Annotated in this window: 235 protein-coding genes and 5 pseudogenes (2 of these 240 running past the window's edge); 154 read left to right on the top strand and 86 right to left on the bottom strand. The window is 70.6% G+C overall.

Annotated elements, in window-relative coordinates; genetic code table 11:
- On the bottom strand, window positions 1-20 hold the beginning of the coding sequence (locus tag OG252_RS13735; RefSeq protein ID WP_329336285.1) for an alpha/beta hydrolase. Its footprint begins 814 nt before the window's first position; the window shows 20 of its 834 coding nt (coding positions 1-20); the start codon lies at window positions 18-20; its stop codon lies beyond the left edge, outside the window.
- 373 nt (window positions 21-393) lie between these two features.
- Here OG252_RS13735 and OG252_RS13730 point away from each other — a divergent pair, with 373 nt between their 5' ends.
- The 3 genes from OG252_RS13730 (at window position 394) to OG252_RS13720 (ending at window position 2,210) form a co-directional block, all read left to right on the top strand.
- A complete protein-coding gene (locus OG252_RS13730; RefSeq protein WP_329336282.1) occupies window positions 394-1,209 on the top strand; it encodes an oxidoreductase in 816 nt (271 codons plus the stop codon).
- Between the two features lie 166 nt (window positions 1,210-1,375).
- Window positions 1,376-1,567 (top strand): hypothetical protein, encoded by a 192-nt coding sequence (locus tag OG252_RS13725; protein ID WP_329336280.1) that lies wholly within the window; start codon window positions 1,376-1,378, stop codon window positions 1,565-1,567.
- Between the two features lie 52 nt (window positions 1,568-1,619).
- Window positions 1,620-2,210: a TetR/AcrR family transcriptional regulator gene (locus OG252_RS13720; protein ID WP_329345137.1), complete on the top strand. Its 591-nt coding sequence runs from the start codon at window positions 1,620-1,622 to the stop codon at window positions 2,208-2,210.
- A 28-nt stretch (window positions 2,211-2,238) separates the two neighbouring features.
- Here the strand turns inward: OG252_RS13720 and OG252_RS13715 are convergent, their stop codons facing one another.
- The 5 genes and pseudogenes from OG252_RS13715 to OG252_RS13695 all read right to left on the bottom strand — a co-directional run bounded on the left by OG252_RS13715 (window position 2,239) and on the right by OG252_RS13695 (window position 8,423).
- Window positions 2,239-3,153, bottom strand: a complete 915-nt coding sequence (locus tag OG252_RS13715; RefSeq protein WP_266447989.1) for an ROK family protein — start codon at window positions 3,151-3,153, stop codon at window positions 2,239-2,241.
- Between the two features lie 5 nt (window positions 3,154-3,158).
- The gene (locus OG252_RS13710; protein ID WP_329336278.1) at window positions 3,159-4,799 is read right to left on the bottom strand and encodes an ABC transporter ATP-binding protein; all 1,641 of its coding nucleotides are present in this window, start codon (window positions 4,797-4,799) and stop codon (window positions 3,159-3,161) included.
- Window positions 4,796-5,611 (bottom strand): annotated as a pseudogene (locus OG252_RS13705) (ABC transporter permease); the annotation flags it as partial. The gene OG252_RS13710 and the pseudogene OG252_RS13705, both read right to left, overlap by 4 nt.
- An 89-nt stretch (window positions 5,612-5,700) precedes the next feature.
- Window positions 5,701-6,660, bottom strand: coding sequence for an ABC transporter permease (locus OG252_RS13700; protein WP_266432322.1), 960 nt, complete (start codon window positions 6,658-6,660; stop codon window positions 5,701-5,703).
- A 5-nt stretch (window positions 6,661-6,665) separates the two neighbouring features.
- On the bottom strand, window positions 6,666-8,423 hold the full coding sequence (locus OG252_RS13695; RefSeq protein WP_329336276.1) for a peptide ABC transporter substrate-binding protein: 1,758 nt from the start codon (window positions 8,421-8,423) through the stop codon (window positions 6,666-6,668).
- 172 nt (window positions 8,424-8,595) lie between these two features.
- Here OG252_RS13695 and OG252_RS13690 point away from each other — a divergent pair, with 172 nt between their 5' ends.
- Together OG252_RS13690 and OG252_RS13685 are read left to right on the top strand one after the other, a co-directional pair.
- Window positions 8,596-9,876 (top strand): ROK family transcriptional regulator, encoded by a 1,281-nt coding sequence (locus OG252_RS13690; RefSeq protein ID WP_329336274.1) that lies wholly within the window; start codon window positions 8,596-8,598, stop codon window positions 9,874-9,876.
- 25 nt (window positions 9,877-9,901) lie between these two features.
- The gene (locus OG252_RS13685) at window positions 9,902-11,410 is read left to right on the top strand and encodes a M81 family metallopeptidase (protein WP_266432317.1); all 1,509 of its coding nucleotides are present in this window, start codon (window positions 9,902-9,904) and stop codon (window positions 11,408-11,410) included.
- Between the two features lie 68 nt (window positions 11,411-11,478).
- Here the strand turns inward: OG252_RS13685 and OG252_RS13680 are convergent, their stop codons facing one another.
- The 8 genes from OG252_RS13680 to OG252_RS13645 all read right to left on the bottom strand — a co-directional run bounded on the left by OG252_RS13680 (window position 11,479) and on the right by OG252_RS13645 (window position 18,764).
- Entirely contained in the window at window positions 11,479-12,108 is a 630-nt protein-coding gene (locus OG252_RS13680; protein ID WP_329336272.1) for a GTP-binding protein, read from the bottom strand.
- Entirely contained in the window at window positions 12,095-12,457 is a 363-nt protein-coding gene (locus OG252_RS13675; protein WP_266432314.1) for a DUF742 domain-containing protein, read from the bottom strand. The genes OG252_RS13680 and OG252_RS13675 overlap by 14 nt, the downstream gene beginning before the upstream one ends.
- Before the next feature lies 1 nt (window position 12,458).
- Complete coding sequence (locus OG252_RS13670) at window positions 12,459-12,890, bottom strand: roadblock/LC7 domain-containing protein (protein ID WP_266432313.1); 432 nt, start codon at window positions 12,888-12,890, stop codon at window positions 12,459-12,461.
- An 11-nt stretch (window positions 12,891-12,901) separates the two neighbouring features.
- Window positions 12,902-15,280 (bottom strand): sensor histidine kinase, encoded by a 2,379-nt coding sequence (locus OG252_RS13665; protein ID WP_329336269.1) that lies wholly within the window; start codon window positions 15,278-15,280, stop codon window positions 12,902-12,904.
- Between the two features lie 59 nt (window positions 15,281-15,339).
- Window positions 15,340-16,353 carry a substrate-binding domain-containing protein gene (locus OG252_RS13660; RefSeq protein WP_329336267.1) on the bottom strand — a complete coding sequence of 338 codons (1,014 nt, stop codon included), beginning with the start codon at window positions 16,351-16,353 and terminating at the stop codon, window positions 15,340-15,342.
- Window positions 16,354-16,610: 257 nt separating this feature from the next.
- Window positions 16,611-17,408, bottom strand: coding sequence for an SAM-dependent methyltransferase (locus OG252_RS13655; RefSeq protein ID WP_329336265.1), 798 nt, complete (start codon window positions 17,406-17,408; stop codon window positions 16,611-16,613).
- 280 nt (window positions 17,409-17,688) lie between these two features.
- Window positions 17,689-18,126, bottom strand: a complete 438-nt coding sequence (locus OG252_RS13650) for a DUF6114 domain-containing protein (protein ID WP_329336263.1) — start codon at window positions 18,124-18,126, stop codon at window positions 17,689-17,691.
- Window positions 18,126-18,764 carry a DUF6230 family protein gene (locus OG252_RS13645; RefSeq protein ID WP_266432307.1) on the bottom strand — a complete coding sequence of 213 codons (639 nt, stop codon included), beginning with the start codon at window positions 18,762-18,764 and terminating at the stop codon, window positions 18,126-18,128. Before OG252_RS13645 ends, OG252_RS13650 begins: the two co-directional genes overlap by 1 nt.
- Window positions 18,765-19,233: 469 nt before the next feature.
- Between OG252_RS13645 and OG252_RS13640 the strand changes: the two genes are divergently transcribed.
- Window positions 19,234-19,881, top strand: a complete 648-nt coding sequence (locus tag OG252_RS13640) for a Tat pathway signal sequence domain protein (RefSeq protein ID WP_266432305.1) — start codon at window positions 19,234-19,236, stop codon at window positions 19,879-19,881.
- 29 nt (window positions 19,882-19,910) lie between these two features.
- Here OG252_RS13640 and OG252_RS13635 read toward each other — a convergent pair whose 3' ends face one another.
- Window positions 19,911-20,867, bottom strand: coding sequence for a lytic polysaccharide monooxygenase (locus tag OG252_RS13635; RefSeq protein WP_329336260.1), 957 nt, complete (start codon window positions 20,865-20,867; stop codon window positions 19,911-19,913).
- Window positions 20,868-21,270: 403 nt separating this feature from the next.
- On the opposite strand from OG252_RS13635, the gene OG252_RS13630 reads away from it, so the two are divergent.
- Window positions 21,271-23,070, top strand: a complete 1,800-nt coding sequence (locus tag OG252_RS13630; protein ID WP_329336259.1) for a S8 family peptidase — start codon at window positions 21,271-21,273, stop codon at window positions 23,068-23,070.
- A gap of 102 nt (window positions 23,071-23,172) precedes the next feature.
- Here the strand turns inward: OG252_RS13630 and OG252_RS13625 are convergent, their stop codons facing one another.
- A complete protein-coding gene (locus OG252_RS13625) occupies window positions 23,173-24,027 on the bottom strand; it encodes an NAD(P)H-binding protein (protein WP_329336257.1) in 855 nt (284 codons plus the stop codon).
- Window positions 24,024-24,671 carry a ScbR family autoregulator-binding transcription factor gene (locus OG252_RS13620; protein ID WP_266432297.1) on the bottom strand — a complete coding sequence of 216 codons (648 nt, stop codon included), beginning with the start codon at window positions 24,669-24,671 and terminating at the stop codon, window positions 24,024-24,026. Before OG252_RS13620 ends, OG252_RS13625 begins: the two co-directional genes overlap by 4 nt.
- A 216-nt stretch (window positions 24,672-24,887) precedes the next feature.
- Between OG252_RS13620 and OG252_RS13615 the strand changes: the two genes are divergently transcribed.
- The 3 genes from OG252_RS13615 to OG252_RS13605 all read left to right on the top strand — a co-directional run bounded on the left by OG252_RS13615 (window position 24,888) and on the right by OG252_RS13605 (window position 28,083).
- Window positions 24,888-25,754: a ScbA/BarX family gamma-butyrolactone biosynthesis protein gene (locus OG252_RS13615; protein WP_266432295.1), complete on the top strand. Its 867-nt coding sequence runs from the start codon at window positions 24,888-24,890 to the stop codon at window positions 25,752-25,754.
- A gap of 71 nt (window positions 25,755-25,825) precedes the next feature.
- Window positions 25,826-26,473 carry a ScbR family autoregulator-binding transcription factor gene (locus OG252_RS13610; protein ID WP_329336253.1) on the top strand — a complete coding sequence of 216 codons (648 nt, stop codon included), beginning with the start codon at window positions 25,826-25,828 and terminating at the stop codon, window positions 26,471-26,473.
- A 437-nt stretch (window positions 26,474-26,910) separates the two neighbouring features.
- On the top strand, window positions 26,911-28,083 hold the full coding sequence (locus OG252_RS13605; protein ID WP_329336251.1) for a damage-control phosphatase ARMT1 family protein: 1,173 nt from the start codon (window positions 26,911-26,913) through the stop codon (window positions 28,081-28,083).
- An 83-nt stretch (window positions 28,084-28,166) separates the two neighbouring features.
- Here OG252_RS13605 and OG252_RS13600 read toward each other — a convergent pair whose 3' ends face one another.
- Together OG252_RS13600 and OG252_RS13595 are read right to left on the bottom strand one after the other, a co-directional pair.
- Window positions 28,167-29,777 carry a transposase gene (locus OG252_RS13600; RefSeq protein WP_329336249.1) on the bottom strand — a complete coding sequence of 537 codons (1,611 nt, stop codon included), beginning with the start codon at window positions 29,775-29,777 and terminating at the stop codon, window positions 28,167-28,169.
- A gap of 218 nt (window positions 29,778-29,995) precedes the next feature.
- Window positions 29,996-30,517, bottom strand: coding sequence for a hypothetical protein (locus tag OG252_RS13595; RefSeq protein ID WP_266432286.1), 522 nt, complete (start codon window positions 30,515-30,517; stop codon window positions 29,996-29,998).
- A gap of 179 nt (window positions 30,518-30,696) precedes the next feature.
- Here OG252_RS13595 and OG252_RS13590 point away from each other — a divergent pair, with 179 nt between their 5' ends.
- The 5 genes from OG252_RS13590 to OG252_RS13570 all read left to right on the top strand — a co-directional run bounded on the left by OG252_RS13590 (window position 30,697) and on the right by OG252_RS13570 (window position 35,476).
- On the top strand, window positions 30,697-31,569 hold the full coding sequence (locus OG252_RS13590; protein WP_329336247.1) for a TIGR03619 family F420-dependent LLM class oxidoreductase: 873 nt from the start codon (window positions 30,697-30,699) through the stop codon (window positions 31,567-31,569).
- A 92-nt stretch (window positions 31,570-31,661) separates the two neighbouring features.
- A complete protein-coding gene (locus tag OG252_RS13585) occupies window positions 31,662-32,633 on the top strand; it encodes an ABC transporter substrate-binding protein (RefSeq protein ID WP_329336244.1) in 972 nt (323 codons plus the stop codon).
- Window positions 32,634-32,655: 22 nt separating this feature from the next.
- Complete coding sequence (locus OG252_RS13580; protein ID WP_266432280.1) at window positions 32,656-33,453, top strand: ABC transporter permease; 798 nt, start codon at window positions 32,656-32,658, stop codon at window positions 33,451-33,453.
- 542 nt (window positions 33,454-33,995) lie between these two features.
- Window positions 33,996-34,712, top strand: a complete 717-nt coding sequence (locus OG252_RS13575; protein ID WP_323185918.1) for an ABC transporter permease — start codon at window positions 33,996-33,998, stop codon at window positions 34,710-34,712.
- Window positions 34,713-34,720: 8 nt separating this feature from the next.
- Entirely contained in the window at window positions 34,721-35,476 is a 756-nt protein-coding gene (locus OG252_RS13570) for an ABC transporter ATP-binding protein (RefSeq protein ID WP_329345136.1), read from the top strand.
- On the opposite strand, the gene OG252_RS13565 is transcribed toward OG252_RS13570, so the two are convergent.
- Window positions 35,469-36,713 (bottom strand): endonuclease/exonuclease/phosphatase family protein, encoded by a 1,245-nt coding sequence (locus OG252_RS13565; RefSeq protein ID WP_329336240.1) that lies wholly within the window; start codon window positions 36,711-36,713, stop codon window positions 35,469-35,471. The two genes, OG252_RS13570 and OG252_RS13565, sit on opposite strands and share 8 nt — an antisense overlap.
- Window positions 36,714-36,881: 168 nt before the next feature.
- Between OG252_RS13565 and cyc2 the strand changes: the two genes are divergently transcribed.
- Window positions 36,882-39,038 (top strand): germacradienol/geosmin synthase Cyc2, encoded by a 2,157-nt coding sequence (cyc2, locus tag OG252_RS13560; RefSeq protein ID WP_329336238.1) that lies wholly within the window; start codon window positions 36,882-36,884, stop codon window positions 39,036-39,038.
- A 10-nt stretch (window positions 39,039-39,048) separates the two neighbouring features.
- Here the strand turns inward: cyc2 and OG252_RS13555 are convergent, their stop codons facing one another.
- Complete coding sequence (locus OG252_RS13555) at window positions 39,049-39,774, bottom strand: CTP synthase C-terminal region-related (seleno)protein (protein WP_329336236.1); 726 nt, start codon at window positions 39,772-39,774, stop codon at window positions 39,049-39,051.
- Between the two features lie 94 nt (window positions 39,775-39,868).
- On the opposite strand from OG252_RS13555, the gene OG252_RS13550 reads away from it, so the two are divergent.
- Window positions 39,869-40,738 carry a LysR family transcriptional regulator gene (locus tag OG252_RS13550; protein WP_329336234.1) on the top strand — a complete coding sequence of 290 codons (870 nt, stop codon included), beginning with the start codon at window positions 39,869-39,871 and terminating at the stop codon, window positions 40,736-40,738.
- 133 nt (window positions 40,739-40,871) lie between these two features.
- Window positions 40,872-41,489 (top strand): PDZ domain-containing protein, encoded by a 618-nt coding sequence (locus OG252_RS13545; RefSeq protein WP_266432269.1) that lies wholly within the window; start codon window positions 40,872-40,874, stop codon window positions 41,487-41,489.
- Window positions 41,490-41,525: 36 nt separating this feature from the next.
- On the opposite strand, the pseudogene OG252_RS13540 reads toward OG252_RS13545, so the two are convergent.
- Window positions 41,526-42,312: pseudogene (locus OG252_RS13540) on the bottom strand (metallophosphoesterase).
- 193 nt (window positions 42,313-42,505) lie between these two features.
- On the opposite strand from OG252_RS13540, the gene OG252_RS13535 reads away from it, so the two are divergent.
- Both OG252_RS13535 and OG252_RS13530 read left to right on the top strand, forming a co-directional pair.
- A complete protein-coding gene (locus tag OG252_RS13535; protein ID WP_329336232.1) occupies window positions 42,506-43,633 on the top strand; it encodes an aminopeptidase P family protein in 1,128 nt (375 codons plus the stop codon).
- A gap of 61 nt (window positions 43,634-43,694) precedes the next feature.
- A complete protein-coding gene (locus OG252_RS13530) occupies window positions 43,695-44,633 on the top strand; it encodes an aminoglycoside phosphotransferase family protein (protein WP_266432265.1) in 939 nt (312 codons plus the stop codon).
- Between the two features lie 61 nt (window positions 44,634-44,694).
- Here the strand turns inward: OG252_RS13530 and treZ are convergent, their stop codons facing one another.
- Window positions 44,695-46,440, bottom strand: coding sequence for a malto-oligosyltrehalose trehalohydrolase (gene treZ / locus OG252_RS13525; RefSeq protein ID WP_329336229.1), 1,746 nt, complete (start codon window positions 46,438-46,440; stop codon window positions 44,695-44,697).
- A gap of 173 nt (window positions 46,441-46,613) precedes the next feature.
- Between treZ and OG252_RS13520 the strand changes: the two genes are divergently transcribed.
- The 3 genes from OG252_RS13520 to OG252_RS13510 all read left to right on the top strand — a co-directional run bounded on the left by OG252_RS13520 (window position 46,614) and on the right by OG252_RS13510 (window position 49,138).
- Window positions 46,614-47,165: a DUF1707 and FHA domain-containing protein gene (locus OG252_RS13520; protein WP_266432261.1), complete on the top strand. Its 552-nt coding sequence runs from the start codon at window positions 46,614-46,616 to the stop codon at window positions 47,163-47,165.
- A 192-nt stretch (window positions 47,166-47,357) separates the two neighbouring features.
- The gene (locus OG252_RS13515; RefSeq protein WP_329345135.1) at window positions 47,358-48,722 is read left to right on the top strand and encodes a M14 family zinc carboxypeptidase; all 1,365 of its coding nucleotides are present in this window, start codon (window positions 47,358-47,360) and stop codon (window positions 48,720-48,722) included.
- Entirely contained in the window at window positions 48,719-49,138 is a 420-nt protein-coding gene (locus OG252_RS13510; protein ID WP_266432258.1) for an SSI family serine proteinase inhibitor, read from the top strand. The genes OG252_RS13515 and OG252_RS13510 overlap by 4 nt, the downstream gene beginning before the upstream one ends.
- A 91-nt stretch (window positions 49,139-49,229) precedes the next feature.
- Here OG252_RS13510 and OG252_RS13505 read toward each other — a convergent pair whose 3' ends face one another.
- From OG252_RS13505 to glgX, 3 genes are all read right to left on the bottom strand, one after another.
- Window positions 49,230-50,480 carry a M14 family zinc carboxypeptidase gene (locus OG252_RS13505; protein ID WP_329336226.1) on the bottom strand — a complete coding sequence of 417 codons (1,251 nt, stop codon included), beginning with the start codon at window positions 50,478-50,480 and terminating at the stop codon, window positions 49,230-49,232.
- Between the two features lie 762 nt (window positions 50,481-51,242).
- Window positions 51,243-53,591, bottom strand: coding sequence for a malto-oligosyltrehalose synthase (gene treY / locus OG252_RS13500; protein ID WP_329336224.1), 2,349 nt, complete (start codon window positions 53,589-53,591; stop codon window positions 51,243-51,245).
- A gap of 102 nt (window positions 53,592-53,693) precedes the next feature.
- A complete protein-coding gene (gene glgX, locus OG252_RS13495; RefSeq protein WP_266432251.1) occupies window positions 53,694-55,811 on the bottom strand; it encodes a glycogen debranching protein GlgX in 2,118 nt (705 codons plus the stop codon).
- Window positions 55,812-56,005: 194 nt separating this feature from the next.
- Here glgX and OG252_RS13490 point away from each other — a divergent pair, with 194 nt between their 5' ends.
- From OG252_RS13490 to OG252_RS13475, 4 genes are all read left to right on the top strand, one after another.
- Window positions 56,006-56,830: a Tat pathway signal sequence domain protein gene (locus OG252_RS13490; protein ID WP_329336221.1), complete on the top strand. Its 825-nt coding sequence runs from the start codon at window positions 56,006-56,008 to the stop codon at window positions 56,828-56,830.
- A gap of 110 nt (window positions 56,831-56,940) precedes the next feature.
- On the top strand, window positions 56,941-58,254 hold the full coding sequence (locus tag OG252_RS13485) for a copper amine oxidase (protein WP_329336219.1): 1,314 nt from the start codon (window positions 56,941-56,943) through the stop codon (window positions 58,252-58,254).
- A gap of 102 nt (window positions 58,255-58,356) precedes the next feature.
- Entirely contained in the window at window positions 58,357-59,598 is a 1,242-nt protein-coding gene (locus OG252_RS13480; protein WP_329345134.1) for an SAV2148 family HEPN domain-containing protein, read from the top strand.
- 110 nt (window positions 59,599-59,708) lie between these two features.
- A complete protein-coding gene (locus OG252_RS13475) occupies window positions 59,709-60,431 on the top strand; it encodes a 3'-5' exonuclease (protein ID WP_266432243.1) in 723 nt (240 codons plus the stop codon).
- 22 nt (window positions 60,432-60,453) lie between these two features.
- Here the strand turns inward: OG252_RS13475 and OG252_RS13470 are convergent, their stop codons facing one another.
- Together OG252_RS13470 and OG252_RS13465 are read right to left on the bottom strand one after the other, a co-directional pair.
- A complete protein-coding gene (locus OG252_RS13470) occupies window positions 60,454-60,627 on the bottom strand; it encodes a hypothetical protein (RefSeq protein WP_443068490.1) in 174 nt (57 codons plus the stop codon).
- 356 nt (window positions 60,628-60,983) lie between these two features.
- Window positions 60,984-61,934 (bottom strand): DMT family transporter, encoded by a 951-nt coding sequence (locus tag OG252_RS13465; RefSeq protein WP_329336216.1) that lies wholly within the window; start codon window positions 61,932-61,934, stop codon window positions 60,984-60,986.
- A gap of 94 nt (window positions 61,935-62,028) precedes the next feature.
- Between OG252_RS13465 and OG252_RS13460 the strand changes: the two genes are divergently transcribed.
- The gene (locus tag OG252_RS13460) at window positions 62,029-62,937 is read left to right on the top strand and encodes a LysR family transcriptional regulator (RefSeq protein WP_266432237.1); all 909 of its coding nucleotides are present in this window, start codon (window positions 62,029-62,031) and stop codon (window positions 62,935-62,937) included.
- A 37-nt stretch (window positions 62,938-62,974) separates the two neighbouring features.
- On the opposite strand, the gene OG252_RS13455 is transcribed toward OG252_RS13460, so the two are convergent.
- The 4 genes from OG252_RS13455 to OG252_RS13440 all read right to left on the bottom strand — a co-directional run bounded on the left by OG252_RS13455 (window position 62,975) and on the right by OG252_RS13440 (window position 66,472).
- Window positions 62,975-64,150, bottom strand: coding sequence for an acyltransferase family protein (locus OG252_RS13455; RefSeq protein WP_329345133.1), 1,176 nt, complete (start codon window positions 64,148-64,150; stop codon window positions 62,975-62,977).
- Between the two features lie 100 nt (window positions 64,151-64,250).
- Window positions 64,251-64,811 carry a hypothetical protein gene (locus OG252_RS13450; protein ID WP_329336214.1) on the bottom strand — a complete coding sequence of 187 codons (561 nt, stop codon included), beginning with the start codon at window positions 64,809-64,811 and terminating at the stop codon, window positions 64,251-64,253.
- Complete coding sequence (locus tag OG252_RS13445; protein WP_266432230.1) at window positions 64,808-65,455, bottom strand: RNA polymerase sigma factor; 648 nt, start codon at window positions 65,453-65,455, stop codon at window positions 64,808-64,810. Before OG252_RS13445 ends, OG252_RS13450 begins: the two co-directional genes overlap by 4 nt.
- Window positions 65,456-65,608: 153 nt before the next feature.
- A complete protein-coding gene (locus tag OG252_RS13440) occupies window positions 65,609-66,472 on the bottom strand; it encodes a phosphotransferase enzyme family protein (protein WP_266432229.1) in 864 nt (287 codons plus the stop codon).
- Window positions 66,473-66,684: 212 nt separating this feature from the next.
- On the opposite strand from OG252_RS13440, the gene OG252_RS13435 reads away from it, so the two are divergent.
- The gene (locus OG252_RS13435) at window positions 66,685-67,599 is read left to right on the top strand and encodes a carbohydrate ABC transporter permease (protein WP_329336210.1); all 915 of its coding nucleotides are present in this window, start codon (window positions 66,685-66,687) and stop codon (window positions 67,597-67,599) included.
- On the opposite strand, the gene OG252_RS13430 is transcribed toward OG252_RS13435, so the two are convergent.
- Both OG252_RS13430 and OG252_RS13425 read right to left on the bottom strand, forming a co-directional pair.
- Window positions 67,500-68,786: a site-specific integrase gene (locus tag OG252_RS13430; protein WP_329336208.1), complete on the bottom strand. Its 1,287-nt coding sequence runs from the start codon at window positions 68,784-68,786 to the stop codon at window positions 67,500-67,502. The genes OG252_RS13435 and OG252_RS13430 overlap by 100 nt on opposite strands.
- Window positions 68,787-69,211: 425 nt before the next feature.
- Complete coding sequence (locus OG252_RS13425; protein ID WP_329336206.1) at window positions 69,212-69,652, bottom strand: helix-turn-helix domain-containing protein; 441 nt, start codon at window positions 69,650-69,652, stop codon at window positions 69,212-69,214.
- 175 nt (window positions 69,653-69,827) lie between these two features.
- On the opposite strand from OG252_RS13425, the gene OG252_RS13420 reads away from it, so the two are divergent.
- From OG252_RS13420 to OG252_RS13300, 25 genes and pseudogenes are all read left to right on the top strand, one after another.
- On the top strand, window positions 69,828-70,073 hold the full coding sequence (locus OG252_RS13420; RefSeq protein WP_329336203.1) for a helix-turn-helix domain-containing protein: 246 nt from the start codon (window positions 69,828-69,830) through the stop codon (window positions 70,071-70,073).
- Between the two features lie 4 nt (window positions 70,074-70,077).
- A complete protein-coding gene (locus OG252_RS13415) occupies window positions 70,078-70,383 on the top strand; it encodes a DNA-binding protein (protein WP_329336201.1) in 306 nt (101 codons plus the stop codon).
- Between the two features lie 90 nt (window positions 70,384-70,473).
- Entirely contained in the window at window positions 70,474-71,337 is an 864-nt protein-coding gene (locus OG252_RS13410) for a hypothetical protein (RefSeq protein ID WP_329336199.1), read from the top strand.
- A gap of 38 nt (window positions 71,338-71,375) precedes the next feature.
- Window positions 71,376-71,741: a hypothetical protein gene (locus tag OG252_RS13405; RefSeq protein WP_329336198.1), complete on the top strand. Its 366-nt coding sequence runs from the start codon at window positions 71,376-71,378 to the stop codon at window positions 71,739-71,741.
- Window positions 71,738-72,538 carry a hypothetical protein gene (locus tag OG252_RS13400; RefSeq protein ID WP_329336197.1) on the top strand — a complete coding sequence of 267 codons (801 nt, stop codon included), beginning with the start codon at window positions 71,738-71,740 and terminating at the stop codon, window positions 72,536-72,538. Before OG252_RS13405 ends, OG252_RS13400 begins: the two co-directional genes overlap by 4 nt.
- Window positions 72,538-72,807 (top strand): hypothetical protein, encoded by a 270-nt coding sequence (locus tag OG252_RS13395; protein WP_329336196.1) that lies wholly within the window; start codon window positions 72,538-72,540, stop codon window positions 72,805-72,807. The genes OG252_RS13400 and OG252_RS13395 overlap by 1 nt, the downstream gene beginning before the upstream one ends.
- The gene (locus tag OG252_RS13390; RefSeq protein ID WP_329336195.1) at window positions 72,804-73,388 is read left to right on the top strand and encodes a hypothetical protein; all 585 of its coding nucleotides are present in this window, start codon (window positions 72,804-72,806) and stop codon (window positions 73,386-73,388) included. The genes OG252_RS13395 and OG252_RS13390 overlap by 4 nt, the downstream gene beginning before the upstream one ends.
- Window positions 73,388-73,591 carry a hypothetical protein gene (locus OG252_RS13385; RefSeq protein WP_329336194.1) on the top strand — a complete coding sequence of 68 codons (204 nt, stop codon included), beginning with the start codon at window positions 73,388-73,390 and terminating at the stop codon, window positions 73,589-73,591. Before OG252_RS13390 ends, OG252_RS13385 begins: the two co-directional genes overlap by 1 nt.
- Window positions 73,588-74,064, top strand: a complete 477-nt coding sequence (locus OG252_RS13380) for a hypothetical protein (protein ID WP_329336193.1) — start codon at window positions 73,588-73,590, stop codon at window positions 74,062-74,064. The genes OG252_RS13385 and OG252_RS13380 overlap by 4 nt, the downstream gene beginning before the upstream one ends.
- Window positions 74,061-74,516 carry a hypothetical protein gene (locus tag OG252_RS13375; protein WP_329336192.1) on the top strand — a complete coding sequence of 152 codons (456 nt, stop codon included), beginning with the start codon at window positions 74,061-74,063 and terminating at the stop codon, window positions 74,514-74,516. Before OG252_RS13380 ends, OG252_RS13375 begins: the two co-directional genes overlap by 4 nt.
- Window positions 74,513-74,974 carry a hypothetical protein gene (locus tag OG252_RS13370; RefSeq protein WP_329336191.1) on the top strand — a complete coding sequence of 154 codons (462 nt, stop codon included), beginning with the start codon at window positions 74,513-74,515 and terminating at the stop codon, window positions 74,972-74,974. Before OG252_RS13375 ends, OG252_RS13370 begins: the two co-directional genes overlap by 4 nt.
- Window positions 74,971-75,858, top strand: a complete 888-nt coding sequence (locus tag OG252_RS13365) for a PD-(D/E)XK nuclease-like domain-containing protein (RefSeq protein WP_329336190.1) — start codon at window positions 74,971-74,973, stop codon at window positions 75,856-75,858. Before OG252_RS13370 ends, OG252_RS13365 begins: the two co-directional genes overlap by 4 nt.
- On the top strand, window positions 75,855-76,751 hold the full coding sequence (locus tag OG252_RS13360) for a hypothetical protein (RefSeq protein ID WP_329336189.1): 897 nt from the start codon (window positions 75,855-75,857) through the stop codon (window positions 76,749-76,751). Before OG252_RS13365 ends, OG252_RS13360 begins: the two co-directional genes overlap by 4 nt.
- Complete coding sequence (locus OG252_RS13355; RefSeq protein WP_329336188.1) at window positions 76,748-77,473, top strand: 3'-5' exonuclease; 726 nt, start codon at window positions 76,748-76,750, stop codon at window positions 77,471-77,473. Before OG252_RS13360 ends, OG252_RS13355 begins: the two co-directional genes overlap by 4 nt.
- Window positions 77,470-77,775: a hypothetical protein gene (locus tag OG252_RS13350; protein WP_329336187.1), complete on the top strand. Its 306-nt coding sequence runs from the start codon at window positions 77,470-77,472 to the stop codon at window positions 77,773-77,775. Before OG252_RS13355 ends, OG252_RS13350 begins: the two co-directional genes overlap by 4 nt.
- On the top strand, window positions 77,772-77,993 hold the full coding sequence (locus OG252_RS13345; protein WP_329336185.1) for a hypothetical protein: 222 nt from the start codon (window positions 77,772-77,774) through the stop codon (window positions 77,991-77,993). The genes OG252_RS13350 and OG252_RS13345 overlap by 4 nt, the downstream gene beginning before the upstream one ends.
- Window positions 77,990-78,313 (top strand): hypothetical protein, encoded by a 324-nt coding sequence (locus OG252_RS13340; RefSeq protein WP_329336183.1) that lies wholly within the window; start codon window positions 77,990-77,992, stop codon window positions 78,311-78,313. Before OG252_RS13345 ends, OG252_RS13340 begins: the two co-directional genes overlap by 4 nt.
- A complete protein-coding gene (locus OG252_RS13335) occupies window positions 78,310-78,930 on the top strand; it encodes a hypothetical protein (RefSeq protein ID WP_329336181.1) in 621 nt (206 codons plus the stop codon). The genes OG252_RS13340 and OG252_RS13335 overlap by 4 nt, the downstream gene beginning before the upstream one ends.
- 38 nt (window positions 78,931-78,968) lie before the next feature.
- Complete coding sequence (locus OG252_RS13330; RefSeq protein WP_266446949.1) at window positions 78,969-79,433, top strand: HNH endonuclease; 465 nt, start codon at window positions 78,969-78,971, stop codon at window positions 79,431-79,433.
- Window positions 79,430-79,672, top strand: a pseudogene (locus OG252_RS13325) (WhiB family transcriptional regulator); the annotation flags it as partial. The gene OG252_RS13330 and the pseudogene OG252_RS13325, both read left to right, overlap by 4 nt.
- A 458-nt stretch (window positions 79,673-80,130) precedes the next feature.
- Window positions 80,131-80,433: a hypothetical protein gene (locus tag OG252_RS13320; RefSeq protein WP_329336176.1), complete on the top strand. Its 303-nt coding sequence runs from the start codon at window positions 80,131-80,133 to the stop codon at window positions 80,431-80,433.
- Window positions 80,430-80,588, top strand: a complete 159-nt coding sequence (locus OG252_RS13315) for a hypothetical protein (RefSeq protein ID WP_329336174.1) — start codon at window positions 80,430-80,432, stop codon at window positions 80,586-80,588. Before OG252_RS13320 ends, OG252_RS13315 begins: the two co-directional genes overlap by 4 nt.
- A 132-nt stretch (window positions 80,589-80,720) precedes the next feature.
- Complete coding sequence (locus tag OG252_RS13310; RefSeq protein WP_329336172.1) at window positions 80,721-81,041, top strand: hypothetical protein; 321 nt, start codon at window positions 80,721-80,723, stop codon at window positions 81,039-81,041.
- Window positions 81,041-81,319: a hypothetical protein gene (locus OG252_RS13305; RefSeq protein ID WP_329336169.1), complete on the top strand. Its 279-nt coding sequence runs from the start codon at window positions 81,041-81,043 to the stop codon at window positions 81,317-81,319. Before OG252_RS13310 ends, OG252_RS13305 begins: the two co-directional genes overlap by 1 nt.
- Entirely contained in the window at window positions 81,319-81,699 is a 381-nt protein-coding gene (locus OG252_RS13300; protein ID WP_329336167.1) for a hypothetical protein, read from the top strand. The genes OG252_RS13305 and OG252_RS13300 overlap by 1 nt, the downstream gene beginning before the upstream one ends.
- Window positions 81,700-81,701: 2 nt before the next feature.
- On the opposite strand, the gene OG252_RS13295 is transcribed toward OG252_RS13300, so the two are convergent.
- Complete coding sequence (locus tag OG252_RS13295; protein ID WP_329336165.1) at window positions 81,702-81,893, bottom strand: hypothetical protein; 192 nt, start codon at window positions 81,891-81,893, stop codon at window positions 81,702-81,704.
- Between the two features lie 188 nt (window positions 81,894-82,081).
- On the opposite strand from OG252_RS13295, the gene OG252_RS13290 reads away from it, so the two are divergent.
- The 12 genes from OG252_RS13290 (at window position 82,082) to OG252_RS13235 (ending at window position 89,169) form a co-directional block, all read left to right on the top strand.
- Window positions 82,082-82,345, top strand: coding sequence for a hypothetical protein (locus OG252_RS13290; RefSeq protein WP_329336163.1), 264 nt, complete (start codon window positions 82,082-82,084; stop codon window positions 82,343-82,345).
- Window positions 82,342-82,662, top strand: coding sequence for a hypothetical protein (locus OG252_RS13285; protein WP_329336161.1), 321 nt, complete (start codon window positions 82,342-82,344; stop codon window positions 82,660-82,662). Before OG252_RS13290 ends, OG252_RS13285 begins: the two co-directional genes overlap by 4 nt.
- On the top strand, window positions 82,659-85,307 hold the full coding sequence (locus tag OG252_RS13280) for a hypothetical protein (RefSeq protein WP_329336159.1): 2,649 nt from the start codon (window positions 82,659-82,661) through the stop codon (window positions 85,305-85,307). The genes OG252_RS13285 and OG252_RS13280 overlap by 4 nt, the downstream gene beginning before the upstream one ends.
- 584 nt (window positions 85,308-85,891) lie before the next feature.
- The gene (locus OG252_RS13275) at window positions 85,892-86,179 is read left to right on the top strand and encodes a hypothetical protein (protein ID WP_329336157.1); all 288 of its coding nucleotides are present in this window, start codon (window positions 85,892-85,894) and stop codon (window positions 86,177-86,179) included.
- 88 nt (window positions 86,180-86,267) lie between these two features.
- On the top strand, window positions 86,268-87,083 hold the full coding sequence (locus OG252_RS13270) for a hypothetical protein (RefSeq protein ID WP_329336155.1): 816 nt from the start codon (window positions 86,268-86,270) through the stop codon (window positions 87,081-87,083).
- 259 nt (window positions 87,084-87,342) lie between these two features.
- On the top strand, window positions 87,343-87,765 hold the full coding sequence (locus tag OG252_RS13265; RefSeq protein ID WP_329336153.1) for an SLOG family protein: 423 nt from the start codon (window positions 87,343-87,345) through the stop codon (window positions 87,763-87,765).
- Window positions 87,762-87,938 carry a hypothetical protein gene (locus tag OG252_RS13260; RefSeq protein ID WP_329336150.1) on the top strand — a complete coding sequence of 59 codons (177 nt, stop codon included), beginning with the start codon at window positions 87,762-87,764 and terminating at the stop codon, window positions 87,936-87,938. Before OG252_RS13265 ends, OG252_RS13260 begins: the two co-directional genes overlap by 4 nt.
- Complete coding sequence (locus OG252_RS13255; protein WP_329336148.1) at window positions 87,935-88,171, top strand: helix-turn-helix domain-containing protein; 237 nt, start codon at window positions 87,935-87,937, stop codon at window positions 88,169-88,171. Before OG252_RS13260 ends, OG252_RS13255 begins: the two co-directional genes overlap by 4 nt.
- A complete protein-coding gene (locus OG252_RS13250; protein ID WP_329336146.1) occupies window positions 88,168-88,341 on the top strand; it encodes a hypothetical protein in 174 nt (57 codons plus the stop codon). The genes OG252_RS13255 and OG252_RS13250 overlap by 4 nt, the downstream gene beginning before the upstream one ends.
- Window positions 88,338-88,817 carry a hypothetical protein gene (locus tag OG252_RS13245; protein ID WP_329336144.1) on the top strand — a complete coding sequence of 160 codons (480 nt, stop codon included), beginning with the start codon at window positions 88,338-88,340 and terminating at the stop codon, window positions 88,815-88,817. Before OG252_RS13250 ends, OG252_RS13245 begins: the two co-directional genes overlap by 4 nt.
- The gene (locus OG252_RS13240) at window positions 88,814-89,041 is read left to right on the top strand and encodes a hypothetical protein (RefSeq protein WP_329336142.1); all 228 of its coding nucleotides are present in this window, start codon (window positions 88,814-88,816) and stop codon (window positions 89,039-89,041) included. The genes OG252_RS13245 and OG252_RS13240 overlap by 4 nt, the downstream gene beginning before the upstream one ends.
- The gene (locus OG252_RS13235) at window positions 89,038-89,169 is read left to right on the top strand and encodes a hypothetical protein (protein WP_329336140.1); all 132 of its coding nucleotides are present in this window, start codon (window positions 89,038-89,040) and stop codon (window positions 89,167-89,169) included. The genes OG252_RS13240 and OG252_RS13235 overlap by 4 nt, the downstream gene beginning before the upstream one ends.
- Window positions 89,170-89,449: 280 nt before the next feature.
- Here the strand turns inward: OG252_RS13235 and OG252_RS13230 are convergent, their stop codons facing one another.
- Both OG252_RS13230 and OG252_RS13225 read right to left on the bottom strand, forming a co-directional pair.
- A complete protein-coding gene (locus tag OG252_RS13230; RefSeq protein WP_329336138.1) occupies window positions 89,450-89,875 on the bottom strand; it encodes a DUF6221 family protein in 426 nt (141 codons plus the stop codon).
- Window positions 89,868-90,167, bottom strand: a complete 300-nt coding sequence (locus OG252_RS13225; RefSeq protein ID WP_329336137.1) for a helix-turn-helix domain-containing protein — start codon at window positions 90,165-90,167, stop codon at window positions 89,868-89,870. Before OG252_RS13225 ends, OG252_RS13230 begins: the two co-directional genes overlap by 8 nt.
- A 203-nt stretch (window positions 90,168-90,370) precedes the next feature.
- Here OG252_RS13225 and OG252_RS13220 point away from each other — a divergent pair, with 203 nt between their 5' ends.
- From OG252_RS13220 to OG252_RS13175, 10 genes are all read left to right on the top strand, one after another.
- On the top strand, window positions 90,371-90,847 hold the full coding sequence (locus tag OG252_RS13220) for a hypothetical protein (RefSeq protein ID WP_329336135.1): 477 nt from the start codon (window positions 90,371-90,373) through the stop codon (window positions 90,845-90,847).
- Window positions 90,844-90,999: a hypothetical protein gene (locus tag OG252_RS13215; RefSeq protein WP_329336133.1), complete on the top strand. Its 156-nt coding sequence runs from the start codon at window positions 90,844-90,846 to the stop codon at window positions 90,997-90,999. The genes OG252_RS13220 and OG252_RS13215 overlap by 4 nt, the downstream gene beginning before the upstream one ends.
- The gene (locus OG252_RS13210; protein ID WP_329336130.1) at window positions 90,999-91,178 is read left to right on the top strand and encodes a hypothetical protein; all 180 of its coding nucleotides are present in this window, start codon (window positions 90,999-91,001) and stop codon (window positions 91,176-91,178) included. Before OG252_RS13215 ends, OG252_RS13210 begins: the two co-directional genes overlap by 1 nt.
- Window positions 91,179-91,263: 85 nt before the next feature.
- Window positions 91,264-92,220, top strand: a complete 957-nt coding sequence (locus tag OG252_RS13205; RefSeq protein WP_329336128.1) for a hypothetical protein — start codon at window positions 91,264-91,266, stop codon at window positions 92,218-92,220.
- Window positions 92,217-92,417 (top strand): hypothetical protein, encoded by a 201-nt coding sequence (locus OG252_RS13200; RefSeq protein ID WP_329336126.1) that lies wholly within the window; start codon window positions 92,217-92,219, stop codon window positions 92,415-92,417. Before OG252_RS13205 ends, OG252_RS13200 begins: the two co-directional genes overlap by 4 nt.
- On the top strand, window positions 92,414-92,893 hold the full coding sequence (locus OG252_RS13195) for a hypothetical protein (RefSeq protein WP_329336124.1): 480 nt from the start codon (window positions 92,414-92,416) through the stop codon (window positions 92,891-92,893). Before OG252_RS13200 ends, OG252_RS13195 begins: the two co-directional genes overlap by 4 nt.
- A gap of 14 nt (window positions 92,894-92,907) precedes the next feature.
- A complete protein-coding gene (locus tag OG252_RS13190) occupies window positions 92,908-93,423 on the top strand; it encodes a hypothetical protein (protein WP_329336122.1) in 516 nt (171 codons plus the stop codon).
- Window positions 93,423-94,094, top strand: coding sequence for a hypothetical protein (locus tag OG252_RS13185; RefSeq protein ID WP_329336121.1), 672 nt, complete (start codon window positions 93,423-93,425; stop codon window positions 94,092-94,094). The genes OG252_RS13190 and OG252_RS13185 overlap by 1 nt, the downstream gene beginning before the upstream one ends.
- A gap of 336 nt (window positions 94,095-94,430) precedes the next feature.
- Window positions 94,431-94,595 carry a hypothetical protein gene (locus tag OG252_RS13180; RefSeq protein WP_329336120.1) on the top strand — a complete coding sequence of 55 codons (165 nt, stop codon included), beginning with the start codon at window positions 94,431-94,433 and terminating at the stop codon, window positions 94,593-94,595.
- Window positions 94,596-94,830: 235 nt separating this feature from the next.
- Window positions 94,831-95,184 carry a hypothetical protein gene (locus OG252_RS13175; protein WP_329336118.1) on the top strand — a complete coding sequence of 118 codons (354 nt, stop codon included), beginning with the start codon at window positions 94,831-94,833 and terminating at the stop codon, window positions 95,182-95,184.
- Between the two features lie 55 nt (window positions 95,185-95,239).
- On the opposite strand, the gene OG252_RS13170 is transcribed toward OG252_RS13175, so the two are convergent.
- Genes OG252_RS13170 through OG252_RS13160 form a run of 3 tightly spaced genes read right to left on the bottom strand, consistent with a single transcriptional unit; the run spans window position 95,240 to window position 95,987 of the window.
- The gene (locus OG252_RS13170; RefSeq protein WP_329336116.1) at window positions 95,240-95,422 is read right to left on the bottom strand and encodes a hypothetical protein; all 183 of its coding nucleotides are present in this window, start codon (window positions 95,420-95,422) and stop codon (window positions 95,240-95,242) included.
- The gene (locus tag OG252_RS13165; protein ID WP_329336114.1) at window positions 95,419-95,769 is read right to left on the bottom strand and encodes a hypothetical protein; all 351 of its coding nucleotides are present in this window, start codon (window positions 95,767-95,769) and stop codon (window positions 95,419-95,421) included. The genes OG252_RS13170 and OG252_RS13165 overlap by 4 nt, the downstream gene beginning before the upstream one ends.
- Entirely contained in the window at window positions 95,766-95,987 is a 222-nt protein-coding gene (locus OG252_RS13160; RefSeq protein ID WP_329336112.1) for a hypothetical protein, read from the bottom strand. Before OG252_RS13160 ends, OG252_RS13165 begins: the two co-directional genes overlap by 4 nt.
- 85 nt (window positions 95,988-96,072) lie before the next feature.
- Between OG252_RS13160 and OG252_RS13155 the strand changes: the two genes are divergently transcribed.
- The 36 genes from OG252_RS13155 (at window position 96,073) to OG252_RS12980 (ending at window position 130,714) form a co-directional block, all read left to right on the top strand.
- Complete coding sequence (locus OG252_RS13155; protein WP_329336110.1) at window positions 96,073-96,411, top strand: hypothetical protein; 339 nt, start codon at window positions 96,073-96,075, stop codon at window positions 96,409-96,411.
- Window positions 96,412-96,430: 19 nt separating this feature from the next.
- Complete coding sequence (locus OG252_RS13150) at window positions 96,431-97,021, top strand: HNH endonuclease signature motif containing protein (RefSeq protein ID WP_329336108.1); 591 nt, start codon at window positions 96,431-96,433, stop codon at window positions 97,019-97,021.
- A 39-nt stretch (window positions 97,022-97,060) separates the two neighbouring features.
- Complete coding sequence (locus OG252_RS13145; RefSeq protein WP_329336106.1) at window positions 97,061-97,357, top strand: hypothetical protein; 297 nt, start codon at window positions 97,061-97,063, stop codon at window positions 97,355-97,357.
- A 237-nt stretch (window positions 97,358-97,594) separates the two neighbouring features.
- Window positions 97,595-98,005: a hypothetical protein gene (locus tag OG252_RS13140; RefSeq protein WP_329336104.1), complete on the top strand. Its 411-nt coding sequence runs from the start codon at window positions 97,595-97,597 to the stop codon at window positions 98,003-98,005.
- 81 nt (window positions 98,006-98,086) lie between these two features.
- Window positions 98,087-98,764, top strand: coding sequence for a glycosyltransferase family 2 protein (locus OG252_RS13135; RefSeq protein WP_329336102.1), 678 nt, complete (start codon window positions 98,087-98,089; stop codon window positions 98,762-98,764).
- Window positions 98,743-99,588: an NAD-dependent epimerase/dehydratase family protein gene (locus OG252_RS13130; RefSeq protein WP_329336101.1), complete on the top strand. Its 846-nt coding sequence runs from the start codon at window positions 98,743-98,745 to the stop codon at window positions 99,586-99,588. The genes OG252_RS13135 and OG252_RS13130 overlap by 22 nt, the downstream gene beginning before the upstream one ends.
- Window positions 99,585-100,253, top strand: coding sequence for a glycosyltransferase domain-containing protein (locus OG252_RS13125; RefSeq protein WP_329336099.1), 669 nt, complete (start codon window positions 99,585-99,587; stop codon window positions 100,251-100,253). The genes OG252_RS13130 and OG252_RS13125 overlap by 4 nt, the downstream gene beginning before the upstream one ends.
- A gap of 129 nt (window positions 100,254-100,382) precedes the next feature.
- Window positions 100,383-100,823 carry a class I SAM-dependent methyltransferase gene (locus tag OG252_RS13120; RefSeq protein ID WP_329336097.1) on the top strand — a complete coding sequence of 147 codons (441 nt, stop codon included), beginning with the start codon at window positions 100,383-100,385 and terminating at the stop codon, window positions 100,821-100,823.
- The gene (locus tag OG252_RS13115; RefSeq protein ID WP_329336095.1) at window positions 100,820-101,023 is read left to right on the top strand and encodes a hypothetical protein; all 204 of its coding nucleotides are present in this window, start codon (window positions 100,820-100,822) and stop codon (window positions 101,021-101,023) included. The genes OG252_RS13120 and OG252_RS13115 overlap by 4 nt, the downstream gene beginning before the upstream one ends.
- Window positions 101,020-101,598 (top strand): glycosyltransferase family 2 protein, encoded by a 579-nt coding sequence (locus OG252_RS13110; protein ID WP_329336093.1) that lies wholly within the window; start codon window positions 101,020-101,022, stop codon window positions 101,596-101,598. The genes OG252_RS13115 and OG252_RS13110 overlap by 4 nt, the downstream gene beginning before the upstream one ends.
- A gap of 9 nt (window positions 101,599-101,607) precedes the next feature.
- Window positions 101,608-102,327, top strand: coding sequence for an HNH endonuclease signature motif containing protein (locus tag OG252_RS13105; protein WP_329336091.1), 720 nt, complete (start codon window positions 101,608-101,610; stop codon window positions 102,325-102,327).
- Window positions 102,328-102,355: 28 nt separating this feature from the next.
- On the top strand, window positions 102,356-103,774 hold the full coding sequence (locus tag OG252_RS13100; protein ID WP_329336089.1) for a terminase large subunit domain-containing protein: 1,419 nt from the start codon (window positions 102,356-102,358) through the stop codon (window positions 103,772-103,774).
- A 5-nt stretch (window positions 103,775-103,779) separates the two neighbouring features.
- Window positions 103,780-104,208 (top strand): DUF1360 domain-containing protein, encoded by a 429-nt coding sequence (locus OG252_RS13095; protein WP_329336087.1) that lies wholly within the window; start codon window positions 103,780-103,782, stop codon window positions 104,206-104,208.
- A gap of 204 nt (window positions 104,209-104,412) precedes the next feature.
- Window positions 104,413-106,209, top strand: coding sequence for a hypothetical protein (locus OG252_RS13090; protein WP_329336085.1), 1,797 nt, complete (start codon window positions 104,413-104,415; stop codon window positions 106,207-106,209).
- Window positions 106,210-106,243: 34 nt separating this feature from the next.
- On the top strand, window positions 106,244-109,078 hold the full coding sequence (locus OG252_RS13085; protein ID WP_329336083.1) for a hypothetical protein: 2,835 nt from the start codon (window positions 106,244-106,246) through the stop codon (window positions 109,076-109,078).
- Window positions 109,079-109,272: 194 nt separating this feature from the next.
- Window positions 109,273-111,033, top strand: coding sequence for a major capsid protein (locus OG252_RS13080; RefSeq protein ID WP_329336082.1), 1,761 nt, complete (start codon window positions 109,273-109,275; stop codon window positions 111,031-111,033).
- A 42-nt stretch (window positions 111,034-111,075) separates the two neighbouring features.
- The gene (locus OG252_RS13075) at window positions 111,076-111,960 is read left to right on the top strand and encodes a hypothetical protein (protein ID WP_329336080.1); all 885 of its coding nucleotides are present in this window, start codon (window positions 111,076-111,078) and stop codon (window positions 111,958-111,960) included.
- Window positions 111,961-111,972: 12 nt separating this feature from the next.
- Window positions 111,973-112,650 (top strand): hypothetical protein, encoded by a 678-nt coding sequence (locus tag OG252_RS13070; protein WP_329336078.1) that lies wholly within the window; start codon window positions 111,973-111,975, stop codon window positions 112,648-112,650.
- A gap of 22 nt (window positions 112,651-112,672) precedes the next feature.
- On the top strand, window positions 112,673-114,703 hold the full coding sequence (locus OG252_RS13065) for an SGNH/GDSL hydrolase family protein (protein ID WP_329336076.1): 2,031 nt from the start codon (window positions 112,673-112,675) through the stop codon (window positions 114,701-114,703).
- Between the two features lie 8 nt (window positions 114,704-114,711).
- The gene (locus OG252_RS13060) at window positions 114,712-115,542 is read left to right on the top strand and encodes a hypothetical protein (protein ID WP_329336074.1); all 831 of its coding nucleotides are present in this window, start codon (window positions 114,712-114,714) and stop codon (window positions 115,540-115,542) included.
- 3 nt (window positions 115,543-115,545) lie between these two features.
- Complete coding sequence (locus OG252_RS13055) at window positions 115,546-116,052, top strand: hypothetical protein (RefSeq protein ID WP_329336072.1); 507 nt, start codon at window positions 115,546-115,548, stop codon at window positions 116,050-116,052.
- A 2-nt stretch (window positions 116,053-116,054) separates the two neighbouring features.
- Window positions 116,055-116,453, top strand: a complete 399-nt coding sequence (locus tag OG252_RS13050; RefSeq protein WP_329336070.1) for a hypothetical protein — start codon at window positions 116,055-116,057, stop codon at window positions 116,451-116,453.
- Between the two features lie 794 nt (window positions 116,454-117,247).
- Window positions 117,248-117,679 carry a hypothetical protein gene (locus tag OG252_RS13045; RefSeq protein WP_329336068.1) on the top strand — a complete coding sequence of 144 codons (432 nt, stop codon included), beginning with the start codon at window positions 117,248-117,250 and terminating at the stop codon, window positions 117,677-117,679.
- 71 nt (window positions 117,680-117,750) lie between these two features.
- Complete coding sequence (locus OG252_RS13040; RefSeq protein WP_329336067.1) at window positions 117,751-118,254, top strand: hypothetical protein; 504 nt, start codon at window positions 117,751-117,753, stop codon at window positions 118,252-118,254.
- Window positions 118,255-118,271: 17 nt separating this feature from the next.
- Window positions 118,272-118,484, top strand: coding sequence for a hypothetical protein (locus OG252_RS13035; protein ID WP_329336066.1), 213 nt, complete (start codon window positions 118,272-118,274; stop codon window positions 118,482-118,484).
- Entirely contained in the window at window positions 118,481-122,368 is a 3,888-nt protein-coding gene (locus OG252_RS13030) for a hypothetical protein (RefSeq protein WP_329336065.1), read from the top strand. The genes OG252_RS13035 and OG252_RS13030 overlap by 4 nt, the downstream gene beginning before the upstream one ends.
- Window positions 122,368-124,320 carry a hypothetical protein gene (locus OG252_RS13025; protein WP_329336063.1) on the top strand — a complete coding sequence of 651 codons (1,953 nt, stop codon included), beginning with the start codon at window positions 122,368-122,370 and terminating at the stop codon, window positions 124,318-124,320. Before OG252_RS13030 ends, OG252_RS13025 begins: the two co-directional genes overlap by 1 nt.
- Window positions 124,321-124,323: 3 nt before the next feature.
- On the top strand, window positions 124,324-125,814 hold the full coding sequence (locus OG252_RS13020) for a glycosyl hydrolase family 28-related protein (RefSeq protein ID WP_329336061.1): 1,491 nt from the start codon (window positions 124,324-124,326) through the stop codon (window positions 125,812-125,814).
- An 8-nt stretch (window positions 125,815-125,822) separates the two neighbouring features.
- Complete coding sequence (locus OG252_RS13015) at window positions 125,823-126,719, top strand: hypothetical protein (protein WP_329336059.1); 897 nt, start codon at window positions 125,823-125,825, stop codon at window positions 126,717-126,719.
- 44 nt (window positions 126,720-126,763) lie between these two features.
- Window positions 126,764-127,144: a hypothetical protein gene (locus OG252_RS13010; protein WP_329336056.1), complete on the top strand. Its 381-nt coding sequence runs from the start codon at window positions 126,764-126,766 to the stop codon at window positions 127,142-127,144.
- The gene (locus OG252_RS13005) at window positions 127,144-127,683 is read left to right on the top strand and encodes a hypothetical protein (protein ID WP_329336054.1); all 540 of its coding nucleotides are present in this window, start codon (window positions 127,144-127,146) and stop codon (window positions 127,681-127,683) included. Before OG252_RS13010 ends, OG252_RS13005 begins: the two co-directional genes overlap by 1 nt.
- 34 nt (window positions 127,684-127,717) lie before the next feature.
- Complete coding sequence (locus tag OG252_RS13000; RefSeq protein ID WP_329336052.1) at window positions 127,718-128,233, top strand: hypothetical protein; 516 nt, start codon at window positions 127,718-127,720, stop codon at window positions 128,231-128,233.
- A 12-nt stretch (window positions 128,234-128,245) separates the two neighbouring features.
- A complete protein-coding gene (locus tag OG252_RS12995; protein ID WP_329336051.1) occupies window positions 128,246-129,124 on the top strand; it encodes a peptidoglycan recognition protein family protein in 879 nt (292 codons plus the stop codon).
- A 2-nt stretch (window positions 129,125-129,126) separates the two neighbouring features.
- The gene (locus OG252_RS12990; RefSeq protein ID WP_329336049.1) at window positions 129,127-129,474 is read left to right on the top strand and encodes a hypothetical protein; all 348 of its coding nucleotides are present in this window, start codon (window positions 129,127-129,129) and stop codon (window positions 129,472-129,474) included.
- Window positions 129,471-129,668, top strand: a complete 198-nt coding sequence (locus OG252_RS12985; protein ID WP_329336047.1) for a hypothetical protein — start codon at window positions 129,471-129,473, stop codon at window positions 129,666-129,668. The genes OG252_RS12990 and OG252_RS12985 overlap by 4 nt, the downstream gene beginning before the upstream one ends.
- Window positions 129,665-130,714 carry a hypothetical protein gene (locus OG252_RS12980; protein ID WP_329336045.1) on the top strand — a complete coding sequence of 350 codons (1,050 nt, stop codon included), beginning with the start codon at window positions 129,665-129,667 and terminating at the stop codon, window positions 130,712-130,714. Before OG252_RS12985 ends, OG252_RS12980 begins: the two co-directional genes overlap by 4 nt.
- On the opposite strand, the gene OG252_RS12975 is transcribed toward OG252_RS12980, so the two are convergent.
- Both OG252_RS12975 and OG252_RS12970 read right to left on the bottom strand, forming a co-directional pair.
- Window positions 130,683-131,078: a WhiB family transcriptional regulator gene (locus OG252_RS12975; RefSeq protein ID WP_329336043.1), complete on the bottom strand. Its 396-nt coding sequence runs from the start codon at window positions 131,076-131,078 to the stop codon at window positions 130,683-130,685. The genes OG252_RS12980 and OG252_RS12975 overlap by 32 nt on opposite strands.
- Before the next feature lie 10 nt (window positions 131,079-131,088).
- The gene (locus OG252_RS12970) at window positions 131,089-131,340 is read right to left on the bottom strand and encodes a hypothetical protein (RefSeq protein WP_329336041.1); all 252 of its coding nucleotides are present in this window, start codon (window positions 131,338-131,340) and stop codon (window positions 131,089-131,091) included.
- Between the two features lie 143 nt (window positions 131,341-131,483).
- Here OG252_RS12970 and OG252_RS12965 point away from each other — a divergent pair, with 143 nt between their 5' ends.
- Together OG252_RS12965 and OG252_RS12960 are read left to right on the top strand one after the other, a co-directional pair.
- Window positions 131,484-131,834, top strand: a complete 351-nt coding sequence (locus tag OG252_RS12965) for a hypothetical protein (protein WP_329336039.1) — start codon at window positions 131,484-131,486, stop codon at window positions 131,832-131,834.
- A gap of 870 nt (window positions 131,835-132,704) precedes the next feature.
- Window positions 132,705-133,520, top strand: coding sequence for a phage antirepressor KilAC domain-containing protein (locus tag OG252_RS12960; protein WP_329336037.1), 816 nt, complete (start codon window positions 132,705-132,707; stop codon window positions 133,518-133,520).
- Between the two features lie 69 nt (window positions 133,521-133,589).
- Here the strand turns inward: OG252_RS12960 and OG252_RS12955 are convergent, their stop codons facing one another.
- Window positions 133,590-133,721, bottom strand: coding sequence for a hypothetical protein (locus tag OG252_RS12955; protein ID WP_329336035.1), 132 nt, complete (start codon window positions 133,719-133,721; stop codon window positions 133,590-133,592).
- Window positions 133,722-133,944: 223 nt separating this feature from the next.
- On the opposite strand from OG252_RS12955, the gene OG252_RS12950 reads away from it, so the two are divergent.
- From OG252_RS12950 to OG252_RS12935, 4 genes are all read left to right on the top strand, one after another.
- Complete coding sequence (locus OG252_RS12950; RefSeq protein WP_329336033.1) at window positions 133,945-135,165, top strand: helix-turn-helix domain-containing protein; 1,221 nt, start codon at window positions 133,945-133,947, stop codon at window positions 135,163-135,165.
- Window positions 135,166-135,259: 94 nt separating this feature from the next.
- Window positions 135,260-135,610 (top strand): hypothetical protein, encoded by a 351-nt coding sequence (locus OG252_RS12945; RefSeq protein WP_329336031.1) that lies wholly within the window; start codon window positions 135,260-135,262, stop codon window positions 135,608-135,610.
- On the top strand, window positions 135,607-135,789 hold the full coding sequence (locus OG252_RS12940) for a hypothetical protein (RefSeq protein ID WP_329336029.1): 183 nt from the start codon (window positions 135,607-135,609) through the stop codon (window positions 135,787-135,789). Before OG252_RS12945 ends, OG252_RS12940 begins: the two co-directional genes overlap by 4 nt.
- The gene (locus OG252_RS12935; RefSeq protein WP_329336027.1) at window positions 135,786-135,959 is read left to right on the top strand and encodes a hypothetical protein; all 174 of its coding nucleotides are present in this window, start codon (window positions 135,786-135,788) and stop codon (window positions 135,957-135,959) included. The genes OG252_RS12940 and OG252_RS12935 overlap by 4 nt, the downstream gene beginning before the upstream one ends.
- Before the next feature lie 70 nt (window positions 135,960-136,029).
- Here OG252_RS12935 and OG252_RS12930 read toward each other — a convergent pair whose 3' ends face one another.
- Entirely contained in the window at window positions 136,030-136,266 is a 237-nt protein-coding gene (locus tag OG252_RS12930; protein ID WP_329336026.1) for a helix-turn-helix domain-containing protein, read from the bottom strand.
- A 651-nt stretch (window positions 136,267-136,917) separates the two neighbouring features.
- Between OG252_RS12930 and OG252_RS12925 the strand changes: the two are divergent.
- The 3 genes and pseudogenes from OG252_RS12925 to OG252_RS12915 all read left to right on the top strand — a co-directional run.
- A pseudogene (locus OG252_RS12925) lies at window positions 136,918-137,142 on the top strand (sugar ABC transporter permease); the annotation flags it as partial.
- Entirely contained in the window at window positions 137,139-137,972 is an 834-nt protein-coding gene (locus OG252_RS12920; RefSeq protein ID WP_329336024.1) for a carbohydrate ABC transporter permease, read from the top strand. The pseudogene OG252_RS12925 and the gene OG252_RS12920, both read left to right, overlap by 4 nt.
- On the top strand, window positions 137,972-139,246 hold the full coding sequence (locus tag OG252_RS12915) for an ABC transporter substrate-binding protein (protein ID WP_329336022.1): 1,275 nt from the start codon (window positions 137,972-137,974) through the stop codon (window positions 139,244-139,246). Before OG252_RS12920 ends, OG252_RS12915 begins: the two co-directional genes overlap by 1 nt.
- Before the next feature lie 10 nt (window positions 139,247-139,256).
- Here OG252_RS12915 and OG252_RS12910 read toward each other — a convergent pair whose 3' ends face one another.
- Window positions 139,257-140,141: a DUF3152 domain-containing protein gene (locus tag OG252_RS12910; RefSeq protein ID WP_329336020.1), complete on the bottom strand. Its 885-nt coding sequence runs from the start codon at window positions 140,139-140,141 to the stop codon at window positions 139,257-139,259.
- Between the two features lie 139 nt (window positions 140,142-140,280).
- On the opposite strand from OG252_RS12910, the gene OG252_RS12905 reads away from it, so the two are divergent.
- From OG252_RS12905 to mgt, 4 genes and pseudogenes are all read left to right on the top strand, one after another.
- Window positions 140,281-140,973, top strand: a complete 693-nt coding sequence (locus tag OG252_RS12905; protein ID WP_266449415.1) for a response regulator transcription factor — start codon at window positions 140,281-140,283, stop codon at window positions 140,971-140,973.
- A gap of 50 nt (window positions 140,974-141,023) precedes the next feature.
- A complete protein-coding gene (locus tag OG252_RS12900) occupies window positions 141,024-142,460 on the top strand; it encodes a sensor histidine kinase (protein WP_329336018.1) in 1,437 nt (478 codons plus the stop codon).
- A complete protein-coding gene (locus OG252_RS12895) occupies window positions 142,457-143,026 on the top strand; it encodes a hypothetical protein (protein WP_329336017.1) in 570 nt (189 codons plus the stop codon). The genes OG252_RS12900 and OG252_RS12895 overlap by 4 nt, the downstream gene beginning before the upstream one ends.
- A 25-nt stretch (window positions 143,027-143,051) precedes the next feature.
- Window positions 143,052-144,294: pseudogene (gene mgt / locus OG252_RS12890) on the top strand (macrolide-inactivating glycosyltransferase).
- Between the two features lie 114 nt (window positions 144,295-144,408).
- Here the strand turns inward: mgt and OG252_RS12885 are convergent.
- On the bottom strand, window positions 144,409-146,658 hold the full coding sequence (locus OG252_RS12885; RefSeq protein WP_266449420.1) for an MMPL family transporter: 2,250 nt from the start codon (window positions 146,656-146,658) through the stop codon (window positions 144,409-144,411).
- 248 nt (window positions 146,659-146,906) lie between these two features.
- On the opposite strand from OG252_RS12885, the gene OG252_RS12880 reads away from it, so the two are divergent.
- Window positions 146,907-147,464 carry a DUF1697 domain-containing protein gene (locus tag OG252_RS12880; RefSeq protein ID WP_329336015.1) on the top strand — a complete coding sequence of 186 codons (558 nt, stop codon included), beginning with the start codon at window positions 146,907-146,909 and terminating at the stop codon, window positions 147,462-147,464.
- Here the strand turns inward: OG252_RS12880 and OG252_RS12875 are convergent.
- Window positions 147,427-148,308, bottom strand: coding sequence for a transglutaminase-like domain-containing protein (locus OG252_RS12875; protein ID WP_266449426.1), 882 nt, complete (start codon window positions 148,306-148,308; stop codon window positions 147,427-147,429). The genes OG252_RS12880 and OG252_RS12875 overlap by 38 nt on opposite strands.
- Before the next feature lie 101 nt (window positions 148,309-148,409).
- Between OG252_RS12875 and OG252_RS12870 the strand changes: the two genes are divergently transcribed.
- Window positions 148,410-149,006 (top strand): TIGR03086 family metal-binding protein, encoded by a 597-nt coding sequence (locus OG252_RS12870; protein ID WP_266449429.1) that lies wholly within the window; start codon window positions 148,410-148,412, stop codon window positions 149,004-149,006.
- A gap of 124 nt (window positions 149,007-149,130) precedes the next feature.
- On the opposite strand, the gene OG252_RS12865 is transcribed toward OG252_RS12870, so the two are convergent.
- The 15 genes from OG252_RS12865 to OG252_RS12800 all read right to left on the bottom strand — a co-directional run bounded on the left by OG252_RS12865 (window position 149,131) and on the right by OG252_RS12800 (window position 163,953).
- Window positions 149,131-149,880: a sirohydrochlorin chelatase gene (locus OG252_RS12865; protein ID WP_329336011.1), complete on the bottom strand. Its 750-nt coding sequence runs from the start codon at window positions 149,878-149,880 to the stop codon at window positions 149,131-149,133.
- Window positions 149,881-149,885: 5 nt separating this feature from the next.
- A complete protein-coding gene (locus tag OG252_RS12860; protein ID WP_266449438.1) occupies window positions 149,886-150,791 on the bottom strand; it encodes an ABC transporter permease in 906 nt (301 codons plus the stop codon).
- Window positions 150,778-151,581, bottom strand: coding sequence for an ABC transporter ATP-binding protein (locus tag OG252_RS12855; RefSeq protein ID WP_266449441.1), 804 nt, complete (start codon window positions 151,579-151,581; stop codon window positions 150,778-150,780). The genes OG252_RS12860 and OG252_RS12855 overlap by 14 nt, the downstream gene beginning before the upstream one ends.
- An 11-nt stretch (window positions 151,582-151,592) precedes the next feature.
- Window positions 151,593-152,702, bottom strand: coding sequence for an aliphatic sulfonate ABC transporter substrate-binding protein (locus OG252_RS12850; protein ID WP_266449444.1), 1,110 nt, complete (start codon window positions 152,700-152,702; stop codon window positions 151,593-151,595).
- Between the two features lie 222 nt (window positions 152,703-152,924).
- Window positions 152,925-154,259 carry a sulfate adenylyltransferase subunit 1 gene (locus OG252_RS12845; protein ID WP_266449447.1) on the bottom strand — a complete coding sequence of 445 codons (1,335 nt, stop codon included), beginning with the start codon at window positions 154,257-154,259 and terminating at the stop codon, window positions 152,925-152,927.
- Between the two features lie 2 nt (window positions 154,260-154,261).
- Window positions 154,262-155,206 carry a sulfate adenylyltransferase subunit CysD gene (gene cysD, locus OG252_RS12840; RefSeq protein ID WP_329336007.1) on the bottom strand — a complete coding sequence of 315 codons (945 nt, stop codon included), beginning with the start codon at window positions 155,204-155,206 and terminating at the stop codon, window positions 154,262-154,264.
- Complete coding sequence (gene cysC / locus OG252_RS12835) at window positions 155,203-155,739, bottom strand: adenylyl-sulfate kinase (protein ID WP_266453001.1); 537 nt, start codon at window positions 155,737-155,739, stop codon at window positions 155,203-155,205. Before cysC ends, cysD begins: the two co-directional genes overlap by 4 nt.
- A gap of 35 nt (window positions 155,740-155,774) precedes the next feature.
- Window positions 155,775-156,482 carry a phosphoadenylyl-sulfate reductase gene (locus OG252_RS12830; protein ID WP_266449452.1) on the bottom strand — a complete coding sequence of 236 codons (708 nt, stop codon included), beginning with the start codon at window positions 156,480-156,482 and terminating at the stop codon, window positions 155,775-155,777.
- Window positions 156,479-156,667 carry a hypothetical protein gene (locus tag OG252_RS12825; protein WP_266449455.1) on the bottom strand — a complete coding sequence of 63 codons (189 nt, stop codon included), beginning with the start codon at window positions 156,665-156,667 and terminating at the stop codon, window positions 156,479-156,481. Before OG252_RS12825 ends, OG252_RS12830 begins: the two co-directional genes overlap by 4 nt.
- Entirely contained in the window at window positions 156,664-158,361 is a 1,698-nt protein-coding gene (locus OG252_RS12820) for a nitrite/sulfite reductase (protein WP_266449457.1), read from the bottom strand. Before OG252_RS12820 ends, OG252_RS12825 begins: the two co-directional genes overlap by 4 nt.
- Before the next feature lie 129 nt (window positions 158,362-158,490).
- Window positions 158,491-158,574 carry a putative leader peptide gene (locus OG252_RS52335; RefSeq protein WP_349817346.1) on the bottom strand — a complete coding sequence of 28 codons (84 nt, stop codon included), beginning with the start codon at window positions 158,572-158,574 and terminating at the stop codon, window positions 158,491-158,493.
- Between the two features lie 127 nt (window positions 158,575-158,701).
- The gene (locus OG252_RS12815; protein ID WP_329336004.1) at window positions 158,702-159,274 is read right to left on the bottom strand and encodes a GNAT family N-acetyltransferase; all 573 of its coding nucleotides are present in this window, start codon (window positions 159,272-159,274) and stop codon (window positions 158,702-158,704) included.
- 17 nt (window positions 159,275-159,291) lie between these two features.
- A complete protein-coding gene (locus tag OG252_RS12810; RefSeq protein WP_329336002.1) occupies window positions 159,292-160,572 on the bottom strand; it encodes a hypothetical protein in 1,281 nt (426 codons plus the stop codon).
- A gap of 148 nt (window positions 160,573-160,720) precedes the next feature.
- The gene (locus OG252_RS12805; protein ID WP_266449466.1) at window positions 160,721-162,013 is read right to left on the bottom strand and encodes a GAF domain-containing protein; all 1,293 of its coding nucleotides are present in this window, start codon (window positions 162,011-162,013) and stop codon (window positions 160,721-160,723) included.
- Between the two features lie 305 nt (window positions 162,014-162,318).
- On the bottom strand, window positions 162,319-163,953 hold the full coding sequence (locus OG252_RS12800; RefSeq protein WP_329335999.1) for an acyl-CoA dehydrogenase family protein: 1,635 nt from the start codon (window positions 163,951-163,953) through the stop codon (window positions 162,319-162,321).
- A gap of 166 nt (window positions 163,954-164,119) precedes the next feature.
- Here OG252_RS12800 and OG252_RS12795 point away from each other — a divergent pair, with 166 nt between their 5' ends.
- Window positions 164,120-165,265 (top strand): YihY/virulence factor BrkB family protein, encoded by a 1,146-nt coding sequence (locus OG252_RS12795; RefSeq protein ID WP_266449476.1) that lies wholly within the window; start codon window positions 164,120-164,122, stop codon window positions 165,263-165,265.
- Between the two features lie 20 nt (window positions 165,266-165,285).
- Here OG252_RS12795 and OG252_RS12790 read toward each other — a convergent pair whose 3' ends face one another.
- The gene (locus OG252_RS12790) at window positions 165,286-166,137 is read right to left on the bottom strand and encodes an NmrA family transcriptional regulator (protein ID WP_266449479.1); all 852 of its coding nucleotides are present in this window, start codon (window positions 166,135-166,137) and stop codon (window positions 165,286-165,288) included.
- 104 nt (window positions 166,138-166,241) lie between these two features.
- On the opposite strand from OG252_RS12790, the gene OG252_RS12785 reads away from it, so the two are divergent.
- Together OG252_RS12785 and OG252_RS12780 are read left to right on the top strand one after the other, a co-directional pair.
- Window positions 166,242-167,198, top strand: coding sequence for an AraC family transcriptional regulator (locus OG252_RS12785; RefSeq protein WP_329345132.1), 957 nt, complete (start codon window positions 166,242-166,244; stop codon window positions 167,196-167,198).
- Between the two features lie 10 nt (window positions 167,199-167,208).
- The gene (locus OG252_RS12780) at window positions 167,209-167,898 is read left to right on the top strand and encodes an AraC family transcriptional regulator (protein WP_266449482.1); all 690 of its coding nucleotides are present in this window, start codon (window positions 167,209-167,211) and stop codon (window positions 167,896-167,898) included.
- Here the strand turns inward: OG252_RS12780 and OG252_RS12775 are convergent.
- The 4 genes from OG252_RS12775 to OG252_RS12760 all read right to left on the bottom strand — a co-directional run bounded on the left by OG252_RS12775 (window position 167,878) and on the right by OG252_RS12760 (window position 170,457).
- A complete protein-coding gene (locus tag OG252_RS12775) occupies window positions 167,878-168,282 on the bottom strand; it encodes a VOC family protein (RefSeq protein WP_266449485.1) in 405 nt (134 codons plus the stop codon). The genes OG252_RS12780 and OG252_RS12775 overlap by 21 nt on opposite strands.
- Before the next feature lie 357 nt (window positions 168,283-168,639).
- Window positions 168,640-169,272, bottom strand: a complete 633-nt coding sequence (locus tag OG252_RS12770) for a VOC family protein (RefSeq protein WP_266449487.1) — start codon at window positions 169,270-169,272, stop codon at window positions 168,640-168,642.
- 169 nt (window positions 169,273-169,441) lie between these two features.
- Window positions 169,442-169,633, bottom strand: coding sequence for a DUF397 domain-containing protein (locus OG252_RS12765; protein ID WP_266449490.1), 192 nt, complete (start codon window positions 169,631-169,633; stop codon window positions 169,442-169,444).
- Window positions 169,630-170,457: a helix-turn-helix domain-containing protein gene (locus tag OG252_RS12760; RefSeq protein WP_266449493.1), complete on the bottom strand. Its 828-nt coding sequence runs from the start codon at window positions 170,455-170,457 to the stop codon at window positions 169,630-169,632. Before OG252_RS12760 ends, OG252_RS12765 begins: the two co-directional genes overlap by 4 nt.
- Before the next feature lie 112 nt (window positions 170,458-170,569).
- Here OG252_RS12760 and OG252_RS12755 point away from each other — a divergent pair, with 112 nt between their 5' ends.
- Window positions 170,570-170,986, top strand: a complete 417-nt coding sequence (locus OG252_RS12755; protein ID WP_329335994.1) for an ATP-binding protein — start codon at window positions 170,570-170,572, stop codon at window positions 170,984-170,986.
- A 15-nt stretch (window positions 170,987-171,001) separates the two neighbouring features.
- On the opposite strand, the gene OG252_RS12750 is transcribed toward OG252_RS12755, so the two are convergent.
- Entirely contained in the window at window positions 171,002-171,136 is a 135-nt protein-coding gene (locus OG252_RS12750) for a hypothetical protein (RefSeq protein ID WP_329335992.1), read from the bottom strand.
- A 131-nt stretch (window positions 171,137-171,267) separates the two neighbouring features.
- On the opposite strand from OG252_RS12750, the gene OG252_RS12745 reads away from it, so the two are divergent.
- The 3 genes from OG252_RS12745 (at window position 171,268) to OG252_RS12735 (ending at window position 174,354) form a co-directional block, all read left to right on the top strand.
- Window positions 171,268-172,158: a TIR domain-containing protein gene (locus tag OG252_RS12745; protein WP_329335989.1), complete on the top strand. Its 891-nt coding sequence runs from the start codon at window positions 171,268-171,270 to the stop codon at window positions 172,156-172,158.
- Between the two features lie 720 nt (window positions 172,159-172,878).
- Window positions 172,879-173,538, top strand: coding sequence for a ThuA domain-containing protein (locus tag OG252_RS12740; RefSeq protein ID WP_329335987.1), 660 nt, complete (start codon window positions 172,879-172,881; stop codon window positions 173,536-173,538).
- A gap of 276 nt (window positions 173,539-173,814) precedes the next feature.
- Entirely contained in the window at window positions 173,815-174,354 is a 540-nt protein-coding gene (locus tag OG252_RS12735; protein ID WP_266449535.1) for a peptidoglycan-binding domain-containing protein, read from the top strand.
- A gap of 57 nt (window positions 174,355-174,411) precedes the next feature.
- On the opposite strand, the gene OG252_RS12730 is transcribed toward OG252_RS12735, so the two are convergent.
- The 8 genes from OG252_RS12730 to OG252_RS12695 form a co-directional block, all read right to left on the bottom strand.
- Complete coding sequence (locus OG252_RS12730; RefSeq protein WP_329335985.1) at window positions 174,412-174,906, bottom strand: helix-turn-helix domain-containing protein; 495 nt, start codon at window positions 174,904-174,906, stop codon at window positions 174,412-174,414.
- A gap of 217 nt (window positions 174,907-175,123) precedes the next feature.
- Entirely contained in the window at window positions 175,124-176,167 is a 1,044-nt protein-coding gene (locus OG252_RS12725; RefSeq protein ID WP_266449540.1) for a LacI family DNA-binding transcriptional regulator, read from the bottom strand.
- Window positions 176,168-176,355: 188 nt separating this feature from the next.
- Window positions 176,356-177,942 carry a family 43 glycosylhydrolase gene (locus OG252_RS12720; RefSeq protein ID WP_329335981.1) on the bottom strand — a complete coding sequence of 529 codons (1,587 nt, stop codon included), beginning with the start codon at window positions 177,940-177,942 and terminating at the stop codon, window positions 176,356-176,358.
- 73 nt (window positions 177,943-178,015) lie between these two features.
- Window positions 178,016-178,942, bottom strand: a complete 927-nt coding sequence (locus OG252_RS12715; protein WP_266449545.1) for a carbohydrate ABC transporter permease — start codon at window positions 178,940-178,942, stop codon at window positions 178,016-178,018.
- Complete coding sequence (locus tag OG252_RS12710) at window positions 178,942-179,826, bottom strand: carbohydrate ABC transporter permease (protein WP_266449548.1); 885 nt, start codon at window positions 179,824-179,826, stop codon at window positions 178,942-178,944. The genes OG252_RS12715 and OG252_RS12710 overlap by 1 nt, the downstream gene beginning before the upstream one ends.
- 10 nt (window positions 179,827-179,836) lie before the next feature.
- Window positions 179,837-181,171: an ABC transporter substrate-binding protein gene (locus OG252_RS12705; RefSeq protein ID WP_266449552.1), complete on the bottom strand. Its 1,335-nt coding sequence runs from the start codon at window positions 181,169-181,171 to the stop codon at window positions 179,837-179,839.
- A gap of 434 nt (window positions 181,172-181,605) precedes the next feature.
- Window positions 181,606-182,694: a LacI family DNA-binding transcriptional regulator gene (locus OG252_RS12700; RefSeq protein WP_266449555.1), complete on the bottom strand. Its 1,089-nt coding sequence runs from the start codon at window positions 182,692-182,694 to the stop codon at window positions 181,606-181,608.
- A 437-nt stretch (window positions 182,695-183,131) separates the two neighbouring features.
- Window positions 183,132-184,145 carry a hydroxyacid dehydrogenase gene (locus OG252_RS12695; protein WP_266449558.1) on the bottom strand — a complete coding sequence of 338 codons (1,014 nt, stop codon included), beginning with the start codon at window positions 184,143-184,145 and terminating at the stop codon, window positions 183,132-183,134.
- Window positions 184,146-184,798: 653 nt separating this feature from the next.
- Between OG252_RS12695 and OG252_RS12690 the strand changes: the two genes are divergently transcribed.
- The 7 genes from OG252_RS12690 to OG252_RS12660 all read left to right on the top strand — a co-directional run bounded on the left by OG252_RS12690 (window position 184,799) and on the right by OG252_RS12660 (window position 195,973).
- A complete protein-coding gene (locus tag OG252_RS12690; RefSeq protein WP_266449561.1) occupies window positions 184,799-186,148 on the top strand; it encodes an extracellular solute-binding protein in 1,350 nt (449 codons plus the stop codon).
- Window positions 186,145-187,146 carry a carbohydrate ABC transporter permease gene (locus tag OG252_RS12685; protein ID WP_266449564.1) on the top strand — a complete coding sequence of 334 codons (1,002 nt, stop codon included), beginning with the start codon at window positions 186,145-186,147 and terminating at the stop codon, window positions 187,144-187,146. Before OG252_RS12690 ends, OG252_RS12685 begins: the two co-directional genes overlap by 4 nt.
- Window positions 187,143-188,015 carry a carbohydrate ABC transporter permease gene (locus OG252_RS12680; RefSeq protein ID WP_266449567.1) on the top strand — a complete coding sequence of 291 codons (873 nt, stop codon included), beginning with the start codon at window positions 187,143-187,145 and terminating at the stop codon, window positions 188,013-188,015. The genes OG252_RS12685 and OG252_RS12680 overlap by 4 nt, the downstream gene beginning before the upstream one ends.
- 34 nt (window positions 188,016-188,049) lie before the next feature.
- Window positions 188,050-189,582 (top strand): glycosyl hydrolase family 28 protein, encoded by a 1,533-nt coding sequence (locus OG252_RS12675; protein WP_266449570.1) that lies wholly within the window; start codon window positions 188,050-188,052, stop codon window positions 189,580-189,582.
- On the top strand, window positions 189,579-192,914 hold the full coding sequence (locus OG252_RS12670; protein ID WP_329335974.1) for an alginate lyase family protein: 3,336 nt from the start codon (window positions 189,579-189,581) through the stop codon (window positions 192,912-192,914). The genes OG252_RS12675 and OG252_RS12670 overlap by 4 nt, the downstream gene beginning before the upstream one ends.
- A 29-nt stretch (window positions 192,915-192,943) precedes the next feature.
- Complete coding sequence (locus OG252_RS12665; protein WP_329335972.1) at window positions 192,944-194,200, top strand: alginate lyase family protein; 1,257 nt, start codon at window positions 192,944-192,946, stop codon at window positions 194,198-194,200.
- Between the two features lie 108 nt (window positions 194,201-194,308).
- Window positions 194,309-195,973 (top strand): carboxylesterase/lipase family protein, encoded by a 1,665-nt coding sequence (locus tag OG252_RS12660; protein WP_329335971.1) that lies wholly within the window; start codon window positions 194,309-194,311, stop codon window positions 195,971-195,973.
- Between the two features lie 537 nt (window positions 195,974-196,510).
- On the opposite strand, the gene OG252_RS12655 is transcribed toward OG252_RS12660, so the two are convergent.
- Window positions 196,511-197,566, bottom strand: a complete 1,056-nt coding sequence (locus OG252_RS12655; RefSeq protein ID WP_329335969.1) for a LacI family DNA-binding transcriptional regulator — start codon at window positions 197,564-197,566, stop codon at window positions 196,511-196,513.
- A gap of 149 nt (window positions 197,567-197,715) precedes the next feature.
- Complete coding sequence (gene mmuM, locus OG252_RS12650; RefSeq protein ID WP_329335967.1) at window positions 197,716-198,639, bottom strand: homocysteine S-methyltransferase; 924 nt, start codon at window positions 198,637-198,639, stop codon at window positions 197,716-197,718.
- A 121-nt stretch (window positions 198,640-198,760) separates the two neighbouring features.
- Between mmuM and OG252_RS12645 the strand changes: the two genes are divergently transcribed.
- Complete coding sequence (locus OG252_RS12645) at window positions 198,761-200,131, top strand: amino acid permease (RefSeq protein ID WP_266449585.1); 1,371 nt, start codon at window positions 198,761-198,763, stop codon at window positions 200,129-200,131.
- 10 nt (window positions 200,132-200,141) lie between these two features.
- Window positions 200,142-201,278, top strand: coding sequence for an aminoglycoside phosphotransferase (locus OG252_RS12640; protein WP_329335965.1), 1,137 nt, complete (start codon window positions 200,142-200,144; stop codon window positions 201,276-201,278).
- A 6-nt stretch (window positions 201,279-201,284) separates the two neighbouring features.
- Here OG252_RS12640 and OG252_RS12635 read toward each other — a convergent pair whose 3' ends face one another.
- Window positions 201,285-203,378, bottom strand: a complete 2,094-nt coding sequence (locus tag OG252_RS12635; RefSeq protein ID WP_329335963.1) for an autotransporter — start codon at window positions 203,376-203,378, stop codon at window positions 201,285-201,287.
- Window positions 203,379-203,567: 189 nt separating this feature from the next.
- On the opposite strand from OG252_RS12635, the gene OG252_RS12630 reads away from it, so the two are divergent.
- The 3 genes from OG252_RS12630 (at window position 203,568) to OG252_RS12620 (ending at window position 206,566) form a co-directional block, all read left to right on the top strand.
- The gene (locus tag OG252_RS12630) at window positions 203,568-204,719 is read left to right on the top strand and encodes a glycoside hydrolase family 43 protein (protein ID WP_329335961.1); all 1,152 of its coding nucleotides are present in this window, start codon (window positions 203,568-203,570) and stop codon (window positions 204,717-204,719) included.
- Window position 204,720: 1 nt separating this feature from the next.
- The gene (locus tag OG252_RS12625) at window positions 204,721-206,133 is read left to right on the top strand and encodes an RICIN domain-containing protein (protein WP_266449596.1); all 1,413 of its coding nucleotides are present in this window, start codon (window positions 204,721-204,723) and stop codon (window positions 206,131-206,133) included.
- A gap of 271 nt (window positions 206,134-206,404) precedes the next feature.
- Window positions 206,405-206,566, top strand: a complete 162-nt coding sequence (locus tag OG252_RS12620) for a hypothetical protein (protein WP_266449599.1) — start codon at window positions 206,405-206,407, stop codon at window positions 206,564-206,566.
- 31 nt (window positions 206,567-206,597) lie between these two features.
- On the opposite strand, the gene OG252_RS12615 is transcribed toward OG252_RS12620, so the two are convergent.
- The gene (locus tag OG252_RS12615; protein ID WP_329335959.1) at window positions 206,598-208,277 is read right to left on the bottom strand and encodes a rhamnogalacturonan lyase B N-terminal domain-containing protein; all 1,680 of its coding nucleotides are present in this window, start codon (window positions 208,275-208,277) and stop codon (window positions 206,598-206,600) included.
- 250 nt (window positions 208,278-208,527) lie between these two features.
- Here OG252_RS12615 and OG252_RS12610 point away from each other — a divergent pair, with 250 nt between their 5' ends.
- Window positions 208,528-209,571: a rhamnogalacturonan acetylesterase gene (locus OG252_RS12610; RefSeq protein WP_329335956.1), complete on the top strand. Its 1,044-nt coding sequence runs from the start codon at window positions 208,528-208,530 to the stop codon at window positions 209,569-209,571.
- A 124-nt stretch (window positions 209,572-209,695) separates the two neighbouring features.
- Window positions 209,696-211,399, top strand: coding sequence for a DUF2264 domain-containing protein (locus OG252_RS12605; RefSeq protein WP_329335954.1), 1,704 nt, complete (start codon window positions 209,696-209,698; stop codon window positions 211,397-211,399).
- Window positions 211,400-211,424: 25 nt separating this feature from the next.
- Here the strand turns inward: OG252_RS12605 and OG252_RS12600 are convergent, their stop codons facing one another.
- Entirely contained in the window at window positions 211,425-212,822 is a 1,398-nt protein-coding gene (locus OG252_RS12600) for a hypothetical protein (RefSeq protein WP_329335952.1), read from the bottom strand.
- A gap of 106 nt (window positions 212,823-212,928) precedes the next feature.
- Between OG252_RS12600 and OG252_RS12595 the strand changes: the two genes are divergently transcribed.
- A complete protein-coding gene (locus OG252_RS12595) occupies window positions 212,929-213,711 on the top strand; it encodes an isocitrate lyase/PEP mutase family protein (protein WP_329335950.1) in 783 nt (260 codons plus the stop codon).
- Here the strand turns inward: OG252_RS12595 and OG252_RS12590 are convergent.
- Window positions 213,692-214,258 carry a TetR/AcrR family transcriptional regulator gene (locus OG252_RS12590; protein WP_329335948.1) on the bottom strand — a complete coding sequence of 189 codons (567 nt, stop codon included), beginning with the start codon at window positions 214,256-214,258 and terminating at the stop codon, window positions 213,692-213,694. The two genes, OG252_RS12595 and OG252_RS12590, sit on opposite strands and share 20 nt — an antisense overlap.
- A 107-nt stretch (window positions 214,259-214,365) precedes the next feature.
- On the bottom strand, window positions 214,366-215,685 hold the full coding sequence (locus OG252_RS12585) for a jacalin-like lectin (RefSeq protein WP_329335947.1): 1,320 nt from the start codon (window positions 215,683-215,685) through the stop codon (window positions 214,366-214,368).
- Between the two features lie 248 nt (window positions 215,686-215,933).
- Between OG252_RS12585 and OG252_RS12580 the strand changes: the two genes are divergently transcribed.
- The 3 genes from OG252_RS12580 to OG252_RS12570 are packed head-to-tail and all read left to right on the top strand — an operon-like array spanning window position 215,934 to window position 219,499.
- Window positions 215,934-217,646, top strand: coding sequence for a PHP domain-containing protein (locus OG252_RS12580; protein ID WP_329335946.1), 1,713 nt, complete (start codon window positions 215,934-215,936; stop codon window positions 217,644-217,646).
- Window positions 217,643-218,155 (top strand): hypothetical protein, encoded by a 513-nt coding sequence (locus OG252_RS12575; RefSeq protein ID WP_329335945.1) that lies wholly within the window; start codon window positions 217,643-217,645, stop codon window positions 218,153-218,155. The genes OG252_RS12580 and OG252_RS12575 overlap by 4 nt, the downstream gene beginning before the upstream one ends.
- 42 nt (window positions 218,156-218,197) lie before the next feature.
- Window positions 218,198-219,499 (top strand): MFS transporter, encoded by a 1,302-nt coding sequence (locus OG252_RS12570; RefSeq protein ID WP_329335943.1) that lies wholly within the window; start codon window positions 218,198-218,200, stop codon window positions 219,497-219,499.
- A 195-nt stretch (window positions 219,500-219,694) separates the two neighbouring features.
- On the opposite strand, the gene OG252_RS12565 is transcribed toward OG252_RS12570, so the two are convergent.
- Window positions 219,695-221,098, bottom strand: a complete 1,404-nt coding sequence (locus OG252_RS12565; protein WP_329335941.1) for a DHA2 family efflux MFS transporter permease subunit — start codon at window positions 221,096-221,098, stop codon at window positions 219,695-219,697.
- 15 nt (window positions 221,099-221,113) lie between these two features.
- Window positions 221,114-221,704 (bottom strand): NADPH-dependent FMN reductase, encoded by a 591-nt coding sequence (locus OG252_RS12560; protein WP_266449629.1) that lies wholly within the window; start codon window positions 221,702-221,704, stop codon window positions 221,114-221,116.
- Between the two features lie 120 nt (window positions 221,705-221,824).
- Here OG252_RS12560 and OG252_RS12555 point away from each other — a divergent pair, with 120 nt between their 5' ends.
- Window positions 221,825-222,511 (top strand): TetR/AcrR family transcriptional regulator, encoded by a 687-nt coding sequence (locus tag OG252_RS12555; RefSeq protein WP_266449632.1) that lies wholly within the window; start codon window positions 221,825-221,827, stop codon window positions 222,509-222,511.
- 135 nt (window positions 222,512-222,646) lie between these two features.
- The gene (locus tag OG252_RS12550; protein ID WP_329335938.1) at window positions 222,647-222,772 is read left to right on the top strand and encodes a hypothetical protein; all 126 of its coding nucleotides are present in this window, start codon (window positions 222,647-222,649) and stop codon (window positions 222,770-222,772) included.
- Here OG252_RS12550 and OG252_RS12545 read toward each other — a convergent pair.
- On the bottom strand, window positions 222,769-222,949 hold the final stretch of the coding sequence (locus OG252_RS12545; RefSeq protein ID WP_329345131.1) for a transposase. Its footprint extends 1,451 nt past the window's final position; 181 of the gene's 1,632 nt are visible here — the last part of the coding sequence; the start codon falls outside the window, past its right edge — the gene reads right to left on this strand; the stop codon is at window positions 222,769-222,771. The genes OG252_RS12550 and OG252_RS12545 overlap by 4 nt on opposite strands.

Here is a 222,949-nt window from a genome sequence, read left to right as displayed (position 1 = left end):
TCGGTCGAGCGCCACTTCACGCTCCGCACGAGGCGCGACGACAGACGTCCGTAGGACACATTGGGGATAAATCGACCTCGCTTGAGATCGGGGTGGAAGGTACTCATCGGGTCCTCGTTCTTTCCCCTCATTGAGGGTCTACGGATCGTCTGGCCACCCGGCGGGTGGTCGGCCTCGCCTAGGCCGCTGTCGACGAGTGCGGCGGGTGACGCGAGGACCGGCCGTCTCGGTCGACTCTCGTCGTCCGCTCATGGTCTTTTCCGTACCCCACCCCGCGATGCCCGGGTCTTTCTCAGATCGATGGACGTGCCCCCTTGCCATCGACCGGTGATCCCCATATCGTCGTATGAACGTAAGGCATACGAACGTAAGGCAATCTCAAGGGAGCCCGTGATGGCGACAACTCGGCCGGTAGTGCTCGTGACAGGTGCCTCGTCAGGGGTCGGCAAGGAGACGGCCCGGGCCTTCGCCGCGGCGGGCTTCGAGGTGATCGGAACCGCTCGCAACGCCGCGCGGGTCACCGCGCCCGCCGGGGTGAGCTACCTCGACCTCGACGTGACCAGCGACGAATCGGTCGCCTCCGTGGTCAAGCAGGTGATCGACCGGTTCGGGCGCATCGACGTCCTGGTCAACAATGCCGGCGTCGGAGCCAACGGCGCCGCCGAGGAGTTCTCCGTCGCCCGGACGCAGGAGGTCTTCGACGTCAACGTCTACGGCATCATGCGGATGACCAAGGCGGTTCTGCCGCAGATGCGCACTCAACGGCGCGGACGCGTCATCAACGTCTCCTCCCTCAGCGGGTTCGTCCCCAGCCCGTTCATGGCCATCTACACCTCGACCAAGCACGCGGTCGAGGGCTACTCCGGGTCGATGGACCACGAGGTCCGCGAGCACGGCGTCCGGATCCTGCTCGTCGAGCCCGGCCCGATCAACACCCCGTTCGGGGACCACAGCGTGCAGGGCGACACCCCCATGCCGCTCTACGCATCGGGACGGCGCACCTTCGACGAGGTGCTGGCGAAGAACCTCAGCGGCGGCGACGATCCCGCCACCGTGGCCAAGGTGATCGTCGCGGCGGCCACCGACAAGAACCCGAAACTGCGGCGCACCGCCGGCTCGACGGCCGCAGGCATCAGCGTGTTCCACCGCGTCCTTCCGGCCCGGATCTTCGACCGCATCGTCCGCAGGTTCAACCGGATGTCGAACTGACGCTCACCTTCGCGTACCCGAACCCGTCCGAAAGCGACGGCGCATCTTCGACGAGGTGATCGCGGATGCGGTGAAGGACGGCTACGACCCGCCGTCGTCGCCAAAGCGATCGTCACCACGGCGCGCCGACTCGGCACACGGCTGGTCCCATCCGCCCAGTCGGGTCGTGGTCATCTACCCCAACGGCACCTACAAGCCCGTCCTGACCAGCACGGACGGCCTCGCCTCGCCCTCCGCGACCGCGGTCCTCGGCGACCGGCTCTACATCACCGACTGCGGGGTCCCCGAGCCCCACGACCCGAAACTGCAGACCGCCAGGATCAACTTCCCGGCTCTCCTCGCAGGCGCGGCACACTGACCCGACCAGCACGGCAGCCGGGGCGCACGCCCCGGCTCCCATGGAGGAACACATCGTGCGATACACGAAAGAACACAAACAGGAGACACGGCAGCGGATCATCACGACGGCCGGCCGCCGGCTCAAGCGCAACGGCATCGACGGCTCCGGAGTCGCCACCCTCATGAAGGACGCGGGCCTGACCAACGGCACCTTCTACGCCTACTTCGCCTCCAAGGACGAACTCGTCGCCACCGCGGTCGCCGACCAGATGCGCGCACAGCACGCGAACATCGTCGCGCAGGCGGCACCCGGCCGTGCCGGACTCGAACAGATCGTGCGCTGGTACTTCTCACCCGAGCAGCGCGACGACATCGACGACGGCTGCCCCAACGCCGCCCTGCTCGACGAGATCGGACGCGCCACGGATCCCACCAGGCAGGCGTACACCGACGGCGCGCTGGTCCTCATCGACGGCTTCGCCGCCCGTCTGGCACCCCACGACCCGCCCTCGGCACGTGTGAAAGCACTCAGCCTCCTCGGCATGATGGCCGGGACGCTGCAGCTCTCCCGTGCCCTGACCGACCGGCAGCTCGCCGACCAACTCCTCGAACAGGGCATCCGCAACGCCCTGGCACTGATGGATGCCGAGCAGCACGACTGATCACTTCAGGCGCGACGACTGCCCGCAGCTACGCGGGACCGGCTCGGCGGAGCTCCGTCAGTGCCCGCGCCGCCGCCCCGATCGCCACCGCGTCGCCGCCGAGCAGCGCGGGCAGCACTCGCACCGGGTGTCCGCTGACCGGGGGTTCGGCGGTGAGTGTCCGCTCGATGGCCGGTTCGACGAACGCCCACGCCCCGGTGACGCCCCCGCCGATCACGAAGGTGGTGACGTCCAGCAGGCCTGCGGTGACCAGGATCGCCCGCGCCACGGCGGCACCCGCGCCCTCGTACACGGCGAGGGCGTCCGGGTCGCCCCCGACGGCCGCCTCGGCGACCGCGCGGGCGGTGACCGTACGCCCGGTGCGCTCGCCGTAGCGCGCGGCGATCGAGCGGCCGGACGCCAGGGTCTCCAGGTGGCCCCGGCCGCCGCACGTGCACGGCAGGTCGCCGAAGCCGGGGACGTGCCCGATCTCCCCGGCGGCCCCGTGCGGGCCGTCGTACAGCGCCCCGTCCAGCCACAGCGCCCCGCCCACCCCGGTGCCGAGCGTCATCCCGAGGACGTGCGGTTCGCCCGCGACCGCACCGGCCGCCGCCTCGCCGCGCAGGAACGCGTTGACGTCGTTGTCCAGGAACGCGGGCACACCCAGCGCCTCCTCGACGGCCGTCGTCACCGCGAACCCGGCCCAGCCCAGGAAGGAGTCGCTCGCCACGAGGATCCGCCCGGCCCGCGCGTCCACGACCCCCGCCGCGCCGACCCCGACGCCGAGCAGCCGTCCGGGCGTACGGCCGAGCAACTGTCGTACGCCGTCCAGCGCGGCCCCGACCATCGCGGCCCCGCCCGCGGCCGCCGGCGTGGGCACCTCCAGGCGGTCGAGGACGTTCAAGTCCTCGCCGCACAGGGCGACCTGGGTCGTGGTGCCGCCGATGTCGACACCCGCGACCATGCACGTCACGCGGTGGCCCCCGTCCGGTCCGCCGCCCGCCGGCGCCGTTGCTCCACCGGGTCCGGCACCGGTACGGCGGCGATGAGCCGGCGGGTGTACTCCGTCTCCGGACGCAGCAGCGTGGTCATGGTCGGCCCCTGCTCCTCGATCCGGCCGGCCCGCATGACGACGACCCGCTGTGCGAACTCCTGCACCACGGCCAGGTCGTGCGACACGAACAGGCAGGCGAACCCCAGCTCGCGCTGCAACTCGGCGATCACCTCCAGGACCGTCCGCTGCACGCTCACGTCGAGCGCGCTCGTCGGCTCGTCCGCCACCAGCAGCCGCGGCCGCAGCACCAGCGCCCGCGCGAGACTCACCCGCTGCCGCTGGCCGCCGGACAGCTCACGGGGCCCGCGCCCCGCCAACTCCCTCGGCAGCCGCACCAGTTCGAGGACCTCCGCGATCCGCTCCCGCCGCTCGGCCGCCGACATGCCCCGCCGGTGCATCCGCAGCGGCTCGGCGACACACTCGGCCACGCTCATCCGCGCGTCCAGCGAGGCCACCGGATCCTGGAGCACCACACCGACCCCGGCCAGCAGGGCCCGGCGCGCCCGGCCCCGGGCCCTGTTCAGGTCGGTGCCGAAGAGGGACACCGAGCCGTCGTCCGGCACCACCAGCCCCAGCGCCGCCCGGGCCGCCGTCGACTTGCCGGACCCGGACTCGCCCACCAGCCCGACGGTCTCGCCGGGGTGGACGTCGATCGACACCCCCTCCAGGGCCCGTACGGCTCCTCGACCCCGCCCGAATCGCACGGAGACATCGCGGAGGCGGACCACCGCGGGTTCCCCGGGGGGCCCTGACGGGGGTGGGCCCTCGCCGCTGAGCATCAGGCGCGGCACGGCCGCCAGCAGCCGCCGCGTGTACTCGTGCGTCGGCCGCAGCAGCACCTCCTCCACCGGCCCCGTCTCCACGATCTCGCCCCGCAGCATCACGGCCACCCGGTCGGCGAAGTCGGCGACCACACCCATGTTGTGCGTGACCAGCAGCACGCCGGTGCCCGAGTCGACCGCCAACTCGCGCAGCAGATCCAGGATCTCGGCCTGCACGGTGACGTCGAGCGCGGTCGTCGGCTCGTCCGCGATCAGCAGGCTCGGCGAGTTGGCGATCGCCATGGCGATGACGACCCGCTGCCGCTGCCCGCCCGACAGCTGGAACGGGAACGCGGACGCCCGCCGCTCAGGCTCGGGAATACCGACCCTGCGCAGCAGCTCGACCGCCTCACGGGCGGCCTCCGCGCGGGAGACGGGACGGTGATTGCGTACGACTTCCGCTATCTGCCTGCCGATCCGGGTCAGCGGATCCAGTGCGGTGGCCGGCTCCTGGAACACCATCGACGCGGTCCGGCCGCGCAGCCGGGCCAGCTCCGCCTCGCCGGCCGCCACCACGTCCGTACCGTCGACCGTCACCCGCCCCGACGCCCGCGCGTTGCCCGGCAGCAGCCCCATCGCGGCGAGCGCCACGGTCGACTTGCCGGACCCGGACTCGCCGACCAGGGCCAGCGTCTCGCCGGGCCGGACGTGCAGGGACACGTCCCGTACGGCGGGCACGTCACCCGTGTCCGTCGTGAAGGTGACCCCGAGCTCCGCCATCTCCAGGATGTTCATCCGCGTCCCTTCACGTCGAAGGCGTCCCGCAGTCCGTCGCCGATGGCGTTGAACGCGCACACGAGGAGGATGATCGCGAGGCCCGGCGGCACGATCAGCCACCAGCGCCCGGAGTACGCCGCCGTCAGACCGGCCGACAGCATGCCGCCCCAGTCCGTCGACGGCGGCTGCACGCCAAGGCCCAGATACGACACGTACGCGACGAGCAGGATCGCGTCGGCGACCTGGAAGGTGGCCGCGACCACGATCGTCGACACCGAGTTCGGCAGGATGTGCCGGACGATCGCCCGCCCGTGCGTGCCGCCGGTGGCGCGCAGGGTCAGCACGTAGTCCCGGTTCTTGAGCGTGAGCGTCTCCGCCCGGACCAGCCGGGAGGGCACCAGCCACGACACCAGGCCGAGGATGACGATCAGCCCGAGCGGGCCCGGCGAGGTGATCGCGGAGACGACCAGCAGGATGAACAGCGCGGGGATCGCGATCCCGGCGTCCACCACCCGCATCATCACCGCGTCCACCCAGCCGCCCGCGTACCCCGCGACCGCACCCCACAGCGTCCCGATGACGGTCGCGAGCAGCCCGGCGGCCAGCCCGACGAGGAGCGAGATCTTCCCGCCGTACATCAGCCGCCCGAGCTCGTCGTGCCCCACGGCGTCGGTCCCCAGCCAATGGGCCCCGCTGGGAGAAAGGTTGACCTGGGTGAGGTCGGTGTGGGTCTGGTCGGTGGAGTAGAGGAGCGGCCCCACGAAGCAGAACAGCAGGAAGAGGGCCACGACCAGAACTCCGGCAACCGCCAACTTATTGCGCGCGAAGCGCGCACCCAGGGGCGCGGGACGGTGTCGATTTGCGGCTCCGCCGCGGGGCGCGACCAACCCCCACCGGCCCGCACTCTGAACACGAGGACTCACGCCCGCCCTCCCTTCACACGCGGATCGACAACCCGCTGCACGACATCCGCGAGCAACGTGCCCACAACCGTCGCGACGGAAATAACCAGCACGCACCCGAGCAGCACCGGATAGTCGGAGGACTGCGCGGCGGACCAGAACAGCAGCCCCATGCCGGGATAGTTGAAGAGCTGCTCGACAACGAGCGCACCGCCGAACAGCACGGGCACGTAGTAGCCGAGCATCGCGATCACGGGGGTGAGGGAGTTGCGGAAGACGTGCCTGAAGAGGATCGCGCCCTGCCGTGAGCCCCCGGCCCGCGCCGTGCGGACGTAGTCCTCGGAGAGGTTCTCCAGCGTCGCGGCCCGCATGTACCGGCTGAACACGGCGATCATGGACGCGGCCCCCGTGACGACCGGCAGCACGAGCGCCGCCGGATCCGCGAACACCTGGGCCAGGGTGTCCCCTTGGGGCGCCTGCGAGGGGAACCAGCGCAGCGTCTGGGTGAAGAGCAGCACCAGGATCAGGCCCAGGAAGTACACGGGCGTCGAGTACGCCACGAAGCTCAGCGTGGTGATGACGTAGTCGGCCGGCTTGTTGCGGCGCACCGCCTGCCACATACCGAGCGGGACCGCCAGCAGCAGCCCGACGAGCGCGGACAGCACGGTCAGCACCAGGGTCTTCGGCAGGCGTTGCTCGATGAGCCGCAACACCGCCTCGTTGAGCGTGTACGAGGTGCCGAGGTCGCCGTGCAGCAGCGTGTTCAGGTAGTAGACGTACTGGACGGGCAGCGGGCGGTCCAGGCCCTGTTCGTGGTTGAACGCGGCGATCTGCTCGGCCGTCGCCTGCGGGCCGAGGATCCCGCGCGCGGGACCCCCGGGCAGCGCGTGCAGCAGGCAGAAGACCACGATCGTGACGATCAGGATCACGGCCAGGGCCTGGAGGACCCGCCGGGTGAGGTACAGGAGCGTGTCCATGGGGTTCAGCTGGTCCACTTCCACTGCGCGGGGTGGAAGTTGGCAAGCGAGTCCTGGGAGAAGCCGCCCAGACCGTTCCTGACGACCGAGACCTGGTAGACGGGCTCCGGCAGCCAGATCACCGGCAGGTCCTTCGCGAGGGCCGCGCTGTAGCCCTGGATCGCCTCGTTCGAAGTCGACGTCGTGGACGCGGAGATGAGCTTGTCGACCTCGGGGTTGGAGTAGTTGCCGAAGTTGGAGCCGCCCTTGGTCTGGAACAGCGAGTCGCCGGTCGGGAAGGCGTTGAAGTACCAGCTGCCCGCCGTACCGAAGAAGGACAGCTGCCACTTGCAGATCGACTGGCCGGAGGTGCACTGCGGAGTCTGCGACAGCACCGAGTTGACGGGCGCGGTCTTGATGGAGAACTTGACGCCGGTCTTCGCGAGCGAGGACTGGATCGCGCTCATCATGTTGTCCGTGACCGTCGACCCGGACTGCGAGAGCACCTGCATCGCGAACTTCGTGCCCTCGGCGACGCCTTCGCCGCACTGGGAGGCGCCGCTGCCGGGGCTGGTGCAGGTCATCACCCCGGCCTGCTCGGTCCAGCCGTGGTCGGTCAGCAGTTGCCGCGCCGCCGAGGTCGAGAACGGATACGGATCGCTCTTCTGCACGGACGACAGGAAGTCCGACGCCTGCCCCTGCGGGATCGGTCCGTAGCCGGGCACCGCCGTGCCGTTGAGGACGACCTTCGCCAACGTGGTCTGGTCGATCGACCGCTGGACCGCCTGCCGGGCGTACAGCTGCTTGAACACCGCGCCCATCGCCGGGTTGTTGAAGTTGTACGGCATGTAGGTGATGGCCCAGCCCGACCACGGCTTCACCGTGTAGCCCTGTGCGGTGAAGCTGTCCTTCTGGTCGAGGTCGGTCGCCTCGATGTAGCCGTAGTCGACGCTGCCGGAACGCAGGGCGTTCTTCTCGGCGTCCGCCGTGGTGAACGGCAGCAGGTTCACGGTCGGGATGGCCGGCTTCTCGCCGCCGTCGTACTTCTTGTTGGCGGTGAGCACCACCTTGCCGGCGGTGGAGAAGGACTTGACCGCGTAGGGGCCGCTGATGGTCTTCCAGAGGGCGTTCTTCTCGTAACCGCCGATGTTCTTCGCCGCGTCGTTGAGGAACGTCCACACCTGCTTGGCGTCGCCGCCCTTGTCCCAGACGTGCTGCGGCAGCGGTGTGATCAGGCTCAGCTCGTTCGCCAGCATCCACTGGGGGTTGTAGGACCGGTCGAAGGTGATCGTGAAGTGACGGGCGTCCTCGGTCTTGAAGGACGTCCAGTTGTCCGGGGCCTTGCCCGGGTTGTAGCCCGCCCACTCCGCCTTGTTCGCCTTGATGAGGTCGAACCAGAACTGGACGTCCCGGGAGGTGATCGGCTTCCCGTCGCTCCAGTGCCGGTCGCCGAGGGTGATGCGTACGCTCTTGCCGTCGGCGGCGAAGTCGGCGGCCGTGGCGACCGAACCGGCCTTGTTCCAGGCGATCTTGCCGGTCGAGCCGTCGTACGCGACGAGCGGCTCCCACAGCGTGTTCGCGATGGACTTGTTGTTGGTGTTCAGGTGGGCCGCCGTGCCGATCGGCAGGATCCAGTTCGGCGTGAAGTTCGCGGGCAGCGCGTAGTTGACGGAAGTCTTCGACGCGGACGACGCGCCGCTCGTCCCGGAGCAGCCGGCGAGCAGCAGCGTGCCCGCCATCAGGGCGGCGGCACCGGCGACGAGCCTCGTGCGAGCAGGGGACATGACTCTCCTCAGGGACCAGAAGCGGGGTGCAGCCAGTGAACGACCCCTGTGTTGGAAGAAACAGACGTGCCGCTGTAAAAAGCCTGTTTCTGCTGTTCTGGAAAAACCTTGGAGGAGCGCGAACTGTCCTACGCTCGGCCCTCGATGGCCGATGACGGGAGTAACTTCGCCCATGACTGAAAAAAGTGCGCCGCGCCGAAAAGGCGTGGTGGGCGTCTCCTCACTGACCGAGCGCGTCCTTGAACTCCTCGCCTCCGGGCAGGCGACCACGCGCACCGAACTCGCCGCGCTGCTCGGCGCCGCACCGTCGACGGTCTCCTTCGCGGTGGGCCAGTTGATGACCCACGGCCTGGTCGCCGAGGTGGGCACGCTGTCCTCGACCGGCGGACGTCCGCGCAAGGTGCTGCGGCTCGGCGGCAGCGACGGATACGCCGTGGCGGCCGAACTCGGCGGTATGCACGCCCACGTGGGCGTCGTCCACCCCGGCGGCGGCCTCACCGACGTCTCCACCGTGCCGTTCGCGACGGCCGACGGGCCCGAGGCGGCACTGCCCGGACTGACCGACACCCTCGAAGGCCTCGCCGACCGGCACGGCCGGGGCCTGCTGCGCGGCGTCGGCCTCTCCCTGCCGGGACCGGTGGACGTCGACTCCGGCGTGGTCACCCTGCCGTCCCGGATGCCCGGCTGGAACCGCTTCCCCGTACGGGACTGGCTGGAGGACCGCTTCGGCGTCCCGGCGGCCGTCGAGAACGACGCCAACTGCATGGCCGTCGGCGAGCACACCGTGCAGCCCGCCGAGCGCCGCCAGTCGATCATGGTGAAGTCCGGCACGGCGATCGGTGCCGGCGTCATCGCCGACGGCCGCCTCTACCGGGGCGGCTCCGGCGCCGCCGGCGAGATCACCCACGTCCGGGTCGAGGCCGCCCAGGACACGCCCTGCTCCTGCGGCAACACCGGCTGCCTGGAGACCGTCGCCTCCGGTGCCGCCCTGGTACGCATCCTGCGCGAGCGCGGCCTCGACGTGACGTCCACCGAGGACGTCGTACGGCTCTCCCGCGACGCCGACCCCGAGGCGACCCGCGCGGTCCGCCAGGCCGGCCGCTACCTCGGCATGGTGCTCGCCGCGAACGTCCAGTTCTTCAACCCCGACGCCGTGTACCTCGGCGGCATCCTCTCCACGCTGGAGCCCTTCGTCGCCGCCGTGCGCAGCCAGCTCTACGAGGGCTGCCATCCCCTCGTCACCGAGCACCTGGTCATCGAACGGGCCAGCCTCGGCGCCGACGCCGGCCTGGTCGGCGCGGGGCAGTTCGCGCTGCAGCGGGCGCTGGCGCAGGCGCTGGAGGCGGTCACCGGCGCGCACCTCTCACCGGCCGGCACCGCCCACCTTTCACCTGGTGGCAACCACTCCTCATCTCCCGGCAACCACACCCGGGCCGGAGACCGTCACCCTTGACCTTCCACCGACGTCTGGAGCACCCGTGCCGGAATCCCGCCCCGTCATCGCCGTCGCCGGACTCGGCATCGAGTCCTCGACCTTCTCGCCCGCACGCACCGGGGCCGCCGCCTTCCACCCGCGGCGCGGCGCGGACGTCCTGACGCGGTATCCCTTCCTCGCCCCCGGGCAGCCCCTGCGCGCCGCCGCGGACTGGCGCGGCGCCCTGGTCGGCAAGGCCCTCCCCGGCGGCACGGTGACGAGCACCGCGTACGCCGAACTGGCCGCCGAGCTCCTCAACAGCCTCAGCGACCTGGGTCCCGTCGACGGACTCTGGTACGACATCCACGGCGCGATGACGGTGGAGGGACTGGACGACGCCGAGGCCCAGCTCCTGCAGCGCATCCGGGAGGTCGTCGGCCCGCGTGTCCTCGTGTCCACCTCCATGGATCTGCACGGCAACGTCTCCCGCGAACTCGTCCACCAGAGCGACCTGATCACCTGCTACCGCACGGCCCCGCACGAGGACGCCATGGACACCAAGGAGCGTGCGGCCCGCAACCTCGTCGACCTCCTCACGAGCGGCGCGCCCCGGCCCGCCAAGGCCTGGATCCCGGTGCCGGTGCTGCTGGCAGGAGAACAGACCTCGACCCGGATCGAACCCGCGAAGAGCGTGTACGCGGCCGTGGACGAGGTGGCGGCGGCGGACGGCGTGACGGACGCGGCGATCTGGGTCGGCTACGCCTGGGCGGACGAGCCGCGCAACCGGGCCGCGGTGGTCGTCACGGGCCCCTCGCCGGACGCCGTCGCCGCCGGCGCGGAGCGGCTGGCCGGCGGCTTCTGGAAGGCCCGCCACACCTTCGACTTCGTCGCGCCGACGGCCACCCTGGACGAGTGCCTCGACGCCGCCCTCGCCTCCACCGCCCGCCCCTACTTCGTCAGCGACACCGGCGACAACCCGACGGCGGGCGGCGCCGGGGACGTCACCTGGGGCCTCCGCCAGGTCCTGGAACGCCCGGAGCTCAAGGACCCGTCCGGCCCCACGGTCATCTACGCCTCCCTGCCCGGACCGCGCGCCGTCGACGCGGCGGTGGCGGCCGGCGTCGGCGCGACCGTCACGGTCACCGCGGGCGCGGAGGTCGACGACCGGCACGCCGGCCCGCTCACCCTCACCGGCGAGGTCCACGCCGTCCGGCACGGTGACCGGGACGCGGAGACCGAGGTCGTGCTGCGGGTGGGCAGCGTGCACGTGATCCTGACCCGGCTGAGGAAGCCGTACCACCACGAACACGACTTCACCGGCCTGGAGTTGGACCCGAGGGCGGCCGACGTCGTGATCGTGAAGATCGGCTATCTGGAGCCCGAGCTGTTCGCCATGGCCGCCGACTGGAAGATGGCGCTCACCCCGGGCGGCGTCGACCAGGAGCTGACCCGCCTTGGCCACCGCCGGATCCGCCGGCCCCTGTTCCCCTTCGACCCGGAGATGCCCGACCCGGACCTCACCGCCCGCCTCATCGCCCCCTCGAACAAGCCGCTCACCGGCCCGGACGAGTGAGTTCGGAGCCGCCTTTGGGGGGGTGGGTACGGGTGGCCGCCCGGCTCATCGCCCCTGGAACAGGGTGTTCACCGGCTTGGTCGAGTGAGCTGGGAGCCGCCTTCGGCCTCGGCGATCAGGCGGTCCAGCAGGGCGATCAGTACGTCTCGGCTTGATCCGCGCTCGCGCGCGTCGCACAGCAGTACCGGGACGTGGTCCGGCAGTGCCAGGGACTCCCGGATCTCCTCGGGCGGGTACGGGTGCCGCCCGTGGAAGCCGTTGACGCCGACGACGAACGGGATGCCCCGGCGCTCGAAGAAGTCGACCGCGGCGAAGCTCGACTCGGGTCTGCGCACGTCGATCAGCACCACCGCGCCCAGCGCGCCGACGGCCAGGTCGTTCCACATGAACCAGAACCGCTGCTGCCCCGGGGTGCCGAACAGATACAGCACCAGCCGGTCGCTGATGGTGATCCGGCCGAAGTCCAGGGCCACGGTCGTGGCCGCCTTCTCCTCGATGCCGGCGAGGTCGTCGATGCCCAGGCCCGCCTCGGTGAGCCGTTCCTCGGTGCGCAGCGGGGCGATCTCGCTGACCGAACCGACCATCGTGGTCTTGCCGACGCCGAACCCTCCGGCGATCAGGATCTTGACGGTGTCGGGTGCGACGGGCGCCTCGGATGCCGCGGGTGCCGCCCGGGCGGCGGGATCAGAGCCGGCCAAGGCCGTCCCTCACTTTCTGCAGCAGGTCCAGGTCCAGTTCCGGGGTGCGGGCGACGGGGTGCGGCGGACGGGCGGTGATCAGGCCGGCCTCCAGCAGATCGCAGAGCATGATGACGACCACGCTCACCGGGAGGTCCAGCCGCGCGGCCAGCTCCGCCACCGCGAGCGGCCGCGCGCACCGGCGCAGGATCCGCGCCTGCTCGGGCTGCGGCCGGGGAGCCCGCTCCGGCGGCGGGTCCACCGCGGTCACCGTCGTGATGAGGGTGAAGTCGGCGCGGCTGGGCCGGGTCCGTCCGCCGGTCAGGGCGAAGGGCCGTACCAGCCGCCCCGCCGCGTCGCTTCCGCTCACCTCACTCGCCGGTGGCGGTCGTTGGGCCGACATGCGCCCGCGGCGCCGCGCTCAGGTGCTCGCCGATCTTCTTCACCAGCAGGTTCATCTGGTACGCCACCACACCGACGTCCGCCTTCGGTCCCGTCAGCACGACGAGGTGCGCGCCGGGCCCGGCGGAGGTGAGGATCAGATAGCTGTTGGCCATCTCGATGAGCGCCTGGCGCACCGGGCCGCCCCGGAAGTCCATGCTGACGCCCTTGCTGAGGCTCATCAGCCCGGACGCGGTCGCCGCCAGCCGTTCGGCGTCGTCGCGCACGAACCCGGTGGACCTGCTGACGACCAGGCCGTCCTCGGAGAGCACCACGGCGTGGTTCACGTCGGCGACCCGGTCCACGAGTCCGGTGAGCAACTGGTCCAGCTGGGTGTCCGTGGCGGGGGTGGGGCGTGTCATGGCGGTGTCCTTCATGAGCGGTCGGTGTGCGGGGCCGGGGTGCCGGCCGGCGATGGTGGCGTCTGCTCGTCCTCGTCCTCGTCCTCGTCCTCGTCCTTGTTCTCGCCCTCGCCGTCGTTCTCGTCCGCGTCCTCGTCCCGCGCCCGGAACGTTCCGCGCTGGAATCCGGCGAGCGAGGAGGCGGCGCGTTCCGCGGTGAAGTCGTCGAGGTCGTCCTCCACGGCGGGCGCGGCGTCCTCGCGGAGTTCGTCGACCAGGCTGGTCTGCGGCACCCGGCGGGGCAGCGGGGCGAGTCCGTCGGACCGGGGGGCGCCGGCCGCGGCGGGGGCGGTCCGTGCGGCGGTCAGGGGCCGGGCGGTGCGGGAAGGCGGTCCGGCCTTCACCAGCTCGGAGTCCGGCACTTCCGGCACATTCCGTACGTCCTTCGCGTCCGTCTCTCCGTCCTTACCCGCGTCGGCCGGCTCCCGCACCACGACGTCGTGCGGGATCAGCACGATCGCCGTCGTCCCGCCGTACGGCGAGGGGCGCAGGGTGACGGTGATGCCGTGCCGGTGGGCGAGCCGGGAGATGACGAACATGCCGAGCCTCAGGTCGTCCGCCAGCGCCACCACGTCGAACTTCGACGGCCCGGCCAACTGGGCGTTGAGCAAGGCGTAGTCGTCCTCGGACATGCCCAGGCCCCGGTCCTCGACCTCGACGGCCAGACCCTTCGCCACCATCGAGGCCCGCACCCCGACGGGGCTGGGCGCGGGCGAGTACACGGTGGCGTTGTCGATGAGCTCGGCCAGCAGATGGATCACGTCCGCCACCGCGGGCGGGGCGAGGCACACCTCCTCGTCGGTGTGCACCTCCACCCGCCGGTACTCGGCGACCTCGCCGACCGCGCTGCGCAGGATGTCGGCCAGCGCGACCGGTTCGGTCCAGCTGCGCCGCGGCTGCTCGCCGCTGATGATGACGAGGTTCTCCTCGTAGCGGCGCAACTGGCTGGCCGTGGAGTCCAGTTCGTACAGACCCTTGAGGACGTCGGGGTCCTGGTGCTCGCGTTCCAGTGCGTCCAGCTGGCTGAGCTGGAGGTTGACCAGGTTCTGGCTCTGCCGGGCGATGCCCAGGATCACCTTCTGGAAGCCGCGCCGGGTGTCGGCGAGTTCGACGGCGGTCACCACGGCGGTGCGCTGCGCGGTGTTGAACGCCTGGGCCACCTGCCCGAGTTCGTCCGAGCCGTAGTCCAGCGGGGGCGCCGCCAGGTCCACGTCGACCGTCTCGCCCTTCTCCAGCCGCCGGACCACGTCGGGCAGCCGTTCCTCGGCCAGGCCGAGCGTTGCCTGCCGCAGGCCGCGCAGCCGCCGGGACAGGGAACGGGTGATCCGCCAGGACATGCCGGCGCACAGCAGCAGGGCGACCAGTCCGCCCGCGCTCAGGGAGGCCGCCGTCAGCAGCAGGCCGTCGGCCTTGTCGGCGCTGCGGGTGAGCAGTCCGGAGGTCTGCTGCCGGATCAGGACGCCGTACCGGTCGGAGACCGTCTGCAGGGCGGTGGTCCACTGCTTCCGCGCGGCGACGGGCAGGTCGACCCTGCGGGCGTCGCCGGCCGGCCGGGCCGCGAGCACCTTGTCCTCGACGGTCTGCAGGGTCTGCCACTCGGCGCTCTGCAGGATCCGCTCGGTCTGTGCCTTCGTGCTGCCGCGCAGCGAGGGGAGGATCTCGTCCTCGACGATCCAGCGGCGGGTGCTGACCATCTCGGCGAACTCGGTCCATGTCTTCTCATCGACGTACCCGTTCGGCCAGGCCAGGGTGAGCAGCGCGTCCTCCTGGGAGACCAGCTCCGCCGCGTGCTCCAGCGCGACCAGCGGGCCGGCCTGCGAGGTGAGGTCGCCGTCGTCGACCTGGGAGAGCTCCTGGAAGGCGTGGATCTGGTCGTCGATGATCGAGGTGTACTGGTCCAGCGCCTGCTCGGCGGTGATGTCGCGGGGGTCGTCGATCTGACTGCGGTAGTACTCCAGGCTGCCGACCGACCCGACGACCGAGTACAGCCGGTCGGCGATGCGGGCGGGGGCCCGCCGGAGCTGGTCCGAGTGGCCGACGAGCTGGGTGACCGCCGCGTCCGTCTCCTTGCGCGCCCGGTCCAGGGCGGCCCGGGCGCCGGGCTGTGAGGCCAGCCAGGCGGCCGACAGACCGCGTTCCTGTTGCAGCGCGAGCGTGGCGTCGGTGCCCATGGCGCCGGTCGACCTGCTCAGCTCCGTCTGCGAGCGCAGCCGGAGGCCCTCGGAGAACATCTGCGTCGTCGTCAGAGCCCACACGGCGGCGAGAGTGACGCTCGGGACCAGCGCCAGGAGGATGAGGTTGAGACGTATGGATCCGAGGCGGCGGCGCCGGGCACCTGTCCGTCGAGACATGGCCGTCCTTGGGCGATCGGCGGAAAACGGGGGAGGGGGCGGGGCCTGCGGGCGGCCGGTCAGCGGGTTCCGGCCGCGGCGAACCGCTCGACCGAGGCGACATTCGTCTTGGTGACGAACGCGGGACCGGTCAGCACGGGCGCCACGCCGCCGCCGCTCACATTGCCGTTCGTCCTGTACAGCCAGAGGGAGTCCACGGCGAGATAGCCCTGCAGATACGGCTGCTGGTCCACCGCGAACTGCACATCGCCGCTGCGCACGGCCTTGACCAGGTCCTTGTCGAGGTCGAAGGTGGCGACCCGGGCCCGGCTGCCCGCCGCCTTCACCGACGCGACCGCGGCCCGCGCGAACTGCGCGCCCAGCGTGACGACTTCGTCGATGCCGGGGTCCTGTCGCAGGCCGGCCGTGATGGCGGCGTCCACCGCGTCCAGGTCGGTGCCCTCGACGTAGAGCATCTCGGTCTCGCCGTCGAACGTCTTCTTCAGACCGGCGCAGCGCGCCTCCAGGGCGACATTGCCCCGCTCGTGGATGACGCACAGGGCGTGCCGGGCCTTGAGGCCGTCCAGCTTGTCCCCGACGGCCCGGCCCGCGAGGCTCTCGTCCTGGCCGAAATACTGCAGGAGACCGGCCGAACGCCAGTCGTCGATGCCGGAGTTGAGACCGACCACGGGGATCCCCGCCGCCTTCGCCTCGGCGACCGGACCCTTCATCGCCTGCGGCTTGGCCAGGGTCACCGCGATGCCGTCGACCTTGTCGCGGATCGCGTCCCGCACCAGCTCCGCCTGGCCGGCCGGGTCGGAGTCGTTCGCGTACGTCAGCTCGATGCCGTCCTTGGCGGCCGCGGCCCGGGCGCCCTTCTGCACCAGCTGCCAGAAGTCGTCCCCCTTGCCGCCGTGGGTGATCAGTGCGACCTTGATCCCGCCGGAGTCCGCCGCGCCCGCCGCGTCGGCGCCCGAGTCGAGCCGCGCGCCGCCGGAACCTGAACACCCGGCGAGGAGCAGACAGATCGCGGCGACCACGGCGGCCCCACGAACGGATCCGGAGGAAAGCTGAGGTGGGGGAGGAGTGTTCATGGAGGTGGCACCTCGCTGTGCGGCCGAGCAAGTGGAACGTGAAAGTGAGGCCGGATCGCAGCGTACGCCGACCGCTTGAACTTTCACTGGCCTGGAGCCAACCGTGTGTGACCGCCGGTAGTCAAGTGATCGGCCGCTCGCAGTGAGCTCTCGGTGCCGCATTGTGATGGTCCGCTGCCCGCGGGAAGGCCGCGAGCGGGGTCAGCGGGGTTGCGGAACGGGGCGCCGCCCGTCGTCCCGGGCGGCGCCCGACCGCGTCACGGCTTGCGCGCCACCACCCCGTACATCGCGATGTCCGCGTCCCGGATCACCTCGGTACCGGTGCCGTCCGGATGCCACTTGTGGACCTGGACGATCCCCGGCTCGACGAGTTCCAGCCCCGCGAAGAACTCCTCGGCCTCGGCGAGGGTACGCAGCCGCATCGGCATGCCCCGCGCCGCGTACTCGCGGGCGACCCGCCCCACCTCGTCCGGTGCGAACTCGGCGGTGCCGATGGACATCGCCAGGTAGCTGCCGGAGGGCAGCGGGTCGAGGAGACGGCGGACGATCCCCACGGCGTCGTCCTCGTCCATCATGAAGTGGACGATCGCGATGACGGTCAGGGCCACCGGCTGCGTCAGGTCGAGGGTCGCGCGCAGTTCGGGGGCGTCCAGGATGCTCGCCGGATCCCGCATGTCCGCCTCGATGTACGCCGTCCTCCCCTGGGGCGTGCCGTTCAGCAGGCCCTGGGAGAGGGTGAGGACGAGGGGGTCGTTGTCGACGTAGACGACCCGGGCGGCCGGGGACGCCGCCTGGGCGATCTCGTGGATGTTGGGGGAGGTCGGGATGCCGGTGCCGACGTCGAGGAACTGGCGTATCCCCGCCTCCTCGGCGAGATGCCGCACCGCGCGGTTCATGAAGTCGCGGTTGGCCCGCATGTGCACCGGCAGCGCGGGCCACTCCCGGCACATGGCGTCGCCCGCCTCGCGGTCCGCCGGGTAGTGGTCCTTGCCGCCGATGATGTAGTCGTAGATCCGCGCGGAGTGCGCGCTCCCGGTGTCGATGTCTGGCTCCATGCACCTCCCTTCCCATCCTCAACTCACGTCTAATCCAGGGTCTGTCCGGCGGATCAGGTCGCAGGAAATCGGCGGTGCGTGATCGACGCGGGTGAGCGGGGCATGGTGCGTCGAGCTGCAAGGCGGAGGAGGGCGTCGATGCGATGGGAGTCCCCCCGCTCGAGCGAAGTCGAGAGTGGGGGAATCGGCAACCGACGACAACGCCGCAGATCGGCGCCCGCCGCGGAGCGGCTGATGTCACTGCTGCCCCGCGTCTGCGGCATGGTCCGCCGGACAGACCCTAGGCAGCTTGGTCCAGGGCCGCCTTCGCCTCGCGCGCCTCCCTGCGCCGCTGTCGCCGGCTCCGCCGCGGTTCCTGGTCGGGAAGCCAGCCGAAGGCCAGGCAGCTGCCGGCGACTCCCAGCAGGAGGCCGATGAAGAAGCCGCCCAGGTTGGAGGTGACCCAGGTGCCCAGGGACAGAAGGACGCCGGTGATCGAGTAGAAGAGCCGCTGCGCGGGGTTGAAGAGGATCAGCAGGCCGAGCACGAGCATGAGGGTCGGCAGGAGATAGCCGGCCAGGCCCTGCGCGCCGGTGTGCAGCATGACCTTCAGCGACGCCTTCTCGGTGACCAGGATCTCCGCACCGCCCAGGGCGAGCAGCAGCCCGCCCCAGAAGGGACGGGCGGCCCGCCAGCGCCGGAAGGCGGGCCGCATGCCCTGACGTGGCCCCTCGGACATCAGCAGCCCTTGCTGCTGAAGCCGAGCTTCAGGCCCGGCAGCTTGAACACCCCGGCCGTGGTGGCGTAGTTGGTCTGCCGCAGATTGGCGATGCGCACGGTGTCGGCCTGCTGGCTGAACACGCCGATCGGGCCCTTCACACCGGCCTTGGTGAGGGTGCTGGCGTCGTTGCCGATCTCGATGTTGTCGAAGGCGGCGTCGCCGGACAGCTCGGTCGAGTCGGTGGTCAGGTCGGTCGCCTCGACCTTGTCCTTCCCGCCGCCCGCGGTGATCAGCAGGTTGGTGCCGCCCAGGTCGACGCTCTGGCACAGCTTGGTGAGCGTCGCGCTCTTGATCGCGGACGTGATGACCAGCACCTGCCCGCCGGTGTCGCCCTCGTTGGGGCTGCCCGGCGCCATCTGGTCGAGGCCGCCGAACTGCTCGAAGCCGGTGCCGTTGAGCTCGGTGGCGGTGACCGTGAACGCCATGCCGGAGATGGCGAACTGCACACCCAGCGCCCCCTCCGCCGTCAGGATGGCGAGCCCCGCGGCGACCAGGGTGGCCGGCACGGCCATGACGGCGGCGCGGCGAGCCCTCACCCGCCCGCGTCTGGCGGGGAGTTCGGAATCTTCGGGGACTGCTGGTGAGGACGAGGCCATGGTCTGCTCCCGTGGGCATAGTCAATGCGATGGGGGTTCAGTGGCACACGGTGTCCTGGCGCGGACAGCGGAACTGCGCGCCCCGCTCCTCGCAACTCCCGGTGACTGCAAGGGCTTTCTCGGTTACGCGTCAGTAGCCGTCGAGGAAGTTACCGGCGGTTACATTCGAGGGTCAAGCATGTTGCGGGAAAAGAGTGTTGATTGTGTGTCACCTGTGTCCGGCGGCATCAACTCCCGTACAAAACCTTGACGTTGACTGACCCGCAGGTCTAGAACTCTCCCTGGCTCCCCCAGATCCGTGGCGTCGGATCCAGCCGCTTCCCGGACGTTCCGTCCAGTACGGGCATTTCGTTGCCCGAGCGCGTCGAGCGCGCCCCCCCCAGAGCACCGGCACGGCCCCCTTCCCCCCTTGGGCCGTGCCGGTCGCGGAGAAATCCGCCCCCCACCCCCCTCGGAAAGAGGCACCCGCATGCGTACGCGATCCCTCCTCACCCTCACCGCCGCCGTCGCCGCCCTCATCCTCCCCGCGGTCTCGCCCGCCTCGGCCGCCGACGGCACGGTCCTCACCACCGGCGGCCTCGGCGGCACCGCCGTCGCGGTCGGCGAGGTCCTCACCGCGCCGCTGGCCACCGGCACCACCGCCACCCTCTACTCCAGCGCGACCGGCACCAGCGGCCTCTCCTGCGCGTCCTCGCAGTTCACCGCCACCGTCACCGACAACCCGGCCACGCCCGGCACCGCCACCGAGTCGCTCGACGCGCACACCTTCGGCAGCTGCACCGCCAACGTCGTCGGCGTGCTCGGCGTCACCAGCATCACGGTCAACAACCTGCCGTACACCACATCCGTGACCTCCGACGGAACCGTCACGGTCACCCCGGCCAGTGGGTCCGTCATCCAGACCACGGTCGTGCTGCGCACCCTGCTGGGCAGCATCAACTGCGTCTACCAGGCACCCAGCCTGGTCGGCACGGCCGACAACGCCGACAACAGCATCAACTTCACCGCCCAGGAGTTCACGAGGACATCCGGCTCCTCGCTCTGCTTCGCCAACGGCTACTTCACCGCGAAGTACGCCCCGGTGACCGCCGGAGACGCCCCGGTATTCGTCAACTGACCGATCCAGTAAGGGAGTTCAAGCGGCGGTCAGCGTCGACGCAGCCGTACCGCCACGGCGGCGCCCCCGGTGAGAACCAGCACCGCGGCGGCGCCGCCCGCCAGCATCGGCGCGGACGGGCCCGAGCCGGAGCCCCCGGTGGCGGCCACCGGCGTGCTGTCGGGGGCGGCGCCGGCCTCGGCGTCGGTGCCGGCCGGACCGCTCGCCGTGGCGGACGGACTGGCCTGCGCGGTGCTCTTCTTGACGGGAGCCGGGGAGGCCGAGGGACTCGCGCTCGTACGCTCCCGCTCGCCGTCCGCCGTGGCCGACGCGGATCCCGCCCCGGCCGGCTCCGCGCTCTTCGCCGCCGGGAAGACGACGTCCGAGCACGAGTAGTAGGTGTCCGGCGTGCTGCTGTTCTGCCAGACCGTGTACAGCACCTGCCGTCCCGTCCGGTCGGCCGGCAGCTTCGCCCTGATCCGGTACGCGCCGTCCGTCAGCGCCGGGTCCGTCACCTCCGCGAACGGCCGCTCCGGCAGGTCGTCCCAGGTCAACGGCTTCGTCGGGTCGTAGCCCGGCTTCGTCAGATAGAGCCGGAACGTGCCCGTGTGCGGGATCGTCGAGACGTACCGCATGGTCAGCGTCCCGCCCGGAGCCAGCCGGGTCGACGGCCAGTCGGAGCGGGCGAGGTCGAGTCCCCGGTAGGCGGGCAGGCCGCCGCTGCACAGTTCCCCGTCGGGGATCGTCTGCCGGTCCCGGCCGTTCACGTTCGCGACGCGCAGGTTGTCCCAGGCCGTGAAGGGCGCCCCGTTGGCGGCGACGGCCGCCCGGCAGGCCGCCGACCCGGACGGGCTGCCGCCGTCGGGGGAGCAGGCGAAGACCCGGCTGACCGGATCCGTCGGCGCGCCGTGCGCCTGTGCGGGCGCCGCCGCCCACACGCCCAGCAGCAGGGAGCTCATGACGGAGGCCGCCAGGGCGGCGGTGCGGTGTGCGGTGGTCCGGGGCATCCGGAACGTCTCCTCGGGCGGAACGGGAACGACCTGCGCGCGTGCGGTGAACGGTGTGCTCCCGTCCAGTACGGGAAACCGGCCCGGCGCGTTCAGGGGGCCAACCGGCGTAAAACAGACCGTTCCCGGTCAACCGTCCGGTGTCGAGGGTGGGATCGCGGCCGGATCAAGGGTTTCCCCTGTATCCCGATGACCTTCCCTTTGCCTATCGTTCGACCACTGCCGACCCACAGGTAACCCCGGACGGGCCGGCACCCGCGCCAGGCCGGCCCCTGCGCGCCCCTCTTCGCGTCACCCCCCACCCGGCTTCATCCCGCCCGGCTTCACCCCCCGCCGCTTCATCGCCGAAGCGATTCGACCGCCGCTCCGCGCTGCCCGGAGCACGGCCACGAAAGGCAAGCCCTTGCGAACCTCCCTCTCCTCCAGACGGAAGCTGATATCCGCCGCCGCGGTCTCCGCCGCCCTGCTGACGGCCGCCACCACCACGGTCGCCGTCGCCCAGGAACCCGCCGCCCAGGAGTCGGCCGTCCCGGCCGCGCTGACCGAGGCCGCCCCCGGCACCCCGGCCGAGCGCCTCATCGTCGGCTACAAGTCCGGCGCCGCGGAGGCCAAGTCGAACCCGGCCGCCGAGGCGGACGCCGTGGCCAAGGGCAAGGAGGCCGGCGAGGACCTCGACTTCCAGCGCCGCCTCGGCACCGGTGCCGCCCTGGTCGACCTGGGTGCCGACCTCACCGGGGCCGATGTCGCCGACGTCGTCGCCGAGTTCAAGGCCGACCCGCAGGTCGCCTACGTCGTACCGGACCGCCTGAACACCGCGAAGGCCGACCCGAACGACACCGAGTACGCCAAGCAGTGGGACCTGTTCGAGTCCACGGCCGGCATGAACGTGCCGGGCGCCTGGACCACCTCGACCGGCACCGGTGTCACCGTCGCCGTCATCGACACCGGCTACGTCGCCCACACCGACCTCGCCGCGAACATCGTGGCCGGCTACGACTTCATCGCCGACACCGCCGTCTCGGTGGACGGCAACGGCCGCGACAGCAACCCGGCCGACCCGGGCGACTACTACGCGGCCAACGAGTGCGGTTCCGGCATCCCGGCCAGCAGCTCCTCCTGGCACGGCACGCATGTCGCCGGCACCATCGCCGCCGTCACGAACAACAGCAAGGGCGTCGCGGGCATCGCGTACGGCGCGAAGATCTCCCCGGTGCGCGTGCTCGGCAAGTGCGGCGGCTACGACTCCGACATCATCGACGCCATCACCTGGGCGTCCGGCGGCACCGTCTCCGGCGTGCCCGCCAACACCAACGTCGCCAAGGTCATCAACATGAGCCTGGGCGGCGACGGTGCCTGCACCTCCGCGACCCAGAGCGCCATCAACGCCGCCGTGGGCCGCGGTACGACCATCGCCGTCGCCGCGGGCAACGACAACGAGAACGTGTCGGGCCACTCGCCGGGCAACTGCGCCAACATCATCTCGGTCGCCGCGACCAACCGCACCGGCGCCAAGGCCTCCTACTCCAACTACGGCTCCCTCGTGGACATCTCCGCGCCCGGCGGCCAGACCAGCACCGGCACCGCCAACGGCATCCTGTCCACCCTCAACTCGGGTGCGAGCACGCCGTCCACGGAGTCGTACGCCTACTACCAGGGCACCAGCATGGCCACCCCGCACATCGCGGGCCTGGTCGCGCTGCTGAAGTCGGCGAACTCCTCGCTGACCCCGGCGCAGATCGAGACGGCCATCAAGAACAACGCCCGTGCCCTGCCGGGCGCCTGCTCGGGCGGCTGCGGCGCGGGTCTCGCGGACGCGGCCAAGACCGTGGCGGCCGTCAGCGGCGGTACGAGCACGGGGACGACCTTCTCCAGCACCACCGCCGTCTCCATCCCGGACAACGGCTCGGCGGTCGAGTCCTCCATCGCGGTCAGCGGCCGCACCGGCAGCGCGCCCTCGGCCCTCCCGGTCGCTGTCGACATCACCCACACCTACCGCGGTGACCTGGTCCTCGACCTGATCGCGCCGGACGGTACGGCCTACCGCCTGAAGGCCGCGAGCTCCTCGGACTCCGCGGACAACGTCAACACCACCTACACGGTGAACGCGTCCTCCGAGACGGCCAACGGCACCTGGAAGCTGCGCGTCCAGGACACGGCCGCGCAGGACACCGGCACCATCAACGGCTGGAAGCTCACCTTCTGAGCAGTCGGGTGTGACAGGCGGGCGGGCCGGCCGGTGCTGATGGGGCACCGGCTGGCCCGCCGTCCGTCATATACACCGTGCGCATGCTGCGCATGATGCGCATCATGCGCGGAACGCGGTCAGGTGGTCGGCCGCCCAGTCCCGGTAGGCGCGGGCCGGCCGGCCGAGCACCTCGGCGACCGTCGGTTCCACCCGCGCCTTCGTCCCCTCCCGCCCGCGCGCGGAACTCTCCACCAGCGCATGGGCCACCTCGGCGGGGTAGCGCTCCAGCAGCCGTTCCAGTGCCTGATCCTCCGCCAATTCGGCGAACACCAGAGGCCGTTCGAGCAGCTCCGCCAGAATCTCCGTCTGCCGTACGGGACTCACGGCCTCGGGCCCGGTGAGCGGGTGCGCCCGGCCCGCGTGCCCCTCGCTGTCCGTCAGCGCCCGCGCCGCCACGTCCGCGATGTCCCGCGGATCCACCGCCGCGACCTCCGTGTCGCCGTGCAGGGCACGCACCACGCCCGCCTCCCGGACCGAGCGGGCCCAGCTCAGGGTGTTGGACATGAAGGTCCGGGGCCGCAGCAGCGTCCACGCGAGGCCCGAGGCGCACAGCAGCCGTTCGTTCTCCCGCTGCCACTCGGTGACCAGATCGGTGGCGTCGGGCTCGGTCACCGACAGGGTCGTCAGCTTCACCACATGACGGACTCCCGCGGTGCGGGCGGCCGTCAGGAAGTTCTCGTCGTGGGCGTGCGTCAGCGGGTCCGCGGTGACGAGCAGGGCGGACCGTACACCGGTCAGGGCCCGCAGCAGGCTGCCGGGATCCTCGAAGTCCCCGCCCACGACCTCGGTGTGCGGGCCCGCGAGGCCGGCGGCGCGCCGCGGGTCGCGGGTCAGCAGCCGCAAAGGCTCGGTGCCGCACAGCCGCCGGGCCACGTGCCGGCCGACCGTGCCGGTCGCCCCGGTCAGCAGGATCACGAGGCCGCCACCTCCAGCGATTCCAGGACCCGGGCGCCGCGGTCGGCCCTGCTGTCGAGGGCGATCAGCACTCCCGGCACCGCGATGCTGGGCAGGATGTGCGCCCACAGCACGGACAGCCGGTGGCCGAGATCGGCCCGGTTGGTCAGCGCCCGTGACATCAGCTGGATGCCGGTGAACGAGCCGACCAGCAGGTCCACCGTCTCCCGCGGGTTCGCCGTCGGCAGCAACTCGCCCTGCGTACGAGCCTGTTCCAGGAGGGCCGTCAGCCGGTGCGCCCACTGCCGGAACGGCTCGCCGTGATCCACACCGGAGGGCGTCTCCTGGTCCACCGCCAGTCGTACGCTGCCCCGCAGCAGGGAGTTGCTCAGCAGCCGCTGCCCCACCACGAACGTCATGTCGATGATCTCCTGCAACTTGCAGGGCTGCGGCGGCACGGCCCCGAACGGCACCTGCTCGTTCAGCACCGCCTGGGCGAGGGACTCCTTGGAAGGGAAATGAAAGTACAGGGCGCCCTTGGTGACCTCGGCCCGCTCCAGGACCATGGAAATGGTCGTGGACGTATAACCGTGCTCGTCGAAGACCGCGCCCGCCGCTTCCAGGATCGCTCTGCGCGTCCTGATGGCGCGCTCCTGTTGTGCCATAAGAGCCCCTCCACTGCGCCGAGTTGAACAAGTCGGCGACCGTGTGCCGCAGTGACCCCGATCATAGGACGCCGCGGACTGATCTCATTGAAAACAAACCGGTCGGCTCGTACTCTAACGCTCACCGGAGTGGACATCTCACTGTCCGCCATGGCCTTCGGGGGATCCGTAGGGAGAGACATGCCTCAACCTCGGCACCTTGCCGAAACTCCGTCCATGACGGCGACCGTTCCCTGTCAACTCGTGCACCGTGCGGCGGTGGCGGAGACGTTCCTCACCGGCTGGAGCCGGACCGCGGCCGACCGATTCTCCGTGTCGGCGCAGTGGCCGCGCACGCACGGATTACACGTGTCGGCGGACCGGTCCGCGTACGAACCGCTGCTCGTCGTGGAGACCGTGCGGCAGAGCGGAACACTGATTGCGCACACCGAGTACGAGGTGCCGATGGGCCACCACTTCGTGCTCCAGGAGTTCGAAGTCGACACCTTTCCCCAGCACTTGGCGGTGGGCGCGGTGCCGGCCGAACCGGTCGTAGAGGTCGCCTTCACCGAGGTCCAGTACCGGGGCCGCCGCCCGGTGGCAGCCCGCTACACGGCGGACGTCCTGCGCGGCGGCGACCGTGTCGCGACCGCGCGCGTGGCGTTCTCCTGCACCGGAGACTCCGTCTACCGGCGGCTGCGCGGCGGCCGTACACCCGCCACCGTGTCGCCCGTGCCGGTCCCGTCCCCGCTGCCGCCCGCCGCTGTCGGCCGTGCGCTGCCCGAGGACGTCGTCCTCGCCCCGGCCGACCGGCCGGACCGCTGGCAGCTGCGAGTAGATACCGCACATCCCGTTTTCTTCGACCACCCGCTCGACCATGTGCCCGGCATGCTGCTCCTAGAGGCCGCCCGCCAGGCGGTATGGGCCCGAAGTCCCGGCGCCGGGCTGCCCGTTTCGTTCCGCATCGCCTTCCATCGGTACGCCGAACTGGATGAACCCACCTGGATAGAGGTTTCGGAAGGAAGCGACGGCACCGTACAAGTGCTGGGCATACAGGGGGAATCGGCGGTCTTCGCATGCGCCGTCGGCACCGCCGCGTGGTGAGCTATCGTGGGGGTGAGACCAAGAAACAAACGGCGTGACCCGTTCTTTCCCGCACCAGGAGTGTCCCGTCGATGCCGAGGCAGTTACGCGCTGAGCAGACCCGCGCGACGATCATCACGGCCGCAGCCGACCTGTTCGACCGGCAGGGCTACGAATCGACCAGCCTGAGCGACATCGTCGAGCACGCCCAGGTCACCAAGGGCGCCCTCTACTTCCACTTCGCGGCGAAGGACGACCTGGCCCACGCGATCATGGAGCTCCAGTCGCGTGCCTCGCGGGGGCTGGCGCACGAGATGGACGCCCGTAGCTCCTCCTCCCTCGAAGCCCTGATGCGCCTCACCTTCGGCATCGCGCACCTGTCCGTCGAGGACCCCATCCCCCGGGCCGGCCTCCGGCTCGCCACCGGGGGAGTGGAGGTACGCGCCCCGCTGCGGCACCCCTTCACCGAGTGGCTGGACATCGCCTCCCGCAAACTCCTCGGCGCCGTCAAGGAGTCCGACCTCCACCCCGACACCGACATCGACGCCGCCGCCCACTCCCTCGTCTGCTCCTTCGTGGGCACCCGCGTCGTCAGCCGCCACCTCGAACCCGTGACCCGCCAGCCCCGCAGACTCGCCGAGATGTGGCACCTCCTGATCCGAGGCCTGGTTCCGGTACCGCGCCGCGCCCGCTATCTGACGCTGGTCGCGCAGTTGGAGCGGGAGATCAGGGCGGGGTGAAGGACCGGGGGCGACGGAAGCCCCACAGGTGCCGGGCCTTGGGCTTGGGCTCGCGGGGTTTTTGGGCGCGCGTGCGCCCGCGGGGCTCTCGGCTCACCCGCCGGGGGGTTTTGGGCGCGTGTGCGTCCGTCCGGCTCTCGGCTTGTCCGCCGCCGGGTTTTGGGCGTGCGTCTGTCGGGCTCTCGGCGTGTGCCTGCAGGGTTTTGGGCGTGTGTCCGTCGGGCTCTCGGCTTGTCCGCCGCCGGGTTTTGGGCGTGCGCCTGCCGGGTTTTGGGCGTGCGTCCGTCGGGCTCTCGGCTTGCCCGCCGCGGGGTTTTGGGCGTGCGTGTGTCGGGCTCTCGGCTTGCCCGCCGCCACGCTCCCCGGCTCGCGCCCGCCACGCTCCCCGGCTCCCGCCCACCGCGGCCCCGTCCGACCTGCGCGATACCGTGAGCCGTATGCCCGACATCCCGCCCGTGCCCGTGATCCTCGGCAACGAACCCGGTGCCTTTCCGCGCAGTGTGCTCGCCGAGCGGCATCCCGCCATCATCCGGCAGGTGCGTGAAGCCTTTCCGTACGGTCCTGAGCAGCACCGTGTTCTCGACGAGCTGCTCGTGAGCTGTACGGAGGGTGTCGTCGAACCGCTCCCCGCCGACGCGCACGACCTTGACCGGTGGAAGAGCTGGGGCATCGACGGGTACGTCGGCCGCTCCTGGTTCGACGTGCCGTGGCTGTGGTCCGAGAGCTACTTCTACCGTCGGCTCCTCGAAGCCGTCGGCTACTTCGGCTCCGGCGCCTGGCAGGGCATCGACCCCTTCCGACCCTTCAAGCTCGCCGAGCTCCACTCCCGGGAGACCGACGAGGAACTGGCGGCCCTCGACGACCTCGCCGACCGGCCCGAGGACGAGCAGGCCACCGCCCTGCTGCACGGCTCGCTGTGGGGCAACCGTGCCGACCTCGGCTTCCGCCTCTCCGACGCCGAGGCGGAGGACCGGGCCGCCGTCCCGGGCCTGGTCGCCGACGACAGCGGCACCCTCTGGTCGTTGCTCACGGGCGACGGAGCGCTGTGTCTGATCGCCGACAACGCCGGTCGCGAGCTGATCCCCGACCTGCTGCTCATCGCCCACCTCCTCGCCCACGGCCGTGTCGAGCGGGCGGTCCTGCACGTCAAGCCGTACCCCTACTACGTCTCCGACGCCACGACCGCCGACGTCGTCGACGCCCTGCGCCGCCTCACGGACGCGCCGGGCCGGGCCGCCGAGTACGGGCGCCGCCTCTGGGCCGCCATGGCCGACGGCCGCCTCACCGTCCGCGCCCACCCCTTCTCCTGCGCCCCGCTGCCGTACGCGGACATGCCCGACGACCTCCGCACCGAGCTCGCCGGGGCGACCCTGACCGTGGTGAAGGGCGACCTCAACTACCGCCGTCTGGTGGGAGACCGGATGTGGCCCCCGACGACCCCCTTCGCCGAGGTCACCGCTCACTTCCCCGGCCGGGTCGCCGCCCTGCGCACCCTGAAGTCCGACGTGGTCACCGGCCTCGACGCGGACACGGAGGCCGCGCTGGTCGCCGCCGAGGGGCAGCGCTGGCGTACCGGCGGGACCCATGCGCTGATCCAGGTCAGGCCGTGAGGAGCGTTATGCTGCCGAGTTGTACCGGTGGGCTGCCCTACGTCCCGCCGACGGGCAGCGAAAGAGGACGTCATTGACCGTTCCTAACGACTGAGTGGTAGTGCGTCCTGTCGCCAGGGCTGCTGCTCAGCCGGGTGTCCCGAGCGGTGTTGGGCACCCTGGTCGCCCGCTTTCGCTCCACTACCGGGCGGCGCGCATCGTGTGCGCGGTCCGGGAATGTGGGGGCGGGTTTCCTCACGCCGTCGGATCTCCGGTCGGGCCTGGGCGGTCCGATGCCCACCACGATCACTCTGGTCGGGGTGGGGCGGTGCCGTCCGTCGCCTGATCGGATGTCCGAGGGCGCGTCGCCCGACCGCGATGCTTGCCGCATCGTGTCGGGACGTCTTGCGTCGTGGGGTGGTCAGGGGTTTCTGCCAGTGCTGGGCGCCCCATCGGCTGGTGTAGGCAGGGTCGACCGCGACGACGGCGATGTTCTGTTCGGCGGCCATCGATACCAGCCGGGCGCGGAGTTTCGCGGTGGGGAAGCGGGAGATGAGGCGGCGGAAGCGTTTGTTGCGGCCGTGCTTCTCCCGGCTGGTGCCGTCGGTGAAGGCGAGGTCCTCGATGGCGATCGCGCCAGCCCCGCAGCGGCGGGTGTGGTGCAGCAGCCGGGTCAGCGCGTGCCGGATCTGCGCATCCCGGTGCTCGGTACTGCCGGTGAGGTCGTAGAAGAACCGTTGTGGTTCGCCGACCGGGTTGCCGTGCACGTCCAACTGCCAGGCGGCGAGGTGGTCGTCGTTCATGTCCACCCCCACCACCCCCCGCGCCAGCGCCGCCTCCAGCGGCAGTACGGGGGCGGCGGCGCGCTGCCAGGACGCGGTGACATACCAGCGGCCGCGCGCCACATCGTGGTGGATGCGGTAGGCCACCGCCCGGTTCGCGGTGACCCGGTCACGCCACTCCGCACCCCGGTGCCGGAACGCTACCGTCGCGTCGAGGACGTAACGGCCGTGCGCTGCGTTGGCCAGGTGGGCCAGCGGGGCGGGAAGCTTGACCGAGACCTGGCCGGTGTCGGTGACGCGGATCGTCTCGTTGCCGAACCGCTTGCCGGACTCCCCGTCAGCGGTAAGGAACATCCGCTCCGCCCGCCACCGCTCCCGCCACGCCTGCTCGCTCAGCCCGGCCGCCTCAAGGTGGTGGCGAGCGTTCGCGAGGCGTTTACCGCCGCGCACCACATGCACCCGGCCCGCCGCCCGGTCCGCCTCCACCACCGCGAGGCGGTCCTTGAGGGTGTGCAGGCGGCGGGACTTGGCATGCCACTCACCACGCGAGGCATAGCCGCGCGCCAGGCCTGCCCACTTGTCGGCCCTGGCACCCAGCGGCCGTGCGAGCCGCGCCTCGATGGAGGCGATCTGCCGACGCAGCCAGGTCAGGTGGGCGGCCTGGCCGCGCCGGGCCAGCGCCCACTGGTCATGGGTGGCCTTGGTGATGCTGCCCGCCCAGCGCGCCGACGACCTCCCGGTCAGCTCCCGCTTGCGCACCGCCCACCCGGCCGCATCATGCACCAACCCCTGCCGGGAGCGCTCCGCGAGATCCGCCGCGGCCAGCGACCCCAGGACCATCCCGACCTCGGCGAGGACCGCCGCGTCCGACTCCGACACCCGCAGCCGGTCCCGGATCGCCACCCCCGCCGGACCGGGCACCACGAACGACATCGCCACCTCCCGCAAACCACCCACCCCTCCACCCCCGCCCGGCCGCAGATCCCCATCATCGCAGTCAACGAGCAGCCTCCATAAAGGTCACCCATTCGACCCGGGAACTCCCGTTCCCCTCTCGGCAAGGAGGACCGAGGACCACAGCGCACCCAGGCTGGAGGAGTCCTCTGACGCACAGCGGAACAACCGCATCCAGCCCCAGCACTCACTCACGCTTACCGGAAGTCGCTCATGCTCAGTAAACCGGCAGCAGCTTCCGACCCCTTGCCGACCAGCGACTTGAGCGCGTCGAGCAACGGCTCCCGCCCGCGCACCCGGCGATCGAGACGGCCCAGCGGCGGGGCGACGGTCAGGGCGCCCGGCGTGGGCGTCTCGGGCGCCGGCGCGGGAAACCCGAACTGGGCGTGCTGGGCGTAGATGACGACCGACTGGTCCGCCACACCGGAGAACTCCTCGACGAACGCGGTCAGTTGGCCGGACAACTCCGGATCCCGGGCCAGCAGCGTGCGCAGCGTGGCGTCCCACCGCTCCCGCTGCTCGCGCAGGATGATCTCCTGCCGGCCCGGTGGCGCGGCATCGAGCGCCGCCCGCGCGCGGTCCAGCTCCGCGACACCCTCGCGCCCCAGGATCCGGGCGATCCGGTTCCGGGCCGCCTGCCACGCGTCCGTGGTCATCAGCGCGACCATCGTGCCCGCGGCGGCGGCAGCGGTCTGGGTGAACAACTCTGCCCCGAACATCGAGGACCCCCTGTCGGCACACACCTCGACGGCTACGTCCGAACCCCTCTCCCGGCTTCAGGGTCTCATGTCCCTTCCATGGAAGGGGATTTGAGAGCGCAGGCGAAGTTCGAAAGTGCGGTATCGGGAGGGGCGGTCGCGGTGTTGTGTCCCGTGACACCGCACGAGGGGAGCCGTACATGCGTATCGGAGTGGCACCGCACCGCCTGTGGCCCGCGGGAGAGGACGAGCTCGACGGCGTCCTGGAAACGGCCCGCACGGCCGAGGACCTGGGCTTCGACCACGTCATCGCGAGCAGCCACCTGCTGGCCGGGGATCTCGGCGTCACTCCGGACCCGCTCGTCCTGCTGTCCGCCGTGGCCGGGGCGACCACCCGGATCGGCCTGGTGACCAGCGTCCTGATCCTTCCGCTCTACAACCCGGCCGTGATCGCGCACCAGAGCGCCACCCTCGACCGCCTCTCCGGCGGCCGCTTCACGCTGGGGGTCGGGACCGGCTGGGACGCCGAGGAGTTCGCCGCCGCGGGGGTGGCGTTCGCCGGGCGCGGCCGGCGCGCCGACGAACAGCTGGCCGTCATACGGGGTCTGTGGCGGGGCGGCGAGGGACAGCCGCGGCTCGGGGTGCGGCCGCGTGCGGACGGCGGTCCCGGGGTGTGGGTCGGCGGACACAGTGACGGGGCGCTGCGCCGCGCGCTGCGGTACGGCGACGCCTGGCACGGCTCCGGCCTCGACGCGGCCGGGCTCACCGAGGTACGGGACCGGCTGGCCGTACTCGGGGAGGAGGCGGGTCGGGATCCGGCCATGCCGCCGCTGGAGCTGACGGCGGGGCACTTCCTGCTGCCGCCGGGCTTCGCGGCGGCCGTCACCCCGCCCGGGCGTCGTCCGCTGGGCGGAGCGGACGCGACCGCGGAGAGCGTACGGGAGGAGCTCGGGCAGCTGGCCGATGCCGGGCTCACCGCGTGCTCCCTGTGGCTGCCGGTGGCCACGGAGGCGTTGCCGGACGCACTGGCCTGGGTCGCCGACGAGGTCCTCCCGCATTTCTCCAAGGGCTGACGATTTTCTCCAAGGACTGATGAGTGGGCGGACTGACGATTCGGCTTGCTTGTATGTGGTGATCATGTCAAACGGGTCGTCATCATGCGCCCATGGCGTTACGACCCTGGCGCACGGGAAGAGAAAGGGCGGCCGTCGCCGCTGCCGCTCTCACGCTGGCGCTCGCGGCCTGCGGCGACGACGGAGACTCCACGTCCTCGGACGGTGGGGGAACGACCATCACCGTGGCCGCGCTGCCGCTGAGCGACTGCGCCATGCTCTACATCGCACAGGACCGCGGCCTGTTCGAGAAGGAGGGCCTGGACGTCCGCGTCCAGCAGATCCAGCAGAGCCTCCAGGCACTGCCCGCCCTGGCCAAGGGCCAGATCGACATGGTGGCCAGCGCCAACTACGTCACCTACCTCCAAGCCCACGAACAGGGCACCCTCGACATCCGCATCGTCGCCGAGGCGATCAGGGCCGCGCCACGCATGATGGACGTCCTGGTGCCGAAGGACTCCGACATCAAGAGCCTCGCCGACCTCGAGGGCAAGAAGCTCGCCGTGAACGTCCTCAACAACGTGCAGTCGCTGACCTTCAACGAGATCCTCGAGAAGGAGGGAGTCGGCGACCCCGTCTACCGGCAGATCCCCTTCCCGCAGATGGGCGCGGCCCTGGAGAAGGGTCAGGTCGACGCCGTGCACGCCGTCGAGCCCTACGACAGCGCCATCCAGGACGAGTTGGGCGCGCGGATCCTCGTGGACGGGGCGTCCGCGCCCGTCGAGTCCATCCCGCTCAGCGGATACATCACCACCCGCCGGTACGCCGACCGGAACGCCGAACCGCTGGCCGCCTTCCAGCGGGCCATCGAGGCCGCCGTGAAGATCGCCGCCGAGGACCCCTCTGCCGTGCGCGACGCGCTGCCGACGTACACCAAGGTGACCAAGGAGCAGGCCGAGTCGATCGACCTGCCCGTCTATCCGCCGGACATGGACGGCGAGCAGATCGCCCGGCTCGCCGATCTCATGCGCAAACAGGGGATGTTGAAGAAGCCGATCGACCCGGCGACGCTGCTGGTGAAGTGAGAGGGCGCCGGCGGTGCGGGACGTGAGGGCGGCACGTCGGGAGTTCGGCCTCGGTGCCCTCGGCGTGCTGCTCGCCTTCGGCGTGTGCGAGGCGGTGAGCCGGGCCGGAATCGTCCGCCGCAGCTACCTCCCGCCCGCCTCCGAAGTCCTCGCCCGCGCCGCCGAGCTGGCGGGCGACGCGGCCTTCCTCGACGGAATCGGCGCCACCCTGCGCGCCTGGGCGCTCGGGCTCGGCCTCGCCTGCGTGATCGCCGTGCCGCTCGGGCTGCTGCTGGGCAGTGTGCCGCTCGTCGACTCCGCCGTACGCGCGATCGTCGAGGTCCTGCGCCCGCTGCCGTCCGTCGCGCTGATCCCGCTGGTCTCCCTGCTGCTCGGCTCCGGCACCGGCACCGAGGTCGCGCTGATCGCCTACGCCTGCGTCTGGCCCATCCTCTTCAACACCGTCTACGGCCTCGGCGAGACCGACCCCCTCGCCAAGGAAACCCTGCGCGCCTTCGGCTTCGGCCGGCTCGCCGTACTGCTGCGCGTGGAACTGCCCGGCACCGCCCCCTTCATCGCCGCCGGCATCCGCATCTCGGCCGCGGTCGCCCTCATCCTGGCCGTCGCCACGGAACTCCTCGCCGGCTTCGGCGAGGGCCTCGGCATCTTCATCGCCCAGGCCGGCCTGGCCACGGACGGCACCCTTGACGTGCTCGCGGGGGTGGTGTGGGCGGGGACGCTGGGACTGGTCGTCAACGGCGTACTGGTGTGGGGCGAACGACGGTTGTTCCCGTGGACGCCGGAGCATCGGGGGGCTGACGGGGGAGGCAGGGGGAGGTGAGCGGGGGGCTGGGGCCGGAGCCGGAGCCGGAGGGGAGTGGGAGCGGGGGTGTATCGGAGGGGAGTTCCGCGGGGGGTGTGGACGGCGGCGGGGCTTCTGCCGGTCGGGGTGGATCGGAGGGGGCTTCTTCGGGGCGGGGTGGATCGGAGGGGGCTTCTGCGGGTCGGGTTGGATCTGGCGGGGTGTCCGGGGGGCGGCCCGGATCGGAGGGGGCTTCTGCGGGGCGGGGTGGGTCGGGCGAGTCATCCGCGGAGCGGCCCGGATCCAGCGGGGCTTCTGCGGGGCGGCCCGGCTCAGGCGGGGCGTCCGCAGGTCGGCCCCGATCCAGCGGGGCGTCCGCGTGCCGGACTGGATCGAGTGGCGCACCCGCGCGCCCAGCCGCGTCGGACAGGATCGGCGCTGCGGACGGGATCGCCGCGTCGAACGGAACCTCCTCAGCCTCCCCGCCCCGTACCGGGACCTCACCACCTCGTACCGGCGTCGCGGCGCACCCCGCTCTCGTCCGCTGGCTCGTCCTTGTCATCGCCGTAGGTGCCTGGGAGGTGGCCGCCCGAGCCCATGGCAGCGTGTACTTCCCGCCCCCGGCCCGTATCGCGCGCCACGCCCACGACCTGTGGTTCTCCGGGCCCGTCCGGCACGCGTTCCTCACCTCCGCCGCCGTGGACGACATCCTGCCCAGCCTCGGCCGCCTGACCGCGGGGTTCCTGCTCGCCGCCGTCGCCGGGATCGCGCTCGGCATCGCGATCGGCCGCTCGCGCCGGGCGTACGCGCTGTGCAACCCCGTCCTGCAGTTCGCGCGGGCCGTCCCGCCACCTGCCCTGGTGCCCGTCTTCGTCGTCGTCTTCGCTTTCGGTACGCCGATGCAGATCGCGTCGATCGCCTTCAGCGCCGTCTGGCCGGTGCTGATCAACACGGCGGCGGGGGCGCTCAACACCGACCCGCTGCGCCTCGACGTCGCCGCCGTCCTGCGGCTGAACGGCGCCGAACGCCTGTGGTTCCTCGTACTGCCGTCCGCGCTGCCCCGCATCTTCGCGGGCCTGCGGCTGAGCCTGTCGCTCTCCCTCATCCTCATGGTGTTCTCCGAACTGCTGCCGGGCACCGCGAACGGCATCGGCTTCACCCTCACCGACGCCCAGTCCCGCTCCGACCTGCTCACCGTGTGGGCGGCCCTGGTCCTGCTCGGCGTCCTCGGGTATCTGCTCAACACCGCCCTCCTGGCGGTCGAGGGACGGCTGCTCAGCAGCGGGAAGGCCAGGTGACCGACCACATGCTCGACCTCTCGGCGGTGGGCCAGTACTACGGCGACCACCAGGTCCTGCACGACATCACCCTCACCGTCCCCGACGGCCAACTCCTGTGTGTCGTCGGACCGTCGGGCTGCGGCAAGTCCACACTGCTGCGCACGATCGCCGGCCTGCTCCCCGCGCGCGAGGGCACCGTCACGATCGACGACACCCCCGTCACGGGCGTCCCCGACCGCCTGGCCGTCGTCTTCCAGGACTACGGACGCTCCCTCCTGCCCTGGCTCACGGTCCGCGACAACGTCGCGCTCCCGCTGCGCCGGCGGGGCCTCGGCCGGGCCGAGCGGCGCGCCGAGGCCGACCGCATCCTCGACCGCGTCGGCCTCTCCGGCACCGCCCGCCGCCACCCCTGGCAGCTCTCCGGCGGCATGCAGCAACGCGTCGCCATCGCCCGCGCCCTGGTCTGCCGTCCCACCCTCCTCCTCATGGACGAACCCTTCGGCTCCCTGGACGCCCAGACCCGCGAGGACCTGGAGGACCTCCTCCTGGAGGTCCACCGCACCGACGGCGCGACCATCGTGTTCGTCACCCATGACATCGACGAGAGCGTCTACGTCGGCGACCGCGTCGTCGTCCTCACCCCGGGCCCCGCCTCGAAGATCGCCCTGGATCTGCCGGTCCCGCTCCCCGGTGAACGGGACCAGATCGCCACCAGGGGTCTGCCGGAGTTCGTGGCGCTGCGCGCTCAGGTGGGGCGGGCGGTGCGCGGGCAGGTCAGATGAGGCGGATGTCCTGCCACACGAGCCGGTGGTCCGACGTCGGCACAGTCGTGCCGTTCCCGACCAGCCGGTACAGCGGGTCGTCCGGGGTCGGCCAGAAGACGCCGTTCGCCGCCGGTATGAGCCCCCTGGACGGGATGACGTGGTCGACGCGCAGATTCCCGGGCGCGGTGTCCCCGAAGTCGGCCGTGTCGTACGCCGGATCACCGACGTGCGAGGCATTCGCCCCGCCCTGGAACCTCGCCGCCTCGACACCCCCGGCACTCGCCGGCGGCGTGGACGGCAGGCGCACCGCCGGGTGGTCGAGGAGCAGCCGTACGGCGTGGTCGTAACTGTCACCGTCGTACGGATCCGCGTTCAGGTCGCCCGCGAGCACGAACCGGGCCCCGGGCCGCAGCCCGCCCCGGCCGCCCTTGTCGTCGTACAGATACGCGCCGCGCCGGCGCCCGCCTATGTAGTCGGCCCACAGCCGGATCTCGTCGTGGTTGCGCCGGCCGTTGCGGTCCTCGGGCCCGTCGAAGGTGGGCGGCGTCGGATGCGACACCAGGAAGTGCACGGTGTCCGCCGCCGAGGGCCCGAGGCGCACCGGCACGTCCCAGTGGCTCTTGGAGGAGAGCCGCAGGACATCGCGCGCGGCGTCGCTGTAGTAGCCCTCGGGCATGACGTTGTCCGGCATGTCCTTCCACAGGAAGCGCTGGAAGGTGCGTATCGCGCGCGTGTCGATCGGGAACTTGGAGAGCACGAGCATGCCGTACTGCCCGGGGAACCAGCCGTAGCCGAAGGCGTCCTGGCCGTACGCGTCCGAACCGGGCGTCGTCACCGCCCCGTTGCGCCCGTCGAGGTCCACCCCGGAGGCCACGCCCGTGTTCACCGGGCCGGTGAAGTGGTACGGGAAGCGGATCGGCCGTGCCCCGCTCTGGCCCACGGCGAGGTAGTTGCGCAGGAACAGCCGGGCCGCGGTGCCGTCCTTGTCGTAGTCGAACTCGTTGACCAGCAGGACGTCGGGGTCGACGCGCTGGATGGTCTCCGCCACGTTGCGCGCCTGGGTGTTGTCCGGCGTGGACAGGTCGGTGACCAGTGCGCCCTGGGTGCCGCGGTTCAAGGACGCGTTGAACGTGGCGAACCGGACGGTCCGCCGGCCGGTCGCCGACGCGGGGACCGCGGTGGTGCCGGCCAGGGCCGCACCGGCGAGTGCGGCGAGCGTGGCGCGGCGGGAGAAGGTTCTGGGGTCGTGGTTCATCGGGGCTCCGGTGAGACGGCGGACACGTGAACTGTTGAAGTCTGCGCGCGTAGAGGTGAACGCCACAAGTGCCGCTCAGAACTCCCGGGTTCACCCCCGATTCACACGATGGTGTGATCATTCCCCGGCCTGTGGATGCCCCCGCGGGGCCCCGGGTAGGGCCCGGCCATGACGCAGCAGCCCTTCGAACTCCCGCACTTCTACATGCCGTATCCCGCACGGCTCAATCCACATGTCGACGAGGCCCGCGCCCACTCGACGCAGTGGGCGCGCGACATGGGCATGTTGGAGGGCTCCGGGATCTGGGAGCAGTCCGATCTCGACGCGCACGACTACGGCCTGCTCTGCGCCTACACCCACCCCGACTGCGACGGCCCGGCCCTGTCGCTGATCACCGACTGGTACGTGTGGGTCTTCTTCTTCGACGACCACTTCCTGGAGATCTTCAAGCGCACTCAGGACCGCGCCGGCGGCAAGGCCTACCTGGACCGGCTGCCGCTGTTCATGCCGATGGACCTCTCGACGCCGATGCCCGAGCCGCAGAACCCGGTCGAGGCGGGCCTCGCCGACCTGTGGACGCGTACCGTGCCGTCGATGTCGGCGGACTGGCGCCGCCGTTTCGCCGTGGCCACGGAGCACTTGCTCAACGAGTCCCTGTGGGAGCTGTCCAACATCAACGAGGGGCGGATCGCCAACCCCGTCGAGTACATCGAGATGCGCCGCAAGGTGGGCGGCGCCCCCTGGTCGGCCGGCCTCGTGGAGTACGCGACCGCCGAAGTCCCCCCGTCCGTGGCCGCATCGAGGCCCCTCAGGGTGCTGATGGAGACCTTCTCCGACGGCGTCCACCTGCGCAACGACCTGTTCTCCTACCAGCGGGAGGTCGAGGAGGAGGGCGAGCTCAGCAATGGCGTGCTCGTCCTGGAGACCTTCTTCGGCTGCACCACCCAGGAGGCCGCCGACACCGTCAACGACGTCCTCACCTCCCGCCTCCACCAGTTCGAGCACACCGCCCTCACCGAGGTCCCCGCCCTGGCCCTGGAACAGGGGCTCGCCCCGCACGAGGTGACCGCGGTCGCCAAGTACACGCAGGGACTGCAGGACTGGCAGTCCGGCGGCCACGAATGGCACATGCGCTCCAGCCGGTACATGAACGCGCGGGCCGAGACCACCAAGCCGTGGCAGGGCCTCACCGGCCCCGGCACCTCCGCCGCCGACGTCGGCGCACTGCTCGCCGCGGCCGGCGCCGAACGCCTGCGCGCCTACACGCACGTGCCGTACCAGAAGGTCGGCCTCTCCCTGCTGCCCGACTTCCACATGCCCTTCGAACTCGAACTCAGCCCGCACCTGGAGGGCGCCCGCAGCCGCCTCACCGACTGGGTGAACGCCATGGGCATCCTCCAGGAAGGCGTCTGGGACGAGGACAAACTCGCCGCGTACGACCTCCCGTTGTGCGCGGCCGGCCTCGACCCGGACGCGACCCCCGAGGCCCTCGACCTCAGCTCGCAGTGGCTCGCCTGGGGCACCTACGGCGACGACTACTACCCCCTCGTCTTCGGCCACCGCCGCGACCTGGCCGCCGCCCGCCTGACCACCGCCCGCCTCTCGGCCTGCATGCCCGTCGACGGCGAGGAGGCCGTCGTCCCGCTCAACGCCATGGAGCGCGCCCTCACCGACCTGTGGGCGCGTACGACCGCCAGGATGACGCCCGACCAACGGCGCACCCTGAAGGCCGCGATCGACGTGATGACCGAGAGCTGGGTGTGGGAGCTGTCCAACCAGCTCCAGAACCGCATCCCCGACCCGGTCGACTACCTGGAGATGCGGCGCGCCACCTTCGGCGCCGACCTCACCATGAGCCTGTGCCGGATGGGCCACGGCGCGGCCGTCCCGCCGGAGGTGTACCGCAGCGGCCCGGTCCGCTCCCTGGAGAACGCCGCCGTCGACTACGCCTGCCTGCTCAACGACGTGTTCTCGTACCAGAAGGAGATCGAGTACGAGGGCGAGATCCACAACGCGATCCTCGTCGTGCAGAACTTCTTCGGCATCGACTACCCGACCGCGCTCGGCGTCGTCCACGACCTGATGACCCAGCGCATGCAGCAGTTCGAACACGTCGCCGCACACGAACTGCCCGTCGTGTACGACGACTTCGCGCTCTCGGCCGAGGCGCGCGAGGTCATGCAGGGCTATGTCGTCGACCTGCAGAACTGGATGGCGGGCATCCTGAACTGGCATCGCGAGGTCGACCGCTACAAGGCCGACTGGCTGTCCGGCCGTGCCCACGGATTCCTGCCGGACCGGGCCCCTGTCGTGCCGGTCGGCTGAGGTCCGGGCGTCAGACGGGCTGTCCCGCGGCCCGCGTCGCGTGCTCCACCGCGGCTCGCGCCAGCGCCCGGACGATCGGGTGCGGGCGTGAGCCGTCGCCGGACAGCTCCGGCTGGAAGAGCGAGGCCAGGAAGAAGGGATGGCCCGGTAGTTCGGCGATCCGGACGTGACCGTCCTCGTCGTACCCGGAGAAGCGCAGGCCGTGCGCGCGCAGCGTGTCGAGGTGGCGGGTCGGGCCGTACGCGCAGAAGTAGTGCTCGACCGTGCGCTCCGAGCCGATCACCGACTGGGCGAGTGAGCCCGGCTCGACGCTCACCACGGCCTCGTGGCCGACGAGCGAACAGGCGAGCGGCTCGATGAGGAAGTCGTCGGCGTCCGGGTCGTTCTCGGCGTGCGCCACCCGCGTCAGACCGCACACGTCACGCGCGTACTCCAGGAGCGCGTGCTGGAATCCGCCGCACGTGCCCAGGAACGGAATCCCCGCCACGCGCGCGGTACGGATCGCGGCGAGCACGCCGGTTTCGCTGCGGTAGGGGCTGCCGGGTACGACCCACACCGCGTCGAACCCGCGTACGGCGCCTTCCTCCGCCGCCTCCTCGGACGGGATCCAGTAGGCGTCCAGGACGAGCCGGTCGCGCTCGGCGAGGGCGTCGAGGAGGAGCGGGATGCGGGTGTGGGACACGACGTTGGGGGAGCGGTCGCCGACAAGGGCGAGCCGGGCTGTGGTGGTGGTCATGGGCTCATCCTGTGCGCGGCCCGGAGTTCACGTCCAACGATGATTCCTGCACCCTCGATAAGCAGAGCTGATGGGGTGCGGGATCCTGGCCGGCATGGACCCGCACCTCCTGCGCACCTACGTCACCGTCGCCCGCCTCTCCTCCTTCTCGGAGGCCGCCCGCACGCTGGGCTACACCCAGTCGGCGGTGTCCCAGCACATCGCGGCCCTCGAACAGGACCTCGGCGCACCGCTGCTCACCCGCCGCCCCGTCGTGCCCACCGCGGCCGGCGAGCGGCTCCTCGAACACGCGGGCCCGCTGCTGCTGCGCCTGGACGCGGCCCGCGCGGACGTCGTACGCGTGGCGGCGGCCCCGGAGCACGGCCTGACGCTCGCCGCCGCGCCGACCGCCCTCGGCCCGCGGGCCGTCGCCGCGCTGCCCGCCGCCGGGGTGACGGTGCGGGTGCTGGCCCGCGACGGGATCCCGGCGGCCGTCGCCACCGGCACCGCCGACCTGGGCCTGGTCGACGGCCTGGCCGCACCCAGCGATCCACTGCGGCTGCCCGACGTGGCCCCGTTGACCACGCACGGCGTCGGCGAGGAACCCGTGTGCGTCCTGCTGCCCGCCGCCCACCCGCTGGCCCGGCGCACCGGACTGCGCCTCGCGGACCTCTCCGCCGCCCGCTGGCTGGACGCCCCCGACGCGGGCCTGCCGCTCGCCCAACTCCGTGCGGCGGGCGGCGGCGGCCACGGCTTCCGGCCCGCCCTGCGCTACGAGGGCACCGACGTGCGCCTCCTGACCGCCCTGTCCCTCGCCGGCCACGGCCTGACCCTGCTGCCCCGGTCGGTGGCCGCCGGGGTGCCCGGCGCGGTCGCCGTCCCGGTCACCGAGCCGCGGGTCGTGCACCGGACGGAACTGGTGTGCACGGGGGCCCCGCGGGGAGCGGCGGCCCGGCTGATGGAGGTGCTGGTGGGGCGGAAGTGAGTACCTTCCCGCCCCTGACCGAGGGCCAGTCTCACTCGTTCGTGGCTCGTGGTGCGCCGGTGCGCCGGGTAGATCAACAAGCGGGATCGATCCGCGACCGCCGGAGGCGATCCGCACCAGCCGGAGGCGATCCATGGAACAGACTGCGTTGCGTCCCAAGCCGATGCCCGGCCGGGAACCCGGCGGCGGCACCAAGCCCGGCGCGGCCAGGCGCCCGCACGCCGCGCGCCGGCGTGGCCGGCGGCTGCGGGCCCTGCTGTTCGCCCTGTCCGTCGGCACGGTCCTGGTCCTGTCCGGCGTCGGCCTCGGCACGGTCGGCGCCACAGTGATCGGCCTGAGCAAGCTCGCCGAACTCCAGCGGCAGGCGGGGGAGCAGGGACGGCCGGGGCAGGCGGTGCCGGGAGCGTCGGGCGGCTGGGGGAGCGCGTCCGCCTCGGCGCGCCCCGGACCTTCCGTCTCGACCACGACCGCTGCGCCGGCGCCCGTCGGCGTGACCCTCGGCCTGGAGGCCGTGGACGCCGAGAAGGTGGGCGCCCAGGTCGTCGGCGTCCACGTCCCCGGCCCGGCGTTCTCGGCGGGCCTGGTCCGCGGCGACGTACTCCTCGTGTTCGGCCGCACCCGGGTCGACTCGGCGGCCGACCTCGCCCGAGCGGTCGCCGACGCCCGCCCCGGCAAGGAGGTCGTGCTGACGGTCCGCCACCGCAGCGGCGGCTACCAGCAGTTGACGGTCGTGCCCGGCGTCGTCACATGACTACCCGCAGCAGTTGACGGTCGTCCCCCGGCGTCGTCACATGACCACCCGGAAGTGACTCGTCAGCCGCCCCCCGTCGTCCAGCACGTGAAAGGCCAGCCCGACCGGAGCGTCCCGGTCCGCGATCTGCTCGCCCTCCCAGGGCAGCCGCAGCGTCCAGGTCACCCCCGGCCCGACGACCAGCGGGCGCCCGGCGAACACGGTCGCGGCGGGCGTGTGCGCGTGACCGGTGATCAGCCCGGCGATCTCGGGACGGCGCTCCAGCAGTGCCGCGAGCCGGTCGGGCCGGCCCAGCCGGTAGGAGTCGGGCTGGGGGCACCTCCCACGCCCTTCAGGCGGTGGGGGAGGGTGGTGCAGCGCGACCGGCGGGTGATGGAAGGCCAGCAGCGCCGGAAGGCTCCCGCCGAGTTCGTCGAGGGTCGCCTCGATCCAGTCGTACGTCTCCTCGTCCAGGGCACCTTCGTCGCTGCCCGGGATGCTGGAGTCGCACATCAGCACGGCGCCGTCGTCGAAGACGTGCGCGCTGTTGACCGGTCCGTCGGCCGAGGGGCGGTCGAGCAGGGCCTTGCGGTACGGCGCCCGGCTGTCGTGGTTGCCCGGGCAGGTCAGTACCGGGAACGGGGCGTCACCGTCGCGCGGCCGAGGATGCGGGCGGCCTCCTCGTACTCCGCCTCCGTGCCGTGGTCCGCGAGTCCCCGGTCACCAGCAGTGCGTCCACCCGCCCCGGCAGCCGCCACAGCCGGTCACGCACGCGCTCGGCGCGTTCGGTCGCCCGGGTGCTTCCGTCCAGATGCAGATCGCTGATGTGCGCGAGTACGAGCACGAAAAGTGCCTCCTGGGGGTGTGTCTAATGGAGTGCCGCGATCTAAGCATTAGGAATAATGGTCGTGCAACGCTCGGACATCAGGAGAAAAGGCCGTCGGCGCGTCCGAAAGACCTGGCAACCGGCTCGCGCCGCCCCCGCTGTCCGGGCAGGATGCTGCCCGTAGTCCCTTCACCCGCCCCGGGAGGCCCGGATGACCGGCAGTACGGCCGCGCCCTTCACCGCCGACGACTACAGGGCCCGTATGGAACGCGCGGCGCGGGCGGCCGCCGAGACCGGGCTGGCCGGGCTGCTGGTCGCACCGGGACCGGACCTGGTCTGGCTCACCGGCTACACGCCCACCGCGACCACCGAACGGCTCACCCTGTTGGTCCTCGCCCCCGGACAGGATCCCGTCCTCGTCGTCCCCACCCTGGAGGCCCCGGACGCCGCGAAGGCGCCCGGCGCGTCCGCACTGACCCTGCGCGACTGGACCGACGGCAAGGACCCCTACGCCGCCACCGCAGCCCTCCTCGACGCCTCCGGCAGCTTCGGCGTCAGCGACAACGCCTGGGCGATGCACCTCCTGGGACTGCAGAAGGCGCTGCCCGGCACCTCCTACGCCTCCCTCACCGAGGCCCTGCCGATGCTGCGCGCCGTCAAGGACGCGGCGGAGCTCAAGCTGTTGGCGGCCGCGGGCGCGGCAGCGGACGCAACGTTCGAGGACATCCGGAACGTTCCCTTCGCCGGCCGCAGGGAGTCCGAGATCGCCGCGGACCTCGACCGGCTGCTGCGGGAACACGGCCACGCACAGGTCGACTTCACGATCGTCGCCTCCGGCCCCAACGGCGCCAACCCGCACCACGAGGTGGGCGACCGGGTCGTCGAGCGCGGCGACATGGTCGTCCTGGACTTCGGCGGCCTCAAGGACGGCTACGGCTCCGACACCTCCCGCACGGTCCACGTCGGCGAACCCAGCGACGAGGAACGCCGGGTCCACGACCTGGTGCGCGCGGCCCAGGAGGCGGGCTTCCGTGCGGTACGGCCCGGCGTCGCCTGCCAGGAGGTCGACCGGGCCGCCCGCGCGGTCATCGCCGACGCCGGGTACGGCGAGTACTTCATCCACCGCACCGGCCACGGCATCGGCGTCACCACGCACGAGCCGCCGTACATGATCGAGGGCGAGGAGCAGCCCCTGGTGCCCGGCATGTGCTTCTCCGTGGAACCCGGCATCTATCTGCCGGGCCGGTTCGGGGTACGCATCGAGGACATCGTCACCGTCACCGAGGACGGCGGCCGCCGCCTCAACGACACGACCCGCGAGATGGTGATAGTGGACTGACGCAGCAGCGACAGCACGAGCAGGAAGCCCCTACGTCCTCAGGAACGACAACGGCGCGACCATGACCCAGGCACCGACACCCACCGCGGACACCGTCCGCCGGCTGGTCCGCACCCTGCTCAAGGAGGGCGCGGCCGACACCGGCGGCCCCGACGTGCGGCCCGCCGCCGAGGGCGGCGAACCCGCCACCTGGTGGGTCGGCACGCGCCATGTGCTGCGCCTGGCCCCCGACCGCGAGGCCGCCGCCCGCCGACGCCGCGAACTGCGCCTGCGTGACCTCGTCCGCCCCCACCTGCCGGTCGCGGTGCCCACGAGCGTGGCGCACGGCGAGTGGGCGCCCGGGCTGACGTACACGCTGGACACGAAGCTGCCCGGCGGCTCCGGGGAGGACCACGACGTGTCCGCCGTCGGCGAGGCCGACCTGGCCGGGCTGCTCACGGGCCTGCGCGAGGTGCCGGTCCGGCAGGCGGAGGCCCTCGGGGTGCCGCGCGCCGGACCGCGCTCCCTCGAGGCCCTGCGCCGGGAGGCCGAGCGCGCGGTCGAACGCCTGGCCAAGGCCGACGAGTTCGACCCCGCGAGCCTCCAGCAGCTCACGGCCCCGGCCGCGGTCCAGCTCGCCGCCCAGTCCGGCAGCGCGGTCCTCGTCCACCACGGCCTCACCGGCGACCACCTCGTGGTCAGCCCAGACGGCCGGGTGCGCGGGGTCCTGGACTGGACCGACGCGGTCGTCGGCGACCCCGCCGAGGACATCGCCGGCCTCGCCCGCGCCGTCGGCTCCCCGGCCGCCGTCCGCGCCGCCACCCTCGCCGGCTACGGCGCCCGCCCCTGCCTGCGCGGCCTGTGGCTGGCCCGCTGCGACACGGTCGTCCAGCTCGCCGCCAGCCTTCAGGGCCGCGACGACACCCCCCTCCCGCTCCTCAGGACCCGGCTGCGACGCGCCTGGGAGGCGATCCTGCTGGAACGGGTGACGGAACTGCGGGACGAGGAGACGGACGAGTAGCGGTACGGAGACATCCGCCGGGCGCCGGTTCTGACCAGTCCTCTCAGCCCTCTCAGCCCTATCAGTCCTGCAGCAGCACCACGCACGACTCCCCGGGCACGCGCAGCATCCCGTCCGGCCCCGACGCCTCGACGGGCTCCCAGGCGGCGAGCACGCGCGCGGGGCGGGAGCCGAGGGGGATCGCCGCCGGCTCCTTGGCGAGGTTCACGACCACACGGACGTCACCGCGGCGGAAGGCGAGCCACCTGCTGTCCTCGTCGTAGGCCACCTTGGTGTCGGCGAGGTCCGGATCCGTGAGGTCCGCCTGCTCGTGCCGCAGGGCGATGAGCCGGCGGTACCAGGCCAGCACGCGCGCGTGGGGCTCGCTCTCCGGCTCGGACCAGTCGAGACAGGAGCGGTCGCGGGTGGCCGGGTCCTGCGGGTCGGGGACGTCCTCCTCGGCCCAGCCGTGCGGGGCGAACTCCCGCCGCCTGCCCCGCCGTACGGCATCGGCGAGCTCGGGGTCGGTGTGGTCGGTGAAGAACTGCCAGGGGGTGCCCGCGGCCCACTCCTCGCCCATGAACAGCATCGGTGTGAAGGGCGAGGTGAGCGTCAGTGTCGCCGCGCAGGCCAGCAGGCCGGGGGAGAGGGAGGCGGACAGGCGGTCGCCCTGGGCACGGTTGCCCACCTGGTCGTGGGTCTGGGTGTAGCCGAGGAGCCGGTGCGCCGCGACGCGGTTGCGGTCCAGGGGACGCCCGTGGTGTCTGTTCCGGAAGCTGGAGTACGTGCCGTCGTGGAAGTAGCCGCCGGTGAGCGTCTTGGCGACCGCCGCGAGCGGGGCGCGCGCGAAGTCGGCGTAGTAGCCCTGGGACTCGCCGGTCAGCGCGGCGTGCAGGGCGTGATGGAAGTCGTCGTTCCACTGGGCGTGCAGTCCGAGGCCCCACTCCGCGCGCGGGGTGACCAGTCGCGGGTCGTTCAGGTCCGACTCGGCGACGAGGAAGAGGGGACGGCCCTGGTCGGCGGCGAGGCCGTCCACGGCGGTCGACAGTTCCTCCAGGAAGTGGCACGCGCGCGTGTCCGCCAGTGCGTGCACCGCGTCCAGACGCAGTCCGTCGATCCGGTAGTCGCGCAGCCACGCCAGCGCACTGCCCAGCAGATACGCCCGCACCTCGTCCGAACCGGGCGCGTCCAGGTTCACCGCGGAACCCCAGGGCGTGTGGTGGGTGTCCGTGAAGTACGGGCCGAACGCGGGGAGGTAGTTGCCGGACGGACCCAGGTGGTTGTGCACCACGTCCAGGACCACGCCCAGACCGAGCTCGTGCGCCCGGTCGACGAAGCGTTTCAGCGCCTCGGGGCCGCCGTACGGCTCGTGCACCGCCCACAGCGACACCCCCTCGTACCCCCAGCCGTGCCGCCCGGGGAAGGGGCACAGCGGCATCAACTCGACGTGCGTGACGCCCAGTTCAACGAGATGCCCGAGCCGCTCGGCCGCCGCGTCCAGGGTGCCCTCGCGCGTGTACGTGCCCACGTGCAGCTCGTACAGCACGGCACCCGGCAGGGGACGGCCCGCCCACTCGGCGCGCCACGCGTACCGCTCGTGCTCGACGACCGCACTGAGCCCGTCCGGCCCGTCCGGCTGCCGGCGCGACCGCGGGTCGGGCAGCACGGGGCCGTCGTCCACCGCGAAGCCGTACCGTGATCCGTCCCGCGCGTCCGCCTCTCCCCACCACCAGCCCACGCGCCCCGGATCGCGCTCCAACGCGCGCGTGACGCCGTCGCACTGGAGCGTCACACGATCGGCCTGTGGTGCCCACACCTCGAACTGCACGGACGGTTCCCCTTCGTCTGCTCACCGTGATGTAGCCCGTCCATCGTGCTTCAAACGCGATCAATACGCCGGTGAATCCGCCCCATTGCGGCAGGTGTCGCCAGGTGCGCGCGCGTGGCGGCCGTTTCCGCGTTTTCTGGACACCCGGCGTCCCCTGTCCGACAATCACGAACGTGACGTCGTCCTTCGAGTTCAACACGTACCCCGCGCGGCTGTCCGACGCGGAGCGCGACAAGGCGCTGCAGGTGCTCCGTGACGGCGTCGCGATGGGCCGGCTCTCGCACGACACCTTCGTGCGGCGGATGGAACTGGCCCTCCTGGCCCGCCGCTCCGACGAGCTCGCGGTGCTCACCGCCGACCTGCCCACGGAGAACCGTCTCTCGCGCCTGGTGTTCGGCACCGTCGAGGCGGTCTCCGGTTTCACCGTACGGCTGCGCAGGGCCTGGCAGGCCGAGCGGCTGCCCAAGCTGCTGCTGCCGCACCCCGGCGCCGGGCACGCCCTGCGTATCGGCCGTGACCCCGCCAACGGGCTGCGCCTGACCCACGAGACGGTGTCCCGGGTGCACGCCGAACTCAGCCGCCAGGGCGGCATGTGGGTGCTGCGCGACCTCGGCTCGACCAACGGCACGACGGTGAACGGGCGGCGGGTCATCGGCGCGGCCGTCGTCCGCGAGGGCGACCAGATCGGGTTCGGGCGGATGGCTTTCCGGCTCGCGACCGACTGAGTCCGCCGGGTCCGCCGAGTGCGGCCGAGTCCGCGGAGTCCGTCGAGTTCACTGAGCCAACGCTTAGCTCTGGCCCATGGTTGACGCACTGCTGTGCCTCAAGTCCCTTTGCTCTTCATGGTGTTGACGTACCCGTCAAGTCGTGACTGACTGTGCGTACACCATGCACATCAGGTGAACCGACGGCACCACATGTGGAGGTGTGCCCTGCCGCCACTCCTCCGCTACCCGACCGTCGACGAACTCGGCGCCCGGGCGGCCGCCCTCGTCGCCCGCCACCCCGAGGACTCCCGACTGCGCCGGGCGGGCGTCTCCCGCGCGGGTACCCCCATGTGGCTCCTCTCCGTCGGTCACGGCAGCCGCCAGGCCCTCGTCGTGGCGGGACCGCACGCCAACGAACCCGTGGGCGGCGCCACCGTCCTCCGGCTGGCCGAGCGGGCCCTGGCCGACCCCAGCCTCACCGTGGGCGCCGACGCCACCTGGAACCTGCTGCTCTGCCTCGACCCCGACGGCCTGCGCCGCAACGAGCGCTGGCTGAGCGGTCCGTACACCCTTGGCCACTACTTCCGGAACTTCTTCCGGCCCGGCTTCCTGGAACAGCCCGAATGGCTGCCCGACGGCGCGGCCGACGCGGTACTGCCCGAGACCCGGGCCCTGCTCGACCTCCAGGACGAACTGCGGCCCTTCTTCCAGTGCTCCCTGCACGGCGTGGACGTCGGCGGCGGCTTCGTCGAGCTCACCCGCGACCTGCCCGGCCTCGCGCAGCGCGTCGCGCACACCGCGGCCCGCCTCGGCATACCGCGCGAACTCGGCCCGTACGACACCCTGTACTGGCCGAATCTCGGTCCCGCCGTCTACCGAATACCCCCGCCCAGGCCGACCGACCTGGCCGCCGCGATCACCGAGGCCGCCGTCGAGTCCACCTGGTTCCACCCGCACCGGCACGGCACGGTGACCGCCGTCGTCGAGGCGCCGATGTGGGGCGTGGCCGCCGTGGAGGACGGCACACCGCCCGCCGACGCCGCCGCGGTGCTGCGCGCCGTCAGCCACACCCTGCGCCACGACGCGCACCTCCTGGATCGGATCCTCGCCCGGATCCGGCCCCACCTCGCCGCCAACCCCGACGCGGCCCGCCTGCTCGCCCCGGTCGAGGACTATTTACTGGTCTGCCCCGGCCTCGCCGACGCGTGGGACCCCGACATCGCCGCGGGCGAGCGCCCGCTGCCGCCCCTCAGCACCGCCCACCTGACCGCTCTGCGCATCGCCGGACGACGCCTCGCCCTGCGGACGGCGGGGCTGCTGCACCAGCTCGTGACCCGCTCCGGCACCGACCCGGCCGGCGCCCTGCCGGAGCTGGACCGGCTGGTCGACGAGTGGTGCGCCGACTACCGCGACGGCTGCGGGGCGCGCTGGATCCCGGTCGCGCGCCAGGTGGAGTACCAGTCGCGGGTCGTACTCGCCGCGTTCGAGCTCGCCGGCCGGCACGCGCCCGCCCGCTCCCGTTCGGGTGAGTCGGGGTGGGGTTCCGAGCCCGCCGTGCCGATGCATCGGGAATGACGTACACGACCACGACGACAGCGGTACGGGGCGGCCTGCTCGCGGCGGCCGCCCTCCTCCTCGCCACCGCCGCCCCGGCGCAGGCGACCTCCCAGGAGTCCGCCCGGGGCGACTGGCTCTTCGTCACGCTCACCACGGGCGACACCCGCTCCAGCGGCACCCGCGGCACCCTGCTGCTGTGCGACCCGCCCCAGGGCCACGGGCGCGCCGCCGAGGCCTGCGCGCAACTCGAGACGGCCGGCGGCGACATCGGTGCCGTCCCGACCCGGGAGGTGTACTGCCCGATGATCTACGCGCCGGTGACCGCCCACGCGCGCGGAGAGTGGCAGGGGCGGCCTGTCGAGTATGAGGAGACCTTCTCCAGCATGTGCGTCCTGGGGGCACGCACGGGGGCGGTCTTCGCGCTGGACGGCTGACGCCGCACGGGGTGAGGCGCTGCACGCGCGCGTGGCGCACCCCGTACGGCCGCTCCTCACGCGCGCGTGGCCACGGATCCCGTACGGCTGTTCACGCCGTCAGGTCGCGTGCGTGCAGCGCCGCCGCGACGACCGTGCGGGACTGGTGCTCGACCTGGTGCTCCAAGGGCACCCAGCGGGCCCGGAAGCGTTCCGCGAAGGCGTGGCTCCAGGTCGCGACGAGCCTCTCGAGCCGCGGTGCCGCAGGGTCGTCGGTCTCCTGGAGCACCCGAAGCAGCATGGCCGCCGCCCGCAGCGGCACCCGGCGCGCGAAGGCGTCCACGCTGCCGACGTACGCCCTGGTGTTGTCGGCGGGCGGGGTGTGGACCCAGTCCGCGGCCAGCCCCGGCACCAGCTCGAGCCCCCACTTGGCCGCCCTCATCAGGGGCCCGTCGTCCCCCTGCAGACGGGGCAGCGCGTCGGCCAGCACCTCCTCCACCGCCCGCGAGTCCCGCAGCAGCCGGCCCGCCAGCTGCCGCAGCGCCGCGGCCGGCGCCGGGTGCGGCGCCGGGTCGTCCACCAGGTCGCTCGCCCACATCGGCACCTCGACGACAGCGGTCAGACCGCCGTACCGGTGGGCGTGGTACCAGGTGCTGTGCCGTGCGTCGTCCGGCATGCTCGGGTACGCCGCACCCGCGCCCGGCGACGGCATGACGTGCACGCCGGGTCCGGTGGCGGGCCAGCCCGCGGCGTCCGAGGCGCCCGTCTCCACCGGGATGTTCAGCTCCGCCGCGGACTTGGCGAACGGCTCGGCGAGACCCGGGACGTCCTTCGTCAACTGGACCCAGCTGCCGCCCAGGTCGGTCCCGTGCAGCGTCACCTGGAGGTAGGGGCGCAGTTCGTCGATGACGCCGGTCAGGGCGCGTGTCTCGGGCGGCAGCCGGTCGGGCGGCAGCACGGAGGGAGACCACTCCGGCTGCTCCGGTCCCGCGGGCCGGAAGAACCCGAGGTGGTAGTCGAACAGGCTGCGCGGCGCCGGGGTGACATGCAGGCTCGCCCCGTCGGGATCGGCGCACAGCAGGAAGTGCCAGGACGTGTCGGTGCGTAACTCCCGGTCGTTCAGCACCCGTTCGGCGACCGCGAGGAGCGTGGCGCCGCCGGTCGGCTCATTGGAGTGGGCCCCGGCGACCACCAGCACGGCACGGCGGGCGTGGCCCATGGACAGCAGGTGCAGGGGCCTGCCCGCCCGAGAGGCGCCCACCTGTCTCAGCGCGCACACGCCGGGCCGGTGGGCGGCCAACGCCCGTGCGGACGCGACCAGTTCGGTCACCGTGGGGTAGCGCAGCTCCGGCAGGAGACTCACCCCCGTCACGTCCGCCCGGCTTCGCCATCGCAGTACCCCACGCTCCCGTTGACGTGTCAAGGACGGCACGGGGGAGGCTCCAGGGGGCGCCCAGATGCATTTGCCGGCAGCAGGTGGAGCCGTACCTGTCGGCGGGGTCGCGGGCGCCCGGCCCGCCGGGGCGCGGGCCTCGGAACCCACCCCCCGCCGCGGCCCGCACCCGGCCGGAACCGGGTACTCCGCACCGATTGCCGTGCGTCCTTGCGCGTGTACGCCGTCGTCGAGCCCCTCGGCGGCCGACGCCCCGCCAATCGCCACTGCTCGCCACCACACGCCGTCCCTCCGCCACGAGCCCCGGGAGCGCGCGCGGGCGCACGCCGGTCGTGAGGACGGGGCGGCGGTGCGGGCCGGGCGGCACACGCCCCCTCCATCGGCCCTCTCGCCCGACTCGGCCCACAGGGCCCCAGCGCGCCCGGCGCCCCGCCACTCGCCACCACACGCCGCCTACCTGGCACGAGCCCGGGGAGCGCGCGGGCGCACGCCGGTCGTGAGGACGGGGCGGCGGTGCGGGCCGGGTGGCGCACGCCCCCTTCATCGGCGCTCTCGCCCGACTCGGCCCACAGGGCCCCAGCGCGCCCGGCGCCCCCCCCGCCACTCGCCACCACACGCCGCCTACCCGGCACAAGCCCCGGGAGCGCGCGCGGGCGCACGCTGGTCGCGAGGGCGAGGTCGCGGTGCGCTCCGAGCGGCGCACGCCCCCGCCGCCGGCCCCACTCGCCCGACTCAGCCCACCCGCTCCAGCAACGCCACCGGCAGCCCCTCGAAAAGCTCCGCCACGCGCGCGTGCCCCGTGAACTCCCGTTCCGGAGCCAGAACGTCCGCCCACCGGCCCGGCGGCAACGGCAGCAGGGTGTCCCGCCAGCCGCCCGCCTCCGCCAGCCGCAGCGACAACCGGGTCGCGGCCGTGAGGACCGCTCCCGAGCGCGTGAACGCCACGCAGTGGGCCGCCGCCGGGCCCTCGGCGGCCAAGGGCGCGTAGGTCGCCGAGTCGCCGAAGACGTCGGGGCGGCGGGCGCGCAGGCCCAGCGCCGCCCGGGTCAGCGACTCCTTGGCGCCGGGATGCTCCGGGGGGAATGGCACGGGCCGGCGGTTGTCCGGGTCGACCAGGGCGCGGTACTCGCTCTCCGTGCCCTGGTAGAGGTCCGGCACCCCCGGCATCGTCAGGTGGACCAGGGCCGTGCCGAGCAGGTTGGCGTGGATGTGGGGCTCCAGCAGGCTCCGGAAGGCGGTCACCTGCTCCCCCGGTGCCCCGCACGGCCCCGCCGCGACGAACGCCGCCACCGCCTCCTCGTACGCGGGCTCCTGCTCCGTCCAGCTCGTGTACAGGCCGGCCTCGCGCACATGTTTGAGCAGGGCCTCCTGGACGCGCTCGGCGTCCGCCCGCCCCAGCCCGAACACCGTCTGCCAGGCCGCCCACGCCAGCTGCGCGTCCGGCACGCCCTCGCCGGTGCGTGTGACCTCGGCCAGGACGTCGGCCCAGCGCTGCGGACACTCGGTGAGCACCGCCAGGGCCGCCCGTACGTCGGCGCTGCGCTTGGTGTCGTGGGTCGACACCACCGTCCCGGAGACCGGCCAGTCGCGCTGCACGCGCGCGCAGTAGGCGTGGAAGTCCTCCGGCAGGACGGCGGGCCTGCCCGGGTTCCCGCCCACCTCGGTCGCCGACAGCAGCGGCACATAGCGGTAGAACGCCGTGTCCTCCACGGACTTGGCGCGCAGCGCCGACGAGGTCTGCGCGAACCGGGCCTGGAACTCCACGAACGCGGGCCCGTCGCCGTACCGGCCGAGCACCAGGTCGCGCACGACGTCGACCGCGCCCGCCTCCTCGGGGACGACGAAGGCGAGCCGGGCCTCGGCCGCGGCCTCCTCGGTGACGATCCGGGCCGCGTCCCCGGAGGCGTACGGACGGTAGACCTCCAGGCGGACGAGGAGCTCCTGGAGCGCGGTACGCAGCGCCCAGGGCGCACGGTCGCGCAGCGCCGGCTCCGGCGACAGGGCGCACAGGCGGCTCGCCACCCGGGTCAGCCGGTCGGTCTCCGTCGCCAGCTCGTGCGTGAGGACCTTGTACGCCGCCCGCCGCACGGTCGCCTCCCAGTCCCCGCCCCGGTCCGTCTGCGGGGCCGCGAACCGCCGGTACTGGCCGAGGAGTTCCCCGGCCCCCGCCGGATCCGCGAAGAGGCCGTCGACGTGCCGCAGGGCGTCGTAGCCGGTGGTGCCCGAGACGGGCCAGGAGGCCGGCAGCGGCTCACCGTCCGACAGGATCTTCTCCACGACCGTCCAGCGGCCGCCGGTCGCCTCGTGCAGCCGCAGCAGGTAGGCGTCGGGGTCGGCGAGGCCGTCGGGGTGGTCGATGCGCAGGCCGTCGATCACGCCCTCGTGGAGCAGCGCCAGGATCTTGGCGTGGGTGGCCTCGAACACCTCCGGGTCCTCGACCCGGACCCCGATGAGCTCCGAGATGCTGAAGAAGCGCCGGTAGTTGAGCTCCGTACGGGCCAGCCGCCACCACACCGGCCGGTACCACTGCGCGTCCAGCAGTTGCGGCAGCGGCAGTTCCTCGGTGCCCGCGCGCAGCGGGAACACGTGGTCGTAGTAGCGCAGCAGCTTCCCGTCGACCTCAAGATGCTCGATCTCCGAGCCGAGCGGGTGCCCGAGCACCGGCAGCAGCACCTGGCCGCCCTGCGCCTCCCAGTCGATGTCGAACCAGCGCGCGTACGGCGACTTGGGGCCCTCCCGGAGGACCTCCCACAGGGCACGGTTGTGCCGAGGGGCCATGGCCATGTGGTTGGGCACGATGTCCACGACCAGGCCGAGCCCGTGCTCCCGCGCGGTGCGCGCCAGCGCCCGCAGCCCCTCCTCGCCGCCGAGTTCCTCGCGCACGCGCGCGTGGTCCACGACGTCGTAGCCGTGCGCCGAGCCCGGGACGGCCTCCAGGACGGGCGACAGGTGCAGATGCGAGACGCCGAGCGAGGCCAGGTACGGCACGGCCGCCTCCGCGGCCGCGAACGGGAACTCGGGCTGCAGCTGCAGCCGGTAGGTGGCCGTCGGCACCGCCGGGTCAGATCGCTCAGGTGTCATGCAAACCTACGTACCCGCCCGGCCGCCTTTCGTGTCATCGACACTCCGTGTGCGCACGCGCGCGCGTGCCCGACAACAGACACGCGCGCGCGTGACGCCCTCCTAGACCGGCCGCTGCAACACGACCATGCTCCGGTCCACCAGCGTCAGCCGGTCCCCGGCCTGCACCTTCGCGACCGTGCCCGGCGGCACCCCGTCCGTGCGGGCGGTGTCGACCAGGACCTGCCACTGCCGGCCGTGGTTGACCGGCACCACGAACTCCAGGGTCTTCGGCGAGGCGTTGAACATCAGCAGGAACGAGTCGTCGGTGATCCGCTCCCCGCGCGCGCCCGGCTCGGAGATCGCGTTGCCGTTCAGGAACACCGTGAGCGCCGACGCCTGCGAGCGGTCCCAGTCCCGCTGGGTCATCTCTTTGCCCTCGGGGGTGAACCAGGCGATGTCCGACAGCTCGTCGTGCGTGCCCTCCACGGGCCGCCCGTGGAAGAAGCGCCGTCGGCGGAAGACGGGGTGCTCCTTGCGCAGCCGCACGATCGCGCGCGTGAAGTCCAGCAGTTCACGCTCGGGCCCCTCGGCTTCCGGCCACCGCACCCAGGCCAGCTCGCTGTCCTGGCAGTACGCGTTGTTGTTGCCGCGCTGGGTGCGCGCGACCTCGTCGCCGTGGCTGATCATCGGGACGCCCTGGGAGAGCATCAGCGTGGCGATGAAGTTCCGCCTCTGCCTCGCCCGCAGCTCCAGCACGGCCGGGTCGTCGCTCTCGCCCTCCGCCCCGCAGTTCCAGGACCGGTTGTGGCTCTCGCCGTCCCGGTTGTCCTCGCCGTTGGCGTGGTTGCGTTTCTCGTTGTACGAGACCAGGTCGTTCAGGGTGAAGCCGTCGTGGCAGGTCACGAAGTTGATCGAGGCGAGCGGGCGCCGCCCGTCGTCCTGGTACAGGTCGGACGAGCCGGTCAGCCGGGACGCGAACTCCGCCAGCGTGCGCGGCTCGCCGCGCCACAGGTCCCGCACGGTGTCGCGGTACATGCCGTTCCACTCGGTCCACAGCGGCGGGAAGTTGCCCACCTGGTAGCCGCCCTCGCCGACGTCCCAGGGCTCGGCGATCAGCTTCACCTGGGAGACCACAGGATCCTGCTGCACCAGGTCGAAGAACGACGACAGCCGGTCCACCTCGTGGAACTGCCGGGCCAGGGTGGCCGCGAGGTCGAAGCGGAACCCGTCGACGTGCATCTCGGTGACCCAGTACCGCAGCGAGTCCATGATCAGCTGAAGGACGTGCGGGGACCGCATGAGCAGCGAGTTCCCGGTGCCCGTGGTGTCCATGTAGTAGCGCGGGTCGTCCGCCAGCCGGTAGTACTGCGGGTTGTCGAGGCCCTTGAAGGACAGCGTCGGGCCCAGGTGGTTGCCCTCGGCGGTGTGGTTGTAGACCACGTCCAGGATGACCTCGATACCGGCCTCGTGCAGCGCCCGCACCGCCGACTTGAACTCCAGGACCTGCTGGCCGCGGTCGCCCCAGGAGGCGTACGCGTTGTGCGGGGCGAAGAAGCCGATGGTGTTGTAGCCCCAGTAGTTGTTCAGCCCCATGTCGACCAGCCGGTGGTCGTTCACGAACTGGTGTACGGGCATCAGCTCCAGTGCCGTGACGCCCAGCTCGGTGAGGTGCTCGATGATCGCCGGGTGCGCGAGCGCGGCATAGGTGCCGCGAAGCTCCTCCGGGAGCCCCGGATGCCGCATCGTGAGGCCCTTGACGTGCGCCTCGTAGATCACCGTGTGGTGGTACTCGGTGCGCGGCCGCCGGTCGTCGCCCCAGTCGAAATACGGGTTGACCACGACCGACGCCATCATGTGCGGCGCCGAGTCCAGATCGTTGCGCCGGTCGGGCGCGTCGAAGTGGTAGCCGTACACCTCCTCGCCCCAGTGGATCGAACCGCTGATCGCGCGCGCGTACGGGTCGAGCAGCAGTTTCGCCGAGTTGCAGCGCAGACCGCGCTCGGGGGCGTACGGGCCGTGCGCCCGGAAGCCGTACCGCTGTCCCGGCATGACGCCGGGCAGATACGCGTGCCGTACGAACGCGTCGCTCTCGCGCAGTTCCACCGCCGTCTCCGAGCCGTCGTCGTGCAGCAGACACAGCTCTACTCGGTCCGCGGCCTCCGAGAAGACCGCGAAGTTGGTGCCGGCGCCGTCGTACGTGGCGCCGAGCGGATACGCCTCTCCAGGCCAGACCTGCATGGATACGACTCTTCCAGGTGTCCCGCGCCGCTGGGGGCGCCTTGGCCCCGAGTGTCCACGAAAGTGATGGAACCACCTATGACTTGGGTCCCTCTTACCGGGCGACCAGTGCATACCCCGTCACACGTGGCCGGTATGCCGAACCAGTGGGGCAAATTCATACTCCCGGGATCTTGGGGGAGCAGGGGGAAGACGTGCGCGACACAGTGCGCCGCCATCTCGGCAAGGTGGTGGCCGGTACGGCCATCGCGGTGGCCTCGACCGCGGCGATGGTCGGCATCACGCTGCCGGGCTCGGCGGGGGCCGACGACACGGACGGCGGACAGGCGGACAGCCGGTCCGTGCAGGAGACAGGACAGGGCCAGGGCCAGGAGCAGGGCGCGGCCGTGGCGCCCGGTGTCGTCGAGCAGGCCCCGGCCGAGGGCGACAAGGGCCAGGGCAGCGATCCGCTGACCGACGACGAGATCGCGCGGGTCGAGCGGATCGCGGTGAACCAGCAGCTGTTCAACGCCACCGAGGACGTCGAGGGCGAGCGCGGCCCGCAGCGCCTCACCGTCGACGTCGCCGAACCGGAAGCGGACGAGGCCGACGCCACCGACGCGCCCCGGCGCGCCGACGTGACGTTCTACGACTACCGGGACGACACCCTCGTCACCAAGACGGTCGACCTCGACTCCGGGAAGGTCGTGGGGACCAGCGAGCAGCGGGGCGTCCAGCCGCCGCCGAGCCGTGCCGAGACCATCGAGGCGGCGAGGCTCCTGATCGCCGACCCGCTGGGCGCGGGCCTCAAGGCGGACTACAAGGACGCCACCGGCCAGGAACTCACCTCCCCGGACCAGCTGCGGCTGAGCGGGGGCGTCTACCGGGCCGCGCCGGGTGCCCAGTCCGCCGCACTGGACAAGTGCGGCGAGCACCGCTGCGTGCGGCTGTTCCCGAAGGTCAAGAACGGGCCGTGGATCGACACCAGGTCCCTGGTGATCGACCTGAGCGCCCGCAAGGTCGCTGAGCTCAACCGCTGAGCCGGCCCTTCTTCCGACATTCTGCCGACGCTCCTCCGGCCTGCGTCCGGCCCGCGTCCGACCTCGTCCACCTTTCGAACCTGCACCTCCTGCGAGGGAGTCACTTCTTCATGCGTGTGAACACCATCAGCCGTGCCCGCAAGCGGCCGGCCGCCCTCGGCCTCGCCGTGGCCGCGCTGGCCGCCGGTCTGACGACCGGCACGGGCCCGGCCGCCGCCCAGCCGAGAGCCGCCGCGGCGGCGGCCGCCGACTGCAGCGCCGCCTACCGCATCGAGCAGAAGCTCTCCACCGGCACGACCTGGCGGATGTGCTGGCGCTACGACGGCATGGCCGGCCTCGTCCTGGACGACGTCTCCTACCAGCCCAAGGGCGAGCCCAAGCCGATCAAGGTCCTCAACAGCGCCCGGCTCGGCCAGATCCACGTCCCGTACGACGACGGGAAGGAGGAGTACGACGACCTGACGGGCCAGGACTTCGCCAAGGACCTGATGCCGCTGGCGCCGGCCGAGTGCCCCGGCGGCACCATCAAGACCGTCAAGATCCCGGACCAGTACCCGGGTGAGAACCCGAACGTCAAGGGCCTGTGCACCACCACGCGCTCCCGCGGCCACGCCTACCGCATGCAGAGCGACTCCGGGAACAAGGTCTACCAGGCCCAGGGCAAGGACCTGCTCGTCTACACGGTCAACCAGGTCGGCTGGTACGAGTACATGACCGAGTGGCGCTTCCAGGACGACGGCACGGTCAACATGAACGTCGGCGCGACCGGCAGCCTCTCCCCGTTCGACTACGACGCGGGCGACGGGCGCGGCTGGCCCATCGGCAAGGGCGCCAAGGGCAAGGCCACCAGCCACAGCCACAACGCCTTCTGGCGGCTCGACTTCGCCCTCGACGGCTCCACCAAGAACCGGGTCGAGCAGTACGACTCGGCCGTCACCACCCGCGGCCGGCTGACCCCGACCACCAAGACCACCCGCACCAAGGTCACCAAGGAACGCGCCGGCGACGCCAAGGCGTACCGCTGGTGGCGCATGGTCAGCGCCACCGGCAAGGACAAGGACGGGCACGCGCGCTCGTACGAGATCGTCCCCGGCCCCACCACCCGCTACCCGGGCCGCAGTTTCACCCAGCACGACGTGTACTTCACCCAGTACAACAAGTGCGAGCTGTTCGCCAGCAACAACCCGCGCTGCGCCCGGACCCATCCCAAGTCCGTCGACAAGTGGGTGAACGGGCAGACCCTCACCCACCCCGTGGCCTGGGTGAACGTCGGCTTCCACCACATAGCCCGGGACGAGGACCAGCAGCCCATGCCGGTCCACTGGCAGGGCTTCTCCATCGCCCCGCGTGACGTCACCGCTATGAATCCGCTCACTCCGCCCGCCCTCGCCGGTGAGAACGGAGCTCCGGTGAACGGTAGTTGAGAAACGACCTGTCCATCCGGCTGCACCGCCCACCGCTCCCGGAGTACCCTTCCTTGATCGTTGAGACGGGTAGTGCTCGGGGGAGCGGAAGGCGGTGCGCGGGTGGGCTCGGGAGGGCGGGAGCTGCCCCCTGGTGACGAGGGTCACGAGGGGCACTCCACAGACGTCCCGCCCGGCACGGTGTCCCTGGCCCGGCCGATGGATGTAGGTGCCATCGGGCCGGAGCTGGACTGGGACGCCGACGCCTGGCGCGAGGTCCGTACGCGCGCCCAGCGAGCCGGGCGGGCCTACATCTGGCTGAATCTCGTCGAGCAGCGGCTGCGCGCGGTCGTGGCCGCCGTGCTGCGCCCGATCTACGAACCCGTCCACGGCGACGACTGGGTGGTCGCCGCCGCCGGTCCCGCCGGGCAGGAGTGGGTCCAGCGCGCGGTCGCCGTGCGCGAAGTCAGCCGCCGCAAGGGCTACTTGCTCGACCCGGCGGACGACAACGTCCTCAGCTTCCTCACCCTGCCCCAGCTGCGTGAGCTGATGGTGCAGCACTGGCCGTGCTTCGAGCCGTACTTCGACGAGCGCCGGGACGTCGAACTCGCCCTGGACGAGCTGGAGGTCACCCGGAACGTCGTCTCGCGCAACCGGGCCCTGTCCGAGGCCGTCCTGGGCCAGGCCGAGCGGGCCTCGTCCCGGCTGCTGGAGATCCTCGGCACGGCCGGCGACGTGCCCTCCGCGCGCCGACTGCGCGTCGACGCGGTCGAGGACCTCGTGGGCGACCGGTACGGAGACGTGGTCGCCGTGCACTCCGACCGGGTGCGGCTGATGCGCCAGTTCCCCGCCGAGGACATCTTCGGCGGCGCCCGCCGGCTCGACGCCGTCGGCATCGGCCTCAACCTGCTCGTGCAGAACTTCTCCGGCCGCCGCCTGGTGCGCCTGGCCGAGTCCGGCTGCCGGGTACGGCTGCTGTTCCTGAACCCGGCGTCCAGCGCGGTCAAGCGGCGCGAGCGCGAACTCGGCATCAAGCGGGGCGAGATGAGCCGCGCGGTCGAGATGAACATCCTGCACATGCGCCGGGTGCGCTCCAAGCTGCGCGACCCCGGGGCCTTCGAGATCCAGGTCTACGACGAGACGCCCCGCTTCACGGCGTACCTCGTCGACGGCGACGGCTCGGACGGCGTCGCCGTGGTGCAGTCCTATCTCAGGCGCTCGCGGGGCATGGAGGCACCGGTCCTGGTCCTGCGCGGCGGGAGCAAGCTGGTCAAGTCGGACGAAGTCGACGATGAGGCCGGTCTCTTCCCCACCTATCGCGAGGAGTTCGAGGTGGCCTGGGCGGATTCGCGCCCGGTGTCCTGAACTGTCCCCCCGCGCAAGTCCGTAAGCGGAATGCGGTCCTCGGATTGTCAGTGGCACGTGGGATCGTGGAGACCACTGGGGGAAAGCACCACCAAGAAGGGGGACCGCCCATGGGCTGGCACCGGGAGCTGCTGATCGGCTTCGACCTGGAGACGACCGGGACCGATCCGCGCGAGGCGCGCATCGTCACGGCGGCCGTGATCGAGGTCAGGGACGGGCAGCCCGTCGGGCGACGGGAGTGGCTGGCGGATCCCGGCATGGAGATCCCGGCGGACGCGGTGGCGGTGCACGGCATCAGCAACGAGCGCGCGACCGCCGAGGGCCGCCCGGCCGACCAGGTCGCGGACGCGATCGCCGACGTCCTCGTGACGTACTGGAAGACGGGCGTGCCGGTCGTCGCCTACAACGCGGCCTTCGACCTGACCCTGCTCTCCGCCGAACTGCGCCGGTACGGCCTGCCGTCCCTGCGGGACCGTCTGGGCGGCCTCGACCCGGCCCCGGTCGTCGACCCGTACACGATCGACCGCTGGGCCGACCGCTACCGCCGCGGCAAGCGCAACCTCGAAGCCGTCTGCGGGGAGTACGGCGTCCCGCTCGACGCCGCCCACGACGCCTCGGCCGACGCCCTCGCCGCGGCCCGGCTGGCCTGCGCGATAGCCGACCGCCACACCAAGGTCGCGACCCTCGGCCCGGCGGAACTGCACCGCCGCCAGATCGAGTGGTACGCCGAGTGGGCGGCGGACTTCCAGAGCTTCCTGCGCCGCAAGGGCGAGGCGGACGCGGTGGTGGACGGCACCTGGCCGCTGCGGGAGCTTGCGGACGAGCCGGTCTGACACCGGGCGTCACACCGCGGCCTCAGGCGGCAGGGCTCGCAATGGGCTCCACCCGGGGCAGGGCGAGCCGCGCGTAGTCGGCACCCGAGATGACCAGGGACCGGTCCAGCCGGGCCGCGTTGAAGTACAGCTTCGGCTGTGCCACCACGTCCGGGTCGGCGACGACTTCGAGCTCGGGATCGAAGCTGAAGGGCAGGACCGTGCCGGGGTAGGCAACTGCTCGCCGGGGAGCGTGCGTGAGGGCGATTTAGCTCGATCGTGTGATGGTCGGCTTTCGGGCTTGCGGTGTCCGGTGCAGGCCGGAGTAGCGTGAGCGACGCGATCTGGGACGCCGAGCGCGGTGTCGGCGTGCGGGGCCCCTGCTCCACCAGTGAGATGGTTCAGGGCCTCCCCGTCGCCTCTGGCCACGTTCATATGTGCCAGGTCGTGAGGGACTCCGCCCTTCCGGGACCGGACCACGGACAGGATCCGTGTCGCCACCCGGTTGCGAAAGCGGATGACCAGTGCGCCCAAGACCGTTCGGGGTGTGCCAGTGCGCGGACTCACTCCCGCTCACTGCACAGGAACGGTGTCTGCGGTGACGGAGGTCTTCTGTGCCGTCGCCGTCCGGTGGGTGCGTTCCACCGCCTGCCCCCAGTAGGTACCGGCGACCATCAGGGCCGCGCCGAGGCCGGCGAGCGGCGTGAAGTGCTCGCCGGCGAGGGCGATGCCCACCGCCGCGGCCCAGATCGGCTCGGTGCCCAGCAGCAGGCCGGCCCGGCTCGCGGAGGTGCGCTGGACGGCCCAGGTCTGGGCGAGGAAGGCGAACACACTGCAGAACAGGGCGAGATAGAGGAGCTGCGTCCAGGTCGCGGCGTCGGCGCGGGCCAGGGTCGGCAGCTCGCGGGCGGCCAGTACCAGGAACAGGGCCGAGCCGACGAGGGTCTGCACCGTCGTCAGCTGCAGGGGACGGACCGCCCGGCCCACGGTGAGCCGGCCGACGAGTGCCACGTGGGCGGCCCGGACGAACGCCGCGGCCAGCATCAGCAGGTCGCCCAGGCGAGGCGCGTGGAAGCCGTTGCCGGACATGAGGAGTCCGACGGCCAGGACGCACACGCCGGCGGCGGCGTAGAAGGCGGGAGGCAGGCCGCCCGGGTGACCGGTGCGGTCGAGGAAGGGGGTGAGGACGATGGTCAGGCTGATGATCAGCCCCGCGTTGGCGGCGGTGGTGTGGGCGACGCCGTACGTCTCCACGACCAGGACGGCGGCCTGGGTGACGCCGAGGGGCACACCGGCCCGGAGCTCGTCGCGGGTCCAGCGTCGGGAACCGCGCCGGGAGCCCTGCCGTGACCCGGCGCGGGCGGCGACGAGCCCGAGACAGGCGAGTGCGGACAGGGCGTACCGCGCGAAGAGGACCACCAGGACGGGGAGGGCCGCGGTGGCCGTCTGGGCGGACAGATAACTGGAACCCCAGACGAGCGCGACCAGGAGGAGTACCGCATCGATACGGCGGGCGTCGGACACCCGTCTACGGTGCACCGGCGAGGCCACTGAAGCCCAGAACCACTTTCTAAAAGGATCTTTTAGCAGTCCTACACGGTCCTTCTACACTGAGGGGGTGGACGAACGGCAGTTGCGGATCCTGCGGGAGCTGGGCGAACTGGGCAGCGTCACCGCGGTCGCCGAGGCACTGCTGGTGACACCGTCGGCGATCTCGCAGCAGCTGCGGCTGTTGCAGCGCTCGATCCCCGTACCCCTGACCGAGCGCGAGGGACGGCGGCTGGTGCTCACGGACGCCGGGCAGGCACTGGCGGGCGCGGCGATCGAGGTGGAGACGGCCCTCGCGCGCGCCCGGCACACGGTCGAGGAGTTCGTGGGGCGGCCGGACGGCGAGGTGTCGGTGGCGGCGTTCCACAGCGCGGGCGCCGCGTTCTTCCCGCTGTTGCTGCGCGCGTGCGCCGGGCCCGGCCATCCGGTGCTCGCGCTCGCCGACGAGGACGTGGCGCAGGAGGACTTCCCCCGGCTGACCCGGGAGTACGACGTGGTGCTGGCCCACCGTCTCGAGCACGCCCCGCCGTGGCCGCGCGCGGTGACCGCGACCACGCTGCTCCGGGAACCGCTGGACGTGGCCATGCCCGCCGACCATCCGCTCGCCGCCAAGCGCCGGGTCACCCCGGGCGACGTGGCCGACGAGCCGTGGATCGCCGTACACGAGGGCTTCCCGGTCAGGGCGACCATCGAGGCGATCGCCGCGGCGGCGGGGCGGCAGCTCCACCTGGCCCACACCATCAACGAGTTCTCGGTGGCGGCGGAGGCGGTGGCCGCCGGGGGAGGCCTGGCTCTGATGCCCCGCTGGACCTCCCGCCGACACCCGGCCCTGGTCCTGCGGCCGCTCAGCGGTGTGCAGGCCCGACGCCAGATCGACGCCCTGTGCCGCCCCGAACGCACGGCCAGAAAGGCGGTCCGCGCGGTCCTGACGGAACTACGCCGGGCAGCACGGACGATCCAGGACCAGGTGACCGCCTGAAGGGGTGCGGGGAACGCGCGGCGGTTCCGAGGGACGGTCACGGTGGCCGCACCCGCTCCGCCAACCCGCGCCCCCACCTCCGGCTCGGCACTTCGACGTACCGATGAGTCGCCACGCACAGTGGCAACAGCACCACGAAGAAGGCCACTTCGAGCACGAGACTGTCCTGTCGCCGTCGCCCGACCGTGCTGTCGATCACCGCCAGCAGTACCGGATGGACCAGGTAGACCGAGTAACTGATCGTTCCCAGCCCGGTCAGCAGACGCGGAACGCGTCGGCGGCGGCACGCCAGTCCGGCGCCGAAGGTGAGGACGGCCAGCAGGAATGCCGCGATCCAGCCGCGGCGTGTGAAGTGGTCACCGTCGCCGTACCGGTACGCACTCCCCACGGCACAGGCGACCACCACGACGGCGGTGCCTGCCGCGTACCGCCAGGTGCTCCGGCCGTTCTCGGCACGGTGGACCGCGGTGCCGAGGAACATCACGGCGAGGATCACCAGGCCCTCCCACAGCGGGACCGTGCCGTTGAACGCGACCAGGACGAGCCCGAGCAGCCCGCCCGACACACCCCCGCACACCCGGAGGACCCGCGATCCGGCGCTCGCGCAGCAGATGGCGGCCACCATGGCGATCGAGGCGAACGTGATCAGCGGACCGGTACCGACCATGCCCGACAGGGCGGAGGCCGGCGGCACGACCCCGGCCGCCACACTCACGGCGGCGAGCACGGCCAGGACCGCGGCGGTCGCCGCGGACCGCTGGTGCAGCCGGACCGTGAAAAGGGCGACGACCAGCAGGTAGAAGGCCATCTCGTACGAGAGCGTCCACAGGACGAGCAGGAGATTGGGTGTGCCGAGGAGCTCCTGGAGCATGGTGGCGTGGGCGACAGCCGCCGTGGCGGCGCTCTGTCCGCCGAAGTCCCGCAGCTCCGCGACGCCCAGGAGATGGAGGGCGAGGAGCATCGTGACGACAGCCGCCCACAGCGGGTGGACCCGGAAGATCCGTCCGATCCAGAACGTCCGGACGCAGCCCCGGCGTTCCAGCGACGCGGGGATGATGTAGCCGCTCACCAGGAAGAACACCATGATGCCGTAGCGGCTGGTGTTGAACTGCGGCATCACCTCCCGCCGGAAGTCCGCCATGAAGGTGTACGACGAGTGGTCGAAGACCACGACGAGTGCCGCGAGGCCGCGCAGGGCGTCCAGCCATCCCAGTCGCGACGGACCGGCCGTCGTAACAGCGAGACGTATTCGTGTGATTGCGGAGAGTGGCGACTTCGGGGTAGCGGAAACGAAGGGCACGGGCTCCATGTGACTAGTCGTCCGGGAGGACGATCTTCATCGGGACGCAGGGCTCGGCCTCGGCCCTGGTCTTGTAGATCTCGACCGCGCGCGGTCGGGAGACACCCCGGGTGTTCTCGAAGGCCAGCACGTTGCCCGGACGCAGCGTGACGTCCCAGCCGGCCTTGAAGGGGACGATGGGAACACGGTTGCCGTGCTTGTCGATCCCCACGAGAGGGGTGACCTTGCTGCGTACGCAGATGTAGCCGGGTGGGAGTACGTCGACGGTCACGTGGATACCCCACTGGCGCACTTTCCCCGCGAGCGCGCGTTGGGCATCGGCGCTGATGCTCTGGTCCTTGACGGTGAGTATGACGCTGCCGTCGCCGCGGGGCTCCACCGCGAATGCCGTGGAGTCGGCCGGCGACCCGGGCAGGGCCACCGTGGCGAGCCAGGCCGCCGCACAGGTCGCCGCGACGACGGCGATCCGGCGCGGGGCGGACAGGGGGCGCACAGGGGCCTTCGGCTCGCGCTGCCCGATCTCCTTCTTCAGCTCGTCCAGCAGCCGGTCCTCGAACGTCGTCCGCGTGCTCATGCTTCCCCCCTCGCGACGTACAGCAGCGATGTGTCCGGCGCCTCCGCTCCCGGAGAACCTGCCTGTACGGCCGCGGGGTTCGGCTCCGCGGTCCCGGAGTCCGTCTCCTCCCGCAGCGCCTTGCGGGCCCGGTGCAGCCGGACCCGGGCCGTGACCTGGCGGATGCCCAGCGCGGCCGCGGCCTCGGTGACCGTGAGCTGGTCCACCGCGATCAGCTCCATGACGGCCCGCTCGCCCTCGGGAAGCCGCGCGAGCGCGGCCAGGACGTGCCGCCCGGGGCTCTCCGCGTCGAGCTTGTCCTCGATACGGGCGATGTCGTCGGGCTCCAGCAACCGCCGCCCGGAGATGCGCAGATCGCGCTCGGTCTCCCGCGCGACCCGGCGGCGCTCCGACGAGACGACGTTGCGTGCTATGCCGTACAGCCAGGCGGTCTCGCTGCCGAGGCGCGGCCGGTAGGAGTGGGCCGAGTCGAGGACGGCGAGGAAGATCTCGGCCGTCAGGTCGGCCGCCGTGTGGGGGTCGTCCACGCGCCGGGCCACGAAGCGCATCACCGCGTCCACATGGCGCCGGTAGAACTCCTCGAAGAGCCGCGGGTCACGTACCGCCGCGGCGGGCCCACCCCGTAACCGTTCCGCGTCATCCACAGATGTCCCCTTCTCGTCGGCGGCTCCCTGCCTTCACCTGTTCTTGGGGCGGGACGCGAAAAGCGTTACAGAAGGAGCCCGGGGACCCCGACCATCGGTCCGTGGCGCTCAGTTCAGATCCGTGGCGCTCAGTTCAGATCCGTGGTGCTCAGTTCAGAAGGGATACCACCGCACCGTCTCGTCCCCGTCCCGCAGCGAAGCCACCCGCCGCTCGAACTCCTCCCGCGCCTTCGGATTGCTCGGCGCGTGCTGGGCCACCCACGCACAGCTCGCCGTCTCCCGAGCACCCCGCAGCACCGAACACCCCTCCCACTCCCGGACATCCCAGCCGTACACCTCGGTGAAGGAGTCGTACGCCTCGGTGGGCAGGCCGTAGCGGTCGTGGGACAGCGCCATGACCACGAGATCGTGCTCCCGGAGGTCCCCGGAGAAGGTCTCCAGGTCCACCAGCACCGGCCCGTCCGGCCCGACATGGACGTTGCGGGGGAGCGCGTCACCATGAATCGGTCCCGGTGGCAGCTGCGGCACCAGCGCGGCCGCCGCCGTGGCGAATCCGTCGCGCCGCTCGCGCAGATACGCCGCGTCGGCCGGGTCGATCGCGTCGCCCGCGAGGCGCAGCCAGCGTTCCACCCCGTCCAGCAGCTCGCGGGGCGGCAGGGTGAACCCGGGGGAGGGCAGGGCATGGACGGACCGGAGCAATTCGGCCAAATCCCGCGGTTCGGCGGGCCGTACGGGGTCGGACAGGCGGTGCCACACGGTCACCGGGTGTCCCTCGACCAGGAGCGCCTTGGGCTCGGCGGCCCGTACCGCGGGCACGCCCGCCTCCTCGAGCCACGCCGCGATGTCCAGTTCGCGGCGCGCACGGTCGAGGAGTTCGGCGTCCCGGCCCACCTTGACGGCCAGGTCACCGGCGGCGAACACCGCGTTCTCGCCGAGGGCGAGCAGCCGCGCGTCCCGCGCCGGGCCGGGCAGCACATCCGCCGCGGCCAGCACCTCCCGCGCCCGTGCCTCGTCCATCCGTCCGCCTCCCTGTCCGTCTTCCACCGCATGCTCCCGCACCCGGCGTCGCGATCCGGCCATCCTCCGGCCAGTCTCGCATTCGCACAGGTAGGACCGTGTGCGCACTGCCTTGACGGTGCATACCGCCTTCACGACCATGACGGAGGCCCACCGGGCCCAGGGCCTGTCCGACAGATTCCCGTCGTGAGCCGCGCGAAGGAGCCGATCACGTGACCTTGGTGACCGCGACGAAGCGGTCGGCGCGGGGCGCGCCGCGTGCCGCCGGAGGACGGAGGCCGCCGCCGGACCACGGAGCCTGGTTCCTGGTGCTGCCCGCGCTGATCCCGATCCTGGTGCTGAGCGTCGGACCGCTGCTCTACGGGATCCTGCTGGCCTTCACCGACGCGCAGTCGGGCCGCACTCGGCCCACGCAGTGGATCGGCGGTCTCAACTTCCGGGACCTGCTGCACGACACGCTGTTCTGGGAGTCGTTCCGGATCGGCCTGGTCTGGGCGGTGGGGGTGACGGTCCCGCAGTTCCTGCTCGCCCTCGGCCTCGCCCTCCTCCTCAACCAGGAGCTGAGGCTGCGCTGGCTGGCCCGCGCCCTCGCGATCATCCCGTGGGCCATGCCGGAGGTCGTGGTCGGCGTGATGTGGCGGCTCGTCTACAACCCGGACGCGGGTGTCCTCAACGAGACCCTGCGCGACCTGGGCCTCGGCGACGGCCGGGACTGGCTCAGCGGCCTCGGCACCGCCCTGCCGGCGGTGATCGTCGTCGGCGTCTGGGCCGGCATGCCGCAGACGACGGTCGCGCTGCTCGCCGGTCTGCAGAACACCCAGCGCGAACTCCACGAGGCGGCCGCGATGGACGGCGCGGGCGCCTGGCGCCGCTTTTGGACGGTCACCTGGCCGGCCCTGAGGCCGGTCGCGCTCGCGATCACCGCGCTCAACTTCATCTGGGAGTCGAAGGAAAAGGCCCGTCAATCGCCCCGACCAGCACGTCCCTTGATCCAAAAGGCGGGAGTGGGAAACAACTGGGAAACCAACTACCCATCGCCCCTGCTCAACCGCACCTGCAGAGCATCCCAACGCTCCTGCAGTGACTTCATGATGGCACGCTCCATCGGCACCGTCACGCTGGAGTAGATCCCCTCCACCCCCGGCACCTCATGACCCATCCGCGACTCCACCGCGAACTTGCTGTGCCCGTCCTCGTCCAGCCACGCCTTCGCACCGTGCCGCAGCAGATACAGCCGCTTCCCCTCGAACGCCGGCACCGCCGGGATCGCAGGCCGCGGCCGCCGCACCCGCGGGCCCTTGCGCTCCTCGGCCCCATCAGCGATCGGCCGCCAATACGTGTAGTCGAAGTTCACCGCGCCGAGGCTCCCGCCCAGCTTCGCCGGGAACACCCACCGGCTGCCGTGGCTCGCAAGCAGCTGCTCCAGGAGCTCCGCCAGGAACGGCGGAATGACCAACGTCCGATAGCTCTCGTACTTCGGCGGAAGGAACTCCAGCACTCCGTCTACGTACTGAACTTGGCGTTCAACACGGATCGCGGGCATCCGCTCCCCGTCGCTGCCGTACCGCACCGCGTCCTCCGCGTACCGCTCCTCCTCATCCGGGTCCGGCCTCGGGTCGGCGCCGGGCCAGTTCGGGTAGCAGTACTCGCGAGTGAGCCCGTACAACTCCGCCGGCCGCATCCCAGTCATGGCCATCGTCCAGATGAACGCGTAGCCCTGCTCTCCGAAGAACGTCCGCGCATTCCGCGCCAGCTGCTCGACAGACTCCGGTGTCATGTCGCGCTTCCGCTCACGCTTCTTCTTCGTGAACTTCCCCCGCCGCCGGGTGCGTTCGACTGGAGAGGTTTTGATCAATCGCGGCACCGCGTCGTCGAGGATCATCCCAAGGATCATCATCACGTTCTTCGCACTGCCGGGCCCGACCGCCTTGTTGATGTACTTCCGGAACGCGCGATAGGCGATCACGTCGATATCCGAGACAGCCGCGTTGGTCTTCTTGAAATACGGCCGGATGTGGTTCTCCACCACCGAGCGATACCCGCGCTCCGTCAACGGCGCATGATCCATCGAACCGAGCCAGTCGTCCAGCCACTCCGTCATCAACGTCGCCCCGTCACGGTTGGACACGCCAGTCCCGTGCCGGAGCTCATACATCTTGTCCTGGCCGTACTCACGGGCCGCCTTCTCGTCGGCGAATCCGCCCTCGGACTCAAACCGCTTTCGCCCGCTGTCGTGGTACTCGCCCGACCACCACTTCACACGGCAAGTCCCACCGCGCCACTCGACGTAAATGTCCTGCGCTCGTCGCGCCATGATCCCCCCAGGGCCATGAAGGTATGTGGTGTGCCGGCGTAGCACCCCTGCCGCCGGTCACATCCGCTGACTGCTTCTACTCTGCCGTGCCGACCTTGCAGCCGCGGCAGACTCTGCAGTCCACGCCCTGTCCCCACATCATCTTCCTTACGCGGGCCTGAACGCCCGCGTCGGAAAGGGCGGTGGGGGACAAAACACATACCTTCTCTCCGTCGACTGGGACTACCTGCCCAATGAAGTCGGGCCCCAGGTCGAGAGTGATGGCCATCTTCATAGGTCCCCCTAATCTCCTTGCGGGACCTCCCCGGGTGTCCGAAAAGAGTGCCATGCGGAACGCATGTGCGGCAGGGGGCAGTTGAAGTTTCAGCGCCCCCACGGATCACAGTCAGGTAACGACGAAAGGTTGTACAGAGTGGGGTTGCTGGTCAGTCAGGGTTTGGCAAAATGCCAAGCTTCCGCAACTCCTCCACAACTCGGTCGCTCAATGCGTGCAGCTCCCGGACCGTCAGATTCGACGTCGTTTCCATCGCCGAATCCCGCACCGCATCCCGCACCGCAGCTCCAGCCTCCTCGGGCAGCCAGCTGCGGGGGATCGTGAACGTGCCGCCGCCCTCTTCGGAGTACTCCACCGGCACCGGCTCGCCCCCCTCGGCGATCGCCATGCAGCTGCCCACCGCCCACCCGAGCGCAGGGTCCATGGCCGCGTAGGTGCCTTCGCGGACCACGAGACCCTCTTCGACTCTCTTCCAGGTGTCCTTGGACACCCCGGCGGCCTTCGCGGCGGCGAGGCGGGATGGGTAGCGCTCAAGGCGGCGAGTCCTCACGAACTTCGCGAGACGTGCCAGGTCGCGGGGGGCGATGGTCATGTCGACATAGTGCCAGGGCCAGCTAGGGCCAGCTAGGGCCAACGGCCGCACATGCCCGAATCTTGGCCAATCGAAGCTAGGTAAAGCTAACCAAACAACCGACTGGAGCGAGATATGTCCAACCGGAGGCCAACTAGAGCTAGACATTGAGGCCAAGTAGAGCTAACTTCAATGCATGCACCAACCCCCAACCACCTTCTTCGAAGTGGACGGGGTGGCCATCCGCGAGAAGCGCAAGCAAGCGGGCTTCGAGATCTCCGAACTGGCTGAGAAGGCGGGCATCAGCCGCCGCTACCTCTCCCACCTGGAGAACGGCACCCGCACCCGCATGAGACCCGGCAAATACGCGGGGCTCAGAGCCGCCCTCGACGCCACCGACGCCGACCTCGCCCCACAGAGGCAGCCCCCAGAAAGGAAGTGACCCCATGGCCAGCGACAAGTACCTCCGGTACGGCCGGCCGACTCCCCCCGCTGACGTCAACCAGGAGTTCATGACGGTCCAGGAGACCGCCTACGTCCTGAGCTGCAGCGTCAAGACCGTCCGCCGCCGCCTGAAGGACCTCGGCATCAAGAGCCTCCCGGGCAACCGGATCGTCACCAGCCGCGCCGACCGGACCCGGATGCACGAGGCCGGCCGCGTGCCTCCCTCCGCGGCCGCCAATGGCAGGCCGCCGAACAAGCAGGGCACGGCACGGCCGCGCGGCCGGAAGGCCGCTGCCGTGACGCCCTGACCAACGAAAAGCGGGGCCGCCCCGGATGCGCGTCCGGACCGACCCCACGCAGGACCGCTCCATCCAACGCACAAGAACGGAGGGGACTACGTGTCTCCCATTCTCCCTGACCAGCAAGAGCTGGTCCTCACCGAGTCCCGCACGATGCGGGCTCAGACGGCCGGCCGTGTCGAGGTGCTCGACAAGGTGAAGGCTCTGGCGCTGCTGCCGGATGGCGCCAACGCCACGACCGAAATGGTCGCCTCGTACTTCGAGGTCGGCAGCGAGGCCATCAAGAGCCTCGTCAAGGACAACCGTGCCGAGCTCGTGAACAACGGCTACTGGGTCCTGCGTGGTCCCCAGCTCCGCGAGTTTGTCGGGTCCCACGAGGACCTGGCAAACATCTTCGCCCCCAAGACCCGCAGTGTCGCCCTCTTCACCCGCCGCACGATCCTGAACGTCGGCCAGCTGCTGACCGAATCAGCCATCGCCCGCCAGGTCCGCACGTACCTCCTCGACGTCGAGGAGATCGCGACGCCGGAGCAGAAGGCGACCGCGATCGAGAAGGCAGCCGAGGCTGAGGCCCAACTGCGGGCGATCGAGGTCCTGGCCCGCATCGACGGCAATACCTCCTACGCCCGGAGCGTCTCCCGGCACATCGCGGCGCGGATGCTCGGCGAGGAGCCGGACGTCGACCCGGCGGACATCACGATCACCTGCGACGAGTTCCTGTCCGGGCGGATCGCGCCGACCGACATGGCGTCGGCTCGCACTCGGCTCGGGAAGACGGTGGCGGCGCTGTACCGGGCGCGGTACGGCCGGGACCCGCAGAAGGTCAAGCGGCCGATCAACGGGGTGCACCGGGACGTCGCGGTGTACACGCACCGGGACATTGACCTGTTCGACACGGCTTGGTCTGAGGTCGGCCGGCACTACAACGTGCAGGACCGCATCGAGCTTGGAGGTGCGGCGTGACTGCTTCTCCGATTGAGATGCCGGGCCGGAGTGTCCTGGTGCTGACGCTGCCTGAGGCGCGGATGACGTCCGCCGAGGCGACGGTGGCGCGGCGCCGGAACGAGGTCGCGTACGAGACCACGGTGACGGCGCAGGAGTTGCCGGAGGCGCATGTTGCGTGGGAGGCGCTCCCGGACCGGGTGCTGGTGACCGCGACGGACATGAACGTGCTGGCGGAGTGGCTGTTCGTGATGGGTGGTCCGATCACGCTGACGGTTCTGCCGTGGGGTCAGACGGTGTGGACGTTGCATTCGCGGACGTGGTCGGACTCGCCGGAGTTTCCGCCGGTTCCGGTGCATGTGTCGGTGACGGTGTCGTCGGATGAGCCGGTGATGGCGGAGGTTCGTCTGGCGGTGCGGCGATGAGTGAGCCGATTACGAGTGTTGAGGCTGCGGTGCGCGAGCACGGGGCGCTGCCGATGCCGGCGGGCCCGGAGCCGCAGCCGCTGTCCGTGGAACAACTGGCGGAGATCGCGGCTGAGCTGGGGCACGTCGCACGGGTTGCGGCTGAGGCCACTGGCTGGCGGCTGGAGGACTACCAGGCTGTCCGTGGCGCGCTGCACAGTGCGCGTCTGCTTGTGACCGAGGCGGGGCGCCTGTCGGCTCGGGTTGCCGAGTTGGAGGCGGAGCAGCACGTCACGAATGAGGCGCTGCGAGCCCGCGACGAGCGGATCGCGGAGCTGGAGGAGTACCCACTCGCCTGGACCGAGAAGCTCGACGCGAAGTCCCTCGACAACTTCTTGATCTGCTTGGTGCAGGCCACGGAGTACGAGCCGATGTCCGGTGCGGTGGATGAGATCCACCAGTTGCTTCGGTCGTTCCGTGAGCACGTTGAGGCGAACCCGTCCGTGGCCGAGTCGGCGGATGGGATTACGCGGCGGGTTGTTCCGGTGCAGGCCCTCCGCGAGGCCGAGCCTGACGAGGCGCCGAGGCCGTACCGCGCGCAGCGTGGAGCCATCGTGATCGGCGACTACGCCACCGACCCGGAAGCCCGGACCGCGTGCGAGACCGTGCTGCGGCAGATCTGGCCGAACGGTGAGCCCCGCTGGATCACGGACGGGGAGGACCTGCTCGCGCCGTGGGTCGCGGAGTTGGACGTGTGCATCGACCGGCGGGTGAAGGGGACGGGTATCGCGATCCGTCTCATGGCGGGTGGTCGGTGATGGCTGCTACCTCGCCTGCTGAGTGGGCTGCGGCCGGATCCCTCGGGGTCACGTCGGTCTCGCTGATCGCGTTCGCCCTGTCGTTCGCTGACGCGGACCTCGGCTACTTCAACCCGCGTCACCCGCTGGCCCGTCTCGTCGAGTCCGGGCGCCTGGACTGGCTGCTGATCACGGTCGGGCCCGCCCGGGTCGCGATCCGGGACGCGGTCCTCGACCTCGCTGCGCTGCTCATCCTCCTCACGACCTCCCCGAAAGGGGCCATGGCATGAACTTCCCCGACGCGATCGGCGGACTCCTCGCCGAGCTCACCCCCCAGCCCTGGGACTACACCACCCCGGACGGCACCACCCTCCGCGTCATCCCCGCCGGCCTTCGGTCGAACCCGGGCGAGGCCGAGGTCCTGATCCGCATCACCAGCCCTGACGTCAGCGGCCTGTACGAGTTCGGGCTCACCGGGCCCGCCACCAAGGGCGCAGCCGAGATCGGCATCACCACCGCCGACCTGCCGACGCTGGTCACCGCTCTGGAAGAGCAGGCCGGGTGGGAGCACGCGGAGGGCTGGGGCGACCCGACCCGCGTCCTGGTGGCGCCGACCCTCCAGGTCACGGTCACCGAGGGGCACCACGACGACGGCCGGTGGATCGCTGTGACGGAGGTGGTGCAGCTCCCTCAGGGGCAGCGGCTGCCGTTGGCGGCGGCTTTGCGCAGGGCGTGGGACGTGGCTGTGGGCTGGGAGGACGGGGTTCCGTGCGCGGAGTGCCCGACGGAGGTTCCGGTGAGGACGACGTTCTGCTCGACGCGTTGCCGTAACGCGGCTGACCGGCACGACGACTTGGACGGGGACCTGTGATGAGCGACTTCGATCACGACCACGACCACACCGAGAACGGGTTCGAGCCGGGTTGTCCCGCGTGCGAGGTCGACGAGGTGTCGCTGCAGGACACGGGCCGGTCGTGGGCTGCGCGGGCGATCAAGCACCCGTCGCACCTGCCGACCCGCCGCCACTTCGCCAAGAACCCGCTGCCCGGCCAGCAGGACCGGAGGACGGCATGAGCGCCCGCGATGACCTGTACCTGTTCGCGATGGTCGGCAAGGTCCACGAAGACGGCAACCGGGCCATGGCGCAGCGGAAGCTCGACGCGCACCGTGCCGAAGTCCTCGCCGAGGCCGACCTGCTGCCCAAGGCGGACGTCGTGGCCTGGCTGGTCAAGAAGGCCCGCGAGGACACGCCGGTGTGGCTGCTCGCCTCGAAAGTCGAGCGCGGCGCGATCCGCCCGGACAACCTGCGGATGCTGCCCGCCGACTTCTTCGAGCCCGGCCACACCTACACCGAGTCCGACGGCAGCACCGACTGGAAGTTCCGCTGCGACGCCATCACCACCCACCCAGAGAACGGTGAGCGCACCGCGCTGGGCTGGCGCCACTTTCAGGGCAAGTGGGAGCCCTGCGCTTACTTCGAGGACGACTTCGACGTCCATCAATACGTTGGCCACACCGATGTCACCGAGACGGGTGACGCCCGGTGAGCGCGCGTGAGGACCTCCTCGAAGCGATCTCCGTCGCGGTCGCGTGTGGCCGCTACAACCCCGCGGACATGACGAGCAAGGTCGACGCGGTCGTCGTCGAGGCCCGGCATGAGGCCGCCGACGAGTTCGACCGGCTGATCCCCGACCGGCAACGCCTCGTGCGCAAGCCCTACGTGCTGCATGTCCTCCGCCACGGCGCCCCCGCCGAACCCGTGACGCTCACGGACGCGGACCGGCAAGCCGCCTTGCTCAACGCCATCCGCAACGACCCCACCGGCCGCTGGAAGAGCGGACGCGCCGTCCGCGCCTACCGGGCTATCGGCATCCACCCCATCAGCCCCGGCACCGCGGGCGGGGACCTGCGGCGCCTCGCTGACACCGGCCACCTCACCCGCCACGACGCCATCGGCGTGACCTGGTACGAACCCCGGAAGGACGGCGGCACTCGATGACGGAAACCACCATCCGCCGCGAATACCTGCTCGCCGCCCTCCGGCACTTCGGCGGCCCGGTCACGACCAAGCGAGCACTCGACATCTACGCCAAGTCAGGCGAGTGGGCCACGGCCGGCAGGAACACTGCGCGCCGCGACCTGCGGGACCTCGCTAGGCGCGCATACCTGGTACCGGCCGAGCACCGCGGGGTCCGCTTCTACCGGCTCAGCAGCGACATCCGACCTGCCCACCCGGCGCGCGGCTCCCGGAAGTTCCTCCTGGCGGTGATCCGGGCGGAGGGCGGCGAGTGGACTACCGGCCGCATCAGGCGCACGTGGCGCCAACTCCTCGGCACGCATGTCCTCCGCATGGCCGCCCGCCGCTACCTGGCCGCTCTACACCGAGACGGCCACCTCGACCGCCACGGCGACGGCACACCCCGCCGCTTCTACACCCTCACCGGAGACGCCCGATGACCATTACCGCGCAGGCCGGAACTTCGGTTCCGGCCGCCGGCCCCGGCATCACCGAGCCCGGCATCTACAACCTCAGCAACGAGGAGTACCACGCCGACCGCGGTTCGCTGTCTTCCTCCGGCGCCCGGATGCTCCTCCCACCGTCCTGCCCTGCCCTGTTCCGGCACGCACAGGACACCCCGCCCGAGCCGAAGAAGACGTTCGAGCTCGGCACCGCCGCCCACAAGCTCGTCCTCGGGGAAGGCCCGGACCTCGTCCAGGTCGACGCCGACAAGTGGACGACGAACGCCGTCAAGGCCGAGGTCGCCGCGATCCGCGACGAGGGCGGCATCCCCCTCAAGCCGGCCGAGTACGAGCAGGTCCACTCGATGGCCGACGCGCTGCGCCGGCACCCCATCGCCGCGGCCCTGTTCGACCCGGCGCGCGGGAAGCCGGAGCAGTCCCTGTTCTGGCGGGACCGGCCGACCGGCGTCATGCGGCGGGCGCGGTTCGACTGGCTGCCCGACGCCCGCTCCGGACGGCTGATCATCCCCGACTACAAGACGTGCCGCTCCGCCGAACCGGCCGCCCTGGCCCGCGCGGTGCAGGAGTTCGGCTATCACCAGCAAGACGACTGGTACCGGGCCGCCGCACGCGCCCTCAACCTCGCCGACGACTCCGCCGCGTTCGTCTTCGTCTGCCAGGAGAAGACCGCCCCCTATGTGGTGACGGTCGTCGAGATGGACGCCGAAGCCCGCCGTATCGGTGCCGCCCGCAACCGGCGCGCCCTCGAAGTCTTCGCCGAGTGCACCGAGACGGGCGTCTGGCCCGGCTACAGCGACGAGATCGCCTACCTCTCCCTGCCCACGTGGGCCGCCATCCGTGACACCGAGGAGTACCTGTGAACTACCCCGTCGAGCGCCAGGCCCCGGCCGCTGCTCCGGCCCGTATCGGACAGGGCACCGCGGTTGAGCAGTCCCGCGCCGTCGCCGAGGTCCAGGCCGCGATCGTCGTCGCACAGCAGGTCCCGCGCGACATCAACGCCGCGATCTCCGAGATGCGCCAGTCCTGCCAGCAGATGTTCCTCGCCGAGCGCGCCTTCTTCCGCTACTCCCGCGGCTCCGGGAACATCACCGGCGCCTCCGTCCACCTCGCTCGGGAGTTGGCCCGCTGCTGGGGCAACATCCAGTACGGGCTCGTCGAGATGCGCCGCGACGACGAGTACGCGCAGTCCGAGATGCAGGCCTTCGCCTGGGACGTCGAGAAGAACTCCCGCAACTCCTCGACGTTCATCGTCCCTCACAAGAGGGACCAGAAGGGCGGCCCGAAGCAGCTCACCGACATGCGGGACATCTACGAGAACAACGCCAACAACGGTGCCCGCCGTGTCCGTGAGGCGATCTTCGCGATCCTCCCGCCGTGGTTCGTCGAAGAGGCCAAGCAGATCTGCACGAAGACGCTGGCTGAGGGCGGCGGCAAGCCGCTGCCGCAGCGCATCGCGGACGCCATCCGCGCGTTCGAGGGCATCGGGATCACGCAGGACCGCATCGAGACGAAGCTGGGCCGGCCGTCCGGGAAGTGGACGGAGCACGACGTTGCGCAGCTGCTGGTGGCGTTCCAGTCGATCCAGCGCGGCGAGGTCACGGCGGACGAGGAGTTCCCGCTGCCGCGGGTGACGGTCGACGAGATCAAGCAGCAGGCCACGACACCCGCGGCCGCCGCGCCTGCCGCGTCGGATGAGCAGGGTGAGCAGGGCTGGCCTGAGGCTGCGGCTCCGGGTTCGGGGGCTCGCCGATGAGCACCCCCTGGCACCTCGGCCGACTGGCCGGCTTCGACACGGAAAGTACGGGCGTCGACGTCGAGCAGGACCGCATCGTCACCGCCTGCATCGTCGAGGTCGGCGGCAAGACTCCGCCGATCGCCGCGAACTGGCTGATCAACCCGAACATCGACATTCCCGAAGCCGCCACCGCCGTGCACGGGATCACGACGGAGAAGGCCAAAGCGGAGGGCCAGGACGCCGCGGAGGGCATCGCCCAACTGGTGGCCGGGCTGACGCAGGTGATCCTCGCGGGGACGCCGCTGGTCATCATGAACGCCCCCTACGACCTCACGCTCTTGGACCGTGAGGCCCGCAGGTACGGGGTGCAAACCCTCACCGACACGGTCGGCGATGACCTGCGCGTGGTGGATCCCCGCGTTATCGACAAGGCCCTCGACATGTACCGGCCCGGGAAGCGCACGCTGACCGACTTGTGCGCCCACTACCACGTGAAGCTCGACGGCGCGCACTCCGCGGACGCGGACGCCATCGCGGCGTGCCGGGTCGCATGGCGGCTGGGGACCGTCTATCCGCTGCTCGCGAGGTTGTCCCTCGATGACCTGCACAAGACGCAGATCGAGTGGCATGCGGCGTGGGCGGCGGACTTCCAGAAGCACTTGCGGAGCAAGGGGCAGAAGGACGCGGTGATCGACGGGACGTGGCCGCTGCGCCCCGTCGAGACGGGGGGTGCGGCATGAGGACCTCCCGCCGCGAGCTCGAAGCACGCAACGAGCGTCTCACCGCCCGGAATGAGCGACTCGACGGTGCCATCGACGAGGCCGTCCGCAACGAACGCGCCACCGCCAACCAACTGCTGCGCATCGCGGGCGAACTGTCCACCGCGAAGGACGTCATCGCCTCCCACATCGTCGCGGCCGGCCATCCCTCGACGGTCCTGCACGACCCGAAGGCGTTCGCCGAGTCCCTGCGCCAGGCCCTCACGGACGCGGGTGTGGACCTGCGGATCGAACTGGCCCGCCTGGAAGGAGCCGACCTGTGACCAGAGAGCAGATCCTCAGCCTCCCGCAGCCGTTGCGGTGGGTGGTCCAGGTGGTCGCCCCGACCGGCCAGCACCGGCCCGTGCGGCCTGCGGGTGCCCTCGTCGACACGCAGTTCGTGCACTGCGTGCCGTGCGGGGTGGAGTCCGCGGCCACCCGCCACGGCGACGCCCTGCGCTGCGCTGAGGGCCACACCGTCCCGGCCGGGGGTGTCTCGTGAACACCGCCCCTGCCGCCGTCGTGACGCTCCTCATCATCCTCGGGATCGGTGTGCCTGCCCTGTGGTGGCAGATCCGCCAAGCGGCCCGGCACGAGTCGCAGCGGGACCGGATCATCCGCGAGGCCCACGAGCGCGCCACGGAGGCGGCGCGCCGGGATGGCCACACGCTCGCCGGCGCGGCCCGCGCCGAGCGTCTGCCCGCCGACATCGAGGACCACCTGACGTGGTTCCTCATCGAGCACCCGGACGTCGCCGACGGGTTCGCCCGGCTGCGGCAGGCCATCCACGACGAACAGCAGAAGGGGGAGCAGACACCGTGACCACGCTCTTCGAACTCAACCCGCAAGCCCCGGCCGCCGTGGTGGCGGCCGGGGACCGGCCCCTCGTCATCGGCCTCGACGTCGCCATGGGCATCTCCGGCGTCGCAGGCATCGGCTGGACCGACCACATCCGCTGCACCGCCGACGGCCAACACGAACGCTTCGCCGCCCAACTCGACGGCCTCGCCACCTTCTACCGCAACGCCGACTTCGTCGTCATCGAAGGCGCCGCCTACAGCAAGAACAACCAAGGCGCCGACGCCCTCGCCGCGATGCGGTGGATGGTCCGCCACGACCTGTGGAAGCGCGACATCCCCTACACGGTGATCACACCGTCCAAGCGGATCACCTACGCGACCGGCACGACCGTCCACAAGGACGAGCACGGCGAGCGGATCAAGGGCGACGCGCTCAAGGCCCTCGTGCGGGCCGCGGTCGGCGAGCGGTACGGCATCCACACCGAGGGCCGGGCGAAGTGGGATGAGGCGGACGCCTACGTGATGTTGGCGATGGGCCTGCACTGGCTCGGCTACCCGCTCGCCGAGGTCCCGGCCCGTCACGCGGCCGCACTCGAAGGCTGCTCGTGGCCGGAGCGTGAGGCGGTGACCGCGCGATGAGCCGGACTAACTCCAAGCGCGGGCTCGACCTGGCCAGCGTGGCCGACGAGAAGTTCGCCGACCGCTTCTGGTCCAAGGTCGACCCCACCGGCGACTGCTGGCTATGGACCGCACACATCAAGCCCCAGGGCTACGGCCAATTCACCGTGCGCAACGAGCAGTTCTACGGCGCCCATGCCGTCAGCTACGCGCTCGTCCACGGCCCCATCCCGCCAGGCAAGGTCGTCTGCCATCGATGCGACAACCCTCCTTGCGTCAACCCTGATCACCTGTTCCTCGGCACACAGGCCGACAACGCCGCCGACATGATCGCCAAGGGGCGAGCGCCACGAACCCGCGGCATCGCCCGCGCCAACGCCCGGCTCACCGACGAGGCGGTTCAGCACATCCGCTCGGCTTCTCGATACCACGGCCTGATTCGCGATCTAGCAGCGCAGTTCGGTGTTTCCACCACCACGGTCCGAGCGGTCCGCAACGGCCGGAAGTGGAGGCACGTCGCATGACGAGCAACGACTGGCGTATGCAGGCAGCTTGCCGCAATGAAGATCCAGAGCTTTGGTTCCCGCGGGGCACTGAGGGCCCGTCGGCCGTCCAGATCGAGGAGGCCAAGGCCGTCTGCCGTCGCTGCCCCGTCCTCAACCAGTGCCGGCAGTGGGCGATGGAGACCCGCCAGCCTTTCGGAGTCTGGGGTGGCCTCTCAGAGAAGGAGCGCACCAAGATCCTCCGACGCCGCGGCGTCCGACTCCCCGTCGCCGACGAAGACGAGGAGCCGCGCCCCGTACGCACCTTCCAGTCCCTGTACGACGAGCGCACCGTCCTCCTCCGCGACGGGCACCTCGTCTGGACCGGAGCCGTGCCCGTCCACTGCGACGGCGTCTACTACACGCCCACGCAGATCGCGTTCCGTGTCGGCCGCGGCCGGGCGCCCGTCGGGAAGGTCAGCCGCACCTGCGTCAAGGAGGGGTGCGTGCTGCCCGCGCACCTGACGGACCAGGACGAGCGGGATGAGCGGCGGGCGGCGTCCGCGCAACGCCCGGTCACGTACTCCCCGAGCGGGCGGGCGCTCGCGCCGTGCGGCACCCGCTCCGCCTATCAGCGGCACATCAAGAACAAGGAGCCGATCGACGCCGCATGCCGGAAGGCCAACACCGAGGCCCACAACCGGCTGGTGCGCACCGGTACGACGAAGGCCCTCGCCTCATGAGCGGCCCGCTGACTCGCCGCCCGTGCGACGTGCCCTGGCTCCCACACGGCCTCAAGCGGGCCCGCCTCTACCCGGCCGGATGGCGCTGCGACCGGCACACCCCGAACGCCATCCGCGGGCTGCCCGAACCGCAGCCCGGTCCGGGGATGCCGGCGGGTGCGCAGCGGGTGCTGTCGCCGCTGTCGACGTCGGCGGTGTTCGACCAGCGGGCCATTGCCTCTGGGAAGCGCCGGTCCGGTGCGGCCGCCTACCGGGCGGCGCAGGCCGCCGTCGACCACCGAAAGGACACCACCTCATGAAGCCAGGCCGCTTCACCGCCGGACTCCTCCTCGGAGCGTCCGCATCCGGCATCGCCTACGCCTGCTCGGCGCCCCCGCTGTGGGTGTTCCTGATCGGCCTGGTCGTCGCGGTCCTCGTGTGGTTTGGCGAGTTCCTCCTCGACGACCTCCTCTAGCCATCCATCCCGGCGGCCGGCCCCCAGGGTTCCCCCACCCTCGGCCGCCACCCGGGCCCCGCGCTCTTCCCCCACCGCGCGGGGCGGCCCGGGCCCCCGACCACCGCACCACCCACCAGAAAGGCACCACCCGTGACCCAACCCATCGACGCCGACGTCAAGTTCGACAGCAAGGTCCTCACCGACGTCGCCGAAGCCCTCGAACCCCTCGCCGAGGAAATGTTCAAGCAGCGCCGCGGCCGGTGGATGGCCGTCGTCGAGCTCGGCCACGTCGAGCGCACCGAACCCGGGCCAGACGAGGACAAGAACCCGGCCGTGAAGATCCGGGTCACCTCGATCGAGGTCGCGGCTGACGAGATCACCGGCGGCCGGCTCCGGGGCGTGCAACGGGAGATGTACGAACGCCGCACCTCCGGCGGCACCCTCTTCCAGCACGAAGGCGAGGTCGCCTGATGTACATCGGACACCGCTGCGACTGCGGACACAGCGACCTCAACCACACCCAGGACGGCGGAGGCGAAAGCCTCGGCAGCTGCGTCGCCACCTGCCAGCGCCCGTGCGGGCCGCTCGCCGCACCGGAGGTCATCCCGACCTTTGACATCAAGGCCCGGCAGGTCGAGCGGGTCATCGTCCCCGGCGAGGGCCTGCCCTCGGAGGGCGGCGGGTACGTCGTCCGGACCTGTGCGTGTGACGCCTGCGTGGCGCTGCACGAGCAACTGGTGAGCGCCTGATGGCCGGGGCCTGGTCGCAGACGGGCGCCGACTCCCGCCGCTCTGCGGCCGGGCCCGCGCGCCCCATGACCGCCTACGACAAACAACGGGGGGCGCACCCCTGGGAGTGCGAGCGCTGCGGAACCGCGGTGCTCAAGCAACTGGTCGGCCGGCGGGCCGCACTGAACGTGACCGCGGACGCCGAGCCGGTCACCCGGGAACGGGCGGCCGCGCTGGTCGAACCAAACCGGCTCGCCTGGTGCCTCGTGCGGCTGCGCAACGGAAGCCCGGACCTGAGGTGGCGGTGCCGGAACGAGTGCGGGCACGCGGTGGCCATCGAGCACCGGTGCCCGACCGACGTTCAGGAGTTCGGCCGCCGGCCGGAAGGAGCGATGTGGTGACGTCAGCCCTTCGCGATGTTCTTGGCCGCGTCGATGTCCCGTTGACGACGGCGCCACGCGGCGACCTCACGCACGACGTACATGCGGATGTCCGTGGCCCGCGCTACGCCCTTCTCGGCGCACGCCTTCTCGTAGTCAGCCCAGGTGTCGTCGTCGATACGGACCACACGGCCGGGCTGCCCCTTCGTCGTCATATCGACAGCGTATCTGACCGTGCATTGGCTGGTCACCAGGCTGTGACACTTCGGCTAGCAATTGACTATCCGGTGACCGGTCACCCCGGGGTAGAATCTGGGGCAGGTGAGGCGAACAGCGACAGCTCTTTGACCTGCTAATTCGCGCTGCCCACCACCCCGCACTCCCGGCAAGGAGCACCACCCGAGTGACCGGAAACCCCGAACAGCACCGCCACCCCGGCGAGTGGCCCGCCAAGCCCGTCGACCTCGACGCGGACCAGACGGGCCACGACGAGCTGTACGTGAAGCGCGCGCAGGAACACGCCCTTCACGAAATGGTCCTCGGCTCCATCCGGCACGACCTCAACCAGCAGCCCACCCCCGGCGCCATCCGCGCGGCCGCCCGGACCTGGAAAAACGCCATCACCCAGCTCGCCGACGAACTCATCACGCGGAGGAACGAACGATGACCACCACCGCGACCCCGACGCTCTTCGACGACGAGCCCCCCACCACACCCGCACGACAGCCCCCCACCCCCGAACGCCCCCAAGGCGTCTACGGCCTCCGCCCCGCCGAAGCCCGGCTCATCGCCGCCCACGACCCCGACATCCACGACCCCAACCGCAGGCCCTGCCTCTACCTCGTCGTCACCCACTGCCCCTACTGCGAACACCAGCACATCCACCCCGCCGGACACCTCGGCGAACCCCGCCTCTGCCCCCGCAACTCCCGCTGCATCGGCCAGACCAACGGCGCCTACTACTTCCCGGCGGTGCACCAGTGACCACAGCACCCCACGCGCCCCAACTGGCCGCAGACATCGACCTCGTCAGAGCCTCCCTCGCCTTCCACTTCCAGGACGTCCCCGGCCTCCTGTCCATCTGCTCCGACAAAGACGGCTTCGCCGGACGCCGCTTCACCACCGACGAAATCGGCATCGCCGCCGCCACCCGCTACATCAGCGACCTCGAACGCCGCCGACCGAAGGGCATCTACACCCAGGTCACCACCCTGCGCGAACACCCCCCGGTCGGGCCCGACGGCAAGAGCGGACGCGGCGGGAAAGACCTCGCCCACGGCCTCACCCTCCTGTGGGCAGACGGCGACTACGGCAACATCGGCCACAAGCCCGGCCTCGACGACATGCCCCACCCCCTCGACGCCGACCACGTCCAAGAGATCGTCCTCGCCTCCGGGCTCCCCGCACCCAGCGGATGGTGGCACTCCGGCGGCGGCTACAACCCCATCTGGGCACTCGCCGAGCCGTACATCATCACCAGCGACGAAGACCGCGCCGCGATCGAGCAGTTCACCATGGGACTGCAGGCCGTCCTCGGCGCGGCCGCCTACTCACACGGCTGCTCCTGGGACACCCAGATCGGCAACCTCGACCGGCTCATGCGCGTACCCGGCACCGTCAACCGCAAGGAAGGCGGCGCCCGCCCCACCGGCAGCTACCCCGGCAGCGGCGAGGCCATCAACCTGGGCATGATGCGCGTCGCCGTCGCCCGCCTGGAGCCGAACGCCCGCACCCTCCTGGACAAGGCCGCCGCCGAGAAGCGCGCCCGCCAGGACGCGCGCACCGGCCGGACCACCCCGGCACCGTCGCCGCGGCGCGCAACCACGTTCCCCCGCTCCGCCAGCAGCGGCCCCGGCGTCTTCGACATCCTCGCCGCCGCAATGACCTTCCGCGACATCCTCGAACCCGCAGGCTGGACATACCGCGGCACCGCCGCCGACGGCCGCGAAAAGTGGCTGCGCCCCGCCGGAGCCGAAGGCCAAGCCGAGTCCGAGCACAGCCTCGTCTGCGACGACCACGTCGCCGTCAACTGGTCCGAACGTGCCGGCCTCCCCACCGGCCAGCAGCCCGGCGGGAAGAAGCTCACCGTCCCCACCCTGTGGGCGCACCTCCACTACAACGGCGACGAGTCCGAAGCCGCCCGCGACATCCTGCGCGCCGCCCACAACCAGGACGCCCACGCCGCCGCCCGCCAGCTGCCGCCGCAGGTCCTCGCCGAGGTCGCCCGCCGCTTCAACCCGCCCGCCGTCCGGCAGCCGGCCGAGGACATCTGGCAGGTCGTCGAAGACCCGGCCGACGAAGACGAGCCGGAGCCCGACGCATCCGCCCCACCCGCCGCCCGGCCCGGGCTCCTCCCCGAAACGTTCTGGGCAGCCCGGCCGATCTTCCAGCACATCCGCCAAGCCGCCCACTCCCAAGGCTGCTCCGGCGACCTCGTCCTCTACTCCACCCTCGCCCGCCTGTCCGGCATGCTCTCCCACCACATCCGCGCCGTCACCGGCATCGGCGGGCGCGCCTCCCTCAACGTGTTCGCCGCCATGGTCGGCACCTCCGGCGCAGGCAAATCCATCGCCGCCGGATGCGTCCGCGACCTCATGCACCCCGCCGACGACGACTTCCGCGACGGCCTCCCCATCGGCACCGGCGAAGGCGTCGCCGAAGCCTTCATGGGCACCGTCGACGAACCCACCGGCGAACTCCACCAGAAGGGCCCCTACAAGGGCGACCCCGTCATGGCGAAAGTCCGCAAGCAGGTCCGGCACAACGCGTTCTTCTACGTCGACGAAGGCCAGACCCTCGCCAAGCTCGCCGAACGCTCCGGCAGCATCCTCGGCGAAACCCTCCGCCGCGCAGCCATCGGCGAAGCCCTCGGCCAGACCAACGCCAGCGAAGAACGCACCCGCTACATCGCCCCCGGCTCCTACAGCCTCGGCCTCCTCGCAGGCTTCCAGCCGTCCATCGCCACCGTCCTGCTGGCCGACGCCCACACCGGCACCCCGCAGCGCTTCTACTGGGGCTGGGCCGACGACCCGTCCATCCCCGACGAACCCCCGCCGTTCCCCGGCCCCATCGAGCCGCACCCCGGCCGCCACCGCCCCGACCGGCCCGTCGACGTCACCTTCCCCCAGCGCATCCGCAAAATGTTGTGGCAAGACCGCGTCGCCCGCGGCCGCGGCGAACTCGAAGTCGCCGAACTCGACGGCCACGCCGGCCTCATGAAGGTCAAGCTCGCCGCCCTCTTCGCGCTCCTCGACGGCGGCCGCTACGAGGTCACCGAAGAGGACTGGCAGCTGGCCGAGACCGCGTGGGAGTCCTCGTGCAAGGTGCGTGACGCGCTCGTCCTGCGGGCGCAGCGTGAGGCCGCCGCGGAGAAGATGCGCGCCGAAGACGCCAAGGTCCACGCCGAACTCCGCTCGCACGTCGCGAAGAAGGACGCCGACCTCACCTTGGAGCGCGTCGCCCACCTCGTCCGCCGTCACGCCTCAACGGTCGGAGGGATCACCTACGGCGGGTTGAAGAAGGCTCTCGCGTCCCGGGACCGGCCCGTCGCGGAGAAGGCCGTGTCTCTGGCTGTCGCGCGCGGCTGGGTGTTCGAGGAGGGGGACCGGGTCTGTGTCAAAACGGACTAATCGGAGGTGGACAGATCTTGTCCACCTTGGTGGACAGAGGTGGACGTGGACAGGTGGACATCTGTCCACCACCCCCTGTGTCGGAAAAACGGGCCTCATTTCTACCCCAACAAACTATAAGAAAAAGGACATTAACTCTCACTCACGCGCCACGCGAGACGGGGGGTGGTGGACACGCGTCCACCTTGTCCACCTGTCCACCTCGTCCGGCATTCAACTACCCGCACGAGACCCGCCGGCCGCAACGCCACCCCGGCACAACTGACCGCGCACATCCGGTTACAGCGACTCCACACGATCAACAACGCGCGACCCCTGATCTGTCCACCCGAAAGGCCACACCATGACCAGCACCCCGCCCACCGACCAGAAGCTCGACGAGATCGAAGCCCGCGCCAACGCCGCCACCGACGGACCCTGGACTCTCCACGAGGACGACGGCGACACCTTCCGGGCCCCCGCGTGGGAAGTGCTGTCCGCCTCGGGGTGCCGCTGCCGCCGTTCGCCCTCGCGGTGGCCCGGACGCTCACCCCGTGACCCTGCCCGTGTTCTGCACCCGACCCGACACCACCACAGGAGAACCCGTGACCGAGCCCACGGCATCTACCACGCGAATCCCCGACGACCTGTGCCCCACCCACCGCGCCCACTTCGTCGGCTGGCGCCGCAACGACTACAACCCCTGGAACCCGACGGAGTGGCCCGGTGGGAGTCACATCATGGACTCCCGGACCAGCCACGGTGAGCGCGCCCGGGACTGGGACCGCAAGAACCTTCAGGCCATGGACCAGGTGGCCGCGATATGCCGCTCAGGCCGCTCCCCGCAATGCGACCACCCGGCCGCCTCGCCGACAGCGTCGACTGCGGCATGACCACCCACACACGGGACTGGCCGGGCGTGCGCCTAACACGCCCGGCCGGCCGTCCTCGACCTTACCGATCACCCGACCTGGAGCCACGATGACCACTGACCCGACACCCGACCGCCGCGCCCGGTACGAGGCAGCGATCCGCAAGGCGGGCGACACCGCATACGGCCGTCGCCCGTTCTACGGGGCGATCACTGACGCCGCCTTGGCAGCCGCGGACGCCGAGCAGGCCGAGCTACACCGCGAGCGGGACCTCGCCATCGCCCACGACCGGCAGCCCTACCCGACCGCGTGGGCCTACGAACAGGCGTGCAAGGCGCTGCACCGGAAGACCGAAGCGATCGAGCGAGTCCGTGCGGTCCTGGAGACGGAAGCCGTCGTAGGCCGGACCGCCCTTGAGTACCGGGGACTGATCACCGCCGCCCTCATGGCCGACGACGCGCCCGCCACGCCGGTGCTGCCTGCCGGGTCCGAGGACACAACCACCACCCGGGCCGCCGCGCTGCGGGACTTCCTGTGGCGGCTGGAGCAGTCGGCGGGGGACGCCGCTGCGGAGAAGTTCCTCGACGACAACCCGGAGCTGCGCCGTCTGGCCGACGAGGCGCAGCAGCAGCCCGACACCGAGACGCTCGCCGCCGCCCTCGACGGACTCCACACCCTGATCGCCACCAGCTCCCGCGACTGGCAGACGTACCGCGTCGACGCCTGGCTGTGGGCCGTCCTCTGCGGCTGGGACTGCGAGCAGGACGAGCACGACGAGACGTGCACCCACGGCGCGCTGGAGGAAACGGCCGCAATGCACGGCTGGGACGACGCCACGGTGGCGAAGGCCCGCCGCTACCGGGCCGCGGTCCGAGCGATCACCGCGTCTGCTGGCGTGCAGACCAACGAGGAGACCACCCCGTGATCGGCATGGTGGCGTACCTCGCGGTCGTCGTCGCGATCCCCGCGATGATGCTCGGCCATCAGGGGCAGCCGTTCCCACCGAGACGGTGGCTTCGGGCAGCGAGGGCCCGTCGCGGTAGCCAGGCGCCCGCTGAGGCGCCTGAGACCGCCCCTTGCGTCTCCAGCGCCGCCGTAACCCCTCTCAGGCCGCCACAGAGGCGCACAGAGCCTCGCACCCGCCCCGCGCCCCACTGGGCCCACACCGACACCGAGGAAGCCGCATGAACGACAAGCCCTACCGAATCCTCGTCACCGGCTCGCGTGCCTGGACCGACGTCGACCAGATCTGGCGCGCACTCGGCGACGTCGTCGGCACCATCCACCGCGACGCCATCCACCGCGAGATCGTCATCGTCCACGGCCACTGCCCGACCGGCGCCGACGCACTCGCAGACGAATGGGGCCGCAAGTACGGCGCCACCATGGAACGCCACCGCGCCGAAGACTTCGGCCCCTGGCCACGCTGCGGCCCCATCCGCAACCAGCACATGGTCCAGCTCGGCGCCGACGTCGCCCTCGCCTTCATCGGCCCGTGCACCAGCCCACGTTGCCGGAAGCCCGGCCCGCACCCGTCCCACGGCGCGTCCGGATGCGCCGACCTCGCCGAGCAAGCCGGGATCCCCACCAGGAGGTTCACCGCATGACCGTCCTGTGGACCACCACCGAACTCCCCGGCCTGACCTTCGACCCCGAACCCGACGACGAAGACGACGACACCCCCCACTGCCGCACACCCCGCGACCTCTGGGGCCAAGGCATCACCGCACACGCCGCCAACAACGCCACCGTGATCAACGCGCCTGCGAGGTACCTGTGACCGACCAGACCGCCGAGGAGCAGCTGCGCACCCACACCCGCGCCGCCATCGAAACCGCCGGCATCAGCCAAGCCGAAATCGCCCGCCAACTCGGCCTGTCGACAAAGCACCTATCGATGATGCTCACCGGGAAGAGCCCGCTCTCCCTCACCTGGGCCGAAGGCATCCTCGGCCTCGCCGGACACACCTTGGTGATCGGGACCCGGCCCGACAACCCGGAGCCGCAGCGATGACCGGCCCCTCCAACACCCCGCGCGGCGAACGCGCCGGCCGCCCCGGCCTCACCTGGGAGCAGCACCTCATCCGCACCGAGCAGCACGTCGACGACGACACACCCGACCCGGCCCCGCCCAACCGCGCCACACGACGCGCACAGGCCCGCGCAGCACGGAGGAACCGATGACCATCACCCGCTACCGCAAACGCCCCGTCGAAGTCGACACCATCCAATGGACAGGCGACAACGAAGCCGAGGTGCAAGCCTTCACCGGCGGCCCCAGCACCTTCTACGCCCTCGACGCTGAGGACCGGGAGAACTCCGACGACCCCGAAGCCACCGCCGCCGTCTTCGACAAGCTGCACTCCACCTGGGTCCTCGTCTACACCGGGCAGCACATCATCCGGGGCGTGAAGGGCGAGTACTACCCGATCGCCGAGGAGGTCCTCGCCGAGACGTACGAGACGGTCGCGTCGGCGCCGGCAGCGACTCAAGCGACCGACGCCGAGACAACCACCCGCGCCGTCGCCCTCTACGAACGCTGGGTGAAAGCCGGACCCCCACCCCTCGGCGCAAGCCTCGCCCGCTGGTGGGACAAGCGACTCGTCGAACTCCACCACGCGATCGTGCCGCCCAACGACCAGACCCAGGAGCAGCCGTGACCGCCAGCCAGATCACCGCCGTCATCGCCTGCGCCGCCGCCCTCGTGGCCGTGCTCGGCGCCGTCATGTCGTACCGCGCCCGCCGCGCCGCCGAGCGTGCGTCTCCGTGGACGGGTGTCGCCGGCACCGTGTGCCCCGCTTACCAGCCGCCCGCTACACCCGAAGACAGTGGCCTGTGCCCTCGCTGCGGCATGTTCGACTACAAGCACGTGGAGCAGCTGTGAGCAGCGTCGTCCCGTGCAGCAGCAAGGGCCGCCCCGGAAGCGTCAGGGTCGTCAAGGGCGGCCTGTACGAGTGCGGGCGCTGCGGGCTCCGGTGGCCGATGATCCAGGGCAGCAGCCACCCCGAGTGAAGCCCGGACGTGCCGCGGCCCGCTGCCGGTGGAGAGGACAGCGGGCCACGAGCCTTCGAGGGCATCCCCTTGCGGGGGTTCACCGACCGTACGCCGGGCGCGGCCGGTACGGAAGACCACGATCGGGTGTCAGTCGCCGGGCGTACGATTCGTTTCGCGTCCGCGGTTCGGCTGGCTGCCGCCGGACGCCTGCTGATGCTTCTTCAGCAAAGCGCCCCGCCTCACTGATCGAGGCGGGGCGTTGCTGTATTGCGGGGCGGTCAGCCCCAAGCGGTGTCACTCACGGCGCCCACTCCTCCCGATAACCCGGCTTATCAACGTACGGGAGCGCGAGCAGGCGCAGCGCGGTGATGTCCTTCGGCTGGATCTCCGGGCACTGGCCAGCCGCGATCTCGTCTGCGTCGTGGCAGCATCCCCACTCGCCATCGATCTTCGCCTCGTAGGCGAACACCTTGCCGAGCAGCCGCTGCTTGGCGTCGATCTCCCGCAGCACCCGGGCCGGATCCCAGTCCGCGATGTGCTCGGCCTCCTCCGGCAGTGGGGCGGATTCGTCGTACACCACGGGCTGATCGTTCTCGTCGTACACGTACCCGTTCGGGTGCGAGGAGTCGTGATGCCAGCGCCCCTCACCGTGCCCGCAGCCCGCTTCCGCGCGCGCCGCGTCGGTGTCGAGCTGCTCGCCGAGCCACCGCACGAACTCATCCATCCGAGCCGCCCTCCTTCTTCGGAGGCCGCTTCGTGCCGCGCAGACCCTTAGCGATCTGCTGCGCCCGCGTCGGGTGCACGCCGAGCACCTCGCCGATCTGCTGCCACGTCTTCCCCGCATCCTTCATCCGCAGGACCCGCGCCTGACGCAACTCACGCAGGCGCGCATGGTGATCGGGCCAGGTATCGAGTACCTGCGTGACCGCCTTGGCGCACGCCTCGTCGTCCTGCATCTGCTCCAGGCGCTCGATGGCTTCCAAGAGTCGACGCACCTCCTCGACCTGCTCGTCCACTGACGCTCCCTCCGTGCCGTGGAGCGCGACAACCCGACTTTAGACCCTAGGGTCTTGCACTGCCTAGACCCTAGGGTCTAACGTGCTGAGTCGTAGGGAAGCCGCACCCGGTTGCCCTGCAACGCATAAACCCCCGGCCCGGCGCTGCGAACGCCATACGGGCCGGGGGTGCCCACCTTCAACCGTGACGAAGAGGCAGGCCCGTGAAGCCTACGCAATCCACCCCTGACCAGCACACCCCGCGCGCAGCCATCACCGCTCTCGCCGAGCGTCTCGCCCGCACCGCCCCCACCGAGCCGCTCACCCCGCAAGCGCGCGTCGCCGCCATCGCGGCCGTCACCGCCAACGACGGGCCCGGTGCGTTCGATCAACTCCTCACCGCCACCCCCACCATCACCGGACCGACCACCTGCGGCGCCTACGTCGGCGCACTACGGAGCCTCACGGCGGCGACCACGCCCGACGACGGCACCCCCACCAACGACCCCGCCGCCGCCCTCCACTGGGCCGCCGTCGCCATCGGCCTCGCCCAAGCACGCGAGCAGCAAGGCCACTTCCTCACCACCGACGAGCAAGCCGCGTTCAGCCGCTACCAGGCCGCCGCCCGCGCCCACGGGTTCACCGACGAACAGATCCACGAGCACGCGAAGACCCTGTCAGGCCCGGCGGTGCAGGCATGAGCGAGCAGCAGCCCGACCAGCCCACCCTCACACCGCAACCGAACCGCATCCTCGCCGAACCCGCCACCGTCGAGAACTGTGCCCGCGACTTTGCGGCCGGCGCCGACGTCCGCCAAACCATGGCGCAACAAGACGCGAGGGGACGCAGCTGATGGGCGACACCTTCGGCGGCGAACACCGCCGACCCCGCACCGACGGACGCGGCCACTCCCAACGCGAACTCCAAGACCGGGCCAGCTTCGACAACGCCCCGCAGACCAGCTACGGCGGCTGCCTCCTCATCGCCCTCATCCTCGCCATGGCCGCGGCCGCCGGGCTCGCACTCACCTGACCCACCCCCCGATCGGCCGGCTCGCGCGCTTCCGTTCCCCCACGGGCGCGCGGGCCGGTCCCCTTCCCGCTCCCGGAGGAGCACCGTGAAGACCCAAGCAGCCAACGGCCGCCGCCTCTCCTGGTCCATCCGCGCCGCATGGGCCCTCGTCCTCGCCATGCTCCTCGCCGCAGCCGCCTGGTCCCTCTCCGGGCAACTCATCACCTGGGGCATGCCCCCCGCCCTCGCCGTCGCCCTCTCCGTCATGTTCGACGCGGCCGGACTCATCTGCGCCACCTACGCCCGCCGCGCCGTCGAACGCGGCACCCCCGCCGGCCTCTCCCGCGCCGCGATCCTCGCGTTCGTCAGCGTGGCCGGGATCCTCAACTGGCACCACGGCCACCAGCTCGGAGGCACGCCCGCCGCCGCCGGGTTCGCATCCCTGTCGGCAGGGGTGGAGCTGCTGTTCGAACTCCACCGGCGGGACATCCGCGACGAGCAGCGCTCCGCCCGCGGCCTCATCGCTGAACGTCTTCCGCACATCCCGGCTCTCGGCTGGGTGATGTACCCGGGCCGCTCCTGGCAGACGCTGCGCCAGGCGGTCGGTGTCCGCCTCGACCTCCTCGACCCCGTCCAGACCGGACAGCGGGTGTCCGCCCCGGACACCGAGACCGGACCGGACAGGCGACGCCACGCCACTGTCCGCTCGGCTGTCCGCGCGGCAGCGGACACGTTCCCGGACGCGGACGCCGAGGACATCGTCGAGCACCTCGCGGCGGCCGGGATCGACACGGACACGGACACCGTCCGGACGATCCTCGCCGAGGACATGGACGCCCGTCCGGACACGACGGACAGCAGGTCGCAGCGTTCCCGTGTCCGCCCTGTCCGGCCGATCGCCCCGCCCGGACAGACCGTCGCGGACACCGTCCGGACAGCGTTGGCGTCCGGGATCACGGACAAGGACGCGGTCCTGTCCTACGTCCGGAAGATCCACGGACAGGACGTGTCCGCGGACACCGTCACCCGGACACGGCGCCGCATCGAGCGGAGCGCGTCGTGATCGCCGCCGTCGGAGGGTTCCTCCTCGCTCTCGTGTGCATCGCGATCGTCGCCCTCGCCTTCGGTCTGGCGGTCGCTGCCTGGTCGAGCTTCGAGCCGACCTGGGGGCCGCGGATCGCTCGCGGTACGGCCGTCACCGTTGGCGTCACCTGCCTCCTCCTCGCCGCCTTTCCCGTGATCGGGCAGGTGCTGCCGTGAGCGAGCACGAGTGGTGGGCGCCGCAGACGCCTCCGGTCGGCAAGGACGGCTGGGCCGCGCCCGACATCGAACCCGAGCAGGAAGAAACCGAGGAGGCGGAGGACGGGCCGCGCACCTTCGCCCCACAGCCCGACTACTGGCCACGCCCCCACACGCCGGCCGCCATCACCCGCATCCCCGACCGGGCCGCCGCAGCGATCAGCCCCGGCACCCGACGCCTCCTCTACAACGCGTCCGCAGCTGGAGCTGGTTGGGGGCTTGGTCTGTACGACCAGTTCGCCGGGGCCGTCGCCGACTGCGCCGCGACCACCAGCATCGGCGGCGCCCTCGTCCTCGGCGTCGGCGGCAGTCTGCTGATCGCCCACGTGTGGGACCGGCGTACCCGCCACTGGTGGCCCGGCATCGCCTGGGTCGCCCGGATCCCTCTCGCTACCGCTATCTGCGCGCTCGCCCTGTGGGCGCCCGCCGCCACCTGACCAGGAGATATACCGTGATCAGCGAAGTTCTTGCCGCCGCGCCCGCGGTCAGTGTCGAAGGCGGGAAGATCCTCGGCTCGGTGGGCGCCGGTGCCGTCGCCACCGTCCTCACCCTCATCCTGTGGACCGGGATCCGCGAACCCAAGGGCGGCGGCGGGGACGGGCCGGGCGGCAAAGGCGGCGGAGGGGGGAAGAAGTCCCGCATCCGCAAGCGCCTCACCTCCGACCAAGCCCAGTGGACGGGCGTCGCGGCCGGCACGTTCTACATGGTCGCCGGGTCGATCTGGACCGTCGGGCAAAACCTCAGCGACGCGTTCGCCAGCATCTTCACCGGCGGCGGCTTCGGCACCGCGGGGATGGGCGGGGTGTCGCTGCTGCTGGCCGCGCTCATGTACTTCCGTGAGCTGGCCCCGGGGAAGGCCGCGTTGACGGGGATCATCGCGGCGGGGGTGTGGGCGCAGGCCGGGGGGATCTGGGGTCTGCCGCAGGCCCTGATTTTGACGGGTGCGCAGGCGATCGGCGCCACCTGATGAAGATCGTTAAGCGGGTAGGGGAGCGGCTCCTCCCCGACTGGATCCGCGCCGAACTGCGCCCGATCCTCGCCTTCACCGGGACGGGCAACGCGCTGTGGGCCGGGTCGCGGGTCCTGGCCGGCCGTATCTGGGGCGAGCTCGGCGAGCACTTCGACCGGTGGGAACGGCTCGCCGCACTGGCAGGCGCCGGATACGTGGCCGGGTACGGCTGCTGGCACGCCCCGCACATCGCCGAGTTCGCCGTCCCCGGGGCGGTCCTCGGGTGGTGCGTGGCCGCCTGGTGGATGACCCCGCCAGTGTTCGAACCCGTCGACGAAGAGACCTGGGCCAGCGCCCCCACCGACGACTTCGCCCAGTGGCTCATCGACCTCATCGGCAACCGCCCTGGCATCCACCTCCGCGACCTCTACCCGGCGATGCGCGAGCTGCCCGGGCACGAGGACCGCGACAACGGTCAGCTGCGGGCTGCCCTCAACCACCTCGGTATCCCGGTCCGTCGCAGCCTCCGTATCGGGCTGGTGGCCGGCCGCTCGGGGGTGGCCCTGGCCGACCTCCAACCGCTCCCCTCCCCTCTTGGAGAGTCGGGCGGAGATTTCGATGGAGACGCAGGTCAGATCGCGGATTCTCCGGTCGGAGAGTTGGCCGGAGAGCGGTTGGAGAGCCCCTGATGCCGTACGTGTACCGCTGCCGGAAGTGCCGGGCAGCAAGCCCGCCAGACACGAGACGCGCCGCCGAGGCGTACCGCCAGGAGCACCGTGACGGCCGGCATGGCGGGCTCGTCCCCGACGGTGAGTCCCTTGACCGCGTGCCTGGGAGCAGCCCGGATCCGGACGGCCGGTACGTGTCCACGGGTGCGTTGCTGGGGCTGCTTGCGGTCCTGGCGATCGCTTCGATCGTGGCCCGGCTGTTCGGCCACTGACCCACATAGACCCCGGGGCGGCCGACTGCTGCCAGGCGATTCCGGCCGCCCCGGTCCACCCATCCCGAGAGACAGGAGCACCATCATGGGCCGCTTCAACGGCAAGAGCGAGACCGAGCAGCTGGCCGACACCGTGGCCAGCCTGCCCGGCCAGGTCGCGGACTGGACGCCGGAGCAGCGTCAGCAGTTCACCACCCAGTCCGATCGGGCGATGCGTGAGCAGAACGGTGTGGACCCCGACGCGGCCTGACCGTCTGCCAGACTGGCCGTGCGCGGCCATCGGGCCCGTCACCTCCGCGAAGGGTGACGGGCCCACCGCTGTTTCTGGCATGAGGCCGGCCGTCGTCTGCGACACTGAGGCTGCGATCCGCTTCGCGCACGACCCCGCTGGCATTCCCCCCCGTCCAGCGGGGTCTTGGCGTTCCCAGGTGCAGTGTCGGTGCCGGCGGCTACGATCCCGGCACCATCACGTCCTTGGGGGGACCATGCGCCGCACCACCATCCTGCTCGCCACCGCCTGCCTTGCTCTGGCCGGCTGTTCGTCTGGTGGGGAGCCGGAGAAGGAGCCGGTCACTGTCACGGCCACCCCGACGCCCACGGCGACACCCTCGCTCAGCCAGGCGGAGACCATGCGCCAGTGCAGCGTCGCCGTCTCTGAGGAGGCCCCGGGGTGGGAGGACTGGAACTACAACCCTGGCGAGTGGCAGGACGATCCGCGGACGCCGCCCGCGTGTCTGGGGTTGGTGGATGAGGAGATCCCGTCGCGGGGGAATCGGGCGTTCATGGAGGCGCTGATTGAGGGGTTGGAGATGGCGGACGATCCGCGGGCGCGTTCGTAGCCGGACGTGAAGCGGCCCCGCTCGTTTCCGGGCGGGGCCTTCGTCATGCGGTGGGCTACCGGCGCACGGATGCCCGGCCGCCGAGGTAGCCGCCGATGACCTGCACCGCGATCATGGCGCCGCATCCGGCGAGCAGGCGGGTGAGGGTGAGGTCGTCGCCGGGGAGCACGATCGCTGCCATGGTCGCGAGTCCGAGGAGTCCGGGGAAGGCCACGGTGTAGAGCCAGATGCGCGTCATGGGGTGGGCTCCTCGTCCGGGCGCACCGGGCCCGCGCTGGGGAACTCCCACCACGCCCGGGCGAGGTCCGGCGGCAGGTCAGCGGCGAGCATCTGCTTGCGCACGCTGGTCATCCGTGCGTGCACGTCGACGCGGCCTTCGGGGTCGCCCCAGATGATCCGGTTGATCAGCCGGTGCCGCACCTCGTCCGGGATGCCTTCGTCGGCCAGCGCGCGTTCCATCATGGTCAGCGTCTGGCGTAGGGCCTCGATCTGCGCCTTCTGTACCGGGTCGTGAAGGAGTGCCTCGCGCATACCTGGCTGCTGATCCAGGTAGCGGCCGAGGGCGTCGTCTGCGAACTCGCTCATCCGGTCTTCTCCTCGCTGCCCGCCGGGCGCTTGGGCAGGTCGGCGCCGGGCCGTCCGACGTACCACTCCCAGAACTCCCGGGTGACGGCGGACCGGTCGGTCCCGGCTGTCTTGGTGGCGGCGTCAAGGTCGTCCCAGAGTGCGTCGGGTGCGCCTCGGATGACGCGCTGTTTGTGCTTGTGCCGGTGTTGGGCTCGGCGTTCTTCGTCGGTGGCCATGGACCAACTATCGCGGGTGGCTTGCCACCGGTCAACTCCTCTGCCATGATGGTGGCAAGCCACCAAGCTCAGGGGGAAGCCCAAGATGATCGCCGCCAACCGCACCCGCCGCGCCACCCTCAAGACCCGCACCCGCACCCAGCGCGCCACCGCGAAGATCCGCCGCGAAGGCGTTGCCACCCTCGCAACGCACGTCATCGCCGCCGGACTCGGTGTGAAGGAGGCGCGCACTGTGGCCAGCTCCCTCCGCAAGAACGCGGCCAAGGCGAACGCCACCGGCACCCCCGGTGTCAGCTACACCCACGGCCAGCGCCGCACCTGCACCCGCTACACCCCGGCCGAGGTCGCCGCCATCGCCGTCATCTACCGCCCCCGCAAGCCCGCATACAAGATCGCCGCTGCCCGCCTCGCGCTGGCCGCATAGAGCACACGGAGAGCAGCACATGGGAAAGCCGAAGCCCCCTTGTCCGGTCTGCGGCAAGAGCCCCGTCTACTCGCAGCAGCGTTGCAAGCGCTGCTACGTGGCGGCACTCAACTCTGGCGAGATCACCCGCGTCGGCAGCAGCAATGCCCGCCCGGTGAAGGAGCGACTCGTCGACAAGATCCGCGTAGACGTCTCGGGCTGCTGGGTGTTCGAGGGGTACATCAATCCGGGCGGCTATGGGGCCATGCTCGACGACGACGGCAAGACGCGAACCGCACACAGGGTCTCGTACAAAGTTTTTGTAGGGCCGATACCCGCCGGCTTGCAGCTCGACCACCTGTGCCACACCAGCGCCCAGGACTGCGCGGGCGGACCGTCGTGCCCTCACCGCCGATGCGTCAACCCCGCTCACCTGGAGCCGGTGACGCAGCGGGAGAACGCTCTTCGCGGAGTCAGCTTCAGCGCAGTCAACGCGACGAAGACCCACTGCGCGAACGGCCACGAGTTCACCCCGGAGAACACCTACTACCGGACGCCTACCCACCGACAGTGCCGCACCTGCAACAACGCTCACGTAGCCGCGTACAAGAAGCGCAAGGCGCAGGGCTGACCCCGCCGCCTGACCGCCCGACACGACAGGATGAACCACATGGCCCTCATCGACGACATCGAGTTTTATGGCCGCGCCACCGCCGCCGGAGACATGACCTGCGACTCCGCCGCACGCGTCCTCGCCGAAGCCAGCCAAGGCGCCCTCACCCTCGTCGGCGCCGAGACCGCCCTCGCCGAATGGGAAGGCACCCGCGCCCGCCTGGAGAGCCAGCATGCAGACACCGTGGACGCGCTCCGGGCCCTACGGAATGGGAAGCCGATCCCCGATCATGTACACCGCCACGCACGCGGGGACGCTCTGCGGACGATCCGCCGGGAGCCGTACGACGCCTGACCTGACGCGCGCAGAGGGCCCGCCCCACCCCGGGAGCGGGCCTCATCCATGCGCCCGGAAGATCACCCGCCGATCCCGGGCCACAATCCCCCCATGCGTTACCCCGCCCGCTGCCCCGCCCGAAACTTGAACGGCCGCATGTGCGCCAACCCCGCAGGCCAAGGCACCCGCCACCCCGGACTCGGCACCTGCATCTGGCACAAAGGCACCAACAAACACGTAGAGGAGGCCTGGGCCATGGCCCAAGAACTCGCCGCCGAACAAAACGTCACCCCACACGAAGCACTCCTCAACCTCGTCCGCACCGCCACCGGCCGCGCCGCCTGGGTCGACAACGTCCTCGCCAACGAAATGCGCGAACACGTCGAAGCCGGAGGCGACCCCCTCAAACCGCCCGCCTCCCTCAACCCGTGGCTCGCCCAATCCCGCCTCGAACGCAAGCTCGCCGCGGCCACCGCGAAGCAGGCCGTCGACGCCGGCGTGATGGTCGCGCTGGAACGCCGCCTGGATCTGGAGGGCGAGCTCGTCGCCACGGCCCTGGCTGCCGCGCTCGACGCGCTGAACCTCGACCACGACCAGCGTGTGCTCGCGCTCGGCGCCGCGCAGCAGCACCTCCTCGGCACCGGCGAGCTCCCCGCGACGGGCTGAACCTCGGCTCCGGAATGAGGGCGCGGATTCCGCTGGCATCCTGCCGCGCATGAGACCAGCAAGCGCGCCGGCGCCCACAGCGTGAGCGGGATCTTCCGGGCCGCGGTCATCCCGACCCGCGACCGGCACGATCTCCTCGACGACTGCCTCCGCTCGGTCGTCGACCAGGTGGACCGGGTCATCGTCATCGACAACCTGTCGAACCCGCCCATCGACCCCGAGCCGTGGCACGGCAAGGTCGGCGTCGTCTCCCTGCCCATTGATCCGCCGAACATCAGCACCCTGTGGAACGTCGGCATCGCTCTCTCCGACGCATCCGCCTACCGGGCCGGCGCCGACGAGTGGGACATCGCCGTCCTCAACTCCGACGTCGTCATCCCGCCCGGCTGGATCGAAACCCTGTCGGCGGCGATGCGGTCGACCACCGCGGTGCTCGCTTACCCGGACCAGCACGGTGGCCGGCAGCAGATCCTCCACACGAAGGCCGAGCCGATCGACCTCCGCCAGCGGATCACCGGCTTCGCGTACATGCTCCGCGGCGAACACGGCCTGCGCCTCGACGAGTCGATGGCCTGGTGGTTCTCGGACGACAGCCTCGACTGGGAGGCCCGCGAGCAGGGCGGCTCGCTCCTCGTCCCCGGAATCCCCGTCGAACACCGCGCCCCCAACATTTCCACCAACGAACGCCCCGAACTCGCCGAACAAGCAGGCCGCGATCGGGAGACCTTCCGCAAAAAGTGGGGCCCGACCCCATGGTGAGGAGCCACATGCGTATCGCAGTCACCGGGGGCAGCGGCTTCCTCGGACAAGCCACCATCCAAGCGGCAGAGCAGGCCGGTCATGAGGCGTGGTCGTTCGACCGGGCCCACGGCAACGACATCCTGGGCAGCCTCGATGCGTTGAAGGGCGCGGACACGATCGTCCACCTCGCCGGGATGCTCGGCACCAGCGAGCTGTTCGATGCGCCGGAGTCCGCGGTCCACGCCAATGTGATCGGCGCGCTGCGCATCCTGCGCTGGTGCGAACAGAACGGCGCCAGGTACGTGGGCATCACCATGCCGCCCGTCTTCCCCTCCGTGTACACGGCGACGAAGGTGTGCGCCGACCGGCTCGCCACCGCCTGGCACGAGGCATACGGGGTGCCCGTCTCCCACGTCCGCGCGTTCAACGCCTACGGACCGGGCCAGAAGTGGGGGCCTGGGCATCCGCAGAAGATCGTGCCGACGTTCGCGCGGGCCGCGTGGGAGGGTCGGCCGCTCCCGGTGTGGGGTGACGGCGAACAGACCATGGATCTCGTCCACGCGGACGACGTCGGGCGGATGCTCGTCGATGCCGCAGCCCACGGGGACGACGTCACGTTCGATGCCGGCACTGGGCAGGCGGTCACGGTTAACGAGCTCGCCGAGTTCGTTCTGGATGCGACGGGGTCGACGGCTGGGGTGGAGCATCTGCCGATGCGGACGGGTGAGCGGCCGACGCGGATCGTTGCGGAGGGGGAGGGCTGGGATCGTCTGGATTGGAAGCCGCAGCATGATTGGTCGCGGGTGGCGGCGTCGGTGGAGTGGTATCGGTCTCCGGTATGAGCGATGCTGCGCTGATCACGGCGATCTACGACTCCTACGATGCGCTGAAGCCGGTGTTGCCGCAGGCCGGGGCGGATGTGGAGTGGATCGTCGTCACCGACAGCGTGCCGGATGCCGAGCAGGCGCAGGGGTGGACGGTCGTCCACGAGCCGCGTCCGGGCGTGCATCCGAATCGTGCGGCGAAGCATCCGAAGTACGAGCCGTGGAAGTACACAGACGCGCCCGTCTCGCTGTGGGTGGACGCCTCGTTCCGGGTGGTCTCCACTCAGTTCGTGGTCGAGGCGACGGCGGGGCTCACCGAGGCGGAGCCGATCGCGCAGTTCGTGCATCCGTGGCGGGACTGTCTGTTCGCGGAGGCCGAAGAGTCGGCGCGGCTGGCGAAGTACGTGGGTGAGCCGGTGCTGGAGCAGGCTGAGTCGTACCGGCAGGCCGGGCATCCGGAGGCATGGGGTCTGTGGGCAACGGGAGTTATCGCCCGCCGCCATACGGCAGCTGTGCGGGAGCTCGGCGCGCGGTGGCTGCACGAGACGTACGAGTGGTCGTTTCAGGATCAGATCTCGCAGCCGTTCGCGCTGCGGGAGACGGGGCTGCGCCCGACGGCGTTGCCGGGTATGCATCTGGCCACGCCGTGGCTGGCTTACGAGGGGAGCGCGCGGCACGGATGACAGCCGACGGGTGCCCGAAGGGCGGCGAGCACGACTGGTTCAAACCGGCCGATCCGCAGCCGCCGAACCATAAGTACGAGTGCTCAAAGTGCGGGCACTTCGACCTTGACGACTACGAGTGAGGCACGGATGACGAGCATCGAGATCGGCGGCGGCCACCTGGTCCAGGCCGGATGGACGAACCTCGACCCGACCCACGGTGTCGGCGAGTGGCAGCGGCCTGCGCAGGTCGTGCCGTGGCCAGCCGCAGACGGCAGCGTGCAGGCGATCCGGGCCTCGCACGTGATGGAACACATCCCAGCCGGACAGCCCCGCATCGACGTGATGAACGAGGCGCACAGAGTGTTGCGTCCCGGCGGGGTCTTCGAGATCCGGGTGCCGAATGCCCTGTCGGGGACGTGGCACGCGTTCGCGGACCCGACGCACGTCAGCTTCTGGTGCATCCCGTCGTTCCACTACTTCGACGGCAGCTTCGCCGCGAACGCGGACTACGGGATCCGGCATTGGACCACGCACGAGCTGCTGATCCAGGGCGACAACGAGATCCTCTGGAAGGGCACCCCGCGATGACCAGCGACTGCATCCACAACCTGCGGCTGTGCCCCGACTGCGGTGGCCTCCAGACACAGACAATGGAACGGCTCCACGGCGTGACCAGCGTGGAACTCACCCTGGACGCAGGCCGCCCCCTCACGCTCGCCGGACCGGTGAAGGTCTACATCGGGCCGGTGTTCGAGGAGTGCCCTCAGCCAGAGGAGCGGACGGGGTGAAGCCCGGCGTCAGCGTGGTCACGCCCTTCCACGCGCAGCGGAAGGCCAACGGCATGCTCGAACGCGCCGCCGCCTCCGTCCGCAAACAGACCGTCCCCGTCCACCACATCCTCGCCGAAGACATCCACCACCTCGGCGCCGCCATCACCCGCGCCCACGGCCTCGCGCTCGTCGACACGGAATGGACGGCGTTCCTCGACTCGGACGACGAACTCGACCCCGACCACATCGAGCAGCTGCTCGTCTGTGCGAAGGAGACCGGCGCGGACTACGTGTACCCGTGGTTCCGCGTCGTCGGCGGGACAGACCCGTTCCCGATGTTCTACGGCAAGCCCTTCGACCCAGCCGCGCCGAACAGCACGACGATCACGATCCTCGTCCGCACAGAGCTCGCCCAACAGGTCGGCTTCGCCCGAGACCCCAACGTCCAGGTCAGCGGCGAAGACTTCCAGTTCACACTCGGCTGCATCACCGCCGGAGCCAAGATCGTCCACCTGCCACGGATTAGCTGGACCTGGTTTCACCATAATGGGAACACGAGCGGAATTTCATCGCGCGGCGACGCAAAGCGGTAGCATTATGCCGTGGAAAACTTCTGGAAGAATGTGCAGATCACAGAAGGCTGTTGGGTCTGGCTCGGCTACAAGGACCGTGATGGATACGGGCTTTCAAGTCGGCCAAAGGTGATGGGCCAGGGAAGTAACCGCGCCCACCGAATCGCTTACGAGACAGAGCACGGCTCCATACCGGCCGGGCACCTGGATCATCTCTGCCGGAACCGTGCATGCGTCCGCCCGTCGCACCTTGAGCCTGTGACCGCAAAGGTGAACGCCGAGCGAGGGATGAAGGCACGACAGACGCACTGTTGCCAGGGCCACGAGTTCAACGAAGAGAACACGTATCGCAAGCCGAACGGGACTCGCTCGTGCCGGAAGTGCCACAACGAAAACGAGAAGAGCCCCGAAGCGCGAGCGCGCCGTGCCGCCTACGCCAAGGAATGGCGCGAGAAGCAGAAGAAGGAACGGACCCCTGACGCGGATCTTGCAGCACGTTCTGTGCTGACCTGGCTTCAGAAGAAGTGCCCCGATGGACCCGTGAGCACAAGGGAGGTATTGATTGGAGTTCGCAGCCAGAAGTGGTGCGTCTTGATGGACGACGTGAACATTGCGCTCGCAGCCCTTGAACGGGCGGGGGCTATCCAGTTCCTGCCGCCTCCGGAACGGCCTCCGGGCAAGCGGGGGCGCAGCCCGGCGCGGCGATTCAAGGTGCTCCCTGATGCGCTGGTGACCCCGTCCGGACCGTGAGCCGTCCGACAGCCGTCACAATCCGACCATGACCACCGAGGACAAGGCCCGCATCGCACAACGCGCCGCCGCCCTCCTCGACGCCCAACTCGCCCCACGCTGGAAGCCACAACCCCACCAGATTCCCCCGCCTGGGGCCTGGACGGGATGGCTCTTGATGGCCGGCCGAGGTGCTGGAAAGTCGAAAGCCTGCGCCGAGTACGTCCGACAGCACGTCAACGGCCCCGCCTGCCTCCCCGGGCCCGTCCCCCACTGGATCAGCATCATCGCCCCCACCCTCGGCGACGGCGTCACCTCCATGTACGAAGGCCCCGGCGGCATCCGCAACGCCGACCCCGGCGCCCGCCTCGTCCAAGCCCCCGGCGGAACAGTCATCCGCTGGCCCAACGGATCCCAGGCCAAGCTGTACGGATCGCACACCCCCGAAGACGTCGAACGGTTGCGCGCCGGCGGTAACTCGTGCCTCGCTGTCCTCGAAGAGTTCGCGACGTGGCGGTACATGGAGCAAACCTACGACCAGCTGCGTTTCGGGCTCCGCTCCGGGCCGCGCCCGCACTGGATCGCGGCGACCACGCCGAAGCCCCGGCCGCTGCTGAAGCGGATGCTCGCGGGTGAGATCCGGGGCATCGTCCACACGCACGCCACGATGTACGACAACCCGCATCTCGAGCAGACCGTCAAGGACGCGTTGGAGGACACGTACGCGGGCACAGACATCGGAGCGCAGGAACTCCACGGCCGTCTCATCGACGAGGTAGCCGAAGCCCTGTGGACGCGCGCCACGCTGGAGGAAACCCGGGTGCGGGCCGACGAGGTGCCCGACCTCACCCGGATTTCGGTCGGTGTCGACCCGTCGGGCGGTGCCGGCGAGCAGGGCATCGTCGTCGTGGGGAAGTCCGGGCTTCTTCTGCCTCACGCGCTGCCGGGCCGATCGCTGGATCCTGAGGATGCGCTCCTTGTGCGCGCTCAGGCGCAGGAGCGGCCGCAGCATCATGGCTTCGTCCTCGATGACCGGTCGTGCAAGCTGTCGCCGGACCAGTGGGGGCGGCGGGCGGTGCAGGCCGCGATCGACTGGGAAGCCGATGAAGTGCTGGCCGAGACGAACTATGGCGGGGCCATGTGCGTGGCCACGCTGCGCACGGCGGCCGAGGCTCTCGGTGTGGACATTCCGATCCGTACGGTCACGGCGACGCGGGGCAAGGTGGTCCGTGCGCAGCCGGTCGCGGCGCTTGCCGCGCAAGGGCGCTGGCACATGGCCGGGGTGTTCGATGAGCTGGAGGACCAGCTCGCGACCTGGTACCCGGAGCTCGGCTGGTCACCGGACAGGTTGGACGCGATGGTGTGGCCGGCCTGGCAGTTGAAGCTGGTGGGGACGTCTGCGCGTGGTGTGGGTTCGTTGGGTGGGGATGTGGCCAGAAAGCAGATCGGCGGCGGGCGGCTACGGTGACCGGCATGGATCTGTGGCTGCTGCTCATCGTGATGTCGCTCGCCGTGTATCGGCTCACCCGGCTTATTGTGGCCGACACGTTCCCGCCAGTGTTGTGGCTGCGTGACCGGCTCGCCGGAGGTTGGCGGCCGCTCACGCTGAAAGAGCAGGAGACGAAGCCGCTTCCCGTCATGGAGGAAGGGCAGTCCGCCACGATGGCCGGACTTGGCCAGGTGCAGCTGATCGACGGCGAGCTGCACCGGTACGTGCACCGGACCCGTCGGTCTCCGTTCTGGCTGGCCGAGCTGATCTCCTGCCCCTGGTGCGCGTCTGGTTGGATCGCGCTCGGGGTGACGGCTGGGGTGTGGGCGTCGGTGGGTCTGGCGGTGCCGCTGCTGGTCTGGCCTGCCGTGTGGGGGCTCGGGGCATTGATCGCGGCGCAGGAGTGGGCGTGATGCGCGGCCGGAATCCGAGGGCTTCTGAGGCCCGTACGATCTGAGGTGCCTGGGAAACCGGGGCCTTCCTCTCGCTGGTCTCAGGGTGGCGGCATAGAGGGCCGTCCGCGACTCATATGCGCGGACGGCCCTCACCCATCTCCGGAATGATCTTCTCTGCGCCGCGCCTAACCTCCCCTCGCAGACCGCGAGCAGGGAGAACAGATGGCCTGGTACGACGTCTTCACCCGACGCGGTGGCCTGCCTGCAGCCCACATCCCGACTACGGAACCAGCCGCGCTCACCGCGTCCGCCGTCCCCGTCCGCGAACCCCGCACCGAACTCATCCGCAACACCGAAACCTGGCAGGAAGAGGCGTGGGGCTTCTACGACGACCTCGGCGAATTCCGCTACGGCGTCGAATGGGTCGCCGCGATGCTCTCCCGCGTCCGCCTCTACGCCGCGAAGCTGGAGCCCGGCGCCGATGAACCCGTCCGCGCCGAAGCAGGCACCGCCGTCGACCTGATGACCACCCTCGGCGGAGGCGTCGCCGGACAAGCCTCCCTCATGTCCGGCTTCGGCACCCAGCTCGCCGTACCCGGCGAGGGCTACCTCATCGGCGAGACCGTCAACGGCATCGAGAAGTGGACCGTCCGCTCCATCGACGAAGTCCGCGCCGCACGCGGGCATTTCGAAGTCGTCGACGAAACCTCATCCAACAACGGCGCCCGCTGGCGCTCCCTCGGCACCGACTCCCTCGTCACCCGCGTGTGGCGGCCGCACAAGCGCCGGCACTACCAGGCGGACTCCCCGGCCCGGGCCGCGCGGGGGAAGATGCGCGAACTGGAGCTGATCAACCGCTACATCATGTCCCAGTTCCTGTCCCGGCTGGCCAGCGCAGGCGTGGTGCTCTTCCCAGACGAGGTCATCTTCCCCGTCAAGGAAGAGTTCGCCGACGCTGCGGATCCGTTCGTCGAGGAGTGGATCGACATCGCGGCGACCGCGATCGCGAACCCAGGCACCGCGGCCGCAGTGGTACCGATCCCCATCAAGGTGCCCGGCGAGTACGTCGACAAGATCCGCCACATTGACTTCACGCTGCAGCTCGACGAGAAGATCCTCGACAAACGCGAGTCCGCCATCAAAGGGCTGGCGACCATGCTGAACATGCCCGCCGAGATCCTCCTCGGGATGGGCGACGTCAACCACTGGGGCGCCTGGCAGCTCGAAGAGGGCGCCCTGAAAACGCACATCGCACCCGAGGCCGAGCTGATTTGCCAGGCCGTCACCCAGGGATACCTCCAGCCCCGGCTGAAGGCGTCCGGCGTGAAGGACTGGGCGAACTGGGTCGTCTGGTACGACATGAGCGAGTTGACGCTTCGCCCGGACAGGTCCGGCAACGCCTTCGACGCCTACGACCGCATGGAGATCGGCGGCACTGCACTCCGCCGCGAGACCGGCTTCAACGAGTCGGACAAGCCGACCGCCGAGGAACTCAAGGAGCAGGCCCTCAAGGTCATCATCAAGACCCTCCCGTCCGCCGCACCCTCCGCGCTGTCGCTCCTCACCGGCCAGCCGGTCGAGATCGTCTCGCTCGACCCGGACACGGGGCAGACCCCGCCGGTCAGGACCGAGGATCCGCCACCGGCAGAGGACCGATCCCCGCCGGACGCGGACGAGGCCCGTGACGTCGCTGCGCAGATCCGGGAGGCGGCGGCCGTGCAGCGCTCGGAACGGATGGCGAAGCAGGCGCAGGCCCTGCACGCGGTCAGGTTCGCGGCGGGCCGGCCGCCGGAGTTGCTGCATCCGGCGCTGTGCTCGCAGCACGCGTACTCGTGCCCGTTCACGCATGCCGGGCTGAAGCTGCACAGCCTGCCCCGACCGGGCACGTCCGGGGTGTATGAGGCCCGGTTGGATGCGTTCGGCCGGTTCACGATCGGTCAGCTCTCTCCGCTCATGGATACGGGCGGGTTCTTCTCGACGACTCGGAGCTCCAATGGGTTCGCTCACAGCCGCGGCTGACGGCTCGCACATGTCTGGCGCGATGATCGCGTTGATGCCGACGCCGGAGGATGCGGAGCGGCTGGCGATCGAGGGAGGCGAGGCTGCCGACCAGCTGCATCTGACGCTGTACTTCCTTGGCGAGGGCGCTGACTTCGGCGAGGAGCAACGTGCCGCGTTGATCGAAGCCATCACCAACGAGGCGCCCTTCCTCAGCTACGGGTTCGTGCTCGGGAAGGCCTTCGGTGCAGCTCACTGGAACGCGGACAGCAACAGCCCTTCATGGGTGTGGTCGGTCGGCGACGCTGAGGACGCGCCGCACTATGCGCAGCTGGAGAACGCGCGCGGTGTTGCCCTGACGGGCCTCTTGCAGAGCGGGCTACACGAGTCCATCCCGGCGCAGCACTCGCCCTGGCAGCCCCATATCTGTGCGGCCTATTCCGACGAGTTGGACCTGATCATTGCGTTGGAGGAGCGCCTCGGTGACGTCACCTTCGACCGCATCCGAGTCGCCTTCGCCGGGGACCACACGGACATCCCTCTCGGCGGCACCGTCACTGCGGCGGCCGGTCCGCTGCGCCGTCAGCCCACCGAGCTGGAGCTCGCGTCCCGCGTCGACTTCGCCGCCATGGACAAGGCCTGGCACGAAGCCGTCGACGCCACGACCGAAGCGTGGGCAGAGATCCAGGCAGCGCAGCGCGAGCAGATCACCGCCGCCGTCCAGGCTGCCGCTGAGGCTGATGACCTCGACCGGCTCGACGCGTTCGCCGTCGACACGGACGACGGGGCCCGGCTTCTCATCGCCCGGATGATCGCGTACGCGCGGGAGGCAGGCGACGCGCAGCAGGCCGAGGCCGAAGCCCAAGGCGTCACCATCCCGGACTGGTCGCTGGACGACGAGGCGCTCACCGCGGCCGCGATCCGAGACCGGCTGCGGCAGGTCGGCCGCACAGCCGCACGCGTCCTGGGGGTTGGTCTGGTGCAGTCCGGTGTCCGGCAAGCGATGCGCGTGTGGGGCTCCGGCAGCGCGCAGCACGTCGCGGCGCAGGTCGACGAGCACCTCGCAGCCCTGTCCGGTGCCGCGGTGGAGGAGCAGATCGGCGCGGCGATGACCGCGGCGCAGAACGAGGGCCGCATGGCGGTGCTGGCGGTCGCGCCTCCGGCCGAATACGTGGCCAGCGAGGCGCTCGATCGCAACTCATGCGCTCCTTGTCGACAGGTCGACGGCGCCCGCTACACCACCCTCCCCGACGCACGCGAGGCCTACCCGTCCGGCGGCTACACCGGCTGCCTCGGAGGCGCCCGCTGCCGCGGCACGCTCGTCACGGTGTGGCCGCAGGAGAGTGAGCAAGCCGCAGCCGGAATGATCTTGGCGGCGAGTGCGGCCACAATCCCCACGACCCACCCAGAAGGAGGCGGCGCCGTGCCGTACCGCATCGAGCAGGACCACCCGGACTGCGGTGCTGACACACCGTGGGCCGTCGTCCAGACCGACACCAGCGAACTCGTTGGCTGCCACGACACCGAGGCCGCAGCCAACGAGCAGCTGGCCGAGCTTGCCGCCGAAGAGCCAGACGAGCCGGCCGACGACGGCGACGACAGCATGGACTACGCGGGCAAGACCGCACCCTGGCGCGGCCCCCTCGCCGTCGAAGGCATCGTCACCGGCGACGGCCGCGAGTTCGCCACCGACGCCCTGACCTGGGCCGAACTCCCCGTCCCGCTCCGCTGGAACAAGGAAGACAGCCACGGCGGGGAAGCCCGCACCATCGCCGTCAACGTCGGCCGCATCGACAAGATCTGGCGCGACGGCAGCCTCATCATGGGCGAAGGCGTCCTCGACCTCTCCGACGACGACGGCCGCCGCGTCCACGCCAAAATCGAAGGCAAGTTCCTCCGCGGCGTCAGCATCGACGCCGACTCCATCGCCGACGCCGACGTCGAATACGTCTTCCCCGAGGACGTCAACGCGGGCACCGCAGAGAGCGGCGAGGAGGAGGACATCTTCGAGATGCTCTTCGCGCAGCCGGAGAAGGTCGTCTTCCACGGCGGCCGTATCCGCGCCGCCACGTTGGTCGACATCCCCGCGTTCGCCGAGGCGTACATCGCCCTCCTCGACGAGGCCGGCGCCGTCGTGGCCGGCGGCACCCCGGTCTCCGAGGCCGAACTGCTCACCCTGCGGGAAGCCGAGGCCCCGCCGGCCCAACTCGCCGCGGTGACCGCGGCCGCCGAGGTGTTCCGGCCGCCCGTCGACTGGTTCTCCGACCCGCACCTGTCGCTGCCCACACCGATCACGGTCACAGACGACGGCCGGATCTACGGGCACGCCGCACAGTGGGGCTCGTGCCACATCGGCCAGGACGACGTGTGCGTGCAGCCACCGCACGAGGACGCCCATCCGTACTACCGCACCGGCGAGGTCGCGTGCGCGGACGGGACCCGGGTGGCGGTCGGTCAGATCACCGTGGGCACGGGGCATGCGCCGCTGCACTACGGGGCGTCCCCTGCGGCCGAGCACTACGACAACACCGGCGCAGCGGTCGCGGATGTCGCGGTCGGCAACGACGCGCACGGCATCTGGGTCGCTGGGGCGATCCGGCCGGGCGCGGATCCGCTGAAGGTGTACGAGCTGCAGGCCGCGGGCCAGGTCAGTGGTGACTGGCGGCGGATCGGCGGCGAGCTGCGGCTGGTGGGGCTCCTCGCGGTGAATGTGCCCGGTTTCCCGGTGCCGAAGATGCGCGCGCGGGTGGCGTCGGGTGAGCCTCAGGCGCTGGTGGCGGCTGGTCGTCCGACGGTGGCGTGGGGTCGGTCGCAGTCGGATCAGGAGGCCGCGGCTGTGCGGATCGTGATGCGGATGCTGTCGCGCCGCGTCCACCCCGGGGGGAGGTGAGCAATCGTGTGCAGCTGCAATAAGAGGCGTCGTCCGGCACCTCCGCCGCCGCCCCCTCCAAGTGTCTGACCTTTAGGTATGCCGGTCCGGTGAAGGTAATTGACCTTTGCCGGACCGTGTGCTATGCGCTAACCTCCGAGCGAATAGGCGCCAACTTGACGGGCGCACAACCCCTCTTCGCAACGGAGGACCACGTGGCAGCCGAAGAGCTCTTCAGTGCCCCGTCCGATCTCACCCTCGCCAGCGACACCGACCTCGCCGAACTCGAAACCCGCGCAGTCACCGAATTCACCCGCGTCTCCGAGATCGACAACGTCGACCCCGACACGCTCACCTACGCGATGCGCCTCACCGACGACCTCGACCGCATCCGCGGCGAACTGAGGGTTCGTGAGGTCCGCGCCGAGCAGGAAGCGCAGCGTCAGCAGGCCCGCGTCGCCGAGCAGCTGGGACATCTGCAGACCCGCGTCAACGGCGCCCCCGCCGCGCAGGCCGCCGCCGAGCACAACGCGCAGGTCGACCCCGAGGCCATCGCGCAGGCATCCGCGCGAGGCGTCACCGCCGCGCTGTCGGCGTTCATGCTCGACCGCCGCGGCGGGACCGTCCGCCCCGACGAGATCGCACGCCGCGCAACCGCGTCCCTCGCCGAGACCGCACAGCACGCCCCCACCCCGCAGGTCCCGTCCCAGCGCCTCGCCGTCACCGCCTCGGTGGACATCCCCGGCGTCGCCCGCGGTGAAGGACTGACCAGCCTCACCGCCCTCGCCGACGTGACAGCCCGCAAGGCCAAGTCCATGCCCATCACCTCCGGGCAGCCCAGCGAGCAGCTCGTTGCGTCCATCCGCAACGACTTCACCCACAGCGTCGACAACCGCACCACCCGCGGCGAGATGAAGGAACTCATCCAGTTCCTCACCGGCCCCGACAAGCAGGAAGCCCTCGTCGCTGGCGGCGGCTGGTGCGCCCCGTCCGAGCCCCGCTACGACTTCTTCAACATCGCCTGCGAAGACGGCCTCATCGACCTCCCCACCTTCGGCGTCACCCGCGGCGGCATCCAGTACCCCGTCTCCCCGAGCCTCGCCGACGCCCTCTCCGGAGGCACCGCCTTCGCAGGGTTCGCCGCCACACTCTCCAACACGAGCACCCCGTTCCTGTGGACCGAGGCCGACGACATCGCCGCCGCCACCGGCTCCCCGACCAAGCCCTGCATCCGCGTCCCCTGCTCGGACATGGACGAGGAGCGGCTGGAGGCGTACGGGTACTGCCTCACCGCGGGCAACCTCACCGACGACGCCTGGCCGGAGGCGACGCAGAACACGCTGCAGCTGCTGATGGCCGCGCACTCGCATGTCATCAACGCCCGGCTGATCGCGCTCATGCTCGCCCGCTCCACTGCCGCGACCGCCATCACCGGCGGCGCAGCCACCGACGCCGCCGCCCCGCGGATCTACAACGCGGTCGGCCTCGCCGCCACCGACTACCGGGCCCGCTACGGCATGTGCATCGACGACGTGCTGGAGGTCGTGTTCCCGTACTGGGTCCGCGACGTCATCCAGGCCGACCTTGCCTGGAAGGCCGGCGTCGAGCTCGGCGACATCCCGCTGTCCGAGGTGAACCGGTACTTCACCGCCCGGAACATCGCCGTCCAGTGGGTCAACGACTGGCAGGTCCGCGGCGCCTCCCAGTTCGGCAACGCCACGAAGATGACCGCCTGGCCGACCACGGTGGACTTCCTCATCTACGCGGCTGGCACGTTCATCCACGGCAACGGCATGACCCTCGACCTGGGTGTCATCCGCGACTCGGTGCTGAACGAAACCAACGACCACACGGCCGCCTGGTCCGAGGAGGCGCACCTCATCGCCAAGGTCGGCCACGAATCCCGCCGGTACACGGTCGCCTTCAACGTCAACGGCTCCACCTCGGCGCTCCTCACCGGCACCGTCCGCGTCTGACGTCTGGCCGTGACACGAACCGAGGGAAAGGGGTGAGCGCCGATGGCCGCACGCCAACTCGTCGATCTGCCAGCAGTGTTCACCCCCCTCCCGTACGGGCTGTGGGACACCGTCCAGCACCCGGCCGCGAACGGACCGCACTGGCAGCAGGGCATCACGTGGATCGAGCGATGCCCGACCGGCGACACCACCTACGACGAATGCCTCGCGGTCACCGGCACCGGCTCGCCGCCGGAACCGCCGGCCAAAACCGCGAACGTTGAGCAAGGCTCGCGGGGAGCCACATCGTTCACGGTCTACGCCGAGTTCGAGTGCTCGCCCGTCGGTCTCGGCGAGGCCGAGTCGATCGCCTCGGCTGCGCTCGCCCGCGTCGAACAGGCGCAGGTCGAGGCCGCGTTCTGGACCGGCGTGGCGGGTGGCCAGGACGTTGTCTTCCCGCACCTGGCCGCCGACGCCGAGGTCGTCGACGGGGACGTGGTCCTGCAGACGGTCGCCTCCCCGGTCGTCACCGGCGGAGCGGACGTCGCGCAGGCGCTCGGCGCGCTGGAGCAGGAGCTCGCGGCCTGCTACTCCGGGCAGGGCCTCATCCACGTACCAAGGTCGGCACTCCCGACACTGGCTGCGTGGAAGCTCGCCCGCGTCGACGACGACGGCCGCCTGGTCACCCCGGCTGGGAACCTCATCGTCGCCGGGACCGGATACACCGGCAGCGCCCCGGACGGCACCGCGGCGGCCGCCGGTACGGCGTGGATCTACGCCACCGGCGCAGCGTGGGGATACCGGTCCGACCCGTACGTTTCCCGGCTGCGGGATTCCCTGGACCGGACCTCCAACACGATCCGAATGCTGGCCGAGCGCACCTACCTGCTTGGCTTCGAGTGCTGCCATCTGGCCGCGCACATCGCCCTGGGCGTGCCCACCGAATAGGAGATCAATCCCATGGCCACAGTCTCCACGTGCGCGACTCCCATCAAGGGCACGCACATGCGCATCATCGAATTGGACGCCTGCGGGGTGCCCATCACCGGCACGTCCGGGCTGGTCGTCGTCACCCGCGGCTTCGTGCAGGTCAACATGGAGCCCCAGTACGAGGACGGGGTGGAGTTCTTCGCGCGGACCGCGGACGGCTCGCCGTGCGTGAACCAGAAGGACGACCCGACGCTGAAGCGCATGAACCTGACCTCGCAGTTCTGCGAGATCAACACCTCGGCCGTCGCCGTCATGATCTCCGCCCGCGAACTCACCATCGGCACCCCCACCACCGGCACAGGCTTCGCCGTCGCCGAGGGCAACCCCACCCGCCGCTACTCGCTGGAGGTGTGGCAGGAAGTCGCCGGAGCGGGAGCCTGCGACGCGTCCGGAGCCCAGCGGTACATCTACAACGCCTGGCCGAACGTGGGCGCCACCCAGCTCGGCGCATACATGGTTGAGAACGGCCGCTCCACGCTAGAGACCACCTCGGAGACCCGCGGCACGGCAGCGCAGTGGGTGACGTTGGTGGGCTCCGACTACCTGCCGGCCGGGGAGACGATCGACCCGGACGAGCACTGGGTGTGGAACGTGACCACGACCGAGCCGCCGACGATCGCCTGCAACCCGACCACAGTGGCCGCGTAGCACCGTCCCGGGAGGGGGAGCCGTGGCGCTTGCCCAGTACAGCGAGCTGTTCTGGTTCCCCTCCGGGGCGCTCGCCAGCAGCGTTGTGGCGAGGGTGTTCCAGCACGAGACGAACACCCTCGCCACCCTGTACGCCGACGGCGCCGGCACGACGCCGCTCGCGAACCCGCTCAGCACTTCCGGGACGGGCCGCCTGGAGTTCTGGGTCGAGGAGGGCCGGTACTGGGTCCACATCGACTCGGAGGCGTTCGAGATCGCGGTGGGTGCGGCGGCTCAGGCTGCGACGCAGCAGGACATCCTCGACGAGATCACGCGGGCCGACGCTACCTACGCGACGATCCTCGTCGTCAACAACCTCACCGGCACAGTCACCACACTGTCCGGGCAGGTCACCAGCCTGGACGGCTTCGTCGCCGATGCGCTCGCCCGCGTCTCCGCGATCGAGCAGGGCACGGCATTCCTGGCCGGGCTCAACGTCGACGGCGACGCGCAGATCGCCAACGGCGACCTGACGATCACCAACTTTGTGCGCGGATATCGCTTCCGCACCGGCGGGGCGGCCAACGACGTCGAAGGCACCGGCGGCGACCTCATCATCAGCGTCTGGTCCGGCACCGGATTCAACGGCACCCAGCACTCCTACTTCCGCCTCAGCGCCGACGCACAGAACCTGCAGGTTGCCGGGAAAGTCGAGTTCGTTGATGCCCTGTACGGGGCAACCCGGCACGTCCTCGACGGCGCCGCCAACACGGTCGGCCTGTACGGCGCCACCCCAGTCACCAGGCAGACCGTCACCGGATCCCGCGCCGACGGGACCGCCCTGACCGACCTGATCGACAAGCTCACCGACACAGGCATCGTCGCCGACGGCACCAGCGCCGGGATCGCCAACGCGTGGCTCCGCCGCGACCTCCCCGACCCGCTCATCGCCGACAGCCTCCACACCGGGACCGCGCCGAGCATCAGCACCGCACAGACCACGACCCCGACCGCCGGGTACATCAAGTACGCGCCCGCTGGCGTGGCGTTGACCGGCACGGACGTGACCGGGCCGTTCTCCTACATGGGTGCCGGGAACTTCGCGATCGGTGCGGGCGCGCCCGACACCAACTACGTGCTGCCGCTGTCCAAGTACCCGAACACCTACGCCAGCGGCCAAGGGATCTGGTCCGTGGAGTTCGGCACGGACGCGCAGATCATCCAGGTCCGCATGAAGTACATCTCGGCGGCCACGATGTTCAGGCTGTCCATCGACGGCCGCAAGGTCACCGACCTCATGCAGTCCAGCGGCGGCACCACCCCAGGGTCCGGGCACCTCATCAGCATCGACTTCGGATCCGCCACCCCGCGCAGGATCCGCCTGGACTTCTCCACCTTCCCGTTCGGCGGCGTGTACATCCCGCCCACCGCGACCCTGTGGGGCGTCCCCGCGCAGGGCGGCCGGCTCATGGTCCTCGGCGACTCCATCAGCGACGGCAGCAGCCAGAACACCGGCGCGGGCGCGGGAACCTGGTTCGCCCGTGCGGCGCGCTTCCTCGGCACCACCGACGCGTGGGAGCAGGGCCGCGGCGGCACCGGCTACATCACCGCAGGCAGCTTCGCGACATTCGCCACCCGGCTCGCCGCGGACGTCGTGGCGTGGGCGCCGGACCGGCTGATCGTGTGGGGCGGCTACAACGACAGCAGCGGCGACCAGGGCGCGATCGCCACGGCGGCGGCAGCCCTGTACGCGTCGATCAGGGCCGGGCTGCCGTCGTGCCAGACGTATGTGATCGGCTGCTGGTCACCCACCGGAAGCCCCGGCGCGGGCGTCACCAACACGGACACGACGCTGCGCACGGCAGCGGCCGCCGCCGGGTTCCCGTTCATCTCGCCCGTCACCGGATCCTGCTACGACGCGGCGGGCGCCCTGGTGACCACGCACGGGGCGTGGATCACCGCGGCGAACGCGGCCGCCTACGTCGGCGGCGACGCCATCCACCCCACCGACGCCGGCCACGTCTACCTGTCCCGGCGGATCACCGCTGCTGTTCGTGCCCTCATGCCCGCCTAGGAGGGCCCATGCCGGTCATCAACCCGATCTTGAGTACGCCGTCCGGGACCGGCGATATGCGCGGCCCGTGCGCGGACTGGCCCGTCACGTGGACGTGCGAGCTGTCGACGTTGAATCCGGCGGTGACCGGGGTGGCGGTGTCGATGGCGACGGAGACGCTGTACGCGCTGTCGGGGATGCGGTTCGGGCTGTGCGAGGTCACACTCCGCCCGTGCGCATCCGGCTGTGAGGAGGGCCGCTTCTACGACGACTTCGGCCCCCCATGGACCGCCTCGTCGTGGCCGCAGCCCGCGCTGATCGGCGGCCTGTGGTTCAACCTGACGTGCGGCTCGTGCTCGTCGGGTTGTTCGTGCGGGGAGGTGTCGGAGGTGCGCCTGCCGGCCCCGGTGTACGACGTGACCGAGGTCGTCATTGACGGGGTGGTCCTCGCGTCGTCGGCCTACCGGTTGGACAACAATCGGATCCTGGTACGGACGGACGGCGGCAGGTGGCCGCGCTGCAATGACCTGTCTGAGGACTCCGGCGTGGGCACGTGGTCGGTGACGGCCCGGTATGGGGAGCCGCTCCCGGCCGGGGCGGCGCTGGCGATGGGGCAGCTGGCGTGCGAGATCGCGAAGGCCGCGGACGGCGGGGACTGCAAGCTCCCGGCCGGGCTGAAGCAGCTCGTGCGGCAGGGTGTGACCATCCTGTACCCGGATGTGGGTGAGCTGTTCAGTCAGGGCCGCACCGGGCTGTATCTGGTGGACGCGTTCATCGCGACGTGGAACCCGGCCGGGCTGCGGCAGCGGTCGCGGGTGTACAGCATTGACCGGCCGACTGTGCGTAGAGCGGGGACGTGACCCATGGCGATGATTTCCGGTGCGTTGAAGTGGTACACCGTCGCGGCCCGGCTGGAGCAGGCGATCCACGCCGAGCTCACCGTGAGCCCGGCCCGGCACGGTGTCGTGCCGGGGGCGATCGCCTGGGACGAATGCGACTGCGGCATGCTCGCCGTGTCCGTCAACCAGATCTATCCCACCGAGCAGTTCCCCAACCCGGCGCTCACCCGCGTCGGCAACTCCTGTGACGCACCGTGGGAGGCGGCCGAGATCGTCATGCAGATCGTGCGGTGCGCCCCGAACCCGGACGGCCAGCTGACCGCGCCGACCACTGCCGAACTGGACGCCTCGGCGCGGGAGGTGCTGACCGACGCGTACGAGATGATGCGCGCCGTCTCCACCACCTTGTGCCAGATGAACCAGGACCGGGAGATCTCCGACTACCTCATGCGGCCGCTCACCGCGCAGGGCCCGACGGGTGGCTGCGTCGGCAACGAGGTCCGCGCGTTCGTGTCCCTGCCGAGGAACTGACCGTGGAATTCACGGTGGCGACAAGCTTCGAACTGAACCGCACGGCGATCCAGCGGATGCTGCGCCTGCCCGGCGGCATGGTGTACCGGGACATGGAACGCCGGGTACGGCGCGTCGAAGCGGAAGCGCGGCGCCGGGCGCCAGGCAGCATGGGCGACGGCCGCAACCTCACCGTGCAGATCCGCACCGGGCCGGGCGGCGACTTCCAGGGCGTCGTGAATGTCCGGCATCCCGCCGCGTTGTGGGTAATCGGCGGCACGCGGCCCCACCCAATTCGACCTATCCGTGCCCGCGCGCTGCGCTTCACCATGGGAGGCCGAATGGTGTACGCGAAGGCAGTAATGCACCCCGGAAATAAGCCCAACAATTTCTTGAAGGAAGCATTGCGGGCAGCTCTATAACCTAGGCGACTTCACGAACCGGCGGAACTTCAGCGGTGGTTGAGACGTTCTTGATAACAGCGGGCCGCCGATGCGGGAACACCGACGGCCCTGACCGACAACCTTGAGTACAGCAAGGAGCGGCCATGACCGACACTACGCCACGGCTTGTGCGCATCGTCAACCCGAGACGCCCGCTGATGAAGTCCGTCCGGGCATGGGCTCAGTTCAAAGCCGTGATATCGGAACAGGGGGGCACCGTCCTGGAAGCGGAGTGGCAAGGGGCTTCCAAGCCGCACCGCGTGAGCTGCCCAGAAGGACACGAATGCGCCCCTACGCCGAATCGCGTGCAGCAGGGTGGCGCGATTTGCAGGACCTGTTCTGGGCGAGACTCGCAGGCTGTGTGGCAGAAATTCCAGGACCGCGTCAAAGACCTTGGCGGTGTTGTGCTGGAGGACGTCTACAAGGGTTCGAAGCTGCATCACCGGGTCAGGTGCAGGGAAGGGCACTTGTCGTCTCCCGTACCTGGACACGTAAACGCAGGCGGAGGCATCTGTCCCACCTGCGCCCGCAACGATCCGAAAGCTGCTCAGGCAAGGTTCGTAGCCCAAGTCGCTGAACAAGGGGGCACCGTTGAGGAGCCTCAGTGGCATGGCGTGAACAAGCATCACCGCGTTCGTTGCAGGGAAGGCCATGTCGTGCGGCCCACCCCAGCCAGCGTCGCGATCGGTAGGGGCATCTGCAGGACGTGCGCGGGCCGAGATCCTGAGGCGTCTTGGGGAAGGTTCCGGGCGCGGGTTGAGGAGCTTGGCGGGGTGGTCCTCGAAGAAGAGTGGAAGGGGACAGAAACTCCTCATCGTGTCCTCTGCGCCAATGGGCACGAGTGCACGCCGTGGCCGCTTGGCGTACTCAGCGGGCAGGGGATCTGCCGATTCTGTAAGGGCAAGGCGTGGGACGTCTTCTACCTTGTGCACGACGAGATCAATGACGTGATCAAGTTCGGAATCACCTCGGGCGATCCCCGCATCCGGCTTGGGGTGCACGAGCGGGAGGGGTTCGACCGCGTCGTGCGGGTCGCTCTGGGGCTGCCGGGCGATGTCGCACCGGAGCTTGAGCGCACGGTCATCGCGGCGTTGCGGGACGCTCGCGAGGCGCCAGTTCGGGGCCGCGAGTACTACCGGGGCCGCGCCCTTGCCCTCGTGCTGGACCTCGTCGACAACCACCCTGACGTGCGCGTATCCAGCTGAGGCCGGTTCCTGAACCATGGTTCAGGAACCGCCGGAATGATCATGGCGGGGGCGAACCTACCGTCACCCGCATGACCGAGCTGCTCACACACCCGAACGGCGCCGCACCCGCCGCGCCCCCCAGCATGGCCGCAGCGGCACCCCCGGCCGCAGCCCGCGACTTCACCAAGAAGCGCAAACTCCTCGACTTCCGCATCGACGACGACATCTTCGAAGCCGCACCCGTACTGCCCGGCGACATCTACGCCGAATTCGTCACCCTCTACACCTCCACCGGCGACGTCGAGAACTACCAGGAACAGCACGACCTCCTCAAGCGCGCCCTCTCCCTCGTCCTCTTCGACGAGTCCTACACCCGCTTCGCCGCCCGACTCGCCGACAAGAAGCACCCCATCGACGACGGCCAAATGTCCGAAGTCGTCCTCTGGCTGCTGGAGGAGTACGCCGGCCGCCCTACACAGCCGTCGCAGCCCTCGTCGGATGGGCCTGCGAGCCCGGACTCTGGCACCAGCTCGACGGAGAGTACACAGCCCGTGGAGTCGATCTCGCTGCCCTCCCAGCCGACCGATTCCTGAACACGATCTACACCGAAATGCTCACGCGGCTCACCGTCCACGACGGACAGACCGAGGCCCAGGCACGAGCCCGCTTCGACGCCGACCTCGGGGTTTCGGCATGGGCCGTCCCAGGCCAGGACCGCCGCGAGATCGACTCCCAGGAGGACACCGGCGCCCCCTGGTGGTGGACCGGAGCTGAAGACGCCAGTCAGTCCTTCCTCGGAGCAATGGGGGTGACCCTCGCATGAGCACCCCCGTCGGCGACGCCCACGTCAACGTCAACGCCAACACCGACCCCGCATCCCGGGCACTACGCGACTTCTCCCGCGCCGCAGACGGCCGCCTCCGCGACATGCGCGGCCGCTTCGTCTCCGAGTCCCGCCTCATCGGCACCGCCTTCAACCGGGCGGCCGGCGGCGGCACCGCCTTCAACAACACGCTGGGACAGCTGAAGAGAACCGCAATCAGTCTCGCGCCGGCACTGATCCCGATCGCCGCGCAGGCGTTGCCGATCGCCGCGAGCGTGGGCGCTGCGACGGTCGCGGTCGGGGCGTTCGCCGCAGCGGCGGCCGGGCAGGTGACCGCGCTGTCGGAGGCGTCCGAGGCGGAGAAGAAATACAAGGACGCCGTCTCTGAACACGGCGCCGCGTCGAAGCAGGCCAGCGACGCATCGGCCGCCTACGCCCGGCAGATGGCGCAGATGCCGCCCGCTACCCGCCAGGCCGCGGTCGCCCTGTCCAGCCTGAAGTCCGAGTACCGGGAGTGGTCCGACAGCCTCGCGTCCAGCACGATGCCCGTCGCGACCAAGGCGATGCAGACGTTCGGCGCGGTGTTCCCGAAGCTGACGCCGATGGTGCAGGGTGCGGGCACGCAGCTGGACCGGTTCGTGACGATCGCCGCGGGCGGCGTCGCCTCATCCGGCTTCGACCAGTTCATGCGCACCTTCTCCGAGTTCGCCACCGGCGCCCTCGCGAAGGCGAACGACGGACTGATCCGCTTCATGCGCACCGCGGACACGGGCAAGGTGTCCGGCGCGTTCTCCCAGTTCATGGAGTACGCGCGGGCGAACGGGCCGCTGGTGCAGGACACGCTGGCCAAGCTGGGTGAAGCCCTGTCGAACCTGCTGCAAGCCGCCTCCAACGTCGGCCCGGGACTCCTCACCGTCGTCAACGCGCTCGCCGGGATCGTCGCCGCGGTCCCACCCGGCGTCATCACGACCTTGCTGCAACTCGCCATCGCACTGAAGGCTGTGCGCCTGGCGGCCGTGGCGATGGCCGCAACCTCCGGAGCCGTCGCCGGATTCACCGCGTCGATCGCAGCGATGCGCCTCGCAGCGGCCGGAGCCACCGGCGTCCTGCCCCGCCTCGGAGCCGCGATGGGCGCAATGTCCCGCAGCGCGAAACTCGCCGTCGCCGGAACCGGCATCGGCCTGCTCCTCATCGCCCTGTCGAAACTCTCAGACATGGGCAAGACCGCCCCGCCTGACGTCGACAGACTCACCGTGTCCCTCAAACGACTCGCGGACACAGGCAAGTTCACCGGCGAACTGCAGGCGACGTTCGGCAGCATCGACGGCCTCGTCGCCAAGATGAAGCTGCTGGACGACGCGACAAAGCAACTCAGCGACGACCCGACCGGCGTCCACATCCCCGTCCTCGACGACATCGCCGAATGGATCGCCGGTCCCGCTAACGACCTCACCAAGGGCTCAAAGTCCCTCAGCGCACTCAAGGACGACTTCACCGGCCTCGACAAGGCCATGGCCGGCCTGGTCTCCAGCGGCAACGGGAAGATGGCCGCGCAGGACTTCAACGCCATCCGGGACGCAGCCCTCGCAGAAGGCCATTCCCTCAAAGAGATCAACAGCCTCTTCCCGCAGTACAAAGCCGCCGTCGCCGACGCGAAGTTCGAGCAGGAACTCGCGACCAAGGCCATGGGGATCTTCGGCCAGCAGGCCCAGGACACCAGCGCGAAACTCACCGCACAGAGGGGTGCGGCGGACGGCCTGCGGGCGGCGATCACCGCACTGAACGAGGTCAACCAGTCCGCGTACGGGGCGCAGATCCAGTTCGAAGCCGCAGTCGACAGCCTGACCGCCTCCTTCAAGGAACACGGCGCCACCCTCAACCTCGACACCGCCGCCGGGCAGGCGAACGGGCAGGCCATGCTCGCCGCGGCCAAGTCCCAGGACGAACTGATCGCGTCGGGCCTCGCGGCGGGCAGCTCGCTGGAGTCGATGGCGGGGAAGTCGGACAAGCTCCGCGAGACGATGCTGCGCCTCGCGACGGACGCCTTCGACGGAAACAAGAAGAAGGCGCAGGAGTACACCAACACCCTCCTCGGCACCCCGTCCGAAGTGAAGACCCTGATCAAGGCCGAGCGCGCCGACGCCGTCGCGGGACTGAAGGCAGTCCAGGCGGAGATCCAGAAGACGCCCGGCGCGAAGACCGTGAAGGTCGACACCCTCAACGGGGCTGCGATCGCGGCGCTGGAAGCTGTCGGCCTGAAAACAAAGCAGCTGCCGGACGGGCGTACCGAGGTCTTCGCGAAGAACGGGCAGGCCATCGGGTCGATCGGCGCAGTATCGAAGGCGCTGTCCAACCTGAACGGGAAGACCGCCACGACGTGGACCTACAACAACAAGGTCACGACGAACTACGTCAACAGCATCGTCACCACGACCAATCGCAGCGTCCACGAAACGGTCGGCGCGACAGGCGGCCTGTACACCGGGAAAGGCTTCAAGTACCGCGGCTACGCCCGCGGCGGCCTCGTCGACGGGCCCGGCACGACGACGTCCGACGACGTGTACGCGCCGTGGCTGAGCAAGGACGAGTTCGTCGTCAACGCCAAACAGACCGCAAAGCACCTGCCCCTGCTGAAGGCCATCAACTCCGGCGGAATCGGCCTGGCGGCCGGAGGCATGGCCGGGGCCGGCGCGGACGCTGGGACGGGTCTGGCGTCGGGCCTGACCAGCAGCACGGGGGCGGTCCTCGCTGCGGCGAAGATGATGGCGGCCGCGGTCGAGGCGGGCATCCGGCAGGAGTTGGAGATCGCCTCCCCGTCGAAGAAGACGCAGGCCCTCGCGAAGGACGTGGGCGCCGGGTTCATCAAGGGGTTGACGGGCTCCCGCGACAAGATCAAAGCGGTGGCGAAGGATCTCTCGAACGACATCAAGACCGCGTTCTCCGGGAAGAAGGAATCGTCGCTGCTGAAGATGGTCGCCCGCGAGACGGATGACCTTCTCAAGCAGGCGGCCAAGCGGGACGCCGTCTCCAAGAAGATCGCCGAAGCGAACAAGTTCGCCGCGGACACGGCCAACGCATCGCGGGCCACCGGCAGTCTCGCCTCCATCGTCCAGGACGACGCCTACTCCCCGAAGTACGTCGAGCAGCAGATGAAGGCGAGCCTGGCGCAGATCAAATCGTTCACGTCGAACGTGTCCAAGCTGCAGAAGAAGGGCGTCAACAAGGACCTGCTGCGGCAGATCCTGGAGATGGGCCCGGAGCAGGGCGCCGCGTTCGCACAGTCCCTCGCGGGCGCTGACGCCGCGACGATCAAGCGGTACAACTCGCTCAACACCCAGATCAGTTCGGCCTCGTCGAAGCTCGGCAAGTCCGGCGCCGACATGCTCTACGACTCCGGGAAGAACGCAGGCAAGGGCTTCCTCACTGGCCTCCAAGGCCAGAAGAAGGACATCGAGAAGCTCATGCTGAACATCGCCAAGGGCATGCAGGCGGCGATCAAGAAAGCGCTCGGGATCAAGTCCCCATCGCGGGTGATGGACCTCGTTGGCCGGATGACCGTCCACGGCCTCCGCGACGGCATCACCCGCAGCGTGCCCATCGTGCAGACCGCCATGGACCGCGTATCCGCTGCCGTCCGTGACGGGGCACCCAAGGACATCCGCGCCGCCGTCGCACCCGCGGTGTCGCGGCCGGCACTGGCGGTCGGTGAGCGCCGTACCCAGCGTGCTGCCGCATCGCAGGCGGCGGCGCCGCACATCACTGTGGTCGTGCAGAACAACGGGGTCCTCGGCTCGCGCATGCAGGTGGAGGACTGGCTCGCCAAGAGCCTCGACAACCTGGCCCGCACCAACCGGCTGCCCCGCGCGCTGAGGGGAGCGGCCTGATGCCGCTGACCGAAGCACTGGTCGATACGTTCTCTGATGGCGTCGTCGACACCACCAAGTGGCCCAGCAACTACAACACCGGCGCCGGAGGCCCGCCCACGGAGACCGGCGGGCGGGCCCGCGTCCCCTGCGACACCGGGTTCGCCGCGTTCACCAGCGACAACACGTACACCTTGGCTGGCTCCCACGCCTGGGTTCAGATGTATCCGCCGGCAGCGGGTGGCGCGGCCAGCGAGGCGTACGCGCAGCTCCTCATCACGTCCTCGACGGCCGGGACCGACATCATCGCCGAGGTCAACGCCGTCACCGGCGATCTCACCCTCGCCAGCCGTGTCGGTTACGTCGATGCCGGGGCGACGATCCTCACCTACGACCCGGTCGCACACCGGTGGGTCCGCATCCGCGAGACCGCCGGAACCCTCCTGTGGGAGACCAGCGCGGACGGCCTGACCTGGACAACCCGCCGCACCCTGGCCTCACCCGCCTGGGTGGCCGACGCGGACCTGGAAATCCAGCTCATCACCCACCGCGACTCCGGTGTCGCCGACTTCGCGGAGTTCGACAACTTCAACGCCCTCCCATCGACCGCGGTCTTCGCCGACCTGACCGACGACTTCGACGACCCCGCCGTCGACACAGTGAAGTGGCCGAACAACTACAACTCCGGGCCGGGCGGCACGCTGCCGGACCAGCCGGCCGGGCTGGCGCGGGTGCCGTGCGACGAGGGCTTCGCCGCATACGCGTCAGCCGCCCGCTACCGGCTGCAGGGCTCCCACGCCCACGTGCATCTGATCCCGCCGTCCGGGCCCGGGCATTCGGAGTCCTACGCGCAGCTGCTCATCCTCTCCGATGTGGTCGGCACGCAGATCGCGTTCGAAGTCGACGCCGCGACCAGCCTTTTGGCGATGGCCGTCCACACCGATTTCGTCGACGAGAACGCGGCCGTCATCCCGTACGATGCGGCCGCTCACGCGTGGCTGCGGATCCGCGAATCGGCGAGCATCCTCTACTGGGACACCTCGCCGAACGGCCGCGAGTGGACCACCCAACATTCCACCATCGCGCCTGGGTGGACGGCGGAAAACAACCTCGAAGTGCAGCTGCTGGCGCACTGCACACCGCTAGTCACCGGCGGCCCTCCCAGCAGCGACTACGCCTACTTCGACAACTTCAACATCACGCCCACCCTGCCGGAGGGCTACACCGTCGCCGTCGACTGGACCGGTGACGGCGACTTCGACGACGCGTACGACGACGTCACCTCGGAGGTCCTGCAGCGGGGCCCGGTCGTCTTCTCCTACGGCCGCGACCAAGCCCGGCAGCTGGCGCCACCCAAGGTGGGCTCCCTGTCGATGACCTTGTGCAACGCCGACCGGGTGTACAGCCCGGAGAACCCGGACTCGCCGATCGCCGACGACATGTCCCCGGCCGCCCCGGTGAAGGTCGAGACGGTCTACGACGACACGCTGTACCCGCTGTTCATGGGCCGCGTGGATGACCTCGACATCCATCCGGACCGCGGGGACCGCTCCATCGACATCACCGGCCTGGACCTGCTGTCGCTGCTGCAGGGCGTGAAGGTGTCGACGGAGCTGTATCAGGCGCAGCGCACCGGCACCCTGATGGGCGTCATCCTCGACGCAGTCGGCTGGACCGGGCCACGCGACCTCGACCTCGGGGCGACGTTCGTGCCGTGGTGGTGGCTGGAGGAGGGCGACGCATTCGGCGCGATGACCGACCTCCTCGCCTCCGAAGGGCCGCCCTCGATCGCCTACGTCGCCCCGGACGGGACCTTCGTTTTCCGCGACCGGCATCACCGCCTGCTGCGCGCCGCTTCTCTCACCCCGCAGGCCGTGTTCGCGTCACGACTGATCGGCGCCTGCGACCCCTGCAACGACCCCGTCACCCAGTACGGCAGCGGCTGCTACGGCTTCGGCCCCTACGGAGGATGACCAATGATCACTGTGCCGACCGTCGGGCAAACCGGGTGGGGCACCGTCCTCAACACCGCGCTGGAGAACCTCGACACCCGGCTGGAACAGATCTCCGTCAACGCCATCGCCAACGGCGCCGACAACACCGGGGTCACCAACAGCAGCACGGTGGTACAGAGCACGATCAACAGCGTGGCCACCTTCGGCGGCGGCGCCGTGTTCTTCCCCGAGGGGGTCTACTCCCTCAACGTCACGGTGCCCAGCAACGTCACCCTGGTCGGCGCCGGGCGGGTGGCCACGCAGCTGCGCCGCGCCACGGCCGGAACCCCAGTCGTCGACATGTCCGGGCCAGCAGCGGACGCGACCGGCGCCACGCACGTCAAGTACTCCGGCATTCAGTCCATGACGGTCAACGGCAACGGCCTGTCCGGTACCGCCGTGCGCTGTTACTACGCCAACAATTTGGTGTTCAGAGACGTGCTGCTCACCTCGTCCACAGAACGGCTCGTCGACGGCGTCGAGCTGTGGGACAGCAGGTTCTACAACTGCGTCTTCGAATCCAGCGGCGGCACGAACGGCGCGACCCTCCCGGCAGTTCACCTGCGGAACGCGTCGGCCGCGTCTGGGTTCGGCTATTCCGACGACAACGTGAACCAAATCGTTTTCCACGGATGCAGGTGGGAGAACTTCCACAATGGCGCGCTGAGGATCGAAGACGGCGCCGTATCGATCAACAACCCGAACGGCATCTACATCGTCGACTGCAAAATGGAAACCTCCGCCATGCAAGGCGGAAGCCACCTGCTCGCCGACGACTCGTGCGTCGGGATCTGGGTCGACCGCCTGTACCTGTACGCGGGCGGCTTCACGGGAGGATTCGCCACCCCCCAGACCATCATCGACTGGGCAGCCGGACACTCCGCACTGGAAAACGTCCTCATCTCCAACGGTGCCGTCGCCACGATCAACGCGGGCGTCGTCGCCTTCAGCCCGACCGGACAGCGCACCGTCCTGCGCAACGTCACCGGCCGGTACGGCACCGCACCCGGCGGAGACCACATCTTCTACGTCGGCTCCTCCGGCGCCTGGAAGGTCGAGAACTGCTACAGCAACCTCGGCTCCCAAGCAGGCGGCACCATCCCCGCCGCATGGGAAGGCAACCAGCCCACCAAACTGGTCACGGGCGCCGCCCCCACCGATGCCTCCTTCACCCAGACCCCCCTCAACGGCACCACCGCCATCCGCACCGACGGCTCCGACTTCTACGCCCGCATCGGCGGCACCTGGAAGCCGATCCTGCGCAGCGGCGTCGCGGTCCTCGCGGCCGGCACCGTCACGGTGTCCACCTCGGCTGTCACCGCGAACACCCGCATCCAGCTCACGTCGAACGTCCCCGGCGGCACCCCGGGCTGGCTGCGTGTCTCCGCCCGCACCCCAGGGACCAGCTTCACCATCACGTCGTCGTCGGGCACGGACACGTCCACCGTCGCCTGGCAGATGACCGAACCGTAGGAGAAGCTGTGCCAGAACTCTCGTTCCTCGAACCGTTCGGCTACTCCCACGGCTGGCGCGACATCGTCAACGACGTCTCCTTCGACGTCGAGGAGCGGCGCCCGGAAGACGCCTACGCCGTCGTCTGGTCCAGCGACGACACCGTGGCTCTCACCCTCGGCCAGAGCATCCAAGTGCAGGCCAAAGCGAGCGATCCGTTCCGGGATGCCCTCGACCTGGTCATCGGCACGGACATCATCATCGGCGGCCCCGGCACCGTCGCCACGTCGATCTCCCGCCGCTCCGGGCAGTCCACGACGATCAGCGTCACCGCGATCGGCGGGACCGTCACCATCACCCACCTCCAACTCCGCGCCCGGCCGGTGCCCGTGGCCCGCACGGTGAAAGTGTCGGCAGCCGACTCGGTGAGCATTCAGCGCCACGGCCAGCGCTCCAACCCGGGCGACGCGCCCTGGGCCAACCAGAACGACGCCGCCGCCATCGCCCTGCTGCTGCTGGCCCACTACGCGCAGCGCCGGCCGACCGTGTCGATGCGCCTCGTATCGTCCGACTCGGATCATCTGCTGCAGATCCTCACCCGCACGATCTCCGACATGATCACCATCCGGCATGGTGAGCTCGGCTTGGATGCGGACTTCCACGTCGAGTCCATCGAGCACACCATCGCCCGCATGCCCAGCGAGGAGGAGGCCGAGACCGACTGCGAGACGCGGGTGCACTACGCCACCTTGGGCTGTGAGCGCACCGGACTGATCGTGCCGCCAAATCCGTTCACCTTCGACGTCGCCGGACTCGGCTTCGACGACGGGGTTTTCGACCCGAGCGCGGCCGACAACCCCGACAACGTGTTCATCTTCGACCACCCCGTACAGGGCGCTTTCGACGTGGGACGGTTCGGCACCTGACCCGCCGGAATGATCTTCGCTGGGGGGCGCCTACCTTCGCCCCCATGGAGCTCCTCGCGGCGAAAGCCCGCGCATACGTCTACTCAGGGGACTGGGTCGCCGACTGCCCACGCCCCGGCTGCGGCAGCGTCGAGCACCTCTACGACCGCATCAACCCCCGCAACCCCGCCTCACCGCGCACCGTGCAGAAACCGCAGTTCCACTGCTCGTACTGCGGAATGACCGCACCCATCGACTGGCCCGCACTGCTCGCCGAGATCACCACGGTGCTCATGCTGCGCCCGGTACCGCACACCCGGAACTGGTACCCGCAGGATCACGACACCGCGGTCCGCTTCCGCGTCCCCCACGGGCAGACGGTGGACGAGCTGCGGGCAGAGAACGCCGAGCACGGCGTCCCCGCCACCCCGGGTGAGGTGCGCTGATGGCCTGGTCAGCGCCAATGACGGCGGTCGCCAACTCGACATTCAGCGCAGCCCAGTTCAACCAGTTCGTGCGCGACAACCTCAACGAGACCGCGCCCGCCAAAGCCACCGCGGCAGGCAGCTACTTCGTGGGCGCGGCCGTCAACAGCATCATCGAACGCAGAGCCGTCACCGGCGCGGACCTCACCACCGGCACCACCACCTCCACCACCTACGGCAACCTGTCCGGGACCAGCGTCGGCCCCTCCGTCACCTGCGAAACCGGCCCCGCTGCCCTGGTCATGGTCCGTGGTTCCATCGAGAACTCCGGTGCCGGCAGCGCGCGGATGGCCTACGAAGTGTCCGGCGCGCACAACCAGGCGCCCGCCGACCATCGTGGCATCCACATTTTCGAGGGCGCCCTCACGAACATCGGCGCGAGCGACGTGACGCTGATGACCCCTCTCACACCGGGAGTGAACACGTTCACCGCGAGATACCGGGTGTCGTCCGGGACCGGCACATTCTCTGCCCGCCGCATCACCGTCGTGCCGTTCTAGAAGGGGGGTGGTTCAAATCGCCTGGTCAGCGCCAATGACAGCCGTTGCGAGTTCCGTTTTCACGGCGGCTCAATTCAACTCGTTCCTGCGGGACAACCTCAACGAAACCGCACCCGCCAAAGCCACCACATCGGGCGCGCACTTCGCCGTCTCCGGCACCAACGAAATCTCCGAACGGATCTCCGCCAGCGCCGCCGTCCTCACCACGGAAACCGGCACCTCCACCACCTTCGACGACCTCGCCACCCCCGGGCCCGCCGTCACCTGCACCACCGGGCCGAGGGCGCTGGTCATCGTCCACGGGACGATGGAGAACTCGGGTGCCGGCTCGTCGCGAATGGCGTACGAGGTGTCGGGGGCGACGTCGATCGCGGCCGCGGACAACCGGGGTATGGGCGTGTACGGCGTTGCTGGGGCTGGGGTGACGGCGTCGGGGGTGGCGCTGCACACGGACCTGACGCCGGGCAGCAACGTCTTCACCGCGAAATACCGGGTCAGCTCTGGCACGGGCACGTTCCTGTCCCGCCGAATCGTCGTCTTCCCCCTGTAAGGAGCGTGTGCCATGGCCTGGTATCCGGGCGCCGTGAAGATGGAGCTGCAACCGGAATCGGACAGCCAGCAGGCCATCCGGCCGACGCAGCTCATCGTCCACTCGATCGCAGGCCCGTGGACCGCGAAGCGAACCTACGAGTACTGGCGCGACAGCACGAACCTGGAGTCCCACTTCGGGCTCGGCTACGCGGGCGACCTCGCGCAGTACATCGGCACGCAGACCCGCGCCGACGCCAACGCGGACGCCAACCGCAGGGCTGACGGCACCGGAGCCGTGTCCATCGAGACCGCCTCCAACACCAAGGCATCCGACCCGTGGACGCCGGAACAGATCGAGCAGCTCATCCAGCTCGGCGTGTGGCTCCACAAGACGCACGCCATCCCGCTGAGGATCTGCCGCACCGCATCCGACCCCGGCTACGGCTACCACCGACTGCACCGCGAGTGGTCAACGTCCGGCACCGCGTGCCCCGGCGACGCCCGCGTGCGCCAGTTCAACGAGGTCGTGTTCCCGGGCATCGTCGCCCGCGCGACCGGCACCACCCCACCCCCTGAGGAGGACGACGTGACCCTGACCGCCAACGAGATCGAGCAGATCGCCACCGCCACGGCGAAGCGGACGCTGACCCTTGACGGCGTCATCGCCAACCCGGTCGACGACCCCGCCAACACGCACATTGTGCTGGCCACCTCGGTGCGGAACATCGAGATCGTCAGCCGACGCACCGAGGCCAAGGTCGCCGCGCAGGCCGAGACGATCAACAAGCTCGTCGACACCGTGGCCCAACTCGCGGCCGGGCTCGGCGACCTCGACCCCGCGGCGATCGTCGCCGAGCTCAGGCAGTCGATCGAGTCCGTCACCGTCCACCTCGACGTCCCGGAGGCATAACCATGCAGATCAAACTCTTCGGCCGCGAACCGGCGCTGTGGATCAGCACCATCTCCGGCGCTCTCTCCCTCGTCGTGTCCCTCAGCGTGGGCCTCGACGCGGAGGAAGCCGCGGGCTGGGTCGCCGTCATCACCGCCGCGTTCGGCGTCGCCACCGCGATACTGACGCGCCCGATCGCCCCGGCCGCGTTCACCGCCCTCGTCACCGTGACGGCCGATCTGCTGGCCGCCTACCACTTCAACGTGTCGGCCGGCACCGTCGCCGCGGTCAACGGATTCGTGCTGGCCGTGCTGACGCTGCTGACCCGCGCGCAGGTTTCCCCGACGACCCCGAAGGGAGTCGCCGCGTGAGCGCCATCGACGCACGTGCGCGCATCGTTGCCGCCGAGGTCTTCGCTGAGCTCGCCGGTGGACAGGCGACGGCCGAAGCTGGGCCCGACCGGGTGGCCGAGCTGGAGAAGCAGGTCGCCGAACTCGCGGCCCGCGTGGACAAGCTGGAGAAGGCGCCGCAGCGCGCCGCGACGGCCAAGAGGACCAGCGCGTGAAAATCGTCGTGTACCCGTCCGACTCGTTCGGCTGCGGCAGCTTCCGGATGCGCTGGCCCGGCGAAGCCGTCGCCAAGGCGGGACACGACGTCGAAGTCATCGGCACCCGCGACCGTAACGTCCGCGTCGTCATGGACGGCGACACCGTCAAGGACGTCCTCGTCGACGCCGACGTCGTCGTCCTCCAACGCGTCACGCACGCCTACATGGCGCAGGCCGTCGGCGTCATGCGCGCCAAGGGCGTCGTCGTCGTCGTGGACGTCGACGACGACCTGTCGGCCATCCACCCCGACAACCCGGCGTGGGCCGTGCACCGTCCGGGCGCCGGGCTGCACTCGTGGCACAACCTGGCGCTGGCCTGCCGCACTGCATCGCTGGTGACGGTGTCAGCGCCTGCCCTCCTCGACGTGTACGCCCGCCACGGCCGCGGGCACGTCCTCCACAACTATCTGCCCGACACGTACTACGGGCTGCCCCGTACGGACTCCGACGTGATCGGCTGGCCGGGCTCCATCCACAGCCACCCGAACGACCCCCAGGTGGTGGGCGGGGCCGTCGCGCGGCTGGTGGACGAGGGCGCGGAGTTCGTCATGCGCGGCGATTCGACGGGTGCCGGCCGGGCGTTCGGGCTCGCCGAGGATCCAGTGGGTGGCGGGGTGCCGATCGAGGAGTGGCCGGCCGCGGTTGCCGAGCTGGGGGTGGGGATCGCCCCGCTGGCGGACACCCGATTCAACCGGTCGAAATCCTGGTTGAAGCCCTTGGAGATGAGCGCGGCCGGGGTGCCGTGGGTGGCGTCGCCGCGGGCCGAGTACCGCAGGCTGCACGAGATGGGCGCGGGCATACTCGCCGAGCGGGGCCGGGTCTGGTACCGGGAGTTGCGGCGTCTGCGGGAGTCGGCGGCGCTGCGGCAGGAACTCTCGGAGGCGGGCCGCGCGGTGGCCGAGCAGCTCAGGCTGTCGCAGAATGCGTGGCGGTGGGCTGAGGCGTGGGAGCGGGCGGTGGAGATCGACCGGGCTATGCCGCGCCCGCAGCCGGTAGCGGCGTAGCGGCGATCGGCTCCTCCCGCACGTCCCGGATCCACGACACCCCGCAGGCGAGGCACAGTTCGTGCGGGTCGGCGTACACCAGCGCCGTGGCCTGGCAGATCGGGCACTTCGCGCGGGTGCGGACGCGGCGGAGCTGGTTGCGCTGGTAGGTGGTGGTGCCGCCCCAGTAGCCTTCGGCGCCGTGGAGCATGGCCCAGGCGATGCAGCGGGTTCGCGACGGGCAGGTGCGGCACCAACCCTGCTCCGCTTCGGCAGCGCCGGACTCGGTCTCCTGGTCGGGGATGAAGTCGAAGTCGGCGGTGGCGCACGGCGCATCGTCCTGCCAGGCGACGTCGTCTGCGGCGAAGTACTCGACGATGCTCACGGCTGGCTCCTCAGGGGCACGGGGTGCCGTCGACGATCGACCACACCACGGCCCCGTTGCTGCCGAGACACTGCCGGATCCGGCCTTGGTTCTGGAGCCGCTTGCAGGACAGGTACACGGCGTCACGGTCGTGGCCGCTGGCGTATGCGAGGCCGCTGCGGGAGTCGGTTCCTTGGGCGATGAGTTGGTAGATGCGTTCGTCGCGGGCTTCTACCCGGGGGTCTCTGGGGCGTCCTACGCGGCGGGGTGTGGTCTGCTGCATGACGGGCTCGCATTCACTGGACCAGTCGACTGAAATTCATTATGCACTGGGGTGCGAGTGACAGAAGCGCCCGGAACGCAACCGTTGCAACGCCTGCCAGACTGCCGTTCGATATGACCCAAGAGTGCGACCGGCGGTGACGCGTGGCTGAGAACCTGTCCGTTGGCGAACTCGGCCGCAACGTCGACGCCCTCCGCGACGAGATCCGCTCGATGGGCCAGGGCATCAACTCCCGCCTCGACAAGGTCGTCTCCACCGAGGTGTACGCCCTCCAGTCGGCGTACACCGACCAGCGGATCAACGCCCTGTCGCAGGAAGTGCAGAAGGTCCGCGACGAGCGTGACGCTCTGGAGGACGCGTTCGAGGCGGAGAAGCTGGCGGAGCGGGACCGGCGCGAGCAGGAGCGGCAGGCCCGCCTCTACCAGATGATCGTGCCCGTCTTCATGGGGCTGTTGTCGGCGGCGATCGCGGTGTGGGCGGTGGTCGCGAAATGAGCAGGACGCATCGCAGACGACGTCGTGAGGTGCGGCTGCCGCGCGCGGAGTGGCTCGGCGCGGTCACTGGGATCCTCGCGCTGGGGCTGATGGCTGCGCTTGCTGTGCTGGTGGTGGACGGGGCGCAGGATCGGCGGGCGGATCATGCGGTCATCGACGCGCTGGTCCAGCAGGTGGAGGGTCTTGGCGGGACTCCGGTGGCCGGGCCGACGGGGGCGCGTGGCGAGCCGGGCGTGGGCGAGACCGGGCCCGCTGGCGAGCGTGGCGAGAAGGGGGACGCTGGCGAATCGGGGAAGCCCGCACCGTCGCCGTCTCCGGGTGCATCCGGGGCTTCGGGTGCTCCCGGTCGGCCCGGCGCAGACTCGACGGTCCCTGGTCCCAGTGGTCCACCGGGTGCGGATTCGACGGTGCCGGGCCCGTCCGGGGCACCGGGGGTGGCGGGCCGGGACGGGACCGACGGAGCGAACGGGACTGACGGTGCGGACGGGAAGCCGCCGGCGGGGTGGACGTGGACTGACCGGTTCGGTGACACCTATTCGTGTGAGCCGGTGGACGACTTCGATCCGGCTGCTCCGCGCTACACGTGCCCACCGTCGGACCCGGAGCCGGAGCCGGGGAGTGGTCCGCAGGCTGCGGCGTTGGATCCGCGGCGAACCCTGTACGTGTGAGGTGGCTTCGGCCCCGTCGGTTGCCCAACACGGGCGGCCGGCGGGGCATTTGTCATGCCCGATGACTAACTGTTATGCCCCCTGGGTTGTCACTCACAGGGAGTAGCCTTGTGTCGTCCGGGTGACGATCATTCGGGCGACGGACATGAGTATGCCCTCGCGCGGATGAGGCCGCCGAGGGCGTGGATCCAAGGAGTAAGCCTTGAATCACGACAACCGTAGCGCGCCGGTACCTTCGGGCGACAGTGGGGGTTCCAGCCCCTTCGACCGGCTCATGCTTCTGGACCACAACGGCCAGGAGCGTTGGTCCGCCCGAGACCTCCACGCTCCGATGGGGTACGAGAAGTGGGAGCGTTTCGAGGTCGCCATCCAGCGAGCGATGGCAGCAGCGCAGAACAGCGGCATGGACCCGCTTGATCACTTTCGAGGAGCCTCGAAAGTGATTCAGGGCGGCCGATGGGGTAAGCAGAACGTCGCTGACTACCGGCTCACCCGATACGCCTGCTACCTGATCGCAATGAACGGCGACTCCCGTAAGCCGGAGATCGCCGCCGCGCAGACGTACTTCGCGGTGAAGACCCGCGAAGCCGAACTCGCTGGGAAGCCCGACGTCTCCAACCCTGAGGGCGTCGTCGTCCTCGCCGAGCAGTACCTCGCTGCCGCTCGTGAGCTCGTCACCACCAGGAAGGAACTCGCCGTCGCCAAGCCGAAGGCGAGCAAGTGGGACGCCCTCTGTAACTCCGACGGGCTGATCGAGATGGGCGCCGCGGCAAAGGCCCTCCACGACGTCACAGGCCTCGGCCGCACCAAGTTCATGGACCTGCTCCGCTCCGAGGAAATGCACTTCCTCCAGATCCAGAACCCCCGGATCCCCTACGAAGAGCACCTGCAGAAAGGTCGGGCGAAGGTAAAGCTCGTGCCCGCCGGCTACAAGACGGTCGAGCAGACCTTCCTCACGCCGAAGGGCATGGACTGGCTCGCCAACCGCTTGGGAGTCGGGGCGCTTCCCTCGATCTGATCGCCGGCATCCTCGTGGCCCCCGTCGCCTTCGTGGCGGCGGGGGCCGTTTCGCTATGTCCCAAGGGCCTCAGGCCGCTTCGACGACCTCGGCCCGTACCGCGGCCGCCCACTCTTCGTACAGCCTTTCCAGCCGGGCCCGCTCCTCGTCCGTCAACCGCACACGCACATCCCGCCACAGGGCGCGAATGTCCTCGTTCACGACGGCAGCAGACCGCACAGGCCCGGAGGCCGAAGGGGAGGGGGACATACCTCTAAGCGTAGTGATTCGGCACGTCGGATACTCATGCCGGTCCCGGCAATCTCAAGCCCGCCCGCACAGAGAGAAGGCCCCCACGGACCTTAATCCGTAAGGGCCTTACCCACGCACACCACCGGCCGATCGGCGTACCGTTCCAGATGTCGAGTCAGGAACGGAGACCAGTATGCCCCACCCCACCGACACAGCCGAGAGCAACGGCCAGCGCCTCGCCCGGCTCCGCGCCCGCCACCGCTGGACACAAGCCCGCCTCGCCACCGAAAGCGGCTACTCCCTCGAAGCCGTCAAAAAGTTTGAGCAAGGCCGCCGCTCACTGGACCGGCCGGCCGTCATCCTCGCCTTCGCGCAAGCCCTCGACTGCCACCCCACCGAAATCACCGGAGCCCCCTACGTGCCCGTCCAAGCCGACCGCGACGGACAGCAAGCCGTCGCCTCGGTGGCCGCCGTACGCCGCGCGTTGATGCGGCACGGCAGGCCAGCCCGACCCACCGAAGCCGAAGCCGCCACCGTCGACCTGCCAGAACTACAGGCCCGCGTCGATGAGGCCAACGCCTACCGGCAGGCCGCCGCCCTCGCCAAGTCCGGCACCCTGCTGCCCGCGCTGCTGCGCGACCTCCAAGTCGCGGCCGAACTCACCGACGGCGACGACCGGCGCCACGTGTTCAGCCTGCTCGCTTCCGCGTACGAGTGCGCCATGCAGTACCTGTACAAGCTCGGCCACACCTCCGACGCCACCCTCGCCACCGAACGCGTCCTGTGGGCCTCACAGGAAACCGGCGACCCGCTGCGCATCCTGGCCGCCAGCTGGTACGACGCAGGCGAGTTCCTCACCATCGGCGAGCACGACGAGGCCGGCGCCATCATCGACGACGCGCTCACCGAGCTCGGCGCCATCGCGTCTCCGGGCCCGGAGGCGGTGTCGCTGCGTGGCGCGTTCCACCTGAAAGCGTCGTTGAACCTGGCCCGGGCGACCGACACGAAGGGCGCGGTCCGCCACCTCGGCCACGCACAGCAGGCCGCCGACCAGTTGGGCGAGGACCGCAACGACTGGCAGATGCAGTTCGGCCCCACCAACACCGCCCTGTGGTCGGTGAGTCTTCCTGTGGAGATGGGCCGCGGGAAGGCTGCCGTGGCCAGCGCTGAGAAGGTCAGGCTCCCGGCCGGGTACTCCCGCGAGCGGCACTCCCACTTCCACATCGACCGCGGCCGCGCCTACTTCTACAACGGGCAGCGGGATGAGGCGGTGGCGGCGTTCCTGGATGCGGAGCGGCTGGCCCCGCAGGCGACGCGCGCGCATGCGGCGGTGCGGGAGACGGTCGGCACGATGATCCGTACTCGGAAGCGGGGGGAGCTGGTCGAGTTGGGGATCCGCCTCGGCGTGGTCTGAACCGCAGAAGGGGTACAGTCTGTACCCCTTTCGTGACCCCCTGGCTTCTAGCGTCGGTTGAGCAGCACAAACCGACAGGCCAGGGGGTCCACGCATGTCAGGCAGCAGAGTCGATGGGTCGAGCAATCTCAAGGTCTTAGCGCTGCTTCCGCTGCCCGACCTCAACACGCGCACCGACGACCAGACCCGCGGCGCAACCTGCGTCTACGACGGGGTCCCCCTCGCCCCGACGGCGGCCGTGAACCTCGGCGAGCGGATGAGCCCCCTCAACGGCTCCACCAGCCTCATGCGTTGGTTCCCCCGAGCATGCCCCGGCTGCGTCCAGAAAGCCGCTACAGCCGCAGTCCGTGAGCATGCCGGGAACTGCGAGCAGTGCGTCGATGACGCGTCCCGGTGTGACACCCGGATACGGCTGGAGCAGCTCGCCCGGGAGGGACGCCGATGACCACCATTTCGACGCTGCCCCCGGCGAAGGCCGCGTTCGTCGACCTGTCCGAGCACTGCGTCAGATGCCGCGACTGCCGGCCGAACCCGAAGCCGGGGGACACGAAGCCGGAGTGCCAGGAGGCGGCGAAGCTGTACCGGGCATGGTTCGACCTCTGGCGCGAGGAGGTCCGCTCGTGAAGTTCTGCCAGCGCTGCGACCAGCCCCGCAACGACGAGGACGTCGACACGATCGACAACCTCGGCCCGACAGGCGCGGGCTCCGTCGTCCACATCTGCAAGACCCGGTGTACGCCGGTGCCCACCCAGACCTCTCCTGTGTCCCGGCCGGAGCCGATACGGGAGGGATGACGGCCGCCCACCCCCGAGGGCGGCCAGGGGGGTCCGTCGCCGGTGATCTGAGACCGGCCGGCGGCGGACCTCAGCGCACGAGATCCGCGAGGGGCACGTCGAGGGCGTCGGCGATACGAATCAAGTTGTCGACGATCGGGGACTGATGGCCCTGCTCGATCCGATTGATGGTCTGCCGGTCCATCTCGGCTAACTCGGCGAGGCGTTCCTGGGTCAGGTTCGCGTGCAGACGAGCAGCGCGGATGCGGTCGCCGATGACCCGGCGGCGGGCAATGACCCAGTCGGGCGGCGGTACGGCGGACGGCACCCGTTAACGCTGGCGGGTTAATGATCTTGTGTCTGTATCGGTGACCGTACATTTTACGATCTAGGAGGGGTACCCGAGCTGTGAGTGAGCGTACGATCACACGCCAGAACTCAACAGTGAGTCACCGATCCACACCCTGGCGTAACGATTGTGCGCTTATATGTCAAGCCCACGCAGTCCAACTTTCAGGGCGGCCGCGCTGCCCGAATGCCACCCCCCTCACATGCCCGGCGCAGGTCCGCCTACGCCGGAACGGTCGTCCGTCCGCCGCGAGCACCCCCTTGCCGGCGGACGGGCGGTCCGTGTTCGTTTATGACTGGCCATGGTCCAAACTCACTCGATCGTGTGATGCATTTGCCCGTGTCAAGCGCATGATCTGATCGTTAGATGTAGTGGCCAGAGCGGGGGAAACGATTCGCCTCCCCGGGTGAACAGCCCCCGCTCTGGTTCCTCACGGCACGGCCCCCACGGAATGGTCCGCGGGGGCCTTCGCTGTGCCTATGGAGCGGACTGGGAAACAACCGGGGAACGAACCTGTCCAACCCTGGGGTAACCCATGACCAACCAAGAGTGCACCCCCAAGGGAAGGTACAGGTCAGAGCCACAACACACTCGCGCACGCTGCAGCAACGGAACCCTTAAAAGATTACTCTCAACTTCATCTGGAACTTCAACTCCTTCGCCCTGGTGTACGTCCTGACCAGCGGCGGCCCCGGCGGCCGCACCCGCCTGCCCATGCTCTTCGCCTACGAAGAGGCCTTCCGCTACGGCCAGTTCGGCTACGCGGCGGCGATGGGCTGCGTGATGGTCGCCGTGGTCTCGGTGCTGCTCGCCCTGTTCCTGGTGGGCCGGCTCAGGGGAGGTGACGACACATGAGGACCAGCACCGGCGGCCGTGTCGGCCAGTACGCGGCGCTGCTCGCGTATCTCGTCTTCCTCGCCTTCCCCTTCCTCTGGCTCGTCTCCACCGCCTTCAAGTCGCCGCGGGAGCTGGGCAGTCTGCACCCTTCCTGGATCCCGGAGGACCCCACCCTCGACAACTTCCGGCAGGCCTTCGACGAACAGCCGTTGCTGCGCGCCGCGGGCAACTCCCTGCTCGCCGCGCTCGGCGCCGCCCTGGTCGCCGTACTGATCGCGACCCCGCTGGCCTATGTCATGGCCCGCCGCCGCACCGGGCTGGCGAAGGCCGCGACGGGCTGGGTGGTGGTCAGCCAGGCCTTCCCGCTCGTGCTGGTGATCATCCCGTTGTTCCTGGTGCTGAAGAACCTGCGGATGATCAACTCCCTGGCGGGGCTGGTCCTGGTGTATGTCGTGTGGGCGCTGCCGTTCGCGCTGTGGATGCTCGTCGGATATGTCCGTGCCGTGCCCGCCGAGCTGGAGGAGGCGGCGGCGGTCGACGGGGCCGGGCGGGTGCGGACGCTGGTGTCGGTGACCGCGCCGCTGCTCGCGCCGGGGATCGTGGCGACGGGGCTGTTCGCGTTCGTCACCGCGTGGAACGAGTTCTTCTTCGCGCTGGTGCTGCTGAAGACGCCCGAGAAACAGACCCTGCCGGTCGTCCTCACCCACTTCATCGGCGCGGAGGGCGTCGCCGACCTCGGCCCGCTGTCCGCCGCCGCCTTCCTCGCCACCCTTCCCTCACTCGTCGTCTTCGCGATCATCCAACGGCGGATCACGGGCGGCATGCTCGCCGGGGCGGTGAAGAGCTGATGCGTACCCGATGGATCGTCGTCCTGCTGCTGCTTCTCGCCGGTTGCACCAGCGGCGGCGGTACCTCCGCGGACGGACCCGTCACCCTCCGGTTCCAGTCCCTGGCCTGGCAGGAGGAGTCGATCGAGGCCAACCAGGAACTGGTGAAGGAGTGGAACGCGACCCATCCCGACGTCAAGGTCGAGTACGTCCAAGGCAGTTGGGACAGTGTCCACGACCAGCTCCTCACCTCCTTCGAGGGCGGCGAGGCACCCGACATCATCCACGACGCCTCCGACGACCTCGCGGACTTCGCGTACGGCGGCTACCTCGCCGATCTGACCGACCTGCTGCCCGAGCGTCTCAAGTCGGACATCCCACAGCACAGTTGGGACACGACGACCTTCGGCGACGGCGTCTACGGCGTGCCGTTCCTCCAGGAGCCGCGCGTGCTCATCGCCAACGCGAAGTGGCTGAGGGAGTCCGGCGTCCGGATTCCGACGCCCGAACAGCCCTGGAGCTGGGCTGAGTTCCGGCGGATCACCGAGCAGCTCAGCGGCGACGGCACGTACGGCGTGGCCTGGCCGCTCAAGGAGCCCGTGTCCGCGACCCTCAACCTGTCCCTGTCGGCGGGCGGGCAGCTCTTCCACCGGGGTTCGGACGGCAAGGTGACGATCCGGTTCGAGCCGGCGGACCACACCGTGCCGCGCACCATCCACGACCAGGCGAACACCGACCGCAGCGCCTCGCCCACCACCCTGGGCAGCGGCGGCTCGGACACCCTGCCCGGCTTCTTCGGCGGCAAGTACGCGATGGTCCCGCTCGGGTTCTCCTACCGCCAGCAGATCGTCCAGCAGGCACCGAAGGGCTTCGAGTGGCAGGTGCTGCCCGCCCCGGCCGGTGCCGACGGACTCACCCAGGGCGTCAGCCCGCAGACCCTGTCCGTCGCCGAGGACAGCCCGCACAAGAAGGAGGCGGTCGCGTTCCTCGACTTCCTGCTCCGGCCGCCGAACATGGTCCGGCTGGCCCTGGGCGACTGGATGCTGCCCACCGGCACGCAGGCCCTGAAGGACCCCGCCCTGCACACCGCGAAGGACGGCTGGGCCACCGGTACGGCTCTTGCCGCGCACCTGCGACCGGCGCCCGCGCAGTCCGTCCGGGGCTACCCGGAGTGGAAGGACAAGGTCGCCACGCCCGCCTTCCAGGAGTACTACAGCGGCGCGATCGGGCTCGGCGAACTGCGCGAACGCCTGGAGGAGGACGGGAACCTGGTGCTGGCCCGGTACCAGCGCTGAGCCTCCCCGCTCAGGGAACGGCGGGGCCGGTGACGTACCGCCCCTCGTCGTCGTACGGCCAGACGTTGGGCACGCAGCCGTGCATGCCCTTGATCTGCTGCATCATCGCGGGAGCAGGTTTGCCCGGGCCGGGGCAGGTGACATGACCGTGCCCGAGGAAATGGCCGACCTCGTGGTTGATGATCAGCGCCCGGTAGGACGTCACGTCCTTGGCGTAGACGGGCGTTGCCAGTTCCCACCGCTTGAGGTTGACCATCACGTTCTTGTCCACGCTGCAGTTGACCTCGCCGCCCGTGTCCAGCCCGTACTGACCGCAGATCTTGTCCACGGTCCCGGGTGTCGCGACGCGTACGACGAAGTCGGTGCTGCCGCCCGACACCCGCTGGAACGCCGAGCGGCCGTCCGCCGTCCAGCCGCGCCGGTCGGCCAGGATGCCCTCCACCTGTTCGGCGACCGCCGCTGCGGACAGTTTCAGGCCGTCCTCGACCTCGACCCGGTAGCGCAGGACCGTCCCCTTCCCCACCTTGGCGCTCCCGCCGGGAGCGGTCGTGAAGGTGCCCGGTCCCGTGGCCGGGACGACCGGCTCGGAAGGGCCGGCGGAGGGACTCGACGGCCTGACGGACGGGCTCACGGACGGGCTCGCGGAAGGACTGGGCGGGGCGGGGCTGGACGTCGTGCGCCCGGTGGGCTCGTCCCACGCGGCGGAGTCGCCCCCGGCCCCGGCCCCTCCCCGGTCCGCGGACGTCCATCCCACGGCCGCGAATCCGGTGGCTCCGAGGAGGGTCAGCGCGGCCAGTCCTCCCCACAGTGGTCCCTTCCGCCCGCCCGCGGAGGCGTGCGCGCGGCCGCTCCTGCGGCGGCGGGTGCGGGACGGGGCTGCTCGGTGCACGGTCATGGTCGTTCAGGCTGTAACCGCGATGTGATGGGATCTGGCCCGGACGGTAACGAAACCATAACGGGCTCGCGTTGGGGCCTCATGTGATCATCCGGTAACAGAGTCCCGGGCGTGTGGAGGACCTGCGGATACTGGGTGCATGCCACGTGTTCTGCTGATCGAAGACGACCGTGCCGTGCGGGAGGGCGTCGCGCTCGCCCTGCGCCGCCAGGGCCACGACGTCGCCGCCGCCGAGACGGGCGAGGAGGGGCTGGAGCGGCTGCGGTCCTTCCGGCCGGACGTCGTGGTGCTGGATCTGATGCTGCCCGGCATGCCCGGCCTGGACGTGTGCCGGGGGATGCGGGCCCTGGACCAGACGCTGCCGATCATCATGGCGACCGCGCGGGGCGACGACGAGGACATCGTCGTAGGCCTCGAAGCCGGAGCCGACGACTACGTGGTCAAGCCCGTGCAGGCACGGGTGTTGGCGGCGCGCATCCGTGCCGTCCTGCGCCGGGCGGCCGGGGCGCCCGCAGACGGTGGCATACCGAAGATCGACACGTACGGGGACCTGGCCGTCGACCGGGCCGGCCTCTCGGTCACCTGGCAGGGTGCGCCGGTCTCGCTCGCCCCGTCGGAACTGCGGCTGCTGCTCACCCTGTCCGCCTCGCCCGGCCAGGTGTTCAGCCGGCAGCAACTCCTGGAGGCGGTCTGGGAACACAGTTACCACGGCGACGCGCGCCTGGTGGACGCCTGCGTCAAACGGCTGCGCGCCAAGATGGGAGAACCCTCGCGCGAGCCCCGTTACATCCAGACCGTGCGCGGCTTCGGCTACCGGTTCGCGTCCCGGTGAGGCGGCTGCCGGGAACCCGGGTCAGAGCGCCCCAACTGCGCGGTCTGCGGATGCGGTTGGTGGTGGCGTTCGCGCTGGTCGCCGCGCTCACCGCCGGGACCACGGGTGCCCTGACCTTCCGGGAGGCCCGCACGGGAGTGCTCCAGCAGAGCCAGGACACCGTGATCAAGCTGCTGCGGACCCACGTCGACCGGCTCGCCCCCGAACTCGGTGTCCCGCCGGGGGAGTTCGAACTGCGGCGGTTCGCCACCTCCCTGGCCGGCGCCGAACCCGCCGGAACCTGGCGGGTGCTGGTCGCCTACGGCGGGCTGAGCGCCACCTCCGCTCCCGACGATCCGTTCGAGGAGCTGACGCCGGCCCTGCGCGCGGCCGTCGACTCCAGCACGGCCACCGTCTTCCAGCGGGTGGACAGCGGCGACCACACCTCCCTCGTCGTCGGTATGTCGGTCACCTTCACCGCCGGCACCGCCGCGACCGGTCCCGCGTCCGGCGTCCAGGTGTTCCTGACCGTGCCGCAGACCACGGAACAGGCGTACGTCGACGCCCTGGTCACCGCCGTCGAGCGGGCCACCGTGCCCGCCCTCGGCCTCGCCGTGCTGCTCGCGCTGCTCGCCGCCCGCGGGGTGCTGCGGCCGGTGCGCGCACTGCGCCGCGCGACCCGCAGCATCGCCGAGGGGCGGCTGGACACCCGGCTCGACGTCAACGGCTCCGACGAACTCGCCGACCTGTCGCACACGTTCAACGAGACGGCCGCCGCACTGGAGGAGTCGGTGGCCGAACTGCGCGGCATGGAGGCCAGGGCCCGCCGGTTCGCCGCGGACGTCTCGCACGAACTGCGCACCCCGCTGGCCGCCATGTCCGCGGTCACCGACGTCCTCGACGAGGATGCCGCCCACCTCGACCCCGACACCGCCACCGCGGTCCGGCTGATCAGCGAGGAGACCGTGAAACTGGCCCGGCTGGTGGACGACCTGATGGAGATCTCCCGCTTCGACGCGGGGGCGGCGGTGCTGCACCTGGACGAGATCGACCTCGCCGAGTCGCTGCGGCGCACGCTCGCCGCCCGCGCCTGGACGGACCTGGTGGACGTCCGTCTGCCCCCGCCCGACGCGCTGCGCGGACGGGTCGACCCGCGCCGCCTCGACGTCGTGGTCGCGAACCTGGTCGGCAACGCCCTGCGGCACGGTGCCCGTCCCGTCCACCTGCGCCTGTACGAGGGCGAGGGCCGGATCGCCGTCGTCGAGGTGCTGGACAGCGGGCCCGGCATCCCCGACAGCGTGCTGCCCCACGTCTTCGAGCGCTTCTACAAGTCGGACGCCGCCCGCACCCGGACCGAGGGCAGCGGCCTCGGCCTCGCCATCACGGCGGAGAACGTCCGGATGCACGGCGGCACCGTCCGGGCGGCGAACCGTCCGGAGGGCGGCGCCGTCTTCACCGTGGAACTCCCGCTGCGCCGGGACGAGCCGAACCGAGGGAGCGGACAGTGAGGACCCTGCGCCGAGCCGTACTGCTGGCCGTTCCCGCGCTGTGCGCGCTCGCCTCCTGCGGCATCCCCACGACCGGCGTGGTGCAGGCGGGCGGGCCCGCCAGCGGGGTCGTGCCGACGATCCGGGTCTATTTCGTGGCGGACGACGCCCTGGTCGCGGTCCCCCGCAGGACCGTCGCGCCGGTCGACGTCGAGTCGGCGGTGGAGGTACTGCTCGAGGGCCCGACCGAGGCGGAACGCGTCAAGCGCATGACGACGCTGCTGTCGCTGCCGGGGCTCCTGCCGACGGCCGTCCCGGCCGCCCCGGCCACGGACGGCGCCGTGCCGGTGCCGCAGGAGGTTCGTACGGCCGACCTCGTGAAGGTGACGGTGACGGACGAACGCGTGTCGATCGAACTGACCGCCGCGATGGGAGATGTGGTCGGCCTCGCGGCCGACCAGCTGATCTGCACGGCCCTCGGGGCCCAGCGCGTCGCCGACCCAGGGGCCGAACCGCTGCCGGTGACCGTCACGGGCCCGCGCGGCCGACGGATCGAGGGGACCGGCACGAGCTGTTCCGACGGATGACCGCAGCGCCCTCCCGGAAAACACGTTGCACGAGACGTCTCGTCTTACGTACGGTCGGTGACATGACCAGTCGCCCCGCTCACATCGCCATGTTCTCCATCGCCGCCCACGGCCACGTCAACCCCAGCCTGGAGGTGATCCGCGAGCTCGTCGCACGCGGGCACCGGGTGACCTACGCCATCCCGCCCGTGTTCGCCGACAAGGTCGCCGGGACCGGTGCCGAGGTGAAGCCCTGGAACACGACCCTGCCCGGGCCCGACGACGACCCGGAAGCCTGGGGCACCACCCTCCTGGACAACGTGGAACCCTTCCTGGCCGACGCGATCCAGGCGCTGCCGCAGCTCGTCGAGGCGTACGAGGGCGACGAGCCGGACCTCGTGCTGCACGACATCGCCTCCTATCCGGCCCGCGTCCTCGCCCACCGCTGGGGCGTCCCCGCGGTCTCCCTGTCGCCGAACCTCGTCGCCTGGGAGGGCTACAAGGAGGAGGTGGCCGAGCCGATGTGGGCGGAGCCCAGGAAGACCGAGCGCGGACAGGCCTACTACGCCCGCTTCCACGCCTGGCTGGAGGAGAACGGGATCACCCAGCACCCGGACGACTTCGCGGGCCACCCCGCCCGCTCCCTCGTCCTGATCCCGAAGGCGCTGCAGCCGAACGCCGACCGGGTCGACGAGGGCGTGTACACCTTCGTGGGGGCCTGCCAGGGCGACCGCGGCGCGGAGGGCGACTGGCAGCGGCCGGCCGGCGCCGAGAAGGTGGTCCTGGTGTCGCTGGGGTCCGCCTTCACCAAACAGCCGGGCTTCTACCGGGAGTGCGTCAAGGCGTTCGGCGAGCTGCCGGGCTGGCACCTGGTGCTCCAGATCGGCAGGCGCGTGGACCCGGCCGAGCTGGGGGACGTCCCCACGAACGTCGAAGTCCGTTCGTGGGTCCCGCAGTTGGCGATCCTCAAGCAGGCCGACCTGTTCGTCACGCACGCCGGTGCGGGCGGCAGCCAGGAGGGCCTGGCCACGGCCACCCCGATGATCGCCGTACCGCAGGCCGTGGACCAGTTCGGCAACGCCGACATGCTCCAGGGCCTCGGCGTGGCCCGCCGTCTCGACATCGAGGAGGCGACGGCCGAGGCGCTGCGGGAGACCGCCCTCGCCCTCGTCGACGACCCCGAGGCCGCCCGCCGGCTGAAGGACATCCAGGCGCAGATGGCGGGGGAGGGCGGCACGCACCGGGCGGCCGACCTCATCGAGGCCGAACTGCCGGTGCGGCAGGCATAGAACAAGCGGAAAACACACAGCGAGCAGAGAACAGCGGGCACAGCAGAGGGCCCGTTGGCACCCCGGTAGCCAACGGGCCCTCAGTCATGGGTGGTTCACCTTCCTTTGAAGCCCTCAGACCCCCAGCCGCTCACCCTCGTCGTCCCGGGCCACGGGCCGCGCCACCGGCTCGGGCGACTCGTCGTGGGTGAGGTCGGGCAGCCGGTGCAGCCACTTCGGCAGGTACCAGTTGCGCTCGCCGAGCAGCGCCATCACCGCCGGGAGCAGCACGCCCCGGATGATCGTCGCGTCGATCAGCACCGCGGCCGCGAGGCCGACGCCCATCTGCTTCATGGACTGCATGGACAGCGTCCCGAAGATCGCGAACACGGCGACCATGATGACCGCGGCGCTGGTGACGACCCCGGCCGTGGTGACCACGCCGTGCTGGATCGCGTCCTTCGTCGTACGGCCGCGCAGCCGCGCCTCGCGGATCCGCGAGACCACGAACACGTGGTAGTCCATCGACAGGCCGAACAGGATCACGAAGAGGAACAGCGGCAGCCAGGTGATGATGGCGCCGACGCCCTCCGCGCCCACCAGGGACGCGCCCCAGCCGTGCTGGAAGACGCCGACGAGGATGCCGTACGCCGCGCCGACCGACAGCAGGTTCAGCACGATCGAGGTGATCGCGATGGTCAGCGAGCGGAACGACAGCAGCATCAGCGCGAAGGCGAAGACCACGACGAAGGCGAAGACCGGGACGACGGCTCCGGCCAGCTGGTCGTTGAAGTCCTTCGACCCGGCGACCTGCCCGGTGATCGGCGCCTCGACGCCCTCGACCTTGCCGAGGGTGGCCGGACGCACCTCGTCGCGCAGCTTGTCCAGGCTCTCGCCCGCCTTGTCGAGGTCGGAGCCGCCCACCAGCGGGACGTACACGAAGGCCATGTTCTGCTGGTCGTGCAGCTTGATCTCGACCGGGCCGCGCGAGGCGCCCGACGCGACCGCCTCCGCCTTGAAGGCGGCGAGCGCGTCCCGCACCGCGGGAGCGTTGATGTCATCGGCCTTGACGACGACCTCGGCCGGCTCGGAGCCGCCCGGGAAGGCGTCGTTGACCCGGTTGTAGGTCTGCACGATGGGCAGCGAGTCGCCGAACTCCTGGTCCAGTGTGAGGTTCTGGGTCTTCATGCCGAGCGCGGGCGCCGCGATCGCCAGCAGGGCGCCGGCCGCCACGACGACGGAGATGACGGGCCTGGCGAGCACACCCTTGAGGACGGCCGTCCAGAACCGGCTGTCACCGTTGCCGCCCTTGCGACGGCGGCGCAGGAACGGAATGCGGCCCTTCTCGACCCGCTCGCCCAGCAGCGACAGCAGCGCGGGCAGCACGGTCACGGAACCGATCATGGCCACGGCCACCACCATCAGCGAGGCCAGGCCCATCGCCTCGAACTCGGCGAGCCCGGTGAACAGCATGCCCGCCATCGCCACGCACACCGTGACACCCGAGACGACGATCGCGCGGCCGCTGGTCGCGGCGGCGATCCGCAGGGCCGTCTGGGCGTCGTGTCCGGCCTCGCGCTCCTCGCGCTCGCGGCGCAGATAGAACAGGCAGTAGTCGACACCGACGGCCAGACCGACCAGCAGCATCACGGAGTTGGCGGTCTCGCTCATCGGCATCACATGGCTGACGACGCCCATCAGGCCCATCGTCGCCATGATCGCGGTGACCGCCAGCGCCACCGGCAGCAGCGCGGCCACCAGCGCGCCGAAGGCGATCAGCAGAATGCCGAGCGCCACCGGCACCGCGGAGTACTCGGCCTTCTTGAAGTCGTCCCCGAACGCGTCGTCGAACGTCTTCATCATGCTGGCGCCGCCGATCTCCTCGATCCGCAGCGACCCGTGCTCCTTCTGCACCCCCTCGACGGCCTTCAGCACCGGCTCGACCCGCTCGCCCGCGGTCTCCGCGTCGCCGCGTATGTCGAACTGCACCAGCGCGCTGCGGCCGTCCTTCGAGATCGTGTCCGTGTCGTACGGCGACGTCACGTCCGTGACCTCGCCGGTCCCCTCGACCGCCCGGACGACCGCGGTGACGGCGGCCCTGAACTCGGCGTCCGTGGCCTTGACGCCGCCGTCCTTCGACTGGATCAGTACGGTCTCGCCGGCCGGTTCGTCGATGCCGGCGTCCTCGATGATCTTCGCGGCGGTGTGCGTCTCCCCCTTCAGCTGGTCGCTGTCCTTGACGTCGACCCGGCCCGCCGCCGAGCCGAGCCCCATCGCCAGGACCACGAACAGCACCCAGATGCCGACGGCAGCCCATCGGTGTCGGGCGCTCCAGCCGCCGGCCCGGGCGGCCAGTCCCCGTACCCGTGTATCTCCGTTCGCCATGGTGGGCTTGCCCCCTCGTGAGCGGTGACAGCCCCCTGCCGCCACCTTTCATTTCGAAGGTATGGGCCGGATAAAGCCATCTCGTCGTGCTGCCCGGTGAGGTGCGGCGGGCAGGAATCATCCCTCTGGGCCCCGCGCCCTCCCCACTGGGTAGGACAGTGGCCCCTTACATCTACCGGGATGTCCGGTCCGTCGGCGCAGCGCCTCGTCGCACAGGAGGGGCCCGACGGCCGCCTTATGGTGTGCGGATGACGACGACGTATGCGGCGCTGCTGCGGGGGATCAACGTGGGCGGCGCCAAGAAGGTCCCGATGGCCGACCTGCGCACGCTGATGGAGGGCCTCGGCCACGACGGCGTACGCACGTACCTCCAGAGCGGCCAGGCCGTCTTCGCGAGCGGCCACGGCGACGAGGAGTCCCTCGCCGCGGAGCTGACCGGCGCGATCGAGAAGCGGTTCGGCTTCGCCGTCGACGTGATCGTGCGGGACCACGCCTATCTGAAGGCGATCGCCGACGCCTGTCCCTTCCCGGCCGCCGAACTGGAGGCCAAGCAGCTCCACGTCACCTACTTCTCCGCGCCCGTGGACGCCGAGCGCTTCGCGGAGATCGACCGAGCCGCCTACCTGCCCGAGGAGTTCAGGCTCGGCGACCGCGCCCTGTACCTCTACGCCCCGAACGGCCTCGGCCGCTCCAAGCTCGCGGAGCACCTGTCCAAGCCGCGGCTGAACAAGGGCGTGATCGCCACCAGCCGCAACTGGAACACCGTCGTCAAGCTCGTGGAGATGACGGCATCCTCGGGAGGCTGACCTTCCGGAGTTCGCGGTAGCCGCTGCGTGCGGTGTACGACATGACCTCGTCCGGCACCGCGAGCCGCGGGTCCTCGTACACCCGCCGGAAGTCGTCGTCGGTACGGGCCGCGGCGACCGCGTCCACAAGAGCGAGGTCCTCCTCCGTGAGGCCGGCGTCGTCCCGGACCACCCGGCCCCAGACGTCCCAGGGCAGCAGCTCCACCCCGTTCACCGCGGCGAGGTCCAGGAGCACGTTGGTGCGGATGTACCACAGGCCGTCGAGGTCGCCGTGGAACCAGACCCCGAACGTCCCCGGATCGGCCCCGCCCTCCCGGCACGCCCGCCACGCGTCCCCGGCCACCAGGAACCGGTCCCTCGGCACGTCCAGCGGGTCGAAGGAGAGCTCGTAGGCGGGGTGCAGGACCTGCGCGTCGACCAGCCGCCACCTCCCGTCCGGCAGCCGGTACTCGGTGACCCAGTGGTCGTCGTGGTAACCCTCCACGAAGTACGCGGCGAAGCCGCAGCGGATCCGGGCCGGCGTGCCGGTGGCCCGCAGCAGCGCGCACAGCAGCAGCGAGAAGTCCCGGCACGTGCCGGCGAACCGCTCGTCGTACGGCCGCTTCGCGGTGAGCGGCCCGTCCCCGCGCTCGCGCAGGACCCGCAGGATCTCGCGGACGTACCGTGACTCGGGGTCGTCGAGCTGACGGTCCTCGGGGACGGGATGCCCCAGGCGTTCGCCTTCTCCCCGATGGATGATCAGATCCCTTACGAGACGGGCGAGTTCGGCCGGATCGCGGGGCAGGCCGTCGAGATCCAGCTCGCCGGGGTCGCTGTACGGCGTCTGCTTCAGGTAGAGGTCCATGCCCGGGACCCTCAGGCTTGCCCCAGGGGCAAGGTCAACCAGGCCGCCCGCTGTCGCGTTTGTTCAAGAGACCTCGCCGCGCGCTCCCTACCGTGAGACGCATGAACAAGGACGACCTCTACCCGTACATGACGGAATGCGCCGCCGAGGCGGCCCGCGTGGCGCGCGGAGTGCCGGCGGCACGGCTCGCCGACCCCACCCACTGCCCGGACTGGGACGTCCGCGCCCTGGTAAACCACTGGGTCCTTTACACCTCCCACGGCCTGGAGCACCGAGCCCTGCGCAAACAGCTCCCCGAGGAACTGACCGCCCGCGACTTCACCGCCGACCCCGACTGGGCCGAGGCGTACGCCGCTCAACTGGACCGTGCGGTCGCCGCCTGGGCGGACCCCGCGGTGTGGGAGGGCGAGGTGGACCTGGGTATGGGGACGATGCCCGCCCCCGAACTCGCCTCGATGATCATCAAGGAGACGGCGGTGCACGGCTGGGACGTCGCCGCGGCCACCGGCCAGGAGTTCCACGTCTCCGAGGGAGCGGCCCGCCTCGTCCTCGACGTGGTCGTCACCCACGGCGACCTCTACCGGCAGTACGACGGCTTCGCCGACCCGGTGCCGGTACCCGACGACGCGCCGGTCTTCGAGCGGGCGCTCGCGGCGAGCGGTCGGGACCCGCGCCTGGCCGGGGCGGTACGCGACTAAGGCGGATCGGGCGAAGTCCGGTGCGGTTCGGCAGCGCCCTGAAGGGGCGCGGGGAACTGCGCGACCCGCCACGACGGCGCCGCAGTCCGGCCGACCGCCCATCGCGGCACTCCCCGCGGAGCGCTCAGGCGCCGACCGCCGCCAACGCCGGCATCCGTGCCGCCTCGTACCGCGCCAGCAGCACCCGCGCCACCTCCGGCGCCGGGCCGAGCACGTCCGCCAGGACGTCCGCCTCGGCCGCGCCCCGCGCGATGCGGTCCGGCAGGAAGCCGGGGGCCAGGACGTAGGGGGCGACGGCGACCTTCGCACAGCCAAGGGCCCGAAGCTCCCGCACCGCGTCCTCGGTGCGGGGAAGGGATGCGGAGGCGAACGCAGGCCGCACGGCGCACCAACCGGTGTGCCGCCACTCCCGCGCGATTTCTGCGATCACTGCGATCGCCTCCGGGTCGGTGGACCCCGCCGAGGCCAGCACGACCCCGGTCGAGGACTTGTCGGCGGGCGTCAGCCCCGCCTCGTACAGACGTCGTTCCAGCGCGGCGAGCAGCACCGGCGACGGGCCGAGCACCTCCGCCTGCCGGATCCGCAGCCGCGGCGGCGCGTCCTTCAGGACCGCCGGGATGTCGGCCTTCGCGTGGAACGCGCGGGTCAACAGCAACGGCAGCGCCACGACGTCACGGACACCCTCCGCCGCCAGGGACTCCAGCACCCCTTGCGCGGACGGGACGTTGAAGTCCAGGAAGCCGGTCTCCACCCGCACGTCGGGGCGCAGGGAGCGCACCCGCCGTACGAGAGCGTGCACCGTCGCGGCGTGCCGCGGGTCGCGGCTGCCGTGGGCGATGACCAGAAGAACCGGCTTCTTGAACTTGGTGTGCATGGGACTCAGCTCTTCACCAGCAGACCGCGGCTGCGCAGCACCCACCGCTCCAGCGGACTGAAGATCAGCAGGTCGATCGCGATGCCGACGAACAGGATGAGCAGGATGGCGAGGAAGACCGTGGCCATGCTGCTGTTCGTGCGGCCCACCTCCAGCAGCTGGCCGAGGCCCACGCCGAGGTCCGGCGCCTGGGCGATGATCTCGGCGGCCATCAGCGACCGCCAGGAGAACGCCCAGCCCTGCTTCAGACCGGCCACATAGCCGGGCAGCGCCGCGGGCATCACGATGTGCCAGGTGCCGCGCAGACCGGTCGCCCCCAGCGTCCGTCCCGCGCGCAGGAACAGCGGCGGCACCTGGTCGACGCCGGACACCAGACCGTTGGCGATCGACGGTACCGCGCCGAGCAGGATCACCGCGTACATCATCTCGGGCTTCAGGCCCAGCCAGATCACGGCGGCCGGCACCCAGGCCACCGACGGCAGCGACTGGAGTCCGGACAGAATCGGACCGATGGCCGCGCGCACGAACTTCACCCGTGCCACGACCAGTCCGAGCGGCGTGCCGATGATCAGCGCGAGCACGAAGCCGAACAGGCCCCGCGAGACGCTCGTCCAGATGTAGTCGAGCAGGGTGCCCTTGAGCCACGCGTCCTCGGCCTCGGCCCAGACGGCGCCGGGGGAGGGCAGCTTCGACGCGTCGTCGACGATCTTCAGGGAGATCAGCCCCTGCCAGATCGCGAGCACCACGATGGTGGCGACGATCGGCGGGAAGATCTTCTCCCGGAAGGTCTGCCGGAAGGGCGGACGGCCGGTGACCGAGGTCTCCAGTGCGTCGAGGCCCGCCTCGATGCCGCCCAGCGCGGAGCCGTCCTTGGCGCCCGCGCCGGTCGTCTTCGTGTCAGTGCTGGCCATGGCGGCGGATCTCCCCACGCAGTACTTCGGTGATCTCGACGGACAGTTCCGCCACGGGCGCGTCCTCGATGCGGCGCGGCTGCGGGATGTCGACCGTCCACTCGCGCGCGATCCGGCCCGGACGGGAGGACAGCAGGATCACGCGCTGCGCGAGCCGCACCGCCTCACGCACGTTGTGCGTCACGAAGAGGACGGACACGCCGGTCTCGGCCCAGATGCGGGTCAGCTCGTCGTGCAGCACGTCCCGCGTGATGGCGTCGAGGGCAGCGAACGGCTCGTCCATCAACAGCAGGTTGCTCTCCTGGGCCAGGCAACGGGCCAGCGCCACACGCTGGCGCATACCGCCCGACAGCTCGTGGACCCGCTTGCCGTAGGCGCCCTTCAGCCGGACGAGTTCGAGCAGTTCCTCGGTCCGCTCGCGCCGTTCGTTCTTCGGAACGCCCCGCAGACGCAGGGCGAGCTCGATGTTCTTGCCCGCGGTCAGCCACGGGAACAGGGCGTGCTCCTGGAACATCAGGGCCGGGCGGCCCTCCGTCGTGATGGACCCGACGGAAGGCTCGTCCAGCCCCGCCACCAGGTTCAGCAGCGTGGACTTGCCGCAGCCCGAGGCACCCAGGAGGGTGACGAACTCGCCCGGTGCGACATCGATGCTGATGTCGTCCAGGACGAGCTGCTGCCCGGCGGGGCCCGCGAAGGACTTCGAGACATGCTCAATGCGCGCCGCGTGCTCCACCGACTCGGCGGCCTTGGCGAAGGTCGTGGCCATGGTCGTCACCTCCTGGGAACTCATCGGGTCCTGACTCAGCCGACGCCGAGACCAGCGTCGCTGACCGTGCTCTCGCCCTCGGCCTTGAGGACCTCGTTCAGCGGCTTGAGGTCGTAGATGCCCTTCAGATCGGGTTTCTCCAACAGGCCTGCCTTGACCGCGTGCTCCGCCTCGGTGTTGAGGGTGGCGGCCAGCGGGTCGTTGGTGAACTGGATCGACTTCCACGCCGGGTCGATGACCGCGGCCGGGAGCGCCTTGCCCGAGTCCGTCTCCAGTTGCTTGTTCGCCGAGGCCTTCGCCGCGTCCGGGTTGGCGTTGATCCACTTGTTGGCCTCGATGGAGGCCTTCAGGACGGCCTCGACGGCCTTCGGGTGGTCCTTGAGGAAGGCCTGGCGCACGATGATGTTCGTGATCACGAACTTCTTGTCGGGCCACAGGTCGGCCTCGTCGAGCAGCACCTTGGCGCCCTCGGCGACCAGCTTGGACGCGGTCGGCTCGGGCACCCACGCGCCGTCGATGGAGCCGGACTTGTAGGCGTCCGGGGTGACCTTGTTGTCGGTGCGGACGACCGAGACATCGCCCTTGCCGCTCTCCGCGTCGACCTTCCAGCCCTGCTCCGCGATCCAGTTGAGGAACGCCACGTCCTGCGTGTTGCCCAGCTGGGGAGTCGCGATCTTCTTGCCCTTGACGTCCTTCAGGGACTTGATCTTGTCCGGGTTGACCACGAGCTTGACCCCGCCGGACGCGGCACCGCCGATGATCCGCAGGTTCTTGCCGCCCGACTTGGTGTAACCGTTGATCGCCGGGGACGGGCCGATGAAGCCGATGTCGATCGACGAGGAGTTGAGGGCCTCGATCTCGGACGGGCCGGCGTTGAAGATCTGGTAGGCGGCCTTGGTGGCGCCGAGCTGCTTCTGGAAGTAGCCCTTCTGCACGCCCACCAGCGCGGTCGCGTGGGTCAGGTTGCCGAAGTAGCCGATCTTGACGGAGTCGAGACCGTCGATCTTCTCCGCACCGGCGGCGACCTTGGCGGTCTCGTTGTCCGAGGCCTCTGAGCCGTAACCGCAGGCGGCGAGGGTGAGCAGAGGAAGAGCGGTCGCGGCGGCGAGGCCGCGGCGGAAGAAGGCTGAGCGATTGGCAGGCACGGGAGGTGTTCCCCTCGTTGGCCCGGCGGTCACGGTCTCTCAGGTCGTGGCCGGGAGGTCGGCAGGTTTTCGTCTACGGCGGTGGGGGGTGAGGGCGCGCAGGCAGTGCGCGTACGTCAGCGCACACATCGCGCCACCCCGCCCTGCCCGCTGCCGAGCGCACCGCTGCCGACGCGGCCGCCCTCCTTCGCGAACGAGGAGTAGAAATCGGTGGAGTTCATGTCAGAAGTCCCACCCGTCGTCGTCCGTCTCGTCCTTGACGGGCTCCGGAGACGCGAACGACTCGCCGACCATGCCGGCGGTGAGCGTGGTGCCGTCGTTCGGGTCGATCAGGATGAACGAACCGGTGCGCCGCGAGTCGGCGTACGAGTCGACGGGCAGCGGCTCGGCGGTACGGATCTTGACCCGGCCGATGTCGTTGGCGACGAGCTGTCCCGGGTGCGGGTGCAGGGACAGGTCGTCGAGCGTCAGGCGGGACGGGATGTCCTTGACGATCGCCTTGACCGTGCGGGTGCCGTGCTTGAGCAGCACGCGGTGGCCTACGGTCAGCGGCGCGTCGGCCACGTGGCAGACGGTCGCCTCGATGTCCTGCGTGGTCGGCGGCGCGTCCTTGCTGGGCACGATCAGGTCGCCGCGCGAGATGTCGATGTCGTCCTCCAGCAGGACGGTCACCGACTGCGTCGTCCAGGCGATGTCGACCGGCTTGCCCAGCAGGTCGATGCCGGCGATCTTCGTGGAGCGGCCGGACGGCAGCACCGAGACCTGCTCGCCGACGCGGAAGGAACCGGCGGCGATCTGGCCCGCGTAGCCCCGGTAGTCCGGGTGCTCGGCGGTCTGCGGCCGGATCACGTACTGCACGGGAAGCCGGGCGTGGCAGTGGCTCAGGTCGTGGGCGACCGGGACCGACTCCAGGTGCTCCAGGAAGGTCGGCCCGCCGTACCAGTCCATGTTCGCGGACGGGTCCACCACGTTGTCGCCGGCGAGCGCCGAGATCGGGATCGCGGTGACCTCCGGGACGCCCAGTTCGAGCGCGTACGCCGTGAACTCCTCGGCGATCGCGGCGAACACCGACTCCTGGTACTCGACCAGGTCCATCTTGTTCACGGCGAGCACGACGTGCGGCACGCGCAGCAGCGCGGCGATCGCCGCGTGCCGGCGGGTCTGCTCGACGACGCCGTTGCGGGCGTCGACGAGGATCACCGTCAGCTCGGCGGTGGAGGCGCCGGTGACCATGTTGCGGGTGTACTGCACATGGCCCGGGGTGTCGGCGAGGATGAACCGGCGTCGGGGCGTGGCGAAGTAGCGGTAGGCCACGTCGATGGTGATGCCCTGCTCGCGTTCGGCGCGCAGGCCGTCGGTGAGGAGCGCGAGGTCCGGGGCGCCCTGCCCACGGCCGGCCGAGGCGCGCTCCACGGCCTCCAGCTGGTCCGTGAGGATCGACTTGGAGTCGTGCAGCAGGCGGCCCACGAGCGTGGACTTGCCGTCGTCGACGGAGCCGGCGGTGGCGAAGCGCAGCAGGGTGGTGGCCGAGAGTTCCTCGGTCGTGATGGTGGTCATGGTTAGAAGTACCCCTCGCGCTTGCGGTCTTCCATCGCGGCCTCGGACATCTTGTCGTCGGCGCGGGTGGCACCCCGCTCGGTGAGCCGGGAGGCGGCGATCTCGGTGATGACCTGCTCCAGCGTCGCCGCGTCGGAGTCGACGGCACCGGTGCAGGACATGTCGCCGACCGTGCGGTAGCGCACCAGGCGCTTCTCGACGGTCTCGGTGTCCTTCGGGCCGCCCCACTCGCCCGGCGTCAGCCACATGCCGGCCCGCTGGAACACCTCGCGCTCGTGGGCGAAGTAGATCTCGGGCAGTTCGATGCCCTCGCGGGCGATGTACTGCCACACGTCCAGCTCGGTCCAGTTGGACAGCGGGAAGACGCGGACGTGCTCGCCGGGGGCGTGCCGGCCGTTGTACAGGTTCCACAGCTCGGGCCGCTGGCGGCGCGGGTCCCACTGGGAGAACTCGTCCCGCAGCGAGAACACCCGCTCCTTGGCCCGGGCCTTCTCCTCGTCGCGACGGCCACCGCCGAACACGGCGTCGAACTTCTCGGCCTGGATCTTCTCCGTCAGCGGAAGCGTCTGCAGCGGGTTGCGGGTCCCGTCCGGGCGCTCCTTGAGGACACCGCGGTCGATGTAGTCCTGCACGGAGGCGACATGCAGCCGCAGCCCGTGCTTCTCGACCGTACGGTCCCGGTACTCGAGGACCTCGGGGAAGTTGTGCCCGGTGTCCACGTGCAGCAGCGAGAAGGGCACCGCGGCGGGGGCGAACGCCTTCAGCGCCAGGTGCAGCATGACGATGGAGTCCTTGCCGCCGGAGAACAGGATCACCGGCCGCTCGAACTCACCCGCCACCTCACGGAAGATGTGCACCGCCTCGGACTCCAGCGCGTCCAGGTGCGACAGGGCGTACGGGGTGTCAGTGCCTTCGTCGCCCTTGACCTCGGATGCGGTCGTCGTCATGCCAGTCCCCTCTCGGTGAGCAGCGCGTGGACCGCGGCCGCGGACTCCTGCACGGTCTGGTCCTGCGACTCGATGCGCAGGTCGGGCGACTCGGGCTCCTCGTACGGGTCGTCGACTCCGGTGAGGCCCGTGAGCTCGCCCGCCGCCTGCTTGGCGTACAGACCCTTCACATCGCGTACGGAGCACACCTCGACCGGAGTCGCCACGTGCACCTCGATGTACGCCGTCCCGCTCTCCTGGTGGCGCTTGCGCACCGCCTCGCGGCTGTCGGCGTAGGGCGCGATCACCGGGACGAGCGCCTTGACGCCGTTACGGGCCAGGAGTTCGGCGAGGAAGCCGATGCGCTGCACGTTCGTGTGCCGGTCCTCGCGGCTGAAGCCGAGGCCCGCCGAGATGAACTCGCGGATCTCGTCGCCGTCGAGCACCTCGACGAGATGGCCCTCCTCGCGCAGCCGGCCGGCCAGCTCGTACGCGATGGTGGTCTTGCCGGCACTCGGCAGACCCGTGAGCCAGACGGTGGCTCCGGTCGTCACGTGCTTCTCCTCGGGTAGGTCGGAGGTGGTCGTCATCAGTGCAGTCCGCACTCGGTCTTGTTGCGGCCCGCCCAGCGGCCGGCACGCGCGTCCTCGCCCTCCAGGACGCGGCGGGTGCAGGGGGCGCAGCCGACGGAGGTGTAGCCGTCCATCAGCAACGGGTTGGTCAGCACGCCGTGTTCGGTGACGTACGCGTCCACGTCGTCCTGGGTCCAGCGGGCGATCGGGGAGATCTTGACCTTCTGGCGCTTCTCGTCCCAGCCGACCACCGGGGTGTTCGCCCGGGTCGGGGACTCGTCGCGGCGCAGACCGGTCGCCCAGGCCTGGTAGTTGGTGAGGCCCTCCTCCAGCGGCTGGACCTTGCGCATCTTGCAGCACAGGTCCGGGTCGCGGTCGTGGAGCCTCGGGCCGAACTCGGCGTCCTGCTCGGCGACCGTGCGGCGCGGGGTGAGCGTGATGACGTTCACGTCCATCACGGCCTCGACCGCGTCCCGGGTGCCGATGGTCTCGGGGAAGTGGTAGCCGGTGTCGAGGAAGACGACATCCACGCCCTTGCGCACGCGGGACGCCAGGTGGGCGACCACCGCGTCCTCCATCGAGGAGGTCACGCAGAAGCGCGGGCCGAAGGTGTCGACCGCCCACTGGAGGATCTCCAGCGCGGTGGCGTCCTCCAGCTCGCGGCCCGCCCGCTCGGCGAGCTCCTTGAGGTCCGCTGTCGTGCGCTCTTCCTGAGTCGTCGTCATATCTGCTGTCCCCCTGCGTCGTCGTGCCGAAGGCCCCGGGCGAGCAGCCCGAGGAACTTCAACTGGAATGCGCGGTTGCACGCCGCGCATTCCCACGCGCCGTGGCCGGCTTCCGAGGCTTCGCTCGGCCGGAGGTCCTCGTCGCCGCAGTAGGGGCAGTAGAAGGGGGCGGCCCGCTCACTCATGACAGGGCCTCCTCGGAAGCACGCGAGGCCCAGACGGCGAAGCGCTCGCCCTCCTCGCGCTCCTCCTGGAAACGCTTGAGGACGCGCTCGACGTAGTCGGGCAGTTCCTCGGAGGTGACCTTCAGGCCACGCACCTTGCGGCCGAAACCGGCCTCCAGACCGAGCGCTCCGCCCAGGTGCACCTGGAAGCCCTCGACCTGCTCGCCCCGGTCGTTGAGCATGAGCTGGCCCTTGAGACCGATGTCCGCCACCTGGATACGGGCGCAGGCGTTCGGGCAGCCGTTGAGGTTGATGGTGATCGGCTCGTCGAAGTCCGGGATCCGGCGCTCCAGCTCGTCGATCAGCGAGGCGCCGCGCGCCTTGGTCTCGACGATGGCGAGCTTGCAGTACTCGATGCCGGTGCAGGCCATGGTGCCGCGCCGGAACGGGGACGGCCGCGCGGTCAGGCCGAGCGACTCCAGGGCCTCGACCAGCGATTCGACCTGCGGCTCCTCGACATCGAGGACGATCATCTTCTGCTCGACGGTGGTACGGACCCGGCCGGAGCCGTGCGCCTCGGCGAGCTCGGCGATCTTCGTCAGGGTCGTGCCGTCCACGCGGCCGACGCGCGGGGCGAAACCGACGTAGAAGCGGCCGTCCTTCTGGCGGTGCACGCCGACGTGGTCGCGCCAGCGCTCCACCGGCTGGGCCGGGGCGGGGCCGTCGATCAGCTCGCGCTTGAGGTACTCGTCCTCGAGGACCTGGCGGAACTTCTCCGGGCCCCAGTCGGCGACCAGGAACTTCAGGCGGGCGCGGGTGCGCAGTCGCCGGTAGCCGTAGTCGCGGAAGATCGAGATGACGCCCTCGTAGACGTCCGGGACCTCGTCCAGCGGGACCCAGGCGCCGAGCCGGACGCCGATCTTCGGGTTGGTGGACAGGCCGCCGCCGACCCACAGGTCGAAGCCGGGGCCGTGCTCGGGGTGGTTCACACCGACGAACGCGATGTCGTTGATCTCGTGGGCCACGTCCAGCAGCGGCGAGCCGGAGATCGCGGACTTGAACTTGCGGGGCAGGTTCGAGAAGTCCTTGTTGCCGATGATCCGGCGCTGGATCGCCTCGATCGCCGGGCTGCCGTCGATGATCTCGTCCTCGGCGATACCGGCCACGGGCGAGCCGAGGACCACGCGGGGGGTGTCACCGCAGGCCTCGGTGGTGGACAGGCCGACCGCCTCCAGGCGGTTCCAGATCTCCGGCACGTCCTCGATGCGGATCCAGTGGTACTGCACGTTCTGCCGGTCGGTGATGTCGGCGGTGCCGCGCGCGAACTCCTGCGAGATCTCGCCGATCACGCGCAGCTGCTCGGTGGTGAGCCGGCCGCCGTCGATACGGACGCGCAGCATGAAGTACTCGTCGTCCAGCTCCTCCGGCTCCAGGATCGCGGTCTTGCCGCCGTCGATCCCGGGCTTGCGCTGGGTGTAGAGCCCCCACCAGCGCATCCGGCCGCGGAGGTCGTTCGGGTCGATCGAGTCGAAGCCGCGCTTCGAGTAGATCGTCTCAATGCGTGTCCGCACATTGAGACCGTCGTCGTCCTTCTTGAACTGCTCGTTGCCGTTGAGCGGGGTGTGGTGCCCCGCGGCCCACTGACCCTCACCGCGGTGACGGCTCACCTTGCGGCGTGGAGTCGCGGAGGCAGGGTCCTGCGGGGTGGCGGCCATGGTTGATACGTCCTTCGGGACAGGCGGGAAAGCGGCTCTGACCTGCGCGCGCGGGCGCATGGGTACACATGCGCGTCTTTGCGCAGAAAAGGAGACAGAAGAGGGGATGTCGGGCGGCGCTGGGGCTCGTCAGCGCACCGGACAGATGGCGCTGGACATACGGCCGAGGTCGACGTGCCGCCGACTCACCAAGGCAATTCCAGTTCCAGACATGACGGAAGCGTGTCACGGCGATCTGGACAGAGTCCAGCTTCGTCCGCCATGTGGACACCCTTGTCCCGAAGAGTGAGACAAGGGTGTTCTCGGTCACATGGGCCGAACAAGACCTTGTCGGCGCAGGTCAGGCGGGGTAGGCGCCCGGCCAGGGGCCCGGCGCGGTCACCTCGGACTGCTCCTCGACCTTGGTGTCGAAGAGCGTGAAGCCCCGACGCTGGTAGTTGGCCATCGCGTGCTCGCCGTCCAGGCTGCAGGTATGCAGCCACACCCGCTTGGTCTGCGGCAGACCGGGCCAGCGGTCCGCGAGGTCCCAGGCGCGGGCGGCGCCGTACGACAGCAGGTGTCCGCCGATCCGCCGCCCGCGGAAGGCCGGAACCAGCCCGAAGTAGACGATCTCCACGACCCCGTCGTCCTGTGGCTCCAGCTCCACGTACCCGGCGGGCGTCCCCCGGTCGTATGCGACCCAGGTCTCCACCCCGGGCCGGCCCAGGTGCTCCTGCCACCGCGCGTACGTCCACGCCAGCCGGTCGATCCAGCGGATGTCCCCGCCGACGGACGCGTACAGGAAGCGGCTGAACTCGGGCGAGGGGACCTCGGAGCGGACGATCCGCACGTCCCCCTCCGGCGCGGGGGCCGGGAGGAGGTCGGTCGGGGCGGTCTGCTCCAGGGACCAGGTGGTCACCGGGATGTTGGTCATGACGGCCAGGGAATCATCTACCCCAGTGATCTGTCGATCGAGGCCAGCGGCAGCGCGAACAGCATCTGCCCGGACTGGGACCAGACCTCGCCGGTCGCCTCCCAGTAGGACAGGGACGGCGTGCGTGCGCTCCAGCAGTGCTGGGTGTCGTCGGACCCGCACTGCGCGGCCTTCGCGGTGTCGGCGTCCTGCCGCCACAGCGTGCCGCGTCCGTCCTGCTCGCCGGAGGCGCGGCTCACGTACCAGTCGGAGCGGTACGACAGCACGCCCTGGACGTCGGCGGCCTTCGTCTCGTAGGCCTCCGTGGCGTCCGTGCGGCCGGCGAAGTCGGTGGCCAGCAGTCCGGAGCGGGCCGGGTCGGTGGCGAAGGAGGAGCGCCACAGGAGGGCGGGCCCGTCGCCGTCCGCCGTGGTCCGCTCGCTCGCCACCAGACTGTCGGGCGTCGTGCTGCGGTCCAGGGAGAGGCCGAAGGGGCGGGCGTCGGTGTCCGTGGCGGGGTCGACCGGGCGGTAGGAGCCGACGGCGGGCAGGACGAAGCGGGCACGGTGCGCCGACCAGCCGCCGGGTACCCGGCCGACCGCCGTGCTGACCACGCTCGTGCGCAGGACGCGGTTCATGTCGTAGACGTACACGCCGTCGGCGGCGGTGACCAGCAGCTTGTCCTGGTACCAGACCATGCCGGAGACGTCCGAGTCCAGAGCCCGGAAGTCGCGCCCACCGTCGACCGGGACGGTGAGCAGCACCCAGGTGTACGTGAGGCGGTCCAGGTCGTTCGCGTCGACGAAGGCGACCCTGGCGAGGCCGTGGCCGGCCGCCGCGTTCTGCGACCAGCCGGACAGGACCACGCGGTTCTGGCCCCAGAGGCCGTCGTCGTCCGCGTCGCCGGACGTGGTGACCGCCCCCGGCTGCCAGGAGCGGGTGTCGGCGGCGTCCCAGCACTGGGCACGCGTGGCCGCGGGCTCGACGGGCAGTGCCTTGAGGTCCTCGGCCGGGCAGTCGGCCGCGGCACGCAGACTGTGGTCGGCGTCCTGGAGAACGGCGCTCACGCCGACGGTCCGGCCCATCTCCGAAGCGAGACGGTCGAGCGTGGCCTCGGGCACCTGCTGTTCCTGCCAGCGCAGCGCGGCGATCCGCTCGGACGAGACGACCGGCTTCAGCGCGCCGGGGTCCTCGCTGTCCGTGGCCTGCGAGGCGCTGATCATGGTGGCGGCGCCGGTCAGGGCGAGGGCGGTCCCGGCCAGAAAGGCACGCAGCGCCCTGCCCCGCCGTTGGCGGCGGTGTCTCCCGCGGTGCTTCATTCGTCCTCCCGAGGCGGGCCAACTGCGCCTGATGATCCGTACGTTGACCAGGGAGCAGGTGGGGTGGCCCGTAGGGGATGCTACGGCAGTGGGGGGCGGTAGCGGACAAAGAACCTGCAATTATGCGGAAGATGCACTCCGAGCCTGCTCAGTACGTCCCGCCGGACAGTGCGCGGGCGGCGACCACGGCCGGCGCGGTCGACCAGGGCAACAGGTCGCGCGGGTCGGCCGGGAGCAGCACCTCGACGTCGGCGTCCTCGCAGAAACGATACGGCCGGTGGTCCAGGAAACCGCCGAGATACCGTCGTACCCGGGACATCTCGGCCCGCACCGTCACCGTGCGGCCCGGATCGGCGAACAGGTCACGGGCCAGCCCCGCCGCGCTGCGACCGGAGCGGTGCAGGGCGAGCAGATAGAGCAACTCGGCGTGCCGGGGGCTGAGTTCGTGACTCCAGGAGCCCGCCGAGCCCGACACCGTGACGAAGCGGCGGCGCGGCTGCGCCAGGTCCACCACGATCCGGGTGGCGCCCCGCGGCACCGGCTCGTCGGCGGCCCGGATCAGCCAGCCGCCCGGCAGCGGTTCCAGCGCGCACTGCCCGAGCGCCGGCAGCCACCGACGGCCCGGCGACAGCGACTTGGGCAGCGCGATCCGTTTCGTGTACGGCATCCCGGTCACCGCCGCGGTCCAGCCGTCCCGGTCCACCACCGCGGCCCGCCCGGCAAGGCGGGCCAGCACCGGCGCGGCCACCGCGCGCAACTGCTCCAGCGAGGTCAAATGCAGCTCGCGCAGCCGTGCCTCGGCGAGCTTGGCCACCGAGTCGACCCAGGCGAGCGTGGCCGGGTGCATCGTCTCCAACGGCCCGCTCACGTCCACCACGCCGATCAGCCGGCCGTCCCGCGGGTCCGTGACGGGTGCGCCGGTACACGTCCAGGTGGCGTGCGTGCGTACGAAGTGTTCGGAGGCGAAGACCTGCACGGGACGCCGTACGACCGCCGGGGTGCCCACGCCGTTGGTGCCGACGACCTCCTCCCGCCAGTCGGCGCCGAGTTCGAGGCCGAGCCCGTCGGCCTTGCGCAGCACGGGCGAACTCCCCTCGCGCCACAGCACCCGGCCCTGCTCGTCGGCTACCACCATGATGTGGTGGGCGATGTCCGCGACCGACAGCAGCCCCTCCCGCAGCACCGGCAGCACATGCTTGAGGGCCGTCGTCTCCCGGCGCCGCTGCACCTCATCGCGGGGCAGCAGCCCCGACCGGAAGTCGTGGTCGGGATCGACGCCGCCGCGCAGCATGCGCTCCCAGGACTGTTCGATCACCGGCCGTGGCGCGACCGGCCCGCGCTGCCCCGAGAGCGTCGCGGAACGGACCTCGCTGAGTACCCGTGCCGCCCGCGCCGAGTCCACGGCGGCGAGTTGCGTCACGTCCGTCGGCGAGAGTGCCACGGGACCTCCCGGAAGAAGGGCTCGGGACAACCGGTTCGCGGTGGCTTTTCGGCCACCGTCCGGAAGTCCGTCCTGACTGTCCGTCTCATAGTGCCGCCTGCCCAAGTCGGAGGGACCCAGTCCGCCCACAGACGCCAGCAAGTTGCAACCCCCTGCAACCCTGGTGGACTGCCCTGCCGTCCTTGAAACTTGAGCGACGCCGCCCAGTGCGGCGCACGTGGCTCCAACGGGCCAGTGGCGGGGGTGGTGCCGTGTCGGCGCAGCACCACCCCCGCGCCGTGCGGGCACGCGCGTACGCAAGCGGATCAGGCCACTGGCCGGGCGCGCTCCACCACCGACGCCAGATCCAGAGTGTGCGGCAGTGTCCCGAAGGTCGCGCCCGAGTCGCCGCCCAGCCGGGACGCGCAGAACGCGTCGGCGACCTCCGGCGTCGCATACCGCACGAGCAACGACCCCTGGAGCACCAGCGCGAGCCGCTCGGTCACCCGCCGGGCCCGCCCCTCCACGCCCTCCAGATCGGCGAGTTCGGTCAGCAGGTCCTTGATCGCCGCGTCCAGGCGGTGGTCGGCGCCGCGCGCCTTGCCGACCTCCTGGAGGTAGGCGTTCAACGCCAGTGGTTCGCGTTGCAGCGCGCGCAGCACGTCCAGGGCCTGGACGTTCCCGGCGCCCTCCCAGATCGAGTTGAGCGGCGACTCGCGTACCAGCCGGGGCATCCCCGACTCCTCGACGTATCCGTTGCCGCCCAGGCACTCGGACGCCTCCACCGTCACCGGCGAACACCGTTTGGTCACCCAGTACTTGGCGGCCGGCACCGCGATCCTGAGCAGCGCCCGCTCCTGCTCGCTCCCGTCGTCGTAGGCCGCCGCGAGCCGCAGCGCGAGCGTGGTCGCCGCCTCCGACTCCAGCGCGAGGTCGGCCAGCACGTTGCGCATCAGCGGCTTGTCGACGAGCCTGCCGCCGAACGCCTCGCGGTACGTGCAGTGGTGGACCGCCTGCGCGACGGCCTGCCGCATCAGGCCCGCCGAGCCCAGCACGCAGTCGAGCCGGGTCGCCGCCACCATCTCGATGATGGTGCGCACCCCGCGCCCCTCCTCGCCGACCCGGCGGGCCCACGTCCCGTCGAACTCGACCTCGGCGGACGCGTTCGACCGGTTGCCCAGCTTGTCCTTGAGCCGCTGGATCATGAAGACGTTGCGGGTGCCGTCCGCCAGCACCCGCGGCACCAGGAAGCAGGTGAGCCCCTCCGGTGCCTGCGCGAGCACCAGGAACCCGTCCGACATCGGCGCCGAGCAGAACCACTTGTGCCCGGTCAGCTCGTACGTCCCGTCCTCGGCGAGGGGCCGGGCGGCCGTCGTGCCCGCCCGCACGTCGCTGCCGCCCTGCTTCTCCGTCATGCCCATCCCGAACAGGGCACTCGCCTTCAGCTGGGCGGGCCGCAGCTCACGGTCGTAGATCATCGAGGTCAGCCGGGGCTCCCACGCGGCGGCCAGCGCGGGGTCACCGCGCAGCGCGGGCACCGCGGCATGGGTCATCGACAGCGGGCAGAGGTTGCCGGCGTCGACCTGCGTCCACACCAGGAAGGCGGCCGCGCGCCGCACATGCCCGCCGGGCCGGGACCAGGCCGCCGTCAGGCCCGCCGAGACGCCCTTGCCGAGCAGCCGGTGCCAGGCCGGATGGAAGTCGACCTCGTCGATCCGGTGCCCGTGGCGGTCGTGGGTGCGCAGTCTCGGCGGGAACTCGTTCGCCTGTGCCCCCCACTCCTGCACCTGCGCCGAGCCACAGGCCCGGCCGAGCGCCGCGAGCTCGCCGCGCACCTCGTCGAGCAGGTCCGGAGCGGTGTGCCGGTCCACCGCCGCCGCCAGGGCACGGTCGGCGGTGAACGCGTCGTATCCGACCAGTGGCGGAGGCTGGTTGGTCACTGTGTGGGTGCTGCCTGCCATGTACGCGAACCTACCCGCCACGGCGGCGGTCACCACATCGACGCGGCAGCCGTGCATGAGGCAGCAGAGCGGGCGTGGGGCTCGGGTGCCGCGCCCCCCGACGCGTCCCCGCCCGCCGGGGCACCGGGGGATGAGCACACCCAGGCACGACGGATACCTTTAGGTCGTGCAGCCAGCAAGTGAATCCCCTCAGCCTCCCTCAGGACGCCTCCATCGGGCGCGTGCCCTGTACCGGAACGTCTCGAAGCGCAGGACTACCTGGCTGCTGATCAAGGACACCGTCAACTCGTGCATGGAGTACCGCATCCTGGGCCTGGCGGCCGAGGCGGCGTTCTTCACGCTGCTGTCCGTGCCCCCGCTGCTGCTGAGCATGATCGGTCTGCTCGGCTACGTCGACGACTGGACCGGCGCCGACACCATCGCGAGCCTGGAGACCAACATCCTGGAGGCCTCGCGCACGATCCTGTCCGACAAGGGCGTCACCGAGATCGCCCAGCCGATCCTGCACGACGTGATGAAGGGCGGCCGGCCCGACGTCATCTCCATAGGTTTCCTGTTCGCCCTGTGGTCGGGCTCCCGCGCGGTGAACGTCTTCATCGACACCATCACCGTGATGTACGGCCTCGACGGCGTCCGCGGCATCGTCAAGACCCGCCTGATGGCCTTCCTGCTGTTCGTCGTGGCCCTGCTGATCGGCTCGATCGCGCTGCCGCTGATGGTGGCCGGACCGGACGCGGTGGTGAACATCGTGCCCTGGTCCGAGACCGTCGTACAGGTGCTCTACTGGCCCGTCGTCATCGTGCTGTCGATCGTCTTCCTCACCACGCTCTACCACGTGTCCGTCCCCGTCCGCTCCCCATGGATCGAGGACGTGCCCGGCGCCCTGGTGGCCCTCGCCATGTGGGTCCTCGGCAGCTTCCTGCTGCGCATCTACCTGACCAACACCGTCGAGGGCCCCACCATCTACGGCTCCCTCGCCGCGCCCGTGGCCGTCCTGCTGTGGATCGGCGTGTCCGCGTTCGCCGTCCTCGTCGGCGCCGCGGTCAACGCCGCGATCGACCGGGTCTGGCCGGCCGCCGCGACGGCCGCGGCCCGCGCCGCCAACGAACGGCTGCGCGAGGCGCAGGTCGCCGAGTACGTCGCCCGCGCCACCGCGGCCCGCGCGGCGGTCCCCGACGACCCGGACGACCCCGACATGCCCTCCGAGTTCCCGGAGCGGTGGTCGCGGTTCCTGCCGCCGGAGGACGTGACCTCCCGCCTGCGCACCCACGTGAAGAGCACCCACCCCCCGCACAAGCCGGAGGGCTCCTAGGCCCTGTCGTCGACACAGGGTCACGCCCGCCAGGCGCCGGCCGCCGCGGCCTCCCGCACGAACTCCCCGAAGTCACGGGCCTCGCGCCCCAGCACCTGACGCACGTCATCGGTCAGCCGCGCGTTGCGCCCGTCCATCAGCCCCTCGAAGACCTCGATCAGCAGCTGCACCTCCACCGGCGGCACCCCGAACCCCGCCAGCGTCTCCCCGTACGCCCGCACCGGCACCGGCGTGTACGTCACCTTGACGCCGGACGCCTCCGAGATCTCCGCGACCGCCTCCCGCCAGGACAGCAGCCGAGGTCCGGTCAGCTCCAGCGTCCGCCCCACGTAGCGGTCCCCGGCGACCAGCACGGCCGCGACCACCTCACCGACGTCCCGCAGGTCGACGAACGGCTCCCGCACCTCACCGGCCGGAAACGCCAGCTCCCCGTGGCGCAGCCCCTCCACCAGGGGCCCCTCGCTGAAGTTCTGCGCGAACCAGGAAGCCCGTACGACCGTCCAGTCCGCGCCCGAGGACGTCAGCGCCTCCTCGGCCGGCAGCGCCTGCTCCTCGCCGCGCGCCGACAGCAGCACCAGCCGCCGTACGCCCAGCCCGACCGCCTCCCGGGCGAGGGCGCCGATCCCTTCGGCGGCCGCGGGGGAGCCGATGTCGGACGGGTACACGAGGTACGCCGCGTCGGCGCCCCGCAGCGTGTCCGCCCACGTCGTCGGGTCCTCCCAGTCGAAACCCTGTGCGCGGGAGGCGGCCCGCACCGTCAGCCCGGCCGCCCGCGCGGCCCCGGAGACCCGGCTCCCGGTACGCCCGGAGGCACCGGTCACCACCACTGTCATGTCCTGGGTCCTCTTGGTGTTGTCCGTGTTTGTCGTCATGCCTTCAGTCAACGGCCGCGCGCTTCAACAGCCCATCGCTGAACGGCTCATTCCCATGCGCGGGCGTCTACGCTGACGGCATGGACGCGCCCCCACGCTCGAATATGCTCACGCGGGGGGACCCCCTTGCAGGCCTCCTGGAGGGCCCCCGCGCCCGGGGTGCCTTCATGATCCGCGCGTGTTTCGACCCGCCCTGGGCGGTCCGCGTCGAGGACCGCGCCCCGCTGACGGTCATGCTCATGGTCCGCGGCGAGTCCTGGATCGTGCCGGACACGGGGGAGCGGGTGCGGCTGCGGCCCGGCGAGCTGGCCATCGCGCGCGGCCCCGACCCGTACACCTGCGCCGACGCCCCCGATACCGCGCCCCAGGCGCTGATCCTGCCGGGCGCCGAGTGCCGCTACCCGGACGGACGGCCCCTCAACGGCTCCATGGACATCGGCGTCCGCAGCTGGGGCGACCGGCCCGACAGCGCCACGGTGATGCTGATCGGGACGTACCTGGTCCAGGGCGAGATCAGCGGCCGTCTCCTGGACGCGCTGCCGCCGCTGCTCTCCCTCACCTCCGAGACGTGGCAGTGCGCGCTCACGCCCGTCCTCATGGACGAGGTCGTGCGCGACGAACCCGGTCAGGAGGTCGTCCTGGACCGGCTCCTCGACCTGCTGGTCATCGCCGCCCTCCGCGCCTGGTTCGCCCGCCCGGAGGCGGCGCCGCCCGCCTGGTACGCGGCGCTCGCCGACCCCGTCGTCGGCCGCGTCCTGCGCCTGGTCCAGGACCACCCCGCCCACCCCTGGACGGTCGCCTCGCTCGCCGCCAAGGCCGGCGTCTCGCGGGCCGCGCTCGCCCGCCGCTTCACCGAACTCGTCGGCGAGCCCCCGATGACGTACCTCACCGGCTGGCGCCTCGCCCTCGCCGCGGACCGCCTCCGCGACACCGACGACACCCTCGAGGCGATCGCCCGCCAGGTCGGCTACGGCAGCGCGTTCGCCCTGTCCAGCGCGTTCAAGCGGGTGTACGGGGTGAGCCCGCAGGAGCACCGGACGCGGCTGGTGCCGACGGCGTAGCCTGGCCTACGTGTACGCGGAGCGGCCATCCCGTATGGCGGGCGCGGTGGTGTGGACGAACACCCCGTCCGGGCCCGACGCCGGGCGTGTCCTGCCCGACGGCTGTATGGACCTGCTGTGGCACGAGGGCCGACTGGTGATCGCCGGGCCCGACACCCGCGCGTACGTCACCGAGGGCGAGCCGAGCGCCTGGGCCGGCGTCCGCTTCTACCCGGGCACCGCGCCCGCCCTCCTGGGCGTGCCCGCGCACGAGATGCGCGACCGGCGGGTGGAGCTGGCCGACGTGTGGCCGGCCGCGGAGGTACGGCGCGTCACCGCACAGGTGAACGCGGCCGACGACCCGGCGAGCGGCCTGGAGCAGGTGGCGTTGGAACGCGCCGCCGGGACCGATCCCCCCGACCCACTCCTACGACAGGTGGTCACCGCCCTCGACGCGGGCCGCCCGGTCGCCACCACCGCCGACGAACTCGGCGTGGGCGCCCGCCAGTTGCACCGCCGCTGCCTCACCGCCTTCGGCTACGGCCCCAAGACGCTGGCCCGGGTCCTACGACTCCAGCGCGCCCTCGCCCTGGCGCGCTCCGGAGTTCCCCTCGCGGAGACGGCGGCCCGGTCCGGCTTCGCGGACCAGGCCCATCTGGCAAGAGACGTGAAGGAGTTGGCGGGCATGCCGCCGACGGACCTACTGGGCCGCCCCGGGTAGCGGCGCGAACAGGTCGACCCCGTTGCCGTCGGGATCGAGCACCACCGCGTACCGCTGCCCCCACACCGCGTCCCACGGCTTCAACTCCCCGTGGTACCCGGCACCCACCAGCTCCTGGTACACCGAGTCGACCTCGGCCGGACTGTCGCACAGCAGCGCGAGCGAGATGCGCCCGCCCTCGGTCGGCGGCTGCCATTCCGGCTGGATCTGCCGCACCATCTCCTCACTGTCGAGCATCAACCGCAGCCCGCCCGGCAGCCCGGCCTCGGCATGCGGCCCCTCCTCGGCACCCTCCGGAAAGACGAAACCGAGCCGACGGTAGAAGGCGACGGAGGCGGCCATGTCGGAGGCCACCAGGCCGATCGCATCGAATCGTGGAGTCATGGGGCCACCGTAGGCAGGGGTGCGGGGGCCGGTCTTGAAGGAATCGGACACGGGTCGGCTGGGCGGTGCTTGCACGGGCCGCGACGGCCGACCGGAGGGCTGGGACGAGCAGGTCGTCGACCCAGCCATGACGCGGAAACACGGTGCCCGGGGCCGAGTCGGTGATCTGCGACATGCACTGCTCCTTCAGGACTGCGGACGGAGGGATACCCGCGTCGGTCAATCGCTGCCCGACCTGCACGAAGAAGCGCAGCACACCGCCCGGCCGAAGGATCACCGAAGCGGCCCAGATCTCATACGGTCCACTGGGCTCACCATCGGATGACAGCCGCCGTCAACGGCGAGCAGGCCGGGCGCTCACTCGAACGTCACTGGTCCGCGGGGTGTGTCCACCGTGAAGGAGAACCCCACCGGCCCCGGAGCGAGGGTGAGCGAGGTACCGAGGGCAGCGAGCAAGGGCCGGATCTCGTCCGGGTCGGGAGCGGTGGCCGACAGCTGCAGGAGCGGGGTGACCGGCAGCCCCGAGGCCGATGGGTGCGGTGAGGAACCCCAGTCGATGAGGAAGGGGACCAGGCCGGACGGGTGGGCGGTGTCGCCGTCGGTCAGGCGCCACTCCAAGAGGGTGCCGTCGGGTCTGCGGCGGCTCATGGCGTGGATCGAACCGGGGTTGTATCCCTGCGCCCGGGCCGCCGTGACGGTCGCGTCCAGGTCGGCGGGGCTGATCGCCCAGGTCACCGTCCGCGGGCCGGAGAGCCGGTCGACGTCAAAGGGCCGTGGCCCGTCGTACCCGCGCTGCTCCGGATCCGGACCGATGATCTCCAGGTAGCGGGCGCCGCCCAGCGCCACCAGATGGTTGCGGGTGCCGAACCCGACATGCGCACCGCCGAGCGCGGGGGTCACGCCGGTGCGCCGGCTGAAGTCGGTGACGGTCGTGGCCAGATCGGGGGTGGCGAGGACGAGGTGGTCCAGCGTCGCGGGGATGGAGTCCATCGCAGCGAGGCTACGCACCGGCCCCCGGGAGCGGAACGCCTTTGCGGCGGCGGCGACACGGCGCCTCACCGCAGGGTGGCCTCCATCGCGTCGGGCTCCCGCACCCGGGCGGCCGGGTCGTCGCGGCGGACCAACTTCTCGTGGAGGGCGTTGATCTGTTGCTGCCAACTCACAAGGCGCGGTTGTTGGCGAGCTCCAGGAAGGCGGTCCAGGCGGCGGGGGCGACGGTGAGGTGGGGGGTGGCGGGGGTTTTCGAGTCGCGGATGTGGATGGTGGTGGGGAGGATGGCGACTTCGATGCAGGCGCCGCCCTCGCCGCTGCTGTAGCTGGACTTGAACCACTCAAGTGCGGTGCCGCTCATTGCTCTCCCAGACGACGGTCCAACAAGTCCCTCGTATCCTCGGCGTTGAGGGCCTGCGTTCGCAGCATCGCATATTTCTGGGTGAGGATCGCCACCTCGTCCGGATCGGCGATCAGCGTGCTGCCACGCTGGGTTTCGCTGTACCCCAGCCGCTGATGCTCGGGGGTTTCCAGCAGGATGAACGGCCCTTCGAGCCCGGCGTGCGAGGTGCGGCCGAGTGGCAGGACCTGGAGCGCCAGACCGGGCAGGTCCGCGTATTCCCTGAGGTGCCGCAGCTGTTCGAAGTACACCTCGTTGCCGCCCAGACGGTCCTCCAGCGCCGCCTCCCAGATCACGAAGCTCATCATCGGCGGCACCCTGCGATGCAGGATTTCCCGCCGCTCGATGCGCGCAGCCACCAACTGCTCGATCTCGTCCTCGTCGTAGACCGGAACGCGATTGCGGAAGACCGACCTCGCGTACCCCTCGGTCTGGAGCAAGCCGGGGACCAGCAAGCTCTCGTACCACGAAACGGCGATCGCCTCCCGCTCCCGATCCAGATACTCCTCCGCCCACAACGGGACGAGATCCACCTCCGGCATCCTGCTCAAGGCAGTGGCCAACGCCCCCTTCGTACCGAGGAGTTCGTCGAACTGCTCGGCGAGGTCCGGCTTCAGCGGCCGTCTGCCTTGCTCGATCGACGCGATCTGCTGCTCGCCGACGACGAACTGCTCGCCCAGTGACTTCTGCGTGTATCCGGCGGCCTCACGGAAGAGGGCGAGCAGGGCGCCCACCATCTTCATCGCCGAGGCGTTCCTCCGTGACCGTCGAGTCGTGGTGCTCATGTGGTCCAACTCCCCACCCGCGGGCGTAGGTTCACTGTCGCGTACTCGTACAGACAAGCTGTACGAGTACGCGGACTGTCACATCATGACCACGGAGCGTCACTCTCGTCACGTGAACACGGAAACTCACCCCCCGTCCCCACGTGAGCGCTTCTACCGCCGCGAACGCCAGTCCGTCCCCGCCGCCCGCGCGTTCACGCGCGACGCACTCGTCGACTGGGGTGTGCGGGAGCGGTCGTACGACATCGTGCTGTGCGTCAGCGAACTCGCCACCAACGCCCTGGTCCACGGCGTACCGCCGGGCCGTGGCTTCCTGCTCCGCCTGCTGCCGCTGCCTTACGAGGGCGGGGTGCGCGTCGAGGTGCACGACAGCGGGGGAGGTGTACCGGCCGTACCCCAGGCGGAGGCGCCGGACGAGGGTGGGCGCGGGCTGCTGCTGGTGTCGGAGCTGGCGGACAAGTGGGGGGTGGGGGAGCGGGCGCCGGGGAAGATCGTGTGGTGCGAGTTCGCGACCTGCTCTTCGGGCTGAGCGACGCGGCGAAATTCACGACCCCGTGGAGCAGTCGACGTCGGTCCAGGTCGCCAGGAGGTCATGGCAGATGACAATGAGCGTGCCGTTCCAGAAGGTGAGTTCGTGGCTGCAGCCGTTCTTGTGGGGCAGGATCTCGTCGAGGATCACTGCGCCGAGGTTGGTCCAGTCGTCGGCTTCGGCCTCGGGGCTTCTGACCGCTCAGGCTGGAGACGCCCTCGAACCAATTGGGGCAGTATCGTGCCGATGGCGCGACCGCGACCTCTACGGGAACGGAACGAATGACCGGGGGCGGCGAATTGGGTACGGACAGTCCGATCAAGGACCCGAAGATCTTCATCTCCTACCGTCGTATCGATACGAAGACGAGGGTGACGTCGCTGGCTCGTGACCTGTCGTTGAAGTTCGGCCCGAACGCAATCTTCGTGGACACAGACAAGATCCGTGCGGGCAACAAGTGGCGAGAGGAGATCGAGGCGGCCCTCGACGCGGCCGACGTCCTGCTCGTGGCCATCGGAGATAAGTGGCTCAGCGCGACCGATCTTTACTACCGGCGCCGAATCGACAATGAGGACGACTGGGTGCGCCGCGAGATTTCCTCGGCGCTGGCGTCCAAGAAGGCGATCATCCCCATCCGCTTCGACGGCCAGGTAAGTCTCGAACGAGAGGCCCTGCCGAAGGAGTTGTGGCAGCTGGCCGACCTCCAGTCGATAGAGCTGCGTGAAAGCGACTGGCACGAGGACTTCGAAAAAATCATCCGACGGCTGGGAGATTTCGGTTTCACCAGTTCGGCCCAGATCGTTCCGTATCCGAATCCGGTGATCAAGGAACCGGTAGCCTCCGAGGCGGAGATCAAGGAGTTCCTGCGGCGCTATCCGGAGTGGAAGGTGCAGTATCGCCCTCACCCCACCGATCCCGGCGCCCAACGCAGAGGCATTGGTGCCACCCTGACCTTCCGTAACTTCCGCGACGCGATCCATTTCATGGCAACCGCCGCCTGGGGAATCGATGAGCGCAACCACCATCCCGAATGGGAGAACATCTGGAAGTCCGTGGTCATCTGGATCACCCAGTTCGACATTGGCGGCGACATCACCGGCCGCAACATCGAACTCGCCGAATACCTCATGTCCGTCTACGAGCCCTACGCGAAGACCCTCTACCCCACCTGATCCTTGGACGCCCCCAGGCCGACTCCTGGGCTCTGCACTATCCAGCTTCTGACAAGCGCGGGGAGAGCAGCACATCTGGCTCATCGGCCGATGAGCCAGACACGGAGCCGGCCTCGGGGCCGGAGACGGCAGAGGCGAGGCGGCCGACGAACTGAATCAGGCTCCGTATCTGGCCGACTACTCGATCTTGTCGGGCACGTCTCGCCCGCCAACCGGCTTCTCGTGCCGCGCCGGTGTGAAACGACCTGCTGTCCCGCCCCGGATGGCCCGTGGGCGCACCGGGTCGTAGCGCCTGCCCGGACCTCAAAACCCCCGACCAACCACAGGGTTAATGGGTCCATCAGCGAGCCGACAGACCCCCATGAACGATCGGGACCAACAATCCCACTGACAACGCCCGGGTCAGCAGGTGACGCGAGAGCAGGCACGGACTCACTCGGCGGTCACGGGACTTGGACACTCACGTGATCACTGACTCCGTGCCTGCACTCCACAGCGGGACGTACCGCTACGTCGCACATCAGCCCTGAGTTGATCGCGCGATCCACAACAACACGACGGTCTGAACGCGGAGGTTGTCACTGAACTCCGCCGCGGAACGGGTGGTGTCGCCCTGGCTGTCGACGTGCTCCGTGCCCCGGTCGACGATCTTCCGCAGTGACCTCCCGAGCTTCGCGCACGGGTGTGACAGGCCCGGTGAAGTGCGTAAGGTCGGGCGTCATGGCTCCCCGACTCCTGGCCCACACCCGTACCACCGCCTACCGCCACGACTCCATCCCGTACGCCGTGTCCGCCCTCCGCACCTTCGGAGAGTTCGAGGTCGAGCACACCGAGGACCCCGCGGCCCTCGAACATCCCCTGGACCCGTACGCGGCCGTCGTCTTCCTTTCCACCAGCGGCGAGATCCTCACCCCCGCTGGACGCGAGCGGCTGGCCGGATATGTGGAGGCGGGCGGCGGGTTCGTCGGGGTGCATGCGGCGGCCTGTACGGAGTACGAGTGGCCGTACTACGGCGAACTCCTCGGTGCCCGCTTCGACCGGCACCCGGAGTTCCAGCCGGGCAGGGTCGTCGTGGAGGACCGGGCCCATCCGGCAACCCGACACATGCCCAGCGTCTGGGAGTTCACCGACGAGTGGTACGACTTCCGGACCAACCCGCGTGACACGGTACGGGTGTTGGCCCGCGTCGACGAGTCGTCGTACGACGGGGGCGGCATGGGGGCCGACCACCCGCTGGTGTGGTGCCGGGAGCAGGGGGAGGGGCGGGTCTTCTACACGGCCCTCGGGCACGCTTCCGAGGCATACGAGGATCCGGACTTCCGTGCTCATCTGCTGGGCGGCATCAGGTGGGCTGCTCGGCTGGAGAAGGACGCGGACTGAGCGGCGAAGGGCTCAGATCCTACTCATGCCGGTCCACCCCCGGCCGCCCCGGCCCATCGCCGGGCCACCCCGTCCCAGCCCGTCCCACCTCGTCCCCCTACGACCCGTCCCCGGCGGGGACATCGCCGTACGGAGCGTGGATCGTCCCGTGCCGGTCCACGTATGCCGTCAGGCCTCGCCGTGCCGCCGTCCGACCGTGACGCTGTGTCGTGCCAAGTGAGGCGAGCCGCCCCAGGGGGGAACCACGGGGGTCGGCGGTTCGGAAAGGAAGACCGCATGAGCAAGCGCAATCGGGCTGTCGCCATGGCTTCGGCCGTGTTGCTGGTCGCCGGGGGTGCCGTAACGGCCATGGCGCCGGCGGCGAACGCCGCGGACTACCACGGCATCGACGGCAACAGCTACGTCTACGACGACTGGCAGGACGAGGAGAACCTCGGCGTCGACGACTACGCACAGAGCAACGCCACGGCCCTGTGGGAGACCGTCCTGTGGGCGGACGGTGCCATGTACGAGGACGAGGACGGTGACTGGCACCCCTTCAAGAAGAACAAGATCGACGGCTCGTTCGGCCCGGAGACCGAGTCGGCCACCCAGTGGTGGCAGAACCACTACGGCATCCCGGAGAACGACGGCGTCGTCACCGACGACTGCTGGCTGTCCGCCCAGAGCCGGCTCCACGGCCCGTACGCGAGCAGCAACGTCCAGTACTCCGGCAGTGCTCGGACCGTCACCTTCAAGCGGGTCAGCGGCAAGTACCGCGTGAAGCTCAAGGGCACCGGCTCCTGGAAGATCGCGTACTACGACAAGGTCGGCTGACAGTACGGGCGGGCTCAGGCCCAGTACTGGTCCGGAGGGGGGCGGGTGGCCGTACGGTCATCCGCCCCCTTCCGGCAGTGCCCACAGCAGCCCCGCCGCCAGCAGCACGATGACGGCGAACGCGACCAGCGCCGCCGTCCGCCAGCGCCGGTACTCGGTGCCGGGCGGCAGCGGCGCCGTCTCGGGCGACCCGGTCGGCACCGCCGTACCCGGCATCCCCACACCCGGCATCCCCACACCGGGCGCCGCCGCACCGGGCACCGCCGCACCGGACACCACCGTTCCCCGCGGCCAGGTCGTGTGGGCCAGGTCCCACAGCGCCAGCAGCCGCGCCTGGTCCCCGCCCGCGACCCGGCACAGTGCCTGGACCGCGCCCCTCGGCGGCTGTTTGGTCCCGCTGAGATACCGCTGCCAGGACGACTTGCTGTACGCGGTCCGCCGGGCGAGTTCCGCGAGGCTCAGGCCCGTACGGTCCTTCAGATCACGCAGTTGCTCGACCAGGTGCCGTGCCTCCCTCGGCAGCGCATCCGGCAGCGGCCGCCAGCGTGTCATCGTCGTCCCCCCAGCACTCGCCGCCGCTCCGCCCCCGAGCAACGGCCCCCCACCCCGCCGCATCCTTCGACGCCCGGCCGACCCGGCCAGTTCCCTCCCTCCGTATATGAGCAAAAGTGAGCGAATCCGGCGGTCGGTGGCCCGTGCAAGCGTCCGAAAGGGTGTAGGTACGTGAGTGTGTCGCCGGGTGCGGCCGGAGCGGACTCTGCCGAAGCACCTAGACCCGCGGCCCCGCCGTACTCGCCCGCTCCACCAACCGCGTCGACAGCTCCGTCCGCGTACTCTCCGGCCGGTCCCCGTCCATCATCCGCACCAGCAGCCGCAGCGCCGTCGCCGCCATCTCCGACAGCGGCTGGCGGACCGTGGTGAGGGCCGGGGTGAGCCAGCGGGCTTCGGGGAGGTCGTCGAAGCCTACGACGCTCATGTCGTCCGGCACGGTCAGTCCCCGCTCGCCCAGCGCCTCGTAGACGCCGAGGGCCATCCGGTCCGAGCAGACGAACACGGCCGTGGGCGGCTCGGGCAGGTCGAGGAGTTCGCGCATGCGGCTGCGGGCGATGCTCTCGTCGAAGCCGGCGTGCCGGACGTACTCGGGACGCTGGCGTACGCCCGCCGAGGCGAGCGCCGAGCGGTAGCCGGCGACGCGTGCGCTGCTGCACATCTTGCGCTGGTGACCGGCGATGACGGCGATGCGCTCGTGGCCCAGGGCGAGCAGGTGCTCGGTCGCCGTCACCCCGCCGTGCCAGTTCGCCGCGCCCACCGACACCACGCCGGGCGGTGGGTCGAGGACGGGGTCGATCATCACGTACGGAATGCGGTGCTGGTCCAGCCAGGCGTACTGGGAGTCGGTGAGCTCGGCCAGGTTGAACAGCACGCCCGAGGAGCCGCGGGCGATGAGCTTGTCCAGCCAGCCGCGTTCCGGGCGGCCGGCGCGGGTCCTGGTCAGGCCGGCCGACACCACCACCTCGAGACCCGCGTCGTGCGCCGCCGCCTCCACTCCGTGCAGCACCGCACCCGACCAGGAGCTCTCCAGTGAGTGCACGACCAGGTCGACCAGCCCCGACGCCTTCCCCACGTCGAAGCGGGGTCTGCGGACGTAACCGAGCCGGTCCAGCGCCTCCGTGACCCGGCGGCGGGTCTCGGGGGCGACGTCCTCCCGGCCGTTGACGACCTTGGAGGCGGTGGGTACGGACACCCCCGCCTCGCGGGCCACGACCGCCAGGGTCGGCCCGGCCGTCACGCTCGCAGTCTCCGTACGGACCATCGGGAACCACCTCTCCGGCCCGCCCGAGGGCCATGAAAAGTTTCGACAGCGTTGCTCCCGAGGGGCGGGAGGCCCCCGGATAGTAAGCGCTCTCTACGGTCTCTACCCTAGGTTCGCCGCAGGACCTCGGGAAGAGGCCGGGGTTCGCAGGTCTGTGTCGGGTCGGGGTTTCGGAACTCCGGACATGGCTAGCGGCAGTCGAGGCGGAATCCCGTGAAGTCGGCCGTGAACCCCGCGTCGACGAGATCCACGGCATGGATTCCGGCCATCGCCCCGGTGAAGCGCAGCTTCGATCCGTGGTCGTCGGAGAGCCTGCCGAAGTCGAGTGGCGACCCGACCGGCGTGCGCACACCGTCCCGGAGGTACCAGAACCGCGCCTCGGCGCCATCGGTCGTCACACCGAGCGTGAGCGCCCGGTCCGCGTCGACGTCCACGACGGCCACCTGCCGCGTGCCCGCCTCGTCCCGCTCCACCAGGCTGAGCACCGTACTCCCGCCGCCCCGCCACTGCTGGCCGCACTGCCCCTCGCCCTCGGGCTCCGCCCAGGTCAGGTCGAGGGCGAGATACGCCTCGGTGTTGTACCAGAGCACCAGCCCGGCGGCCTGTGTGAAGGTCCGCGGCCGTGCCTCGACGGTGACCTCGGCCTCCGCGCGGTGCTCGGTGATCCGCCGGGCCAGCAGACTGTGGGCCCACCACGACTCGGGCCCGTGCCGGCCGCGCAGCCGGATCCGGCCGGGGTGGCTGGTGGCGTCCGCCCAGGAGGGGTCGGGGGCGGCGCGCAGGGTGCTCCACGGCCAGCCCAACGGGTCGGCGGAATCCTCGCGTCGGCCCAGTGGTCGTATCTCTGTCGGTATGTCGACCTCGACCGCAGGATGCGCACCCCCGTGTCGCATCCTGGGCCAGCCCTCCGCGTCCCACGTCACCGCCTGGATCGCCGTCTCGCGGCCCAGCGTGCAGCGGAGTCCGTCGGGTGTCCGCAGCGGACGGGCCGCCAGGTGACTCAACACCCAGTCGCCGCCCGGTGTTCGGACCAGTTCGCCGTGTCCCGCCTTCTGCAGCGGCAGCGACGGGTCGTCCCGGGACGTCAGCAGCGGGCCGTCGTCGAGTACGTACGGCCCGGTCAGCTCGCGACTGCGCGCCACCAGGACCCCGTGCTCGAAGCCCGTGCCGCCCTCCGCCAGGACCAGGTAGTACCAGCCGTCGCGCCGCACCACCTTCGGCCCCTCCACCAGCCGTTCGTGCTGGAGCAGCAGGTGCGTGTCGCCGACCGGGCTCAGCGTCTCCCGGTCCAGCTCGGTCAGCACGATCCCGGCGAAGCGCCTGCCGCCCGGCCGATGGTCGTTCTGCAGGTTGAGCAGCCACACCCGGCCGCCCTCGTGGAAGAGCGCGGGGTCGAAGCCGTGGCCGGCGATGCGACGCGGTGAGGACCACGTGCCGTCCACGTCCGTGGCCGTCGTGACGTAGGTGTCCGTGTCGAAGTACGGCGTGCCGACCGAGCGGACGATCGAGTAGACCATCCAGAAGCGGTCCCCGTCCCAGCTCAGCGAGGGAGCCCAGATGCCGCCCGAGTCGGGTACCCCGGCCAGTGAGCCGCCGGGAGCCGCGCCCCGGACATGGCCCGCGTACTCCCAGTCCGCCAGGTCCCGCGAGCGGTGGATCGGGATCGTCGGGAACCACTCGAAGGAACTCGTCGCCACGTAGTACCAGTCGTCCACGCGGACCAGGGAGGGGTCCGGGGCGAAGCCGCGGATGACGGGATTGCGCAGCCGGGTCACGTCAGGGATCCCGTCGTCCTGGTCGCTTCGGGGCTCTCTGCGGCACGGTCACCTGAGGCGCCGGGCGTCACGGTCACTTGAGGGCTCCCATCGTCACGCCGGATCGCCAGTACCGCCGCATCGCGATCATCATGATCGCCATCGGCACGATGGAGAGCAGCGCACCCGTCAGGACGAGACTCGTCAGGTCGACGCCGGACTCCTGACGCTTGCCGGACCAGTTGTACAGGCCCAGATTGAGGGTCCAGTTCTCCTCGCCGCGCAGGACGGTGAGCGGCAGGAAGAAGGCGTTCCAGGTGTTCACGAAGGCCAGCAGGAACACCGTCGCACCGCCGGTCGTCATCATCCGCAGCACGATGCTGAAGAAGATCCGCAGCTCACCGGCGCCGTCGATGCGGGCCGCCTCGAGCAGCTCGAAGGGAATCGTGGCCTCGGTGTACACCTTGGCGAGGTACACGCTGAACGGGTTGATCAGGCAGGGGATCAGCATCGCCCAGGGCGTGTCGACCATGCCGATCTCCGAGAACAGCAGGTACAGCGGGAGCGTGAGCAGGGCGATCGGGATCAGGAACGAACCCACGACGCACGCGAACACGGCACCGCGGCCCGGGAAGTCGAAGCGGGCCAGGCCGTAGCCGGTGGCGAGGGCGATGAGGGTGCCGCCGAGGGAGCCGACACCCGCGTACAGGAACGAGTTGGCGGTCCAGCGCAGGAAGATGCCGTCGTCGTAGGTGAACACCTGGCGCAGGTTCTCCCACAGGTGCATGTCGGAGAACCACAGCCCGTTGCTCTGGTACAGCCCCACCCGGTCCTTGGTCGCGGCGATGATCAGCCAGTACACCGGGAACAGGCTGTAGGCGCTGGCCAGGGCCAGACCGACGAGGAGGAAGCGCTGGCCGCCCCGGGAGCGCGCCGCCGGGTCAGGGCGGGTGAGCCGCCGTACGGTGCGCCCGCGCGGCCGCTCGGTGCTGTTCTCCGTACGGTTTTCCGTCAGTGCCATCAGTCCGCCTCCCTCGAGGTCAGCCGGTAGAAGAGGAAGGACGCGACGCCGAGGAACAGGGCGAGCAGCACGGACAGGGCCGCGGCGTAGTTGTAGTTGCCGGCGTTGAACGCCTGGTTGTAGATGATCATGATCGGGGCGAAGCTGTCGCTGATCGTCTGCGGAGTCACGTTCCGGAACAGTGCGGGCTCGTTGAAGATCTGCAGCATCTGGATGATCGACAGCAGTGCGGTCAGGACGAGCGCGCCGCGCACGAACGGGATCTTGATGCTCCGTGCGATCCGCAGCTCCGAGGCGCCGTCCAGCCGCGCGGCTTCGAACAGTTCGCGGGGCACGCCCTGGAGCGCCGAGTAGATGATCACCATGTTGTAGCCGATGCCGTGCCAGGTCAGCAGGTTGCCGATGGCCGGCCACACCATCGAGGGGGCGAAGAAGTTCCAGTCGAACCCGAACAGCTCGCCGAGCGGGGTCAGGGGACCCACCGCCGGGCTGTACAGGTTGATCCACACGATGGCCGCGACCACGCCGGGGATCATGTACGGAACCAGCAGCAGGATCCGGAACCGGCCGGCCACCCGCGAGGTGACCGCGTCCAGGCAGAGCGCCAGCATCAGGCTCACGAACAGCATGAACGGGATCTGGACACAGGCGAACAGCACCACCCTCAGGATGGAGGTCATGAACGCCGAGTCGGTCAGGCCCTGCTGGTAGTTCTCCAGCCCGACGAACTCCGTGGTCGAGCCGCCGAGACCGAGTCCGGACTGCTTCTCCAGGTACAGCGACTGGTGGATCGCGTAGCCGATCGGAAGCAGGTAGAGGAAGACGAAGCCGAGCTGGAAGGGCACCGTGAAGGCGGCACCCTTCCAGCGCTGCGAGCGAATCATGAAGTGTGCCTCAGCCCTTGACGCTGATGCCGCGCTGCTTCAGGTCGTTGACCGTCCACTCCTGCATGTGCGCGAGCAGATCGGTGACCTTCTGCTTCTTGCCGACGACCGCGGCCCACTCGTCCTGCATCTCCGTGAACATCGCGGTCCAGTTCGGGCCGAAGGTCCAGTCGTCGGTGATGGTGCCCATGCTGTCCGTCACGACCTTCTGGGCCGGCCCGTAGTTCTTGCCCAGCAGCTTCTCGGGGATCGCCTCCGGGACGTACGAGCTGCTGTCGGCCACCGCGGGCATCACGCCGCTGCCGGTCTCCGGACTCGCCATGGTCTTGACCGCACCGGCGTCGGTGGACATCCACAAGGCAGCCTGAGCGGCCTGTTCCTTGTTCTCGCACTGCTCGGTCACCAGCGTCAGCCCGCCACTCTGGTTGGTCCCGGCAGGAGTCCTGGGCGCCTCACCGGTGAACGTCGGCCAGGGGGACAGCGCCCACTTGCCGAAGGACTTGGTGAAGTTCTGCACCATGCCGGACATCTGCCAGGTGGAGATCTGCCGCGTCACGGTGCCGGCGTTGTCGTAGTTGCGCTGCACGGCCGCGTAGTCGGCGAAGGAGAGCTTGGAGTTGAGGTCGTTGTCGATGATCTCCTGGATCACCTTGGCGGCCTTCAGGGTGCCCGCGTCCTGGAAGTCCACCTTCCAGGAGCCACCGTCGATCGCGTACCAGTGTGCCCCGGCCTGCATGGCGAGCACCTCCAGGGTGCTCGGGTCCTCACCGGCGTAGTTGGTGATCTTGATGTCGTGCTTCTTCAGTTCCTTGCCGGCGGCGATGAAGTCGTCCCAGGTCGCGGGCGCCTTCAGGCCGTACTTCTCGAAGACGTCGGTGCGGTAGATGGTGAAGGCCGGCGCCGAACTGGTGGGGATGCCGTAGACCTTGCCCTGGACCTGGCCGACGGCCCACGAGCCGGGGTTGAACTTGTCCTTGCTCGACTCGACGTACTTGGTGATGTCGGCAAGGGCGCCCTGCGACACCCAGCTCGTGACGTACTCGCCGGTGTTCTGCAGCAGGCAGGGCGCGTTGCCGGCCTTGACCGCGTTGGTCAGCTGCTTCTGCATGGTCAGCTGGTCGGTGACCTTCGTGTACTTGAGCTGGACGTCCTTGTGCGAGGCGTTGAACGCCTTCACGACGGCCTCCTGGCCGTTCGCCCAGCCCCAGAAGGGGAGGGTGACCGGGCCGGACGACTTGGCGTCGTCGCCGGAGTCCGATCCGCCGCACGCGGAGAGCAGACCTGACAACGCGAGTCCCGCCACGGCTGCGCGGGCGAACCTTCTCCGGGGGCTGGTGAAGTTCATCTGACCGTGTTCCTTCGAAGAGTAGGGCGACTCGGAGGGGAGAGGACGGCGCCTCGATGTGGGCCGGGAACGGCGGCCGGAAACCATCGGCTCGCGGTTGCGGGGGGTCGGCCAAGCGGAAGCTGTAGTAAGCGGTTGCTGGGACGGTAGGACGGCGATCCTGCTCATAGCAAGAGGTGCGCGCCAATTTGTTACGCCGGTTTGTCCGTGGGGTTATGTGCGGGTGCACGCCCGACGGGGCCGGATCGGGCAATGTCTAAGCAGGTCAGCAGCTTGGGGAGGGAACTTTGGCGGACCTCGACTGCTGTCCCCGGCGGACCGGGGGACACCGTCAAAAACTTCTAGAAAACGTTTACGAAACGATCTGCTTGCGGTGCTCGCTGCCTGCGTCTGCTGCGTCTGCTGCGTCTGCTGCGTCTGCTGCGTCTGCTGCGTCAGCTCCGCCGGGCGGGCGGCTGCACCGAGTTCCGTACGACGACATGGGTGCCCAGCACGAGATGGTCGCCGTCGCTGCCCTTGCGGCGGGTGCCGCCGCCCTCACGCCGGTCGGCGACCGCGCGCAGCGCGGCCCGGCCCATCTCCTCGTACGGCACGTGCACGGTGGTGAGCTGCGGGGTGAGCTGGGACGCCAGCGGGATGTCGTCGTAGCCGACGATCGAGACGTCCTCGGGCACCCTGAGCCCGCCCGCACGCAGTGCCTGCATCGCGCCCGCGGCGACCACGTCGGTCCCGGCCAGGACCGCGGTGAAGTCGAGCCCGTCGCGCAGACTGTCCTCGATGGCCTCGTACCCGTGCTCGTAGTCGTACGGCCCGTGCCGCACCATGTCCGGGTCGAAGGGCACGCCGTACGCCTCGAAGGCCCGCCGCGCGCCCTTCAACCGGCCCTGGGCGGTGGTGAGTTCGGCGTGGCCCGGCAGCACCAGGACCTTGCGGTGGCCGGCCGAGAGCAGATGGCTGGCCATGGCGTAGGCGCCGCCCTCGTTGTCGTAGTCGACCGTCGTGGCCGGTACGTCGCCCTCCAGGGGCGGCCTGCCCACCAGGACCAGGTGGGAGCCGGCCGCGTCCAGGGAGCGGGCGAAGCGGGCCATGCGCAGCTGGTACTCGTCGTAGTCGTAGGCGCCGCCGAGCAACACCACGGCGGCGACGCCCTGTTGGCGCATGAGATTCACCAGCGCGAGCTCCCGCTCGGGATCGTCGCCGGTGGTCCCCACCAGGGACAGCCAGCCGCGCAGCGTGGCCGCGCCCTCGACGCCCTTCGCCACGTGGGCGAACGCGGCGCCGGTGATGTTGTTGATGAGGATCGCGACCGTCGGCGTACCGCCCCCGGCGAGGGAGCGGGCGTGCGCGTTGGTGACGTAGTCCAGGTCGCCGACCACCTTCATCACCCGGCGGCGCAACTCCTCCGAGACCGGGTAGTTGCCCGACAGGACCCGCGACACGCTCGCCACGGAGACCCCCGCACGCTCCGCCACGTCGCGGATGGTGGCCCGTCCGGCGTCACCGGCCGCCTTGCGCTGACTCACCGTTGCGGCTCCTTCATCGTTGCGACTGCTGCGCCGGACGACCGTGGCCCGGGCTTTCCAGCGGAGGGTCGGGGGGCCGGCTCAGCACCGGTGCGGAAACCGTATCCCATGGTTTCCGCCGACGGTTTCCGTCGGGTGAGGGGAGCCGATCCCCGCCGGGTGAGGGGAGCCGATCCCCGCCGGACAAGGGGAACCGATCCTTGCCGGATGCGCTGAGCCGATGAGGCCGCTCGCGGCAAGGGCCCGGCAATGTCCCCCTGTCCCCCTGTCCCCTGTCCCCCTGTGCCCTGTCCCCGGGCGCCGGCCCCGAGCGCGGGGGCCGAAGGGCTGAGCACGGTCGGGCTCCCGGTACCGGCTTGGGCGCCCCGTAGGCGACCGAGCCGTCGAACACAGCGGCCCGGGTGTCCTATGGGCGGACCGACCGTCACCACCCATGACTACGCAACTCGCGCCAAGTCCGAGTGCCGTACCTCATGAGTCAGCGGAACCCCCGCCACCAGCCGTTCCAGCTCCTCCACGACGATCTGCCCGAGCCGTTCCAGTTCGTTGCCGAGCGACCCCGCGATGTGCGGGGTGAGGAAGACGTTGGGCAGTCGGTAGAGCGGGGAGCCCGCGGGCAGCGGCTCGGGCTCGGTGACGTCGAGGATCGCGTGCAGTCGGCCGGAGACCAGCTCGTCGGTGAGCGCGTCGTGGTCGATCAGGGCGCCGCGGGAGGTGTTGATGAGGACGCCGCCGTCCTTGATCAGGGCGAGTCTGCCGGCGTCGAGCATGCGATAGGTCTCGGGGATGTCGGGGGCGTGCAGGGACACGATGTCGCTGTGTCTGAGCAGGTCGTCCAGCGGCAGCAGCTCGGCGCCCAGGGCGGCGGCCTCGGCGGCGGATACGTACGGGTCGTGCAGCAGTACCGAGAACTCGAACGGCCGGAGCAGTTCGAGGAGCCGGCGGCCCACCCGGGACGCGCCGATGACGCCGATGCGGCGGCCGACGTTGCCGGTGTGCGCGGTGTCGGCGGGGGTCGGGTAGGTGTGGGTGGCGCGGAAGCGCTCGCGGTGGGTGAAGGTGTCCTTCCCCGCGAGCAGGATCATCGCGAGGGTGTACTCCGCGACCGGCAGGGCGTTGGCGGTCACCGCGCTGGAGACGGCGATCCCGCGCTTCCACAGTTCCTCGCCGACCAGCGAACGGACCGAGCCCGCGGCGTGCAGGACCGCGCGCAGCCGGGGTGCCGCGGCGAGGACGCCGGCGTCGAGGGCGGGGCAGCCCCAGCCGGTGATCAGGAACTCGGCCCGGGCCAGGGCGTCCGCCGCGGTCGGATCGGTGAAGTCCCGTACGACGAGTGCGGGGTCGAGGTCGGCCGCCTGCGTCAGCCGGGCCATGAGCGGCGGGGGGAAGAGCAGGGGGAGGTGTACCGGATCCATGGCGAACACGGCCCTGGGTGGCTGCGGGCTGGGCATGTCTCTCCTGACACACTGGATGGAAACATTTTCAGAAAGCGTCTTCTACCGTAGATCTGGCGATGACGGGCGGTCAATCGGCAGGATGGAGTGGTGAGGACGGCGTCGGTCGGGTTGGCCGACGGCCGGGAGCGCCGGATGTCGTGAAATCGCTTACCGCGGCCCGCCATCGCTTACCGCGGCCCGCCATCGCTTACCGCGGCCCGCCAACGCGTGCCGCGGGTCCCGGGAGCGTGTGCGGGGCTCCGGGTGGAGATCGGGCTGTCCGGCTGGGGGCTTGAGGCTGGGCAACCGGTTCCCGACATCAGGCCATCCGGAACCGCCGTCCCGCTCACGTTTCCTGCGCAGATCAGGCCGCGTTCCACCGGCCTGGCTCGGCCGGTTGGCCCATGACGCCGAGGTTACACAGTCTTTTCGAAAATTCGCCAAGACTCTTGACGTCGTTTCCGGACAGGAAGAAGCTCTGCCCCAACGCAAGACAACCGGTTGCCCAGAAGGTTGCTGATCGGGCTGCTGAGTCGATTGCTGGGTCGATTGCTGAATCGGCTGTCCGAACCGGTCGCGCCCGAACGGGTCGACGAACCGGCTGCCGCGATCGACGATCCGATCTTTGGTCGATATCCCGAACGGACAGAGCAGGAGGTGGTGCGTTCATGCGCCCACATGCCGGTGCCCCCCTGAGCCGCCGCCGATTTCTCGCCCTCTCGGCGGCCGGCGCCGCGACCGGAGCCGCGGCGCTCAACGGCTGCGCCCTGCAGGTGTCCACCGGGGTGAGTGGCCCGGGCGAGACCGTCACGGTGATGGCGAAGCCCGACGACATCTCCCCTGAACTGGTCCAACAGGCCCAGAAGGATCTCGGCCTCAAGATCGTCACGGTGCGGTACGACCTCACCAAGCTGATCGGGATGATGACCAACGGCAACCCGCCCGACCTGGTGCGCGGCGTCGGTGCCACGGACGCGCCGTACTTCGCGGCGCGGGAGGTGATGGAGGACCTGGACCCGTACTTCGCCAGGAGCACGGTGCTCAGGCTCGACGACCTGGACCCGGTCAACGACCTGTGGCGCTACGACGGCCGCACCCAGGGCAAGGGGCCGCGCTACGGCATGGCGAAGGACTTCTCCCAGGACTCCATGTTCTGGTACAACACCGCGCTCTTCGACAAGGTGGGCGTCGACCACCCGCCGGAGCTGGAGCCGGTCACCTTCGAGGAGTGGCTGGAAACCGCCAAGCGGCTCACGCAGCGCAAGAACGGCCAGACGACCGTCTTCGGCGGCAGCTACAACGGCGTGAACACCACCAACCTCCTGGCGAGCCTGACGGCGGCCGCCGGCGGAAGTCTCTTCAGCGACGACTTCTCACGGATCGACTTCACCACCCCCGAGGCCCGCAAGGCGCTGGGCTGGTACATCGACTACGGCCGGACGAAGGTCGGGCCGAGCATCATCCAGCCCGACCCCAACGCCTGGGACGGGCCCACCTACCAGGCGAACCGCATGGCCATGTCGGGCAGCGGCTACTGGCTCGGCGGTCTGATCAACGCCGACAAGAAGCTGGCACCGGTCTCCCGCCTCGCCCCAGCCCCCGTCTTCCAGGGCGGCCCGCGAGTCAGCCCCTGTCAGGCCGGCACCGGCTTCTGGATGCCGAGCAAGGGGCGGAACAAGGACGCCGCCTGGCGGGTCTTCGAGTGGTTCTTCGGCGAGGCACCCGCCAAGGCGCGCGCGTCCGGCGGCTGGGGCATCCCCACCCTGAAGTCACTGCGGCCGCTGATGCCCGATCAGGAGACCTATCAGAAGCGGGAGTTGGAGGTGCAGAACGCCGAGCTGAAGCACTTCTCGGTGATCGCGTTCACGCCGTACGCCACGGCGGATTCGCTCTACGCCCTCTTCAACCAGTTCGCCCCCGCCGCGATGAACGGACAGATGTCGGTCGACACCCTGGCCGGACGCCTCAACTCGGTCATGAACGAGCAGCTCAAGCGCGGTAAGGAGCAGGTGGGATGACGGTCGACCAGATCTCCTCCGTCGCGGAGCGGCCGCCCGGCGCGGCCACGGGCGCCGGCCGGGCGCCGGCCTCGGACCGGCCCCGGACCTCCATGACCGCGCGCAGGCACCGGGCGTTCTACCTGTTCACCTCGCCCTGGATCATCGGGTTCCTGCTGCTGACCATCGTGCCGATGACGTACGCGCTGTGGCTGAGCTTCACCACCTTCGACGGCATCTCGCCGAACTGGCGCTACGTCGGGTTCGGCAACTACACCGAGCTGCTCGCCGACTCCACGACCTGGGACTCCCTGGGCCGCACCGGCCTGTTCGCGCTGACCTCGGTACCGCTGTCGATCATCGCCGGACTCGGGCTCGCGGTCCTGGTCAACCGGCCGATCAAGGCACGCGGTCTGTTCCGCACCCTGCTCTACCTGCCGGCCGTGGTGCCGCCGGTGGGTGTGGGCCTCGCCTTCAAGGCGCTCTTCGACCAGAACTCCGGTGCCGCCAACGGCGCCCTGACCCTGTTCGGCTTCGACGCCCTCGGCTGGCTCGCCGACCCCTACGCCCGGTACGTGCTCCTGATGAGCGTGCTGTGGGCCGCCGGAAACATCATGATCATCTCGCTGGCCGGGCTCCAGGACGTGCCCCGCGAACTCCACGAGGCGGCCCGCATCGACGGCGCGAGCGCCTGGCGGACCTTCCGCAGCATCACCGTGCCGCTGCTCTCGCCGGTGCTGCTCTTCCAGACGGTGACCGGTGTGATCGCCTCGGTGCAGACCATCATGCCGCTGCTGCTGACCCCGGACGGCACGACCGCGGGCGTCACCGCACTGCCGCAGTCCAACTACCTCTACATGATGCACGTGTTCGGGCAGTACTTCGCGCTCGGCCGCTACGGCTACGCCTCCGCACTGCTGTGGGTGCTCTTCGTGCTGATCCTCATCGTGACCGGACTCATCTTCAAGTTCACGTCCGGCGTGGTGTTCTACAACGTCGACCCGGAGGCGAAGAAGTGACAGCCACCAGCCTGCCCGTGCAGCCCCCGGTGTCCACGCCCCGAGTGCGGATCCGGGTGAACCGCCTTGTCCTCTACACCGTTCTCGTCTCCCTCACCGGCCTGTTCCTCGGCCCGGTCGGCTGGCTGATCCTCACCGGGCTCAAGACCCCGGCCGAACTGGCCGCGTCACCCGTGCACTGGCTGCCCACCGACTTTCAGTGGCACAACTTCGCCGACGCCTTCAACCTGATCGACTTCCTCGGCTACGCCCGCAACTCCCTGATCATCGCGACCATCTACGCCACCCTCGTCACCCTCAGCTCGGCCTGGGTCGGTTTCGGATTCGCCCGCCTGGACGCGCCCGGCAAGAAGCCGCTGTTCGGCATCCTGCTCGGCTCGATGATGCTGCCCCAGCTCATCACCCTGCTGCCGACCTACCTGATCTTCGCCAAGCTCGGCATGGTCGACACCTACTGGCCGTGGGTGCTGTGGGGCCTGGCCGCCGCCCCGTATCTCGTCTTCCTCTTCCGGCAGTTCTTCGCCGGCCTGCCGCGCGAGCTGGAGGAGGCCGCGATCATCGACGGCTGCGGCTACGCCACGATCTTCTGGCGGATCTTCCTGCCGCAGTCCTGGCCGGTGCTGTCCGCGAGCTTCGTGATCGCCTTCACCTGGAGCTGGGGGGACTACATCGCGCCCCAACTCCTGCTGTCGACCGACAAGTCGACGCTCGCCGTCGCCGTCATGTCGACGTACGTCACCTCGGCCGGCACCCCGGTCGCCAACCTCCAGGCCGCGGCCTCCGTGATGTACGTCGTCCCGATCCTGCTGATCTTCCTGATCGCCCAGCGCGGTTTCGTGGCCGGGATGTCCACGACCGGACTGAAGTAGTCCCCCTTACCGAACCTTTTGCAAGGAGTTACGCATGAACGCGCCCCTGTCACGCCGGACCACCCTCCAGGCCGCCGGTGTCATCGCCGCCGCCGGCCTGGCCGGCAGCATCGCGGGAACCGCACAGGCCGCCGCGGCGGAGGAGGACGGTGCCGCCGGCGACAGCGTGGTCATCCACCCGACGCTTCCGAAGGTGCCTGTCAACAACTCCTTCACCGTCAAGGTCCGTCCGCTCGGCGGCACCTGGCAGAAGCTCGGCGTCTACCTGGCCAAGCTCGCACTGATCGACGCGAACACCGGCAGCAACAGGGCCCAGAGCTCCTCCTGGGCCGCCTTCGACTTCTCCGGCACCGTCGAGGTCGAGGTCACGTACAACCCGGGTGGCGGCGAGAAGGTGCGCATCCGCCCGGACTCGTACGGCATCAAGCCCGAGGTGCTCGGCAGCACCGCGCGCTTCACCCTGGACCGGCCCCGCAACCTCGTCGTCCAGATCGACGACAAGATCTTCGACTGCCTGCACCTGTTCGCGAACCCGATCGAGCAGGACGTGCCCACCGAGGGCGACAAGAAGGTCATGTACTTCGGGCCCGGTCTGCACACCCACCCCGACCGGACCCTGAAGGTGCCCAGCGGCACCACCGTCTACCTGGCCCCGGGCGCCGTCCTCACCTCCAGCGTGATCTTCGAGGGCGTGGAGAACTCCCGGCTGATCGGCCGCGGCGTGGTCTACGACACGACCGGCGGCGCGGTCTTCGTCCGCAAGTGCGAGAACGTCACGATCGACGGCGTCACGATCCTCAACCCCCGGTACGAGAACATCAGGGTCGCCGAGTCCAGAAACCTCACCATCAGGAATCTGCGCGCCTTCAGCCACCAGGGCTGGGGCGACGGCATCCAGCTCTACTGCTCCGAGAACGTCACGATCGACGGCTGCTTCCTGCGCACCTCCGACGACTGCGTCGCCCTCTACACCCACCGCTGGGACTTCTACGGCGACACCCGCAACATCACCGTCAAGAACTGCTCCCTCTGGGCCGACGTCGCCCACCCGATCAACATCGGTGTGCACGGCAATTCCGACACCCCGGAGGTGCTGGAGAACCTGCGCTACGAGAACATCGACATCCTCGACCACCGCGAGCCGCAGGTGACCTACCAGGGCGCCATCGCCTTCATGGTCGGCGACAGCAATATCGTCCGGGACGTCAGGTTCGACGACATCCGCGTGGAGGACTTCCGCTGGGGCCAGCTCATCCACATGCGGGTCGAGTACAACCCGAAGTACAACTCGTCGGCAGGCAGCGGCATCGAGTCCGTCTACATCAAGGACCTCAGCTACAACGGCAACAACGCCGACCTCTCGATCATCGCCGGCCTCGACGCGGAGCACGCGATCAAGGACGTCACCTTCGAGAACCTCCGCGTCAACGGCAGGGTGATCGCCGACAGCACGGGCAAGCCGAAGTGGTATCTGGCCTCGGACGGCGTGCCCATGTTCGTCAACGAGCACGTGACGAACCTGAGGTTCCTCACCACCGCCGAGGCCGAGGCGGCCGCCGCGTCATGATCACATCTGCTCCGAGTCGCCGGAACTTCCTCGGCGGCACGGCGGCCCTGCTGCTGGTGGCGGGCGCGAGCGGACTGCTCGCGCCCGGCACCGCCCGGGCGGCCGACCACCAGACCCGTCGCATACAGTTCACACACCCCGGCCTACTGCATACAGTCGACGACATATCGCGTATGAAGGCCGCCGTCGCCGCCAAAGAATCCCCGGTCTACGACGGCTACCTCGCCCTCGCCGCCCACGCCCGCTCGCAGGCGACGTACCCGATCCAGAACACCGGCCAGATCACCTCCTGGGGCCGCGGCCCCACCAACTTCCAGAACCAGGCCGTCGCCGACTCGGCCGCCGCCTACCAGAACGCCCTGATGTGGTGTGCCACCGGCAACCGCGCCCACGCCGACAAGGCCCGCGACCTCCTCAACGCCTGGTCGGCCTCGCTCACGATGGTCACCGGAGCCGACGGGCCGCTCGGCGCCGGACTCCAGGCGTTCAAGTTCGTCAACGCCGCCGAACTCCTCCGCCACACCGGCTACGACGGATGGGCGGACGAGGACATCGCCCGCTGCGAGGAGTCCTTCCTCGGTGTCTGGTATCCGGCCGTGTCCGGCTACATGCTCTACGCCAACGGCAACTGGGACCTGACGGCCCTTCAGACCATCCTGGCCATCGGCGTGTTCTGCGAGGAGCCCACCCTCTTCGAGGACGCCCTGCGCTTCGCCGCCGCCGGTGCGGGCAACGGCAGCATCCCGCACCGCATCGTCACCGACGCCGGCCAGGGCCAGGAGAGCGGCCGCGACCAGGGCCACGAACAGCTCGCGGTCGGCCTGACCGGCGACCTCGCCCAGGTCGCCTGGAACCAGGGCGTCGACCTGTGGGGCCACGACGACCACCGCATCCTCGCCAACTTCGAGTACGCCGCCCGCTACAACCTCGGCGGCGACGTCCCCTTCGTCCCGGACCTCGACCGCACCGGCAAGTACGTCAAGAAGACCGTCTCGGCGGTCGGCCGCGGCAACCTGCCCCCGGTCTACGAGATGGCCTACGCCCACTACGCCGGCGTCCGCGGCCTCGACACCCCCTACACCAAGGCGGCCGTCTTCCGCGGCACCGGCGGCGCCCGCTTCGTCGAGGGCGGCAACGACGACCTGCCCAGCTGGGGCACCTTCGCCTACGCCGGCACCAAGGCCCCCGCGCCCGCCGTGCCCACGGCACCGGCGGGCGTCACGGCCACCGGCGACGGCACGTCCGTCACCGTGAGCTGGCTGCCGTCCGCGTGGGCGAGCACGTACACCGTCCGCCGGGCCACCGGCCCCGAGGGCCCGTACGAGGAGATCGCCACCGGCGTCGACAAGCCGACCTGCACGGACGGCGCAGTGCGCGCGGGACGGACGTACCACTACACCGTCACGGCCACCAACTCGCTTGGGAGCAGCGGGAATTCGAGTCCCGCGTGCGCGTCCGTCGGTCTCCCCGAACCCTGGGCGACCCGCGACGTTGGGGCCGTGAAGCTCCCCGGCTCCGCCGCCTTTGACGGCGAGCGGTTCGTCCTGGAGGCGTCGGGCACCGCCGACACCTACCGCTTCGTCCATCTGCCGCTGCGCGGCGACGGCACGGTGACCGCGCGGATCGTGTGGCCGCTCAGCTCGCAGTACTCCAAGATCGGCGTCACCGTCCGGGCTTCCCTGGACGCGGACGCCGCCCACGCCGCCATGCTCATCCAGGGGCTGCCGCTGCATACCTGGAGCGGGGTGTTCTCGGTGCGGCCGTCCACCGGTGCCGAGGTCTCCGGCACCGGCAGTACGCCCGTGCCGCCTTCTCAGCAGCAGGCCATCACCACGGCCGCGGCCTTCCCGATCTCCGGCCTGGGCGCCCTGCCCGAGTCGGCGACCCCGCTGGAGGCGCCGTACGTGGAAGGCGCGGGCGACGGTTACCGGCTGCGCGCGCCCTACTGGGTGCGGGTGACCCGCAAGGGCCGGTGGTGCACCGGAGCGATCTCGCCGGACGGCATACGGTGGACAGAAGTCGGTCGTACCGAGGTCGACGGTATGCCGAATACCGCATACGCCGGACTCGTCCTCAGCTCCTGCCTCGGCGTCGACGAGGAGTACGCCGAGACCGGCACCGGAGCCTTCGACAACGTGAGCGTCACCTCCGCGTCCGGCGAGGTGTGGTCGGTGCCCCGACCGGCCCGCGCGGCCGGCGACCTGCGGGCCACCGCGGACGCCGATGCCGTCCGGCTGGCCTGGACCGACCCCGACCTCTCCGCCCGCTACAAGGTGCTGCGCGCCACCGACGCCGAAGGCCCGTACGTGACCGTCGCGACCGGCGTCGGCCCGGTCGGGTCCGGCACCCGCATCCGGTACGCGGACGCGACCGGGACGCCCGGGACGACGTACCACTACGCCGTCGCGAAGACCAACACCGCCGGACGCGGCCCGCTGTCGGAGTCCGCCGCCGCGCAGATGCCGACACCTGCCGTACCCCAACCCACCTCCGCGACCACCGCGTTCGCCAACAAGGGCGTCGCCTTCCGGCACCTGCTGCGTGGCTCGCACGAGCCCGTACGCTTCACCGCCGACGGCCTGCCCGACGGACTCCGCATCGACAAGCGCACCGGCCTCATCTCCGGAACGCCCACCGGGACCGGTGAGTTCACGATCACGACGACCGTCGGCAACGCGGCCGGAGACGGCACCGGCACCCTCACTCTCACCGTCGGCACACCCCCGCCCGCCCCCTGGACCTACGGCGACCTCGGTGACGTGGTCCTCGACGACCGCGCCTTCGGGACGCTCGGCGTGGTCGCGATCCGTACGCCCGGCAGCACCTCGCACGCGGACGGGACCTTCGTGGTGCGGGGCGCCGGAACCGACCTCACCGTCAACAACCAGGGAATGACAGGGCAGTTCGTACGGCGGCCCGTCACCGGCGACTGCGAGGTCACCGCCCGGCTGGTCTCCCGTACCGGAGCCACCGCCGACCGGGTGGGCCTACTGATGGCCAAGTCGCTGTCGCCGTTCGACCAGGCGGCCGGGGCGATCGTCACCGGCGGGACCACGGCACAGCTCATGCTGCGCACGACCGTGGCCGGACGCTCGACCTTCACGGGCAACGGCACGGTCGCCCTCCCCTCCCACCTGCTGCTGAAGCGGACCGGGACCGCCTTCACCGCCTACGTCTCCACCGACGACGGCGCCACCTGGACCGCCCTCGCCTCCGGCGAGGTCCCCGGCTTCGGCGACGCCCCCTACTACGTGGGCCTCGTGGTCTGTTCCCGCAACCCCCTGGCCCTCGGCACCGCGCAGTTCGAAGGGGTGAGCATCACGCCCCTCTAGATCTCCCCACAGATCGGAGACGCACAGCAATGAGCCGCACGAGCCGCACGTCCCCCCACGGGTACCTGAAGGAAACCGAGTTGAGCCGCCGCGGTCTGTTCCGGACCGCCGGCGGTCTCACCGCCGCACTCGCGCTGGGCTCCACGTTCGCCGCCACCACGGCGGACGCGGCGCCAGCCGCGTTCACCCACCCCGGCATGCTGCACAACGCCGGCGACATCAACCGGGCCAAGGTCAGGGTCGCCGCGGGCGACGACCCCTGGCTGTCCGGCTGGAACAGGCTGACCGCCAACTCGCACTCGCAGTCGACCTGGACCCCCAGGGCCACGGCGACGATCATCCGCGGAGGCACCGGCGAGAACTACAGCCTCCTCTTCAACGACATCGCCGCCGCCTACCAGAACGCGCTGCGCTGGCGCGTCGGCGGCACGGAGGCGAACGCGCAGTGCGCCGCCAGGATCCTCAACGCCTGGTCGTCCACACTGACGACGGTCACCGGCAACGCCGACCGGTTCCTCGCCGCCGGCCTCTACGGCTGGCAGTTCGCCAACGCGGCGGAACTCATGCGTGACTACCCCGCGTTCGACCTCGCCCGCTTCCAGCAGATGATGGTCAAGGTCTTCTACCCGCTCAACAACCAGTTCCTGACCGGCCACAACGACGCCTGCATCACCAACTACTGGGCCAACTGGGACCTGTGCAACATGGCCTCCGTCCTGGCCATCGGGATCCTCAACGACGACGGCGCCAAGTACGACCAGGCCGTCACCTACTTCAAGTCCGGCGCGGGCAACGGCTCGATCGCGCACGCCGTGACGTACCTGTACACCGACGCGGACGGCTACGCGCTGGGCCAGTGGCAGGAGTCCGGCCGCGACCAGGGCCACACCGTCATGGGCATGGGTCAGATGGGCGCCATCTGCGAGATGGCCTGGAACCAGGGCGAGGACCTCTACTCGTACGACGGCCGCCGCTTCATGAAGGGCGCCCAGTACGTCGCCAAGTACAACCTGGGCATGGACGTGCCCTTCACCACCTACACCTGGGGCACCGGGCAGAGCTGCGCCCAGCAGTCGCAGACGGTCGTCTCCGCGGCCTCCCGCGGCCAGGTGCGCCCGGTGTGGGCCATGCTCCACTACCACTACAACCGGCGCGTCTACCTGGACGACAAGTACATCTCCCAGATGTGCTTCTCGGTCGCCCCCGAGGGCGGGGGAGGTGACTACGGCTCCACCAGCGGCGGCTTCGACCAGCTCGGCTTCGGCACGCTGATGTACGCCAAATAGCCGCAAAACCGGGCTCGTGCACCGGAATACCGGGCCACCATGTGGTGCTCTGATGTTCATGGTGCACGAGCGCGGTGCACGGACGCGGTGCGGGAGGCTGGTGGGCGCATGACGGCAGCGGACCAGGTGGACGAGGTGGGCCGGACGAGCCGGGACCCCGTGGTCAGGACCCCGTACGGGGCCGTACGGGGCCGGTACGAGCACGGCGTCGCGGTGTTCCGGGGCATCCCCTACGCGGCTCCGCCCTTCGGACCGCGCCGGTTCGGGCCCCCCGAGCCGCCCGAGCCCTGGGACGGCGTGCGCGACGCGGGCGCCTTCGGGCCGACGGCGCCGAAACCGCCGTACTCCGAAGCCTTCGCGCAGTACCTGTCCGACCCGGCCGTGCCCGGTGACGGCTGCCTCAATCTGAACGTCTGGACGCCGGAGCCGGGCCCTGGTGCCCGGCTCCCGGTCATCGTGTGGCTGCACGGCGGGGCCCTCACCCGGGGCTCGTCGGCCGTGCCCGTGTACGACGGGCGTACCTTCGCCCGCGACGGCGTCGTCTTCGTCTCGGTCAACTACCGGCTCGGCGTCGAGGGGTACGGCCTGTTCCCGGACGTCCCCGCCAACGCCGGCCTGCGCGACCAGCTCGCCGCACTGCAATGGGTGCGCGAGTCGGTCGCGGCCTTCGGCGGCGACCCCGACCGGGTCACCCTGGCCGGCCAGTCCGCCGGGGCGATCAGCACCGGCGCCCTGCTGGCCGCCCCGCAGGCCCAGGGCCTGTTCCGGCGCGCGGTCCTGCAGAGCGGGCCGCCCGAGGCGAGCGACCGCGACAAGGTACGGCGGATGGTGCGCCGGATGGCGACCAGGATGAAGATCCCCGCCACCGCGGCCGCCTTCGCCGAGGTCGACCGTGAGCTGCTGCTGCGCACCCAGGCCGAGGTGGGCAGACTCAGCAGCCCGGTGCTCGGCGGCCCCGCCTTCGGGATCGTCGTCGACGGCGACCTCGTGCCCCGGGACCCGCTGGAGGCACTCGTCGAGGGCGACGTGGCGGCGGGCGTCGACCTGATGATGGGCTGGACCAGCGACGAGTACCGGCTGTGGCTGGTGCCCGGCGGACTCCTGGAGCGCGTCGACCGGCTCGGCGCGGTCGCGCTGGCCGGCGCGATGGCCCGCTGTCACTGCGGCCACGAGGTGCCCCGCGGCTACCGCGCCCTGCACCCCGAGGCCGGCACCGCCGAGATCGTCGGCCAGATGGTCACCGACCACCTGCTCCGCCTCCCCCTGCACCGCCTCGCCGAGGCCCGCCCCGGTTCGGCGTACGTCTACGAGTTCGCCTGGCCCTCCAAGCTCCCCGGCCTCGGCGCCTGCCACGCCCTCGAACTCGGCTTCGTCTTCGACACCGGCGAGGTCCCCGACTCCGCCAAGCTCGCCGGCTGGGGCACCCCGCGGGAACTGGCCGACGCGATGCACGGGGCGTGGGTGCGGTTCGCGACCGAGGGCGATCCCGGCTGGCAGGGCTGGGACGCCTCGCACCCGGTGCGGATCTTCGGCGACGGAGAGCCGCGCACGGCGTACGGACCGCGCGACCGGGAGTTCGCCGTGTGGACGGCGGACGCGACCGCGCGGGCGGCGAGCGAGCGGGCCGGGGCGGCCGCGCAGGCACTCGACGACTCCGTCGAGGACGGCTTCCCCCTGCGGATGGCGTCGGCGCGCAACACGGTCGCGCGGAGTGCGGAACTGCGGTCGGTGGTACGGCGGTTGCGGCTGCCGGGGTCGGTGCGCCGCTCCTGACGAGCGGGCTCCGGGCCCGGGCGGCCGGCTCAGGAACCGGCGGCCGCCGGACAGGACAATCGGCTCAGGAACCGGTCGCCGTCACCGAGTCCAGCCGGTCGGTGCTACGGCGGTTGCGGCTGCCGGGGTCGGTGCGCCGCTCCTGACGAGCGGGCTCCGGCCCGGGCGGCCGGCCCAGGAACCGGCGGCCGCCGGACAGGACAATCGGCTCAGGAACCGGTCGCCGTCACCGAGTCCAGCCGGTCGGTGGTACGGCGGTTGCGGCTGCCGGGGTCGGTGCGCCGCTCCTGACGAGCGGGGTTCGGGCCCGGGTGGCCGGCTCAGGAACCGGCGGCCGCCGGCCAGGACAATCGGCTCAGGAACCGGTCGCCGTCACCGAGTCCAGCCGGTCGGTGGTACGGCGGTTGCGGCTGCCGGGGTCCGTGCGCCGCTCCTGACGAGCGGGGTTCGGGCCCGGGCGGTCGGTCCGCGTACGGGCGGCTGCCGGGGTCGGTGCGCCTGTCCTGACGAGAGCCCGCCGCGCTGCGGGCGACGGGCTCAGGAACCGGTTGCCGCCACCGAGTCCCGCACCACCACATGCGTGCCCAGGAGCAGATGCTCGTCCGGGGCTTCGCCGGTGCGGCCCAGTGCCGTGCGCACGGCGAGACGGCCCAGTTCCTCGTAGGGGACGTGGACCGTCGTCAGCGCGGGGTGCAGGTCGCGGGCGAAGGGGATGTCGTCGTAGCCGGCCAGCGAGACATCGCGCGGTACCTCCAGGCCCGCCTCGTGCAGCGCGGTCAGCGCGCCGGCGGCGACCATGTCGGTGGCGGCGACCACGGCCGTGAAGTCCAGCCCGTCCTTCAGCGCCCCGCGCATCAGACGGTGGCCGGAGTCGCGGGTGAAGTCGCCGTGCAGCAGCAGCCCCGGCTCCGGTTCCAGACCGCGGGCGCGATGGGCGGCCAGATAGCCGCGCTCACGGCCCTGTGCGGTGGTGTGGTCCGCCTTGCCGCCGAGGAAGAGCACGCGCCGGTGGCCCTGGGCCAGGACGTGGGCGACCAGGGCGTAGGCGCCGCCCTCGTTGTCGTACTCGATCACGGTCACCGGCGCCCCGGGACCGAGCGTCGGACGGCCGCACAGCACCAGCCGGGAGCCCGCCGACGCCAGCGAGTCGGCCATCCGGCGGGTGCGCTCGCGGTACTCGGCGGTGTCGGCGGCGCCGCCCACCAGGATCACGGCGGCGGCCCGCTGGGCGCGCATCATCTCGACGAACTCCAGTTCGTGCCGGACGTCGCCCTCCGTGCTGCACACCAGGCACAGGTGCCCGAGCCGGGTCGCCTCGCGCTCCACGCCGTGCGCCATCAGCGCGAACGACGGTCCGGTGATGTCCTCCAGGACGAACGCCAGCGTGGGCGTGCCGACACCCGCCACCGCCTTGGCGCGCGCGTCGGCGACGTAGTCCAGTTCACGGACCGCCCGCATCACCCGCGTCCGCGTCGCCGAGCTCACCGGATACACCCCGCCGAGCACCCGCGACACGGTCGACGCGGACACCCCCGCCCGGGAGGCCACGTCCCGGATCGTGCTCCGCCCCGCGTCCTCGCTCTTCCTGGTCATACCTGCCTCGTCCCTCTCCCCGGTCTCTCCCGCCCACCCCTCGGGAACTGCGGCAACATGGATGGAAACCGGTTCCCGAATCGGAGGCTAGCAGTGGCGGGGGGCGGGGACGAGAGGCGGAACCGGGGCTCGTGGACTCGTGGAGCGGCTCAGGACTTCGCCAGCGTCGCCGCGAGGGACGTGATCGCCTCCGGGCCCACCCGGCAGCACCCGCCGATCAGCCGGGCCCCGGACTCCCGCCAGCCCCGCACCTCCTCGGGCGCGAACGAGGAGCGGCCGTTCCAGGCGCGGGCCTCGGCGTCCCAGGCCTCGCCGCTGTTGGGGTAGACGACGACCGGCTTGCCGGTGACCCGGGCGGCGGTCTCCACCGCGGCGTCGACGTCCTCGGGGGCGCAGCAGTTCACTCCGACGGCGATGACCTCGTCCGCGTCGGCGGCCAGGGCGAAGGCCTCCTCGAGGGGCTGCCCGGCGCGGGTGCGGTCGCCGGCGACGCTGTACGACAACCAGGCCGGTACGTCGAGCCCGCGCACCGCGCGCAGCAGGGCCTCGGCCTCGTCGGCGTCCGGGACCGTCTCCAGGGCGAGGACGTCCGGACCGGCGGCGGCCAGCACCTCGACGCGGGGGCGATGGAAGGCCTCCAGCTCGGCCACGGTCAGGCCGTACCGGCCCCGGTACTCGGAGCCGTCGGCGAGCATCGCGCCGTACGGGCCGACGGAAGCCGCCACCCACAGCGGCCGGGTGACGCCCTTCGCGCGTGCCCGCGTCGCCGCGTCGCGGGCCAACCCGACGCTCAGGCCGAGCAGTTCGGCCGCCCGCTCCCGCTCGATCCCGCGCTTGGCGAAGCCTTCGAAGGTCGCCTGGTAGCTGGAGGTGATGGCCACGTCCGCGCCCGCCAGGAAGTAGGCGAGGTGCGCCTCGGTGATCGCCTCGGGCTGCTCCGCGAGCAGCCGCGCCGACCACAGCTCGTCGCTCAGGTCGTGCCCGGCGGACTCGAGCTGGTTGGACATACCGCCGTCGAGGACGACGGTCCTCCCGGTGGTGAGGGCGGCGGCGAGCGTGAGATGGCTGGTCATACGACGACGGTAGTCGAGTCGCAGCGGTACACCGCCCCGGATTGTGTCCAGAACGTGAACAGATTGCCCACGATGTGGAACGGCGGATACGATCACGCTTCCCCGCCTCCCCGGAAGTGACATGACTGCCCCCAGTACCACCGAGTCCGCCGAGCCCGAGGCGCGGTCCGCCCCGCGCCGCCGCACCTTCGGCCCGGCCGCGGCCACCGCCCTGGTGATGGGCAACATCATCGGCGGCGGCATCTTCGTGCTGCCCGCCACCGTCGCCCCGTACGGCGGCGTCAGCCTGGTCGCCTTCGTGGTCCTGTCGGTCGGCGCGGTGCTGCTCGCGCTGCTCTTCGGCAAACTGGCCCGGCGCAGCCCGGTCACCGGCGGCCTGTACGTGTACCCGCGCGACGCCTTCGGCCCCTTCGCGGGCTTCCTGTCGGCATGGTCGTACTGGACGATGTGCTGGGTCAGCATCGCCGCCCTGGCCGTCGCGGTCGTCGGCTATGTAGACGTCCTGATACCCCTCCACGGCAACCACACCCTCGAAGCGCTGGTCGCGCTCGCCGCGCTGTGGCTGCCGGCCGCCGCGAACTTCGCCGGCACCCGCTGGGTCGGCGCGGTCCAGGTGGTCTCGACGATCCTGAAGTTCGTGCCGCTGCTGCTGGTCGCCACGATCGGCCTGTTCTTCATCGACACCGACAACTACGGCCCGTTCAACGCGTCCGGGCAGAGCGTCTCCGGCGCGCTGGCCGCCTCGGCCGCGCTGCTCCTCTACAGCTTCCTCGGAGTCGAGTCGGCGGCCGTCAGCGCGGGCGAGGTCCGCGACCCGGAGCGCAACGTGGGCCGCGCGAGCGTCCTCGGCACGCTGGGTTCCGCCCTCGTCTACATCCTGGGCATCGTCGCCGTCTTCGGACTCGTCCCGCACGACAAGCTCGTCGACTCCGGCGCCCCCTTCGCCGACGCGGTGAACTCGATCGCGGGCGGCACCTGGGGCGGCACCGCCATCGCCCTGGTCGCCGTCGCCTCCATCACCGGCTGCCTCAACGGCTGGATCCTGATGGCCGCGCAGATGCCGTACGCCGCCGCCCGCGACGGCCTCTTCCCGGCGCCGTTCGCCCGCGTGGGCAAGGGCGGGGTGCCGGCCTTCGGCGTCTGGACCGTCGCCGTCCTCGGCACACTCCTGATCGCCCTCAACTACACGGCGGGTCCCGACACGACCTTCCGCGTCCTCGTCCTGATCACCACGTTCACCGGCTGCGTGCCCTACCTGCTCTCCGCCGCCGCCCAGCTGTACTGGCTGGCCAAGGGCACCCGCGAGCGGATCCGCCCGGCCGGCCTGGCCCGCGACCTGATCGTGGCGGCCCTCTCCTTCGCGTTCTCCTTCTGGCTGATCGCGGGCGCCGGCTACGCGGCCGTCTATCAGGGCGTGTTGTTCCTCTTCGCGGGCATCCCGGTGTACGTGTGGCTGCGTGGACGCCAGGAGCCGGCGGACGCCTCCGCCTAACCTTGGGGGCATGCCCGACACCGATGCCGAAGTCGCCGATGCGCAGGGTGTGTACGAGGAGGCCCGCCAGATCCTCGGCCCCTTCACCGGGCCCGTCTTCCTGGCGCCCCTCACCCACAACCCCAAGAACGGCGTCACCGGCGGCGTCTGGGTCGTCAACGCCGGTGACCGCTCCGCGATCCTGAAGGTCCTCACCCGCTCCAAGGAGGCCACCGGACGCTGGGCGGCCTCGGAGGACCCCCGGCACTGGAACTACTGGCGGCGCGAGGCCGACGTCTACACCTCGGGCCTCGCCCAGGTCTGGCAGCCGTACGGCGTCCGCGCACCCCGGCTGCTGGCCCGCGTCGAGCGGCCGGACGGGGACATCGCGCTGTGGCTGGAGCGGGTACGCGGCGAACCCGCCACCCGCTGGACGCCCGCCCGGCACATCGAACACGCCCGCCGCCTGGGCGCCGCCCAGGGAGCCGTCGGCGCGGTGGCCGACGAGCCGTGGCTCTCGCACCGCTTCCTGCGCCAGTACGTCGGCGGCAACACCCTCGGCCAGGAACTCCTCGACGACGACGAGGCCTGGCGACAGCCCCTGGTCCGCGACCACTTCCCCGAGGGCCTGCGCCGCGAGATGGTCCGGCTGCACCACGACCGCGACTGGTTCCTCGACCTCATGGAATCCCTGCCGCGCGCCTTCAGCCACCTCGACCACTGGCCCGCCAACACCTGCGCCGACGGCCCCCACAGTGCCGTGTTCGACTGGGCCTTCGCCGGCGACGGAGCCCTCGGGGAGGACCTCGGCAACTACCTCCCCGACTCCGTCTTCGACCTGTTCGTCCCGGCCGCCCGCCTCCCCGAGTACGCGGCGAGGGCCTACGACGCGTACCTGCACGGCCTGCGCGAGAGCGGCTGGAAGGGCGACGAGAACCTCGTACGCCTCGCGGTCCGCGCCTCGGCCGTGAAGTACGACTGGCTCACCGCCCTCATGCTGGCCAACGCGGGCGAGGCGCAACTGGACTACGGCGGCGGGCAGTCCGTGGACGCCGAACGCCGTTACCGGGAACGGGGAATGACCCTCGCTTACCTCGGGGAGTGGGCGACGGAGGCGCGAGCCCTGGCCCCGAGGCTGGGCTTCCCGGAGGCGCCGAGCGGCCGGTAGCTGCCGCTACCCACGCGCCGAGTGCCGCCCGCCCCGTCGCCGGCCCCCGCGCGTGCGTCGCGTCGCCGGGACCAGCAGCCCGCCCAGCAGCCCGAGGCCCAGCGCGTACGGCCACCAGCCGAACCCCTCGTCGTCCGAAGCGGTGGCGCTGCGCGTCACGACGGCGCCGGACGTCGTCGGGGTGCCGGAGGCGCTGGGGGAGGGGCTCGCGGTGACGGCACCAAGGGTCACGTCGTTGCCGTCCCCGCCCTTGTAGCTGAGGCGGTACGTCGTGTCGGCGAGCTTCACCTTCGTGCCCTCCTTCAGGCCGCTGAACGCGCCGACGGTCTTGGCGCGTCCCGTGTTCGAGAGCACGGTGATCTCGCGCGCGGGCTTGGTCCCGGCGGCCGACAGATCGAGATCCCCGGCCAGCCGCACCGGACCCGTCACCTTCAACGGCTTGTCCCGCAACACCAGTTCACCCTTCGCGCGCTGCGTGTAGGCACCGGATACGGTGAGACCGCCCGCGACGACCCCCTCGTTCGTCACCGCCCCCTTCACCACGCCCTTGCCGGTCAGCGTCGTCGCCACCCGCAGTCCGGACGTCCCGGCATCCAGCCGAGACCCCGCCGAGGACAGCCTGATCACCTTGCTGCGTACGAGAGTCGCCCCCGACCGCAGAGCCAACGTGCCCTTCTTGACCGTCGTCGCCCCGGTGTACGTCACCGCGCTGCCCGTCAGCGTCGTCGTGGCCGCCCCCGCCTGCACGAACGCCCCGCTCCCGCCGACGTACGCCAAGGAGATCGCCTTCTTCGCGTTGTTCACGACGAGTGTCCCGTCGTTCACCACCCGCCGCCGCTCGGTGCCCGTCAGCAGGGAACCGTCCCCCTGCCCGGACCCCAGCCGCAGCACCGCGCCCTTCTCCACGGTCGTCGAACCGTCGTAGTACTGCTTCGCCGCGAAGGTGACGTCGTTCCCGCGCGTCCCCGCGATGACGATGTCCCCGGCGCCGGGCGCGGACAGCGTGTCGTGGAACACGCCGCCACCGATCGGCGCGCCCAGTGTCACCGGGCCGTTGTAGTCGAACGTGAGCAGCGAACGGGAGCGCGCCGCAAGGAGGTTGATGTAGACCGTCTCGGCGGTGCCCGGCATGAAGATCTTGCTCGTGGTGCCGTCGCCCCACTGGACGTTGGCGCCCTTGATGTTGGTGCCGCGCTTGTTGACGTTCTTCCGCGCGGGCGTCCAGTTCAGGGCGGGGTCGCTGAGCGAGGGATCGGTGTCGCCGCCCTGGTTCGACCAGCTGTACTGGCCGGTGAGGACGACCTTGCTGCCGGGCCGCGACTGGACGTTGATGTCGCTGCCGTACTCGCGCTGGTAGAAGTCCATGCCCTCGGTGACGGTCTGGCCCAGCGGGGTGTCCACGGTCCAGGTGCCCTGGTTGAGGACCTTGCGCATGTTCGGCAGTGAGGTCGCGAACTCCGGCCGTCCGGCGTTGACCTGCGTGCCGTTGTCGATCACCCCGGAGAAGGGGTGGGTGCCCGACAGGTCCCAGGTGCCCCAGAGGAACCGCGGCTGGGTGATCAGGCCGGAGCCGCTGATCGTGCCCAGGTTGTAGGCGCTCTTCAGGGACAGCCGCAGGGTGCCGTCGACGCGGATGTTGTCCTGGTTGAGCCGGAACGCCGGGGTGTTGTACGGGAAGTGGCCGATCAGCCCGGTCGTGCCGCCGTTGCCGTACTGGAGGGTCGCCCCCCGCTCGACCGTGATCGCGGGCGGATCGGGGTCGGCCACGGTGACGTACGGGTGGTTGCCGCCGGGGGTCGCCACCTTCTGCCGCTGCCGGGACCGCGGCAGCGTGAAGTCGCTGTCCTTGGTCAGGACCAGGGTCCCGCCGCCGCGCACGGTGAGCGTGCCCTCGCCGCGGAAGACTCCGTCGTACGTCGTCGTCCCCGACGGCACGGTGACGACCGTGTCGCCGGTGAGCGTCACGTCCCGGTCGGCGAGCACGTCGGCGGTGACGTCCCGGGCACCGGCGGCCGCCGCCGGGGGAGCGGTGGCGAGGAGGGCGGCCACGGCCGCGAGGGCGCCGGCGGCCGCTGCTGTCTTGTGGGTTTGGCTGCGCACGTAAGGGAGACGGGCCAGGCCGCGCGCGATAACAGAAATCTGCCGATGGAAAGCGCCTTCTTTTGTCACGTCCAACCCGTTGACCTCCCCCTTCCGCACGCTTACCTTTTCGGCGTTCGGAATAACAACAGATGTTCTCAATATCGAACATCGCTCTCAGGACACCCCACCCCCCGAGAGGCAGTCCGTATGAGCCGCGACAACGACCTGCCCGAAGCCCCCGAAGCCCCGGAATTCCGTGAAGACCCCAGCCGCAGACTGCTGCTGAAGGGTGCCCTGGCCGCGGGCGCCCTGGCGGCGACCACCGCCGGCGTCGCCCACGCCGCCCCGACCCCCAAGGCAGCCCCGTACGTGAACCCGCTCGTCCGCAACCGGGCCGACCCGCACATCCACCGGCACGCCGACGGCCACTACTACTTCACGGCGACCGCCCCCGAGTACGACCGGATCATCCTGCGCCGCTCCCGCACCCTGAACGGTCTCGGGACCGCCGCCGAGTCCGTGATCTGGACCAAGCACGCGACCGGTGCCATGGGTGCGCACATCTGGGCGCCGGAGATCCACCGCATCGGCGGCAAGTGGTACATCTACTTCGCCGCGGCGCCCGCCGAGAGTGTCTGGGACATCCGTATCTGGGTGCTGGAGAACGCCCACCGCGACCCCTTCAAGGGGACCTGGACCGAGCGCGGTCAGCTCAAGACCGCCTGGGAGACCTTCTCCCTGGACGCCACCACCTTCACCCACCGGGGCACCCGCTACCTCGCCTGGGCGCAGCACGAGCCCGGAATGGGCAACAACACCGCCCTGTGGCTGTCGAGGATGGCGAACCCGTGGACCCTCACCGGCCCTCAAGTGCGCCTGTCCACACCCGAGTACGACTGGGAGTGCATCGGCTACAAGGTCAACGAGGGCCCGTCGGTCATCTGCCGCAACGGCCGCCTCTTCATGACCTACTCCGCCAGCGCCACCGACTTCAACTACTGCATGGGCCTGCTGACCGCCGACGCGGCCAGTGACCTCATGGACCCCGCCAGCTGGTCCAAGTCGCCGACGCCGGTGTTCACCAGCAACGACACGACCAAGCAGTACGGACCGGGCCACAACTCGTTCACCGTCGCCGAGGACGGCCGCACCGACGTCCTCGTCTACCACGCCCGCCAGTACAAGGAGATCGTCGGCGACCCGCTGAACGACCCCAACCGCCACACCCGCGTCCAGAAGCTCGGCTGGAACCCGGACGGCACCCCAGACTTCGGCATCCCCGTGGCCGACACAGCCCCCACAACTGGCACGACCGGCACGGCCGACTCGGCCGCCGCAACCCTCAAGGAGAGTGCGTGACATGAGACGTGCCTGCGTTGCTCTGCTCGCCCTGTGCCTGGCGCTGCTCGGCGCCCTGGCCACCGCCGGACCGGCCCAGGCCGCACCCCAGACGATCGTCAACGGCACCCAGTTCACGGACACTTCGGGCAGCCCCGTGCACGCCCACGGCGGCGGGGTCCTCAAGGTCGGCTCCTACTACTACTGGTTCGGTGAGAACCGCAACGCCGACAACACCTTCCGGTATGTGTCCGCGTACCGCTCCACCGACCTGAAGAACTGGGAGTTCCGCAACCACGTCCTCACCGAGGCCACCGACCCCGAGCTGGCGACCGCCAACATCGAACGGCCGAAGGTCATGTACAACGCCTCCACCGGCAAGTACGTGATGTGGATGCACAAGGAGAACGGCACCGACTACAGCGAGGCCCGCGCCGCCGTCGCCGTCTCCGACACCGTCGACGGCAACTACAGCTGGCAGGGCAGCTTCCGGCCGCTCGGCCAGCACATGTCCCGCGACATCACCGTCTTCGTGGACACCGACGGCGCCGGCTACATGATCTCCGCCGCCCGCGAGAACTACGACCTGCACATCTACCGGCTCACCGCCGACTACACCGGCATCGCGAGCCTGGTCGCCGACCCCTGGCACGGCGGCCACCGGGAGGCCCCGGCGCTGTTCAAGCGGGGCAACGTCTACTTCATGCTGACCTCGGGCGCGACCGGCTGGAGCCCCAACCAGCAGCAGTACGCGACGGCGACCTCGCTGTCCGGCCCCTGGTCGGCGATGACGAACGTCGGCGACTCGACGACCTACGGCTCGCAGACCGCGTTCGTCCTTCCCGTACAGGGCAGTTCGGGCACCTCGTACCTCTACCTGGGCGACCGCTGGGGCAACTCCTTCGGCGGGACCGTCAACGACTCGCGGTACGTGTGGCTGCCGCTGAGCTTCCCCAGCTCGACCTCGATGTCCATGTCCTGGTCCCCTGAGGTGACCGTCGACACGGCCGCCGGCACGATCAGCGGCACGAGCGCCACGTACAACACGCTGATCGCCCGGAACTCGTCCAAGTGCGCCGATGTGACGAGCCAGTCGCTGTGGCAGGGCGCCCAGATCAAGCAGTACGACTGCAACGGCGGCAACAACCAGAAGTACTGGTTCAAGCCCCTCTCCGGCGGCTACTACCAGCTGATGGTCAGGAACAGTTCCCTGTGCGTGCAGGAGAACGCGAGCACGGTCACCCAGGAGAACTGCAACTCCTCCGCCACCAGCCAGCAGTGGTCGCTCACCACCACCGGCTCCTACGTCACCGTCAAGGCTCGCGCGACCGGCGAGTGCCTGGACGTGAACGGCGGGTCCACCGCCAACGGCGCGGCCGTCATCACGTACACGTGCAACGGCGGCACCAACCAGCAGTGGACCCGCGGTACCTGAGCCGCGCCCGTGGAGCCCGACGGGACCGGTCCCGTCGGGCTCCGCCGAAACTGGAGCCTCGACCAAGGGAGGTTGCATGGCTCTGTTTCGCAGGAAGAGGCATTCCCCGCCGTCCGAGGGTCAGACCGGTGGATCCGCGGGTCAGGCCGGTGGGTCCGCCGGGCGGGGCGGTCACCGGCCATGGCTCGATCACGGTCTGACCAACGGTGCCAGGGTCGCGTGCGGCGGTTGCACCAGGGGACTCGAGGTCAGACTCCAGTCCCAGTCGTCCGTGACGGTCAGCCATGACGGCGCGATGGACGGCATGGCCCTGATCTGCACCGGATGCGGCCGCCTGCTCTGCGCGGACTGCGCACTGGCCGCGAGCGACAACCCCTACCTGCCGAAGTGCGACCGCTGCCGAGCCTCGGTGACCATCCCGATGTCGCGCTGAGCCGCGCCCTCGCGGGCGTGCCGGTCGACGGTCACGCCAGCAGGTCGATCGCGTCGATCGCCGTGCCCGCGCTGAGGTAGGAGGTCGACCCCGAACCGCTCACCACGTTGATCTTCAGCACGTTGTACTGACCGGTGTCCGTGAGCCAGGCACTCGCCGGGACGCTGTAGGTGAACGTGTGATTGTTACCCCGGTAGGACCCGTTGGTCAGCGACCGGGTGTTCGGCTGGGTGGGCGGGGAGGGGATGGCCGAGGTCCAGGTGTCGTTGACGGCGACCTGCGGCCGGCCGTTGGCGTAGGCCGTCGTCACGCCGATGCGCAGGGTGTGCGCGGCGGCGGCCTGGGCGGCGGTCAGCTTGAAGTACACGAGCAGCCCGCTGTTGACGTCCTTCCACAGGTAGCAGGGGAAGGCGGACGTCTCGCTGCCGCTGCCGATGACCACGTTGCCGGTCCAGGCGGCGGCCCGGACGTCCGACGGGTGGGCGTAGGTCATCAGGTCGGCGTTCTTGAAGCCGCTCGGCGTGCCGTTCCAGTCGTTGATCCGCCAGATCGCGCTCGCGTTGGACGGGTCGTTCGTGGCGGGGATCGCGATCGAGTTGAGGGTGGTCGTCCCGCCGGCGGATACGGTCGCCTGCGTACTGTATACAGCCAGCTCGCCCTTGTAGACGGTGAGCGTGTACGTCCCCGGCAGCACCCCGCCGATCGAGAAGTAGCCGTCCGACGCCCGCGCCGAACCCCAGTACTGCGCCGCCGGGTTGGCCAGTCCCACCGTGTACGCGTACGCCGTGTTCCGTCCGGTGATCCCGACGCCCGCGACCCGGCCCCGGCCGCCCGCGCCGACGTACCCCGAGATGCCGAGCGAGTCCGCCCACGAGGTGGTGAGAGTCCCCGGGAAGAGCGACGAGGAGGGCGCTCCGCCGTCCGTGAAGGCGATGACGTACGGGCCCTGGAGGCCGAAGCGCTGGTCCTCGGTCTGGTTCTGGCCGTAGTACAGGATCTCGTACAGGCCGCCGCCGTCCGCGCTCTGGTGGCGCAGGAGGGAGCGGTAGAAGGGGCCGCCGGAGGCCTTCTCGTGGTTGCTGCGGACGATCCACAGGCCGACGCTGCCGGTCGTCCAGCCGACGTAGTTGTAGTCCATCACCCGCAGCTTCGAGAAGTGCTTCGAGCGGGTCTGGCCGTCGGACTTCGCGAACACGTCCGAGGCCTCGATGGTGCTGTTGGTGTACGTGTAGGAGTCGGGCTCGTCGTTGAGGAACAGGCCCTTCTTCACGCGCACGATGTAGCGGGTCGCGGAGACGGACGTGTCGGCCTTGTTGGTCCACAGGTACACGTTGTTCTCGCCGCTGCGGGCCGCGTAGTAGTGCCTCAGCGTGCCGTACGCGACGGTGATCAGGATCGTCGTGCCGGACTGCCTGATGCTCACGGTGGAGGTGCCGAGGCCGGACTCGATGTGCGAGTTCATGCCGCCGTAGCCCTGGTACTCCACGCCCCGGTAGACCAGGGAGGTCAGGTCGCCGTTGGACTTGCTGACCTTGAAGACGAGGCCGGCGCCGGTTTCGACGACGTAGTTCGACCCGTCGTCGGTGTAACCGAAGGCCGCGGCGGACGCGCCCTGCGCGAACGGCCCGGCGAGGGCGGCCGTGCCGGCGGCGGCCGCGGTGCCGAGCACGAAGGTGCGGCGTCGGACCGGTCTGTTCACGGATCCGGACATGGGGGGTGCCTCCTTCGGGAGGGTGGGTGTGGGGGGAGGTGCGAAGGGAGGTGCGCATGCCGGGCTTGCCATTGCCCGGCGGAATCTGTTGGCAGAGTGACAGTTGAATCGATTTCGCGAAAGGGCTTTCGCACGCCCTGGGTTGGCGATCGTGTGAAATCGATCCAAGGACTAGAAAGCGCTTGCCTAGAGCGGTACGGTCCAGCGGCCAGGCCTTGTCGCCCTGTCGCGGGACCCTCGGAGGAGCCGTATGAGACGTTTCAACCTCGCCGTGCTGGCGGCGCTGACCATGAGCGCCGGCCTGACCGCCGTACCCGCCCAGGCGCAGGGCGGTCAGCGCCCCCTCGGCCTCGAGAACTGCACCGCCACCGCCTGCCACTTCGACCTCGCGCCCGGCACCTACGACGTGAAGGTCCTCCTCGGCGCGGACACCGGGTCGAGCACGAGCATCGCCGGCGAGACCCGGCGCTCCCTGCTCCCCGAGACCGCCGTCGCGGCCGGCGAGCGCGTCGCCCGCAGCTTCACCGTGAACCTCCGCACCCCCGAGGGCGAGCCGACCGGCCCCGAGGGCACCCCCGGCCTCGACCTCGTCCTCGGCGGCTCGGCGCCCGCGTTGGCCGACATCAAGGTCACCCCTGCCCGGCACTCACGCCAGATCTTCCTCGTCGGCGACTCCACGGTCTGCGACCAGCCCGGCGACCCGTACTCCGGCTGGGGCCAGCAGCTGCCCCAGTACCTCCGCAAGGGCGTCTCCGTCGCCAACTACGCGGACTCCGGCGAGAGTACGGTGACGTATCTGGGGAACCCCCAGTTGTGGGCCACCGTGCAACCTCAGATCCGCCGCGGTGACCTGGTCCTCGTCCAGCTCGCCCACAACGACAAGACCACGGACGAGGCGACCTACCGGGCGAACCTGGAGGCCCTGGTGGCGGGCGTGCGGGAGAAGGGCGGCAGCCCCGTCCTCGTCACCCCGATCGTGCGCCGCTGGTTCAACTCCGACGGCACCCTGAACAACGGGACCGCGCTACTGGTCAACGGCCTCGGCGTGAACCATCCTGAGGTCGTGCGCTCGGTCGCCGCCGCGGAGGACGTTGCGCTGATCGACCTGACGGCGAAGACGAAGGCGGTCGTGGAGGCGCTGGGAGTCGAGGGCTCCAAGGCGCTGTATCTCTACAACGAGAAACGGGACAACACCCACACCTCCGCACACGGCGCGACCGTGTACGCGGAACTGGTCCGCGACGAACTCGTCGCTCAGCATTTGGTGCCCAAGGGCCTGGTGCGGGTGGGATAGACCCCTGGGGCGTTCCGACCGGAACCGGGGCGCCCCAGGTTTCCGCCCGCCCCGAGGTTTCCGCCCCACCCGAGAGCCCCCGGTGCGCCGAGCGCTCTCGTCGCTCCCCGTACGAAAGAGACCCATGCAGCTGCCTCCCGACGACCGCACCCTCAGCCCGCTCACCGGATTCACCCGCGCCCACTGGGAGGCGGCCGCCGACGCCCTGCTCGCGGCCGTCGAGCCGTACGCCACCGAGGACCGCGCCCTCTACCACTTCCCCGGGGACCGCGAGAGCTGGTCCGGCCGGCTCTCCGACGGCCTGGAGGGCTACGCCCGTACGCTGCTGCTGGCGGCCTTCCGCCGCGACGAGACCGCCCTCGAACGCTACGCGGACGGACTCGCCACCGGCGTCTCGGGCGTCTGGCCCCGTATCGAGGACCGCGGCCAGCCCCTCGTCGAGGCCGCCTCGATCGCCCTCGCGCTCAGGCTCACCCGGCCGCTGCTGTGGGACCGGCTGGACGAGGACGTACGGCAACGCGCGGCGGCCTGGCTCGGCGACGCGCTCACCGCCGAGGCCTGGCCCTGCAACTGGGAGCTGTTCCCGGTCACGGTCGGCGGGTTCCTCCAGGAGATCGGCTACGAGGCCGACGCGTCCCGCAAGGCGATCGACAACGGCCTGGAACGCATCGAGCAGTGGTACGTCCGCGACGGCTGGTACACCGACGGCGACGGCCGCAAGTACGACTACTACAACGGCTGGGCCATGCACCTCTACCCGGTGCTGCACGCCTGGCTCGCCGACGACGACCGGCTCCTCGACCTCTACGGCGGCCGCCTGGAACGCCATCTCGCCGACTACGCCCGCCTGTTCGGCGGCGACGGCGCCCCGATGCACCAGGGCCGCTCCCTGACGTACCGCTTCGCGACGACCGCGCCGCTGTGGCTGGGCGCGATGACGGGACGTACGCCGCTGGCGCCCGGGGAGACGCGACGGCTGGCCTCCGGAGCGCTGAAGTACTTCCTGGACCGGGGCGCGGTCGACTCACGCGGCCTCCTGACCCTCGGCTGGCACGGACCCGACCCCGCTGTCCTGCAAGGCTATTCGGGCCCCGCCTCCCCGTACTGGGCGAGCAAGGGCTTCCTCGGCCTGCTGCTCCCGCCGGACCACGAGGTGTGGACGGCCCCGGAGGAACCGGGCCCGGCCGAGCGAGCGGACGAGATGACACCGATCGCCGCCCCCAACTGGCTGCTCCAGTCGACCAGTTCGGACGGGCTAGTGCGCCTCCACAACCACGGCAGCGAGGACGTCCGCTACGACCCGTACTACACGCGCCTCGCCTACTCGACGGTGACGACGCCCTCACCGTCGTACGACAACAGCGTGATCGTCGGCGACGATCCGAGCCGCACCGGCATCGAGCCGCTGGGCGTCGGCGACGGCTGGGTGGCCTCGCGGCACACGGCGGGCGGAGGAGCGCGGGTGACGAGTGTGGTGCTCGCGCGCGGAGCGGTGGAAGTACGCGCTCATCTGGTGGCGGGTGCGGAGCCCGGTACGGCGGTACGGGTCACCGGGTGGGCGGCGGCGGACGGGGTGCGGGCGGAGGCCGTGCCCGTTGTCGGCCTCGACGACGAACTCGCGGGCGTCACTGGTGACGGCGACACGCTCTTCGTCGCGCTCGCACGTCTCACCGCCGAGGCGGAGCCGGTGCCCCTGACGGAGACGGTGAGCGTGCGGGCGGACGGGGGGCGGGAGTTGACGGTGCGGTGGAGCGAGGGGGCCGAGGTGCGGGTGCGGTGGGACTCGGGTGTGCACGTGAGTGCCGGGGAGCCCCCTCGGGCAGGATGACCCGAGCGGATGCGTCAGCCGCGGTTCACGGCTTGAGACGCGCGATCCTGAGGGTCGTCGAGGTCGGGGACACTCCGGTGAGCGCGCTCGCGTAGCTCGGCGTGACAGGTGCGTACGCCCAGGTCAGTGTGCCGTCCTTCTGTACCGCCAGGTCACCGGTCAACCGCGCACCGACCACCTTGTCCGCACTCTGGAACTTCCCGTTCCAGTCGATGAGCCGAAGGTGCGTGCCCGTGAAGGTGCCGGTGCAGGTGCCCGCCTTGCACTTGGCGTTCTTCAGCGACTCCCAGGACAGGAGAAGCCGGTCCTTGCCGTACGGGGCGAGGCGCACGTTGACGTGTTCGGTGCCCGGCGTGTTGGTCAGGCGGATCGCCTTGCCGGCCGGGGTGGTGCGGTTCTTCAGGAAGGCGACGGTCACCTGGTGGGTGGCGGTCTTCGGTTTCACCGTCCAGCCGCGGCCGCTCGCGTCGTCCGGGTTCTTCGCGGCGGAGGCGGCGCCGCGCGAGGCGAAGGCGGTGGCGTAACGGCCGCTGGACGACTTCACGAGGTCGCCGGTACGGCCCGCGAACGTGCCGCCGCAGTAACCGGCCCAGCACTGCTCGCGCTGCACGACCGGGGCGTTGTCCGGGGCGCCGATCCCGGTCGAGACGAACAGTCCCGAACGCCAGTCGTCGAAGCAGAGGGAGGTGAAGGCGCCGGTCTTCTCCGGGTGCAGGGCGATGCCCTCGTTGTGGCTGCATCCCCAGCTCCAACCACCGCTGAGCTTGGCGCCCTTGGCGTTGACGTACGACAGCTTGTCGCCGAAGTGCCCGTCGGCGAAGCCGCCCGCGCCGTGCACGACGAAGTACGCGCCGTACTTGCTGCCGTTCCAGGTGAGTTGGCCGTCGAGGAGCGGGGCGGTGTCGTGGGTGGCGGTGGAGGTGAGCTTGGTGCGGAAGGTCTGCTTGGCGCCTGTGTAGCGGACGATCGCGGCCGCCGTCTCCTTCCACTTGTTGGTGTCGGTGACCCTGGTGAGAAGCGCGAAGCCGTCGTTGTGCGCGACCAGGCCGCCGACCTCCTTGGCCCCCTTCACCACGGTGTCGGCGCCCGAGCGCTTCCCGGCGGCCGTCAGCGGGGTGACGTGGATGCCGTCCGAGGCGGGCCAGGCGACGCGCAGGGTGCCGTTCGGGGCCGCCGCGGTCGCCGTCCGCGTCCACTCGCGTGTGTTGTTGTAACCGGGGGACAGGTAAGGGAACTTGGCCGCAAGACTCACGGCTGTGGAGGTGACGGCGAGCGTCGGTGCGGCGGTCGTGCCAGTCGTGACGGCACCGGCCACGGCGTACCAGGCGCCGGCGAAGGCGCTGGCCGCTACGAGTCCGGCGAGGACGGGCTTGCGGGCGGCACGGACTCGGCGGTGGCCGACGGGGCGTCTCACGGATGTCATGTGTGGGGGTTGCCGCCGGGTGATCAAAGGTTGCCGTCTCTGTGCGGGGGCATTCGCCGGAACACTTCGGTCGGCACCGAACCGAGTCGCCCCTACCGTGGCGGACATGACCGCCTTCGCCGAGCTCCATCACCGCACCGAGGAGCCGTTGCTGCTCCCCAACGCCTGGGACCACGCCTCCGCGACGGCCCTGGCCGCGCAGGGCTTTCGCGCGATCGGCACGACGAGCCTCGCCGTCGCCGCGGCCGTGGGTCTGCCCGACGGATCACCGGCCACCCGCGAACACACCCTCGAGCTCGCCCTGAACCTGGGCACGGAACCCTTCCTCCTCTCCGTCGACGCGGCGGACGGCTTCAGCGGCGACCCCGAGCGGGTGGCCGAGTTGGCCCGCGAGCTGTCCGTGGTCGGGGCGGCCGGCATCAACCTGGAGGACGGTCTGGGGTCGGCCGCTCTGCACGCGCGGAAGATCGCCGCGGTGAAGTCCGCCGCCCCCGACCTCTTCGTGAACGCCCGCACCGACACGTACTGGCTGGGGGATGGCGACTTCGCGGACACCCTGGCCCGCCTGGACGCCTACCAACAAGCCGGCGCCGACGGCGTGTTCGTCCCAGGCCTGACCGACCCCGCCCGGATCACCGCCCTCGTACGCCACCTCGACGCCCCCCTCAACATCCTCTACTCATCCACCGGCCCGACCGTCCCCCACCTCACCGACCTCGGCGTACGCCGCGTCAGCCTGGGCTCGCTGCTGTACCGGAGGGCGTTGGGCGCGGCGCTGGACACGGTGCGGGACATCCGGGCGGGCCGTTCACCGCGGGGTGCGGCACCGTCGTACGCCGAGGTCGAGGCGTGGGGGAATCGGCGCGGGATCAGCGAGGCCAGTGCTTGAGCGTGAGATGCAGGGCGTCGATCGCCTTGTCCCACGAGGTCTGTACGGCACGGGAGTGACCGAAGCCGCCGGTGGACTCCAGGACGCAGTAGCCGTGGAAGGTGGCGCGCAGCAGCCGTACGGCGTCGGTGAGGTCGGGTTCGTCGAGTCCGTAGGCGCGCAGCATGCCGTACGTGATCTCGGCGGTGCGGCGCAGGGCGGGGGAGTCGGCGGCGAGGGACGGGGCGATGCGGATCTGGGTGGCGGCGTAACGGCCGGGATGCTGGAGGGCGTACGCGCGATAGGCGCCGGCGAAGGCGACGAGGGCGTCCTTGCCCGCCTGTCCCGCCACGGCGACGGCGATGCGGTCGATCATCTCGCCACCGGCGAGGAACGCCACGCGGATGCGGAGGTCCTGGAGGTTTCTGACGTGCGAGTACAGACTCGCGTCCTTGACGCCGAAGTGCCGGGCCAGAGCGGAGAGCGAGACGTTCTCGAAGCCCACCTCGTCGGCCAGGTCGGCGGCGGCCGCGGTGATGCGGTCGGGGGTGAGGCCGGCTCTGGGCACTGGGGACCTCCGCGAGACCGTCGGCTAGGGCACCTAGCTTATGGCCTAGGTGCCCTAGGGGGGACGCCCCTGACGGCCCGCTTTCCTGCGCAGGAGGCCGACCGGCCTCAGCCGATCGGCGCGTACAGCACTCCAAGCTTGTCGACCTCGGTGCCCGCCCGCCCCGTGAAGCCGACGATCTGCCAGCCGGACGGGGCCGTGAAGGTCTTCGTCGCCGTGGTGGCCGTGCCGGAGGAGAGGGTGCGGCCCTTGTCCGTGGTGAACGCCGCCGAGAAGAGCCTGGTACGGCCGTCCTTCTGACCCTGCGTCAGCTTCACGGACGTGAGGTGTTCGCCCGACGCGAGCGTCAGGGACGTGGCCGTGCCGCCCGTGCCGCCGTGGGTGAGGGTCGTACCGCCGTCGTGGGTGAGGGACACCGCGTCCAGGCGGGAGGCGCCGCGCAGCGTCAGCGTGCGCGGGGACGGGGTCGCGGGCAGGTCGTCCGCGTCGTTGAAGGCCGTGCCGTGCGGGCCGCCGAAGAAGTCGCTCGCCTTCAGGGAGGAGTTGAGAGTGTAGGAGAAGTCGACCGTGTGCGGGAAGTGGTCGGAGAGGTTGCCGCCGACGGAGTCCAGGAAGGACGCCCACTCGTTGTTGTAGCGGGTGGCGTTCAGGGACAGCAGCTTGCTGCCGCGGTAGAGGACCTTGTCCACCACCTCGCAGTCATTGGTCGGGGCCGTCGTCGGGCACACCAGCGCGTCGGCGCCCTGCGCCGGTGCCGTACCGCCCTTCACCAGCTTGACCCACGGGTCCGTCAGGCCGTTCTCCTCGACCAGTGTGCGGATGTTGTCACCCGCGCGCGTGTACCGCGTGTTGGTGTCACCCATCACGAGCACCGCGTTGCCGGACGAGTTCGCCTGGATGAAGTCCGACAGCTGCTCGACGTTGGCGCGGCGCGCCGCCAGCGCGTCGTCCGTCGCGTCGGCGTTCGTGTGGACGTTGTACAGGTCCACGAAGACACCCTCGGCGAGCCGCACCCGCGCCAGGGAAAAGCCCTTGGGTGTCAGGCAGTTGGTGCCCGTGCAGGCGTTCCACTTCACTCGCTCGAAGTCCTCGAAGGGGTGGTCCGAGAGGGTGTTGAGGCCGTCGCCGAAGGGCACACCGCCGCTGGTCGCGGTGCGGTGCGGGTGGTTGTCGCCCGCGTACAGGGCCGCGTGGTAGTTGAAGTCCTCCTGGACGTTCACGAGGTCGTACGCCGCCAGGCGCGGGGAGATCAGGGGAGTGTTCGTCTCCGGGTTGCCGGAGCTGAGGCCCTCGGGGAGGCCCGCGACGTTGTACGTGAGGACGTTGAACGTGCCCGAGGTGGCCGCTGCCGCGGGCGTCGCGCCGGTGGTGGCGAGGCCGGTCACGGCCAGGGCGGCGGCCGCGAGGGTGCCGATGAGTCGTCTCATGGTGGGGGGTGTCTCTCCGGTCGGAGGGCGGGGGACGTGAGCCGGAACTGAAGATGAACGCTGCTCAGGTTCGACGTCAACCAGTGTGACCGGCAAGGACAGTTGGGGAAACAGTGAGAGACGAGGTGTCCTGCCGTGCCCGGGTCGGCCGCCGCTCACCTCCTGGTCATGAACGGTTCATGTTTCGCCTCGATCCTCCACACGCGGCGCAGTGGTGCCGCGAAGGCAGCGGATCCAGGAGGCACGGCATGGGGCACGGGCATCACCACCACGGACCTGACCATGAGCACGGACACGGGCACAGCCATGACCACGAGGCGGCGTCGGCCCTGCCCGCCGCCTTCGACACCGCCGTGCCCGACGAGGCCCTGACCCCCGAGCAGCAGTCGCGTCGCTCCCTGCTCCGCCGCGCCGGCCTCCTCGGCGCGGGCCTGACCGCCGGCAGCGTCCTCGGCCAGGCAACGCCTGCCGCCGCCGTCACGGCCACCAACAGCAGCCGCCGTACGAACGGCTTCCTCTGGCTGGCCGGCGACCACCACATCCACACCCAGTACAGCAGCGACGGCAAGTACCGCGTCGTCGACCAGGTCCGCCAGGGCGCCAAGCACGGCATGGACTGGCTGGTCATCACCGACCACGGCAGCACCACGCACGCCAAGATCGGCGTGGACAAGGTCAACCCGGACATCAAGGCGGCCCGGTCCGCGTACGAGGACACCCTCGTCTTCCAGGGCCTGGAGTGGAACATCCCGGGCGCCGAGCACGGCACGGTCTTCGTGCACCCCGGCAAGAACGAGGTCTCCGTCCTCAAGCAGTTCGAGACCGACTACGACGGCAGCGTGAAGGGCGCCTCCGACTCCACGCCCGCCAACGAGGCCCTCGCCGTCGCGGGCCTGGCCTTCCTCGGTGAGCAGGTCCAGCGCCGCAAGATCAAGGACGCGCTGATGCTCGCCAACCACCCGGCGCGGCGCGGTGTCGACTCCCCGCACGAGATCCGCGCCTGGCGCGACGCGAGCCCCTCGCGGCAGATCGCCGTCGGCTTCGAGGGCGCCCCCGGCCACCAGGCCGCCGGTCTTCCCGCGCCCATGGGCCCGGCCCGCGCCCGCGGTATCTACGACAACAACCCGAGCGCCAACTCCTTCGTCGGCTACCCGCTGGAGAGCTACCGCACCTGGGGCGGCTTCGACTGGATGACCGCCACGGTCGGCGGCCTGTGGGACAGCCTCCTCGCCGAGGGCAAGCCCTGGTGGATCACCGCCAACTCCGACTCCCACCAGGTCTACGCCGACACCGCCGTGCGCGGCCCGGGCGGCGACTTCAACGCCAACGGCAGGTACGAGGACCCGGTCTACGGCGGCAAGATCGACATCAGCCAGGGCGACTACTGGCCCGGCCAGTACAGCCGCACCCACGTCGGCGCCGACGGCTTCTCCTACGCCGCCGTCATGGACGGCATCCGCGCCGGCCGCGTCTGGGTCGACCACGGCCAGCTCCTCGGCGGTCTCGACGCCCGGGTGTCGGGCGGCGGCCGGTGGGCCACGCTCGGCGGCGCGCTGCACGTGAAGAAGGGTGCCGCGGTCACGTTCACGGTGGACATCGCTCTCGCCGGCGGCCCCAACTGGGCGGGCTTCGTACCGAAGCTGGCCCGCGTGGACGTCATCCAGGGCGACGTCACCGGCCCGGTCTCCGACAAGGACACCTTCACCGCGCCGACGGCCAAGGTCGTGCGGTCGTACGAGGTGGACAAGGCCAGTGGCACGGTCCGCCTCACCTACCAACTCGGCCGCGTGGACCGGCCGCTGTACGTCCGCCTGCGCGGCAGCGACGGCAACCGGTCCGCCGTCGGCGCGAGGGGCGCGGCCGTCGACCCGGCGGGCCCCGCCATCGACGTCGTCGGCGACGCCGACCCGTGGGCCGACCTGTGGTTCTACTCCAACCCCGTGTGGGTCCTGCCGTCGTGACGTCGTACGCCCTCACCGTGGACGCGGGGGTCAGGGACCTCCGCGCCGCCGACCACCTGGTCCACACGCTGGCGGCCGAACTCGCCCTTGCCGAGGGCGCGTTCGGCTGCACGCACCTGGTGCGCGGGGACCGGCCGCGGGTCGCCCTGTCGTTCACCTTCCCGTCCGAGCCGCTCCTGCGCACCGCCCGGGAGCGGCTCGCGGCCGGGGAGTACGACGTGTCACCTGGCGCCCCGGACGCCGTGGGCCGCGCGGTGATCTACCCGGGGGTCTCCTCCCTCACCGGCACGCTGACGATCGCGGACCTGCTCACGATGTCCGCGATCGACCGCGTGACCGTGCTCGGTGTCCCTGGCCAACCGGCCCCGGACGCCCGCCTGGTGACGTGGGATCACGTGCGTCCGCAGTGGCAGCAGGGCGAACTCGTCCTCACCGCCATGCCCGCCGTGGGCGGCACGCTGGTCCCCTTCGAGGTCCCGGCCCCGACACCGTGCTGCGCGGACCACTGACGCCGTAAGGTTGCCGGGTCCAGGACGAGGGGGAGGGGCCGCTTGGCGTACGAGGCGCAGCGCGACGAGGAGGAACCGGGCAGCTCGACTCCACGCCCACGACGCACCGACCCGCCGCCCTCCCGCGGTCGTCCCCTCTGGCGGCAACGGAACTTCGGCATCTTCTGGGCCGCGCAGACCCTCTCCGTCCTCGGCGACTCCTTCGCCCTGATCGCCCTGCCCCTGCTGGTCCTCCAGGCCACCGGCTCCCTGGCCCGGATGGGCCTGCTCACGGCGGTCGGCGGGGCCGCCTCGGTGCTGGCGGCGGTGTTCGCCGGGGCCGTGGTGGACCGGGTCGACCGCCGCCGGCTGCTCATCGCCTGCGACCTGGTGCGCATGGTGCTGTACGGCGTGATTCCGCTGGTGTGGCTGTTCGGGCCGCAGGTCTGGCTGCTGTACGGCGTGCTGCCGCTGTGCGAGGCCGTCGGCATGCTGTTCGCCGTCGGCTATGTCACCGTCGTCCGCGGCCTGGTCGGCACCGAGCAGCTCACGGAGGCGAACGGCCGGCTCAACGCCACCGCCGCCGCGGCGGGCGTCCTCGGCCCGCTGTGCGCGGGACTCGTCGCCGCGTGGACCGGACCGGCCGCCGCGGTGGGGGTGGACGCGGCCAGCTTCGGGGTGTCGGCCGTCTGCATGCTGTTCGTACGGTTCGCCCCGCGCGCCGGTGACGACGGCGTTCCGGCCGAGAAGGCCGAGAAGGCCGAGAAGGCGAGCCTGTGGCAGGACCTGCGGATCGGGGTGTCCTTCCTGTACGGCCACCCCGTGCTGCGCTCCCTGACCGCCCTGCTGTTCGTGTTCAGCTTCCTCACCCTCGGCATGACCGACCTGGTCATCTACCACGTCAAGCACGACCTCGGCCACGACGACGGCACGGTCGGCACCGTGATGGCCGTCGGCGCCCTCGGCACCATCACCGGCGCCCTGCTGGTGGCCCGGATCCGCCGCGGGCTCGGCTTCGGGCCGACCTGGACCGGAGCGGTCGCGGTGTGCGGGCTCGCGTTCGCCGGACTGGGCTGGGCGCGCGACGTGTCCGTCGTCGCGGCACTGAGCGCGGCGTTCCTCGCCTGCGGCGGCATCGCGGGCACCTGCTCCATGTCACTGCGTCAGGAGGTGACCCCGGAACCGCTGCTGGGCCGTGTGACCGCCGCGTTCTGGACCCTCCAGTACTCCGCGGCCCCGATCGGCGCGGCCGTCCTGACCTGGGCGGCCGAACGCCGGGGCACCGCACCGGTCGGCCTGGTCGCCGGCGCCAGCTGCGTACTGATCGCGGTGGTCGCGCTGTTCACGCCGATACGGCGGTCCTGAGCCGCCGGATCACCGGCCCAGGCAGCCCAGAGGGCCCCCCGGGGCTCCGCCCCGGACCCCGACCCCGACCTCGCCCACCCACCACCCGACTCGGTGCGCCACAAGCGACGGTCACGGGGCTCCGCCCCGAGCCCCGATCTGGCGGTCCGGGGAGCTCGGACGGCCCAGGCGGCCCTAACTGCCCAGGCAACCCCCTCACCTCCTCCGCCCCGGCAGCAGTGCCGCCGGCAGCAGCGCCAGGGCGAGCAGGCCCGCCGCCACCGCGTACGCGACCCGGAAGCCGGCGGGGTCGGCGCCCGTCGAACCCAGCACCACGGAGATCAGGGCCGTTCCGACCGAGGCCCACACCTGCGCGTTGATGCTCAGCGCGGTGCTCGCCGCGGCCATGCGGTCCTTCGGCAGGTCACGGCTCGCCGTCGTCATCGTCGGCATCAGGACCATGCCGGAGCCGACGCCCATCACCATCCCCGCGCCGACGAGCCGCCAGGCGGGCACGTCGGCCTCGCCGATCTGGAGCGCGGTCAGCGCCATGCCGAGCGCCCCGATCACCGTCCCGGCCGCGATCAGCCGTCGCGGCGACACCTTGTCGATGCGGCGCGCGGCGATCTGCATGGTGATGCCGACGGTGAGCCCGACCGGCGCGCCCAGCAGGCCGGTCACCGTCGCGCTCGTGTCCCGCACCTGCTGCCAGTACACGGGGTAGAGCAGCATCGACCCGAAGTAGCCGCAGGTGAACAGCGCGAGCGTGCCGATGCCGACGGCGAACGTGCGGTCGCCCAGCAGCCGGAGGTCCAGCAGCGGGTCCCGGGCGGTCAGCGCACGCCGTACGAAGGCGGCGACGAGCGCGACACCCGCGAGGGTCGGCAGGAGTGCGCCGTACGAGGTGAAGTCGCCCCGCTCACCGCCCCGCGCCAGCCCGAACAGCAGCAGGGCGAGGCCCGGCGAGAGCATCAGCAGGCCCGGGACGTCCAGCGCGGGCGGCTCGGCCCGGGGCTCGTCGGGGCGCAGCAACCTCGCCGCGAGCACCAACGCCACCGCTCCGACGGGCAGGTTGACGAGGAAGATCCAGTGCCAGGACGCGGCGTCGAGCAGCCAGCCGCCGAGTACCGGCCCGGTCACCGGGCCGACCAGGATCGGCAGGCCGAGCAGGGCCATGGACCGCCCGAGCCGCTCCCGGTCGGCGATGCGCATCACCATCGCCATGCCGACGGGCATCAGCAGCCCGCCGCCCAGCCCCTGCACCGCACGGAACGCGATCAGGCTCGGCGCGTCCCAGGCGAAGGCCGCGAGCAGCGAGCCGAGCGTGAAGAGCACCAGGGCGGTCAGATAGGTGCGCTTGGCGCCGATGCGGCCCATCGCCCAGGCCGCGGTCGGGATGACGGCCGCGAGGGCGAGCGTGTACGCGGTGGCGGTCCACTGGATCGTCTCCAGCGGGGCGTGGAACGCCTCGGAGAGGCTGCCCAGCGCCACGTTGACGATCGTCATGTCGAGCACGGACATCACCGAGCCGATGACGACGACGGCGATGGTGCGGTGGAGGGTCTTCGCGGCGGCCCGGGAGTCCTCGGACGGCGCTTCGAGGGCCGGCGTGGCGGTCATTCCCCCGTACCCCCGTCAGCCCTCGTACGGGCGGGTCGCACGGGCCGACCGCAACGCCCGCCCCCACCAGGACAGTTGGCCGAGCATGCCCTTCGCGGCGCTCTCGCACACGGCCGGGTCGCGCGGGGTCCCGTCCTCCGTGAGGCCGGACCACGGGCCGTGCAGGCTGACGGAGTCGCGCACCGTCATGGCGTGCAACTCGGCGAAGATCAGCCGGAGTTGCTCGACCGCGCGCAGACCGCCGGAGAGGCCGCCGTAGGAGACGAAGCCGACGGGCTTGGCGTGCCACTCGCCGCGGTGCCAGTCGATGAAGTTCTTCAGGGCCGCCGGGAAGCTGTGGTTGTACTCGGGGGTGACGACGACGAAGGCGTCCGCGGCGGCCAGCCGTGGTGTGACCTCGGCCAGCGCGGCGGCGGCCTCGGGGCTCGGCGTCCGGCCCCAGCCCGGCATGGCGAGCGGCAGTTCGACGTCGACCAGGTCGATGACGTCCAGTTCCAGGTCGTCGGCTCCCCTCGCGGCGCCGACGAACCAGTCGGTGACGGCACCTCCCGCGCGGCCCTCGCGGACGCTGCCGACGATCACGGCGACGCGCAGCGGACTGTCCATGGTGGTATCCCCTCGTGAACGGGGGCGACCGCCCGGTGCGGCCTCCCTCCGGTAAACTACAACGAGCGTTGTAAAAATTACAACGCTCGTTGTAATCCACGAGGGCACGAGGAGACGAGCGTGGGCACCAGCAACGACGCCTGGATGGACCGGTCCCGGCGCGAGGTCCCGCCCCGCAGACTGCAGAAGCAGATCGCGATGGCGGGCGCCGCCTGCACGGTCTTCGGCCGCGAGGGCTACACCCGCGCCTCGGTCGACGCGCTGGCGGCCGCGGCCGGCGTGTCCACGCGCACCCTCTACAACCACTTCCCGGGCGGCAAGGCCGACCTCTTCCGTACGGTCGTCAGCTGGACGTCGAGCGAGGTCAAGGACGCCCAACTCGGCCGCCTCCACGCCCTGTTGGATCCCGCGAACCCGCCCCGGCCCGAGGACCTCGAGCGCGATCTCGTCGCCCTCGCCCGGGCCTTCGTCGGCGTCATGGCCGAGTTCCCGGACCACTTCGCGCTCGTCCGGCACATCCACGCCGAGGCCGACCACGTGCCGCCCGAGGTTCTCCAGGCCTGGCAGGACGCCGGGCCGGGCCCGGTCGGCCGCGGGCTCGCCGACGCGATGGCGGGACTCGCCGCGGCCGGTCTGATCGACGTGCACGGCGACGCCGCCCTGACGGGGGTGCACTTCTCCGCCCTGACCTCCCACCAGATCGTGCAGCTCTCCCACTACGGCGTCCGCCCGCTGCCCAAGGAGAGGACGGAGCAGCTGATCACGGCGGGTGTCGCGGCGTTCCTGCGGGCCTACCGGGCCGCGTGACCGGGGCGGCGGCCGCCCGCCCCCGCCGGTCCTATCAACGCCACGTCACCCCGGCGAGTGGAAGTCTGCGGCCCAGTGGGCTCACCGGCTGGCCAGCCGGGTGAAGGGGACGTAGGGCATCCGGAAGCTGGGCGCATGCCCACCCTCCCATCCCTACGGGGATCCCTGCGCGCCGCCTCCGCACTGGTCGCGGCGCTGGCGCTCGTCGTCGCCGTGCCGCACGGCGCGTTCGCCGCACCCGGTGACCTGGACCGTTCCTAGGGACTGAGCGGGAGTGAGTCCTGTTGCCAGGTCTCATGCTCGGCCGAACGCCCCGGACGGTGTTGGGCGTTCTGGTTGCCCGCGTTCACTCCGCGCCCGGGCGGCACGGATCGTGTCCGTGGTCCGGGGATGCGGGGGCGGGTTCCCTCACGCCCAGCAACACCCATTCTGGCCTGG

The sequence above is a fragment of the Streptomyces sp. NBC_01352 genome (assembly GCF_036237295.1).
GTDB classification, from domain to species: domain Bacteria; phylum Actinomycetota; class Actinomycetes; order Streptomycetales; family Streptomycetaceae; genus Streptomyces; species Streptomyces plumbiresistens.
This window is presented reverse-complemented; position numbering and strand designations above follow the sequence as displayed.

What these genes read in the sequence shown, in the direction of transcription:
- OG252_RS13730 (WP_329336282.1), top strand. Translation starts at nt 394, where the DNA reads ATGGCGACAACTCGGCCGGTAGTGCTCGTGACAGGTGCCTCGTCAGGG.
- OG252_RS13715 (WP_266447989.1), bottom strand. Translation starts at nt 3,153, where the DNA reads ATGGTCGCGGGTGTCGACATCGGCGGCACCACGACCCAGGTCGCCCTG.
- OG252_RS13710 (WP_329336278.1), bottom strand. Translation starts at nt 4,799, where the DNA reads ATGAACATCCTGGAGATGGCGGAGCTCGGGGTCACCTTCACGACGGAC.
- OG252_RS13700 (WP_266432322.1), bottom strand. Translation starts at nt 6,660, where the DNA reads ATGGACACGCTCCTGTACCTCACCCGGCGGGTCCTCCAGGCCCTGGCC.
- OG252_RS13695 (WP_329336276.1), bottom strand. Translation starts at nt 8,423, where the DNA reads ATGTCCCCTGCTCGCACGAGGCTCGTCGCCGGTGCCGCCGCCCTGATG.
- OG252_RS13690 (WP_329336274.1), top strand. Translation starts at nt 8,596, where the DNA reads ATGACTGAAAAAAGTGCGCCGCGCCGAAAAGGCGTGGTGGGCGTCTCC.
- OG252_RS13670 (WP_266432313.1), bottom strand. Translation starts at nt 12,890, where the DNA reads ATGACACGCCCCACCCCCGCCACGGACACCCAGCTGGACCAGTTGCTC.
- OG252_RS13665 (WP_329336269.1), bottom strand. Translation starts at nt 15,280, where the DNA reads ATGTCTCGACGGACAGGTGCCCGGCGCCGCCGCCTCGGATCCATACGT.
- OG252_RS13660 (WP_329336267.1), bottom strand. Translation starts at nt 16,353, where the DNA reads ATGAACACTCCTCCCCCACCTCAGCTTTCCTCCGGATCCGTTCGTGGG.
- OG252_RS13655 (WP_329336265.1), bottom strand. Translation starts at nt 17,408, where the DNA reads ATGGAGCCAGACATCGACACCGGGAGCGCGCACTCCGCGCGGATCTAC.
- OG252_RS13650 (WP_329336263.1), bottom strand. Translation starts at nt 18,126, where the DNA reads ATGTCCGAGGGGCCACGTCAGGGCATGCGGCCCGCCTTCCGGCGCTGG.
- OG252_RS13645 (WP_266432307.1), bottom strand. Translation starts at nt 18,764, where the DNA reads ATGGCCTCGTCCTCACCAGCAGTCCCCGAAGATTCCGAACTCCCCGCC.
- OG252_RS13640 (WP_266432305.1), top strand. Translation starts at nt 19,234, where the DNA reads ATGCGTACGCGATCCCTCCTCACCCTCACCGCCGCCGTCGCCGCCCTC.
- OG252_RS13635 (WP_329336260.1), bottom strand. Translation starts at nt 20,867, where the DNA reads ATGCCCCGGACCACCGCACACCGCACCGCCGCCCTGGCGGCCTCCGTC.
- OG252_RS13620 (WP_266432297.1), bottom strand. Translation starts at nt 24,671, where the DNA reads ATGGCACAACAGGAGCGCGCCATCAGGACGCGCAGAGCGATCCTGGAA.
- OG252_RS13615 (WP_266432295.1), top strand. Translation starts at nt 24,888, where the DNA reads ATGACGGCGACCGTTCCCTGTCAACTCGTGCACCGTGCGGCGGTGGCG.
- OG252_RS13610 (WP_329336253.1), top strand. Translation starts at nt 25,826, where the DNA reads ATGCCGAGGCAGTTACGCGCTGAGCAGACCCGCGCGACGATCATCACG.
- OG252_RS13605 (WP_329336251.1), top strand. Translation starts at nt 26,911, where the DNA reads ATGCCCGACATCCCGCCCGTGCCCGTGATCCTCGGCAACGAACCCGGT.
- OG252_RS13600 (WP_329336249.1), bottom strand. Translation starts at nt 29,777, where the DNA reads ATGTCGTTCGTGGTGCCCGGTCCGGCGGGGGTGGCGATCCGGGACCGG.
- OG252_RS13595 (WP_266432286.1), bottom strand. Translation starts at nt 30,517, where the DNA reads ATGTTCGGGGCAGAGTTGTTCACCCAGACCGCTGCCGCCGCCGCGGGC.
- OG252_RS13590 (WP_329336247.1), top strand. Translation starts at nt 30,697, where the DNA reads ATGCGTATCGGAGTGGCACCGCACCGCCTGTGGCCCGCGGGAGAGGAC.
- OG252_RS13585 (WP_329336244.1), top strand. Translation starts at nt 31,662, where the DNA reads ATGGCGTTACGACCCTGGCGCACGGGAAGAGAAAGGGCGGCCGTCGCC.
- OG252_RS13570 (WP_329345136.1), top strand. Translation starts at nt 34,721, where the DNA reads ATGCTCGACCTCTCGGCGGTGGGCCAGTACTACGGCGACCACCAGGTC.
- OG252_RS13565 (WP_329336240.1), bottom strand. Translation starts at nt 36,713, where the DNA reads ATGAACCACGACCCCAGAACCTTCTCCCGCCGCGCCACGCTCGCCGCA.
- cyc2 (WP_329336238.1), top strand. Translation starts at nt 36,882, where the DNA reads ATGACGCAGCAGCCCTTCGAACTCCCGCACTTCTACATGCCGTATCCC.
- OG252_RS13555 (WP_329336236.1), bottom strand. Translation starts at nt 39,774, where the DNA reads ATGACCACCACCACAGCCCGGCTCGCCCTTGTCGGCGACCGCTCCCCC.
- OG252_RS13550 (WP_329336234.1), top strand. Translation starts at nt 39,869, where the DNA reads ATGGACCCGCACCTCCTGCGCACCTACGTCACCGTCGCCCGCCTCTCC.
- OG252_RS13545 (WP_266432269.1), top strand. Translation starts at nt 40,872, where the DNA reads ATGGAACAGACTGCGTTGCGTCCCAAGCCGATGCCCGGCCGGGAACCC.
- OG252_RS13535 (WP_329336232.1), top strand. Translation starts at nt 42,506, where the DNA reads ATGACCGGCAGTACGGCCGCGCCCTTCACCGCCGACGACTACAGGGCC.
- OG252_RS13530 (WP_266432265.1), top strand. Translation starts at nt 43,695, where the DNA reads ATGACCCAGGCACCGACACCCACCGCGGACACCGTCCGCCGGCTGGTC.
- OG252_RS13515 (WP_329345135.1), top strand. Translation starts at nt 47,358, where the DNA reads ATGTGGAGGTGTGCCCTGCCGCCACTCCTCCGCTACCCGACCGTCGAC.
- OG252_RS13510 (WP_266432258.1), top strand. Translation starts at nt 48,719, where the DNA reads ATGACGTACACGACCACGACGACAGCGGTACGGGGCGGCCTGCTCGCG.
- treY (WP_329336224.1), bottom strand. Translation starts at nt 53,591, where the DNA reads ATGACACCTGAGCGATCTGACCCGGCGGTGCCGACGGCCACCTACCGG.
- glgX (WP_266432251.1), bottom strand. Translation starts at nt 55,811, where the DNA reads ATGCAGGTCTGGCCTGGAGAGGCGTATCCGCTCGGCGCCACGTACGAC.
- OG252_RS13485 (WP_329336219.1), top strand. Translation starts at nt 56,941, where the DNA reads ATGCGTGTGAACACCATCAGCCGTGCCCGCAAGCGGCCGGCCGCCCTC.
- OG252_RS13475 (WP_266432243.1), top strand. Translation starts at nt 59,709, where the DNA reads ATGGGCTGGCACCGGGAGCTGCTGATCGGCTTCGACCTGGAGACGACC.
- OG252_RS13450 (WP_329336214.1), bottom strand. Translation starts at nt 64,811, where the DNA reads ATGAGCACGCGGACGACGTTCGAGGACCGGCTGCTGGACGAGCTGAAG.
- OG252_RS13440 (WP_266432229.1), bottom strand. Translation starts at nt 66,472, where the DNA reads ATGGACGAGGCACGGGCGCGGGAGGTGCTGGCCGCGGCGGATGTGCTG.
- OG252_RS13430 (WP_329336208.1), bottom strand. Translation starts at nt 68,786, where the DNA reads ATGGCGCGACGAGCGCAGGACATTTACGTCGAGTGGCGCGGTGGGACT.
- OG252_RS13425 (WP_329336206.1), bottom strand. Translation starts at nt 69,652, where the DNA reads ATGACCATCGCCCCCCGCGACCTGGCACGTCTCGCGAAGTTCGTGAGG.
- OG252_RS13420 (WP_329336203.1), top strand. Translation starts at nt 69,828, where the DNA reads ATGCACCAACCCCCAACCACCTTCTTCGAAGTGGACGGGGTGGCCATC.
- OG252_RS13415 (WP_329336201.1), top strand. Translation starts at nt 70,078, where the DNA reads ATGGCCAGCGACAAGTACCTCCGGTACGGCCGGCCGACTCCCCCCGCT.
- OG252_RS13400 (WP_329336197.1), top strand. Translation starts at nt 71,738, where the DNA reads ATGAGTGAGCCGATTACGAGTGTTGAGGCTGCGGTGCGCGAGCACGGG.
- OG252_RS13395 (WP_329336196.1), top strand. Translation starts at nt 72,538, where the DNA reads ATGGCTGCTACCTCGCCTGCTGAGTGGGCTGCGGCCGGATCCCTCGGG.
- OG252_RS13390 (WP_329336195.1), top strand. Translation starts at nt 72,804, where the DNA reads ATGAACTTCCCCGACGCGATCGGCGGACTCCTCGCCGAGCTCACCCCC.
- OG252_RS13385 (WP_329336194.1), top strand. Translation starts at nt 73,388, where the DNA reads ATGAGCGACTTCGATCACGACCACGACCACACCGAGAACGGGTTCGAG.
- OG252_RS13380 (WP_329336193.1), top strand. Translation starts at nt 73,588, where the DNA reads ATGAGCGCCCGCGATGACCTGTACCTGTTCGCGATGGTCGGCAAGGTC.
- OG252_RS13370 (WP_329336191.1), top strand. Translation starts at nt 74,513, where the DNA reads ATGACGGAAACCACCATCCGCCGCGAATACCTGCTCGCCGCCCTCCGG.
- OG252_RS13365 (WP_329336190.1), top strand. Translation starts at nt 74,971, where the DNA reads ATGACCATTACCGCGCAGGCCGGAACTTCGGTTCCGGCCGCCGGCCCC.
- OG252_RS13355 (WP_329336188.1), top strand. Translation starts at nt 76,748, where the DNA reads ATGAGCACCCCCTGGCACCTCGGCCGACTGGCCGGCTTCGACACGGAA.
- OG252_RS13350 (WP_329336187.1), top strand. Translation starts at nt 77,470, where the DNA reads ATGAGGACCTCCCGCCGCGAGCTCGAAGCACGCAACGAGCGTCTCACC.
- OG252_RS13320 (WP_329336176.1), top strand. Translation starts at nt 80,131, where the DNA reads ATGAGCGGCCCGCTGACTCGCCGCCCGTGCGACGTGCCCTGGCTCCCA.
- OG252_RS13315 (WP_329336174.1), top strand. Translation starts at nt 80,430, where the DNA reads ATGAAGCCAGGCCGCTTCACCGCCGGACTCCTCCTCGGAGCGTCCGCA.
- OG252_RS13305 (WP_329336169.1), top strand. Translation starts at nt 81,041, where the DNA reads ATGTACATCGGACACCGCTGCGACTGCGGACACAGCGACCTCAACCAC.
- OG252_RS13300 (WP_329336167.1), top strand. Translation starts at nt 81,319, where the DNA reads ATGGCCGGGGCCTGGTCGCAGACGGGCGCCGACTCCCGCCGCTCTGCG.
- OG252_RS13295 (WP_329336165.1), bottom strand. Translation starts at nt 81,893, where the DNA reads ATGACGACGAAGGGGCAGCCCGGCCGTGTGGTCCGTATCGACGACGAC.
- OG252_RS13285 (WP_329336161.1), top strand. Translation starts at nt 82,342, where the DNA reads ATGACCACCACCGCGACCCCGACGCTCTTCGACGACGAGCCCCCCACC.
- OG252_RS13270 (WP_329336155.1), top strand. Translation starts at nt 86,268, where the DNA reads ATGACCACTGACCCGACACCCGACCGCCGCGCCCGGTACGAGGCAGCG.
- OG252_RS13265 (WP_329336153.1), top strand. Translation starts at nt 87,343, where the DNA reads ATGAACGACAAGCCCTACCGAATCCTCGTCACCGGCTCGCGTGCCTGG.
- OG252_RS13260 (WP_329336150.1), top strand. Translation starts at nt 87,762, where the DNA reads ATGACCGTCCTGTGGACCACCACCGAACTCCCCGGCCTGACCTTCGAC.
- OG252_RS13250 (WP_329336146.1), top strand. Translation starts at nt 88,168, where the DNA reads ATGACCGGCCCCTCCAACACCCCGCGCGGCGAACGCGCCGGCCGCCCC.
- OG252_RS13245 (WP_329336144.1), top strand. Translation starts at nt 88,338, where the DNA reads ATGACCATCACCCGCTACCGCAAACGCCCCGTCGAAGTCGACACCATC.
- OG252_RS13230 (WP_329336138.1), bottom strand. Translation starts at nt 89,875, where the DNA reads ATGGATGAGTTCGTGCGGTGGCTCGGCGAGCAGCTCGACACCGACGCG.
- OG252_RS13215 (WP_329336133.1), top strand. Translation starts at nt 90,844, where the DNA reads ATGAGCGAGCAGCAGCCCGACCAGCCCACCCTCACACCGCAACCGAAC.
- OG252_RS13210 (WP_329336130.1), top strand. Translation starts at nt 90,999, where the DNA reads ATGGGCGACACCTTCGGCGGCGAACACCGCCGACCCCGCACCGACGGA.
- OG252_RS13185 (WP_329336121.1), top strand. Translation starts at nt 93,423, where the DNA reads ATGAAGATCGTTAAGCGGGTAGGGGAGCGGCTCCTCCCCGACTGGATC.
- OG252_RS13180 (WP_329336120.1), top strand. Translation starts at nt 94,431, where the DNA reads ATGGGCCGCTTCAACGGCAAGAGCGAGACCGAGCAGCTGGCCGACACC.
- OG252_RS13175 (WP_329336118.1), top strand. Translation starts at nt 94,831, where the DNA reads ATGCGCCGCACCACCATCCTGCTCGCCACCGCCTGCCTTGCTCTGGCC.
- OG252_RS13170 (WP_329336116.1), bottom strand. Translation starts at nt 95,422, where the DNA reads ATGACGCGCATCTGGCTCTACACCGTGGCCTTCCCCGGACTCCTCGGA.
- OG252_RS13165 (WP_329336114.1), bottom strand. Translation starts at nt 95,769, where the DNA reads ATGAGCGAGTTCGCAGACGACGCCCTCGGCCGCTACCTGGATCAGCAG.
- OG252_RS13160 (WP_329336112.1), bottom strand. Translation starts at nt 95,987, where the DNA reads ATGGCCACCGACGAAGAACGCCGAGCCCAACACCGGCACAAGCACAAA.
- OG252_RS13155 (WP_329336110.1), top strand. Translation starts at nt 96,073, where the DNA reads ATGATCGCCGCCAACCGCACCCGCCGCGCCACCCTCAAGACCCGCACC.
- OG252_RS13150 (WP_329336108.1), top strand. Translation starts at nt 96,431, where the DNA reads ATGGGAAAGCCGAAGCCCCCTTGTCCGGTCTGCGGCAAGAGCCCCGTC.
- OG252_RS13145 (WP_329336106.1), top strand. Translation starts at nt 97,061, where the DNA reads ATGGCCCTCATCGACGACATCGAGTTTTATGGCCGCGCCACCGCCGCC.
- OG252_RS13140 (WP_329336104.1), top strand. Translation starts at nt 97,595, where the DNA reads ATGGCCCAAGAACTCGCCGCCGAACAAAACGTCACCCCACACGAAGCA.
- OG252_RS13125 (WP_329336099.1), top strand. Translation starts at nt 99,585, where the DNA reads ATGAGCGATGCTGCGCTGATCACGGCGATCTACGACTCCTACGATGCG.
- OG252_RS13120 (WP_329336097.1), top strand. Translation starts at nt 100,383, where the DNA reads ATGACGAGCATCGAGATCGGCGGCGGCCACCTGGTCCAGGCCGGATGG.
- OG252_RS13115 (WP_329336095.1), top strand. Translation starts at nt 100,820, where the DNA reads ATGACCAGCGACTGCATCCACAACCTGCGGCTGTGCCCCGACTGCGGT.
- OG252_RS13100 (WP_329336089.1), top strand. Translation starts at nt 102,356, where the DNA reads ATGACCACCGAGGACAAGGCCCGCATCGCACAACGCGCCGCCGCCCTC.
- OG252_RS13095 (WP_329336087.1), top strand. Translation starts at nt 103,780, where the DNA reads ATGGATCTGTGGCTGCTGCTCATCGTGATGTCGCTCGCCGTGTATCGG.
- OG252_RS13090 (WP_329336085.1), top strand. Translation starts at nt 104,413, where the DNA reads ATGGCCTGGTACGACGTCTTCACCCGACGCGGTGGCCTGCCTGCAGCC.
- OG252_RS13085 (WP_329336083.1), top strand. Translation starts at nt 106,244, where the DNA reads ATGCCGACGCCGGAGGATGCGGAGCGGCTGGCGATCGAGGGAGGCGAG.
- OG252_RS13075 (WP_329336080.1), top strand. Translation starts at nt 111,076, where the DNA reads ATGGCCGCACGCCAACTCGTCGATCTGCCAGCAGTGTTCACCCCCCTC.
- OG252_RS13070 (WP_329336078.1), top strand. Translation starts at nt 111,973, where the DNA reads ATGGCCACAGTCTCCACGTGCGCGACTCCCATCAAGGGCACGCACATG.
- OG252_RS13060 (WP_329336074.1), top strand. Translation starts at nt 114,712, where the DNA reads ATGCCGGTCATCAACCCGATCTTGAGTACGCCGTCCGGGACCGGCGAT.
- OG252_RS13055 (WP_329336072.1), top strand. Translation starts at nt 115,546, where the DNA reads ATGGCGATGATTTCCGGTGCGTTGAAGTGGTACACCGTCGCGGCCCGG.
- OG252_RS13040 (WP_329336067.1), top strand. Translation starts at nt 117,751, where the DNA reads ATGACCGAGCTGCTCACACACCCGAACGGCGCCGCACCCGCCGCGCCC.
- OG252_RS13035 (WP_329336066.1), top strand. Translation starts at nt 118,272, where the DNA reads ATGCTCACGCGGCTCACCGTCCACGACGGACAGACCGAGGCCCAGGCA.
- OG252_RS13030 (WP_329336065.1), top strand. Translation starts at nt 118,481, where the DNA reads ATGAGCACCCCCGTCGGCGACGCCCACGTCAACGTCAACGCCAACACC.
- OG252_RS13025 (WP_329336063.1), top strand. Translation starts at nt 122,368, where the DNA reads ATGCCGCTGACCGAAGCACTGGTCGATACGTTCTCTGATGGCGTCGTC.
- OG252_RS13020 (WP_329336061.1), top strand. Translation starts at nt 124,324, where the DNA reads ATGATCACTGTGCCGACCGTCGGGCAAACCGGGTGGGGCACCGTCCTC.
- OG252_RS13010 (WP_329336056.1), top strand. Translation starts at nt 126,764, where the DNA reads ATGGAGCTCCTCGCGGCGAAAGCCCGCGCATACGTCTACTCAGGGGAC.
- OG252_RS13005 (WP_329336054.1), top strand. Translation starts at nt 127,144, where the DNA reads ATGGCCTGGTCAGCGCCAATGACGGCGGTCGCCAACTCGACATTCAGC.
- OG252_RS13000 (WP_329336052.1), top strand. Translation starts at nt 127,718, where the DNA reads ATGACAGCCGTTGCGAGTTCCGTTTTCACGGCGGCTCAATTCAACTCG.
- OG252_RS12995 (WP_329336051.1), top strand. Translation starts at nt 128,246, where the DNA reads ATGGCCTGGTATCCGGGCGCCGTGAAGATGGAGCTGCAACCGGAATCG.
- OG252_RS12990 (WP_329336049.1), top strand. Translation starts at nt 129,127, where the DNA reads ATGCAGATCAAACTCTTCGGCCGCGAACCGGCGCTGTGGATCAGCACC.
- OG252_RS12970 (WP_329336041.1), bottom strand. Translation starts at nt 131,340, where the DNA reads ATGCAGCAGACCACACCCCGCCGCGTAGGACGCCCCAGAGACCCCCGG.
- OG252_RS12950 (WP_329336033.1), top strand. Translation starts at nt 133,945, where the DNA reads ATGCCCCACCCCACCGACACAGCCGAGAGCAACGGCCAGCGCCTCGCC.
- OG252_RS12945 (WP_329336031.1), top strand. Translation starts at nt 135,260, where the DNA reads ATGTCAGGCAGCAGAGTCGATGGGTCGAGCAATCTCAAGGTCTTAGCG.
- OG252_RS12940 (WP_329336029.1), top strand. Translation starts at nt 135,607, where the DNA reads ATGACCACCATTTCGACGCTGCCCCCGGCGAAGGCCGCGTTCGTCGAC.
- OG252_RS12920 (WP_329336024.1), top strand. Translation starts at nt 137,139, where the DNA reads ATGAGGACCAGCACCGGCGGCCGTGTCGGCCAGTACGCGGCGCTGCTC.
- OG252_RS12915 (WP_329336022.1), top strand. Translation starts at nt 137,972, where the DNA reads ATGCGTACCCGATGGATCGTCGTCCTGCTGCTGCTTCTCGCCGGTTGC.
- OG252_RS12910 (WP_329336020.1), bottom strand. Translation starts at nt 140,141, where the DNA reads ATGACCGTGCACCGAGCAGCCCCGTCCCGCACCCGCCGCCGCAGGAGC.
- OG252_RS12905 (WP_266449415.1), top strand. Translation starts at nt 140,281, where the DNA reads ATGCCACGTGTTCTGCTGATCGAAGACGACCGTGCCGTGCGGGAGGGC.
- OG252_RS12900 (WP_329336018.1), top strand. Translation starts at nt 141,024, where the DNA reads ATGCGGTTGGTGGTGGCGTTCGCGCTGGTCGCCGCGCTCACCGCCGGG.
- OG252_RS12885 (WP_266449420.1), bottom strand. Translation starts at nt 146,658, where the DNA reads ATGGCGAACGGAGATACACGGGTACGGGGACTGGCCGCCCGGGCCGGC.
- OG252_RS12880 (WP_329336015.1), top strand. Translation starts at nt 146,907, where the DNA reads ATGACGACGACGTATGCGGCGCTGCTGCGGGGGATCAACGTGGGCGGC.
- OG252_RS12875 (WP_266449426.1), bottom strand. Translation starts at nt 148,308, where the DNA reads ATGGACCTCTACCTGAAGCAGACGCCGTACAGCGACCCCGGCGAGCTG.
- OG252_RS12870 (WP_266449429.1), top strand. Translation starts at nt 148,410, where the DNA reads ATGAACAAGGACGACCTCTACCCGTACATGACGGAATGCGCCGCCGAG.
- OG252_RS12865 (WP_329336011.1), bottom strand. Translation starts at nt 149,880, where the DNA reads ATGCACACCAAGTTCAAGAAGCCGGTTCTTCTGGTCATCGCCCACGGC.
- OG252_RS12860 (WP_266449438.1), bottom strand. Translation starts at nt 150,791, where the DNA reads ATGGCCAGCACTGACACGAAGACGACCGGCGCGGGCGCCAAGGACGGC.
- OG252_RS12855 (WP_266449441.1), bottom strand. Translation starts at nt 151,581, where the DNA reads ATGAGTTCCCAGGAGGTGACGACCATGGCCACGACCTTCGCCAAGGCC.
- OG252_RS12845 (WP_266449447.1), bottom strand. Translation starts at nt 154,259, where the DNA reads ATGACCACCATCACGACCGAGGAACTCTCGGCCACCACCCTGCTGCGC.
- cysD (WP_329336007.1), bottom strand. Translation starts at nt 155,206, where the DNA reads ATGACGACGACCGCATCCGAGGTCAAGGGCGACGAAGGCACTGACACC.
- OG252_RS12830 (WP_266449452.1), bottom strand. Translation starts at nt 156,482, where the DNA reads ATGACGACGACTCAGGAAGAGCGCACGACAGCGGACCTCAAGGAGCTC.
- OG252_RS12825 (WP_266449455.1), bottom strand. Translation starts at nt 156,667, where the DNA reads ATGAGTGAGCGGGCCGCCCCCTTCTACTGCCCCTACTGCGGCGACGAG.
- OG252_RS12820 (WP_266449457.1), bottom strand. Translation starts at nt 158,361, where the DNA reads ATGGCCGCCACCCCGCAGGACCCTGCCTCCGCGACTCCACGCCGCAAG.
- OG252_RS52335 (WP_349817346.1), bottom strand. Translation starts at nt 158,574, where the DNA reads ATGTCTGGAACTGGAATTGCCTTGGTGAGTCGGCGGCACGTCGACCTC.
- OG252_RS12815 (WP_329336004.1), bottom strand. Translation starts at nt 159,274, where the DNA reads ATGACCAACATCCCGGTGACCACCTGGTCCCTGGAGCAGACCGCCCCG.
- OG252_RS12810 (WP_329336002.1), bottom strand. Translation starts at nt 160,572, where the DNA reads ATGAAGCACCGCGGGAGACACCGCCGCCAACGGCGGGGCAGGGCGCTG.
- OG252_RS12800 (WP_329335999.1), bottom strand. Translation starts at nt 163,953, where the DNA reads ATGGCAGGCAGCACCCACACAGTGACCAACCAGCCTCCGCCACTGGTC.
- OG252_RS12790 (WP_266449479.1), bottom strand. Translation starts at nt 166,137, where the DNA reads ATGACGACAAACACGGACAACACCAAGAGGACCCAGGACATGACAGTG.
- OG252_RS12785 (WP_329345132.1), top strand. Translation starts at nt 166,242, where the DNA reads ATGCTCACGCGGGGGGACCCCCTTGCAGGCCTCCTGGAGGGCCCCCGC.
- OG252_RS12775 (WP_266449485.1), bottom strand. Translation starts at nt 168,282, where the DNA reads ATGACTCCACGATTCGATGCGATCGGCCTGGTGGCCTCCGACATGGCC.
- OG252_RS12770 (WP_266449487.1), bottom strand. Translation starts at nt 169,272, where the DNA reads ATGGACTCCATCCCCGCGACGCTGGACCACCTCGTCCTCGCCACCCCC.
- OG252_RS12765 (WP_266449490.1), bottom strand. Translation starts at nt 169,633, where the DNA reads ATGAGCGGCACCGCACTTGAGTGGTTCAAGTCCAGCTACAGCAGCGGC.
- OG252_RS12760 (WP_266449493.1), bottom strand. Translation starts at nt 170,457, where the DNA reads ATGAGCACCACGACTCGACGGTCACGGAGGAACGCCTCGGCGATGAAG.
- OG252_RS12745 (WP_329335989.1), top strand. Translation starts at nt 171,268, where the DNA reads ATGACCGGGGGCGGCGAATTGGGTACGGACAGTCCGATCAAGGACCCG.
- OG252_RS12740 (WP_329335987.1), top strand. Translation starts at nt 172,879, where the DNA reads ATGGCTCCCCGACTCCTGGCCCACACCCGTACCACCGCCTACCGCCAC.
- OG252_RS12735 (WP_266449535.1), top strand. Translation starts at nt 173,815, where the DNA reads ATGAGCAAGCGCAATCGGGCTGTCGCCATGGCTTCGGCCGTGTTGCTG.
- OG252_RS12730 (WP_329335985.1), bottom strand. Translation starts at nt 174,906, where the DNA reads ATGACACGCTGGCGGCCGCTGCCGGATGCGCTGCCGAGGGAGGCACGG.
- OG252_RS12725 (WP_266449540.1), bottom strand. Translation starts at nt 176,167, where the DNA reads ATGGTCCGTACGGAGACTGCGAGCGTGACGGCCGGGCCGACCCTGGCG.
- OG252_RS12715 (WP_266449545.1), bottom strand. Translation starts at nt 178,942, where the DNA reads ATGGCACTGACGGAAAACCGTACGGAGAACAGCACCGAGCGGCCGCGC.
- OG252_RS12710 (WP_266449548.1), bottom strand. Translation starts at nt 179,826, where the DNA reads ATGATTCGCTCGCAGCGCTGGAAGGGTGCCGCCTTCACGGTGCCCTTC.
- OG252_RS12705 (WP_266449552.1), bottom strand. Translation starts at nt 181,171, where the DNA reads ATGAACTTCACCAGCCCCCGGAGAAGGTTCGCCCGCGCAGCCGTGGCG.
- OG252_RS12695 (WP_266449558.1), bottom strand. Translation starts at nt 184,145, where the DNA reads ATGCCCAGCCCGCAGCCACCCAGGGCCGTGTTCGCCATGGATCCGGTA.
- OG252_RS12690 (WP_266449561.1), top strand. Translation starts at nt 184,799, where the DNA reads ATGCGCCCACATGCCGGTGCCCCCCTGAGCCGCCGCCGATTTCTCGCC.
- OG252_RS12685 (WP_266449564.1), top strand. Translation starts at nt 186,145, where the DNA reads ATGACGGTCGACCAGATCTCCTCCGTCGCGGAGCGGCCGCCCGGCGCG.
- OG252_RS12675 (WP_266449570.1), top strand. Translation starts at nt 188,050, where the DNA reads ATGAACGCGCCCCTGTCACGCCGGACCACCCTCCAGGCCGCCGGTGTC.
- OG252_RS12670 (WP_329335974.1), top strand. Translation starts at nt 189,579, where the DNA reads ATGATCACATCTGCTCCGAGTCGCCGGAACTTCCTCGGCGGCACGGCG.
- OG252_RS12665 (WP_329335972.1), top strand. Translation starts at nt 192,944, where the DNA reads ATGAGCCGCACGAGCCGCACGTCCCCCCACGGGTACCTGAAGGAAACC.
- OG252_RS12660 (WP_329335971.1), top strand. Translation starts at nt 194,309, where the DNA reads ATGACGGCAGCGGACCAGGTGGACGAGGTGGGCCGGACGAGCCGGGAC.
- OG252_RS12655 (WP_329335969.1), bottom strand. Translation starts at nt 197,566, where the DNA reads ATGACCAGGAAGAGCGAGGACGCGGGGCGGAGCACGATCCGGGACGTG.
- mmuM (WP_329335967.1), bottom strand. Translation starts at nt 198,639, where the DNA reads ATGACCAGCCATCTCACGCTCGCCGCCGCCCTCACCACCGGGAGGACC.
- OG252_RS12645 (WP_266449585.1), top strand. Translation starts at nt 198,761, where the DNA reads ATGACTGCCCCCAGTACCACCGAGTCCGCCGAGCCCGAGGCGCGGTCC.
- OG252_RS12640 (WP_329335965.1), top strand. Translation starts at nt 200,142, where the DNA reads ATGCCCGACACCGATGCCGAAGTCGCCGATGCGCAGGGTGTGTACGAG.
- OG252_RS12630 (WP_329335961.1), top strand. Translation starts at nt 203,568, where the DNA reads ATGAGCCGCGACAACGACCTGCCCGAAGCCCCCGAAGCCCCGGAATTC.
- OG252_RS12625 (WP_266449596.1), top strand. Translation starts at nt 204,721, where the DNA reads ATGAGACGTGCCTGCGTTGCTCTGCTCGCCCTGTGCCTGGCGCTGCTC.
- OG252_RS12615 (WP_329335959.1), bottom strand. Translation starts at nt 208,277, where the DNA reads ATGTCCGGATCCGTGAACAGACCGGTCCGACGCCGCACCTTCGTGCTC.
- OG252_RS12610 (WP_329335956.1), top strand. Translation starts at nt 208,528, where the DNA reads ATGAGACGTTTCAACCTCGCCGTGCTGGCGGCGCTGACCATGAGCGCC.
- OG252_RS12605 (WP_329335954.1), top strand. Translation starts at nt 209,696, where the DNA reads ATGCAGCTGCCTCCCGACGACCGCACCCTCAGCCCGCTCACCGGATTC.
- OG252_RS12600 (WP_329335952.1), bottom strand. Translation starts at nt 212,822, where the DNA reads ATGACATCCGTGAGACGCCCCGTCGGCCACCGCCGAGTCCGTGCCGCC.
- OG252_RS12595 (WP_329335950.1), top strand. Translation starts at nt 212,929, where the DNA reads ATGACCGCCTTCGCCGAGCTCCATCACCGCACCGAGGAGCCGTTGCTG.
- OG252_RS12585 (WP_329335947.1), bottom strand. Translation starts at nt 215,685, where the DNA reads ATGAGACGACTCATCGGCACCCTCGCGGCCGCCGCCCTGGCCGTGACC.
- OG252_RS12580 (WP_329335946.1), top strand. Translation starts at nt 215,934, where the DNA reads ATGGGGCACGGGCATCACCACCACGGACCTGACCATGAGCACGGACAC.
- OG252_RS12565 (WP_329335941.1), bottom strand. Translation starts at nt 221,098, where the DNA reads ATGACCGCCACGCCGGCCCTCGAAGCGCCGTCCGAGGACTCCCGGGCC.
- OG252_RS12560 (WP_266449629.1), bottom strand. Translation starts at nt 221,704, where the DNA reads ATGGACAGTCCGCTGCGCGTCGCCGTGATCGTCGGCAGCGTCCGCGAG.
- OG252_RS12550 (WP_329335938.1), top strand. Translation starts at nt 222,647, where the DNA reads ATGCCCACCCTCCCATCCCTACGGGGATCCCTGCGCGCCGCCTCCGCA.